Annotated in this window: 199 protein-coding genes and 2 pseudogenes (1 of these 201 only partly in view); 81 read left to right on the forward strand and 120 right to left on the reverse strand. The window is 71.4% G+C overall.

Features of this window, described 5'->3' with window-relative positions; genetic code table 11:
• The 9 genes from BJ969_RS17940 to BJ969_RS17980 all read left to right on the forward strand — a co-directional run.
• Positions 1–313 carry the 3' portion of an isochorismatase family protein gene (locus BJ969_RS17940; RefSeq protein ID WP_184480168.1) on the forward strand. The gene continues 224 nt to the left of window position 1, outside the view, so the window shows 313 of its 537 coding nt (coding positions 225–537); its start codon lies beyond the left edge, outside the window; it ends in the stop codon at positions 311–313.
• Positions 310–1,116, forward strand: a complete 807-nt coding sequence (locus BJ969_RS17945; protein WP_184480171.1) for a hypothetical protein — start codon at positions 310–312, stop codon at positions 1,114–1,116. The genes BJ969_RS17940 and BJ969_RS17945 overlap by 4 nt, the downstream gene beginning before the upstream one ends.
• The gene (locus tag BJ969_RS17950; RefSeq protein ID WP_184480174.1) at positions 1,113–1,376 is read left to right on the forward strand and encodes a phosphopantetheine-binding protein; all 264 of its coding nucleotides are present in this window, start codon (positions 1,113–1,115) and stop codon (positions 1,374–1,376) included. The genes BJ969_RS17945 and BJ969_RS17950 overlap by 4 nt, the downstream gene beginning before the upstream one ends.
• Positions 1,370–2,698 carry a serine hydroxymethyltransferase gene (locus tag BJ969_RS17955; RefSeq protein WP_184480177.1) on the forward strand — a complete coding sequence of 443 codons (1,329 nt, stop codon included), beginning with the start codon at positions 1,370–1,372 and terminating at the stop codon, positions 2,696–2,698. The genes BJ969_RS17950 and BJ969_RS17955 overlap by 7 nt, the downstream gene beginning before the upstream one ends.
• Positions 2,698–5,130 carry a non-ribosomal peptide synthetase gene (locus tag BJ969_RS17960; protein ID WP_221315866.1) on the forward strand — a complete coding sequence of 811 codons (2,433 nt, stop codon included), beginning with the start codon at positions 2,698–2,700 and terminating at the stop codon, positions 5,128–5,130. Before BJ969_RS17955 ends, BJ969_RS17960 begins: the two co-directional genes overlap by 1 nt.
• Entirely contained in the window at positions 5,127–6,365 is a 1,239-nt protein-coding gene (locus BJ969_RS17965) for a class I SAM-dependent methyltransferase (protein WP_184480184.1), read from the forward strand. Before BJ969_RS17960 ends, BJ969_RS17965 begins: the two co-directional genes overlap by 4 nt.
• Entirely contained in the window at positions 6,362–7,174 is an 813-nt protein-coding gene (locus tag BJ969_RS17970) for a hypothetical protein (RefSeq protein ID WP_184480187.1), read from the forward strand. The genes BJ969_RS17965 and BJ969_RS17970 overlap by 4 nt, the downstream gene beginning before the upstream one ends.
• A gap of 62 nt (positions 7,175–7,236) precedes the next feature.
• Positions 7,237–12,336, forward strand: coding sequence for a non-ribosomal peptide synthetase (locus BJ969_RS17975; protein WP_184480190.1), 5,100 nt, complete (start codon positions 7,237–7,239; stop codon positions 12,334–12,336).
• On the forward strand, positions 12,333–13,415 hold the full coding sequence (locus tag BJ969_RS17980; protein ID WP_184480192.1) for a cytochrome P450: 1,083 nt from the start codon (positions 12,333–12,335) through the stop codon (positions 13,413–13,415). The genes BJ969_RS17975 and BJ969_RS17980 overlap by 4 nt, the downstream gene beginning before the upstream one ends.
• 164 nt (positions 13,416–13,579) lie before the next feature.
• On the opposite strand, the gene BJ969_RS30855 is transcribed toward BJ969_RS17980, so the two are convergent.
• Genes BJ969_RS30855 through BJ969_RS18000 form a run of 4 tightly spaced genes read right to left on the reverse strand, consistent with a single transcriptional unit; the run spans position 13,580 to position 19,021 of the window.
• Positions 13,580–14,512, reverse strand: a complete 933-nt coding sequence (locus BJ969_RS30855) for an OmpA family protein (protein ID WP_184480195.1) — start codon at positions 14,510–14,512, stop codon at positions 13,580–13,582.
• Positions 14,506–17,001 (reverse strand): Hsp70 family protein, encoded by a 2,496-nt coding sequence (locus BJ969_RS17990; RefSeq protein WP_184480198.1) that lies wholly within the window; start codon positions 16,999–17,001, stop codon positions 14,506–14,508. Before BJ969_RS17990 ends, BJ969_RS30855 begins: the two co-directional genes overlap by 7 nt.
• Complete coding sequence (locus tag BJ969_RS17995) at positions 16,998–17,480, reverse strand: hypothetical protein (protein WP_184480200.1); 483 nt, start codon at positions 17,478–17,480, stop codon at positions 16,998–17,000. The genes BJ969_RS17990 and BJ969_RS17995 overlap by 4 nt, the downstream gene beginning before the upstream one ends.
• A 20-nt stretch (positions 17,481–17,500) precedes the next feature.
• Positions 17,501–19,021 (reverse strand): hypothetical protein, encoded by a 1,521-nt coding sequence (locus tag BJ969_RS18000; RefSeq protein ID WP_184480203.1) that lies wholly within the window; start codon positions 19,019–19,021, stop codon positions 17,501–17,503.
• Positions 19,022–19,400: 379 nt separating this feature from the next.
• Here BJ969_RS18000 and BJ969_RS18005 point away from each other — a divergent pair, with 379 nt between their 5' ends.
• Both BJ969_RS18005 and BJ969_RS18010 read left to right on the forward strand, forming a co-directional pair.
• Positions 19,401–21,350 (forward strand): BTAD domain-containing putative transcriptional regulator, encoded by a 1,950-nt coding sequence (locus BJ969_RS18005; protein WP_184480206.1) that lies wholly within the window; start codon positions 19,401–19,403, stop codon positions 21,348–21,350.
• A 54-nt stretch (positions 21,351–21,404) separates the two neighbouring features.
• The gene (locus BJ969_RS18010; protein ID WP_184480208.1) at positions 21,405–22,145 is read left to right on the forward strand and encodes a family 16 glycosylhydrolase; all 741 of its coding nucleotides are present in this window, start codon (positions 21,405–21,407) and stop codon (positions 22,143–22,145) included.
• 53 nt (positions 22,146–22,198) lie between these two features.
• Here the strand turns inward: BJ969_RS18010 and BJ969_RS18015 are convergent, their stop codons facing one another.
• Complete coding sequence (locus BJ969_RS18015; RefSeq protein WP_184480212.1) at positions 22,199–23,287, reverse strand: hypothetical protein; 1,089 nt, start codon at positions 23,285–23,287, stop codon at positions 22,199–22,201.
• A 358-nt stretch (positions 23,288–23,645) separates the two neighbouring features.
• Here BJ969_RS18015 and BJ969_RS18020 point away from each other — a divergent pair, with 358 nt between their 5' ends.
• On the forward strand, positions 23,646–24,392 hold the full coding sequence (locus BJ969_RS18020; RefSeq protein WP_184480214.1) for a dienelactone hydrolase family protein: 747 nt from the start codon (positions 23,646–23,648) through the stop codon (positions 24,390–24,392).
• A gap of 311 nt (positions 24,393–24,703) precedes the next feature.
• On the opposite strand, the gene tatA is transcribed toward BJ969_RS18020, so the two are convergent.
• The 4 genes from tatA to BJ969_RS18040 form a co-directional block, all read right to left on the reverse strand.
• Positions 24,704–24,958 carry a Sec-independent protein translocase subunit TatA gene (gene tatA, locus BJ969_RS30630; protein WP_184480216.1) on the reverse strand — a complete coding sequence of 85 codons (255 nt, stop codon included), beginning with the start codon at positions 24,956–24,958 and terminating at the stop codon, positions 24,704–24,706.
• Positions 24,959–25,382: 424 nt separating this feature from the next.
• A complete protein-coding gene (locus BJ969_RS18030) occupies positions 25,383–26,240 on the reverse strand; it encodes a LysR substrate-binding domain-containing protein (protein WP_184480218.1) in 858 nt (285 codons plus the stop codon).
• Between the two features lie 127 nt (positions 26,241–26,367).
• Positions 26,368–27,654 (reverse strand): glycoside hydrolase family 5 protein, encoded by a 1,287-nt coding sequence (locus BJ969_RS18035; RefSeq protein ID WP_343071468.1) that lies wholly within the window; start codon positions 27,652–27,654, stop codon positions 26,368–26,370.
• A 151-nt stretch (positions 27,655–27,805) separates the two neighbouring features.
• Complete coding sequence (locus BJ969_RS18040) at positions 27,806–28,678, reverse strand: alpha/beta fold hydrolase (RefSeq protein ID WP_343071469.1); 873 nt, start codon at positions 28,676–28,678, stop codon at positions 27,806–27,808.
• A gap of 184 nt (positions 28,679–28,862) precedes the next feature.
• Between BJ969_RS18040 and BJ969_RS18045 the strand changes: the two genes are divergently transcribed.
• Positions 28,863–29,459, forward strand: coding sequence for a TetR/AcrR family transcriptional regulator (locus tag BJ969_RS18045; RefSeq protein ID WP_184480224.1), 597 nt, complete (start codon positions 28,863–28,865; stop codon positions 29,457–29,459).
• Positions 29,460–29,604: 145 nt separating this feature from the next.
• Here the strand turns inward: BJ969_RS18045 and BJ969_RS18050 are convergent, their stop codons facing one another.
• Entirely contained in the window at positions 29,605–30,555 is a 951-nt protein-coding gene (locus BJ969_RS18050; RefSeq protein WP_184480227.1) for a LysR substrate-binding domain-containing protein, read from the reverse strand.
• Positions 30,556–30,640: 85 nt separating this feature from the next.
• Here BJ969_RS18050 and BJ969_RS18055 point away from each other — a divergent pair, with 85 nt between their 5' ends.
• On the forward strand, positions 30,641–31,927 hold the full coding sequence (locus tag BJ969_RS18055) for an aspartate aminotransferase family protein (protein WP_184480230.1): 1,287 nt from the start codon (positions 30,641–30,643) through the stop codon (positions 31,925–31,927).
• A gap of 30 nt (positions 31,928–31,957) precedes the next feature.
• Here BJ969_RS18055 and BJ969_RS18060 read toward each other — a convergent pair whose 3' ends face one another.
• Positions 31,958–34,702 carry an AAA domain-containing protein gene (locus BJ969_RS18060; RefSeq protein WP_184480233.1) on the reverse strand — a complete coding sequence of 915 codons (2,745 nt, stop codon included), beginning with the start codon at positions 34,700–34,702 and terminating at the stop codon, positions 31,958–31,960.
• Between the two features lie 378 nt (positions 34,703–35,080).
• Here BJ969_RS18060 and BJ969_RS18065 point away from each other — a divergent pair, with 378 nt between their 5' ends.
• Positions 35,081–35,794 carry a haloacid dehalogenase type II gene (locus BJ969_RS18065; RefSeq protein WP_184480236.1) on the forward strand — a complete coding sequence of 238 codons (714 nt, stop codon included), beginning with the start codon at positions 35,081–35,083 and terminating at the stop codon, positions 35,792–35,794.
• A gap of 141 nt (positions 35,795–35,935) precedes the next feature.
• On the opposite strand, the gene BJ969_RS30635 is transcribed toward BJ969_RS18065, so the two are convergent.
• On the reverse strand, positions 35,936–36,580 hold the full coding sequence (locus tag BJ969_RS30635) for a nitroreductase family protein (RefSeq protein ID WP_184480239.1): 645 nt from the start codon (positions 36,578–36,580) through the stop codon (positions 35,936–35,938).
• Here BJ969_RS30635 and BJ969_RS18075 point away from each other — a divergent pair.
• From BJ969_RS18075 to BJ969_RS18090, 4 genes are read left to right on the forward strand one after another with little or no spacing between them, the layout of a single operon-like run.
• Positions 36,518–37,240 carry a GntR family transcriptional regulator gene (locus tag BJ969_RS18075; RefSeq protein WP_343071470.1) on the forward strand — a complete coding sequence of 241 codons (723 nt, stop codon included), beginning with the start codon at positions 36,518–36,520 and terminating at the stop codon, positions 37,238–37,240. The two genes, BJ969_RS30635 and BJ969_RS18075, sit on opposite strands and share 63 nt — an antisense overlap.
• Positions 37,237–38,253, forward strand: coding sequence for an ADP-ribosylglycohydrolase family protein (locus BJ969_RS18080; protein ID WP_343071471.1), 1,017 nt, complete (start codon positions 37,237–37,239; stop codon positions 38,251–38,253). Before BJ969_RS18075 ends, BJ969_RS18080 begins: the two co-directional genes overlap by 4 nt.
• Positions 38,254–38,258: 5 nt before the next feature.
• A complete protein-coding gene (locus BJ969_RS18085; protein WP_343071472.1) occupies positions 38,259–39,734 on the forward strand; it encodes a purine-cytosine permease family protein in 1,476 nt (491 codons plus the stop codon).
• On the forward strand, positions 39,731–40,681 hold the full coding sequence (locus BJ969_RS18090) for a PfkB family carbohydrate kinase (RefSeq protein ID WP_184480245.1): 951 nt from the start codon (positions 39,731–39,733) through the stop codon (positions 40,679–40,681). Before BJ969_RS18085 ends, BJ969_RS18090 begins: the two co-directional genes overlap by 4 nt.
• Here BJ969_RS18090 and BJ969_RS18095 read toward each other — a convergent pair.
• The 9 genes from BJ969_RS18095 to BJ969_RS18135 form a co-directional block, all read right to left on the reverse strand.
• Positions 40,678–42,189, reverse strand: a complete 1,512-nt coding sequence (locus BJ969_RS18095; protein ID WP_184480248.1) for a hydrogenase large subunit — start codon at positions 42,187–42,189, stop codon at positions 40,678–40,680. The genes BJ969_RS18090 and BJ969_RS18095 overlap by 4 nt on opposite strands.
• Positions 42,186–43,661: a proton-conducting transporter transmembrane domain-containing protein gene (locus tag BJ969_RS18100; protein ID WP_184480250.1), complete on the reverse strand. Its 1,476-nt coding sequence runs from the start codon at positions 43,659–43,661 to the stop codon at positions 42,186–42,188. The genes BJ969_RS18095 and BJ969_RS18100 overlap by 4 nt, the downstream gene beginning before the upstream one ends.
• Positions 43,661–44,323 (reverse strand): hypothetical protein, encoded by a 663-nt coding sequence (locus BJ969_RS18105; RefSeq protein ID WP_184480253.1) that lies wholly within the window; start codon positions 44,321–44,323, stop codon positions 43,661–43,663. Before BJ969_RS18105 ends, BJ969_RS18100 begins: the two co-directional genes overlap by 1 nt.
• Positions 44,324–44,371: 48 nt before the next feature.
• The gene (locus BJ969_RS18110; protein ID WP_184480256.1) at positions 44,372–45,328 is read right to left on the reverse strand and encodes a respiratory chain complex I subunit 1 family protein; all 957 of its coding nucleotides are present in this window, start codon (positions 45,326–45,328) and stop codon (positions 44,372–44,374) included.
• Complete coding sequence (locus BJ969_RS18115) at positions 45,325–47,343, reverse strand: proton-conducting transporter transmembrane domain-containing protein (protein WP_184480259.1); 2,019 nt, start codon at positions 47,341–47,343, stop codon at positions 45,325–45,327. The genes BJ969_RS18110 and BJ969_RS18115 overlap by 4 nt, the downstream gene beginning before the upstream one ends.
• Complete coding sequence (locus tag BJ969_RS18120) at positions 47,340–47,822, reverse strand: NADH-quinone oxidoreductase subunit B family protein (protein ID WP_343071473.1); 483 nt, start codon at positions 47,820–47,822, stop codon at positions 47,340–47,342. Before BJ969_RS18120 ends, BJ969_RS18115 begins: the two co-directional genes overlap by 4 nt.
• A gap of 79 nt (positions 47,823–47,901) precedes the next feature.
• Positions 47,902–48,246 (reverse strand): ArsR/SmtB family transcription factor, encoded by a 345-nt coding sequence (locus BJ969_RS18125; RefSeq protein ID WP_184480261.1) that lies wholly within the window; start codon positions 48,244–48,246, stop codon positions 47,902–47,904.
• Between the two features lie 246 nt (positions 48,247–48,492).
• Positions 48,493–49,524 (reverse strand): 2-dehydropantoate 2-reductase, encoded by a 1,032-nt coding sequence (locus BJ969_RS18130; RefSeq protein WP_221315869.1) that lies wholly within the window; start codon positions 49,522–49,524, stop codon positions 48,493–48,495.
• Between the two features lie 39 nt (positions 49,525–49,563).
• Entirely contained in the window at positions 49,564–51,264 is a 1,701-nt protein-coding gene (locus tag BJ969_RS18135; RefSeq protein WP_343071474.1) for an FAD-binding dehydrogenase, read from the reverse strand.
• A gap of 103 nt (positions 51,265–51,367) precedes the next feature.
• Here BJ969_RS18135 and BJ969_RS18140 point away from each other — a divergent pair, with 103 nt between their 5' ends.
• Positions 51,368–52,546 (forward strand): PucR family transcriptional regulator, encoded by a 1,179-nt coding sequence (locus BJ969_RS18140; protein ID WP_184480264.1) that lies wholly within the window; start codon positions 51,368–51,370, stop codon positions 52,544–52,546.
• A gap of 73 nt (positions 52,547–52,619) precedes the next feature.
• Here BJ969_RS18140 and BJ969_RS18145 read toward each other — a convergent pair whose 3' ends face one another.
• From BJ969_RS18145 to BJ969_RS18160, 4 genes are all read right to left on the reverse strand, one after another.
• Complete coding sequence (locus tag BJ969_RS18145) at positions 52,620–52,817, reverse strand: DUF397 domain-containing protein (protein WP_184480266.1); 198 nt, start codon at positions 52,815–52,817, stop codon at positions 52,620–52,622.
• A gap of 75 nt (positions 52,818–52,892) precedes the next feature.
• Positions 52,893–53,615 (reverse strand): creatininase family protein, encoded by a 723-nt coding sequence (locus BJ969_RS18150; protein ID WP_221316562.1) that lies wholly within the window; start codon positions 53,613–53,615, stop codon positions 52,893–52,895.
• 138 nt (positions 53,616–53,753) lie between these two features.
• On the reverse strand, positions 53,754–53,951 hold the full coding sequence (locus BJ969_RS18155) for a DUF397 domain-containing protein (protein ID WP_184480268.1): 198 nt from the start codon (positions 53,949–53,951) through the stop codon (positions 53,754–53,756).
• Between the two features lie 27 nt (positions 53,952–53,978).
• The gene (locus tag BJ969_RS18160) at positions 53,979–54,842 is read right to left on the reverse strand and encodes a helix-turn-helix domain-containing protein (protein ID WP_221315871.1); all 864 of its coding nucleotides are present in this window, start codon (positions 54,840–54,842) and stop codon (positions 53,979–53,981) included.
• A 425-nt stretch (positions 54,843–55,267) separates the two neighbouring features.
• Here BJ969_RS18160 and BJ969_RS18165 point away from each other — a divergent pair, with 425 nt between their 5' ends.
• From BJ969_RS18165 to BJ969_RS18190, 6 genes are all read left to right on the forward strand, one after another.
• A complete protein-coding gene (locus BJ969_RS18165) occupies positions 55,268–55,525 on the forward strand; it encodes a hypothetical protein (protein WP_184480273.1) in 258 nt (85 codons plus the stop codon).
• Positions 55,525–55,938: a response regulator transcription factor gene (locus tag BJ969_RS18170; protein ID WP_184480275.1), complete on the forward strand. Its 414-nt coding sequence runs from the start codon at positions 55,525–55,527 to the stop codon at positions 55,936–55,938. The genes BJ969_RS18165 and BJ969_RS18170 overlap by 1 nt, the downstream gene beginning before the upstream one ends.
• 435 nt (positions 55,939–56,373) lie before the next feature.
• Positions 56,374–57,609, forward strand: a complete 1,236-nt coding sequence (locus tag BJ969_RS18175; RefSeq protein ID WP_184480277.1) for an ATP-grasp domain-containing protein — start codon at positions 56,374–56,376, stop codon at positions 57,607–57,609.
• A 30-nt stretch (positions 57,610–57,639) separates the two neighbouring features.
• Positions 57,640–59,667 (forward strand): hypothetical protein, encoded by a 2,028-nt coding sequence (locus BJ969_RS18180; protein ID WP_184480279.1) that lies wholly within the window; start codon positions 57,640–57,642, stop codon positions 59,665–59,667.
• A gap of 183 nt (positions 59,668–59,850) precedes the next feature.
• Positions 59,851–60,270 carry a VOC family protein gene (locus BJ969_RS18185; protein WP_184480281.1) on the forward strand — a complete coding sequence of 140 codons (420 nt, stop codon included), beginning with the start codon at positions 59,851–59,853 and terminating at the stop codon, positions 60,268–60,270.
• Between the two features lie 235 nt (positions 60,271–60,505).
• Positions 60,506–61,498: a PGAP1-like alpha/beta domain-containing protein gene (locus tag BJ969_RS18190; RefSeq protein ID WP_184480283.1), complete on the forward strand. Its 993-nt coding sequence runs from the start codon at positions 60,506–60,508 to the stop codon at positions 61,496–61,498.
• Between the two features lie 110 nt (positions 61,499–61,608).
• Here BJ969_RS18190 and BJ969_RS18195 read toward each other — a convergent pair whose 3' ends face one another.
• From BJ969_RS18195 to BJ969_RS18210, 4 genes are all read right to left on the reverse strand, one after another.
• A complete protein-coding gene (locus BJ969_RS18195) occupies positions 61,609–63,993 on the reverse strand; it encodes a tetratricopeptide repeat protein (RefSeq protein WP_221315872.1) in 2,385 nt (794 codons plus the stop codon).
• Positions 63,994–64,182: 189 nt separating this feature from the next.
• Positions 64,183–66,357, reverse strand: a complete 2,175-nt coding sequence (locus BJ969_RS18200) for a xanthine dehydrogenase family protein molybdopterin-binding subunit (protein WP_184480285.1) — start codon at positions 66,355–66,357, stop codon at positions 64,183–64,185.
• The gene (locus tag BJ969_RS18205; RefSeq protein WP_184480287.1) at positions 66,357–67,316 is read right to left on the reverse strand and encodes an FAD binding domain-containing protein; all 960 of its coding nucleotides are present in this window, start codon (positions 67,314–67,316) and stop codon (positions 66,357–66,359) included. The genes BJ969_RS18200 and BJ969_RS18205 overlap by 1 nt, the downstream gene beginning before the upstream one ends.
• Entirely contained in the window at positions 67,303–67,755 is a 453-nt protein-coding gene (locus tag BJ969_RS18210; protein WP_184480290.1) for a (2Fe-2S)-binding protein, read from the reverse strand. Before BJ969_RS18210 ends, BJ969_RS18205 begins: the two co-directional genes overlap by 14 nt.
• Positions 67,756–67,973: 218 nt before the next feature.
• Between BJ969_RS18210 and BJ969_RS18215 the strand changes: the two genes are divergently transcribed.
• Positions 67,974–68,567, forward strand: coding sequence for a TetR/AcrR family transcriptional regulator (locus BJ969_RS18215; protein WP_184480291.1), 594 nt, complete (start codon positions 67,974–67,976; stop codon positions 68,565–68,567).
• Between the two features lie 6 nt (positions 68,568–68,573).
• Here BJ969_RS18215 and BJ969_RS18220 read toward each other — a convergent pair whose 3' ends face one another.
• Positions 68,574–69,206 (reverse strand): HAAS signaling domain-containing protein, encoded by a 633-nt coding sequence (locus BJ969_RS18220; RefSeq protein ID WP_184480293.1) that lies wholly within the window; start codon positions 69,204–69,206, stop codon positions 68,574–68,576.
• Complete coding sequence (locus BJ969_RS18225) at positions 69,203–69,547, reverse strand: PadR family transcriptional regulator (protein ID WP_184480295.1); 345 nt, start codon at positions 69,545–69,547, stop codon at positions 69,203–69,205. The genes BJ969_RS18220 and BJ969_RS18225 overlap by 4 nt, the downstream gene beginning before the upstream one ends.
• A 447-nt stretch (positions 69,548–69,994) precedes the next feature.
• On the opposite strand from BJ969_RS18225, the gene BJ969_RS18230 reads away from it, so the two are divergent.
• Both BJ969_RS18230 and BJ969_RS18235 read left to right on the forward strand, forming a co-directional pair.
• Positions 69,995–70,909 (forward strand): DedA family protein, encoded by a 915-nt coding sequence (locus BJ969_RS18230; protein ID WP_184480297.1) that lies wholly within the window; start codon positions 69,995–69,997, stop codon positions 70,907–70,909.
• 337 nt (positions 70,910–71,246) lie between these two features.
• On the forward strand, positions 71,247–71,987 hold the full coding sequence (locus BJ969_RS18235) for a 1-acyl-sn-glycerol-3-phosphate acyltransferase (RefSeq protein WP_184480299.1): 741 nt from the start codon (positions 71,247–71,249) through the stop codon (positions 71,985–71,987).
• A 5-nt stretch (positions 71,988–71,992) separates the two neighbouring features.
• Here the strand turns inward: BJ969_RS18235 and BJ969_RS18240 are convergent, their stop codons facing one another.
• The 8 genes from BJ969_RS18240 to BJ969_RS18275 form a co-directional block, all read right to left on the reverse strand.
• A complete protein-coding gene (locus tag BJ969_RS18240) occupies positions 71,993–72,799 on the reverse strand; it encodes an N-acyl homoserine lactonase family protein (protein ID WP_184480301.1) in 807 nt (268 codons plus the stop codon).
• Positions 72,796–73,947 carry a zinc-binding dehydrogenase gene (locus tag BJ969_RS18245; RefSeq protein WP_184480303.1) on the reverse strand — a complete coding sequence of 384 codons (1,152 nt, stop codon included), beginning with the start codon at positions 73,945–73,947 and terminating at the stop codon, positions 72,796–72,798. Before BJ969_RS18245 ends, BJ969_RS18240 begins: the two co-directional genes overlap by 4 nt.
• Entirely contained in the window at positions 73,944–75,341 is a 1,398-nt protein-coding gene (locus tag BJ969_RS18250; protein WP_184480305.1) for an MmgE/PrpD family protein, read from the reverse strand. The genes BJ969_RS18245 and BJ969_RS18250 overlap by 4 nt, the downstream gene beginning before the upstream one ends.
• Positions 75,338–76,735 (reverse strand): MFS transporter, encoded by a 1,398-nt coding sequence (locus BJ969_RS18255; RefSeq protein ID WP_184480307.1) that lies wholly within the window; start codon positions 76,733–76,735, stop codon positions 75,338–75,340. Before BJ969_RS18255 ends, BJ969_RS18250 begins: the two co-directional genes overlap by 4 nt.
• A 198-nt stretch (positions 76,736–76,933) precedes the next feature.
• Positions 76,934–77,434, reverse strand: a complete 501-nt coding sequence (locus BJ969_RS18260; RefSeq protein WP_184480309.1) for a flavin reductase family protein — start codon at positions 77,432–77,434, stop codon at positions 76,934–76,936.
• Positions 77,434–77,745, reverse strand: a complete 312-nt coding sequence (locus BJ969_RS18265) for a DUF4387 domain-containing protein (RefSeq protein ID WP_184480311.1) — start codon at positions 77,743–77,745, stop codon at positions 77,434–77,436. Before BJ969_RS18265 ends, BJ969_RS18260 begins: the two co-directional genes overlap by 1 nt.
• A complete protein-coding gene (locus BJ969_RS18270; RefSeq protein WP_184480313.1) occupies positions 77,742–79,094 on the reverse strand; it encodes an acyclic terpene utilization AtuA family protein in 1,353 nt (450 codons plus the stop codon). The genes BJ969_RS18265 and BJ969_RS18270 overlap by 4 nt, the downstream gene beginning before the upstream one ends.
• Entirely contained in the window at positions 79,091–80,440 is a 1,350-nt protein-coding gene (locus BJ969_RS18275; RefSeq protein ID WP_184480315.1) for an NtaA/DmoA family FMN-dependent monooxygenase, read from the reverse strand. Before BJ969_RS18275 ends, BJ969_RS18270 begins: the two co-directional genes overlap by 4 nt.
• A 124-nt stretch (positions 80,441–80,564) precedes the next feature.
• Between BJ969_RS18275 and BJ969_RS18280 the strand changes: the two genes are divergently transcribed.
• On the forward strand, positions 80,565–81,368 hold the full coding sequence (locus BJ969_RS18280; protein ID WP_184480317.1) for an IclR family transcriptional regulator: 804 nt from the start codon (positions 80,565–80,567) through the stop codon (positions 81,366–81,368).
• A 332-nt stretch (positions 81,369–81,700) separates the two neighbouring features.
• On the opposite strand, the gene BJ969_RS18285 is transcribed toward BJ969_RS18280, so the two are convergent.
• On the reverse strand, positions 81,701–82,117 hold the full coding sequence (locus BJ969_RS18285; RefSeq protein ID WP_184480319.1) for a CBS domain-containing protein: 417 nt from the start codon (positions 82,115–82,117) through the stop codon (positions 81,701–81,703).
• Positions 82,118–82,443: 326 nt separating this feature from the next.
• The gene (locus BJ969_RS18290) at positions 82,444–84,255 is read right to left on the reverse strand and encodes a thiamine pyrophosphate-requiring protein (protein WP_343071475.1); all 1,812 of its coding nucleotides are present in this window, start codon (positions 84,253–84,255) and stop codon (positions 82,444–82,446) included.
• 425 nt (positions 84,256–84,680) lie between these two features.
• On the opposite strand from BJ969_RS18290, the gene BJ969_RS18295 reads away from it, so the two are divergent.
• Positions 84,681–85,130, forward strand: coding sequence for an anti-sigma factor antagonist (locus BJ969_RS18295; RefSeq protein WP_184480323.1), 450 nt, complete (start codon positions 84,681–84,683; stop codon positions 85,128–85,130).
• Positions 85,131–85,141: 11 nt separating this feature from the next.
• Here BJ969_RS18295 and BJ969_RS18300 read toward each other — a convergent pair whose 3' ends face one another.
• The gene (locus BJ969_RS18300) at positions 85,142–85,282 is read right to left on the reverse strand and encodes a hypothetical protein (RefSeq protein ID WP_221315873.1); all 141 of its coding nucleotides are present in this window, start codon (positions 85,280–85,282) and stop codon (positions 85,142–85,144) included.
• Between the two features lie 171 nt (positions 85,283–85,453).
• On the opposite strand from BJ969_RS18300, the gene BJ969_RS18305 reads away from it, so the two are divergent.
• A complete protein-coding gene (locus BJ969_RS18305) occupies positions 85,454–86,059 on the forward strand; it encodes a methyltransferase domain-containing protein (protein ID WP_184480327.1) in 606 nt (201 codons plus the stop codon).
• A gap of 75 nt (positions 86,060–86,134) precedes the next feature.
• Here BJ969_RS18305 and allB read toward each other — a convergent pair whose 3' ends face one another.
• From allB to BJ969_RS18340, 7 genes are all read right to left on the reverse strand, one after another.
• Positions 86,135–87,505, reverse strand: a complete 1,371-nt coding sequence (allB, locus tag BJ969_RS18310; RefSeq protein WP_184480329.1) for an allantoinase AllB — start codon at positions 87,503–87,505, stop codon at positions 86,135–86,137.
• Positions 87,506–87,829: 324 nt separating this feature from the next.
• Complete coding sequence (locus BJ969_RS18315) at positions 87,830–88,489, reverse strand: FCD domain-containing protein (protein ID WP_184480331.1); 660 nt, start codon at positions 88,487–88,489, stop codon at positions 87,830–87,832.
• A 112-nt stretch (positions 88,490–88,601) separates the two neighbouring features.
• The gene (gene gcl, locus BJ969_RS18320; protein ID WP_246456955.1) at positions 88,602–90,284 is read right to left on the reverse strand and encodes a glyoxylate carboligase; all 1,683 of its coding nucleotides are present in this window, start codon (positions 90,282–90,284) and stop codon (positions 88,602–88,604) included.
• Positions 90,285–90,650: 366 nt separating this feature from the next.
• On the reverse strand, positions 90,651–91,568 hold the full coding sequence (locus BJ969_RS18325) for a 2-hydroxy-3-oxopropionate reductase (protein WP_343071715.1): 918 nt from the start codon (positions 91,566–91,568) through the stop codon (positions 90,651–90,653).
• The gene (locus BJ969_RS18330) at positions 91,568–92,368 is read right to left on the reverse strand and encodes a hydroxypyruvate isomerase family protein (RefSeq protein ID WP_184480337.1); all 801 of its coding nucleotides are present in this window, start codon (positions 92,366–92,368) and stop codon (positions 91,568–91,570) included. Before BJ969_RS18330 ends, BJ969_RS18325 begins: the two co-directional genes overlap by 1 nt.
• Before the next feature lie 586 nt (positions 92,369–92,954).
• Complete coding sequence (locus BJ969_RS18335; RefSeq protein WP_184480339.1) at positions 92,955–93,677, reverse strand: aspartate/glutamate racemase family protein; 723 nt, start codon at positions 93,675–93,677, stop codon at positions 92,955–92,957.
• 39 nt (positions 93,678–93,716) lie between these two features.
• On the reverse strand, positions 93,717–95,192 hold the full coding sequence (locus BJ969_RS18340; RefSeq protein ID WP_184480341.1) for an NCS1 family nucleobase:cation symporter-1: 1,476 nt from the start codon (positions 95,190–95,192) through the stop codon (positions 93,717–93,719).
• Between the two features lie 353 nt (positions 95,193–95,545).
• Here BJ969_RS18340 and BJ969_RS18345 point away from each other — a divergent pair, with 353 nt between their 5' ends.
• The 8 genes from BJ969_RS18345 to BJ969_RS18380 all read left to right on the forward strand — a co-directional run bounded on the left by BJ969_RS18345 (position 95,546) and on the right by BJ969_RS18380 (position 103,023).
• Positions 95,546–96,310, forward strand: coding sequence for a bifunctional allantoicase/(S)-ureidoglycine aminohydrolase (locus BJ969_RS18345; protein ID WP_425503607.1), 765 nt, complete (start codon positions 95,546–95,548; stop codon positions 96,308–96,310).
• Between the two features lie 99 nt (positions 96,311–96,409).
• Positions 96,410–97,318 (forward strand): LysR family transcriptional regulator, encoded by a 909-nt coding sequence (locus BJ969_RS18350; protein ID WP_184480345.1) that lies wholly within the window; start codon positions 96,410–96,412, stop codon positions 97,316–97,318.
• Positions 97,319–97,472: 154 nt separating this feature from the next.
• Positions 97,473–98,846 carry an MFS transporter gene (locus BJ969_RS18355; RefSeq protein ID WP_184480347.1) on the forward strand — a complete coding sequence of 458 codons (1,374 nt, stop codon included), beginning with the start codon at positions 97,473–97,475 and terminating at the stop codon, positions 98,844–98,846.
• A gap of 177 nt (positions 98,847–99,023) precedes the next feature.
• Positions 99,024–100,301 (forward strand): flavin-containing monooxygenase, encoded by a 1,278-nt coding sequence (locus BJ969_RS18360; protein WP_184480349.1) that lies wholly within the window; start codon positions 99,024–99,026, stop codon positions 100,299–100,301.
• Entirely contained in the window at positions 100,298–100,765 is a 468-nt protein-coding gene (locus BJ969_RS18365) for a RidA family protein (protein WP_184480351.1), read from the forward strand. The genes BJ969_RS18360 and BJ969_RS18365 overlap by 4 nt, the downstream gene beginning before the upstream one ends.
• Positions 100,762–101,430: a DUF1028 domain-containing protein gene (locus BJ969_RS18370; RefSeq protein ID WP_184480353.1), complete on the forward strand. Its 669-nt coding sequence runs from the start codon at positions 100,762–100,764 to the stop codon at positions 101,428–101,430. Before BJ969_RS18365 ends, BJ969_RS18370 begins: the two co-directional genes overlap by 4 nt.
• Positions 101,430–102,572: a M20 family metallopeptidase gene (locus BJ969_RS18375; protein ID WP_184480355.1), complete on the forward strand. Its 1,143-nt coding sequence runs from the start codon at positions 101,430–101,432 to the stop codon at positions 102,570–102,572. Before BJ969_RS18370 ends, BJ969_RS18375 begins: the two co-directional genes overlap by 1 nt.
• A gap of 76 nt (positions 102,573–102,648) precedes the next feature.
• Positions 102,649–103,023 carry an MmcQ/YjbR family DNA-binding protein gene (locus tag BJ969_RS18380; RefSeq protein WP_184480357.1) on the forward strand — a complete coding sequence of 125 codons (375 nt, stop codon included), beginning with the start codon at positions 102,649–102,651 and terminating at the stop codon, positions 103,021–103,023.
• A 261-nt stretch (positions 103,024–103,284) separates the two neighbouring features.
• Here the strand turns inward: BJ969_RS18380 and BJ969_RS18385 are convergent, their stop codons facing one another.
• Positions 103,285–104,535, reverse strand: a complete 1,251-nt coding sequence (locus BJ969_RS18385; RefSeq protein WP_184480359.1) for a saccharopine dehydrogenase family protein — start codon at positions 104,533–104,535, stop codon at positions 103,285–103,287.
• A 261-nt stretch (positions 104,536–104,796) separates the two neighbouring features.
• Here BJ969_RS18385 and BJ969_RS18390 point away from each other — a divergent pair, with 261 nt between their 5' ends.
• The 3 genes from BJ969_RS18390 to BJ969_RS18400 all read left to right on the forward strand — a co-directional run bounded on the left by BJ969_RS18390 (position 104,797) and on the right by BJ969_RS18400 (position 108,029).
• Entirely contained in the window at positions 104,797–105,723 is a 927-nt protein-coding gene (locus tag BJ969_RS18390) for a carbon-nitrogen hydrolase family protein (protein ID WP_221315874.1), read from the forward strand.
• A gap of 144 nt (positions 105,724–105,867) precedes the next feature.
• Positions 105,868–106,689 (forward strand): mycofactocin-coupled SDR family oxidoreductase, encoded by an 822-nt coding sequence (locus tag BJ969_RS18395; RefSeq protein ID WP_184480361.1) that lies wholly within the window; start codon positions 105,868–105,870, stop codon positions 106,687–106,689.
• Between the two features lie 86 nt (positions 106,690–106,775).
• Positions 106,776–108,029: a DUF418 domain-containing protein gene (locus tag BJ969_RS18400; protein ID WP_343071476.1), complete on the forward strand. Its 1,254-nt coding sequence runs from the start codon at positions 106,776–106,778 to the stop codon at positions 108,027–108,029.
• 47 nt (positions 108,030–108,076) lie between these two features.
• On the opposite strand, the gene BJ969_RS18405 is transcribed toward BJ969_RS18400, so the two are convergent.
• Complete coding sequence (locus BJ969_RS18405) at positions 108,077–109,402, reverse strand: MFS transporter (protein ID WP_184480363.1); 1,326 nt, start codon at positions 109,400–109,402, stop codon at positions 108,077–108,079.
• Positions 109,403–109,647: 245 nt separating this feature from the next.
• Between BJ969_RS18405 and BJ969_RS18410 the strand changes: the two genes are divergently transcribed.
• On the forward strand, positions 109,648–110,442 hold the full coding sequence (locus tag BJ969_RS18410; protein WP_184480365.1) for an IclR family transcriptional regulator: 795 nt from the start codon (positions 109,648–109,650) through the stop codon (positions 110,440–110,442).
• Between the two features lie 4 nt (positions 110,443–110,446).
• Here BJ969_RS18410 and BJ969_RS18415 read toward each other — a convergent pair whose 3' ends face one another.
• Both BJ969_RS18415 and BJ969_RS18420 read right to left on the reverse strand, forming a co-directional pair.
• Positions 110,447–110,758, reverse strand: coding sequence for an SCO4225 family membrane protein (locus BJ969_RS18415; protein WP_184480366.1), 312 nt, complete (start codon positions 110,756–110,758; stop codon positions 110,447–110,449).
• Positions 110,759–110,869: 111 nt separating this feature from the next.
• Positions 110,870–111,475: a class I SAM-dependent methyltransferase gene (locus BJ969_RS18420; RefSeq protein ID WP_184485466.1), complete on the reverse strand. Its 606-nt coding sequence runs from the start codon at positions 111,473–111,475 to the stop codon at positions 110,870–110,872.
• A 100-nt stretch (positions 111,476–111,575) separates the two neighbouring features.
• Between BJ969_RS18420 and BJ969_RS18425 the strand changes: the two genes are divergently transcribed.
• From BJ969_RS18425 to BJ969_RS18440, 4 genes are all read left to right on the forward strand, one after another.
• Positions 111,576–112,001, forward strand: a complete 426-nt coding sequence (locus BJ969_RS18425) for a pyridoxamine 5'-phosphate oxidase family protein (protein WP_184480368.1) — start codon at positions 111,576–111,578, stop codon at positions 111,999–112,001.
• A 164-nt stretch (positions 112,002–112,165) separates the two neighbouring features.
• On the forward strand, positions 112,166–112,993 hold the full coding sequence (locus BJ969_RS18430; RefSeq protein WP_184480370.1) for an SDR family oxidoreductase: 828 nt from the start codon (positions 112,166–112,168) through the stop codon (positions 112,991–112,993).
• Positions 112,994–113,475: 482 nt separating this feature from the next.
• Positions 113,476–114,471, forward strand: a complete 996-nt coding sequence (locus BJ969_RS18435) for a chitinase (RefSeq protein WP_184480372.1) — start codon at positions 113,476–113,478, stop codon at positions 114,469–114,471.
• A 17-nt stretch (positions 114,472–114,488) separates the two neighbouring features.
• A complete protein-coding gene (locus BJ969_RS18440) occupies positions 114,489–115,478 on the forward strand; it encodes a chitinase (RefSeq protein WP_184480374.1) in 990 nt (329 codons plus the stop codon).
• Between the two features lie 328 nt (positions 115,479–115,806).
• On the opposite strand, the gene BJ969_RS18445 is transcribed toward BJ969_RS18440, so the two are convergent.
• Both BJ969_RS18445 and BJ969_RS18450 read right to left on the reverse strand, forming a co-directional pair.
• Complete coding sequence (locus BJ969_RS18445) at positions 115,807–117,645, reverse strand: ABC transporter ATP-binding protein (protein ID WP_184480376.1); 1,839 nt, start codon at positions 117,643–117,645, stop codon at positions 115,807–115,809.
• Positions 117,642–119,375, reverse strand: a complete 1,734-nt coding sequence (locus BJ969_RS18450) for an ABC transporter transmembrane domain-containing protein (protein WP_184480378.1) — start codon at positions 119,373–119,375, stop codon at positions 117,642–117,644. Before BJ969_RS18450 ends, BJ969_RS18445 begins: the two co-directional genes overlap by 4 nt.
• A 528-nt stretch (positions 119,376–119,903) precedes the next feature.
• Here BJ969_RS18450 and BJ969_RS18455 point away from each other — a divergent pair.
• Complete coding sequence (locus tag BJ969_RS18455; RefSeq protein WP_246456957.1) at positions 119,904–121,433, forward strand: SLC13 family permease; 1,530 nt, start codon at positions 119,904–119,906, stop codon at positions 121,431–121,433.
• A 22-nt stretch (positions 121,434–121,455) separates the two neighbouring features.
• A complete protein-coding gene (locus BJ969_RS18460; RefSeq protein WP_246456958.1) occupies positions 121,456–122,616 on the forward strand; it encodes a glycerate kinase family protein in 1,161 nt (386 codons plus the stop codon).
• Positions 122,617–122,826: 210 nt separating this feature from the next.
• Here BJ969_RS18460 and BJ969_RS18465 read toward each other — a convergent pair whose 3' ends face one another.
• Both BJ969_RS18465 and BJ969_RS18470 read right to left on the reverse strand, forming a co-directional pair.
• The gene (locus BJ969_RS18465) at positions 122,827–123,972 is read right to left on the reverse strand and encodes an exo-alpha-sialidase (RefSeq protein ID WP_184480382.1); all 1,146 of its coding nucleotides are present in this window, start codon (positions 123,970–123,972) and stop codon (positions 122,827–122,829) included.
• 267 nt (positions 123,973–124,239) lie between these two features.
• Positions 124,240–125,817 (reverse strand): GMC oxidoreductase, encoded by a 1,578-nt coding sequence (locus BJ969_RS18470; RefSeq protein ID WP_184480384.1) that lies wholly within the window; start codon positions 125,815–125,817, stop codon positions 124,240–124,242.
• 203 nt (positions 125,818–126,020) lie between these two features.
• Here BJ969_RS18470 and BJ969_RS18475 point away from each other — a divergent pair, with 203 nt between their 5' ends.
• Positions 126,021–126,617, forward strand: coding sequence for a TetR/AcrR family transcriptional regulator (locus BJ969_RS18475; RefSeq protein ID WP_246456959.1), 597 nt, complete (start codon positions 126,021–126,023; stop codon positions 126,615–126,617).
• Positions 126,618–126,755: 138 nt separating this feature from the next.
• Here BJ969_RS18475 and BJ969_RS18480 read toward each other — a convergent pair whose 3' ends face one another.
• Entirely contained in the window at positions 126,756–129,122 is a 2,367-nt protein-coding gene (locus BJ969_RS18480) for a xanthine dehydrogenase family protein molybdopterin-binding subunit (protein ID WP_184480386.1), read from the reverse strand.
• Between the two features lie 358 nt (positions 129,123–129,480).
• Here BJ969_RS18480 and BJ969_RS18485 point away from each other — a divergent pair, with 358 nt between their 5' ends.
• The gene (locus tag BJ969_RS18485) at positions 129,481–130,452 is read left to right on the forward strand and encodes a TIGR03557 family F420-dependent LLM class oxidoreductase (RefSeq protein WP_184480388.1); all 972 of its coding nucleotides are present in this window, start codon (positions 129,481–129,483) and stop codon (positions 130,450–130,452) included.
• Positions 130,453–130,472: 20 nt separating this feature from the next.
• On the opposite strand, the gene BJ969_RS18490 is transcribed toward BJ969_RS18485, so the two are convergent.
• Complete coding sequence (locus BJ969_RS18490) at positions 130,473–131,201, reverse strand: phosphatase PAP2 family protein (RefSeq protein WP_184480390.1); 729 nt, start codon at positions 131,199–131,201, stop codon at positions 130,473–130,475.
• A 386-nt stretch (positions 131,202–131,587) separates the two neighbouring features.
• On the opposite strand from BJ969_RS18490, the gene BJ969_RS18495 reads away from it, so the two are divergent.
• The 6 genes from BJ969_RS18495 to BJ969_RS18520 all read left to right on the forward strand — a co-directional run bounded on the left by BJ969_RS18495 (position 131,588) and on the right by BJ969_RS18520 (position 136,859).
• A complete protein-coding gene (locus BJ969_RS18495) occupies positions 131,588–132,931 on the forward strand; it encodes an ATP-binding protein (protein ID WP_184480392.1) in 1,344 nt (447 codons plus the stop codon).
• The gene (locus BJ969_RS18500) at positions 132,928–133,353 is read left to right on the forward strand and encodes a roadblock/LC7 domain-containing protein (RefSeq protein ID WP_184480394.1); all 426 of its coding nucleotides are present in this window, start codon (positions 132,928–132,930) and stop codon (positions 133,351–133,353) included. The genes BJ969_RS18495 and BJ969_RS18500 overlap by 4 nt, the downstream gene beginning before the upstream one ends.
• Positions 133,350–133,718 (forward strand): DUF742 domain-containing protein, encoded by a 369-nt coding sequence (locus BJ969_RS18505; RefSeq protein ID WP_184480396.1) that lies wholly within the window; start codon positions 133,350–133,352, stop codon positions 133,716–133,718. The genes BJ969_RS18500 and BJ969_RS18505 overlap by 4 nt, the downstream gene beginning before the upstream one ends.
• The gene (locus tag BJ969_RS18510; protein ID WP_184480398.1) at positions 133,687–134,319 is read left to right on the forward strand and encodes a GTP-binding protein; all 633 of its coding nucleotides are present in this window, start codon (positions 133,687–133,689) and stop codon (positions 134,317–134,319) included. Before BJ969_RS18505 ends, BJ969_RS18510 begins: the two co-directional genes overlap by 32 nt.
• Before the next feature lie 84 nt (positions 134,320–134,403).
• A complete protein-coding gene (locus tag BJ969_RS18515; protein ID WP_184480400.1) occupies positions 134,404–135,660 on the forward strand; it encodes a cytochrome P450 family protein in 1,257 nt (418 codons plus the stop codon).
• Entirely contained in the window at positions 135,636–136,859 is a 1,224-nt protein-coding gene (locus BJ969_RS18520; protein WP_184480402.1) for a cytochrome P450 family protein, read from the forward strand. The genes BJ969_RS18515 and BJ969_RS18520 overlap by 25 nt, the downstream gene beginning before the upstream one ends.
• Positions 136,860–136,936: 77 nt before the next feature.
• On the opposite strand, the gene BJ969_RS18525 is transcribed toward BJ969_RS18520, so the two are convergent.
• Entirely contained in the window at positions 136,937–137,515 is a 579-nt protein-coding gene (locus tag BJ969_RS18525) for a TetR family transcriptional regulator (RefSeq protein ID WP_184480404.1), read from the reverse strand.
• A 94-nt stretch (positions 137,516–137,609) separates the two neighbouring features.
• Here BJ969_RS18525 and BJ969_RS18530 point away from each other — a divergent pair, with 94 nt between their 5' ends.
• Together BJ969_RS18530 and BJ969_RS18535 are read left to right on the forward strand one after the other, a co-directional pair.
• Positions 137,610–138,626 carry an NAD(P)-dependent alcohol dehydrogenase gene (locus tag BJ969_RS18530; RefSeq protein ID WP_184480406.1) on the forward strand — a complete coding sequence of 339 codons (1,017 nt, stop codon included), beginning with the start codon at positions 137,610–137,612 and terminating at the stop codon, positions 138,624–138,626.
• A 258-nt stretch (positions 138,627–138,884) separates the two neighbouring features.
• Complete coding sequence (locus BJ969_RS18535; RefSeq protein ID WP_184480408.1) at positions 138,885–139,361, forward strand: SixA phosphatase family protein; 477 nt, start codon at positions 138,885–138,887, stop codon at positions 139,359–139,361.
• 103 nt (positions 139,362–139,464) lie between these two features.
• Here the strand turns inward: BJ969_RS18535 and BJ969_RS18540 are convergent, their stop codons facing one another.
• Positions 139,465–140,460, reverse strand: a complete 996-nt coding sequence (locus BJ969_RS18540) for a zinc-dependent alcohol dehydrogenase family protein (protein ID WP_184480410.1) — start codon at positions 140,458–140,460, stop codon at positions 139,465–139,467.
• 80 nt (positions 140,461–140,540) lie between these two features.
• On the opposite strand from BJ969_RS18540, the gene BJ969_RS18545 reads away from it, so the two are divergent.
• Complete coding sequence (locus tag BJ969_RS18545; protein WP_184480412.1) at positions 140,541–141,476, forward strand: cupin domain-containing protein; 936 nt, start codon at positions 140,541–140,543, stop codon at positions 141,474–141,476.
• A 69-nt stretch (positions 141,477–141,545) separates the two neighbouring features.
• On the opposite strand, the gene BJ969_RS18550 is transcribed toward BJ969_RS18545, so the two are convergent.
• Positions 141,546–142,811: an MFS transporter gene (locus BJ969_RS18550; RefSeq protein ID WP_246458307.1), complete on the reverse strand. Its 1,266-nt coding sequence runs from the start codon at positions 142,809–142,811 to the stop codon at positions 141,546–141,548.
• A gap of 356 nt (positions 142,812–143,167) precedes the next feature.
• Here BJ969_RS18550 and BJ969_RS31025 point away from each other — a divergent pair, with 356 nt between their 5' ends.
• Together BJ969_RS31025 and BJ969_RS18555 are read left to right on the forward strand one after the other, a co-directional pair.
• Entirely contained in the window at positions 143,168–143,245 is a 78-nt protein-coding gene (locus tag BJ969_RS31025) for a putative leader peptide (RefSeq protein WP_416309417.1), read from the forward strand.
• A gap of 173 nt (positions 143,246–143,418) precedes the next feature.
• Positions 143,419–144,744: an MFS transporter gene (locus BJ969_RS18555; RefSeq protein WP_184480416.1), complete on the forward strand. Its 1,326-nt coding sequence runs from the start codon at positions 143,419–143,421 to the stop codon at positions 144,742–144,744.
• Between the two features lie 54 nt (positions 144,745–144,798).
• On the opposite strand, the gene BJ969_RS31030 is transcribed toward BJ969_RS18555, so the two are convergent.
• The 13 genes from BJ969_RS31030 to BJ969_RS18615 form a co-directional block, all read right to left on the reverse strand.
• Complete coding sequence (locus tag BJ969_RS31030) at positions 144,799–144,987, reverse strand: DUF397 domain-containing protein (RefSeq protein WP_184480418.1); 189 nt, start codon at positions 144,985–144,987, stop codon at positions 144,799–144,801.
• 52 nt (positions 144,988–145,039) lie between these two features.
• Complete coding sequence (locus BJ969_RS18565) at positions 145,040–145,255, reverse strand: hypothetical protein (RefSeq protein ID WP_184480433.1); 216 nt, start codon at positions 145,253–145,255, stop codon at positions 145,040–145,042.
• Between the two features lie 137 nt (positions 145,256–145,392).
• Positions 145,393–145,584 (reverse strand): DUF397 domain-containing protein, encoded by a 192-nt coding sequence (locus BJ969_RS18570; protein ID WP_184480435.1) that lies wholly within the window; start codon positions 145,582–145,584, stop codon positions 145,393–145,395.
• 11 nt (positions 145,585–145,595) lie between these two features.
• Entirely contained in the window at positions 145,596–146,450 is an 855-nt protein-coding gene (locus tag BJ969_RS18575) for a helix-turn-helix domain-containing protein (RefSeq protein ID WP_184480437.1), read from the reverse strand.
• A gap of 731 nt (positions 146,451–147,181) precedes the next feature.
• Entirely contained in the window at positions 147,182–148,348 is a 1,167-nt protein-coding gene (locus BJ969_RS18580; protein WP_184480439.1) for an LLM class flavin-dependent oxidoreductase, read from the reverse strand.
• A 238-nt stretch (positions 148,349–148,586) separates the two neighbouring features.
• Positions 148,587–148,661, reverse strand: a complete 75-nt coding sequence (locus tag BJ969_RS31035) for a putative leader peptide (protein ID WP_425503608.1) — start codon at positions 148,659–148,661, stop codon at positions 148,587–148,589.
• A 317-nt stretch (positions 148,662–148,978) separates the two neighbouring features.
• On the reverse strand, positions 148,979–150,616 hold the full coding sequence (locus BJ969_RS18585; protein WP_184480441.1) for an ABC-F family ATP-binding cassette domain-containing protein: 1,638 nt from the start codon (positions 150,614–150,616) through the stop codon (positions 148,979–148,981).
• 89 nt (positions 150,617–150,705) lie between these two features.
• Complete coding sequence (locus BJ969_RS18590) at positions 150,706–152,013, reverse strand: hypothetical protein (RefSeq protein ID WP_184480443.1); 1,308 nt, start codon at positions 152,011–152,013, stop codon at positions 150,706–150,708.
• A gap of 170 nt (positions 152,014–152,183) precedes the next feature.
• Complete coding sequence (ssuE, locus tag BJ969_RS18595; RefSeq protein ID WP_184480445.1) at positions 152,184–152,744, reverse strand: NADPH-dependent FMN reductase; 561 nt, start codon at positions 152,742–152,744, stop codon at positions 152,184–152,186.
• Positions 152,745–153,046: 302 nt separating this feature from the next.
• Positions 153,047–153,994: an acyl-CoA desaturase gene (locus BJ969_RS18600; protein WP_184480447.1), complete on the reverse strand. Its 948-nt coding sequence runs from the start codon at positions 153,992–153,994 to the stop codon at positions 153,047–153,049.
• 145 nt (positions 153,995–154,139) lie between these two features.
• Positions 154,140–155,267, reverse strand: coding sequence for a DnaJ domain-containing protein (locus tag BJ969_RS18605; protein WP_184480449.1), 1,128 nt, complete (start codon positions 155,265–155,267; stop codon positions 154,140–154,142).
• Positions 155,268–155,385: 118 nt separating this feature from the next.
• Positions 155,386–156,375, reverse strand: coding sequence for a lysylphosphatidylglycerol synthase transmembrane domain-containing protein (locus tag BJ969_RS18610; protein WP_343071477.1), 990 nt, complete (start codon positions 156,373–156,375; stop codon positions 155,386–155,388).
• Positions 156,376–156,522: 147 nt separating this feature from the next.
• Positions 156,523–157,794 carry a hypothetical protein gene (locus BJ969_RS18615; RefSeq protein WP_184480453.1) on the reverse strand — a complete coding sequence of 424 codons (1,272 nt, stop codon included), beginning with the start codon at positions 157,792–157,794 and terminating at the stop codon, positions 156,523–156,525.
• Positions 157,795–157,878: 84 nt separating this feature from the next.
• On the opposite strand from BJ969_RS18615, the gene BJ969_RS18620 reads away from it, so the two are divergent.
• A complete protein-coding gene (locus BJ969_RS18620) occupies positions 157,879–158,061 on the forward strand; it encodes a PspC domain-containing protein (RefSeq protein ID WP_184480455.1) in 183 nt (60 codons plus the stop codon).
• A 345-nt stretch (positions 158,062–158,406) separates the two neighbouring features.
• Here the strand turns inward: BJ969_RS18620 and iolD are convergent, their stop codons facing one another.
• From iolD to iolC, 4 genes are all read right to left on the reverse strand, one after another.
• Positions 158,407–160,275, reverse strand: a complete 1,869-nt coding sequence (gene iolD / locus BJ969_RS18625) for a 3D-(3,5/4)-trihydroxycyclohexane-1,2-dione acylhydrolase (decyclizing) (RefSeq protein WP_184480458.1) — start codon at positions 160,273–160,275, stop codon at positions 158,407–158,409.
• Positions 160,276–160,542: 267 nt separating this feature from the next.
• Positions 160,543–161,427 carry a 5-deoxy-glucuronate isomerase gene (gene iolB / locus BJ969_RS18630; protein ID WP_184480460.1) on the reverse strand — a complete coding sequence of 295 codons (885 nt, stop codon included), beginning with the start codon at positions 161,425–161,427 and terminating at the stop codon, positions 160,543–160,545.
• Between the two features lie 52 nt (positions 161,428–161,479).
• Entirely contained in the window at positions 161,480–162,361 is an 882-nt protein-coding gene (locus BJ969_RS18635; RefSeq protein WP_184480462.1) for a Cgl0159 family (beta/alpha)8-fold protein, read from the reverse strand.
• A 25-nt stretch (positions 162,362–162,386) separates the two neighbouring features.
• Positions 162,387–163,349 carry a 5-dehydro-2-deoxygluconokinase gene (gene iolC / locus BJ969_RS18640; RefSeq protein WP_184480464.1) on the reverse strand — a complete coding sequence of 321 codons (963 nt, stop codon included), beginning with the start codon at positions 163,347–163,349 and terminating at the stop codon, positions 162,387–162,389.
• A gap of 304 nt (positions 163,350–163,653) precedes the next feature.
• On the opposite strand from iolC, the gene BJ969_RS18645 reads away from it, so the two are divergent.
• The 5 genes from BJ969_RS18645 (at position 163,654) to BJ969_RS18665 (ending at position 170,245) form a co-directional block, all read left to right on the forward strand.
• Positions 163,654–164,436 carry a GntR family transcriptional regulator gene (locus BJ969_RS18645; RefSeq protein WP_184485472.1) on the forward strand — a complete coding sequence of 261 codons (783 nt, stop codon included), beginning with the start codon at positions 163,654–163,656 and terminating at the stop codon, positions 164,434–164,436.
• A gap of 397 nt (positions 164,437–164,833) precedes the next feature.
• Entirely contained in the window at positions 164,834–165,751 is a 918-nt protein-coding gene (locus BJ969_RS18650; RefSeq protein WP_184480467.1) for a sugar phosphate isomerase/epimerase family protein, read from the forward strand.
• A gap of 267 nt (positions 165,752–166,018) precedes the next feature.
• Positions 166,019–167,422 carry a sugar porter family MFS transporter gene (locus tag BJ969_RS18655; protein ID WP_184480469.1) on the forward strand — a complete coding sequence of 468 codons (1,404 nt, stop codon included), beginning with the start codon at positions 166,019–166,021 and terminating at the stop codon, positions 167,420–167,422.
• A 26-nt stretch (positions 167,423–167,448) separates the two neighbouring features.
• Positions 167,449–168,465: a Gfo/Idh/MocA family protein gene (locus BJ969_RS18660; RefSeq protein WP_184480471.1), complete on the forward strand. Its 1,017-nt coding sequence runs from the start codon at positions 167,449–167,451 to the stop codon at positions 168,463–168,465.
• Between the two features lie 76 nt (positions 168,466–168,541).
• Positions 168,542–170,245 (forward strand): DUF7800 domain-containing protein, encoded by a 1,704-nt coding sequence (locus BJ969_RS18665; protein WP_184480473.1) that lies wholly within the window; start codon positions 168,542–168,544, stop codon positions 170,243–170,245.
• 227 nt (positions 170,246–170,472) lie between these two features.
• Here BJ969_RS18665 and BJ969_RS18670 read toward each other — a convergent pair whose 3' ends face one another.
• From BJ969_RS18670 to BJ969_RS18685, 4 genes are all read right to left on the reverse strand, one after another.
• Positions 170,473–171,234 (reverse strand): SGNH/GDSL hydrolase family protein, encoded by a 762-nt coding sequence (locus BJ969_RS18670; RefSeq protein ID WP_246456960.1) that lies wholly within the window; start codon positions 171,232–171,234, stop codon positions 170,473–170,475.
• Positions 171,235–171,482: 248 nt separating this feature from the next.
• On the reverse strand, positions 171,483–172,748 hold the full coding sequence (locus tag BJ969_RS18675; RefSeq protein WP_184480477.1) for an MFS transporter: 1,266 nt from the start codon (positions 172,746–172,748) through the stop codon (positions 171,483–171,485).
• A gap of 338 nt (positions 172,749–173,086) precedes the next feature.
• Complete coding sequence (locus BJ969_RS18680) at positions 173,087–174,103, reverse strand: LacI family DNA-binding transcriptional regulator (protein ID WP_184480479.1); 1,017 nt, start codon at positions 174,101–174,103, stop codon at positions 173,087–173,089.
• Positions 174,104–174,720: 617 nt separating this feature from the next.
• Positions 174,721–175,923 (reverse strand): helix-turn-helix domain-containing protein, encoded by a 1,203-nt coding sequence (locus BJ969_RS18685; RefSeq protein ID WP_343071479.1) that lies wholly within the window; start codon positions 175,921–175,923, stop codon positions 174,721–174,723.
• A 164-nt stretch (positions 175,924–176,087) separates the two neighbouring features.
• Between BJ969_RS18685 and BJ969_RS18690 the strand changes: the two genes are divergently transcribed.
• The 3 genes from BJ969_RS18690 to BJ969_RS18700 all read left to right on the forward strand — a co-directional run bounded on the left by BJ969_RS18690 (position 176,088) and on the right by BJ969_RS18700 (position 178,926).
• The gene (locus BJ969_RS18690) at positions 176,088–176,408 is read left to right on the forward strand and encodes a hypothetical protein (protein WP_184480483.1); all 321 of its coding nucleotides are present in this window, start codon (positions 176,088–176,090) and stop codon (positions 176,406–176,408) included.
• A gap of 95 nt (positions 176,409–176,503) precedes the next feature.
• Positions 176,504–177,325 (forward strand): SAM-dependent methyltransferase, encoded by an 822-nt coding sequence (locus BJ969_RS18695; RefSeq protein WP_246456969.1) that lies wholly within the window; start codon positions 176,504–176,506, stop codon positions 177,323–177,325.
• Positions 177,326–177,531: 206 nt separating this feature from the next.
• Complete coding sequence (locus tag BJ969_RS18700) at positions 177,532–178,926, forward strand: NupC/NupG family nucleoside CNT transporter (protein ID WP_343071480.1); 1,395 nt, start codon at positions 177,532–177,534, stop codon at positions 178,924–178,926.
• Positions 178,927–178,980: 54 nt separating this feature from the next.
• Here the strand turns inward: BJ969_RS18700 and BJ969_RS18705 are convergent, their stop codons facing one another.
• The gene (locus BJ969_RS18705; RefSeq protein WP_184480487.1) at positions 178,981–180,477 is read right to left on the reverse strand and encodes an FAD-dependent monooxygenase; all 1,497 of its coding nucleotides are present in this window, start codon (positions 180,475–180,477) and stop codon (positions 178,981–178,983) included.
• Between the two features lie 78 nt (positions 180,478–180,555).
• Here BJ969_RS18705 and BJ969_RS18710 point away from each other — a divergent pair, with 78 nt between their 5' ends.
• Together BJ969_RS18710 and BJ969_RS18715 are read left to right on the forward strand one after the other, a co-directional pair.
• On the forward strand, positions 180,556–181,272 hold the full coding sequence (locus BJ969_RS18710; RefSeq protein ID WP_184480489.1) for a TetR/AcrR family transcriptional regulator: 717 nt from the start codon (positions 180,556–180,558) through the stop codon (positions 181,270–181,272).
• A 156-nt stretch (positions 181,273–181,428) separates the two neighbouring features.
• Positions 181,429–182,535, forward strand: a complete 1,107-nt coding sequence (locus tag BJ969_RS18715) for a polyprenyl synthetase family protein (RefSeq protein ID WP_184480491.1) — start codon at positions 181,429–181,431, stop codon at positions 182,533–182,535.
• Between the two features lie 21 nt (positions 182,536–182,556).
• Here the strand turns inward: BJ969_RS18715 and BJ969_RS18720 are convergent, their stop codons facing one another.
• A complete protein-coding gene (locus BJ969_RS18720) occupies positions 182,557–182,889 on the reverse strand; it encodes a glyoxalase superfamily protein (RefSeq protein ID WP_184480493.1) in 333 nt (110 codons plus the stop codon).
• A 46-nt stretch (positions 182,890–182,935) separates the two neighbouring features.
• Positions 182,936–184,252, reverse strand: a complete 1,317-nt coding sequence (locus BJ969_RS18725) for a GNAT family N-acetyltransferase (protein WP_184480495.1) — start codon at positions 184,250–184,252, stop codon at positions 182,936–182,938.
• A 115-nt stretch (positions 184,253–184,367) separates the two neighbouring features.
• Here BJ969_RS18725 and BJ969_RS18730 point away from each other — a divergent pair, with 115 nt between their 5' ends.
• Complete coding sequence (locus tag BJ969_RS18730) at positions 184,368–185,408, forward strand: GlxA family transcriptional regulator (RefSeq protein WP_184480497.1); 1,041 nt, start codon at positions 184,368–184,370, stop codon at positions 185,406–185,408.
• A gap of 178 nt (positions 185,409–185,586) precedes the next feature.
• Here the strand turns inward: BJ969_RS18730 and BJ969_RS18735 are convergent, their stop codons facing one another.
• Positions 185,587–186,417 (reverse strand): alpha/beta fold hydrolase, encoded by an 831-nt coding sequence (locus BJ969_RS18735; protein ID WP_184480499.1) that lies wholly within the window; start codon positions 186,415–186,417, stop codon positions 185,587–185,589.
• 307 nt (positions 186,418–186,724) lie between these two features.
• Here BJ969_RS18735 and BJ969_RS18740 point away from each other — a divergent pair.
• A pseudogene (locus tag BJ969_RS18740) lies at positions 186,725–187,639 on the forward strand (NAD(P)-dependent oxidoreductase); the annotation flags it as partial.
• A 377-nt stretch (positions 187,640–188,016) separates the two neighbouring features.
• Here BJ969_RS18740 and BJ969_RS18745 read toward each other — a convergent pair.
• The 6 genes from BJ969_RS18745 to BJ969_RS18770 are packed head-to-tail and all read right to left on the reverse strand — an operon-like array spanning position 188,017 to position 194,138.
• Positions 188,017–188,655 (reverse strand): class II aldolase/adducin family protein, encoded by a 639-nt coding sequence (locus BJ969_RS18745; protein ID WP_281398630.1) that lies wholly within the window; start codon positions 188,653–188,655, stop codon positions 188,017–188,019.
• Entirely contained in the window at positions 188,652–189,140 is a 489-nt protein-coding gene (locus tag BJ969_RS18750; RefSeq protein WP_184485476.1) for a ribose-5-phosphate isomerase, read from the reverse strand. The genes BJ969_RS18745 and BJ969_RS18750 overlap by 4 nt, the downstream gene beginning before the upstream one ends.
• 5 nt (positions 189,141–189,145) lie before the next feature.
• On the reverse strand, positions 189,146–190,897 hold the full coding sequence (locus BJ969_RS18755; protein ID WP_184480505.1) for a dihydroxyacetone kinase family protein: 1,752 nt from the start codon (positions 190,895–190,897) through the stop codon (positions 189,146–189,148).
• Entirely contained in the window at positions 190,894–192,360 is a 1,467-nt protein-coding gene (locus tag BJ969_RS18760) for an FGGY-family carbohydrate kinase (protein WP_184480507.1), read from the reverse strand. Before BJ969_RS18760 ends, BJ969_RS18755 begins: the two co-directional genes overlap by 4 nt.
• Entirely contained in the window at positions 192,357–193,415 is a 1,059-nt protein-coding gene (locus BJ969_RS18765) for a 2-hydroxyacid dehydrogenase (RefSeq protein ID WP_184480508.1), read from the reverse strand. The genes BJ969_RS18760 and BJ969_RS18765 overlap by 4 nt, the downstream gene beginning before the upstream one ends.
• A gap of 24 nt (positions 193,416–193,439) precedes the next feature.
• Positions 193,440–194,138: an HAD family hydrolase gene (locus BJ969_RS18770; protein ID WP_184485478.1), complete on the reverse strand. Its 699-nt coding sequence runs from the start codon at positions 194,136–194,138 to the stop codon at positions 193,440–193,442.
• 135 nt (positions 194,139–194,273) lie between these two features.
• On the opposite strand from BJ969_RS18770, the gene BJ969_RS18775 reads away from it, so the two are divergent.
• Complete coding sequence (locus BJ969_RS18775; protein ID WP_184485480.1) at positions 194,274–195,062, forward strand: DeoR/GlpR family DNA-binding transcription regulator; 789 nt, start codon at positions 194,274–194,276, stop codon at positions 195,060–195,062.
• A 1,353-nt stretch (positions 195,063–196,415) separates the two neighbouring features.
• On the opposite strand, the pseudogene BJ969_RS31040 reads toward BJ969_RS18775, so the two are convergent.
• From BJ969_RS31040 to BJ969_RS18795, 5 genes and pseudogenes are all read right to left on the reverse strand, one after another.
• Positions 196,416–197,090 (reverse strand): annotated as a pseudogene (locus BJ969_RS31040) (PIG-L family deacetylase); the annotation flags it as partial.
• Positions 197,090–199,216: a glycosyltransferase family protein gene (locus BJ969_RS18785; RefSeq protein WP_246456970.1), complete on the reverse strand. Its 2,127-nt coding sequence runs from the start codon at positions 199,214–199,216 to the stop codon at positions 197,090–197,092. The gene BJ969_RS18785 and the pseudogene BJ969_RS31040, both read right to left, overlap by 1 nt.
• Positions 199,213–199,614: a GtrA family protein gene (locus BJ969_RS30225; RefSeq protein ID WP_246456972.1), complete on the reverse strand. Its 402-nt coding sequence runs from the start codon at positions 199,612–199,614 to the stop codon at positions 199,213–199,215. Before BJ969_RS30225 ends, BJ969_RS18785 begins: the two co-directional genes overlap by 4 nt.
• Before the next feature lie 3 nt (positions 199,615–199,617).
• A complete protein-coding gene (locus tag BJ969_RS18790; RefSeq protein ID WP_184480510.1) occupies positions 199,618–200,583 on the reverse strand; it encodes a glycosyltransferase family 2 protein in 966 nt (321 codons plus the stop codon).
• A 214-nt stretch (positions 200,584–200,797) separates the two neighbouring features.
• Positions 200,798–202,864: a glycoside hydrolase family 43 protein gene (locus tag BJ969_RS18795; RefSeq protein ID WP_343071481.1), complete on the reverse strand. Its 2,067-nt coding sequence runs from the start codon at positions 202,862–202,864 to the stop codon at positions 200,798–200,800.
• 151 nt (positions 202,865–203,015) lie between these two features.
• On the opposite strand from BJ969_RS18795, the gene BJ969_RS18800 reads away from it, so the two are divergent.
• Positions 203,016–205,115, forward strand: a complete 2,100-nt coding sequence (locus tag BJ969_RS18800; RefSeq protein ID WP_184480514.1) for a S9 family peptidase — start codon at positions 203,016–203,018, stop codon at positions 205,113–205,115.
• Positions 205,116–205,483: 368 nt separating this feature from the next.
• On the opposite strand, the gene BJ969_RS18805 is transcribed toward BJ969_RS18800, so the two are convergent.
• The 5 genes from BJ969_RS18805 to cmk all read right to left on the reverse strand — a co-directional run bounded on the left by BJ969_RS18805 (position 205,484) and on the right by cmk (position 210,246).
• A complete protein-coding gene (locus tag BJ969_RS18805) occupies positions 205,484–206,602 on the reverse strand; it encodes a sensor histidine kinase (RefSeq protein WP_184480516.1) in 1,119 nt (372 codons plus the stop codon).
• A complete protein-coding gene (locus tag BJ969_RS18810; RefSeq protein ID WP_184480518.1) occupies positions 206,599–207,297 on the reverse strand; it encodes a response regulator in 699 nt (232 codons plus the stop codon). The genes BJ969_RS18805 and BJ969_RS18810 overlap by 4 nt, the downstream gene beginning before the upstream one ends.
• 89 nt (positions 207,298–207,386) lie before the next feature.
• A complete protein-coding gene (gene der, locus BJ969_RS18815) occupies positions 207,387–208,853 on the reverse strand; it encodes a ribosome biogenesis GTPase Der (RefSeq protein ID WP_343071482.1) in 1,467 nt (488 codons plus the stop codon).
• Positions 208,850–209,527, reverse strand: a complete 678-nt coding sequence (locus BJ969_RS18820) for a lysophospholipid acyltransferase family protein (protein WP_184480520.1) — start codon at positions 209,525–209,527, stop codon at positions 208,850–208,852. Before BJ969_RS18820 ends, der begins: the two co-directional genes overlap by 4 nt.
• Positions 209,524–210,246 carry a (d)CMP kinase gene (gene cmk, locus BJ969_RS18825; RefSeq protein WP_184480522.1) on the reverse strand — a complete coding sequence of 241 codons (723 nt, stop codon included), beginning with the start codon at positions 210,244–210,246 and terminating at the stop codon, positions 209,524–209,526. The genes BJ969_RS18820 and cmk overlap by 4 nt, the downstream gene beginning before the upstream one ends.
• A 211-nt stretch (positions 210,247–210,457) precedes the next feature.
• Here cmk and BJ969_RS18830 point away from each other — a divergent pair, with 211 nt between their 5' ends.
• Both BJ969_RS18830 and BJ969_RS18835 read left to right on the forward strand, forming a co-directional pair.
• Entirely contained in the window at positions 210,458–210,940 is a 483-nt protein-coding gene (locus BJ969_RS18830; protein ID WP_184480524.1) for a cation:proton antiporter regulatory subunit, read from the forward strand.
• A gap of 135 nt (positions 210,941–211,075) precedes the next feature.
• Positions 211,076–212,254, forward strand: a complete 1,179-nt coding sequence (locus BJ969_RS18835; RefSeq protein WP_184480526.1) for a cation:proton antiporter domain-containing protein — start codon at positions 211,076–211,078, stop codon at positions 212,252–212,254.
• Positions 212,255–212,466: 212 nt separating this feature from the next.
• Here the strand turns inward: BJ969_RS18835 and BJ969_RS18840 are convergent, their stop codons facing one another.
• The 6 genes from BJ969_RS18840 to xerD all read right to left on the reverse strand — a co-directional run bounded on the left by BJ969_RS18840 (position 212,467) and on the right by xerD (position 217,265).
• Positions 212,467–213,240, reverse strand: a complete 774-nt coding sequence (locus BJ969_RS18840; RefSeq protein WP_184480528.1) for a pseudouridine synthase — start codon at positions 213,238–213,240, stop codon at positions 212,467–212,469.
• Positions 213,233–213,961, reverse strand: coding sequence for an SMC-Scp complex subunit ScpB (scpB, locus tag BJ969_RS18845; RefSeq protein ID WP_425503564.1), 729 nt, complete (start codon positions 213,959–213,961; stop codon positions 213,233–213,235). Before scpB ends, BJ969_RS18840 begins: the two co-directional genes overlap by 8 nt.
• On the reverse strand, positions 213,958–214,833 hold the full coding sequence (locus BJ969_RS18850; RefSeq protein WP_184485486.1) for a segregation and condensation protein A: 876 nt from the start codon (positions 214,831–214,833) through the stop codon (positions 213,958–213,960). Before BJ969_RS18850 ends, scpB begins: the two co-directional genes overlap by 4 nt.
• 35 nt (positions 214,834–214,868) lie before the next feature.
• A complete protein-coding gene (locus tag BJ969_RS18855) occupies positions 214,869–215,210 on the reverse strand; it encodes a hypothetical protein (RefSeq protein ID WP_184480530.1) in 342 nt (113 codons plus the stop codon).
• A 34-nt stretch (positions 215,211–215,244) separates the two neighbouring features.
• Positions 215,245–216,186, reverse strand: coding sequence for a ParA family protein (locus BJ969_RS18860; RefSeq protein ID WP_184480532.1), 942 nt, complete (start codon positions 216,184–216,186; stop codon positions 215,245–215,247).
• Positions 216,187–216,314: 128 nt separating this feature from the next.
• The gene (xerD, locus tag BJ969_RS18865; protein WP_343071484.1) at positions 216,315–217,265 is read right to left on the reverse strand and encodes a site-specific tyrosine recombinase XerD; all 951 of its coding nucleotides are present in this window, start codon (positions 217,263–217,265) and stop codon (positions 216,315–216,317) included.
• Between the two features lie 211 nt (positions 217,266–217,476).
• On the opposite strand from xerD, the gene BJ969_RS18870 reads away from it, so the two are divergent.
• Entirely contained in the window at positions 217,477–217,998 is a 522-nt protein-coding gene (locus BJ969_RS18870; RefSeq protein WP_184480535.1) for a DUF1707 domain-containing protein, read from the forward strand.
• A gap of 102 nt (positions 217,999–218,100) precedes the next feature.
• On the opposite strand, the gene BJ969_RS18875 is transcribed toward BJ969_RS18870, so the two are convergent.
• From BJ969_RS18875 to BJ969_RS18925, 11 genes are all read right to left on the reverse strand, one after another.
• Positions 218,101–218,766: an NUDIX domain-containing protein gene (locus BJ969_RS18875; protein ID WP_425503565.1), complete on the reverse strand. Its 666-nt coding sequence runs from the start codon at positions 218,764–218,766 to the stop codon at positions 218,101–218,103.
• Between the two features lie 22 nt (positions 218,767–218,788).
• The gene (gene pyrG, locus BJ969_RS18880; protein WP_416309482.1) at positions 218,789–220,486 is read right to left on the reverse strand and encodes a CTP synthase; all 1,698 of its coding nucleotides are present in this window, start codon (positions 220,484–220,486) and stop codon (positions 218,789–218,791) included.
• A 215-nt stretch (positions 220,487–220,701) separates the two neighbouring features.
• Positions 220,702–221,688, reverse strand: a complete 987-nt coding sequence (locus tag BJ969_RS18885) for a helix-turn-helix domain-containing protein (RefSeq protein WP_184480539.1) — start codon at positions 221,686–221,688, stop codon at positions 220,702–220,704.
• A 247-nt stretch (positions 221,689–221,935) separates the two neighbouring features.
• Positions 221,936–222,874, reverse strand: a complete 939-nt coding sequence (locus BJ969_RS18890) for a copper transporter (protein ID WP_184480541.1) — start codon at positions 222,872–222,874, stop codon at positions 221,936–221,938.
• A complete protein-coding gene (gene steA, locus BJ969_RS18895) occupies positions 222,871–224,055 on the reverse strand; it encodes a putative cytokinetic ring protein SteA (protein WP_184480542.1) in 1,185 nt (394 codons plus the stop codon). The genes BJ969_RS18890 and steA overlap by 4 nt, the downstream gene beginning before the upstream one ends.
• A 99-nt stretch (positions 224,056–224,154) precedes the next feature.
• On the reverse strand, positions 224,155–225,963 hold the full coding sequence (gene recN, locus BJ969_RS18900; RefSeq protein ID WP_184480544.1) for a DNA repair protein RecN: 1,809 nt from the start codon (positions 225,961–225,963) through the stop codon (positions 224,155–224,157).
• Positions 225,964–226,077: 114 nt separating this feature from the next.
• Positions 226,078–226,971, reverse strand: coding sequence for an NAD kinase (locus tag BJ969_RS18905; protein ID WP_184480546.1), 894 nt, complete (start codon positions 226,969–226,971; stop codon positions 226,078–226,080).
• Positions 226,968–227,855, reverse strand: a complete 888-nt coding sequence (locus tag BJ969_RS18910) for a TlyA family RNA methyltransferase (protein ID WP_184480548.1) — start codon at positions 227,853–227,855, stop codon at positions 226,968–226,970. Before BJ969_RS18910 ends, BJ969_RS18905 begins: the two co-directional genes overlap by 4 nt.
• 5 nt (positions 227,856–227,860) lie before the next feature.
• On the reverse strand, positions 227,861–228,097 hold the full coding sequence (locus BJ969_RS18915; RefSeq protein ID WP_343071485.1) for a hypothetical protein: 237 nt from the start codon (positions 228,095–228,097) through the stop codon (positions 227,861–227,863).
• A 96-nt stretch (positions 228,098–228,193) separates the two neighbouring features.
• Positions 228,194–229,222: an HAD-IIA family hydrolase gene (locus BJ969_RS18920; RefSeq protein ID WP_184480550.1), complete on the reverse strand. Its 1,029-nt coding sequence runs from the start codon at positions 229,220–229,222 to the stop codon at positions 228,194–228,196.
• Complete coding sequence (locus tag BJ969_RS18925; RefSeq protein ID WP_184480552.1) at positions 229,219–230,070, reverse strand: tetratricopeptide repeat protein; 852 nt, start codon at positions 230,068–230,070, stop codon at positions 229,219–229,221. The genes BJ969_RS18920 and BJ969_RS18925 overlap by 4 nt, the downstream gene beginning before the upstream one ends.
• Positions 230,071–230,686 lie beyond the last annotated feature (616 nt).

Consider the following 230,686-nt stretch of genomic DNA (forward strand, 5'->3'; position numbering starts at 1 on the left):
CAAGGACACGCCGGACGCGTTCGTCGGCACCGGCCTCGACGAACTGCTGCGCGCGGAAGGCGCGAGCACGCTGGTGATCGGCGGGTTCAGCACCGAGTACTGCGTGGACTCCACGGTGCGCGCCGCGCTGAGCGGCGCGTTCGACGTCCTCGTTCCCGGCGACGGGCACACCACCGCCGCGACCGGCGGGGTGCTGCCCCCGGACCGGGTCGTCGCCCACCACAACCACGTGTTCCCCGGTCTGTCCGCGGCGGCCCGCTGCCACGTGGCGCCGGCGGCGGAGATCGACTTCGGGGCGGAGCACCACCGATGAGCCCGGCCTGGACCGCGCTGCGCGACGGCCCCGGCTCCGAACTCGTGCTGGCCTGCGACTTCGCCACGGCGGGACGGCGGATCGCGACGTTCGCCGACCTCGTCGCGCTGACCGGTGACGGGCCGACCGTCTGGGAGAGCGCACCGGCACCACCGGCCGGCTCGCCGGACGGTGACGCGCAAGTGGCGCGCTGGGCGGAGGCCGTCCGCGCGAGCGGGCGCCCGGTCCGCGCGGTGCTGGGGTTCTGCACCGGGGCGGTGTACGCCGCCGCGCTGGCCGCGGAGATCTCCCGGTCGCAGCCCACCCGGTTGATCCTGCTCGACCCCGAACCCGGTGACGCGCGCCCGATGCTGGCGTTCCACCGCGAAGTCGTCGCCCGGTTCGCCGCGCTCGCACCGCCCGGCGCCGCGGACACCCTCGCCGCCGCAGAAGCCGCGGCGACCGAGGACGACCTCACGACCCTGGCCGAGCGGCTCGTCGCGCTGTGCGCCGAGGTCGTGGAACCGGCGTGCGCGAACGCCGGGCTCGGTGCCGCCCGCACCGCCGACTACCTCGACGTCGCCGCCTCCTACCTGCACTGGCTGGCGGGCGCCGGGTCGTTGCGCCCGCGGCCGTCCTGGACGACGGCCTCGGCGATCAACTCGTCGACGCCGGGCTCGGGCCTGCTCGGCTTCTCGCCCGCCGAGCGCGCCGGGCTCGTCGCCGACGCCGTCCACCTCGACGTCTCCCACGAGGACCTGATGCGCACGCCGGAGGCGGCGCGCACCACCGCACGACTGGTGAGAGAGAAGGAGCCGACATGACCGAGGACCTCGAGTCCGTTCTGCTGGCGCTGTGGCGGGAGACGCTGTCCCACGACGACCTCGACGCCGACTCCAACTTCTTCGTCCACGGCGGGCATTCGCTGCTGGGGCTGGTCATGCTCGAACGCGTCCAGGAGCTCACCGGCGCCGACCTGCCGCTGGCCGATCTGTTCGAGTGCCCCACCCCGGCCCGGCTGGGTGAGCGGGTGCGGGCCGCGACGGCGGATGACCCGGCCCCGGCGCCGGATTCGCCGTGCTGAGCACCGGTACCACCCGGTTGCGCGCCGAGGACCCGGAACTGGCCGGGCTGCTCGAAGACGAGCTGACCCGCCAGGACGAGACGCTGTCGCTGGTCGCCTCGGCCGGTGTCGCGGACGCCTCGGTGCTGGCCGCCGGGGCGGCGGCGCTGTCGGACGTGACCGCCGAGGGCTACCCCGGTTCCCGCTTCCACCCCGGGGCCGAGGGGTTCGACGCGGTCGAGCGGCTGGCCGTCGCGCGGGCGCGCGCGGCGTTCGGCGCGAGCCACGCCAACGTCCAGCCGCACTCCTGCTCCGCCGCCAACCTCGCCGTGCTCACCGCGCTGCTGCCGGTCGGCGGCGTCCTGTTAGGACTGCGCCTCGACGCGGGCGGTCACCTCACCCACGGGGCCCCGGCGTCGGTCACGGGGCGCTGGTTCCGGCCGGTGTCCTACGGCGTCGGCGACGACGGCCGCATCGACTACGCCGCGCTCGCCCGCGCGGCGCGCGAGCACCGGCCCGGCGTGATCGTGGCCGGGGCCAGCGCGCATCCGCGCCGGATCGACCACGTGCGGTTCCGGGAGATCGCCGACGAGGTCGGCGCCTACCTGCTCGCGGACATCTCGCACGTCGCCGGGCTGGTGGCCGCCGGGCTGCACCCGAATCCGGTGGACGTCGCGCACGTCACCACGACGAGCACCTACAAGCAGCTCGACGGCCCGCGGGGCGGCCTGATCCTGCTCGGCCGCGACCACGACCGCCCCGGACCCGGCGGCGCTTCGCTGGCCCGGCTGATCGACCGAGCGGTCTTCCCCGGCACCCAGGGCACCCCGGCTCCGGCGGCGATCGCGGCGAAGGCCCGCGCGCTCGACCGGGCGCGGGGGCCGGAGTTCGAGCGCACCGCGCGTCTCGTGCTCGACGACGCGGCGGCGCTCGCCACGGCCCTGCGGGGGCTCGGGTACCGGTTGCTCACCGGCGGCACCGAGACCCACATGGTGATGCTCGACCTGCGTCCTGACGGCCCGTCCGGGCTGGTGGCCGAACGCGCGCTGGAGGAGTGCGGCATCCTCGCCAACCGCAATTCCGTACCCGGCGACACCGCACCGCCCACCGTGACGGGCGGTCTGCGGCTCGGCACCAACGTGCTCGCCCGCCGCGGCATGGGACCGGCGGAGATGGCGCGGTGCGCCGGGCTGCTCGACCGCGTGCTGCGGTGCGCGGAGCCGGTCGATGCGACGCGGTACCGGCTCGACCCGGTGGTGCGCGACGAAATCCGCGCCGAAGTGCGGGAGTTGACCCGGTCCTTCCCCTTGCCCGGTCGGCCCGTGCCGGAAGGAGTCCGATGATGGGGCGGAATCCCGGCACCGCGAGCTCGGCCGCGCCGGAACCCGGTGCCGGGGCGACCGCCGTCCGGTTCCCGGCCGACCGGCGTCGTGACCCGGACGCCCCGCGCGTCGACGGCGGCGAACCGGCCCGGCCGCTGCCCGCCGAGGCGGTCCGGGAACTGGCCCGAGCCACCGGCGCCGGTACCGACGCCGTGCTCGTCGCCGCGGCGGCGGCCCTGCTGGCGCGCTGCACCGGCTACGGCCACCGGGCGTTCACCCTGCACAGCCCGGGAAATCCGTCTCGGATCGTCGCCGTCGAGGTCGACGAGGACCTGCCGTTCACGACCTTGGTCGCGCGGATCTCCGCCGAGCAGGAGCCGATGACCGCGGCCTCGCCCGGCACGGGCGTGGCGATCGTGGCACCGGACGCACCGTGGCCCGGCACCACCGACGAACTGTGCCTGCGCTTGATCGGCGGTGCGTCCCCGCGAGTCGCGGTGGACTACGACGCCGCCGTGTTCGCCGCTCCGACCGCGCGCCGACTCGTGGAGCAGTTCGCGACGTTGCTCGACGGCGCCGCCGCTGCACCCGGCGCTCCGGTGTCCGCGCTGCCGGTGTCCTCCGCCGACGAGCTGCACGCGATGCTCGTGGCCTGGAACGCAACCCGCACCGACCTGCCGCTGCCCGGCCCGACGCTGCACGAAGCGGTGGCCGCCGTGGCACGCCGGGACCCGACGGCAGTCGTGGCCGTCGACGGTGCTCGGCGGGTCACCCGCGGCGAGCTCGACGCCACCGCCGACCACGCGGCCTCGCAGCTGCGCGCCGCGGGGGTGCGCCGTGGCGTGCGCGTGGGCGTGTGCCTGCACCGGTCGCTGGAGCTGCTGGTGGCGGTGCTCGGCGTGCTGCGCGCCGGAGCCGCCTACGTGCCGCTCGATCCAGCGCACCCGCAGGCCCGGCTGCGCTCCGCGCTGGAAGGCGCGGGCTGTGCCGCCGTCGTCATCGGGGACGGCACGGCCGGGCTGCCCGGTTCGGCGTCGGTCCCCGAGATCCGCCTCGACCCCGGCGCCGAACACGCTCCGGTCGGCCCTGCGGGAGCGGAGCCGGACGATCCCTGCTACGTCATCCACACCTCCGGCACCACCGGCAGCCCCAAGGGCATCGAGCTGCGCCACGCGGGAGTGCTCAACAACCTCGTCGACCTCGGCACCCGGTTCGGCATCGGCCCGGACGACTCCGCGCTGGCGCTGTCCGCGCCGGGCTTCGACATGTCGGTGTTCGAATTCCTCGGCCTGCCGGTTGCCGGTGGCGCGGTCGTGCTGCCCGAACCGGAGCGGGCCGGGGACCCCGCGCACTGGGTGGAACTCGTGCTGCGGCACCGGATCACGGTGTGGAACTCCGCGCCGGCGCTGCTGGAACGGCTCGTGGAGCGGGCCGAGCGGACCGGCACCCGCCTGGACTCGCTGCGGCTGGCGCTGCTCGGCGGGGACTGGGTCGGCACCGACCTGCCCGCGCGGTTGCGCGCCCTCGCCCCGCGGCTGCGGTTCGTCGCGCTCGGCGGCGCCACGGAGGCGTCGATCCACTCCACGGTGCACGAAGTTCCCGGGTCCGGGCCGGATCCCGGCCGGGCGAGCATCCCGTACGGCCGTCCGATGGCGAACCAGCGCGCCTACCTGCTCGACGAGCACCACCGTCCGGTGCCCGCCGGGGTGCCGGGAGAGCTGCACCTGGCCGGCGCGGGCCTGGCCACCGGCTACGTCGGCGACGACGAGCGCACCGCCGACCGCTTCACCGACTGGTCCTTCGGCCCCGTCCGGCACGAGCGGCTCTACCGCACCGGCGACCGGGCGCGGCTGCACCCCGACGGGGAGCTGGAGCTGCTCGGCAGGATCGACGCCCAGCTCAAGATCGGCGGGGTGCGGATCGAACCCGCCGAGGTGGAAGCGGTGCTGCTCACCCATCCCGCCGTGGTGGCCTGCGCGGTGGCCGCGCCCGCGGGGAAGCTGACCGCGCACGTGGTGGTGCGCGCGGACGGGCCTGCTCCGGCGGGCGACGAGTTGCGGGCGCACGCCGCGCGGAGCCTGCCCGCGGCGTTCCTGCCCACAGCCTGGGCGTGGCCGGCCGCGCTGCCGCTGAGCCCGAACGGCAAGGTCGACCGGCGGGCGCTGGCCACCGCGCCCGCCCCGGAACCGACCGGCACCGGTGAGCCGCCCCGCGACGAGTGGGAGCACCGGGTCGCGCAGGTGTGGCAGCAGGTGCTGGGCACCGGACCGCTCGGCCGCGACAGCGAATTCCACGCCTCCGGCGGTGATTCGCTCGCCGCGATGATCATCGTGCAGCGGCTCGACCCCGACCTGCCCACCACCGAGCTCTACTCCGACCCCACCATCCGCGGGTTGGCGCGGCGGCTTCGCGACCGCTCCGACCCGAACGCTCCCGGAGGGCCAGACGCATGACCGACCCCATCGGCACCCGACCCGACACCGGCCCCACCGGCGAGGAACGCATCCTCGCCCAGTGGACCGGCATCTACGACGCCGTCTACCGGCACGTCGGGGACCGCCCGGACCGGGACTTCGCGGGATTCCGCAGCGGCCTCAGCGGCGAGAACTACACCGACGCCGAAGTGATCGAGTGGATCGACGGCACCGTCGCGCAGGTGCTGGCGCTGCACCCGCGCAGCGTCCTCGACGTCGGCGCCGGAACCGGCCTGATCGCCCGCGGACTGCTGCCGCACGTGGACCGGTACGCGGGCACCGACATCTCGCCGCGCGGCGTGGACCGGCTCCGGTCCGGGCTCGGCGGCTGGGCGGGCGCCGAGTTCGCGGTGCGCGACGCCGACGGGATCGGCGATCTCGGCTCGTTCGACGCCGTCGTGGTCAACTCGGTGATCCAGCACTTCCCCGGCGCCGACTACCTGCGGCGGGCGCTGGCCCGGATGGCCGAGGTGAGCGCCCCGGCTGGCGCGGTGTTCATCGGGGACGTGCCCGGCCTGCACCTGCGCGACCTGCACCACCTGTGCGTGGTCGCGAACCGGCTGCGCGCCACGTCGAAGGTCCCGAGCGCCGGGGACGTGCGCGAGCAGCTGTCCGGTTCGGCCGCGCTGGACCGGGAACTGGTCGTGCACCCCGATTTCTTCACCGCGTTCGCCGCCGAGCACGGCCTGTCCGCCGACGTCCGGCTCAAACCGGGCCGCCGTCCCATCGAGATGAACCTGTTCCGCTACGACGTGCGGCTGCACCACCGCGCCGACGACCTGCTCGACCCGACCGAGGTCGAGCGCACCCCGTGGGACGGCGCCCCGGCGGCGGCGCTGGCCGAGCGGGCGGCGGCGAGCTCGGCACCGACCGCGATCACCGGCATCCCGAGACCCGAGCTGACCCCGATCGCGGCGGCCCTGGACCGGCTGCGGGAGCTCACCGCGGAGGCTCCCGTCGACCCCGGGTCGCTGCCGACCGGATCCGGCGCCGACGCGCCCGGACCGGGGATGCACCACGCCGACGTGGTCGACGCCGCCGCCGCGCTGGGACGGGCCTGCTTCGTCACGCCGTCGGCGACCGACCCCACGGCCTACGACGCCGTGTTCGCCGGGGCCGGGCGGACCCGCGGCCTGGCCGTGCCGACCTCCCCCGGCTCCGACCGGCCGTGGACCACCGGGCCGTCGCCGCTGACACCGGCGGGTGGCCGGTGACGCCGCGCGTGCACGCGGTCCTGCGCGCGGGCGGTGACGGGCTCGTCGTCGCGGCGGACTTCGCGATGGCGGGACGTCCCGCGGCGAACTTCACCGAGCTCGTGGCGGGTCTGAACACCGCGCACACCACGTGGGAGACCCTGCCCCCACCGGGCGGGCCGACGGCCGGGACGGGCGGGCAGGACCACGTCGAGACCTGGGTCGCCGAGATCCGGGCCGCCGGGCGCCCGGTGCGCGCGGTGCTCGGGTTCTGCAGCGGCAGCGTCTACGCCGGTGCGATGCACCGCGAGATCTCCCGCTTCCAGGACCCGCCGGAGCTGGTGCTGTTCGACCCCGACCGGGCCGACCGCGCGATGGTCATCGACTACTTCGCCGAACTCGCCACGACCCGGCTGTCCGCGCTGCTCACCCCGGAGGAGGTCGAGGAGTCGGTCCGCGCCGGGCGGGCCGTCGACGCCGACGCGGCCGGGCCGCTGGAGCTGGCCGCCGGGCTCGGCGCGCTGTGCGCGGAGATCCTGCCGCCCGCGTGCCGCCGGGCCGGTCTCACCGGGCGGCGCAGCACCGAGCTCGCCGACGTCCTCGCCGCCTACCTGCACTGGCTCGCCGCCGCGACCGAGTTCGACGTACGACCGCTGTGGTCCTCGGCGACCGCGCTGAACTCGGCCACCGACGGCTACGGCCTCGACGCGTTCCCCGCCGCCGAACGCCCCGGTCTGGTCGGCCGGGTCGTGCAGTGCGAGGCCCCGTACCAGGACCTGCTGCGCGCCCCCGGAACGGCGCGGCTGGTCGACGACCTGCTACCGCGCTGACCGATCCCGCCGACCGAGCCGCGTCCCCCAGATCGGGCCGCCCGCCAGCCGAAGGAGCCGCCATGGACGTCACGTCGTCGCCGCGGGACACCGTTGCCCAGCACACCGCGCCGGACTCGCTGCCGCTGACCGCCGGGCAGCACGAGGTGTGGCTGCTGCACCGGCTCGACGGTTCCGGTGCGCGCTGCCGCACCGGGGCGAGCACCCGCATCGACGGCCCGCTCGACGTCGCGCTGCTCGAACGGAGCCTGCACCGGGTCGTCGACGAGACCGAGGCGCTGCGGATTCGCATCGTCGAGGACGGCGACTCGGCCGTCCAGACCGTCGGCGCCCGTTCCGGGCCGGTGCTGGAGGTCGTCGACCTCGGCGCGGACGCCACCACCGCCGACGCCCACCGGGGCATCGAGGAGCGGCTCGCGGTGCCGATGGACCCCACCCGAGGTGAGGTCTTCTTCGCCGTGCTGTTCCGCCTCGGACCCGAGCACCACCACCTCTACCTGGACTTCCACCACGTGGCCTCGGACGCCACCGGGATGACGCTGGTGCTGCGGCGGCTCGCGGAGATCTACACCGACCTCGCCGACGGCGGGACCGTGCGCGCCGGCCGGGGCGGGTCGCTGGCCGAGCTCGTCGCCGTCGACGCCGCGTACCGCGCTTCGGATCAGCACGGGCAGGACCGCCGGTACTGGCTCGACCGGCTCACGGTGCTGCCGTCGCTGTCCGAACCCGACCCGGCCGTCGGGGTCTCCTACTCCCGCCACGTGCTCGGCCCCGACGTCATCGGGAGGTTGCGGGGCGTCACCTCGGCGCTGCGGGTGCGCCGCACGGCGGTGCTGCTGGCGGCGGTGGGGCTGCTCGTGCGACGGCTCACCGGTCGCGACGTCGTCGGGGTGGGGCTGGCCGTCGCCGCCCGCGTCCCCGAGCAGGCCGAGACGCCGGGGATGGTGTCGAACATCGTGCCGGTGGCGCTCGACCTCGGCGGTGTCCACGACGTCGCCGAGCTCGTCGCGCTGGCCCAGTCCGAACTGGTCGCGGCGCTGGAGCACCAGCGCTACCGGGGTGAGCAGGTGGTGCGCGACGGCGGTGGGCGCGGCCGGCTGTCCGGCCGGGTGGACGCCCAGCTCAACGTGCTGCCGCCCGTCGTGGACGTCGCGTTCGGGCCGTGCCTGGCGCGCGAGGACCGCGGTGTCATGAGCGCGGTCGACGTGCCCTCGTTCTGGGGCCGGATGGTGTCGTCGGACGAGATGCTGCTGGAGACGCTCACCGGTCCGGGCACCGACCGCACCCGCACCAGCGCCGACCTCGGCGCGCTGCTCGCACGGGTGCTCGACGTCGTCGGCGACCCGGCGGCGTCGGCGCGGCCGCTGGCGGAGATCGGCCTGACCACCGCGCGGGAGCACGCCGTGCTCACCGCCCCGCCCGCTCCCCGGCCGGTGGGTCCGGCCCGGACGCTGACCGCCGCGTTCGACGAGGTCGCGGCGGCCCGGCCGGATGAGATCGCCGTGGTGTGCGACGGCGTCACGACCACCTACCGCGAACTCGACCGCGCCGCGCACGTCCTCGCCGAGCGGCTGGCCCGGCTGGGCGCCGGTCCGGGGCGGCGGGTCGCGGTCGTCGTCCCCCGATCGGCGGGGATGGTGATCGCGGCGCTGGCCGTGGTGCGCTGCGGCGCGGCGTACCTGCCCGTCGAGCCGGGCGGGCCGCGGTCGCGGTGGGAGTTCGTGTGCGCCGACGCCGCGCCCGTCGCCGTGGTGACGACCGATCCCGACCACGCCGGGCCGGAACTCCCGGCGGTGCTGATCGATCCGGCGGGCCACCCGCTCGACCCGGCGCCGCCCGGTCCCGGTGCCGCGCCCGAACCGTCCGATGTGGACGATCCCGTGTACGTCATCTACACCTCGGGATCGACCGGCGCCCCGAAAGGGGTCGTCACCTCCCACCGCAACGTCCTCGACCTGCTCGACGCCGCGAGCGGCTGGTTCCCGGTCGGACCGGGCGCGGTGTGGGCGTCGACGCATTCGTTCGCGTTCGACTTCGCCGTCTGGGAGGTCTGGGGCGCGCTGCTGACCGGCGGGCGGGTCGTGCTGGCCACCGACACCGAACGGCGCGATCCGGCGCTGCTGCTGAGCCTGCTGGCGGCGGAAGGCGTGCAGGTGCTCAGCCAGACACCGACCGCGCTGGCGGCGCTGCTGGACGCCGCGGCGCACGGCCCGGAAGCGGCGGACCTCGCCTGGGTGCTGGTCGGCGGCGAGGCCCTCGACCGCGAGCTGGTGTCGCGCTGGTTCGCCCGGCCGCCCGGCACCGGCGCTCGGCTCTGGAACGTCTACGGCATCACCGAGACCACCGTGTTCGTCAGCGGCCAGGAGATCACCGCCGCCGAGGCCGACGGCACCGGCCCGCTGCCGATCGGGACGGTGCTGGCGCACCTGCACGGCCACGTCCTCGACGGCGACGGCCGTCCCGTGCCGCCGGGCGTGGCCGGTGAGCTGCACGTGGCCGGGACCGGTGTCGCCGCCGGCTACCTGAACCGGCCGGAGCTGACCGAGGCCCGGTTCGTCGCCGACCCGTTCGCCGCCGACGGCAGCCGGATGTACCGCAGCGGTGACGTGGTGCGCCGCCGCGACACCGGCGAGCTGGAGCACCTCGGCCGCGACGACGACCAGGTGCAGCTGCGCGGCCACCGCATCGAGCTCGGCGAGATCGAGTCGGCGCTGATGGCCCACCCCCGGGTGTCGCGAGCGGCGGTGGCGGTGCACGGCGACCGCGGCGCCGACGCCCGCCTGATCGGCTACGTCGTGGAACACCGCACGGCCGCCGACCCGGACGCGCACACCGGCGGCTGGCAGCGCATGTTCGACGGCCTCTACGACAGTTCCGCGCCCGGCCGAGCGGAGGCCTTCCACGGCTGGTCCGACAGCGTCGACCGCAGCGCGATCCCCGTTCGGGAGATGCGGCGCTGGCGCGACGGGATCGTCGCCCGGATCCGCGAACTGCGACCGCGCCACCTGCTCGAAGTCGGTGTAGGCGAAGGCTTGCTGCTGACCGAGCTGGCCCCGGAGTGCGACGACTACTGGGCCACCGACATCTCCGCCGCCGCGCTGGACCTGGTGGCCCGGCGTTGCGCCGACCTGCCGGAGGTCTCCGACAAGCTGGTGCTGCGCTGCCAGCCCGCGCACGACTTCTCGGGCCTGCCGGCGGGCCGGTTCGACACGATCGTCGTCAACTCCGTGGTGCAGTACCTGCCCGACGCCGAGCACCTCGCCGAGGTGCTGCACGGGCTGGCCGCGCTGCTCGCCCCCGGCGGCCGGATCGTGGTCGGTGACGTGCGCCGGTGGGGCCTGGCCCCGCTGTTCCACGACGCGCTGGCGGTCCGCCGCGCCGCCGACACCGACGAGCCCACCCCGCCGGACGCGGAACTGGCGGCGCTGGCCGACCGGGCCCGCGCCGCGGAATCGGAGTTGCTGCTCGAACCGGCCTGGTTCGACCGGCTCGTGTCGACGAGCCCGGTGCTCATCCGCGCGGAGAGCGCGTTGCAGCACAGCGGCACCACCGAGATGGGCCGCTACCGCTACGACGTGGTGCTCTCCACCGACGACGCGCTCCGCGACCCGGACCCGGTGCGGCTGCGGTGGGATGCCGACGTCGACGGGCCCGCCTCCTTCCAGGCCGCGCTGCGCGCCTCCGGGGCGCCGTCGGTGGTGCTGCGCGGCGTTCCGAACGGGCGCCTCGCGGCGGATCTCGCCCGCACCGCCGGAGTGCGCGCGGCTCGCGATCGAACCGACCCGGCCCCGCCGGACCGGCGCGATCCGGTCGAGCCGGTCGACCTGCTGGCCGCCGCGCAAGCCTGCGGATACCTGGGGCGGGTGGACTTCGCGGCGGACGACGCGCACGCGGTCGACGTGCTGGTGCACCGCGAGGGGAACCCGCCGCCCGCCGCGGTGCTCGCGGGGGCGGGCGCGACGGCGAACACCCCGGTCGCCCCGCGGTCCGCCGAGCTGGGCGCCGGACTCCGCGAACAGCTGCGCGGTCGCCTGCCCGGTTACATGGTTCCGGCGCAGATCGTCACCGTGCCCGAGCTGCCCCGCACGGAGAACGGCAAGCTCGACCGGGACCGGCTTCCCGCACCGGAGCCGGTGGCGCCGGTGCGACGGCCCGCGACCGGCGGGGTCGAAGGCACCCTGTGCCGGTTGTTCGCGGAAGTGCTGGGGCGGCCCGAAGTCGGACCGGACCAGAGCTTCTTCGACCTCGGCGGGCACTCGCTGATGGCCGCGACGCTGGTGGGGCGCATCCGCGACGAGCTCGGCGTCGGACTCGGCGTCCGGTCCCTGTTCGGCGCACCCACCGCGGCGGGGGTGGCCCGGCTGGTCACCGGGGTGCACGGCCGCGCCGAGGACGGGGCGACGCGGCGACTGCTGACGCTGCGCCCCGGCGACGGCGGGCGTCCGCTGTTCTGCATGCATCCGGGCGGTGGGCTGTGCTGGTCCTACGCCCACCTGCTGCCGTACCTGGACCCCGCGATCCCGGTGCACGGCATCCAGTCCCCGCGCCTCGGCGACCCGGGCGCCCCGCCGCTGACCACGCCCGACCTGGTGCGCGACTACGCGAAGCTGATCCGCGAGACCCAGCCGTCGGGCCCGTACCGCCTGCTCGGCTACTCCCTCGGCGGGCTGATCGCGTTCGCCGTGGCCTGCGCGCTGCAGGACGACGGCGACGAGGTCGAGAGCCTGGTGCTGGTCGATTCGTACCCGCCGTCGCACGCGGCGGGCTACGAGCGCCCGGTCGACGAGTTCACCGACGACGAGGTCGCGGAGTTCCAGCGCAACGCGATCGGCAACCTCACGACGCTCGGCGCCGCCGCCCCGCTGACCGACGTCCGGCTCGACGACGAGGTCGTCGCGGGCCTGCGCCGCTGCATGGAGGACGCCGCCCCGATCGCGGCCACCTTCGGTGACCCGGTGTTCCGCGGCACCGTCGAGCACCTGCAGGCCGACCGCCCGCAGTACGGCCCCGTGCCGGACGGCCGTGCGCTGTGGCAGCCGCTGGTCGACGGCGAGGTCCGCGGCCACCTGTTCGACGTGGGGCACAACGAGATGATGCGCCCGCACTCGATGCTCACGGTCGGCCCGCGCATCGGCGAGATCTTGGAAGGGAGGCGGCCGTGAACGTCCCCGGAGTGCGCTACGACGAGACGTTCGACTGCTGGGTGGTGACCGACCCCGAGCTGGTCCGGCGCGCGCTGCGCGATCCGGCGCTGTCGGCGCAGACCTTGGAGGCGGCCACCGTCGCGTTCCTGCCGCCCGAGGTGCGCGCGGAGTGCGCGCCGCTGCTCGACGCCTTGCGCCGCTGGTTCGTCACCCTCGACGGCGAACCGCACCGGGAGCGGCGCCAGGCCGTGGCGCACCTGTTCGCGACCCGGCGCATCCGCGAGCTCGACGACGTCCTCACCGGGATCGCCGACGCGGCGGTCGGGCGGTGCGCCGCCGCCGGTGGTGGCGACGTGGTGCCCGCGATCGCCGACGTCGTGGCCGCGCGGGGGATCGCGGCGCTGCTCGACCTCGACGGCGTGGCGCACGAGCGCCTCAACGACTGGGCGCGGGCGGTGTCGGCGTTCCTCGCGACGTCCTACCGGGCGGACCGGGCCCGCGCCGCGCAGGCCGCGCTCGACGAGATGGCGGCGTCCGTCCTCGACGTACCGGGCGCCATGCCCACCGTCGCGCCGGGCGATCCCGCCGAGCGCTTGGCGACGGCGTCGATGCTGCTGTTCGGCGGCATGGAGACGACGTCCGGGCTGGTGGGGTTCGCGTTGTGGTACCTGGTCTCCAACGGCCTGTCCGACCGGGTAGCCGCCGATCCGTCGGGCGCCGAGGCCGACGCGGTCGTGGAGCGGGCGCTGGAGCTGTTCGCCCCGGTCGGGCACGTCGCGCGCCTCGCGCTGCGGCCGGTCCCGCTCGGCGACGCCGAGATCCCCGCCGGGGCGCTGGTGATGGTCGCGCTGCACGGCGAGGACGTCCTCGCCGCGCCCGGAATGCCCACCCGCTGCCCGGCGCACGGCCCGGCCCGCCGCGATCACCTGGCGTTCGGCGGCGGACCGCACTTCTGCATCGGCGCCCCGCTCGCGCGGGCGATCGCCACTTCCACGGTGACGGCGTTCGCCCGCGCGCTGCCGGACGTGGCGGTGCAGGAGCTGCGCTGGCGGGACAACCCGACCTTCCGCGGCCCGGCGACCCTCGTACTGCGATGAGGCGGACGGCGGCCTCGACCTGCTCGGCGGATGATCGCCTCGGCGCAGCGCCGAGCAGGTGCGAACGGCCGGTCGGTGGCGGCTCGCGGGCGAATCCCGCGCTGGACCGACGAACTCCCGCCCCCCCCGGAAGTCGACGTGCGCAACGCCGGGCGCCGAGGTCGTCACCGCCGACTCGGGCTGATCCGCAGCGTCACCGTCCGGTTCCGGTCCCGGCCCTCGGCGGTGGTGCCGGGGTGCGGTGGTCGGGCGGCGCCGGCGCTGGTCAGCGCGACTCCGGACGGCGGGATGCCGCTGCCCGCGACCAGCGCTTCCGCGGCCACCTTCGCGCGGGACAGCCCCAACTCGATGTTGCCGTCGTACCGGCCGTCGTCGGAGACCCGCACGCCGTCGACGTGGCCGACCACCGTCAGGTCCACCTCCGACCCGAACCGCCGCAGGTGCCCGGCGAGTTCACCGAGCGCGGCCTCCCCCTCCGCCGAGAGGACGACCGTCCGCGAGAACAGGCCGATCGGGAACACCGCGGTCAGCACGTCCCCGTCGCGCTCCAGCACCAGCGAGGTCCCGGACAGTTCGGCCTGCAGCTCGTCCAGCGACCGCTGCCGCCCCGGCACCGTCCCGGCGAGTTCCGTTCGCAGATCGGCGAACCGGTCCTGCAGGTCGCGCTGCGCGTCCTCGGCGCGGGACAGGCCTGCCAGCACTTCCGCGTCAGCCCGGTCGTCCCGGACGACCAGCGCACCGCCCGTCACCGACGCGGCCAAGCAGGCGACGACCGCCGCCCACAGCACCGGCCTGCCCGCTCCCGATCGCCCGCGGTCCCGGATTTCGGCGATGCGCCGCCTGCCGTCGCGCGCTGCGGGCGAGCCGTCGCCGAACTCCTGCGCGCGGGACCAGCACTCGTCGGCTTCCGAGAATTCGCCCTGCTGGGCGCAGATCCGCGCCAGCAGGTCGAGCACGTCGGGGTCGGTCGCGTCCCGGCCGCCCAGCTCCGCCAGGACGTGCCGGGCGCCCGCGTACCGGCCGGCGCGGGCGAGCCGGTTCGCATGCGCCAGGCGCGACTCCCGGTCCCGGACGTCGGTCTCCGTCGCCGTCACCACCGCGTGCCTCCCGTGACGGTGCTCCCGTGCCCGGTCCGGCCGGCCGGTCCTTCGGGCAGCCTGCGCCGGAGCTCCGCGAGCACGGTCCGCAGGCCGTGCGCGTCCTCCCCGGCCAGGTACCTCTTGCCGTCCTTGAGCAGCCGTTGCACGTCGCGGTCGGCGTGCTGGGCGAACTCCCGCTCGAACTGACCGAAGACCACGGCGTCGAGCACGCCCGCGTTCTCCAACATGCGTCGCAGAATCCGTTGCAGCGCCTCGATCTGGCGGCGGATCATCGTCTGGGAACCGACCTTGACGGCCGCGGTCAAAGCCGCCTCGGCGGCGCGGAAGTCCAGGTGATCCGCATCGTTGCCGGCCTTGGCGACGAGATCGCGGACCGTTTCCAGCAACGACCGGGCTTCGCTGATCGTCCTCGGCAGCTCCAGGTCGTCGTCGACGTCGTCGAGCACCGCCTCCGCGTCGCGCATCCGCGACGCGCAGGTCGGCGCCGCGTCCGGATCGACCTCGGCCGCGGACACCAGGCGCCGGATCTCGGCGAGCGCGCCGTCCTCCGCGAGCCGGTCCAGCTGCTGCAGCGCGGACGGCGCCTCCAGCTCGGCGGCCTCCTGCCGGAGGTTCCGGTGGCGCTGGTCCAGCTGGTCGTACTCGTGGCGCAGCAGCGCCACATCCGTCGTCCGGGTGCGGCCCAGGTCCACTTCGATCTCGAACTCCTCGTCCAGCACGGGCACGTACGCGTCGGCGCGCGGGCTGAAGCTCCGGTCGATGCGCAGCGACACCTCGATCTCGGAACCCGCCGGCACGTCGCGGCGGACCTCGTCGGGCCGGATGTCCAGGCCGCCGATCAGCGTGTCGAGATCGGCGCGTTCCCGCTCCCCCTCCACGAGCGGGACCCGGATCAGCCCGGCGTCGCTGTGGCGCCGGACGTCGACCGCGGTCCGCAGCACCACCCGTCGGCTCGCGGGCAGTTCCGTTCCCTTCTGCAGCAGCCACGCCACGTCGTTGTCGCTGAGCCCGACCCCGACGGAATGGCTCAGCACCGGCGGCCTGCCGACAGTGCCGTGCCGATACCCGATCTCAGCGGGATCGGTGTCGACGAGGGTGCCCTGCGGATCGCGGAACTCCACAGCGAAGGTCGTGGTGGTCTGCTCCGCCGCCCGCAACCGCGTGGTGAACGCGCCTTCGGCGGTGAGCGCGATCTGCCCGCTGCGCCACGCGGGGCGCGCGGCGGCGTCGACGAACTCGATCGTGCTGCCCGCCCATTCCTGCGGTCGCTCGGCGCGAGCTTGCCCGCCGACGAGCGGTTCGGTGTCCGGTCCCACGGGTTCGTACTCGAAGTCGAGCGCCACCTGTCCCGGCGGCACCGGCCGGTCCTTCGCCGCGGGCAGCCGCTGGGTGCCCGCGAAGATCGCAGCTCCCCGCGCCACCACCGTGACCGGGTCCTGGCTGTGGTCCAAGCGGATCCCCAGCCCCTCGACCGGATCGGCGAGCAGTTCCCGCAGCGACGGGGCGAGCGTCGCGCCGCCGACGAGCAGCACCCGTTCGACGTCACCGGGTCCGAGCCCCTTCTCGTCGAGCGCCCGCCGGCACAGGGCGATCGAGCGGACGTAGAGCGGACGGGCCACCCGTTCCACCTGGGCGCGGGTCAGCTCGCAGGCGAACTCCAGGTCGGCGCCTTGATCGTCCTTGAGCTCCACGACGACGTCGACGGAGTCGGTGTTCGAGAGCTGGATCTTCGCGCTCTCCGCCGCGGCCTTCAACTTCGCGACGTTGCCCGCGGAACGCGGGTCGTCCCGCGTCAGACCGGTCAACCCGGATTCGCGCACCGCCGGGATGAGCACCTCGTCGACCAAGGCCCAATCGATGAGCTTGCCGCCGAGGAAGTTGTCCCCGGCGTGGTTGACCACCACGAACTCGCCGTCGTCCACCTTGATCACGGCGGCGTCGAAGGTACCGCCACCGAGGTCGTAGACCAGCCAGAACGCGCGCTGCGGGGCCTCTCCCGCGCTGTAGGCCCACGCCGCGGCGGTGGGTTCCTGGATCAGCGGCGCGAAACCGAGCCCGGCCAGTTCGGCGGCACGCCGGGTGGCGTCGTTCTGGTCGAGTTCGAACGCGGCGGGCACGGTGATCACCGCGGACCCGATCGCCTCGGCGAAGGCCTTCTGCGCGTCGCCGCGCAACGACTTCAGCACCTCGCCGGAGAGCTCCTCCGGGGACATGGTCCGCTGCGCCGCCTCGAACGTCTTGCCGCTGCCCTGCACACCCATCTGCAGCTTGAACTCGGAGCACGCGTTCTCCGGGTCCGCCGCGACGCGGTCCTTGGCCATGTCGCCCACGTACACCTTGCCGGTGCGGCTCACGTACACCGCGGACGGCGTGCACTCGCGGTGGTGGTTGTTGCGCACCACCGCCGCATCGCTTCCCCCGGCCACCGCGATCGCGCTGTTGGTGGTGCCGAGGTCGATGCCGAAATCGATCATCGTCCGGTTCATCGCTCGTTGTCTCCCTTCGGTCGTCCGACGATCACTTGTCCCACTTGGATGCAGCGGTCGGCCCGGTAAACGGACGGCCGCACCGTTTCCACCACGACTTCCCTGGTGATCCCGGGTCTCGGCTCGTACGCCGAGACGTCCAGCGCCATGCCAGGGTCGAAGTCGAGCCGGTCGTGGTCGTGCGCCTCGATGCCGGCCGCCGCCAGCGCTTCCCACGCCGCGCGCAGGTGGCGCACGCCCGGGCGTCGCGACCGGTCCGGTTCGGTGCCGTCGCCGAGGACCTTCCGCGTGGTGCGCCAGAGGTGCGTCACGACCTCGGCGAGCACGGGGTCGGTCAGGTCGACGACGGCCTGCGGTTCCACGGCCTGCTCTGGCGCGACCACGGGCGCCGCCGTCGACGGGGCCGGTTCGGCGGCCACGGCCGCCGGTTCGATGCGGAACTCCGGCGGGAACCGTCGCTGCCGGATGTTCCCGCGCATGCTGAACACCACGTCGCCCCTCATTCCGCTCCGGTCCGCTGTTCCCGCAACCAGCGGTGCAGGTGCCACCGCCGCACCAGCAGGCCCGCCGCGACCGCGCCGAGGATCAGCAGTGCGACCACCGCCCCGAAGGCCCACGTCGCCCCCACGGCGCCGAGCACCCCCATCCCCCGCCGCCACCAGCGGCTGAAGGTGCTGAGCGGGACCTTCGCGTAGAAGTAGTGCGAATCCCGCTCGTAAGCGGCGAGCGGAACGATCAGGATCAGCCACGGCACCACCAGCACGTGCGTCGCGATGTGGGTCCCGGCTTCACGACCGGGCCTGGTGCCGACCCAGCCGAGACCGGCGAAAGGCCCCAGCCATCCGTCACCCGGCGCCCGCTCCACCGGGGCCCTCGGCTCCGTCCCGTCGGCGAGCAGCTCGACGAGCCGTTCCCGTTCCTGCTCGTCGTGGAGGCGCCGAGCAAGGGCCCGCAGGTAGCCGGCGGCGCGGTCCACCCGGCCCGATTCGCACAGCGCCGCCACCGCGAGCAGGTGGGGGTCGCGTCCGACCACCGCGAGGTTGGAGTCGATGAGCTCGATCGTCGCGGGATCCATCGCCAGCTCCCGAGCACGGTGCAGCACGCCCAGCACCGGTCCGCAGCCGCCGCTGTGCTCGTAGTGCACGACCGCGCCCTTGTTCGCGGCGGCGGCCACCTCGTCGCGCAAGGCGGGCACGAGCGGATCGCGGTCGGTGAGGATCGTCGCCACCACCCGCAGCTGCACCGCCGTGCGGTCCAGCAGTTCGCGAGCCGACTCGGCCGCATCCGCCGCGGTGGCCCGCTGCGCCGCCTCGCACGCCTGCCGGATGCCCTGTTCGCAAACCCGGGTCACTTGGCGCAACCCTCGTTCGACGACGTCGTCGTCGAACGGGGACTCGTCCGCCAACCGCACGAAGCGGTCCGCGTCCTCGTCCCCGGATTCGACGGCCAGCGCGGTCAGCGCCGCGTGCACCGCGACGATGTGCACCGGCAGCGACTCCCGGAGCCTGCGCACGGTGCCCCTGGTCAGCCGCGGATCGTCGAGCTCGCCCACTCTCGCCGTGGCCCAGTCCCACAGCCGTTCGGAGGACAGGACCTCCGCCCACGCGGCGAGACCGCGCCGCCACATCTCGTCGAGCCGGTCCGCGTCGAGCGCGTTCCGGGACGGCTCCGCCTCCATCGCCTCGCGGTGCAACCGCAGTTGCGCGCCGCGATCGGACAACGCGGCCAGTTCCGGGGGCACCGCGTCATCGGCCTGCCACAGCCACAGCACTTCGTGGATCAGGCGGTGCACCGGGTCGCCCAGCGACTCGAACGCCGCGCGCAGGTCCTGCGGATCGATGTGCGGTCCCACGCCCGCAGAGGTGCCCAGCCGCGCGGCGAGCTCGGTCTCCGCCCGCCTGCTGCGGATCAGCCGCGCCGTCGCGCCCACCGGAAGCCCGGTGAGGTGGAACGCGTTGCCGTGGTACAGCCCGGGGCCGGCCAGCGGTCGCAGCGCGGTGCCCAGATCGGTGGGACTCATGTCCCCGTCCCCTCTCTCGTCGGTCCACGGCGCACGGAGCCGTTGCACCGTTGCCGCCTTGCAGTGCAACGGGAACGGCCCCGCGCGCCCGGCGGGTCGACCCAGCGGTGGCGCGGAGCGACGCCCCCACCCCCAGTGCTTCGCAGAGGCGTCGCTCCGCGGCGGCCGGCCGACCACACCTCCGGGTGGAGTCCGCCGAACCGCCGAACCGATCCGCTCGCCGTCGATCACCGGACCGACTCTGCCGACATCGGGTCCACCGCAGGTCAAGTGCGGTTCAGCAGCGGTACATCGAATCCGTGAATGTGCGGACACGCTGCGTATCCGACGCTCTAGACTCCGGGCGACCTCCAAGATCCCGGTGCAGCGAGGAGCCGATGTGGCCGAACCAGACACCAGCGCCATCAGGTACTTCGTGCTGGGGCCGGTGCAGGTGCGCGACGCGAGCGGCACCTTGAACACCGTCAACGCGGAGAAGCCGCGGCTGCTGCTGGCGGAACTGCTGCTGCGCCCCAACGTCTGGGTCGGCAACGACGAGTTGATCGAGGCGCTGTGGGCGGAGCCGCCCGCGACGGCCCGCGGCAGCCTGAAGACCTACGTGCACCAGCTGCGCAGGCTGAGCACGCGGGAGGGCGAGGAATCCCCGATCCAGAGCCGGCACGGCGGCTACCGGCTCGTGGTGGCTCCGGGGGAACTCGACACCGGCGCCTTCACCGACCTCGTCCACGCGGGCTGCGCGGCGATCAACGACGGTGACCGGGCCGCCGGGGTGCGGACGCTGCGCGCGGCGCTGCGCCTGTGGCGGGGCGATCCGATGCGGGAGACCGCCGGGACGGGCGGCTTCGCCGAAGTGGAAGAACTCCGGGAAACCCGGGCGCACGCGCAGGAAACCCTCGCCGAGGCGCTCATCGCCGATGGCCGCCCCGACGAAGCCGCCGACGAGATCCGCAAGCTCACCGCGGCGAACGGGTTGCGCGAATCGGCCTGGGAACTGCTCATCACCGCGCTGCGGGCGGCGGGGCGACCGGCCGAGGCGGTGGCGGCCTACGGCGAAGCGCGCAGGGAGCTGGCCGACGAGCTGGGAATCGACCCCGGCCAGCGGCTCCGCGCGCTGTACGCCGACCTGCTCGCCGACGACGATCCCGCCCCGAAGGCCACGTCCACACCCGCACCGCCGCAAGAGGCGCTCGACAGCGCATTACCGCGCGACGTCCCGAAGTCCGCTGCCACGAATCCCGCCCAGCGGTGGCTGACGCTGCCGTTCGCGGCCCGCGCCGGGACGGTCGCCGTCGTGGTGGCCCTGATCGTCGCCGGGGTCGTCGCAGTCACCCGCCCGGCCGCGCCGCCGCCGGATCGCGCCGCCGAGGTACCGCCGGAGCTGCGCTTGGACGCGATAGCCCCGAAGCGACCGGTGCCCACCTATCCCGCCGGGACGAGCGAAAACCCGAAGCTGCTGTTCGGCCTGGGCCCCGAGGCCCCTGCCGCGTCCCGCGAGCCGCTGTTCTACCAAGCTCCGATCGGCATGTTGACCACCTGGTACGACGATCCCGACGACCTCCCCCGGTTCGAGTCCTGGAGGCGGGACCTGCTCCCGAAGCACTACGCGGCGGGCACCGCGCTGCACCTGCTCGTGGCCCCCACCTTCGACGAGGGCGAACCGGTCGACACCCCGCGCGGACCGGGCTGCGGCCAGGCGTACCAGATGTCCCCGCGGTTCCTCGACGACATGCGCCGGTTGGCGACGTCCTTCGCCGGTGCGGAGAACGGGCCGCCGCTGTACGTGTCGATGTTCAACGGCATGGAGAAGGTCGCCTGCACCACCCACGGCTACGACAAGGACCCGGCGACGACGAACTACTACCTGGCGCTCAAGGACCGCTACCTGCAGGTTCGGCAGATCTTCCACCGGTACGCGCCGAACGCACGAGTCGCGCTGAACTGGGACGGCTGGCAGACCGACGGCTCGACTCCCGAATCGACCGCCCGCCGCGAGGCGATGGTCGATCAGTTCTCCGACGTGATGACGGTGTCGGACTTCCAGAGCTTCAACGCGTTCCAGGACGAGGACAACGCCGAAGACGTCGACCGGATGGTCGGCCGGCTCAGCCGGTACGGACCGGTGATGGTGTCGAACTTCGGGCCGGACAAGGACGGCACGGGCGCCCGCGCGCGCAGCGACTTGGAGCGCGTCTTCGCCCCCCGGCAGATCTCGAAGCTCACCGCGCAGGGCCTGTTCGCGTGGAGCTTCTGGGACCACGAGTACGTGGACGTCACGCCGGAGACCTATACGCTCGCCCGAGATGTGGTGAACCGCTACGGGCTCCGATGATCGTCGGCTTCCCCGACGCCGGGCCCGTGCGCACCCTCGGCCTGGGGAGGTCCTGTGCAGTTCCGCATGTCGCGCCGTCCGACGGCGTCCGCGTTATCCGCTCTCGTGCTGACTCCGATGCTGCTGGCCGCACCCGGCAGCGCCGCCGCCGACCCCGGCAGCGCCGCGACCCGGTTCGGCTGGGCCGGTGATCTGGTGCGGGAGGACGACTTCGACGGCGACGAACTCGGCCCCGGCTGGAACCTCTACGACGGTCCCGGCCACGCGGGCAACGGCGTCCGCTCACCGGAGCAGGTCGGCGTCGCCGACGGCGTGCTGCGCATCGACGGCACCGAGGACGGCACCACCGGCGGCGTGTCCTGGGAACCGGGACAACTGCACGGCCGGTGGGAGGCGCGGGCGAGGTACACGCCGGGAACCGCCGCGTACCACCAGGTCCTGATCCTGTGGCCGGACGCGGAGGACTTCCCGGTGGGCGGTGAGGTCGACTATTCCGAGGTGTCCGATCCGCAGCGGCGGCGGCTGGAGTTCTTCCTGCACTACGGGGAGAACAACGACCAGGTCAGCGCCGAGCGGACCGTGGACATGACGACCTGGCACGACTACGCCGTCGAGTGGACGCCGCAGCACGTGATCGGCTACGTCGACGGGGTCGAGTTCTTCCGCTCGGAGGACCCGGAGACGATCCCGCCGCGCGCGATGCACCCCACGATCCAGCTCGACTGGTTCCCCGACGGCGGCCCGCGCGGCACCGGCGCGATGGAGGTGGATCGGATCCGGCAGTACCGGCTCTGAACCGCCGAATCCTCGGCAGGTGACGGAGATCCGGCCGGGCGGATGCTCCGAGCTCAGGCCCGCACCGGTCGCCAGCCTCCATCGTCGTCGTCGAGCCATTCCTGACCCACCGGGTCCGGCCGGGCGGTGTCGGTCAGCCACGCGGTCGCGTCCGGGTCCCAGCCCGCCAGCACCGAGGCGAGGCCGTCCTCGACGGGAACGGCGAGCCCGGCGGTTGCGAGGTAACCGGCCGCGGTGAGGTGCACGGCGTCGAACTCCCGCGCCACCGCCGACCAGTCGGGGATCACCCAGCGCCCGTCCCGGCCCGTGGCGCGGAACCAGTCGTGCCGTCGCCCGGCGGTCACCTCCAGCGGGAAGCGGCGGCAGAGCCGCGCCCACGCCTCGGGCCCGTCGATCTCGTGCACCGCCACGTCGGACGGGACCGCCACGTCGCGGACCGTCGCGCGCTCCCAGCCCATCGAGTCCTCCACGAACCGCAGGCCCGCCGGACCGAGCTCACCGAGGCGCCGCGTGGTGTGGAGCAGGTCGGCGAGCACCGGCGCGGACCACCAGCTCCCGCTGACCGGCGCGCCGAGCTCGCGGGCCCGCGCCCGGGAGCGGGCTTCGCCCTCGTCCTCGTTCTCCCGCCACCGCACCAGGTTCTCGGCCGCGGCTCCGGAGCGCGTGCGCCCCGGCGCATCGCTGAACTCCACCACGCACTGCGCGGTGGGGTCGATCCCCGCCGCCCACCAGTGCGCCGCGGCGCTCGTGGCGACCTGGGCGGCGATCCGCCCGAGCGGGGCGTGGAACTCCGGCCCGGCGATCAGGACGTCCCCGCCGTCCGGTTCCTGCCAGTAGCGCGCGCGGTCGACCGCCGCCGCCAATGCGTGCGCCAGTTCCCGCTCGCCGGGTTCGCGCAGCGGCACGTCCACCAGCAGCTCGGCGACCTCACCGGGAGTCGGGTGCGGCCTGGGCAGGTCGGCTCCGGGGCCGAAGAGGACGCCCGCCTCACCACGGGCCAGATCGAGGTCGTACGTCGCGTAGAAGGCCGCGCGGTGGAGGGCGATGCCTTCCGGTGTGCCTTGCCCCAGCACCCGCGCCAGCTCGAAGCACAGCCGACGCCCGCGCGGACCCGCGAGCAGCACGTGCGGTTCGATCGACATAGGTTCCCCCTCCCGCGATCCGAGGCGCGTGCAGCAGAACACGCGAAAACCCGTCCCCGCCACGAAATTTCGCAGCGGTACGGCTGAGCGTCGACGAGGACCCGCCCGGTCATGCGCGGTCGCCTGCGCCGCGAGCCAGGAAACCGGTCCCGCACCGTCGCCGGTGGGCTAAGCTGCGCGACGATGACCACCGGGATGGCCACGTGCCGCGCACAGATCGGTGACCCGGTGCTCCGCTGAGCGCCGCGGGGACCGGCACGGTCCCGCCGATCGAACGAGGACTTCGCGCCACCGCACGAGGTCCGCCTCCGTCGTGTCGTTCGCAGTTCCGACGAAACGACCACGACAGGACGGATTCATGGCCACCAGGACCTTGCAGATTCCCACCACCGACGGCCGGGCCGAGGCTTTCGCCGCGTTCCCCGATGACGGCGAGCGGCACCCGGGAGTGCTGATGTACATGGATGCCTTCGGCATCCGCCCCGCGCTGCGGCAGCTGGCCGTCGAACTGGCCGAGCACGGGTACTACGTGCTCGTGCCCCACGTCTTCTACCGCCACGGCCCGGTACCCGTCGTCGAGCTCCCCGACCACATCGGAGGTGAGGACCGGGACGCGCTCATCGGCCGGCTGATGCCCTTGATCGAACTGCACACGACCGATCGCGTCCTCAGCGATGCCGACGCCTACCTCCGGTTCCTCACCACCCGGCCCGAAGTCGTCGCCGGTCCGGTCGCGGTGACCGGCTACTGCATAGGCGGCCTCCTCGCGATGCGCACCGCGTCGGCGCACCCGGACGAAGTAGCCGCCGTCGCCGGATTCCACGGTCCCGTCGTCGCCGACGGACCTGACGGCCTGCGCCGCATGCTCGCCACGATCACCGCCCAGGTCCACCTCGGCCACGCCGAATCCGACCTGACGCCCGACGATCTCGACGAGCTCAGCCGGACGCTGGAGGCCGCGGGGCTCGACCACACCTCCGAGATCTACCCCGGAACGCTCCACGGCTTCACCATGTCCGACACCGACGCCTTCGACCCCGCCGCGATGCGACAGCACTGGGACCGCCTGCTCCCGCTCCTCGACCGCGCGCTGACCGACGGCTGAGGGTTCCGCTCTCCGCCGGATTCGCCGCCCGCACCCTGATCCGCAGGCGGAGGCGAATCCGGCGTGGCGGCTCCCGCGTCAGCGGCCGGTCGCCACGGACGGCCCGAGCACGAGCCCTGGGTCCGATCGGTCAGCCGCCGTCCCGAAGCCGCGTCGCAGGACGCGCAGCAGAACGCCTGGTGCAGCGCCCTCCGGTGCCCCACCACGCACGGTGCGGCGACGTCCGCGCGGCGGGTTCTTCCTCGTCGTACCTGACGGGCGCGGACGGTGATCCGAACGCCGCGGCCTCCGCAGCAGCGGACGGCGCCTCGTCAGCTCGCGGTCTCGTCGCGCCGTTCGCCGCGGGCCCCGGAGCCGTTCGGGGAGTTCTCGCCGGGGTTCGCCGAGGGCCGGTCCCGCGCGGCGCGGGCCGCTGCCTCGTCCTCCTGCATCCCGCGCGCCTCCGCCTTGAACACGCGCGCCGACTGCCCGAGGGAGCGCGCCACCTCCGGCAGCTTGCTCGCGCCGAACAGCAGCACCACGACGCCGACGAGGACGACCAGCTCCCACCCGCCCGGCAAACCCATCTCCTGCACCTCTCCTCTGGTTCGACGCACTTCCCGCCCGGGTGCGGACGCGGAAGGCCGGACGGCCGAACGAAGTTCGATCTCGGGGCCCGTCCGGGTCCGCCGGGCGACGATCACCGGGTTCGGCCCGACCGGGGCCTGCCCCGAAGTCGAGCGCGGCAGGCCGGACGGGGTGGGCCGAGGGCGTCGGCGCGTGCTCGCCGACGGTCTCTCTCGGGCATGACTCCTCGTTCCAGGTCACCTGCGCGGACGCACCCAGTGTCGGCCCGCGCGGAGCCCGACGGCAAAGCCCGCGGCGTGATGGTTGCGATCGCGCGGCGCGATCACCGCACGATCCCCCGGTACCGCGTGGATGGCGGAGCCCCACCAGGGCCGCCTGCACCTCCGCTGACGTTCCACCCTGCCGCGCCCCGACGGGAAGAACTCAGCGCGCGCCCGCCGCTTCCGGCCGCCCGGCGTCGGCGATCATGTCGACGAGGGCGCTCGCCGGCGTCCCCCGCACCGGGATTCGTCCGCTGAGGACGAATTCGATCTGGTCGAGCGCGGGCAGCCCGCCGTCGATCGGCACCAGTCCTTCCGGGACGACGCTGCGGGCGAACACGGCGACGCCGAGTCCGGCGCGCACGGCCATGACGAGCCCGTTGAGCCGGTCCGCGGTGCAGCTGACGCGCCACGACCGCTGCTCCCGCTCCAGCGCGGCCAGCGCGCGGGCGCGGGTGATGCCGGGCTCCGGGTACACCACCAGCGGAACCGGATCACCGGGCACGATCGTGGTTTCGGGAGTGCCCACCCAGACCAGCTCGTCGCGCCACAGCAGCCGCCCGGACGGTTCGCCTCCCGGCTGCTTGATCAGGGCGATGTCGAGCTCGCCGCGCGTGAGCCGATCGTGCAGCGGAGCGCTGAGGCCGGCGGTGAGGTCTAGGTCGACCCGCGGGTGCAGCCGCTGGAACCGCTGCGCGATCCGGGAGAACCAATCGGAGACGAGGTCTTCGGACACTCCCAGCCGGACCCGCCCGCTCGGTTCCGGGCCGCTGAAGTAGTCCAGCGCCTGCTGGTGCCTGCCGAGGATGCCGCGCGCGAACCCGACCATCGCCTCACCGTCCCCGGTGAGCTCCACGGTGTGGCTGTCGCGCATCAGCAGCGAGCGGCCCACCGCCGCTTCCAGCTTGCGCACGTGCTGGCTCACGGCGGGTTGCCCGAGTCCGAGGGCGCGCGCGGCACTGCTGAAGCCGCCTGAATCGGCCACCGCCAGGAAAGTCCGCAACCACACCGCGTCGAGCACGACTCGGGACTACCACCGCGCTCGCGCGGCTTTCAAGTCCACGGCTGTGGTAGCGAAACGAGGATCACACCTCGGCGGTCCGGACGAGTCCGATGTGCACCGCCCGGCGCGTGAGACGCCTCGCCCGTCAGCCTCCCGTCAAGCGGCGCCAGGCGCCGGTGCGCCAGTCGGCGTCGTCGAGGGTGATGCGGTCGCCCGCCTCGTCCCAGTGCACCAGTCCCCAGCCGTCGGTCTCGCCGCCCTCCTGCCAGCCGACCAGCGGCCAGTAGGCGAAGTTCGCGTCGTTGTCGACGAGGAAGTCCACGAAGTTCTCGAACCAGGCGCGCGCCTTCGGATCCTGCTCGCCGCGCCCCACGCCGAACTCGCTGATCCACAGCGGCGCCGTGTAGGGCATGCCGTCCTCGGTGACGAAGAACGCCTGCCTGCGCAGCACGTCGTAGAGCTCGTCGCGGGACATGTCCTGGTAGCGCGGATCGGTGGTCTCGCCCGTACCGGTGGCGCCGCTGTGATTGGGGCCGGTGTAGCCGTAGAAGTGCGCCGAGTAGACCAGCTTGTCCGGTTTCACCAGCTCGTGCGACAGCTCCCGCACCGGTTCCAGCGTCGGCCGCTCGTGCGGCAGCCCGTCGACCGGGAGGCCGGTCCAGTTGATGCCCTCGATGATGATCAGCAGGTTCGGGTTGGCCTCGTCGAGGATCCGGTCTCCCGCGCGCTGCGAGGCGGCGAACCAGTCGTGCTCGTCGCCGAGCCCCCAGTTCGGGTCGTCGAAGACGTCGCGGCGCACCTCGTTGTAGAGGTCCGCGCCGACCACCCGCGAGTTGTCGGCGTAGCGACCGGCCATGAACAGCCAGTCCTCTTCCCATTCCTGGTCGCTCTGCGCGCTGTTCCAGCGCTCGTTGCCGTCGACCCCGCAGCACCAGCGAGCCGTGTTGGTGTGGTTGTTCAGGATCACGGCGAGACCGCTGCCGGTGAGCGCTTCGACGGCGGCGTCGTAGACCTCCAGCCGCGTCTTGCCGCGCAGTTCCGGGTTCGCGGCGACCGCGTCGTCGGGCACGGCCGCCTCGTCGTCGATCATGTCGTTGGAGAACGGCAGCCGGATGCTGTTGATCCCGAGTTCCTGGAAGCTGCCGACGATGTCGCTCATCGAAGCCCGGTCCAGGCCGAGCGGGATGCCGTTGCCGTTCTCACCGTCGTGGTGGTTGGCCGGGTCGTCGACGTCGCCGCTGCCGTTCCAGGTGCCGCTGGCGCCGTGCCAGTTCCCGGACTTCAGCTTGAACGGGTCGCCGTCGGCGTCGACGATGCTGCTGCCCTCGGTGTGCAGCGGCCCGGTCCACGAGTCGTCCGGCTCCCCCGCCGCCGGTGCGGCCGGTGCCAGCAGCGAGGCCGCGAGCACGGCGGCGAGCGCGTTGGCGATCACGCGAGCATCTCCATCATCGGCTCCCTGAGGATCGGCCGATCCGCGGACCGGCGGCGCAAGCCCCATCCTCACAGCGATCACCACGCCGCGGAGATCCGGAAAATCCCCGCTTTTCCCGTTCAGCCCGGAAGAACCCGCGGACCGCGACCGATCACGTCCGATCCCGCTCCGCGGACGGCGTGGCGCGGGTGACGACGTCGCGGATGGTGGCGAGGGTGTCGTCGGGGTGGTCGAGGTGGACCGCGTGCGTCGCGCCGGGCCAGATGATGGGGCTCGTCCCGAGGGCGGACGCGAGCCGCTGGTGCGCGCGCCGGGCCTCGCTGGCGGGCTTGCGTTCGGCGGAGACGACGGCGGCCGGGACGCGTGGCAGGTCCGCCTCCCGGAAGTTCGCCGACAGCGCTCCGACCCCGACCAGCGCGGCGGCGAGCCCGGCGAAGTCGAGCGCACCTCGCGAGATCTGCCGGAACGCCGCTTCGCAGTCCGGCCGCAGCCCGAGGCGCCGCACCTCTGCCTCCATGTACCGGCCCACGAACGCGGACGCGATCCGGCGCGCGCCGGGGACGCGGAGGACGACCGCCATCGTGCGGCACACCCGCTCCAGCCGAACGGTGATGCCGGGGGCGTTGATCGGGGTGGGGTCCAGCAGCACGAGTCCCGCGACGTCCTCCGGGTGGTCGCGGGCGAGCAGCGCGGCCAACGCTCCGCCGAGGCTGTGGCCGACGACGACCACCGGCCCCGCGGCGCTTTCCCGCAGGGTGGCGTGCAGCGCGTGTGCCGTTTCCTGCAGCGTGCCAACGGTTTCGCCCTCGCCCGCTCCGGGGCGGTCGTGCAGGATGACGCGGCAGCCGGGGTCCGCGGTGAGTCCTTCGACCAGGCCGGGGAAGTACCCGTGCGCGGATTCCACGCCACCGGCCAGCAGCAGCACGGCGGGACCGACCGCTTCCGGAGCGGCGGCATCGGAATCCGAGGAGGAACCGGTGCGCGGGTCCTGCGCTCGGTGCTGTCGCGTTGCTTCGTCGACCACTGCCTGCTCCCGGATCGGTGTCGTTCGGCCTTGCGGGGCGCGAGGAGCGAACGGCCCCGATCGTCCGAACAGGACACTCCGAACGATCGACCGGATCGCGCTCTCGCGGAGCACCTGCGCACCCTCGCATGAGTGAGACATTGTCTCACTGCGGACTCAGAGTATCACTGTTTAGACTCGGTCCATGTCCAGTGGCGTACGCAAGCGCAGCCGGGAGCTCCTCCGCGCGGAGCTCGCCAAGGCGGCGGCCGACTACATCGCCGACGTCGGCCTGGAGAACACGACGGTCGCGGACATCGCCGGTGAGATCGGGGTGTCCCGAGCGACGTTCCACCGGTACTTCCACTCCAAGGAGGACGCGATCGTCGCCGCCGTGCGGGCGACGCGGATCTCCGCGGCGGACTGCGTGCGCACCGCCGACGCCTCGACCGGCGATTCGGTGTGGGCGACCGTGCGCCGCGCGTTCGACCCCGTGGTCGACGCGATCAACGCCGACGCCGCGGCCTTGCGCAAGCGCGCGCACCTGATCGAGTCCGCGGCGCCCGTGCGCGCACGGCTGGCCTCGCTCAACGACGTGGAACGCGAAGAACTCACCTCCGCCCTGCTGGACTGGGTGCCCGACGTGCTGCAGGCCCAGGCCGTCGCCGGAGCGACCGTGCTCGCGTTCGAACTGGCCTGGACCGTGTGGTCCACCGACGAGAACGCCGACTTCGGCCCCGCCCTGGACCGCGCGTTCGAAGCGATCACAGCCGTCGCAACACTCCGCCTGGACCCTTTGTGAGCGTTCGAGAACGCGCATGACGAGCACTTCGGCGGAGATCGGAGGTCCGTCGGCTCAGCAGAAGGTTGACGTCCTCAGCGCGCAGGTCACCCCACCGATCCGCAACGATGCGCCTCACCCACGGAGGTGACGGCGGAGTTCCGCCTCATTCCGCGTCCTCCTCCGGAGTTCGCATTGCGTCCTGAGTGGACGGTGCGGACAGGGCGGGGATGTCGGCGTGGGCGAGCAGGGCTTCGACGACGGCGTTCACCCCGGCCCGCGACGTCGTGCCCCGGCGCACCACGATGGTCACGTTGCGGTGCACCGGCGTGGTGAGTTCACGGGTGACGACCGCATGCCCTGGTGCCACCGCGAGGCCGGGCAGCAGCGCGAGCGAGCGGCCCGCTTCGACGTGCTGGAGCAGCAGCAGGATGTTGCTGAACCGGCAGGCGACCCGAGGTTCGAAGCCGGACTCGTGGCACAGGCGCAAGGTCAGCTCGGCCATGTAGGAACCGGGCCGGTCGCAGGCCCAGGTCTCCTCCGCGCAGGCGGCGAGGTCCACGACCCGGCGCTTCGCGAGCGGGTGCTCCGCGGGCAGGACCAGGACGACCGGGTCGGTGCCCAGCGGGATCAGGTCGAGGTCCTTGCCCCAGGGGAACTCGACGTAGTCGGTGGTCGTGACGATCACGTCGGCCTCGCCGGTGCGCAGCGCCGCGCCGCTCTCGTGCGGTTCGGATTCGATGAGTTCCACGTGCAGGTGCGGGTGCGAGTGCGCCAGGTGGGCCGCGACCGGTACGGCGAGGGTGGGGATCGCGCTCTGGAACACGCCGAGCCGGACGGTGCCGATCGGTTCGTTGTTCAGGGCGCGCAGCTCGGCCTCCGCCTCGGCCATCCGGTCCAGGATCTCCCGCCCGCGCCGGGCCAGCGCGATGCCGCTGCGGGTGAGCCGCACGCGGCGACCGGAGCGCTCCAGCAGCTGGGTCCGGGTCTCGCCTTCGAGCACGGCCAGCTGCTGGGAGACCGTCGACGGGCTCAGGTGCAGCGTGTCGGCCACCGCCCGGACCGTTCCCAGGTTGTCGAGCAGGCCGAGCAGGCGCAGGCGCCACGGGTTCAACACCCCTCCCATTGTGCGGCAATGCCGAACAGAAACGTCGACATCGTGTGATGGACGCGCATGGACCCGCGTTCGTAGCGTTGTCGTCATGCCGCACAACAGCGCCGCCCACCTGATCCGCTACTCGGGCCGGGGCGATTTCAGCCCGGCCGTCATCGATCGCGCCGCGGGCAGCTCGGTGTTCACCGAGGACGGCCGCGAACTGCTCGACTTCACCTCCGGGCAGATGAGCGCGATCCTCGGGCACTCCCACCCGGAGATCGTCGCGACCGTCCACGAGCAGGTGGGCAGGCTCGACCACCTCTACAGCGGCATGCTGTCGCGTCCCGTCCTCGACCTGGCCCGGCGGCTCGCGGACTCCGTTCCCGCGCCGCTGGAGAAGACCATGCTGCTGACCACCGGCGCGGAGGCGAACGAGGCGGCGCTGCGGATGGCGAAGCTCGTCACCGGCGGGCACGAGGTCGTGTCGTTCGCGCGTTCGTGGCACGGCATGACGCAGGCCGCCGCCGGCGCCACCTACGTGGCCGGTCGCGGCGGGTACGGCCCCGCCGCTCCCGGCAACTTCGCCCTGCCCGTGCCGGACCGGTTCCGCCCGGACATCGTCGACGCCGACGGGAACCTGGACTGGCGCAGGCAGCTGGACCTCGGGTTCGACCTGATCGACGCGCAGTCCGTCGGCGCCCTCGCGGCCTGCCTGGTCGAGCCGATCCTGAGCTCCGGCGGCGTCGTCGACCTGCCACCGGGCTACCTCGCCGCGCTGCGGGACAAGTGCCACGAGCGCGGGATGCTGCTGATCATCGACGAAGCGCAGACCGGGTTGTGCCGCACCGGTGACTGGTACGCCTTCGAGCGCGACGGCGTCGTGCCCGACATCCTCACCCTGTCCAAGACCCTCGGCGCGGGGCTGCCGCTGGCCGCCGTGCTGACCAGCGCCGACATCGAGCAGCGGGCGCACGACCGCGGGTTCCTGTTCTTCACCACGCACGTCAACGATCCGCTCCCGGCCGCGGTGGGCAACACCGTGCTGGACGTGCTCAGCCGCGACCGCCTCGACCTGCGCGCCGGTGAGCTCGGTGCCCGGTTGCGCGACGGCCTGCTGGAGCTCGCCGAGAAGCACTCCGCTATCGGCGACGTCCGGGGCCGCGGCCTGCTGGTCGGCCTGGAACTGGTCGACACCCCGGCGGGCGGCGACGCCGACGCGCTCGGCACCGCCGTCACCCGCCGTTGCGCCGAACTGGGCCTGCACATGAACATCGTCCAACTGCCGGGCATGGGCGGCACCTTCCGCATCGCCCCACCGCTCACCGCCACCGACGACGAGATCGACCGCGGCCTGAGCATCCTCGGCACAGCACTGACCGAAACCACCGCCTGACGCTCGCGGGTTCCGGCGCGGCCGATCGGCTCAGCTGATCGGCCGCGCCCAGTGGGCTTCGGCGTCGTCCAGCGCCTGCCGGATCCGCTGCTGCTCCCCGCTTCCGGTGGTCGGCAACCGCAGCAGCGGCATGTCGTGGAAGCGGAAGACCTGGTTCTTCAGCTCGTCCCGGCGCAGCTGTTCCGGCTTGTTCTCGTGGAAGGCGAAACCGTCGACCTCGATCGCCAGCAGCGGCCGGTTCGTCACGCGGTTGTAGACGACGAAGTCGACCGACGCCCGATGCCCGACGTACTTCGCCTGCTCCGGGGTGAGCACGCTGAGATCCGGGAACAGGTTCTGCACCAGCACTTGCGCCACGACCGTCAGGTGCTGGTAGCGCTCTTCGGCGAGGATGTCGTGCAGCACGGTCCACGCGATGTCCTCGGACTTGTAGGCCCGCTCGTTGCGCAGTCGCCCGGCCAAGGACCGCAGCCGTTGCGAATACCGCTGGTAGAGCAGGTCGAAGATCGAGACCACCGCGCTGTCGACGACGTCCTCGTCGAGATCGTGGTAGCGGATGTGCCCGACCAGGTCCCGGATGTGGCGGCTGGTCGGCATCATGTCGTTGTTCGTCACCAGGATGAAGCGCTCGATCGCCCGGGACACCGCCACGTTGATCAGGTGCGGATCGTCCGCGAACGGCAGACCGCTGCGACCGGGCCAGCTCTCGTCGAGGACGGTTGTCATCACGACGACCTTCTTCTGCCTGCCTTGGAACTTGTGCACGGTGTCGGAGGCGATCTGGTCGAGCAGGTCGCGAACCTTGTCCGCCTGGAGCCGGTAGGGCGTGGTGACGCCGATGTCGGCCGGATCGACTTCCGCGCAGTGAGCGGGAATCACCTCGGCTCGGATGACCTCCAGCTCGCGCCGGTTCGAACGTCCCCCGGTCCGGTGCCGGCGCATGTGGTTGCCCTCGACTGTGCGCACGACGATCATCGGGCGGCCGTCGCCACCGGACGTGTAAGGGATGAGCTCGTCGTCGTAGAACTTCTTGTTGCAGAACCCGATGATGGCCGGGTCGCACCGGTAGTGCTCGCGCAGGAGTTCCCTCGGGAGTTCGTCGCCGTGCACCTCCCGCAGCGATTCGAGGATGCTCTTCCTGCAGTCGTAGGCGGGGCTCGGTGCCACGTGGTCGGCCGCGGAAGCGATCGGGATGGGCGGCAGCTGCCGAGAATCTCCCACCACGACGAGATGGCGGCAGCACGCCAACGCCAGTCCGGCCACGAGCGGGTCGACCTGGGACGCCTCATCGATGATCAGGTAGTCGAGAAGGAAACCGCTCGCGATGCTGGAGCTCAACGAATGGCAGGTGCTTAGCAGGACCGGGTAGTCCTCGATGAATCGGCGGAACTCCTTGCCCCGCCGGTACTGGTCACCGTCGTGCACCGTGCGCGCCAGTCCGCGGTACCGCTCGCCCAGGTGCGCGTGCAGCGCCTGCACCGACAAGTCCCGATGTTCCTGCGCCAGCCGGTCGAAGTCCGCTCGTCGCAACTCGTCGTCGAGCCGGGCGATCTCCTCGTCCAGCTCGGCGATCCGCTTGGCGTAGTAGGCGCGCTGCAACCGGAGGACCACCTCGGTGTCCTCCGGGTCGAGGCCGCGCACCGAGCCGTACCGGAAGTACTTCCGAATCCGCCGGAACAGCCCTGGACGCGCGCCATTGCGCTCCAGCTCGCTCTCGGCCAGGTAGTCGAGGATTCGGCCGGACGAGCGGCGAAGCAGCGGGAGACCGGCGAGGTCCGGAATCTCGTCGCCGTGCAGATGCCGTTCGAAGTGCTCCCGCTCCAAGCGGTGCGCCGCGATCTCGTGCCGTCGCTCGGCCCGGGTCCGTTCGCCGGATTGCAGCCGACGCAGCCGCCGATCCACGTCGGCCAGCCGCCGCGGATCCGGCGGGGGCGGGGTCTCCGCGGCGAACGCGGCGACCTGAGCGTTGCGCGTGGCCTGGTCGGCGAAGAACGCCTTGCGCTTCTCCATCTTGCCGAGACTCGCGAGCACGTGCCCGAAACCCAGTTCTTCGAGCTTCTCCCGCACGTTGTCGACGGCCGAGTTGGTGTGCGACACGATGCCGACGGTCTCGTCCCGCACCGTGATGTTGGCGATCAGGTTCAGGATGGTCTCGGTCTTGCCGGTCCCCGGCGGCCCTTCGATGACCGAGGCGGAACAGGTGAGTGCGTTCTCGACCGCCTGGCGCTGGCTCAGGTTGCACCGGAACGGGAAGATCGGGACACCGGCCGGTTCCCGACGCTCGATCGGCCTGCCGGCCAGGTACGCCCCCAGCGCGCTCTCCGGGTCGACGAAGCTCAACCTGCGGTACGGCCGCACCAGCGGATCATCGTCGGGAAGCCCGGCCACCACGGCCCGCCAATAGCGGAACACGTCGGCCGCCGCCCCGGTTGCGGTTGCGGAGGTGAGGACGCGCACCTGGAAAGCCGGATAAGCGCGGTGCTTGACCCCCTCACCGCTTCGGTAGAAGACCCTGGACCACCCGCCCTCGGGTCCCGCGAACGTGGCGACCTCGATGGCGCTGTCCCAGACCGTGCCGCACACCTCGGCCCGGAGGTCCCCGCTGAGCGTGGTGTGTTGCGGATCGCGGAGAACACGCACCCGGTTCGCCCCGTACGGATAGCGCTTGCCACCGTTGAACATGATGCCCACGCGGCCGTCCGGCAGCGGCTCGACTCCGGCGATGTCGGCCGTCCGATCCTGGAACCGCCCGGTCGACTGATCCGAGATCAGCACTGCTTCACCGCGCGGATCCACCACTCGCGCCCCTCCGCCGATCGATCTTCACCTCGGCCATGCTGGCCGCCGGGGCCGGGCGCCCGAAAGCTTTAACGCCCGTTCGGGGCAATCCGGGAGCCCCCGTTCCGCCGAGATGCCGCACACGTGCGATTCGAGTTCGCCTGCGGCTCCGCCGGCGATCGCCGCGATCAAGGAGATCCGGCGCGTCCGACGTCGAATCCGGCCAGCACCTGCTGCGCGGCGGGACGCTCCCGCGCTACCAGGCGGTGCTCGCGTCCGAGGACGCCGCGGAAGGCCCTCGCGCGTTCGCCGAAAAGCGCCCACCCTCGTGGCAAGGGCGGTGACGCCCCGGAACCGCATGGAAGGGGCAAGGGCATGCTCGACGAGGTGCGCGTGGTGGCGTTCGACGTCTTCGGCACCGCCGTGGACTGGCACACCGGGATCACCACGGAGGTCGGCGAGGTCTTCGCGCACCGCGAGGTCGACCTCGACCCGGCGGCGTTCGCCGATTCCTGGCGCGAGCGCTACCTGCCGTCGATGGCGCGGGTCAACGACGGCGAACGCGAGTGGGCCTACCTCGACGCGCTGCACCGCGAATCGCTCGACGCCCTGCTCACCGAGCACGGGGTGGCCGACGTCGTGGACGAGGCCGACCGGGTCCGGCTGGTGCGTGCCTGGCACCGGCTGCCCGCGTGGCCGGACAGCGAACAGCTGCTGACCAGGTTGCGGCGCCGGTACACCGTGGTGGCGCTGTCCAACGGCGGATTCGGGCTGCTGGTCGAACTCGCCAAGACCGCGGGCCTGCCCTTCGACGCGATCGTGTCCGCCGAACTCGCGCGCAGCTACAAGCCCGCCGCCGGTCCGTACCTGACCACCGCGCGGCTGCTCGACGTCGCGCCGCACGAAGTGCTGCTGGTCGCCGCGCACGGCTGGGACCTCGACGGGGCGCGCGCCGCCGGACTGCGCACCGCCTTCCTGGAACGCCCCGCGGAGAAGGGCCCGCACCGCGAGGCGGACCGCGCAGCCGACACCACCTGCGACCTCGCCGCCACCTCCGCCGCTGACCTGGCCACCCGGTTGGGCTGCTGACGCCGCGCGGCACGTCTGCGACGGGGCCGCGGGGCTCGCCGTCGACCGGCTCGGTACGGCTCCGGGGACGTGCCGGGCCCACGCCGGTTCGACGGCGCCCGCGTCGGCGGTGCGGTCACCGGCGACGGCGACCGCGCGGGCTCACCAGAGGGGCGTGTCGTGCAGGACCACGCTCGCCTGCAGCGGAACCCGGCCGACCTCGAGGCTGCGCACCGGCGAGTCCGGCCTGGCCGTGCCGAACGAGATCCCGAACAGCAGTTTGAGCTCGTCCGGCACGCCCAGCGCCTCGCGCACGGTATCGGCGTACAGGCCGTGCACGGCCTGGGGAATGCCGTGGAAACCTCGCCCGCGCAGCGACAGCAGGAAGTTCTGCGCGTACATCCCGACGTCGCTCGCGGCGCGCACTCCGCCGCCGAGCCGCGGCATGAACAGGAACGCGACGTGCGGGGCACCGTAGAAACTCAAGTTGTCGCGCACGACCTCGTTCCGGCGTTCGCGGTCGGACCGCGCGATGCCCAGGACTCCGTACAGCGTCGCGCCGTGGTGCTGCGAACGCGCCGAGTGGACGCCGTCGCCGTAGGTATCGGTGAAAGTCGGGGCGTACGCCGCTCCTCGTCGTGCGCCGCGAGCAGCGCGCCCGTCCGTCGCGGAAGGGTGGAATCGCGACGCCGTCCTTGCCTTCGAGAACGATACTGGTGTACATGTACCAACATGTATAGACAGGTGTCTCCGGGGAAGCGGCAGCAGATCGTCGACACCCTGACGCGGCGCATCCGCGACGGCCACTACCGGCCCGGCGACAAGCTGGACGGGGAGCTGCGGCTGGCCGAGGAGTTCGACGTGTCCCGGGGCACCGTGCGGCAGGCGCTCAGCGAGCTCCAGCACCAGCGCCTCATCGTCACGGAGACCGGGCGCGGCTCGTTCGTCATCTTCGACGGGCACCAGCTGAGCCAGGAACGCGGCTGGGCGCAATCCCTCGCGGGCACCGGCAGCACCGTCGCCGTCGCCGTCCTCGGCATCGAGCGCGTGCAGCGCTCCGAGATCCCGCTGCTGCCCGAGGACGTCCGGCTGGAGCAGGGCATCGCGGTCCGCCGCGTCCGGCTGCTGCGCTCCGGCAAGGACACCGTCGAGCCGATCTCCTTCGAATGCGCCACCCTCCCCGCCGAGGGACGCCTCGCGGAACTGCCGGAGACCGGCCTGATCCAGGGCTCGATCTCGCAGACCCTCGTGCAGGCCGGGTACCTGTCGACGCGCGGCACGCAGAGCGCGGACGTGCACGCGCTGGACGAGCGGGAGGCCGAGATCCTGGGCCACGACGCGGGAACCGCCTTCCTGCGCACCGCCCGCACCTCCTTCACCGACGACGGCCGGTTCGCCGAGCACGTCGTGTCGCTGCTCGACCCGCGGCACTTCACGCTCGCGTCGAACTTCGGGGAAGAACGGTGACCGCCGCGGATCCCGCGTTCGACCGCGCGCACGGCGCCCTGGTGGGCCTCGCCATCGGCGACGCCCTGGGCATGCCGACGCAGTCCATGCCGCGGGAGCTGGTCCGCGAGCGCTACGGCCGGATCGACGACTTCGCCGACGGCGCCGCCGATCAGCCGATCGCCCCCGGGATGCCCGCCGCCTCCGTCACCGATGACACCGACCAGGCGATGATCGTCGCGCGCCTGGTCGCCGACGGCGCCGGGAGCATCGATCCGCACGCCTTCGCCGCGGAGCTCATCGCCTGGGAGCAGGTGATGATCGAGCGCGGCTCGCTGGACCTGCTCGGCCCGTCCACCAAGGCGGCCCTGGCGAAGCTGCAGGCGGGCGCCTCCATCGAGGACACCGGCCGCTACGGGACCACGAACGGCGCCGCGATGCGCATCGCCCCGGTCGGAATCGCCCACGCCCGCGACGGCCGCCTGATCGACGCGGTCGTCGAGGCCAGCCGCGTCACGCACAACACCGGCCTGGGGATCTCCGCGGCCTGCGCCATCGCCGCCGCCGTCTCGGCCGGCATCGACGGGGCCGACACCGCGGGAGCGCTCAAGGCCGCCACCACCGCGGCGCGCGACGGCGAGGCTCGCGGGCACTGGGTGGCAGGCGGCTCCGTCGCGGAACGGCTGGACGCGTTCAGCCCGCACGCGCACCGCCTCGGCGACGAGGACTTCGAGTCGTTCCTCTACGACGTCGTCGGCACCTCGGTGCAGTCGCAGGAGTCCGTGGTGGCCGCGCTCCTGCTCGTCGAGCGCGGCGCCGAGTCCCCGTTCGACGCGCTGTGCACCGCGGCGTCCCTCGGCGGCGACACCGACACCGTCGCCGCCATGGCCGGGGCCGTTCTCGGTGCCGTGCACGGAATCCGCGCCTTCCCGGAGGCGGCGGTGCGCCGGGTGCTCGACGTCAACGACCTCGACCCGGCACCACTCGCGCGGCGGCTCCTCGCCGTGCGGCGATCGTCAACGAAGATGAGGTGACCCCCGTGTCCGAGACCCCGACCGGATCTCCGGCGGCGAGTCCGGTGGAGCCCCCGCGCGCCGGTGCGCTCGGCGCGGTGGAGCAGCGCGGCATCGAACCCGTTCCCGTCCCCGAACGCCGCGGGAACCCGCTGGAGCTGTTCTGGGTGTGGTTCGCCGCGAACATCTCCGTGGTCGGCATGCCGCTCGGCGTCAGCCTCGTCGCGCTCGGCCTGTCCGCGTGGCAGGCGGTCGTCGTGGCGATCATCGGCTCGTTCGGCTCGTTCGCCGTGGTCGGCCTGATCTCCATCGCCGGTCGTCGCGGCGGGGCGCCGAGCCTCACCCTCTCCCGCGCCGTGTTCGGCACCCGGGGCAACGCCGGGCCGACCGCGGTCGCACTCGTGTCGCGGCTCGGCTGGGAGACCGTGAACACCTCGACGGCCGCGCTCGCGATCGTCACCAGCGTGTCGCTGCTCGCGGGCACCGGCGGCGACGCGAAGTCCGCGCCATTGGTCGCCGTCGCGGGCGTGGCGCTGTTCGTCGGTTTCACCGTCGCCGTGTCCGGGATGGGCCACGCCGTGATCCTGGTCGTGCAGAAGTGGTCCACCTGGATCTTCGGCGCGGCGAACCTGCTGATCCTGGCGTACCTGGTCGTCAACATCGACTGGGCGGAGGTGGGACGCGCGCCGAGCGGTGGCCTCGCCGCGGTGCTGACCGGGATCGGCACCATCGTCGCGGGCACCGGCATCGGCTGGGCGAACTCCGGTGCGGACATGGCCCGCTACCAGGCCCCGACGGTGCGCGCGCTGCCGCTGGTGATGTCCGCGTCGGCCGGTGCGGGCATCCCGCTGGTGATCATGATCAGCATGGGCTCGGTGCTCGGCGCGTCCGACGCGGCCATCGCCTCGTCCTCGAATCCGCTCGACGCCATCCGGGCCACGCTGCCTCTCGGGGTCGCCGTCGGCTACCTGGTGATCTCGTTCATCGGCCTGCTGCTGTCGAACCACCTGTCGGTGTACTCGGCGGGCCTGACCACGCTCACCCTCGGCCTGCGGGTCAAGCGGGTGTGGGCGGTGATCGTCGACGTCGTGGTCACGACGATCGGGTCGCTGCTGTTCCTGCTCGTCGCCGACGGGTTCTACGGTCCGTTCACCACGTTCATCTCGCTGCTGGCGGTGCCGATCTCCGCCTGGGTCGGGATCTTCCTGGTCGACCTGATCCGCCGCCGCCACTACGACCCCGAGGGCCTGCTCGACCTCACCAGCAGGGGCGCCTACTACTACACCGGCGGGGTGCGCTGGTCCGCCCTCGGACCGTGGCTGGCCGCCATCGTCTTCGCGGCCCTGTTCATGCAGGTCACCCCCGGCGATGTTCCGTGGTACACGGGACCGCTGCACGACACGTGGATCGGCGTGAACGGCATGGCGTGGATCGCGGCGGCCGTCGTCGGCGGGGCGCTCTACGCCGTGTTCGGCCTCCGGTCCGCGGCGGGTGACGAATGAGCACCGGCCGCGTCATCCACACCGGGCAGGCCGTCGTCGACCTCGTCCTGCGCGTGCCCGCGGTCCCCGCTGCAGGCGGTGACGTGTTCGCCTCCGGGCACGAATTCCTCGCCGGGGGCGGTGTGAACGTCATGCTCGCCGCCGCGCGCGACGGTGCTCGCGTGGTGTACGCGGGCGGCCACGGGACCGGCCCGTTCGGGGACGTGGTGCGCGCGGCGCTCGCGGCCGAGGACGTGGAGCTCACCGGCCCGGCCGATCCGGGCATCGACACCGGGTTCAGCGTCGCCCTCGTCGACGACGACGCGGAGCGGACGTTCGTGTCCACCGCCGGAGCCGAAGGCGCGGTGGACGTGGCCCGGCTGCGCGGCACCGACCCGGGCGAGGGCGACGTGGTCTACGCGTCGGGCTACTCCCTCGTGCACGACGCCAACCGCGCGGCGCTGCTGGAGTGGCTGCCGACGGTCCCGGCCGGGTGCACCGTCGTCGTGGACCCCGCCCCCGTGATCGGTGACGTCGACCTCGACGCGGTGCGCGTCCTGCTGGACCGCGCCGACGTGTGGACCACGAACGAGCAGGAAGCGCTGATCCTGTTGCGGCGCCTGGGATCGGAGGCGGACGGCGCGGACGCGGCGACGGCGCTCGCCACCGCCACCGGCCGCACCGTGGTGCTGCGCGCCGGATCGCGCGGCGCCCTGCTCGCCCGCCCCGGCCAGGACGTGGTGAACTGCCCCGCCCCCGAGGTCGAGGCCGTGGACACCAACGGCGCGGGCGATGCCCACGCCGGCGTGATGTGCGCGCGACTGGCCGCCGGGGAGGACCTCCCCGCCGCGGTCCGGCGGGCGAGCGTCGCGGCGGCCATCGCCGTCACCCGCTCCGGCCCCGCCACGGCGCCCACCACCGCCGAGATCGACACCGCGCTGCGGGACGGGACGACTCGCCGGAGCTAGAGGTCGTTGCCGGCGTAGGAGAGGTTGAAGCTCTTGTTGGTCAACGGGAAGTCCGGCACGATCGTGTCGCTCAGCGCGACGGGCAGAGCGGGCCAGTTGAGGAAGCTGGGGTCCACGACCTTGACCCGCGCCAGGGTGCCGTCGGCGGCGAGTTCCACTCGGTGCACGATCGTGCCGCGCCAGCCTTCGACGATGCCCACTCCGGAACCGGCGGCGTCCGCGGTGGCTTCGGGGGTACCGGAGGTCGTGCGCCCGTCGAGCTCACCGACCAGGCGCGTGATCAGCTCGATGGAGTGAGCGATTTCCTCGGTACGCACGGTGAAACGGGCCAGGACGTCGCCGTCGGTGCGGCTGTGGGAGGGCCGCTCCCCCGGTTCCGGGAGCGCCGGGTGGTCGTGCCGGGCGTCGACGGCCACGCCGCTGGCGCGGGCGACGTAGCCCAGCGTCCCGAGGTCGACGGCCTGCTCCCGGGTGAGGACCGCGGTACCGGAGAAGCGGTCGCGCACGACGCTGTGGCCGAGCGCTAGCGCGGCGAGCTCCGCTACGTCGTCGCCGATGGCGGCGAGCGCGCCGGTGTCGGGCAGCCGCCGGACCGCCGCCCCGCCGAGGTGGACGCCACCGCGCAGCAGGCGGTGGCCGCGAACCTCGTCGTTGATCCGCAGCAGCCGTTCGCGGATGCGCCCGGCGTGGGCGTTGAGCACGCCGTGCCCCGCGTCGTTGCACAGCGCGCCGAGGTCGGTGACGTGGTTGTAGAGGCGTTCCAGCTCCAGCAGGATCGCGCGGAGCCGCTGAGCATCCACCGGGACATGGAGCGACCGGGCGTCTTCGACGGCCTGGCAGTACGCGAGGGCGTGCCCGACGGCCGTGTCGCCGCTGATCCGCTCGGCGAGTTCGAAGCCGTCCTCGGGCCTGCGCCCGTGGAACAGCTTCTCAAGTCCTTTGTGGACGAACCAGAGACGGGCTCTGAGGTTGAGGATGGTCTCGCCCACGACGGAGAAGCGGAAGTGCCCCGGCTCGATCATGCCCGCGTGCACGGGCCCCACCGGAATCTCGTAGACGCCGGGACCCTCCACCGTGCGGAACGGGTAAGGCCCCTCCACGTCGCCGAACTCCGGGGGCGCTCCGGCACCGTCCAGCATGGGGTACCAGCCCTGCGGCCAGTGGAAGTGCCGGACCAATCGGCGCGGCAGCGGATGGTCGTCGGGCACGATCCCGAACAGGTCGCGCATCTCGCGTTCGAACCGACCGGCGGGGAACGACATCCCGGCCAGGCTCGGCACGTGCGGGTGGTCGCGATCGAGCGGGACGTGCAGCTCTACGCGGCGGTCGGTGTCGGCCAGGGTGAACAGGTAGACGGCCCGCAACGCGTCGCCGTCGTCGTGCCCGGCGATCAGCGCGGTCCGGAATCCGGCGTCCAGCAGCGCGCCCGCCTGTTCGGGCACCTCGTCCGGCCGGATCGTGCGCGCGGTGCGCCGATGACCGGGCGTGTGGTCTTCAGGTGTGGTCATGGCGTTCCCACGAGGTCGGCGGCAAGGGACAACAGCGGGGTCAGCGGTCCGGCCGTGACCCCGAGCGCAGCGCAGGCCACCAGGCCGACGACCAGCACCGCGGTGGCGAAGGCAGGGGCTCGCCGAGGAGCCGTGGCGGCGCCCGGCCCTTCGGGAGCGGCGCCGAGCACCATGCGGCCGGTGTGCGTCACCAACGCCGCGGCGATCACCAGGACGAGGACGAGAGCAGCGGCTACCGCCCAGCCCAGCCCGGCGGTGAACCCCGCTCGGGCGATGCCGAGCTCGCTGGCGAACAGGCTGAACGGGGGCAATCCGATGAGGGCGAGGACGCCGAATCCGAAGCAGCCGGCCAAGACCGGTTCGCGCTCGGCCAGGCCGCGCACCTGGTCGATGCGGCTGGTTCCGGTGACCTGCAGGATGCGCCCGGCGCCGAGGAACAGCACGCCCTTCGCCAATCCGTGGCCGAGGACGTGCAGCAGGACGGCGGCGATCGCGGCGCGTCCACCGACCGCGGTGCCCAGGGCCAGCAGGCCCATGTGCTCGATGCTGGAGTAGGCCAGCATCCGCTTGTAGTCGCGTTGGGCCAGCAGCAGTGACGCCGCGAGCACCAGCGACATCACGGCGATCACCACGAGCAGCAGTTGCGCGAATCCGGTTCCCAGCGCGGCATCGGCGATGACCTTCACCCGCAGGATCGCGTAGAAGGCCACCGACAGCAGCACTCCCGACATCAACGCCGACACGGGCGCCGGTGCTTGGCTGTGCGCATCGGGCAGCCAAGCGTGCAACGGCGCCAACCCCGCCTTGGTGCCGAACCCGACGATGAGGAGCACGACTGCGATGCGCGTGACGTCCGGATCGAGGCCGTGGGCGACGGCGGTCAGCTCCGCCCAGTCCAGACCGGCTCCGGGCGCCGCGTGCTGCGCGGCGTAGTTGAGCAGGAACGTGCCCAGCAACGCCAACGCGATGCCCGTCGAGCAGATCACCACGTACTTCCACGCCGCCTCCACGGCGGAACGGGTCCGCCGCTGTCCCACCAGGAACGCGGTCACGACGGTGGTGGCTTCGACGGCGACCCACAGCACGCCCAGGTTCGCGGCCAGCACCGCCAGCGACATGGCCGCCAGGAACAACTGGACCAGCAGGCAATGTCGCGCGGCGGTCCGGGCGCCGGCCCGCCCGGCGGCGATCTCGGTGCGCAGGTGGCCAGGTGTCGCCGCCGTGGCCAGGAGGGCGACCGCTCCGATCACGACCAGCATGAACGCGCTCAGCGCGTCCACCCGCACCGAGCCCGCCAACGCGGTGCGCGGGCCGTGGCGGACGACCTCGACGGCGATCGTGACGGCGGCGCAGAGCACGAGGGCGGCGCTCGCGGCGCTCACCCCGGCGGTGGCGCGACGCCATCCGGCCGACGCGTAGATCACGGCGCCGAGGACGGGAACGGCGATGGGAGCCAGGAGGAGGGGCGTCATCAGTCGCGCAGCTCCCTCAGTTCGTCGAGGTCGGTGTCGCCGAAGGTGTCCCTCATGCGCGTCGTCAGGATCTGCAGCACCAGCACGACCATCAGCACGTCCAGGGACACCCCCAGTTCCACGGCCGGTCCCGCACCGGAGGTGGTGAGGAAGCCGACCGCGGTGATGCCGTTGTCCATCAGCAGGAACCCGACCAGCTGGGACAGCGCGCGCCGCCGGGTGACCAGGACGAAGAAGCCGATCAGCACCACGGTCATGCCGACCGGGACGGCCTGCGTCGCCGCCGACGGAGCCAACGCCACCAGGGGTCGCGAGATCGCGTGGCCCAGTAGCGCCAGCACCGCGGCGGCGAGCAGCGAAGACGCCACGTTGACCAACGGCCGGACGTCCCGCCGCTGCTCACCGGCTGCCGCCAGCGCCCGTCGAAGCAGAGCGGGCAGCACTCCCGCGCGGAGCACGAGGAGTCCCACCGCGACGACCCCCAGCTCGACCGACCCGTCCCGCACGGCAAGGACCGCGACGAGAGCCGCCAGCGCCGCTCCTTGCAGCGCGAAGACGCGGATGATGACGGTCAGCTCCCGCCGCCACAGCACGAGCACCGACGTGATCAGCAGCAGTCCGCACGCCAGGTCCAGCAGCTGGACGTAGAGGTCGTGGCTCATCGCGATCTCGGGTGGTCGGTCGTCATGGTGCTTCTCCTCGGATGCTTGTCAGTGCGGCTGTGCCAGGAAGAAGGACGCGGCGACGGCCAGCAGCGCGAGCAGGAACGAACCGGCCAGCAACTCGGGCACCCGGAACAGGCGCAGCTTGGCCGCGAACACCTCGCCCACCGCGAGCAGGCCGCCGAGCAGCGCCACCTTGGCGACGAAGGCCGCGACCCCGACGAGCAGGGCGAGCGGCGCGGCGCTGGTCGCGATGCCCCACGGGACGAACAGGTTCGCCAGCAGCCCGAGGAACACGGTCAGCCGCATCGCCGAGGCCCACTCGACCAGGGCGAGGTCCCGGCCCGCGAACTCCAGGGTCATCGCCTCGTGCACCATCGTCAGTTCCAGGTGCGTGGACGGGTTGTCCACCGGGAGCCGGCCCGTCTCGGCGATGATCACCACACCCAGCGCGACCGCGGCCAGCAGGCTGACCGGGGAGATCACGCGCGCCGGGTCGTGCAAGGCGGAGGTGACGATCGCCCCCAGATCCGTGGATCCGACCCGCACCGACAACGCGAAGATCGACACCAGCAGCGTCGGCTCGACGAGGGCGATGATGGTCATCTCTCGGCTGGCGCCCATGCCGCCGAACGCGGTGCCGGTGTCCAGCCCGGCCAGCGCCAGCGCGACGGTGCCCAGCGCGAGCAGCGCGACCACCGCGAACAGGTCGGCCACCGGACTCACGGCCGACGCCGTCGTCACGAACGGAGCCACCAGCGCGACCACCGCCGTCGTGGACACCAGCAGCAACGGCGCGACGCGGAACACCTCGCCGGTGCCGTGCGGTGCGATCGATTCCTTGCGCAGCAGCTTGCGCAGGTCTCGCCACGGCTGGCCGATCCCGGCCCCGGCACGACCTTCGAGGCGTGCCCGGACCTGGCGCATCATCCCGATCAGGAGCGGTGCTCCCCCGATCACGAGCAGGCACTGGAGAATCCCGCCGATCACGCCCAGCGCGTTCATCGGATCACCACCAGCAGGATCAACAACCCGCACACGGTGTAGAAGCCGTAGCCGAGGTAGCGGTGCATGCTGCCGTTGGCCAGACCCCGGGCGGTTTCGCCCCAGGCCGCGAACAACTTCAGGACGGGCTCGTAAACGCGGCGTTCGAGGCGATCGGGCACCCGCTGGCGGTATTCGACGGCGTGCACCAGGTAGCTCGATTCCCGGTGGTGGGTCACGTCGATGTCCTGTTCCGGTTGCACCACGTCGTCGAAGACCCGTTGCAGCGGCTCGGCGAACGACGTCGCCGTGTACTCCGTGCGGGCGGGCAAGGGTCCCGCACCGCAGTCCCACGACCGCGCGGCGCGCGGGGCTCGTCGTGCCGCGATCAGCCGCACCCCCGCGAAGAAGACGGCGGCGACCGCCAGCAGTGCTGCGATGAGCAGCAACGGCGAAAGCGCACCCGCGACCCCGTTCAACCGCAACGTGATCACGCCGCTCACGGCGGGTTGCGCGCGACCCGAGATCGCGGTGCTCACGGACGCGATGGCGGGCAGCACCGCGCTCGGCAACAGCGCGAGCACGACGCAGGCCGCACCCGCCAATCCCATCCCGGCCAGCATGCCGGGCGGGCTTTCCACCGCCTCCGCGGCAGCGCTGCTGCGCGGCCGGGCCAGGAACCCCACGCCGAAGGCCTTCACGAAGGTGGCCACCGCCAGCCCGGCGGTCAGCGCCACCGCGGCGACCGCCACCGGCATCACGATCGCCGTGGCCCCGCCCGAAGCGGGCAGCCCGTGGATCAGGGCCTGCAGCAACAGCCACTCGCTGACGAACGCGGTCCCGGGCGGCAACGCCGAGGCCGCCAGCGCTCCGAGTCCGAAGCACCACGTGGTCACCGGCATGCCCGTCCGGAGCCCGCCCAGCTCGTCGAGATCGCGGCTGCCGGTGGCGCGCAGCACCGACCCGGCGGCGAGGAACAGCAACGTCTTGAAGGCGGCGTGGTTGATCACGTGCAGCAGAGCCGCGGCCAGGGCCACGCCCGCCAGCACCCGATCTCCCCCGGAGGCGAAGAGCCCGGCCGCTCCGAGCCCGATCAGCACGAGTCCCATGTTCTCGGTGGTCGAATTCCCCAGCAGGCGCTTGAGATCGGCGCTCATGGCTGCCTGCAAGATCCCGTAGACCGCGGACAGCGCGCCCAGCCCGAGCACCAGCAGCCACCACCAGGCAGGCCCGCCGCCGAGCAGGTCGAAACCGACCCGGGCGATGCCGTAGATCCCGAGGTTGACCATCGCCGCCGACATCAGCGCCGACACGTGGCTCGGAGCTTCGGGATGCGCCCGCGGCAGCCAGGCGTGCAGCGGCAGGACTCCGGCCTTGGACGTGAACCCGGCCAAGGTCAGCACGAACACGACGCCTGCTGCGGTCGGCGTCAGCGTCGCCGCGGCGGCTCGCAGGGCCGGGAACGAATCATCGGCGGCGTGCCCCGCCGCCACGAGCAGCCCGATCATGATCGCGACCGCGCCGAGGTGCGTCATCACGGCGTACCAGCGCCCCGCCACCACCACGGTGTCGCGACGCCGGTGCTCGGCGAGCACCAGCACGAGCGACGTCAGCGCCATCAGTTCCCAGCACACCAAGAACGTGCCGACGCTGTCCGCCGTCGGCACCAGCAGCATCGCCAGCACGAACAACGGCGTCATCGCTTGAACGCACCTGCCGTCGAGCCCGTGGCGGGCGTACCCGATGCCGTACACCGCCACCGCGATCGCCACGCCCCCGGTCACCGCCAGGAACAGGCCGCTCAACTCGTCCACCGCGAACGACGCGCCGAACAGCGGCAACAGCGCCGGGAACTCCACCGAGCACGACTGCCCGGCCAAGGCGCCGGCCCCCGCGACCGCACCGCCCGCCCCGACGACGGCCGTCCCCACCCCGACCGGGACGGGACGCATCCGCCGCGGGAACGTCAAGGCCAGCAACGCACTGAGCAGCCCGGCGGCCACGGCCGCACCGAGGCCCGCTTCGACGAGGTTCATCGACCGGTCAACTTCCGCAGGCCCTCGACGATCTGCTCCGGGCGAGGCGGGCAACCCGCGATCTCCACGTCGACGGGCACCACGTCCCGCACGGCGCCTTCGACCCCGTACGCCTCGGCGAACGCGCCGCAATTGCGGGCGCAGTCGCCGACGGCCACCACGAACTTCGGTTCCGGCAGCGCTTCGAAGGTCCGCCGCAACGGTTCGGCCATGTTCCGCGTCACCGGGCCGGTCACCAGCACCGCATCAGCGTGCCGCGGCGAGGCCACCAGCCGGGCACCGTAGCGTTCGGCGTCGTGCACCGGACCGAACGCGGAGCCGATCTCGACTTCGCAGCCGTTGCACGATCCCGCGTCCACGTGCCGGATCTGCACCGACCCGCCTAATTCCGCCGCGAGCGCGGGCTCGTCGCCCGGCTTCGGCGGCGCGGGTTCGGCCACCCGCCCCGTCCTGCGGATCTTGCGCCACAAATTCAGCACAGGGTGCTCCCAATTCCCCTTGGAGCGCGGCGGTCACCCCGCCGACCGGCAGGGCCGGATCTCGGCAGGCGACCGCGGTTCACGCGCTCGCGGACTCGTCGGGCTTGCGCAGGTCGTCGAGCAGTTCGGCCTGCCCGGACAGCACTTTGGTCAGGATCGTCCGCGCCACCGCCATCAGCTCCGCCACGTGCGGGCTGGTCAGCGAGTAGTAGACGGCGGAACCCTCCTTGCGGGTGGTGACGAGCCCGGCCCGGCGCAGCACGGCGAGCTGCTGCGAGAGGTTCGCCGACTCGATCCCGACCTCCGGGAGCATTTCGGAGACGGCGTGCTCGCGTTCGCTCAGCAGCTCCAGCACCCGAATCCGCGCAGGATGCCCCAGCGTTTTGAAGAACTCGGCCTTCAGCTGATACAGCGGCGTGCTCATCCATCTCCCTCCGCGGAACCCGCGACGCGTTCCCCGCCACCAGCGCGCGTCGTGCTCCGGCTCGTACCGGGGAACAAGATGTCAGCAATTGCAAACTTTAGCAACTATTAGATCAGTGAAGGGCGTCGCGAAGGCTCGTCCGGAACGGATGGCGTCGTGCGCGTCGAGCTGGGTGGTGATCGAATCCGCCGTGATCCAGTTCGCGCGGCGCTGCCTACGGCACTCCCCCGCCTCGATCGGGCCTTGTCACCGGCAGGCCGCGCGGAGGTCCGCCAGGAGTTCCGGGCCGGTCCAGGTGTCGCGGCGGTCCGGTGGTGTCTTCTCCGCTCGCTTGACCAGTTCCACGACTCGGGCCGAGGCCGGCGCGGGCAGCGAGTGGCGGGTGGCCATGGCGACGACTTCGCCCTGCAGCATGTCGATCTCGGTGACCCGCCCGCGTTGCAGATCTTCCCACGTGGAGGAGCGGGCGTGCGGGTCGATGGCCAGGATGCGGCGGGCCACGCGGCGGAACACCGCGTCGGGAAACCGCAGCAGCCGTGGGATGAGCGCGGGCGGGATCGGCATGAGCTTGGCCGGTTCGACGCCCTCCGCGCGGAAGGCGGCGAGGGCTTCGCGTTGGCACAGCGCGAGGCAGGCGCGGAAGGAGCGCTGTTCGAGCTGGGTGCGCAGCGGGAGCCCGGACAGTGCGTTGAGCGCGTTGTTGAGGTTCATCAGCAACTTCGCGTGCTGCACGCCGCGCATGTCGGCGTGCGGCTGCACGGCGAGGTCCGCCTCGGCCAGGGTGGCGATGAGGGGCCGGGCCGCCGGGACGTCGTCCAGCATCAGCGCGCCCTCGCTGCCCTGGTGGAAGTGTCCGGGCCGGGTCTGCACGACGTTGTAGGGCACCATCCCGGCCAGCACGGTGTGCTCGGGCAGCTCGGCGCGCAGCAGCTCCGCGTTGTGCAGCCCGTTCTGGAGGCTGCACACCACGGTCCGCTCGTCGAGGTGCGGGGCGAGGTCGCGGGCGGCGGTGACCGTGTCCGCGGATTTGACGGTGATGAGCACGATGTCCGCTCCGGCGACGGCGTCCGGCCCGGTGGCGGTCCGTAGCGCGGACGCGGGGACGTACCGGGGCGGGCGGCTGCCACCGGTCACCGACACCCCGTCGTCCTGCACGACGGCCATGGCCTTGGCACGGCCGATCAGCGTGACGTCGGCGACCGGCGCGAGCCGGCCGCCGAGGTAGCCGCCGATGCTGCCTGCGCCGAACACCGCGATGCGCGGAAGCGCCTGGGACACGGGAGGATTCCGCCTTTCGTGGTCGTGCCGGCAGGGAGGTCAGGCGACCGCGTCGGCCGCGGCGCGGCCCGCGTTGCGCCCGGAGAACAGGCAGCCGCCGAGGAACGTGCCCTCCAGCGCGTTGTAGCCGTGCACACCGCCGCCGCCGAACCCGGCGGCCTCCCCGACCGCGTACAGCCCGTCGATGGGACGCCCGTCGGAGCCGAGGGCGCGGGAGTCGAGATCGGTCTGGATGCCGCCGAGCGTCTTGCGGGTCAGCACGTGCAGCTTGACGCCGATCAGCGGGCCGGCGGCGGGGTCCAGGATTCGGTGCGGCGCGACGGTGCGGCTGAGCCGGTCGCCGAGGAAGCGGCGCGAATTGCGGATGCCCTGCACCTGCGAGTCCTTGCTGTAGGGGTTGGCGATCTGCAGGTCGCGGGCCTCGATCTGGCCGCGCAGCGACGCGGCGTCCAGCAGCGGCCGGTCGGTCAGGCCGTTCATCTTCGCCACGAGCTCGTCCAGGCCGGTCGCGACGACGAAGTCCGCGCCGCGGTTCTTGAACGCCTCCACCGGCCCGGTCGCGCCCTTGGACAGGATGCGTTCCCGCAGGACCGCTTTGCGGTCGCCGCTGGTGAGGTCGGGGTTCTGCTCGGAGCCCGACAGGGCGAACTCCTTCTCGATGATCTTCTCGGTGAGGATGAACCAGGAGTGGTCGTGGTCGGCGATGTCCTCGGTGGTGCGCAGGTGCTTGAGCGTGCCGAGCGTGTCGTAGCCGGGCAGGCACGGGTCGGGCAGGCGGCGGCCGAGCGCGTCGAACCACATCGAGGACGGCCCGGGCAGGATCCGGATGCCGTGACCGGGCCACACGGGGTTCCAGTTCTGGATTCCTTCGGTGTAGTGCCACATCCGGTCGCGGTTGACCAGCCGCACCCCGGCGGCGTCGCTGATCTGGAGCAGCCGCCCGTCGACGTACTCGGGAACGCCGGTGACCATGTTCTTCGGTGCGGTGCCGAGCCGCTTCGGCCAGTGCGCGCGCACCAGGTCGTGGTTGGCACCGATGCCGCCACCGGCGAGCACGACGGCCTGCGCGGTCAGCTCGAAGGAACCGGCCGCGTCCCGGTTGGACGCCACTCCGCGCGGCGAGGAGTCCTCGGCCAGCACGGTTCCGCGCACTCCCGTCGCCGCCCCGTCCTGGATGACGAGCTCGTCGACCTGGTGGCGGTGGTGGAAGGTGAGCAGCCCTTCGTCGGCGGCCCGCTGGGCGCTGCGCACGAACGGCCCCACCACTCCGGTGCCCGTGCCCCAGGCGACGTGGAAGCGCGGGACGGAGTTGCCGTGCCCGTCGGCGCGCAGGTCACCGCGTTCGGCCCACCCGACCATCGGGGTGAACTTGATCCCGTGCGCGTCGAGCCAGGACCGCTTCTCCCCCGCGGCGAAGTCCACGTAGGCGCGCGCCCAGCGCACCGCCCACGAGTCCTCGTCCTCCAAGCGGTCGAACTGCGCGCTGCCCTGCCAGTCGTTCCACGCGAGTTCGGCGGAGTCCTTGACGCCGAGGCGCCGCTGCTCGGGCGTGTCCACCAGGAACAGGCCGCCGAACGACCAGTACGCCTGACCGCCGAGGTTGGCCGCGCTCTCCTGGTCGACCAGCGCCACCTTCCGCCCGCGAGCGGTCAGCTCGTGCGCCGCGACCAGCCCCGACAGGCCTCCTCCGACCACGATCACGTCCGCGTCCACCACTGCCACCGCCCGTTCGTCGCTCACCGTTGCGCGGACCCCAGCTTGCTTCGGTCCGGTGCCCGGTGACCAGCTCGTTCGTCCGGGAGACGCAGTAGGTTTGTCACCCGGTGATGAACAGGAGGCGCCCATGAGCACGTCCGAACGGGTCCAGGTGGTCGATCAGGTCCGGTCCCGGCTGTCCGACCTGACCGATGCGACCCTCGACGCGGTCCGCACCGCCGTGCCCGCGTACCGGGACGTGCGCGGCGATCAGCTCCGCGACGTCGAAGCGATCACCTCGTGGGTGCTGGTCCGGTTGCTGCGGGCGTGGGCGGAGGGCGGCGGTGTCCTCGACGACGCCGACCGCGGCCGGTTCCGCGGCATCGGCGCCGCGCGCGCCGAGGACGGCCGCCCGCTCACCGCCGTGCTGCGCGCCTACCGGGTGGCGGCGGTCGCCGCGACCGACCACCTGCGCGAGCTCGGCCGCGGCAGGCTCGACGTCGACGACGTGGCCGACCTCACCACGGTGCTGCTCACCGCGTTGGACGACCTGTCCGAATCCCTCATGGCCGGGTACGGGGCCGCGCGCGACCGCCTCGGCGCCGACCTCGACCGCGCCCGTCGCGACCTGTTGGACGACCTGCTCGTCGGCAGGCAGTCCTCCGCCGGAGCGCTCGCCGACCGCAGCCGCGAACTCGGCGTCGAACTCGCCCCGGAACCGTCGCTGCTCATCGTCGAATCGACCGATTCCGGTGCTGCCATCGAAGAATCCGCCGCCCACGACCTGTTCGCGGACGCCGCAGCCCGGCCGCTGCTCACCCTGCACGGACCGCGCGCGGTGCTGCTCCTGAACGTCCGCCCCGGTCCCGAACTGGACGAGGCGTGCCGAGAGCGGGAATGGCGCGGTTGCCTCATCGTCGGCCACCCGATCACGGCCGTCGCCGCGAGCCACCGCCTGGCCGCCCACGCGCTCGACACCGCCCCCGCCCACTCGTTCCGCGACCGCGCCCTGCTCGACGAGGGCGACGCCCGCTTCCTGAGCGTGCTCGCGGCCCGCCCCGACGCGGACCCCGCCGCCGTGGTCCGCGCGGTCCTCGGCCCGATCGCCGCCCCGTCCCAACGGCACCTGCTCGACGGCCTCGCCGCGTTCCTGGCGGCCGACACGGTCACCGACGCGGCGAACCGGCTGCACCTGCACCCGCAAACCCTGCGCTACCGCCTGCGCCGCGTCCGCGACCTCACCGGCCGCGACCCGCACGACCCGTGGCACCACCTCGTCCTCGCCGCCGCAGCACAACTCCACCGCCCGGACGGCCAGACCCGCTGACCACGAGCGAAGGCCTACCTCGTGATTCACGAGGTAGGCCTTGAAGAAACCGGTGCGAAGTTGGCAGCGGCGGTTACGCACCCCGCTGGATGTGCGTGAGGAACGCCGACCACTGCGATGCCCCGAGGACGAGGACGCCACCGTCACGATCCTTCGTGTCCCGTACCGCGCACGCCCCATCCGGCAACGTGGCGATCTCGACGCAGTTGCCCGAGTTCCCGGTGTAGCTGGAAACCCGCCACGACAGCTGCGGCAGCTCAGATCTGGTCATTTCTGCGACTCCGAACAAGGATCCTGCATAGCCCGGCCCCCACCATATCGATCAGCTCGACGGACCCGTCGTGCGTCAGCGCTCGTCGAGCGCTCGCAGGTGTTCGTCGCAGGCGGCGACAAGGCTGTCCAGCGCCAGTTCGCCCTTGGCTGCGGAGGCTGCGGACGGCTGCCCGATCACGCCATTGCCGCTGTATGCGTTCACTCCGGTGACCAGCAGGTGAGCTCGATCGTCAGCTCGGTGATCGGCGTCCTGGTATCCGTCGCCGACGAGCTCCGGGTGCGCGTGCAGGAGCAGCGATGTCTCGATCTCTCCGGCGTGCATGTCCTGATGGGCGTTCAAGACAGCACCGGCGGCGTCCCGTGCGCGCGTCCAGTCGTCGCGGCCGGGGAACAGCGCCACGCTCGGCTCGTCCACGTTGGCCTGCTGGGCGATGTTGGACAGCACGTAGTTGCCGCCGTGCCCGTTGACCAGGATCAGCTTCGTCACGCCGGACCTGCGCAGCGACGAGCGGATGTCGTCGACCATCGCGATCAAGGTGGCGGCGCTGATGCTGACCGTGCCGGGGAAGTCCTCGTGCTCGTGGGAGCAGGACACGGTGATCGGCGGCAGCAGGAACAGGTCGTAGTGCTCGGCGATGCGGTTCGCGATCAAGCAGGCGATCACGGTGTCGGTGATCAACGGCAGATGCCCGCCGTGCTGCTCGAAGCTGCCCACCGGCAACACCGCCACCCGAGCTCCACGAGCGGCTTCATCAGGCGAGGTCGCAGTGCTGAGCAGGTGCACGCCGGTCTCCATCGGGCTCGTCACGTCAACGTCGTCCGCAGGGTACGACTCAACCGGCGCCCGCGAAGCGCGCTCCACCGACGAGCGAAGGCCTACCTCGTGATTCACGAGGTAGGCCTTGAAGAAACCGGTGCAAGTTGGCAGCGGCGGTTACGCACTCTGCTGGATGTGCGTGAGGAACGCCGACCACTGCGATGCCCCGACGACGAGGACACCACCTTCGCGATCCTTCGTGTCCCGGACAGCGCACGCCCCGTCCGGCAAGGTGGCGATCTCGACGCAGTTGCCGGTGTTGCCGGTGTAGCTGGAAACCCGCCACGACAGCTGCCGCAGCTCAATCCTGGTCATGACAGCGACCCTCACAATGCTCTCGGTCTACCTGTACTGGGACTTCACCTTACCGATCAGCTCTCGCGACTGATCAGGCGTGAGAGCCACGTTACGGAGACGCCGGTAAGCATTTGCGTGAGCTTCAATGACAGCCGCCTCCTCCGGGTAGTTCGCACCAGCGATGTCCTCGACGTAGACCACGGCACCCGTCGATTCGAGCTGGAGCACCACGAACGCGCTCTTCGCCATGAATGCGCCATCTGTACCGGCAGACGGACTCGGGCGGAACGGCAGGATGCGGAGTTCCAGGTTCGGCAGCGCAACCAGCTCTTCAAGCAGTCCCAACTGCTGTCGCATGATCAAGTCATCACCGATCACTCTGTGCAGCGTCGCCTCGTGCAGGATGACGTCGACGTGCGGAGCGTCCGCTTTCATCAGGACGTCCCGTCGCCGAAGGCGAACTTCGACCTGGCTATCCAGCTCTTGCCGCGACGCGAACGGATATCCCGCAGTCAACACCGTTCGCGCATACTCCTCGCACTGCAAGATTCCCGCGATCAGCTCGTTCTCGTAGATCGTGAGTGCGGACGCTTCGGACTCCAGGACCAGGAAGCGACGGAACCAGTCGGGAACGTTGTCCCGGTAAGTGCCACGCCGACGCGGCGTAGGCACTGCCGCGAGCCGAAGTGCTTCCGCAGCTTGAGAATCGTTGGCTTGGTAGAGCTCTAGCAGCTTGCCGACCTCGTCCGATTTGATGCTTTGCCTGCCGTTCTCCATCTTCGAGATCTTCGCCGTCGAACAGCCCAAGTGATCGGCAGCCACCGCAGCGGTCAATCGCTGCGTCTCGCGGAGGCGCCGGAGCAAGATCCCGAGCTGGATCAGTACAACTTGCGGGTCCTTCGCCGACAAGATCGTCTCCTTCTCGCTCTGCCCGACGAGCCGCAACGACCGACTCGATCTGGGTTCACCCATCAAGGGCATAGGTTACTCGAAACTTTCGCGTTACTGTCTCGTTGTCAGTCGCCGCGATGTTCACGCTATCTCACTGAACGTGTTCCCCGGCGAGCACACCGTGCCAAATCCGCTCAGCGGCGCTGACTCGCTCTCCCCCGCCGGGCGGACCCCGACCGTTCGGCCGGGGTGCCCCGGCACCGGGCCGCTCCCCGGCTGGTGTCGGTGGCCGGGCCGTGTGACGTGCTCCCCCGAGCGTCACGGGCCAGCCCGGCCGCACGGCTCGTCTCCCGGTCGTGCGGCCGGGTCCGGCCGCATTCACCAGGCCCTGCAACGCGAATCGCATTCCGGCGGTCCGCGAATACCGGACAGAACGGCGTCTGATGACGACACGCGATTACGGACTTCCCTGCGCGTGGCACTACGACCACCGTCGCGGGATCACGCTGCGCTGGGGACGACCCGACGGCTTCTTCACCGTGCACGGCGGTGATCAGCGCGGCAAGCGCGGCGATCACGCGCTGCTCGACACCGTTCGGGTCACCCAGGCCTGGCAGGACGAACTCGACGTCGCCCACAAGGCGCGTGAGTGGGCGCGCGCCAACCCACCTCGAAAAGCCACGACAGGAGAACACCGGTGATGGATCGCGACCCCGACCGGCTCACCGCCCTCGACCTCACGGCGGAGCTGTCCGAGACCGAGCTGAAGATCGCCCGATCGCTGATCTGCGGAAGGTCCAACTCCGAGATCGGCGCCGAGATCGACCGAGCCGAGGACACCGTCAAAACCGCGCTGCGCAAGACGTTCCAGAAGACCGGCGCCACGACCCGAGCCGCGCTGGTGACCTGGATGTACGAGTCAGGGCACGTCATTCCCGGCGCCGAGGACTTCCCCGGCACGCCAGTGCGCCCTGCGGTCCTCGTTCGCGCCGCCGAACCGCTGTTGACGACGATCACCTCGGACGACCCCGCGCAGGTGCCCCGAATCCGGCGGCGGATCGTCGAAGCGCGCGGCGATCTGGCGAGGGCCATGGCCAGCCTCGGCAATCTCTGAGATGGACATCGGTCGCCGCCTTGCCTTGCGAGGCACTGACTTCGCTCGTCCCGAGCCGGTCCCGGCATCGGCGACTTGGGCCGCCGGGCCGACCGACGGCAAGTGGCACTGCGTCGAGCAGGACCGGTTCGGGTTCTTGCGGTGCTGGTGCGGTCATGACGTTCGCGGGCCGGTCCACCTGCGGCGCTTCAAGCCGCTCGACGGCTCCCGCGGCCGCACGATCTGCGCCGCGGGCGAAGCCGAAATCGCATCGGCCGCCGCGCCGAACCGCCTCTCCCCTGGACGCCTCCACTGGGACGAATGCCGCGCGTCAAGCACCTGGACGCACCGGCGCCAAGGGGTTCGTTCGCGAGGATTCGCCGGGGTCTTCGCGGGCTACGGTTGATTTCACGACGCCAACGAGAACCGAATACGCGACCGATGGAGGAACGGCCCATGCCCGAATCTGCCATCAAGGACCCGAACAAGGGTTACGTAGCGCTCCTCGGCTGGAGTCTCAACGCGGTGGAAGCCCTCGACCGGTTCGACCGGCGCTACGTCGTCGTGGCCCCGGACTGGATCGAGGAGTACTGCTCAGAACACGACATCCCGTACGTGAAGTGGAACTTCGAGCGGCTCAACGACCGTTCCATGGAGATCGCGGAGATCCTGCAGGAGGAGGGCGTGGACGTCGCGATCCCGCTGTTCGAGGAGACCGTGGAGTGGGCGGGCGCGATCAACTCCGTCCTGCTGAGCAACCCTCGCCTGCTGGGCCAGTCGATGCTGTTGCGGGACAAGGCCTTGATGAAGCGCCGGGCGCAGCTGGGCGGCATCCGGGTCGGGATCTTCGAGGAGGCCCACGACCGGGACGACGTGATCCGGTTCCTCAAGCGGGTCAACCAGACGCTGCTCAAGCTCGACGGGGACCCGAACGATCCGATCCACGTCAAGGCGTTCGACAAGGCCGGGTGCCTCGGGCACCGCGTGATCCGCACGCCCGACGAGATCGACGCGATCCCCGACGAGGAGTTCCCGGTGCTGATGGAATCGCACCTGGACGGCTGGGAATTCGCCGTCGAGGCGTGGATTCACAACGGGAAGATCATGTTCCTGAACATCTCCGAGTACGTGACGCTCGGATACTCGGTGTTCGTCCCGGCGACCCCGGCCCTGGAACGGTACCGGCCGCAGATCACCGAGCAGATCGAGAAGCTCATCAAGACCTTCGACATCGATTTCGGTTTCGTGCACCCCGAGTACTTCGTCACCAGCGACGGCGAGATGTACTTCGGCGAGGTCGCCTACCGGCCACCGGGGTTCAAGGTGTTCGAGCTGCTGGAACGGGCCTACGGGTTCAACGCCTACCAGGGCTTGGCGCTGGCCTTCGACCCGAAGACGACCGAGGAGGAGATCGAGGCGTTCTTCCCGCGCGAAGTCGTCGACGCCACCGGGGTGGCGGGCTGCTTCGGCGGGTACCCGCGCCGCCGGGTCGTCAGCGAACTGCAAGTCCCGGAGGAGACCGAGGACGACGACTACTATGAGTCGCACGACCTCTCGGCCCCGCAGGAGGAAACGGTGACGAAGCGGACCGCGTTCGGCACCCACTGGGGCCTGGTGTACTTCTTCGGTGACGACCCCCACCGGATGCGCGACCTGTTGAAGCGGCAGGAAGAGCTCGACTTCTACGTCTGAGGGCGCAGGAGAACCAACCGAGGGAAGCCCTTGAAACCGACCGTCGACGTCACGGGTGCGGCCACGACGCTGGACAAGCGCGTGGTCTCGCTCGACGACGCCATCCGGGCCATGGCCGAGACCCGCGATTTCGGCAAGCACGCGAAGCTGCGGCGAGTGCTGGAGGCGCTGCGCCGCGTCCTGCGCCTGCCCGGCGGGCCCGCGGCGGTCCAGGCCAGGGCGCAGGCGCTGGAAGAAGCGGGCCTGTTCGGCGGGACCGACTGGGCATCGCCGGAGATCCTCATCCCGTCGCTGGCCGGGCCGGGCCTGCGCTGCGGCGACGCGGACACGGTGGTGATGGAGGCGACCAGCGAGCTGCGGCTGCTCGCCGTCGCGCGCGGCGAATTCGAGCACCCGACGCTCGCCGCCGACGACGCGCACCAGTTCCTGTCGCAGGTGCTCGCGATGAACCTGGAGCTGCTGTTCACCCCGCCGAACGAGGCGGAGCGCAACGCGCAAGGCCGGAACGCGCAGCTGATCCGCGACCTGTTCCGGCACCTCGCCGACGGCGTCGGCTACGACGTCGTGCTGGACCGGCTCGTCGACGAGATCTGGCGGATCCTGCGCCAGCGACCGATCCAGGTCGACCAGGTGCAGTCCCTGATCACCCGGATCGCCGTCTACCGCGGTGACCCGGACGTCGACCTGGGCGCGTCGACCGGCCAAGGGCTCGACCGGCTGATCACCAGCCTGTTCGGGACGACCGAGGCGTGCCGGGACGACCCGGGCGTCGAGGTGTTCCGCTCCCGGCTGGAAGCGATGGACACCAGCGCGCTGCAGTACGAGGCCAGCGGTTTCGCGCGCGCCATGCACGACACCGGCCTGGTGTCGCCGTACCACGCCGAGCTGCTGCGGTTCCTGCTGCACGAGAGCGACTACCTCGTCGGCGAGGCCCTCGGCTTGTCCGACACCGGGCGCAACTGCCACCTGCGCTACCGCGACGTGGTGCACCGGCTGGTGGAGGAAGCGGTGCACCCGCAGACCGCGCAGTGCGTCTACGGGCTCGCGCTGCTGCTCGACCGCGGCGTGCTGCACGAACCACCGGTGGTTCCGGCGCTGTGGCGCCAGCTCGCGCTGGAACTCTCCCCCGTGGCGCGGGAACGGCTGGTGGCCGTGTTCGGCGACCAGCCGAGCCCGGAGGCGCGGTTGACCGCCGGCGTGCTGTCGATGCTGGGCCAGCCGCTCGGCGTCGGGCAGGGTGACAACCCGACCTGCCAATCGGCCCGCGCGCTGTCGATGTGGGCCTACAACGACCCGGACTACCTGCTGCAGATCGTGGTCTGGGCGGCGCGCGACGACGAGATCATCGTGCACTTCGAGGGGCAGCCGATCTCCTCGAAGGACAGCGCCTCCGGAGTCGCCACCGCGCTGCCCTCGGACCTCGACCCCGTGTCGTCCGTCGTCGTCCCCCACCTGGACCGGATCTACGCCGAGATGGGCCGCCGCTGCGCGGACCGCCCCGGCGACCCGCACCGGTGGGTCAACCCCGAGTTCCACGGCTGGTGGGCCGGGCGCGGATTCTGGATCAACGTGGACGTCGCGACCGGGAACCTCATCGACCTCGACGAGTTCCTGCGGCGCTTCCACGCCGGTTACCACCCCGACTACAACGGCGGGCGACCGCTGATCCACCCGCAACCCGCCGGGATCGCCGTCACCGACAGCGCGGCCCGCTACGTCGGCTGGCACGCGATCACCATCCTGCGCGTCGCGCCGGATCCGCAGGACGTCGTGCGGGTGTACTTCTTCAACCCCAACAACGACAGCGGGCAGGACTGGGGCGACGGCGTCGTCGTCTCCACCGCGGGCAACGGGGAACGGTTCGGCGAGGCGTCGCTGCCGTTCGACCAGTTCGCCTCACGGGTCTACATCTTCCACGTCGACCCGCTCGAACGCGGCGAACCGGAGCGGGTTCCCTCGGCGGACGTCGCCCGGATCATCGGCTACCTGGAGCGCAGCTGGGGCCGAGACCGGCTCTCACCGGGCACCTTGCAAGCCGCGGAGGCCCCGCAGAGCTGAGCCCCAAAAGGGTCCACTGTGGATGATCCCGATGGTCGTGTCCGTGTCGGCGCGATCGACGCCGGAGATCGCAATGGCGGAGGGATCGGCCACTTGCGCGCACGCCCGCTCGACCGCTGAGCGCGGATCGGCGCGAGAACGCCCCGGTCGGCGCAGGTGACCGGCGGGGACGACACTGATCGCATGCGACAACGAGTCAGCATGATCACGCTCGGCGTGGCGGACCTGGATCGCGCGCGGCGCTTCTACGCCGCGCTCGGATGGCGCCCCTCTGCCGCGCCGAGCGACGACATCACCTTCTTCCAAGCCGGGGACATGGTCCTCGCGCTGTGGGATCGCACCCGGCTCGCCGAGGACAGCGCCGTCGAGGACGCGCCCGGCTGGGGCGGGGTCACCTTGGCGCTCAACCTCGGCTCCCGCGAGGAAGTGGACACGGCGATCGACGAGGCCCGCCGCGCCGGAGCCACCATCGGCCGCGAACCTGCGGAGACCTCCTGGGGCGGCTACAGCTCGATCTTCCTCGATCCGGAAGGCCATCCCTGGGAGGTCGCGTACAACCCCTACTGGCCCCTCACGGAAAACGGCGGAGTGAAGCTGCCGTGACGGCAAGCGAGAACGCGTAGCGCAGCCCCGGAAAGCCGTGGGCACCGAGGAATTCGTTGGCCTGAAAGAGAGTTGGCTCTCGCCGCGGCCACCTGGTGCTGCCCCGGAGCCGCGGATCGGAACTCCGGAAATCCGCCCATGGCACGAGCCGATCCTGCTAGCGTGTCGGCCGCGCGCGGATCGACTCGAAAGTCGATCAGCCGCAATTCACTGGGGAACTGAGGGGTTGGCAACAGTGTTCGACAAATCATCGCGCTTCATCGCCGTCGTGTCCTCGACCGCGCTGATCGCGCTCGCCGGGCCCGCCGCCGGCGCACAGGCCGCTGAAGGCGGCGAAGCTAAGGGCGCCAAGGACGTTCCCGTCTACTTCGTGCACGGCTACGGCTACGAGGACTACGACGGGGACGGGAAGGAAGAGAAGGGCAAGGACTGCTCCAAGACGTGGGGTTCCGCGCTGGACTACTTCAAGGAACAGGGCTGGGACGAGGACAAGCTCATCACCGTGGGCTACTACCCGGACGACAAGTGCGACGTGGACATCAATCCCGCCGACGAGTCCGACGCGACCCGCGACACCAAGATCCAGTACGTCGCCCAGGACCTGGCCGCCTACATCAAGAAGAAGCACGGCGACCAACCGGTCAACATCGTGGCCCACTCGATGGGCGGGCTGATCACGCGCACCGCGATGTTCGGCCACGAGCACTGGGGCGAGCAGAAGTTCCCGAAGATCAACGTCGATCAGATCGTCACCCTCGGCACACCGCACAAGGGCGTGATCTGCAAGGGCTCGTGCACCGGCACGACCCAGTGGCAGCAGATGGACCCCGGCTCCAAGTTCATCGAGGTGCTGCACGACTACAAGCTGACCGATGACTGGGCGAAATCGACGGACTGGAGCTTCGTCGGCTCCAACCAGGACGAGACGGTCAACGGGAACTCGGCCATCGACCTGGACCACCACGCCGACCACAAATACCGGTACTGGGACGGCAACCGGGCGCCGTCCAACGACGCCTGCAAGGGCCAGGAGCCGCTGGTCACGCACTGCGGCATCCGCACGCTCAAGAACAACGGCGAGAACCCCGACGGCGATCCCGGCGACGCCGACGGCGACTACAACCTCAACTACTGGAACGCCGACGACGGCAAGCGCCACGAGACCCGCAGCGGATGGGCTCCGCTGAAGACCGCGGCCCTCGCCATCTCGCGGGGCGACGACGCCTAGTTGCACGCCCCCGGCAGCGACGCGGCGGCCCATCCGGCATCACCGGATGGGCCGCCGCGCTGTTCGACGTCAGCGGTCGAGCGCCCGCTCCCCGTCCTCGCGCAGGGCAGTCACTTTCCAGATTCGTTCACATCACCGGCATCACCCTGCCAGCGGGCCAGGTCGTCGCGCGTGCGCCGCGTGTCGGGGTGCTCAGAACCGAGCACCCGGAGCCGATCAGCGAGCAGAGTTGCGAACCCGTCGACCGCACCCGCCGCATCACCGGCTTCACCGCGCCAATGGGCCAGGCTGTGCCGAGTGGACAAGATGGAGGGGTGATCCGGACTGAGTACCCGGCTCTGGTCGGACAACACGTCCTGAAGTTCTGCGACCGCACCCTTCGCGTCCCCGACTCGACCTCGCCAGTAGGCAAGGTTGTGCCTGGTGATCAGGACGTCCGGATGACTCGGACCGAGCACGCTGGACTCATCGGCGTACAGTTCCTGAAATTCCGCGACCGCACCGGCGGCGTCACCGGATTTCCCGCGCCAGTAAGCAACATCGTTGCGAGTCATCAGAGTCCTCGGGTGATACGGGCCGAGCACGCGAAATTGATCGACCAGCAATTCTTCGAGCTTCGCGATCGCGTCCATCACATCGCCGACCTTGCCTAGCTGGTTGGCCAAGGTACGGCGGGTGGAAAGGGTGTTGAAGTGGTCCGAGCCGAGCGACCTGCATTCATCGGCCAGCAGGCCCTCGATGTCGACGATCGCCGCGCCTCCTTCCTCCGTACTGCCCTTCAAATAGGCCAAGTTGTGACGAGTGGTCAGAGTATCGATGTGCTCCTGGCCGAGCCGTTCGGTGCTCTCTGCGAGCAATTGTTCGTACTCGGCGACCGCCTTCGCCACATCGCCGACCGCCTCCCGAAAGCGGGCCAGCTCGTGGCGAGTGTAGAGAGTGTCGATGTGGCCGACACCGAGCACTCGGGATCGATCGGTAAGGAGGTCCTCGAGTTCCCCGACAGCCCCTGCCGTATCTCCGGATTCACCGTGCCAGCAGGCGAGGTTATGGCGGATGGCCAGGGTGTCCGGATGATCCGGGCCGAGCCGCTGCATAGCGTGAGATCGGAGGGCTGTGAAGTACTCGGCGGCTTCGGTGACGCGTCCTGCCGCGCCTCTGCTGTTGCCGGCGCGGGAGAGCACGGGGTGCCAGAGCCGGGTTCGCCGGTGGAGCGTGTCGGTGTTCGTGCGCAGGACCTGTCCGTATTCGGTGTCGCGTTCGATCTGCGGCCATGCGCTCATGAGAGCGTCGGCGGCGGCGTGGGCAACGATGGCGAGCTGTTCGTCTCCGAGCCGATCACGGGTGGATCGCTGGACGAGTTCGTGGATTCGAACGCTGCGATGGGGGTCGTCGGAGTCGACGATGACCAAGCTGAGGCGATTGAGGCCGTGCAAGGCCTCCCGTACGTCCTCAGCCTCGACCGGCTCTGCAGCACCGAGCCTGGTAGCGAGATGCTCCAGGACCGCCGGAGCGGTCAAGACCGCATCGGGGATGCCATTGGGATCGAGTACGGCGGCGAGCTCCAGCACGGGCAACGCCAGCCCGGCGGGCGCCAGTTGGTCGGCCAGTTCCATCGAGAGCGACCACGTGGCGGCCAGTGTGGCACGGTGGTCGTCGGGCAGGCTCTCCGGCTCGGGCACTACTTCGTGCAGTCGTCTGCGTTGATCCACGAACCGTTGCAGGTATGCGGCGCAGGTCAGCTTCCGGTCGGTGAGGTAGGCAGCGGCCTGAGCCAACGCGACGGGGAGATACCCGAGCTCGGCCGCAAGTTCGGCGGCGCCGTCGGCCGACGCCGAGCTGTCAGCCAGCTTGGTACGCAGGTAGGCGGTTGCTTCGACCGCGGTGAACGTGCCGACTTCGATCAGGTGGCCGCGACGGGTGAGGGCGGCATCTCGGCGACGAGTGGTCACGACCACGCGTCCGGTCAGCTGTCGCGGTGGCCACAGCCCACGCAGGTCACTCGGCTTCTGCACGTCGTCGAGAACGATCAGCCATCGACGGTCGGTGGCAGCCAACCACTCCAGGAAACGGTCGCTCGCTTCCTGGTCGTCCCGTTCGCCAGCGCTCTGACCGATCTTCACCGCCGCCGTGGCATAGCTCGACACGATCGCTTCCTGCGCCGCCGCCGTAATCCACACCAGCAGGTCGACCTGTCCGGTATCCCACATCAGACGTGCGAACTCAGCCACGAGCTGCGTCTTGCCCGCACCACCCATCCCAGCGAGCACCGCCGTACTCCCGGCACCAATGGCATCGGCCAACGGAGCGCTCAGATCGCGCTCCTGAAAGCGGTCGGCACCCAGCGGCACCACCCCGACCCGGCACGGCCACCGCACTTCCGGTGCGTGGTGATGATGCACTCCTCCCACGTAGGCATCACCGTGAACGCTCGCGGCTTGAACGGCATTTCGGACCGCACCGCTGATTTCGTTGGAGGTGCCCAAGGGCTCAGCCATGTGATCAGTATGACAACTCCGACAAAGCGCCACCTTAGGATTTCCTGGACGAGGCCTGAGTTCCGCGTCCCTGATCCAAAGACCTTCGGGAGAAGACTCCAACCTGCTTACGTGGCTCGGGCACCTGTTGAGGCTGCGGGCAACGCCCCGGCCCGGTGGGGCGCCGACGGATCGGCGCCCCAGCGGTGCTCAGTCCTCCAGCAGGTCCTCGATGGTGATCGGGATGTGGCGGATTCGGGTGCCGGTGGCGTTGAAGATCGCGTTGGCCACCGCGGCGGCCATGCCGACCGCGCCGATCTCGCCGACTCCGCGCGCGCCGACCGGGTTGTGCAGGGTGTCGGGGTGCTCGACGAAGTGCACGTCGATGTCGGGGATGTCCGCGTGCACCGGCAGCAGGTAGCCGGCGAAGTCGCCGTTGGCGATGCGGCCGTTCGGTTCGACCTCCATGCCCTCGTGCAGCGCCGCCGACACGCCCCAGATCATGCCGCCGCTGAGCTGGCTGCGGGCGGCCTTCTCGTTGATGATGCGGCCCGCGTCGAACACGCCGAGCAGCCGCGACACCCGCGCCTCCCGGGTCCAGCGGTGCACCCGGACCTCGCAGAACTGGGCGCCGAACGAGCTGAACGAGTGCTTCGTCAGCTCCTCCCCCGGCGCCGAGGACCCGGTGGCCGATAGGGAATCCCGGCCCACGGCCCGCAGCAGCTCGTCGAACGGCATGCTCCGGCCGTCGGCGAACAGGTGCCCGTCGGCGTAGGTGACCTCGGCTCCGTCGAACGGTGCGCCCGGCTCGGCCGCCAGCTCCAGCAGGGAGTCGAGCACCGCGGAGGCGGCGACCATCACGGCCGAACCCGCGCTGGCGGTGGCCGTGGAACCACCGGACATGCCGCCCGGCGGCAGCGACGAGTCACCCAGCCGCGGCGTGACCCGCTCCGGCGCGATGTCCAGCGTTTCGGCGCCCACCAGCGACAGCACGGTCAGCAGGCCGGTGCCCGGGTCCGCGCCGCTGGTGGCGACCTCGGCCCCGCCGTCCGCCCCGAGCGTGACCCGCACCGAGGCGGGGAAGCGCAGCGCGGGGAACATGGCGGTGGCCGTGCCGACCCCGACCAGCCAGTCGCCGTCGGTGCGCCCGGCCGGGGTGCGCTGGTCCCAGCCGAAGCGCTGCGCGCCGATCCGGAAGCAGTCGTCGAGGTACTTGCTCGACCACTGGAGGTCTTTTCCGGGCGGTGCCAGCGAATTGTTCCGCAGCCGCAGCTCGATCGGGTCCATCTCCAGCTTCACCGCGAGCTCGTCGATCGCGCTCTCCAGCGCGAACGAGCCGGGCGCCTCACCGGGGGCGCGCATGAACGTCGTCGGCGGCAGGTTCAGCGGCACCATCTTCTGCCGCAGCGACAGGTTCGGCGTGGCGTACCACTCGCGCGAGGTGCCGTGCGAAGTCGGCTCCACGAACGAGCGATCCGCGCCGGTGCTGCACCACGAGTCGTGGCGCACCGCGGTGAGCGTGCCGTCCACCTCGGCGCCGAGCGAGACCTCCTGCACCGTGGCCGCGCGGCCCGCGGTCGCGGTGAACACCTGCTCGCGGGTCAGCGACGCCTTCACCGGCCTGCCGAGCTCCCTGGCCGCTGCCGCCGCCAGGAACGCGGGCGCGGAGGTGCGGCCCTTGCCGCCGAACGCGCCCCCGACGTACGGGTTCACCGCGTGCACCTGGGACGGGTCCAGCCGCAGCGCCATCGCCAGCTCCGCGGCCTGCATGTCCGAACCCTGGCTTCCACTGTGGACGGTCAGACCCTCGGAGTCCCACCGGGCGACGGCGGAGTGCGGTTCCATCGGGGCGTGGTTCTGCGGTGCCGTCGAATAGGTCTCCGCGACCACCACCGCGCTGGCCGCCAGCGCGTCCTCGATGGACTCGACGCCGTCGGCGAGGATGTCCAGCGAGGGGCCGCCGCCGTGGTCGGAGGAAGGCGCGTCCTCGGCGCCCGCGAGGCCCTCCTCCAGCGAGGTCAGCGCGGGCCGCTCGTGGTAGGCGACCTCGACCAGCATCGCCGCGTCGCGGGCCTGCTCGAAGGTCTCGGCGACCACGAAGCCGATCGGCTGCCCGTAGTAGGCGACTTCCTTGTCCTGCAGCGGAACCCACGTGTCGCCGAACGCCGGGAGCGTGGGCGTGGCCAGCTCCAGCGGGTCGAACGGCGAATACGCCCCGAGCACGCCGGGCGCGGCGCGGACCGCGGTGAGGTCCATCGACGCGATCTCGCCGTGCGCGATGGTGCTGAGCACGAGATATCCGTAGGCCATGCCGGGGAAGTTGTGGTCCACCCCGTACTTGGCGCGACCGGTGGCCTTCACCGGCCCGTCGAGTCGGCTGGGCATCAGCGGCTCCCCTCGGTCAGTTCGAGCAGCGCGCGGATCACGGTCCGCTTCAGCAGGGCCGGCTTGAAGCCGTTCGCGCCGCGCGTCCGGGCACCGTCGGCGGCCACGTCGGCGGCGCGCTCGAAGGACTCCTCGGTCGTGGGCAGCCCGCGCAGCGCCTCCTCGACGGCGTGCAGCCGCCACGGGACGGTGGCCACCCCGCCGACCGCCACCCTGGCGTCGGCGATGCGGTCGTCGCGCACGTCCAGCGCGACGGCGGCCGAGCTCAGCGCGAACTCGTAGGACTGCCGGTCCCGCACCTTCACGTAGGTGGAGTTCGCCGCCCAGTCCAGGCGCGGGACCACCACCTCGGTGATCAGCTCGCCCGGCCGCAGGTCGTTCTCGACCTCGGGGGTGTCGCCCGGCAGCCGGTAGAACTCGGCGAGCGACACCGTCCGGGAACCGTCGGCGCCCAGCAGCCGCACCTCGGCGTCGAGCGCGGTGAACGCGACCGCGACGTCGCTGGCGTGGGTGGCCGCGCAGGAGTCGCTGGTGCCGAGCACCGCGTGCATCCGGCCCGCGCCCTCCATCGCCGGGCAGCCGCTGCCGGGTTCGCGCTTGTTGCAGGGCATCGCGACGTCGCGGAAGTACGTGCACCGGGTCCGCTGCAGCAGGTTCCCGCCGATGCTGGCCATGTTGCGCAACTGCTGGGAGGCGCTCAGCAGCAGGGCCTGCGAGATCATCGGGTAGACGTCCGGGTGTGCGGCGATGTCGCCCATCCGCTCCAGCGCGCCGATCCGCAGCCCGTCCTCGGAATCGAGGCCGCGCAGCGGCAGCTCGTTGATGTCCAGCACCCGCTGCGGGGTGAGGACGTTGAGCTTCATCAGGTCGACCAGCGTCGTGCCGCCGGCCAGGTAGGTCGCCGGTTCCGCGGTGGCCGCTGCGACCGAATCAGGGGTGTCGAGCTCAAAGGGTCGCATCGGTGCGCCTCGCTTGGTCGATCGCGGCGATGATGTTCGGGTAGGCCGAGCAGCGGCACAGGTTGCCGGACATGAACTCGCGGACGTCGTCGACGTCCTGCTCGATCGCGGCGCTGGCCGACATGAGCTGCCCGGAGGTGCAGAAACCGCACTGCATGGCGTCCTGGTCGACGAACGCCTGCTGCAACGGCGTCAGCTCCTCGCCCTCCGCCAGGCCCTCCACCGTGGTCACCGGTTCTTTCACGGTGGCCGCCAGGGTGAGGCAGGAGAGCACGGGCCGGCCGCCGACGTGCACGGTGCACGCACCGCACTGGCCGCGGTCGCAGCCCTTCTTCGGCCCGGTGATGTCGAGCCGTTCGCGCAGCGCGTCCAGCAGCGTCACGCCGGGTTCGGCGTCGAGCTGCTCAGCGCTGCCGTTGACTTCTAGTGAGATGTGCAATGGAACTCTTCTCCGCTGGAATTCCGCACCGGAGCAGGGCGGCATGATGTGGTGGGGGTGGTGGCCACGTCGAGCACGACGCCACGCCGGGAACCGGATAAAAATCCGCTGTCCTCATCGAAGCTAGCGGATTAGTATCCGCTCGGCAAACGACGCTGTTCCGGTCGATTCATGCAGTTCCGGAGGCTCTCGGCAGCAGAGCGGACGAAGGAGGAGCGATGGGGACGGGCGCGGTGAACCACCGGCGCGCGGACACGCGGCGCAACCACGAGCTCATCGTCGCGGCGGCGGCGGAATCGCTGTCGAGCTCCGGCGAAGTGTCGTACAACGCCATCGCGAAGCGGGCCGGAGTCGGCGTCGGCACCGTCTACCGCCACTTCCCCGCTCCGCAGGACCTCATCCTCGCGGTCTACGAGCGGGAAGTGCGGCACCTGGTCGAAGTGGTGCCCAGCCTGCTGGAGTCGCACCGCCCCGAAGAGGCGTTCCGGGTGTGGACGACGGACCACCTGGCGCACTACATGATGACCAAGCGCGGCCTCGCGAACGCGCTCAGCGCCGCGACCGCCGCCCGCGGCGAACTCCCCAAGAGCGCGCACCAGGCGATGGTCGGCTCGCTGGCGACCCTGCTCGCCGCCAACGCCGAAGTGGGCGCGGTGCGCGCGGACCTCGATCCGGAGACGGTGCTGCGCGGCCTCGGCGGCCTGCTGTTCCTCGACCAGCACGGCCCCTGGCGCGCCCAGACCGAAAAGCTCATCGACCTGCTCTGGCGCGGCATGTCCACCTGCCCCCCGCGCGAGGACGACGCCGAGTAGCCGCCGTCAGGCTCGCGCGGCGAACCAGAGCTTGGCGATGGCGACGACGTAGAGCAGGCCGACGATGCCGTGGACGATGAACGCGGCGATGTTGAGCTCGAAGTTGGACCCGGTGGGCAGCAGGCAGAGCTCGGAGATGAGCAAGGCGACGGGCCAGGACGCGATCAGCACCGCCTTCTGCCGCTTCGACCAGGACCGGTTGAAGACCGCGAGCGCGGAACCACCGGCCCAGGCCACGAACGAGAGCACGAAGGCCGCTGCCGCCGTGGCACCGGTGATCTCCCAGTCGGGGTTCTCGTCGAACCCGGCCGACAGCCCGATGAGCCCGCCGACGAGGAAGGTGAGCGCCGCCGCGCCCGCCAGCATCGCGCAGGCCAGCGCGGCGGCGAGCACCGAGCCCAGCCGGGCGGATCGCGCGCGTTCCGGCTCGACGCCCGCCTCCGCGGCGACCTGCTCGGGCGTGCCCATCCGAGCGAGCGCGTCGTCGACGGTCGCGGCGTCCGCGTCCGGGGGCACGCTCGCGTCGAAGTGCTCGTGCACCCCGGCGATCACGTCCCGGCGCACGGACACGGGAGCGTGCCGCAGCAGGTCGTTGAGCTCTTCCAGGTAGATGTGCACGCGAGGGTGGGTCTTGGTCACGATCGTTCTCCTGTCATGGCGGAATCGACGGCGCTGCGGAAGGCAGGCCAGGTGGATCGGAAGGTCTCCAGTGCCGTTTTGCCCTCTGCGGTGAGCGCGTAGTAGCGGCGCGGCGGACCGGTCGCGGACTTCACTTGGCTGGTCTCCACGAGCCCTTGCCGCCGGAGGCGGGCCAGCAGCGGGTAGAGCGTTCCCTCGCTCTGCAGCAGGACGTCGTGCGCACCGAGCCTGCGCGCGATGTCGAGGCCGTACAACGGCTCGACGTCGATCATCGCGAGGATGCAGTACTCCAGCACACCCCGCCGGAGGTGGGTGAGAACGGCGCTGTCATCCGGAACCATGCCACGCAACATACCGGCAAGATCAGCACCGCGCAAAGCAGGCCGCCCGCACCGCCGACGGACGCCACCCACCGCCGAATCTCCCCACCTCCCCCGCGACCCGAAATTGATCCACACTGGACCTGTTCGATTTCCCTTCACCCAAAAGGAAAATCATCCGGACCTCAGCACGACATGTCCCGCGCCCGCGGAAGCCGACGGCCACCGCGTTCCAGCAGCGGCACGGACGGCGGCCACCGCGCGCACTCGGGCCGCCGAGCCGCGTGGCCGCGGAGTGTGACGGGGGACACCGTTTTCGGGCGCGGAAGTCGCTTGTCCATGCCGCTGCGGCATAGTCGAAACTGCTCCCAGATGAGGCGCACGGGTCTCCGTTCGGTCGACCGCCTCGCGCAGGCCGGACGAACTCCTCGCCGCATCGAGGGGGTATTGGAAGCACGAAGGAGAGACATGACTGGTGCAGGCCGCAAGCAGCAGGAGATCGGGCTGGAGGGTGACACCGCCCCCTCCCTGCGCGTGCCGACCGGGGGCGAGCTCCACGGCGCGTCGCACACGCCCGCCGCGTCGGCGGGCGACGCCCCGGAAGCCGGATCGGACGCTCCGGCGGAGAAGAAGAAGCGGTTCCGCTGGCGCAGCAAGGACTACACGCCGGAGGAGCTGGAAGAAGCCCGGCAGGCGTTCCGCGACCAGATGCCGTGGGACCACCCGATGTCGCGCGGTGACAAGTTCCTGGTGTTCGCCACGTTCGGCATCGTGGTGCTGATGATGGCGTCGATGCCGTTCCGGCCGTTCCTGATCGCCTCGCATCCGCTCGCGCTGAGCGCGGTGACCGGCAGCCTCTCGGCGATCGGCGCCGGCGCGGCGTTCGCCCGCGTCGGCGACGCCGAGCTGTGGCTGGTCGTCGCGGCGGGCGTGTTCGGCATGATCAAGTTCGACTGGTTGTTCTGGCTCGCCGGCCGCAAGTGGGGCGCGAAGATCATCGAGTTGTGGGCGCCGGGCGAGTTCGGCAAGCGGTTCGTCGCGCGGGTCCAGTCCTGGCCGCGCTGGGCGATGCCGCTGGTGCTCATCGTCGCCGCGCTGCCGGGCATCCCCGCCCCCGCGGTGTTCGCCGTGGCCGGGCTGAGCGGGATGGGCCTGGTGTCGTTCCTGATCTTCGACGCGGTCGGTGCCGCGCTGATCGCGGGCCTGGTCGCGGGCCTCGGCTACGGAGTCGGGCAGCACGCCGTCGACTTCGTCCTGATGATCGACGACTACGCCCTCTACATCACGCTGGCGCTGGTCGTCTGGGTCTCGATCCAGGCGGGCTACAAGGGCCACAAGAAGGACCAGGAGAAGAAGAAGCAGAAGGAGCAGCAGGCGGCCTGACCGCCCTAGCTCCCCGACGGCCGCCGCGCCCCCTCCGCGATGAGGGGCGCGGCGGCCGTTTCACTTTTGACGGGCGGGGTTTTCGCCTCCGCGTCCACGCGATGTGCTGCCGTGGCACCGGAAGACGGCTCAGCACGCGACGCTCCGGCCCGTGCCGCGTGTCGTGGCCGCTAGCGACCTTGGTGGTCGTCGAACGCCCCGGCGAACACCGTTCCAGCGGGCCGCACACCATCACCGATCGTGACTTCACCGCCACCGAACGGGGCGACCACCTGGGAAAATGTGACGGCGGCCCCAGGTGGTCCTGCGTGAACTTACGGGTGCGTAGCCTGACTCCGTGGCTGAGATCGTGTACCCGCCCGTCGTGCTGGCGGCCAAGACCATGTTCCGCGTGCTGGACAACCGGCTCCGCGTGACGGGAACCGAGCACATCCCGCGCCAGGGGGGCGCGGTGATCGCGTGCAACCACGTCAGCTACCTGGACTTCATCTTCTGCGGCCTCGGCGCGCAGCCCGCGAAGCGGCTGGTGCGGTTCATGGCGAAGAAGGAGATCTTCGACAACCGGATCGCCGGTCCGCTGATGCGCGGCATGCACCACATCCCGGTGGACCGGGCCGCGGGCAAGGGCTCCTACGACGAGGCGGTCGAGCGGCTGCGCGCGGGCGAGGTCGTCGGCGTGTTCCCCGAAGCGACCATCAGCCGCTCGTTCACCGTCAAGCCGATCAAGTCCGGCGCGGTCCGGATGGCCGCCGACGCGGGCGTGCCGGTCGTGCCGATGTCGCTGTGGGGCACCCAGCGGCTGTGGACGAAGAGCCGGCCGCGCACGCTCACCAAGCGCCACGTGCCGATCCACATCCACGCCGGTGAACCGTTCCAGCCCGGCCCGGACGACGACTTCGACGCCCTCACCCAGGACCTCCGCACCCGCATGGCGGCGATCCTGGACGACCTCCAGGCCGGGTATCCGGACCGGCCCGCGGGCGAGGACGACCGCTGGTGGCTGCCCACCCACCTCGGCGGCACCGCCCCAACCCCGGACGAGGCGGCCGCCCTCGACGCCCGCCCCGGCAACGACTGAGGGTCTCACCCCGCCGTCGGTGCCACGTCCAGCCTGCGGATCAGCGGGTCGTCGGGCAGGGCCCGCGGGTAGTGGCGGGAGACCGCCGGGTCGTGGCCCGGGATGACCTGGCCGGGGGCGAGCGCGTCGAGGCGCACGGACGTGTCGCAGTAGTCGTCGGTCCGCACCACCACCGAGAACGGCGCGCCGTCGGGGGAGTCGCCGCCGACGCGGTTGTCCAGGTAGTGCCGGGCGTCGGAGGCGAGCACGACGGGGCCGCGCGCGGTCGGGACCCGCACCGCCTGCGAGCCCGGCGTGTGGCCCGCCGCGGGGTGCACCGTGACGCCGGGGGTGACCTCGTACTCGCCTTCGCGCAGCCGCACCCGCCCGCGGTGCAGCAGGGCGACGAGCTCGCAGACCTTGTCCGCGTCGTACGGGCGGCGCAGGAAGCGGTGCGCCATCGACGGTCCGGTGGCGTAGGCGAGTTCGGCCTCCCGCACGTGGAACGTCGCGTTCGGGAAGGCTCCGAGGTTCCCGGCGTGGTCCCAGTGCAGGTGGGTGAGCACCACGTCGGTGATCGCCGCCGGGTCGAGGCCGAGCCGGCGCACCGACTCCGCGGGGTCGCGCTCGTAGTCGATGCCGCGCCGGCGCGCCGTGGCCTCGTCGGCGCCGACGTCGACGAGGACGACGTGCTCGTCGGAGACGGCGAGCCAGCAGAAGCAGTGCAGCGACTGGTCGGTCTCCGGGTACCGGAACCCCGGGGTCGGCGCGTAGTTCTCCGGCGCCGTCCGGTGCCCGATGCCGTAGCGCAGGGCGTAGAGGCGGTAGGTCATGCCGATCGTGCTCCTCTCGCGGCGATGTCAATGACGATGCGACCGGGGAACCCGGCGTGCAGCCGCGCCATGCCTTCGGCGACCTCGGACAGCGGGATCGAGGTGGACGCCGCGAGCCGGTCGACCGGCAACCGGCCCGCGCCGTGCAGCGCGGCGTAGCGGGGCACATCGCGCCGCGGCACGCCGGAGCCGAGGTAGCTGCCGGAGACGGTGACGTCGTGCGCGACGAGTTCGGCGGGCGGAACGGGCCAGCGCGCCGCCGGGTTCGCCAGGCCGACCATGGTGAGCCTGCCGCCCCGGCGCAGGCCGCGGTACGCCGATTCCACCGCGGCGACGGCACCGGCGGCTTCGAACGCGTGGTGCGCTCCGCCGCCGGTGGCCTCCCTGATCCGCTCCGCGGTCGACTCGTCCGCGTGCAGGGCCAGGTCGGCCCCGAGTTCCAACGCCCGTTCCAGGTGCGCGTCGTGGCGATCGACGGCGATGATCGGCGCGGCTCCGACGGCGCGCAGTCCGAGCACCGCCGCCAGCCCCACCCCGCCGCAGCCGAACACCGCCGCCGACTCGCCGAGTCCGACCCGGGCCGCGTTGACCACCGCGCCCACTCCGGTGCTGACCGCGCACCCGAGCAGGGACGCGGTGCGCAGGTCCGTTCCCGCCGGTACCGGGATGACCGAGGCGGCGTCCACCACGGCCCGCTCCGCGAACGCGGACACGCCGAGGTGGTGGTGCACCGGTTCCCCGTCCGCGTCGCGCAACCGGCGTCCGCCCGCCGCGAGCTCGCCCGCGGTGTTGCCCGCGTGGGCCCGCGAGCACAGCACCGGGCGGCCGTCGCGGCAGAACCCGCACCGCCCGCAGGACGCGACGTAGGTGAACACCACGGGATCACCGGGGCACACTTCCGTCACCGACCGGCCGGTGCGCGCCACGACCCCGGCGGCCTCGTGCCCGAGCACCATCGGCAGCGGCCGGGGCCGATCGCCGGTCAGCACCGACAGGTCGGAGTGGCACAGCGACGCGAAGTGCACGTCCACCAGCACTTCGCCGTCGCCGGGTTCGTCGAGCCGCACCTGTTCGACGGACAACCGCGCGAAGTCCGGTTCGGGGCCCGGTTCTCCGCGCAGCACCGCCGCGCTGATCGTCGTGCTCACCGCCGCACCTCCGCGTCCAGCGACATCACCAGTGAGTCCACATCGGACTCGACGCCGAGTCCCCGCACGGTCCGCGCGACCGTTTCCGCCTGCTCGCGGGACGTTCTGCGGGTCGCGTTGCCGAGGAACTTCGCCATCACGTCCTCGTCGGTGAAGCGGTTTCCCGGCGTGCCCCGGCTCGCCGTGACGCGGCGGGTGATCTCCCGGCCGTCCCCGAGGTGCAGCCGGACCTCGCCGGGGAAGCGCGCGGGGTAGTCGCTGTCCGGGTCGGGCGGGCACTCGACGAGCCGCGCCACGGCCAGCACCTCCGGGTCGTCGAGCGGGTCGTCGTAGAAGGTCGCGAGGTCCAGCCTGCCGCGCACCAACACGCTCGCCACCGCGTACTGCACGCTGAACATGGCGTCGTAGGTGGTGGCGGGCGCGATCTTCACCGCGGCCGGTTCGGTCACCTCCGGCATCACGCCCGGCGAGGTGGGGCAGACGATCCGGGTGACGTCGGCGGCCCGCACCGTGGCGACCCCGAGCTCGTCGAGCACCTGGAAGGCGGCGTCGGCGAAGGCGTGGGTGAAGTGGCAGCACGGGTAGGGCTTGTAGGCGGTCTCCGCGGTCATCCAGCGCTCGCCGAGGGTGTCCAGCCCGAGTCCCGCCGCGTCGGGGACGAACCCGAGGTGCGTGGCGAACAGGCCCTTGGTCCCCTCGAACACCGTCACCGGGCCGCTGAACCCCGACTCGGCGAGGGTGAGCGCGATCAGCCCGGAGTGCGCCGCCCAGCCGGGGTGCACGCGCTTGAGCCAGGAGTTGCGGATCTCCAGCAGCCCACCGGCCTGGCTCCCGCAGAGCCCGAGCGCGTTGCGCACGGTCTCCGGTGCGACGCCTCGGATGCTCGCGGCCGCGCACGCGGCGGCGAACGTCCCGGCGATGCCGGTGGGGTGGAAGCCGCGGGCGTGGAACCGCCCGGCCCCGGCCTCCGCGATCCGGCAGCCGATCTCCATGCCGAGCACGTAGCCCAGCAGCAGCCGCCTGCCGCTCGCCCCGGCCTCCTCCGCCGCCGCGAGCGCGCCCGCCAGCGCGGGCGCGGTGGCGTGGTAGACGGCGCCGACGTGGGTGTCGTCGAAGTCGAAGCCGTGGATCAGCGTGCCGTTGACCAGCGCCGCCGACGGAGCGGGCAGCGCGGTGCCGTATCCGACGGCGTGCGCCTCCTGGCCCGAGCCGAGGCGCTGGGCGGCGGTGTGCACGGCGTCGCCGAAGTTCATCGCCGACGAGCCGAGCGCGCTGCCGAGCGCGTCGAGGACGTGGTTGCGGGCATCGTGGAGCACCGCGTCGGGGATGTCGTCGAAGGTCGTGGCCGAGACGAATTCGGCCATGCGGGCGGACAACGTCTGCGGTGCGGTCATGCGCGCTGCTCCTCCGGGTGATCGACGGTGTCGGCCAGGCGGCGGCCCGTGGTCCGCTCGCCGAAGAAGAAGATGACGAGGCCTTCGCACAGGATGAACAGCGCGGCGGCGATGAACGCGCCGCTGAACCCGGCGAACGCGAACACCGCGGCGATCAGCACGCCGTTGACGGTGCCCGCGAGCCGCCCCATCCCGTTGGCCAGCCCGGCGCCCGCACCGCGCAGCGCGGTCGGGAACACCTCGGGCAGATAGCTGTAGATCACGGCGGTGTTGGTCTGCAGCAGCACGGTGGCGACGAACCCGCCGAGCACCACCAGCCACAGCTCACCGCTGACGGCGAACACGACGATCGCGGCGCCGCTGACCGCGGCCAGCACCAGGCTGACGGTCTTGCGCTCCCAGCGGTCGGCCACCAGCATCCCGGCGAACGCGCCGGCGAACGGCCCGATGGCGAAGATCGTGGTGATGGTCAGCGTGGTCTCGTGGCTGTAGCCCTGCTCGACCAGCAGCGTCGGCACCCACGCGTTGAAGCCGTAGAAGCCGAGGATGTCGAAGACCATCACCAGCGAGGCCACGATCGTGATCTTGCGGGTGCGACCGCGGAGCAGTTCGGTGACGGGCACCCGCGAGCGGCCCCGCACCGGCTCGGCGTCGAGCACGACGTCCTGGTCGGGTGTGAGGCCCGCTTCCCGCTCCAACTTCGTGATGATCACGTCGGCTTCGGCTTCGCGGTCCTGGACCAGCAGCCAGCGAGCCGACTCCGGCAGCTTGAACCAGGCCGCGATCGCCGGGACGATCCCGACGGCGGCGACGACGAACGTCCAGCGCCACGAGTCCGGGCCGATCGGCACCAGCAGCCGCGCGGCACCGGCGATGAACGGCACGCCCAGCAGCCCGATGCCGAGCATGAACGCCTGGATCCGCCCGCGTTTGTGCTGCGGGAACATCTCGGCCACGTAGACGATCAGCACCCCGGTCACGGCCTGCACGCCGAGTCCGCTGAGCAGCCGGAACACGCCGAGCAGCGCGAGGTTCGGGGCGAGCGCGCACAGGATCGACGCCACCGAGTAGAAGAGCGTCGCCGTGATCACGACGCGGCGGCGGCCGAACCGGTCGGCGAGCCGCCCGCCGACGATCGCGCCGAAGAACATGCCCATGAACGACAGCGAGGTGAGGTGGCCGACCTGCGCCACCGACAGGTCCCACTGCTCGCGGATCGCCGGTGCCGCGTAGGACAGGACGTTGAGGTCGGCCAGGTCGGCGATGAACAGGCTGCCCAGCAGCACCATCCAGGTGCGGTGCGTGCGGGTCGTCTTCGTCAACCGGTCCAGGCGCGCGACGAGCACGCGCCGTTCGTCGGGGGCCGCGGGTGCGGCGTCAGCAGTGCTGTCCATGACTCTCCTTTGAGCACGGGAAGAACACCAGCGGTTTCGTCGAGGAACGCGTCAGGGCCTTTCGAGATCGGTCGGGTGGCGCGTTCCCCGTTCGGGGTGAACGGCATCGTCGAGCGCCGTCCCGTCAGCGGCGGAACCGCCGAGCGGCGACCGGCTCGGCACCCGCCCCGCCGCGCGGGCCACGATCAACGCGGGCCCTCAGCCGATCGACAGCGATCGGTACTTCCCGCCGTGGAACACGAGCGGTTCGGCGGCCGGAACGGTCGCGGTGGCCAGGACCCGGAGCAGGACGATCCGGTGGTCGCCCGCGGGCAGGTCGTCGTGCGGGGCGCACTCGAACCAGGCGACCGCGTCGTCGACGTGGACCGCTCCCCCGCCGGTCGAGCTCCACCGCGTCCCGGCGAACCGGTCCACGCCGCGCGCGGACAGGCGGCGGCACAGCTCGTCCTGCCCCGCGCCGAGCACGCTCAGCCCGAGGCGCGGCAGCCCGGCCAGCACCGGCCACGTCGTCGAGGTGCGCTGCACGCACACCGACACCAGCGGCGGGTCCAGCGACACCGAGGTGAAGCTGCTCGCCGCCATGCCCACCGGGACCTCGCCGTCCAGCCCGCACACGGCCAGCACCCCGGCGGGCACGGTGCCGAACACCTGCCGCAGCCCGGTGGGATCCGCGACCGGGCGCAGCCGCGGCCCGCCCATCACGGCACCTCCACGTCGAGCAGCGGGGCGTGCTGCTGCGCGCCGAAGGTGTCGCGCTCGCCCGCGCCGCCCTGGTCGCCGAAGCGGACCAGGGTGAGCTTGAACGCCAGCGCGGGTGCGAAGAACGTGCACACCCGCACGTGCGAGACGTCCGCCCGGTAGAGCCGCGCGAGGCGTTCGGGGGTGAGCACGCCGCTGTCGCGGACGCGTGCGAAGGTCGCTTCGTCGGTGAACATCACGTCGAAGGTGATCTCGTGCGGTCCGGCGTTCTTGCTGCGGATCACCTTCGCCAGCTCGCGCAGGGCGGTCATGCGCCCACCTCCTCGCGCACCACGGCGTGCTCCAGCCCGTCGGCCTCCATCAAGTGGTAGAGGCTGAACGCGCACACCGGTCCGATCGGGTTGTCCAGCGGGGTCAGGGGCAGCGCCAGGTTGCCCGCGGTGGCGAGCTGACCGGGGTAGTTCAGGTGCAGCACCCCGATCCGCGCGCTGGTGCAGATCGCCTTGGCCGCTTCCGGGGTCTCCGCGACGACCTCGCCGAGGATGCCGACTTCGTGGCCCGGCACCGGGTTCGGTTCCCGCTGCCCCATCACCGCGTCCCGGCCGTAGACGTGGAACCGCACGCTCGCGGACCCGGCCGCAAGTTCCGGGTGGAGCTCGGCGGTTTCCGCTTCGACGCGCGCCAGGAAGTCGTCCAGCTGCCCGATGAGCACGGGGTCGTGGATCCCGCCGATGAAGATGCACCGGTGCCCGGTGATCGCGGCCCCCTCCACCTTGATCAGCCGTCGCGGTGTGGGCTCGAACCTGCTGCCGCTGACGCGCACCGTGCGCTCGTCGAGCTGCTCGTACGCGCAGCCGCCGACGTCGAGCACGCCGCCCGGGCCGGCGAGCAGGTCGGGCCTGCTGTTCTCGTAGAGCGTGTGCGCGGCCACCGACAGCGGAGTGCACCGCTGCTCCGGTCCCATCGGCTTGATGTCGAAGGAGTCCGCGCGCGCCGTCGCCAGCGCACCGCCGCCCTTCGGCTCCGCGCAGACACCGCCGCATTCGAGGATCTTGCCGATGTGCCAGGCGATTCCCGGTTCGATGCCGCGCGGCACGAGGAACGCCGCGTACGGCGCGGGGTCGTAGGCGCGTCCGGCGACGACCACGTCCACCGGCCCGGACAGGGCCGCTTCGAACGGTTCGGCGCCGATCTGCGCCACCACGGCCTCCGACGAGTCCACATCGGACTCAGAGGGCAGTTCGCCGCGCGCGTTCGGTTCGATCCTGCCCTGCGCCAACCGTTCCCGGACCACCGAGCGCGGCAGCTGCGAGTAGATCGCCGCGACGCGCAGCGCGATGCCCTGTTCCACGGCGATCCGGCGCAGCAGCTCGACCATCTGGTCCACCTGCTCGTCGGTGCCGGCCCCACCGGCCGAGCCGATCAGCAGCGGAATCCGGTGCCGGTGCACCGCGCGCACCATCGGCCGCAGGTCCCGCAGGTAGGACTCCTCGGTGACCAGGGTGTGCCCGAGCCCCAGCATCGACGGCCCCGGATCGGTGGAACCCGAGTCGACGACGATCGCGTCCACTCCCGCGCGCACGCAGGACTCGAAGTCCGCTTCCCGGTAGCCGTAGCCGAGCATGCCCGTCGGCGTCAGGACGGTGACCTCGCCGCTCATACCGCGACCTCCGCGGGCATCGGCAACCCGAGGTTGCCGCGCAGCGTGTCCGCGGCGTAGTCCTGCCCGACCAGCCCGCGCCGCCGCAGCTCCGGCGTGATCAGCCGCGAGAAGTCGTCGTAGCTGCCGGGCACCGAGGCGGCGGCGATCACAAAACCGTCGCCGCAGGTGCCGTGGAGCTCTTCCAGCCGGTCGGCGACGACGTCCGGGGTGCCCGCCACGATCTCGGCCTCGCGGAGCCTGCCGCGCCCGGAGAACTCCACGAAGTCCCGCACCGACGGATTCTCCTTGCCGCTCAACGTGATCACGCGGTCGCGCAGCCCCTGGTAGGACATCACGCGCAGTTCCGCGTCGGTGAACGGCTCCTCGTAGGGGCGCTTGCCGAAGTCGGTGTTGAGCGCCTCGCACAGCAGCGCCAGCCCGTCCTCGTCGCGCGCGAGACCTTCGAGCATCGCCTGCTTGCGCTCCACCAGCTCCGCCGTCTCCGCCGTCACCACGTTGATCAGCGGCGCGATCACCACCGAGTCCGGATCGCGACCGGCGTCCTCGACCCCTTGCCGCAGCCGGGTGTAGGTGCGGGCGCCGGATTCCACGTTCGCGAAGTGCGTGAAGATCACGTCCGCCCAGCGGGCCGCGAACGCCTGGCCGCGCCCGCTCGCCCCCGCCTGCAGCAGCACCGGCCTGCCCTGCGGCGAGCGCGGCACCGGGAACGTCCCGTGCGAGGTGAAGAACTCGCCCTCGTGCTCCAACCGGTGGACCTTGGCGGGGTCGGCGAACTCGCCGCTGCGCTTGTCGAGGATCAGCGCGTCGGACTCCCAGCTGCCCCACATGCGGGTGACGATGTCGACGAACTCGTCGGCCCGCTCGTAGCGCAGGTCGTGGTCGAGGTGCTCGGTGCGCCCGAAGTTCGCCGCCTCCGAGTCGTTGAGCGAGGTGACGATGTTCCACGCGGTGCGCCCGCCGGTCATCAGGTCCGCGGTGGCGAAGTGCCGGGCGACGTGGAACGGCTCGTAGTAGGTCGTGGAGTAGGTCGCGGCGACGCCGAGGTGCCGGGTGGCCATGGCCATCGCCAGCATCACCACCGTCGGATCCATCTTGACCGAGCGGATACCGTGCCGGACCGCCAGTTCGTGGCTGCCGCCGTAGATGTCCGGCATCGCCAGCCGGTCGTCGAAGAACGCCAGGTCGAACCCGCCGTGCTCCAAGGTGCGCGCGATCCGCGTGAAGTAGTCCGCGGTCAGGAAATCGCTCGCCGAACCCGGTGCGCGCCACGAACCGACGTAGTTGGAACAGTTCTGCGCCTGGAGGAACGCGATCAGCGCCATGTTCCGCCGTGAGCTCGTCATCAACACTCCTGGATCTGCTCTGCGCCCGGCCTGCCCGGCGGGCCCGGTGGATTCACAGCGTCGGCGAGCCGTGGCAGCATCACCAAGCGGAGTGACAGCATCTGCAACCAACGAGGGTGGCGGGATGGACGACGAGCTCTCCGGGCCGGCGCGCGTGCTGCACGTGCTGGAGGCGCTGGCCGGTCTGGAACAACCGGCGAACCTGGACGTGGTGGCGGCCAAGGCGGGGTTGAGCAAGTCCAAGGCCTACCGGTCGCTGCGGGTGCTCCAGGACGAGGGCTACGTCGACCACGTCGGCCGCAGCGGCTACCGCGTCGGCAGCCGCGCCGTGGCGCTGTCCTCGCTCATCGGCCCCCGACCGGCGCTGCTGCGGCTGGCGAGGCCCGCGATGGCCCGGTTGGCAGCGAGCGCCTCGGAGACGACGCACCTGCACCTGCGCAGCGGGACGCACCGCGTGGTGATCATGTCGGAGGATCCGCCGCACAACCCCGACCGGCTCGGCAGCACCGTCGGGGAGCGCTCCCCGCTGACCTCCGGCTGCGGGGGCACGTCGATCCTGGCGTTCCTGCCCGACGATCAGGCCCGCGAAGTGCTGCGCGGCGACGGCACGCCCAAGCGCAACGGCCTCGACGCGCTGCTGGCCCGGATCCGCGAGACCGGGTACGCGCTGTCGTTCAGCGACAACCACCCCGCGCTCAACGGCATCGCGGCCCCGATCTTCGACCCGGACAGCGGCCGGGCGATCGGATCGATCTCCATCGCCGGGCACGAGAAGCGCCTGCCGGAGCGCGCGCTGCTGCGGCTCGTCGACCCGCTGCGGGCCGCGTGCGCCGACCTGGCGCCGCGGCTCGCGGCGTTCCTCGGACCGAACTCCTCGGCCCGCCTCACCCCACTGGACGTCACCGTGCAGAACCTGCTGCCGGATTGAGGTTTCTCGCGGGTGGCCTTCGTAGCGGGTCGCTCAGCGGAACCTCAGTGGCTTCCTCGCTGCGGGATCTTTTTCCCAAGTGGCTCCGCCACGAGGGAAAAAGCTGTCCTCGCGAGGAAGCCACTGAGAACCCGCCGGTGGTCTTCTTGCTCAAGCCGGTCACCGCTCAGCGGCTTCGCCGCCGACAGGGCGCCGATCAAAAGATCTTTCTGCAAGGACCCTTGTCGTGCCGCGCCTCGGCGGATTGTCCGGAAGTTGTTGAGGTGGAACGGTTTTCTGCTTTTCGCGCACTGCCGCCCCGGTCCTGGTTCAGGGCCGGGGTGGGGGCCGGGTCAGGCCATCGACAGCGCATCGACGAGCCGACCGGCGTCGGGGTGCGAGAGGTTGCGGGCCACGTCGGCGATCGAGACCATGCCCACCAGCTTGGATCCGTCGATCACCGGTAGGCGCTTGACCTGGTGCTCGATCATCACGTCGAGCAGTTCGTCGACGGGGTCGTCGGCGCCGATCGTCACGGCCGCACCGTCGTTGAAGCTGCCCGAGTTCGTCTGGCCGGGGTCCTTGCCGGTGCCCAGACCGCGCACGACGATGTCGCGGTCGGTGAGCACGCCCTTGACCTTCTGGTCGGGCCCGCAGATCGGGAGCGCACCCACTCCCAGCCTGCGCATCTGCTGCGCCGCCAAGGCCAGGCTGTCGTCGGTCGCGACGCATTCGGGTTGTGCGGTCATGATTTCCCGTGCGGTGGTCATCGCGTCAGCACCTCGATCCTGCGTGGGTCCGCAACGTCGGCCCCCCGGGTGCCCGCTGACCGAGCCCCCAAACCTCCCCACCCGAGAATCCCCACCCGGTGACCCCGGCTCCAATTTCGCGAGAAATTGACGACCCACCCCCTCGGAAGCGCCCCCGAAAATGCAACTCCACCAGCACGAACAACCGTTGATCTCGTATCGGGGGTGGCGCAATTTCTCGCGAAATTGCGGGGAGTTGAACCAGGTGCGGCGCGGTTCGGCGGGTGACCGGGAAGCGGGCGGGAACTCGCCGGATGTCCGTCCATTGTGGCCAGTTTCCGGTGCGTTCACGAGCTCGGTGCTTGGAGCACCGAGCGGGCCTTCGCTCCCACGGTTTCGCGGATGCCGTCGGCGATGATCCGCAACGCGTCGGGATCACCGGCCAGCTGGGAACGGGCCGTGTTCAGCGCCTGCGACACCGTCACGTGCGGCGGGATCATCGGAACGGCCGCGTCGACCTGGGCATCGATCACGGTGGGGCGGTCCGCGGTCAGCGCCGCGTCCCACGCGGCACCCGCCTGCTCCGCCGCGTCCACCCGGATTCCGCGCAGTTCCAGCAGATCCGCCCACTTCGCGTACGGCACCTCGGGCAGGTGCTGGGCGTCGGGGAACGGCTTGTCCCCCAGCATCGCCCGCGTTTCCCACGTGACGTAGGAGAGGTCGTCGTTGGACAGCACGAGCACCGCGAAGCGCGGATCCGCCCACTCCCGCCAGTACTTCGCGACGGTGATGAGCTCGTTGACCCCGTTCATCTGCATGGCACCGTCCCCGACGAGGGCGACCACGGGACGCCCCGGGTGCGCGAACTTCGCCGCGAGCGCGTAGGGCAGACCACCGCCCATCGACAGCAGGGTGCCGGACACGCTGCCCAGCATCCCCGGCCGCATCTCCAGCGTGCGCGCGTACCAGCTCGTCGCGGTGCCGCAGTCGGCGGAGACCATGACGTCGTCGGGCAGCCGCGCGGACAGCTCGCGCACCACGAACTCGGGGTTGAGACCGGAGGTGTCCGCGGTCGCCCGCGCCTCGCTGTAGGAATCCCAGCGCCGGGTCCACGTCTCCACGTGCTCCCGCCAGCCGCGATCCGTCCGCTCGCGCAGCAACGGCAGCAGCGCCTCCAAGGTGGCGGCGGCGTCGCCGACCAGGTTGACCTCGGTGTCGTAGCGGGTCCCGCACCGCGTGCCGTCCACGTCGATCTGCACCGCCCGCGCTTGGCCGGGCGCGGGGTAGAACTCGGTGTAGGGCATGGTCGAACCGACGATCAGCAAGGTGTCGCACTCGCGCATCAGGTGCCAGCTCGCCGTGGAGCCGAGCAGCCCGATCGGGCCGGTCACCCACGGCAGTGCGTCGTCGAGCGCGGTCTTGCCCAGCAGGGCCTTCGCGACCCCCGCGCCCAGCCGCTGCGCCACTGCGGTGAGTTCGTCGCCCGCGCCGAGAGCACCCGCTCCCGCCAGGATCGCGACCTTCTCCCCCGAGTCGAGCACCTCGGCCGCTTCGCGCAGCGCCACCGGGTCCGGCGTGGTGATCGACGAGCTCGGCACCGACGACGTCCGGTAGTAGCCGTGCTCGTGCGGCGGCTCCGGGACCGCCTCCATTTCGAGCACGTCGCTGGGCAGCACGAGCGCGGTCACCGTGCGCTGCGCCAACGCCGTGCGGCAGGCCCGGTCGACGAGGTGGCGCACCTGGCTGGGCACCGCGAGCTGCTCGCAGTACGCGCCCGCGACGTCCTTGTACAGGCTCAGCAGGTCGACTTCCTGGTAGTAGCCGCCGCCGAGCGCGGTCTGCGCGGTGTGCCCGAGCAGCGCGACGACCGGCTGGTTGTCCAGCTTCGCGTCGTAGAGCCCGTTGAGCGCGTGGATCGCGCCCGGTCCGCTGGTCACCGCGCAGCACCCGATCGCGCTGCCGCCGTACTTGACGTCGGCGCAGGCCGCGAACGCCGCGGTCTCCTCGTGGCGCACTTGGACGAACTCGGCGGACTCGCGGGTCCGCAGCGAGGTGAAGATCCCGCCGATACCGTCCCCGGGATAGCCGTAGTAGCGGTGCACGCCCCACTCGGCCAGGCGGGCGAGGATGTGGTCGGCGACGGTGGTCGGAGCACTCACGGGTGTCTTGGCCTCCTCGTTCGCGGCCGGCCGCAAGAACCTCTGCTCGGAGCACGCGGCCGGCGAGTCGTGATCAGTGCTTACCCGCGCGCACGGGGAGCTACACATGCACGGTTGCGCGCGCTCGGCACGCGACGCGGGTGGCCGGGGCCGCTGCCCGGCGATTTCGGCGCCGCAGCGGCACATCCGCGTGGTGAGCGGGCACACCGGGAGTTGGACAAGACCGCCTCCCCGCTGGGACGGTGAAGTCGGGCGCGCCGAGCACCCGGCCCGCCTGAACGAACGCGACAGCCTGATCGGAGTGTTCGCGTCGGTTCTCACTTCGGGATTCGACGTCCCGCGCGGGGCGCACGGCGCGAGACGATGATGTCGTTACGGGATCGTCTGTTCCCTTCGTTGGCTGCCCCACCGTCAAGGAGGCAGTCGTGACCGCTTTCTTCCCGCACGAGACCACCACCGCGTTCGGCCCCGCTCGCGGGCCGATCGACCCGGTGGCCGCCGCTTCTCCCCCGGCTTCCCTGGAGTTGGGATCGTCCCGCCCCACCAGCGCCGCCGCCGTGGTGCACGTGGCGGGCGAGCTCGACGCCGAGACCACTCCGCGCCTGCACGAACTGCTGGCGCCGCGACTGTCCTCGGACGCCGAGACCGTGATCATCGATCTGTCCGGGCTGCGCTTCCTCGGCGTCACCGGCCTGCGCCTGCTGGCCCACGCGCACCGGAGCGCCACGAGCCGCTCCACGGCGCTGCGCCTGGTCGACGGACCGGTCTGCGTGGACCGCGCGCTGCACGCCGCGGGCTGGACCGGCACCGTCCCGACCTACCCGAGCGTCGCCGCCGCGCTAGCCGCCACGACGCGTTTCCGCGCCACCGGCTGAAGTTCCGCGGTTCAGGTACCCGCGGTGAGCTCGACGACGTTCTCGCCGGGGCGGCGTCCGGGGCCCGCGCTGAAGGGGACGAGGGCCGACGAGACCACGGTGGACGCCGCACTCTCGACCCGAACGAGCCGCTGCCCCTGCAGCCTGAACAACTTCACCCTCGCCTGCCACGTCCAGGCCGCGTCCGGGACAACGGACTCCGGTCGGCGCTAGAACGGTCGCGAAGATCAGTTGCTGCGCCCTGGTGGGCGACGAACCGCCCGCCGCCTCCCTGGCGTGGACCCCGATCAACCTTGCGGTGGGCGTCTGTGAAGATACGGCGGGTGACTGTCGAACGTGCGAGTGCGGCCTACGGGCAGCGTGCCGCGGAGTACACCGATCTCCTCGGGAACATCGAAGCGACCGCCGCCCCCGACCAGGACCTGATCGGCGCTTGGGCGCACGCGCAGCCGGACGGGCCGATCCTCGACGTGGGATGCGGACCGGGCCACTGGACGCATTGGCTGCACGAGCAGGGAATCGACGTCGCGGGAGTCGATCCGACAGCGGAATTCCTCGACGGCGCCCGGGTTCGCTTCCCCGACGTCCGGTTCCGGGCGGGGCGCGCGGATCGGCTCGACGTCCCGGACGCCGGTCTCGCGGGCGTCCTCGCCTGGTACTCGCTGATCCACCTGCACCCGGACCGGATGCCGGCGGCGCTCGCCGAGTTCGCCCGCGTCGTCGAGCCCGGCGGCGGACTGCTCGTCGGATTCTGCAACGGCCCCGAGCTGGAGCCGTTCGACCACGCGGTCACCACCGCGTACTTCTGGCCGATCGAGGTGCTCAGCCGCGCGATCGAGGACGCGGGCTTCACCGTCGTCGACCACACCACCCGTGCGGATCCGGGAGCACGACCGCACGGCGCGATCTCGGCTCACCGCATCGGCTGACCGGCTCCGCCCGACCGCGCGATGTCCCCGCAACTTGGGGACATCGGCGGAAAGCGACCGCTCAGGCGGTGGGCCTCAGGCGTCGCCGCGGTTGAGGAGTCGGCCGTGCGGGCCGGTCGTCTCGACGTCCGGGCCGACGATGCGGCGCCCGCGCAGCCAGGTTCCGCGCACGACCCCGGCCAGCGGACGCCCGTGGTACGGCGAGACGGGGTTGCGGTGGCGCAGCTTGCCGACGTCGACGACGAAGGCGTCGTCCGGCGCGAACACGCACAGGTCGGCGTCGTGGCCGACCGCGATGGCGCCCTTGCGGCGCATCCCGGCGACCTCGGCGGGCTTGCGCGACATCCAGTCGACCACTTCGGCGAGGCCGCGTCCGCGCACCCGCGCCTGCGTCCACACCGCGGACAGGCCGAGCTGCAAGCTGGACACCCCGCCCCAGGCGACGCCGAAATCGCCGCTGTCGAAGCGCTTCAGCTCCGGCGTGCACGGCGAGTGGTCGCTCACGACGCAGTCGATGATCCCGTCGACGAGCCCCTTCCACAGCAGCTCGCGGTTGCGCGCCTCGCGGATCGGCGGGCAGCACTTGAACTGGGTGCCGCCGTCGGGGATCTCCTCGGAGGTGAAGCTCAAGTAGTGCGGGCAGGTCTCGACGGTGATCTTGACACCGTCGGCGCGCGCGGAGGCGATCATCGGCAGCGCGTCCGAGGACGACAGGTGCAGGATGTGCACGCGGGCACCGGTGCGACGCGCGAGCTCGATGACCTGCGCGATGGCGACGTTCTCCGCGCCGCGGGGCCGCGAGCTCAGGAAACCGCCGTAGTCCTCGCCGTGCGCGGTCGGGGCGTGCTCGATCGCGTCGGAGTCCTCGGCGTGCACGATCATCATCGCGTCGTGCCGGGCGAGCAGCTGCAGCGCCTCGTCGAGCTCGGCCGGGCCCAGCGGCGGGAACTCGTCCACGCCGGAGTGCAGCAGGAAGCACTTGAAGCCGAAGACACCGGACTCGTGCAGCTCCCGCAGTTCACCGAGGTTGCCGTGCACGGCGCCGCCCCAGAAGCCGACGTCGACGTGGACCTTGGGCCTCGCGGTGTCGCGCTTGAGCTCCAGGGCGGCGGCGTCGATCGTCGGCGGGAGGCTGTTGAGCGGCATGTCGACGAGCGTGGTGATGCCGCCCTCGGCGGCGGCCCGGGTGGCGGTCTCGAAGCCCTCCCACTCGGTGCGGCCGGGGTCGTTGACGTGCACGTGGGTGTCGACCAGACCGGGCAGAAGGACCTCGTCCTCGGCGAGTTCGACGACCTCGGCGGCGTCGAGGGCCGCGTCGAGCGGTTCCACGGCCGCGATGCGCCCGTCCCGGATGCCGACGCTGCCGGACGTCTCCCCGTGCGGCCCGATGAGCCGATGCGCGCGGAACACCACGTCGAACGCCGATCCGGTGGCTGATTCGGCCACGCGGCACCTCCCTGAACCCGCTCACCCACCGCCCAGCGGACAAAACTTTCCGCAGAACGAAAGTATATCTACACGTATACGCAACCTAGAAGCGAGGTGAGCCCGAGTCAAGGGACCAACCACCCCCAACGCGCCTTGATCCTGTCAGCGGCGAAGCCGCTGAGCAGTGACCACGCACGCAGCCCGACCACCCGCGGGTTCTCAGCGGGCTTCTCGCGAGGACAGCTTTTTCCCTCGTGGCGGAGCCACTTGGGAAAAAGATCCCGCAGCGAGAAGCCCGCTGAGGTTCCGCCACCCGGACACCTCGCCAAAGCAAGAACAAATTCAGAACGTCATACGCTGCAGGACCATTGTTCGGCTTGCTTGGACATGGCGTTGCGCGACTTCCCACGCGCGGGCGCCGTCGCCCGCCGCGACCGCGGCGTAGAGCTCGTCGTGCTCGGCGCACACCCGCTCCGGCTCCGGGTTCACCCGGAACAACCACGCCAACCGGCCGTGCAGCGGTTCCAGCATCGACGTGAGGAGTTCGTTGCGGGACAACGCGATGACCTCGTCGTGGAACGCGGTGTTGGCCTCCGACATGGCGTCCACGTCCGACGAGTCCAGCGCGGCGCGCGCCTGCGCGGCCAGCCGCCCCAGCCGCCCCACGTCGTCGGCGTCGCTGAGCTGCGCCGCGAGCTTCGCGGCCAGCGCCTCCAACGCCTCGCGGACGTCGAAGAGCTCTTCCAGCTGCCGCCGGTCCAGGCTCCGGACGAACACGCCGCGCCGCCGCGGCAGCACCTCGACCAGCCCCGCGCTCTGCAGCATCCGGATCGCTTCGCGGACGGGCACCCGGGACACGCCGAACTCCGCGGCGAGCTCCTGCTCGAACAGCCGGTCACCGGGACGGAGGTGACCATCGCTGATCCGCGCCTGCAGCGTGCCGTACACCTGGTCGCGCAGCGGGACGCGCGCCTCCGCGTCCGGCTCTTCTGTCACAGGCACAAGTTCCTCCTCGCCGGCTGTGCCCACCAGCGTAAGGCGTCCTCCCGGCGTGATCCCCGCAGCGGGGCGGGCGCGGCCCGCGGGTGCGGTCACCACCCGCGGGCCGGGGAACTCAGCCGAGCGGCACCTCCTCGGGTTCGATCATCGCGTCGATCCGGATGCCGCGCGGGGTGTTCGCCTCCCGTTCGATCATCACTTCGACCAGCACCGGGCGGCTCGTCGCCACGGCCTCCTTGCGGGCCCACTCGATCGTCGTCGCGAGCTCACCGGGTTCGAACACGCGCCGCCCGGAGCAGCCGTAGGCCTCCATCACCTTGACGTTGTCGGTGCCGTGGGTGTCGTAGTGGATGTCGACCTCGGTGTTCATCTCGTACCCGAGTTCCGCCTGCCGGATCAGCCCGAGGTACTCGTTGTTCAACATGATGATCACGAACGGGATGTCGTACTGCGCGGCCACGGCCAGCTCCTCGACGAGGAACTGGAAGCCGTAGTCGCCGACGACCGCCGCCACCTCCGCGCCGGGCTCGGCGGACTTCACGCCGATGGCCGCCGGGATCTCCCAGCCGAGCGGGCCCGCCTGCCCGCACACCTGGTAGTGGCGGGGCTTGTGCGCGGTCTGGAACTGACCGGACCAGATCTGGTAGAGCCCGATCGCGGTGACGAAGTAGGTGTCCGGGTCGAACAGCGCGTTGATCTCCCGGAACACCCGCGGTGCCTTGATCGGCACCGCGTCGTAGTGGTCGGGCCTGGTCAACGTCCGCTTCAGCTCACCGACGCGCCCGGCCCACGAGCCGTAGCGCTTCGTCGGTCCGCGGCGCTCGACCGCCTCCAGCAGCGCCGTCAGGAACAGGCCCGTGTCGGACACGACGCCCAGGTCGGGCCCGAAGACCTTGCCGATCTGGGTCGGCTCGATGTCGACATGGATGAACTTGCGCGCCCCGCGGTAGACCTCCAGCGCGCCCGTGTGCCGGTCGCCGAACCGCGCGCCGAGCGCCAGCACCAGATCGGATTCGAGGAACGATTCGTTGCCGTAGCGCTGGCTGGTCTGGATGCCGGTCATCCCCGCGAACAGCTCGTGGTCCTCCGGGAACGAACCCTTGCCCATCAGCGTGGTCTGCACCGGGATGCCGAGCCGCTCGGCGAGCTCGCGCAGCTGCTCGTGGGCGTCTCCCAGCAGGACCCCTCCCCCGGCCAGCAGCAGCGGCCGGTCCGCTTCGAGCAGCATGTCCAGCGCCTTCTCCACCCGTGGCGGGTGCGGGTGCACGGCGGCGACGGGCAGCGGCGCGTCGATCTCGGGGTCCCAGTCGATCTCCTGCTGCTGGACGTCCAGCGGCAGGTCGATCAGGACCGGTCCGGGACGTCCGGAGCGGGCGGTGCGGAACGCCTCCCGGAAGATCCACGGTGCTTGGGCGGCTTCCTTGACCTGCACCGCCCATTTGGTGACGGGCTTGGCGATCTCCACGATGTCGACCGCTTGGAAGGCCTCCTGGTGCAGCTTCGAGGACACCGCTTGGCCGGTGATGCACAGCATCGGGATGGAATCGGCCTGCGCGGTGTAGAGGCCGGTGATCATGTTCGTGCCCGCCGGGCCGGAGGTGCCGATGGCGACGCCGACGCGCCCGTTGGTCCGCGCCCACCCGTCGGCCATGTGGGTGGCGCCCTCCTCGTGGCGCACGATGAGGTGCTTGATGTCGCGGTGTTCCAGCGCCGCGTACAGCGGGAGGATCGCGGCGCCGGGACAACCGAACGCCGTGTCGACTCCCTCGGATTCCAGGACGTCGACCACAGCCTGCATGACAGGGACTTTGGGCATGGTGTAGGAATTCCTCTCGGATGTGGCGCTTCGGACGCGCATCTGCCAGAACGGGTCGGCGGCACTGATCGCTTGGCGGCATTGGAGCCGCCGACTCGTTTCTCTTCTGTGCTGGTCGTGCTTCCGCTGCTCTGCGAGTTCGTGCGGATGGCGCCTGGTCCGTTTCTTGTCAGCGGCGGAGCCGCTGAGCAGTGACCAGCCAGAGCAAGGTGACCACCGGCGGGTTCTCAGCGGCTTCCTCGCGAGGACAGCGATTTCGCTGTGTATCGGACATACATCAGAAATCGATCCCGCAGCGAGGAAGCCGCTGAGGTTCCGCAGAGCGACCCCCTACAAAAGCCATCGAACTCAAGAGCGGCCGTTCAGCTGGGTGATCTGCTTCAGCAGGGCTGAGTGGTCGAGGGCGCCGTCACCTTGAGCCACAGAAGCGGCGACGAGTTGGGCGACCAGGGTGCCGAGGGGTGCGGTGAGGCCTGCTTCGCGGGCGGCGGCCTGCACGATTCCCATGTCCTTGTGGTGCAGTTCGAGGCGGAAGCCGGGGCCGAACTCGCGGTCGCGCATCTTCGCGCCCTTGGCGTTGAGCACGCTGCTGCCCGCGAGGCCGCCGCCGAGCACGTCCAGTCCGGCCTCGGTGTCGACGCCGTGCGCCTCCAGGAACACCAGCGCTTCGGCGAGCAGGCCGATGTTGCCCGCGACGATGAGCTGGTTGGCCGCCTTCACGGTCTGCCCGGCACCGGCCGGTCCGACGTGGACGATCGTGGCGCCGACGGCGCCGAGCACGTCCTCGGCGGCGGCGAACGCGTCCGCCGCACCGCCGACCATGATCGACAGCGTGCCGTCGATCGCCTTGGGCTCGCCGCCGCTGACCGGCGCGTCGAGCGCCCGCACCTCCCGCTGCGCCGCGGCTTCGGCGACGCGGCGGGCGGTGTCGGGGCGGATGGTGCTGCAGTCGACGAGCAGCGCGCCCCGCTGCGCGTGGGCCAGCACGCCGTCCTCGCCGAGCACGACGGCTTCGACGTCCGGCGAGTCCGGCAGCATGGTGAACACGACCTCGGCGCCCGCGACCGCCTCGGCGACGCTGCTTGCGGCGGTGCCGCCGTCGGCGACCAGCTGGTCGACCTTGGCCCGGCTGCGGTTGTACCCGGCGACCTCGTGCCCGGCCGCGACCAGGTTGGCCGCCATCGGGCCGCCCATGATGCCCAGGCCGATGAATCCTATCTTGCTCATCGTCGTGGTGCCTCCCTTTCCCTGCGGTGTGCTGCGGATCAGCGCGCGAGCCAGCCGAAGCTGTCCGCGCTGGCCCCGCTCGGCTTGTACTCGAGGCCGAGGTACCCGGTGTATCCGGCGGCGTCGAGCGCGGCGAAGTAGTGGTCGAAATCGATGTCCCCGGTGCCCGGTTCGCCGCGGCCCGGGGCGTCCGCGATCTGCACGTGGCCGATGTCGTGCGCGCGCCGCTCGATCACCGCGTCGAGGTCGTCGCCGTTGACCGTCAGGTGGTAGAGGTCGAACAGCAGCCGCAGGTTGTCCACGCCGCCTTCCTCGTGCACCCGGTCGACGACCCGCAGCGCGTCCGCGGCCGTCAGCAGCGGGTAGGTCGGCACGCCGCTGACCGGTTCGATGAGCACTCGCCCGTCGATGCGCGCGGTCGCCGCCGCCGCGCGGATGAGGTTCTCGGTCGCCACGTCGTCCTGTTCGGACGGTGCGACGCCGTCGATGCGGTTGCCGTAGAGCGCGTTGAACGCGCGGCAGCCGAGCCGGTCACCGATGCCGACGGCGACGTCGAGGTTGTCGAGGAACTCGCCGGCGCGCTTCGGGTCGGACAGCACGCCGCGCTCGCCGGACGGCAGGTCTCCGGCGAAGAAGTTCAGGCCCACCAGCGCGACGCCGGCGTCGGAGACGGCCCGCACGAACGCGTCGACCTCGCGATCCGAGGGCACCGCGGCCGGGAAGGGCCACCAGTACTCGACCGCGTCGAACCCGGCGGCCTTCGCCGCCGCGGGTCGCCGCAGCAGGTCGAGTTCGGTGAACAGGATCGAGAGGTTGACGTCGTACCGGACGGAACTCAAAGGAACCTCCCTCGATAGATTTCACATTGCGAAATCTTTATTTTGTATAGTGATAGATTAGCGAACGCGGTTTTGCCGGTCAACGCTTTTCAGCACACCGGGGAATGACGACATCGCCATCGGTGACACGTCGAGCCGCCGCAGCGACGAACCCAGAAGTCGTTGCGGTGCGGGAAGTTCACGGATCGACGCAGGACGAATGACCGTCCACTGTGGCCATGAATGGAATCGCGCGCGGCGCTCGCCACGGCCGGGCGCGCAGCGGAACTGGCCGCACCGGGAATCCCGGTGCGGCCAGCCGTGGACTCAGGGCCCGTTCAGAATGATCTTTTGATCGTCGTCTTGTCAGCGGCGGAGCCGCTGAGCAGTGACCAGCCAGAGCAAGACGACCACCGGCGGGTTCTCGGCGGCTTCCTCGCGAGGACAGCGATTTCGCCGTGTACGGCATACATCAGAAATCGCGATCACACCGGCAACGGACAGCGAGGAAGCCGCTGAGGTTCCGCTGAGCGACCCGCTACGCAGGCCATTCGGAAAGGACCCCTTAGAATTCGCTTCCCCCTGCGCGGAAGCGGGCAGGACGATCTCAGGGGCGGGGCGGCCAGTTGGTCATCTTCTTGGGGCGCGGCGGGGCGTACGTCCGCACCTTCGACGTCGTCAGCCCCAGCCGGACGAGCGATTCCGCGATCGTCACCGCCGCCGTGACCCCGTCGACCACGGGCACCCCGGTGCGTTCCACCACGCGCTCGGCGAGCCCCGACATGCCGCCGCACCCCAGGCAGATCACCTCGGCCCGGTCGTCCTCCACCGCGCGCACCGCCTGCTCGGCGATGGCGTCGACGGCCGCCGCCGGATCGCGGTCCAGGTCCAGCACGGCCATGCCGCTCGCCCGCACCGACGCGCACCGGTCGCTGAGCCCCGCCGCGCTGAGCCGGTCCTCGATCAGCGGAACCGTGCGGTCCAGGCTGGTCACCACCGAGTAGGAGCGCCCGACGAACTGGGCGGTACTCGCGGCGGCCTCGGTGATGTCCACGACCGGGACGTCGAGCAGCTCCTGCAGCCCTTCCCTGCCGTGCTCGCCGTACCCGGCTTGGATGACGGCGTCGAACGGTTCCGGGTAGGCCCGGACCGCTTCCATCACCGCGACCGCCGCGAGGTAGCTCTCGTAGTTGCCCTCCACGGATTCCGCGCCGAAGGACGGCGTCAGCGGCACGATCTCGGTGCCGGGGGCCGCGACGCCCGCGGCCTGCTCGCCGATGGACTCGGTGATGGTCGCGGTCGTGTTGACGTTGACGACGAGAATGCGCACGGTCCTACTCCTCCTCCAGCTGTGCCGGGCGTTCCCGGCTCACTCCGCCGCCACCGCGATCGACTCGCCGTCCACGTCCCGCCCGTCGAGATGGCGATCACCGATGACGGCGTAGATCACGGCACCGAGGGCCGCGCCGATGAACCAGGAGAACCCGGACGCGGCGCCGAAGACCGGCACCAGCGCGACCACGACCGCGATCGCCGCGGCGGGCAGGAATGCCCAGACCGCCTTCGGGTTGTACCCGCGCCGGTAGTAGTACTCGCCTTCCGCGTCCTCGGTGTAGAGGTCCGGGACGTTCACGCGGGTCTTCCGCAGCAGCCAGTAGTCCGCCATGATCACGCCGAACAGCGGGCCGAGCAGCGCGCCGAGACCGCCGAGGAAGTAGTTCACCACGACCGGGCTGTCGTAGAGGTTCCACGGCAGGATCACCAGCCCGATCACGGCGCTGACCAGGCCGGCCCGCCGGAAGTTCAGGTGCCTCGGGAACAGGTTCACCAGCACGTAGATCGGCGCCACGAAGTTCGCCAGCAGGTTGACCGCGATCGTCAGGATGATGAGCGCGACCGACGCGGTCGCGAGCAGAACCATGTTGGGGATCGTCTGCACGATGTCGGTCGGGCTGGTGATCACCCGTCCGTCCAGCTTGAACTGCGCGCCGCTGAGCACGACGACGATGACGGCGAAGAAGAGCATGTTCACCGGGATGCCGACCAGGTTGCCGCGCACGATCGACCGGCGGCTCTTGGCCGAGCGGGTGAAGTCGCAGAAGTTCAGGACGAACGTCCCGTAGATCACCACCCAGAGCGCGGCGCCTTCCAGCACCTTCAGCCACATCGCCCCACCGGTGAGCGGCTGCGCCGTGGACAACGAGATCGACCAGTCCGCGCGCCAGAACATCCAGAGCGCCAAGCCGCACATCGTGATCAGCGTCGTGGGCGCCGCGATCGCCATGTACCGGCGGATCACGTGCATGCCGTAGCTGACGATGAGGACCTGCACGGCCCACAGCACGAGGAACGTGATCCAGCCGAGCAGCGACAGGCCCAGCACCGACCGGTCCTGCAACCCGCCGAGTGCGGGGAACATGGCCACCAGCAGCGTGTTGAGCACCGAGGACGCGAGGTAGGTCTGGATGCCGAACCACGCGATGGCGACGATGCCGCGCACGGCCGCCGGGAGCTGCGCTCCCCTGGTCCCGAACGCGATGCGGCTCATGACCGGGAAGGGCACACCCGCCTTGTGGCCCATGTAGCCGGACAGCGTCAGCAGCAGGAACAGCAGGACGGAAGCGAGGGCGAAGGCGGCGAGGATGCCCCACACGTTCAGCCCGAGGGCGAACAGGCCGATCGCGAACGCGTAGTTGCCGAGGCTGTGCACGTCGTTGGCCCAGAGCGTGAAGACGTTGTAGGCGCCCCAGCGGCGCCCTTCCTTCTTCGTCGGGGCCAGGTCGTAGCTGTACAAGCGGGCGCTCGGGGCGCCTTCCGGAGCTGACGGGCGGTCCGTGGCAGTCATCGAACCGCCTCCAAGCTTGCGCTCGATGTGTCCATGATGTGAGCCGATGTTTCCGCTATGTGAAAGTATACGACTGTGATTCGGAAACGGTAGCCATCGACCTGATCGCCGTCAACAGTCACCGGAGCGCGCTCGCCGAGCCGGTAAGTCGACCACGAATTCCCCCGCGGCGGGAAGTGCGGGAAGGCGAATCCGCCGCGCACGCTCGCCGTCCCCGGCCCTCGCCACCGGCCCGGCCGGTTGTGTATACATAAACGCACCCCCGGCTTCGCGCCCGCTCCACACGAGGAAGGGATCACTTGAACCAGCCGAGCTACTTCTCGCCCGAGGGCGGCCTGCCCTCGCAGTCCACGATGCTCACCGACCGCGCGGTCGTCACCGCGTCGTACACGGTCATCCCGCGCGGCGTGCTCCGCGACATCGTCACCAGCAACCTCCCCGGGTGGGACCGCACCAGGGCGTGGATCCTCGCCAAGCCGATCCAGGGGTTCTCGACGACGTTCGCGCAGTACCTCGTCGAGGTGTCACCGGGAGGCGGCAGCACCCGTCCCGAACCGGAGAGCGGCGTCGAATCGGTCGTGTTCGTGCTCTCCGGCGACCTGCGGCTGGTCATCGACGGCACCCGGCACGACCTCGCACCCGGCGGCTACGCCTACCTCCCGGCCGGTGCCGACTGGTCGGTGGCCAACGACACCGACGCGCTCGCCAGCTTCCAGTGGGTCCGCAAGGCCTACGAACCGCTCGAAGGCCACGCGCCCGCGGCGTTCGCCGTCCAGGAGCAAGACGTCGCGCCCACGCCGATGCCCGGCACCGACGGGACCTGGGCGACCACCCGGTTCGTCGACCCGAACGACCTCGCCCACGACATGCACGTCAACATCGTCACGTTCGAACCCGGCGCGGTCATCCCGTTCGCCGAGACGCACGTGATGGAGCACGGGATCTACGTGCTCGAAGGCAAGGCCGTCTACCGGCTCAACGACGACTGGGTGGAGGTCCAGGCCGGCGACTTCATGTGGTTGCGCGCCTTCTGCCCGCAGGCCTGCTACGCGGGCGGCCCCGGCAAGTTCCGGTACCTGCTCTACAAGGACGTCAACCGCCAGATCAAGCTGACCTGACCCGCTCGGCGGGCGGCTGCCGGGTGCGCGGAGAGGTCGCGGCGCGCGGGCTAGTCTGCGGCGGAGAACCGCTTCGCAACCAGCACCTCGAGGGTCGGTATGACCACGCCCGGCTTCACGCTCGTCCAGCTCCGCTACTTCATCGCCGCCGCCGAGCGCGGCTCGATGACCGCCGCCGCCGACGAGCTGCGCATCGCCCAGTCGGCGGTCTCCTCCGCCATCGCCAACCTGGAGCACGAGCTGCGCCTGCAGCTGTTCATCCGGCACCGGGCGCGCGGGCTGACCCTCACCTCCGCCGGAGAACGCCTGCTGGCCCAGGCGCGGGACCTGCTGACCCGCGCCCGCGACGTCGAGGCGGAGGCCCGCGGCAGCGGCGGCACCCTGTCGGGCCCGGTGACGATCGGCTGCTTCGTGACGCTCGCGCCGTACTACCTCCCGGCCCTGTTCGCGGCCTGCGACGAGCACCACCCGGACATCGAGCTGAACGTGGTCGAAGCCGAAGCCGAGCACCTGCACCGGGCGCTGCGCAGCGGCGGCATCGACTTCGCGCTCACCTACGGCCTGAGCGCGCCCGCCGACACCGACCTGCACCGGGAGACCATCGCCCTGGCCCCGGCCTACGTCATCGTCCCGGCCGGTCACCGCCTCGCGGACCGGGCCACGGTCGATCTCGCCGAGCTGGCGCCCGACCCGATGGTGCTGCTGGACCTGCCCTACAGCCGGGACTACTTCCGCGCCGTCGTGGCGGCCTCGGGCAGCGCTCCCGACGTGCGCTACCGCAGCCAGAGCTACGAGACGGTGCGCTCGCTGGTGGCGCAGGGCTTGGGGTACTCCCTGCTCAACCAGCGGCCGCGGACCGATCAGACCTACGGCGGCGGCGAGGTCGTGGCGCTCGAACTGCGCGGCGACCGCCCTCCGCTGGAAGTGACGATCACCGCGGTGGACGGGGTGCGCCAGACCGCCCGCGCCCAGGCCGTCATGGACCTCCTGCGCGCCATCCCCTCCTGAGCGACGGCATCTGATTTTCCGCTGCACCACAGCGGAAACATCTATTGGACGAATCCTCGCGCGCCGGGTGACGCTGTTGCGCACGAATTCGCTCCCGCCGTCGTCGCCCGGCGATCACGTCGGGGGAACGCACGATTCCCCCCAGGAGGCGCGCATGCCCACCTCGCACAACGACCCCGCGACGCCGGAGGTCGAGGTGGCCGCCGACGCGGTCGCGCTGCGCCGCAGCGTCGCGGCCGGAGCCGTCGGCGTGTTCGTGCACTGGTTCGACTGGGCGGCCTACGCCTACCTCGCCGGAACCGTCGCGACGGTGTTCTTCCCGGCCGAGAACAGCACGACCGGGCTGCTGGCCGTGTTCGGCGTGTTCGCGGTGTCGTTCGGCATCCGCCCCATCGGCGCCGCGGTGTTCGGGCCGCTGGGCGACAAGATCGGCCGCAAGCGCACCCTGTCGCTGGTCATCTTCACGATGTCGGGGGCGACGCTGGGGATCGGCCTGCTGCCCGGCTACGCCTCGATCGGCATCGCCGCTCCGGTGCTGCTGGTGGTCCTGCGGATGGTGCAGGGCTTCGCCGCAGGCGGGGAATTCGGCAGCGCGGCGAGCTTCCTGTCCGAGAGCGCACCCCGGCGGCGACGCGGCTTCGGCGTCAGCTGGCTGGAAGTCGGCTCGCTGCTGGGTTTCCTGGCCGGCTCCTTCACGTTCCTGCTGCTGTCGGTGGGACTCGACGACGGGCAGCTGACCTCGTGGGGCTGGCGCATCCCGTTCCTCATCTCCGCGCCGCTGGGCATCATCGGCTTCATCATCCGCAGCAAGATCGAGGACACCCCGGAGTACCGGGCGCTCGAAGCCAACGACACCGTCCCGCGCAGCCCGGCGAAGGAGTTGCTGCGCACCAACAAGCGGGAACTGCTCCAGGCCGCCGGTCTGATGACGGCCATGCACGTGCCGTTCTACGTGGTGCTGACCTACCTGGTCACCTACGAGACCGATCACCTCGGGCACTCCGACGGCAGCGCCGCGCTGCTGTCGACGGCGATCTCGCTGCTGGGACTGGTGCTGGTCCCGGTGTTCGGACGCCTGTCCGACCGCGTCGGGCGCAAGCCGGTGTTCGTCGGTGCCTGCGCGGCGCTGCTGGTGCTGGCCACGCCCGCGTTCCTGCTCATGCGCTCCGGATCGGCCGGGACCTGGGTCGCCGGTCTGCTGCTGGGCGTGGTCCTCGCGGCGATCCTCGGCACCTACGCGGTGTGGTCGGCGGAGATCTTCCCGACGCGCACCCGCCAGAGCGGCCTGTCCATCGCGTACAACGTGACCGCCGCGCTGTTCGCCGGGACGGTGCCCTACGTGATGACCGTGCTCATCTCCGCGACCGGCAGCACCCTCGTGCCCGGCCCGTACATGATGGTGTTCGCCGTCGGCGGCCTCATCGCCGCGCTGTCGCTCAAGGAGACCGCCGGGAACGCGCTGCTGCGCCCGGAGGACGTCGGCCCCGCACCGGTAGGACGACGGCGGGACCCGGTCGACGCGCGGTAGGCGGATTCTTCTTGGCGCGCAACGGGAAGTCCGTTCCCGCGGCCGTCCGCATCGGAAAAATCGAACCAGTGCAGCGAGAACATCTGTTGGACGGAAGTGCCGCGGTGTTCGAGGATTTTCCCGCGGTGGCGCGGTGAACTCGACGCCGGGCCGACCACCGCCGGAGCGGAGGTTGACATGTCGATCGAAGAGACCGAGGTGGTCGTCGTCGGGGCCGGCCAGGCCGGTGTGGCGATGAGCGAACACCTCGGTGCGCACGGGGTGCCGCACCTCGTGCTCGAACGGGACCGCATCGCCGAGCGGTGGCGTTCGCAGCGGTGGGATTCCCTGGTGGCCAACGGACCCGCGTGGCACGACCGCTTCCCCGGACTGGAATTCGCCGCGGTGGCCCCCGATTCCTTCGCTTCGAAGGACGAGGTCGCGGACTACTTCGCCGAGTACGCGCGGCGGATCGACGCACCGATCCGGTGCGGCGTCGAGGTGACCTCGGTGCGCAAGAACGCCGGCGCGCCCGGATTCCGGGTCGAGACCTCGGACGGCGCCATCGACGCGCGCTTCGTCGTGGCCGCGACCGGACCGTTCCAGCGGCCGGTGATCCCGCCGATCGTCCCGGACGACGCCGTCGCCACGCAGCTGCATTCGAGCGGGTACCGCAATCCCGGCCGGCTGCCCGAGGGCGCGGTCCTCGTCGTCGGAGCCGGTTCGTCGGGCGTGCAGATCGCCGAGGAACTGCGCCGGTCCGGTCGCCGCGTGCTGCTGTCGGTCGGCCCGCACGACCGCCCTCCCCGCCGGTACCGGGGCCGCGACTTCTGCTGGTGGCTGGGCGTGCTCGGGTTCTGGGACGCCGACACCCCGCCGCAGGGCGCCGAGCACGTGACCATCGCGGTCAGCGGAGCCGGTGGCGGGCGCACGGTGGACTTCCGCGCCCTCGCGGACGCGGGGATCGAGCTGGTCGGCATGACGTCCTCGTACGACGGCGGGAAGCTGCGCTTCGCACCGGACCTCGCCGCGAACATCGAGCTCGGCGACGCGAAGCACCTCGACCTGCTGCGCGCCGCGGACGAGTACGTCGAGCGCAACGGCCTCGACCTGCCCGCGGAACCGGAAGCGCACGTCCTCGGCCCGCTGCCGGGCAGCGCGACCGATCCCCTGCTCGAACTCGACCTGGCCGAAGCCGATGTCACCTCGATCGTCTGGGCCACCGGCTTCGCCACCGACTACGGCTGGTTGCAGGTCGACGCGTTCGACGAGAACGGCCGGCCGGATCAGCGCCGCGGCGTGTCCGCCGAAGCCGGCGTGTACTTCCTGGGCCTGCCCTGGTTGTCGCGCCGCGGGTCCAGCTTCATCTGGGGCGTGTGGCACGACGCCCGCTACGTCGCCGACCACATCTCCACCCAGCGGGGTTACCTCGCCCAGCACACCCCCGACCGGTCCACCGACAGGAGCAGCCGATGACCTCCACGAGCGAGGGGAACCAGGTGAACGCCCCGATCGTCGCAGGCGGACACACGCGGATCCGCCCCTTCAACACCCGCGACACCTATCCCGAGCAGAGCCTGGACAACGACCTGTGCCAGGCGGTCGTCGCCGGGAACACGATCTACGTGCGCGGGCAGATCGGGCAGGACCTCGACACCAGCGAATCGGTCGGCGTCGGCGACGTCGCGGCCCAGGCCGAGCGGGCGATGGCCAACATCGACCTGCTGCTGCGGGAGTCCGGGGCTCGGATGGAGCACCTCGTCAAGCTGACGATCTACCTCGTCGATCCGCGCTACCGCGAAGCGGTCTACCGCGTCGTGGGCCGCTGGACCCGCGGCGTGCACCCGATCTCCACCGGTGTGGTGGTCTCCGCGCTCGCCCGGCCCGAGTGGCTGGTCGAGGTCGACGCCGTCGCCGTGCTCCCCGGAGGTGCGCGATGACGTTCTCCGTGCTGGGCACCGACGGCACCGGCGCCGTCGGCATCGCCGTGACGTCCTCCAGCCCCGCCGTGGCCGCCCGCTGCATCCACCTGCGCGCGGGCGTGGGCGGGGCCTCCTCGCAGAACGTCACCGACCCGCGGCTGGGGTCGGAGCTCCTGGACGCGCTGGCGTCCGGAGCCGGGGCGCGCGACGCGCTGGCCGCGGTCGTCGAGGGCCGCGAGCTGATCGAGCACCGCCAGCTCACCGTCCTCGAACCGGGCGGCGACGGCGCCGTGTACTCCGGCGCCGAATCCCTCGGCGTGCACCGGGATCGCGTCGGTGCGCGGGTCGTCGCCGCCGGGAACATGCTGCGCTCGCCCGAGGTCGTCGACGCCGTCGTGGACTCCTTCGAGAATTCCGGCGGTGAGCTCGAAGACCGCCTGCTGCGCGCGCTCGAAGCCGGTTCCGCCGCCGGTGGCGAGGCGGGCCCGGTGCACTCCGCCGGGCTCTCCGTCGTGCGCGAAGTGGCGTGGCGCGAAACCGACCTGCGGGTCGACTGGAGCGACGACCCGATCGGCGACCTCCGGGCGCTGCTCGACCGCTGGCTGCCGCAGCGCGACGACTACGTGACGCGCGCGCTCAACCCCGCTTCCGCGCCGTCGTACGGCGTCCCCGGGGACGAGTGATGGCCGGGATCGACGCGGCGAAGAAGCGGGCCGCCGGCACCGTCGCCGGTGATGCCGAACGGCTCATCCGGCTCTCCGAACAGCTCCACGCCCACCCGGAAACGGCGTGGGAGGAGCACCGCTCGGCGCGCTGGGTGGCCGATTCCCTGGCGGAGGCGGGCTTCACGATCACGCCCGCGTACCTCGGATTCGACACCGCGTTCCTCGCGACCTTCGGCAGCGGCCCGTTCCGCCTCGGGCTCTGCGCGGAGTACGACGCGCTGCCCGGCCTCGGGCACGCGTGCGGGCACAACCTGATCGCGGCGATCACCGCGGGCGCCGCGCGGGCCCTGGCACCGCTCGCGGACACCGCCGGGCTGACCATCGAGGTCTACGGCACTCCCGCCGAGGAGGGCGGTGGCGGCAAGGTCGAACTGCTGGAGCGCGGCGCGTTCGCCGGGCTCGACCTGGCGATGATGGCGCACCCGGCTCCCGTCGACGTCGCGGAGGCGGAACCGTTCGCCGTGTCGCACTCGCACGTCTCCTTCCGCGGCAAGGCTTCCCACGCCGCGGCCTACCCCGAGCAGGGCGTCAACGCGGCCGACGCGTTCACCGTCGCCCAGGTCGCGATCGGCCTGCTGCGCCAGCAGTTGCCGCACACCGTGCGCGTCCACGGCGTGATGACCAACGGCGGTGAGGCTCCGAACGCGATCCCCGCGCGCACCGAAGGGCGCTGGTACGTCCGGGCCGAGGACTCCGCGCAGCTGGCCGAGACCGAGGAGAAGGTTTGGCGCTGCTTCGAAGCGGGCGCCCTCGCCACCGGGGCCTCGCTCGAGGTCACGCCGGAGAGCAAGCCCTACGCGGAGTTCCGCACCTACCGGCCGGCGCTGGACGCCTACGTCCGCAACGCCGAGGAGCTCGGCCGCACCTTCGGCCGGGACCCGGTGGCGCGGCGGATGAACCGCGCGTCCACCGACATGGGCAACGTGTCCCAGGTGGTGCCGGCGATCCACCCCTACGTGGGGATCGGTTCGCTCCCGGCGCTGAACCACCAGCCGGAGTTCGCCGCCCACTGCGTCGGCGGTGACGCCGAGAAGGCCCTCGTGGACGCCGCCACCGCGCTCGCGTGGACCGCCCTCGACGTCGCGACCGGCGTCCGCTGAACACCCGTCGTCCGGTCGCGCCACCCGCGCCGGACGACGGGTCACCACCGTCGGGGGTGACGATTACCCTCGCGCCATGACGCCCCACGAGCTCAAAGCCGCGTGCCTGGCCATGCCCGGCGCCCGGGAGGAGTTCCCGTTCGACGAGCACAACAGCGTCTTCAAGGTCGCCGGGAAGCTCTTCGCGATCAGCAGGCTCGACGCGGATCCGCTGCGGGTGAGCCTGAAGTGCGAGCCGGACCTGGCGGTGTCCCTGCGCACGAGCTACCCGAGCGCCGTCGGCCCCGGCTACCACCTGAACAAGCGCCACTGGAACACCGTCGTCGTCAACGACGCGGTCCCGGACCCCCTCGTCCGCGACATGATCGAGGACTCCTACGACCTGGTCGTCGCCGGCCTGCCGCGCCGCGAACAGGACAAGCTCCACTGGCTCAAGATCCGCCACGGCTGACCTAGGCGGCCGCCGCAAGAACCGGAGACCGTCCTAGGGGTTCTTTCGAACTGATCTTTTAATCGTTGTCCTGTCAGCGGCGAAGCCGCTGAGCAGCGACCACCTACGCAGCCGGACCACCCGCGGGTTCTCAGCGGTTTCCTCGCGAGGACAGCTTTTTTCCTCGTGGCGGAGCCACTTGGAAAAAAGATCCCGCAGCGAGGAAACCGTGAGGTTCCGCCACCCGACCCCTACTCACGCCGAGATCAAAGACGAAGGAAGTCAGCCGACGCGGTCGACGGCGAGGTCTACTCCTGCGGCGCGGAGCCGGTCGACGAGCACGTCGCCCATCGCCGTGGCCGGGGTGAGCACGCCTGCCCGCTCGGGCAGCGCGTCGCGGTGCAGCGCCAGGGACAGGGCGCTCTCGCCGAGCATCACCGCGGTCGCCTTGTAACCGGGGTCGCCTTGCGCGCGGAACCGCGAGCGGTAGCGGGCTCCGGTCGTCGTGGTCGTGTACGTCTCGGTGGTGAAGTGCCCCTGTTCGCGGGTCTGCTCGTTCGGGCCCTCCCCCGCCTTCGGCAGGATCCGGTCGAGCACCGAACGCACCGGTTTGATCGCCATGGCGCCGAGGAACAACGCGGTTCCCGCGCTGACGGCACCGGCGACGACCGTCGAGACCACCGGCGTCCGGCCGACGGCCATGGTCTCGCCGTAGTGGAAGTCGCTGCCGTAGGCGCCGTCGAGCAGCGCGTTGGAGCGGCGCACGATGCGGGTGTTGTGGCTGGCCATGAAGAACGGGGCGAGGGTTCCGCTGAGGCCGGGGTCGACCTTGGACGCGTCGACCAGCGCCATGTCCCCGGGCTCCTCGGAGCGCTTCACGCGGGCGCGCTCACCGGGCCCGGTCGACAGCGCGTGCGGGTTGCCCAGGACGCGCCGGACCGCCGGGTCCGAGGCCTGCTGCGCGATCACCCGCATCGAGTCGATCGTGCCGCCGCTCACGCCGCCGCGGAGCTTGCGCACGACCATGGTGGTGCCGGTCAGCTCACCGGCGCCGTCTTCCTGGACCTTCTTGTGCAGCACGTACGCGCCGAGGTCCGAGGGCACGGAGTCGAACCCGCAGGAGTGCACGATGCGGGCACCGCTGGCGGTGGCCCGGTCGGCGAACTCGTCGATGCAGCGGCGGACGAACGGCACCTCACCGGTGAGGTCCACGTAGTCGGTACCGGCGTCCGCGCAGGCGGCCACGAGTCCTTCGCCGTAGCGCAGGTAGGGGCCCACCGTGGTGCACACGACCCTGGTGCGGCCCGCCATCTCCTGCAGGGCGGCGGCGTCGTTGGTGTCGGCGATGATCAGCGGCCACTCACCGGCGGGGGCGGGCAGCTCCCCGCGGATCCGCGCCAGCTTGCTCTCGCTGCGCCCGGCCAGGGCGATCTTGGTCCCGGCCGGTGCGTGCTCGGCCAGGTACAACGCGGTGAGCCGGCCCACGAATCCGCTGGCACCGAACACGACAACGTCGAACTCGCGATCGCTCATCCGTCACGCCTTCCTTCGGGGTGGCCCTGCCCGGCCGGTGATCACGGCCCGCGGTCTGCTCGTCCGCCGCGGAGCGCCACCGGCACCATAACGCCGCACACCCTCCCGCAGAGCACCACCACCGCCCCCACGATCGCGACGATGATCACGCTTCTCGCAGGGGGCGGGACACGCGGCGTCATCGGGTGCGGACACGCCGTAGCCGCCGCGACGCGGGCAAAACGGGCTGAGCCGGACCGCCGGGGCGGGCACCATGGGCGGATGGTGGCGATCAGCGTGGCGACGTGCCAGTTCGCGGTGAGCGGGGACGTCTCGGCCAACCTCCGCAACGTCGTCGAGCAGCTGCGGGTGGCGAAGCGGCGGGGTGCCCACGTCGCCCACTTCCCCGAGGGAGCGCTGTCGGGTTACGCGGGCTGCGACTTCGACTCGTTCGACGGGTTCGACTGGGCGGGCCTGCGATCCGCGACGCTCCGCGTGCTGGAGCTGGCTCGCGAGCTGGGGATCTGGGTCGTGCTCGGCTCCGCGCACCGGCTCGGTGACGGCCTCGCGCCGCACAACAGCCTGTACGTGATCGACGACCGCGGGCGGCTGGTGGACCGCTACGACAAGCGCTTCTGCTCCGGGGACGCGGAAGGCCGCACCGGCGACCTCGCTCACTACAGCCCCGGCGACCACGCCAGCACTTGGGAGATCGGGGGCGTGCCGTGCGGAGCGCTGATCTGCTACGACTACCGATTCCCCGAGCTGCACCGGGAGTACGCGAAGCGCGGGGTGCGGCTGCTGTTCCACTCCTTCCACACCGGGAACGCGACACCGGAGCGGCTCGCGGCCATCGGAGCCGCGATCGGTCCCGAGCACGAGCGGCTGAACCCGGCCGCGACGTTCACCTACCCCGGCATCACCATGCCCGCCGCGATGACGGCGGTGGCCGCCAGCGACCACGTGTGGATCAGCTGCCCCAACTCGTCCGCGCCGGAGAGCTCGTGGCCCGCGTTCTTCGTCCGCGCCGACGGCGTCCACGTCGGGCGGCTCCGCCGCGGCGAACCCGGCGTCCTCCTCTCCACTGTGGACACCGAGGAGGATCTTTACGACTCCACCGGCCCGTGGCGCCACAACGCGCTCACCGGCCACCTCCACAGCGGCACCCCCGTCGACCACCCGAGATCAACCGACCGAACCTCCCTGTGAACCCGGCCGGATCGAGTCGGCTCGTTTCAGGCTTGTGGCGGATGTTCGCCCGCGGTCGGGCGTTCTAGCGTGTCGGGCGGCCAGAAGTCGGGCGGTGCCGCCTGGCTCCGGGACGGCGACGACCCACGAGTGGGGTGATCACGGATGAACGCCGGTGTGGTCAGCGGAAAGGTCGCCGTCGTCACGGGTGCCGCTCGCGGCCAGGGGCGCTCGCACGCCCTGCGTCTCGCCGACGAGGGCGCGCACGTCGTGGCCGTCGACATCTGCGAACCGATCGACTCGGTGCCGTACCCGATGGCCACGGCCGAAGAGCTGGCCGAGACGGCCTCGCTGGGGAAGGACGGCCGCATCCGTGCCGTCCGCGCCGACGTCCGCGACGGCGACGGCCTCGCCGACGGCGTGGCGCGGGCGGTCGCGGAGCTCGGCGGCCGGGTCGACATCGCGGTCGCCAACGCCGCCGTGTCCACGATCCGCCCGGCCGCCGGAATCCCGCCCGAGCGGATCTGGCGCGACGTCGTCGACATCAACATGACCGGCGTCTGGCACACCGTGGAGGCGTGCGCGCCGCACATGGGCGCGGGCGGTTCGATCGTCCTGATCGGCTCGACGGCGGGGATCAAAGGCCTCGTCGGAGCACCCGGCACGGCCGCGACGCTCGCCTACACCGCCGCGAAGCACGGCGTCGTCGGGCTGATGCGCGCCTACTCGGCCCGGTTCGCGAAGTCGTCGATCCGCGTGAACGTCGTGCACCCCACCGGAGTGCGCACGCCGATGCTGGACAACCCGGATCTGGCGTCGTACTTCCACGAGAACCCGGCGGACGCCGCGATGCTGGTGAACGCACTGCCCGTCGACGTCGTCGAACCCGCCGACATCACTGAGGCCGTCGTGTGGCTCGCATCCGACGCGTCCCGCTACGTGACCGGTACCGCGCTCCCCGTCGACGCGGGCTTCGGCGTGCTCTGAAGCCGTTGCGGAAAGCCGAGGGTTGAGCATGCCGTGAGGGCACGGTCTTTCATGGGCGGGTCCGCCCTCGAGAGGAGCCCGTTCCCGTGCCCACCACGACCACCCCACCACTACCCGCGTCCGGTGCCGCGGCGCCCGCGCTGCCGACGCCGCTGCGCGATCGGGCGCTCGCACCGGACCTCGCGCGCGGCATGATGCTGCTGCTCATCGCCTTGGCGCACACCCCGTGGTTCCTGTTCACGGCGACCATCGGCGTGACGCTGATGCACCCGGCCGACGGCGGCGTGGCCGATCGGATCGCGCAGGCGTTCACGATCATCGTGGTCGACGCCCGGACGCACACGATGTTCGCGTTCCTGTTCGCCTACGGCATCGGGCAGCTCCACGCGCGGCAGATCGCCGGTGGCACCTCGGAACGCGACGCGCGGCGGCTGCTGCGGACCCGGCACCTGTGGATGCTCGGATTCGGCCTGGTGCACGCGGTTCTGCTGTGGCAGGGCGACATCCTCGGCACCTACGGGCTGATGGGGTTGCTGTTCGTGCCGCTGTTCTTCAAGCGCCGCGACCGCACCCTGAAGATCTGGATCGCCGTGCTGCTGGGCCTCGGCGCCGCGTTCAGCGCCGCCATGGCGATGCTCCCCGCCGGCGGCGCCGCCCCGGCGCCGAACCTGCAGCAGCTCACGGTCGCCGAAGGCGACTACGTCACCTCGATGCTGCTGCGCCTGACCGCGTGGGCGCCGAGCCTGCTCTCCGGCATCGCCACGCTCGCGCTGCCGACGGCGTTCCTGATCGGCCTGCTGGCCGCGCGGCACCGGGTGCTCGAAGAGCCGTCGCGGCACCTCCCGCTGCTGCGCGGCACCGCCGTCATCGGGATCGCGGTCGGCTGGAGCGCCGGTGCCGTGCAGGCGCTCGTGCACATCGGCGTGCTGGACCTGCCCAATCCGGCCGCGTTCGGGATGGTGCACTTCTACACGGGCATCTTCGCCGGGGTCGGTTACGCGGCCCTGTTCGGCCTCGTCGCGCACCGGTTCGCGGCGCGCGGCACGACCCCGCCGCTGCCGGTGCGCGCGCTGGTCTCGCTGGGGCGGCGATCGCTGAGCGGCTACCTGGCGCAGTCGGTGGTGTTCGTGCCGGTGCTGGCGGCGTGGGGCTTCGCGCTCGGCGCTCAGCTGTCGAGCTGGTCGGCGCTGTGCGTCGGCGTCGGCACCTGGCTGCTGACCGTCGTCGTGGCGCACGCCCTCGACCGCGCGGGCGTGCGCGGCCCGGCGGAAACGCTGCTTCGGAAGCTGACGTACCGCTCGGCGCGCCGACGTGCCCGGAAGGCGCCGAGCGCGGCTTGATCGGACGGCGGGGCGCTCGACGTGCGACGTCGAGCGCCCCGCTCGTGCTACCGCTCCGTGGAGATCTCGGTCAGGGTGCGCCCGGCGGTCTCCGGTGCCAGCGCCTGCGACACCAGAGCACCCACCACGCAGATCCCGGCCGCGACGAGCATCGTCGTGCCCGCACCGAGGTCCTGCATGGACCAGGGGAACAGGAAGGTGCCGATGGCGGCGCCGACGCGGCTGATCGCGGTCGCGAAACCGGTCCCGATGCCGCGCAGTTCGGTGGGCAGCACCTCGCCGGGGTAGACACCGGTGAGCGCGGTGCACATCGCGTTGGCGAAGGCGAAGACCAGGAAGCAGCCCAGCACGACCAGCGGCGGCGCCGAAGCCCACAGCGCGATGACGACGAGCACCGCCGCGCACACCCACTGCTGCGGGATGGTCAGCTTGCGGCGCCCGATCCGTTCGATGAGCAGGCAGGACACGACGACGCCGAGCAGCGCGACGCCGTTGACGCCGATGGCGCCGACGAGCCCGTCCTCCCCGAGGCCGTAGTGCGCCAGGACGCTGGCGGAGAACGTGGCGATGGCGAAGTACGGCGTCACGGTGCAGAACCAGAACACCGAGATGAACGTGGTGGCCCGCCAGTACCGCGACGAGAACAGCATCCGGAACGTGCCCTGGCGCTGCTGCTCGCCGGTGATGTCGGCGCGGTCCGCCTGGTCCTCGATCCAGGTGTCCGCGATCCGCCGCGCCTCTTCGACGCGGCCCTTGCTCATCAACCAGCGCGGCGATTCCGGCACGCCCAGCCTGCCGAAGAACAGGATCACGGCCGGGACGGTGCTCGTCCCGAGGATCACCCGCCAGTCCGCGTCCAGCGCCGTCAGCGCGAAACCGACCACGAAGGCGACCACGAATCCGATGTACCAGGCCACTTCCGCGAACGACAGGCACCGGCCGCGCAACCGCGCGGGCGCGAACTCCGCCATCAGCGGCCAGCTGATCGAGTACTCGGCGCCGATCGCCACGCCCATCAGCAGCCGCACGACGAACAGCTGCCAGCTGGAGTCGACGAAGAACTGCAGCACCGAACCGACCACGAACATGGCCAGGTCGATCGTGAACATCGGCTTGCGGCCGAACTTGTCCGCGGCCCAGCCGCCCAGCGGCCCGCCCGCGAAGATGCCGATCAGCGCCGCGGCCCCAATCAGCCCCTCGCCGTACACGGACATGTCCAGGTCGGTGGTGATGGCGCCGATCACGGTGCCGACGATGCCCAGGACGTAGCCGTCGATGAACATCCCGCCGGCGACGACGATGGTCAGCCTGATCAGGAATCGCTTCCTGTCGACCGAACTGCGCGGGGTGTCCGCGACTGAGTTGTAGGTCACCGGCTCGTTTCCTTCCCGCGTGGAGGACTTCGAAACCGGCCACGCCCGGCATTGCCGCACGGGTTTATAGCGCGACGCCTCGACCCCGCCCGCACTCGGGGCCGTTCCCCGCGGCGCGGGTGACCCGCCCCGCACGACAGGCCACCCCGAGCAGCACGCGTCCACTTTGTGAACGCGGCTGTTAGGGTGGGCGCACGGCAGGTCCAGGGGCCGGATGCGCTCCTCGTAGCGGGAGGCGGAAGCGGATGGGCGAGGCACCCGAGCAATCGGGGATGGTCAACAAATCGGTGACCAAAGCCGTCCGGTTGCTCCGCGAGCTGGCCGCCCAACCGCGGACCGGGGCCACCGTCACCACGCTCGCGAAGGCGGCGGGACTGAGCAGGCCGACGGCGTTCCGGCTGCTGCACAGCCTCGAACAGGGCGGTCTCGTCGACCGCATCGACACCAACTACGTCCTCGGCTGGGAACTGGCGCGGCTCGGCCGCAACGCGGACCCGTACGCGGGCCTGGTGGCGCACGCGCAGCCGCTGCTGCAGGAACTGGCCGACGAGTTCAACGAGTCGGTGACGCTGTCCATCCCGAACGCGCAGGACGGCCTGGACCTGGTCGCCGAAGCCGCGGGCTCGCACGTGGTCGGCGTGCTGTCGCAGAACATGGTCGGCAGGCACTACCCGATGCACGCGAGCTCCACCGGCAAGGTCCTGCTCGCCGAGCAGTCGGCCGATCAGCTGTGCCGGACGCTGCCGGTGGAGCTCGAAGCCTTCACCCCGCACACCATCACCGACCGGGCGGCGCTGCTCGTGGAACTCGGGCAGGTCCTGGAGCAGGGCTTCGCGACCATCGACAACGAGCTGGAGCCCGAGCTGCTGTCGCTGTCGCGCCCGATCCGGGACAGCGCCGGGACGTTGGTGGCGATCCTCACCCTCAACGGTCCGCGGAGCCGCTTCGGCCGCGCCCGCATTCCCGAAGCGCTGCACAAGATGCAGAGCACCGTCGACCGGCTCGCGGAGCTGTTCTGGCGCGACTCGGAGAGCGCGTGAGCGGTCACGCGCCGCGGCGCACCTCGCTCGGGGTGCCGCAGTAGGCGATGCCGAGCAGCACGGCCTGGAAGACGGCGGCGAACGCGACGCCGGCCCACAGCCACGGCCCCTCCAGCTGGACGAACACCAGCGAGGTCGGCGCCGTGACGAGGAATCCCCAGATCCCGGCCAGGCTCGCGTCGGCCCGGTCGACCAGCAGCGCGTCCGCGGCGGTCCACACCCACACCGCGGACACCAGCGTCAGGTAGCCCAGTCCCGCCGGGTTGAACAGGTACCGGTGGAATGCCGCGGCCCAAGAGCGCTGCGAGCCGTGCATGGGAGACCTCCTGGAAGACGATCACTGGAACCGATCTCCACTATCCCGGCGGGACGGTTTCGACCGCATGAGCAGTTCTACCCATCCCCACCGACGATCACGCGCGTCGCGTCATCCGCGGCTCAGCAGCGCGACGAGGAACTCGGAGTCCGCGGCGAGCGGGCGCAAGTCCCAAGTGGACAGCTTCAGCTCGACCGCCAGGCCGGATTCCGCGGCGTCCGCGAAGAATTCGTCGAACCCGTAGCCCCGCCCGGCGCCGAACCCGACCGCGACGCGCCCCTGCGGCGCGAGGTGTTCGCGGAACCGCCGCAGCACCGCGCCGCGCGTGCTCGGCGCGAGGAACGGCAGCACGTTCCCGGCGCACACGATCACGTCGAACGGCTCGGTGACGCCGCGCGCCGGGAGGTCCAGCTCGGCCAGGTCGCCGACGAGCCAGCGCGGGCCGGGGTGATCGTGCTCGGCGGCGGCGATCAGCTCCGGGTCGACGTCGACGCCGACGACCTCGTGGCCCGCCGCGGCCAGCGCGGACCCGACCCTGCCGGGGCCGCAGCCCGCGTCGAGGACGCGCGCGCCGCGGGGGACCATCGCGTCCACCATCCGGGCCTCACCGGCGAGGTCGTCGCCGGCCCGCGCCATGCCGCGGATCCGCTCGACGTACCAGGCGGAGTGCCCGGGATCGGCCGCCACCTTCCGCATCCACATGCTCTGCTCGACCATGTCCCCATCCTCCTCGACCGGTACGCGGGAGCGGCAGGGCGCTCGCACTTCCGGTTCGTCGATCGCGCGATCGTCGGTGCCCGCCGCTACCTTCCGTGCCATGGCTTTGACTGCACAGGAACGAGAGCAATTCCTCGCCGAACCGCACATCGGGGCGCTCGCGGTGGCGCAAGCGTCCGATCGGGCGCCGCTGACGGTGCCGATCTGGTACCAGTACTCCCCCGGCGGCGAGCTGTGGATCTACACGGGCCCGGAGTCGCGGAAGGCGCGGGCGATCCGCGACGCGGGCCGCTTCAGCCTGATGGTGCAGCGGACGGCGCCGTCGGTCCGCTACGTCTCGGTGGAAGGTCCGGTCGTCCGGACCGAGGCGGGATCTCCGGACCGTTCCCATGAGATGGCGCACCGCTACCTGCCGCCGGATCGGGCCGCCGAATTCATGGAGTACGAGCGGACCCGGCTCGGCGAGCACGTGGTGATCTACATGCGCCCGGAGCACTGGCTGTCGGCGGACCTCGGCTCGGTGTAGCGGATCCGCGCCGCTCCTCGACCGGGGGCCACCGGTGCTCCGGGGCGAGGAGCGCGCCCGTTCACACTTTAAGTCATCCAACTTAGCCAGGTGTAGCGTGGTGGCCGACCGACCGGCACGAGCCGGTCGGACAGCGTCGACGAGCGTGAACTGCGAGGAAATCCATGTCCCCCACCGGCGAGCAGCCCACCCGCGAAGTAGCGGTCGTGATCGGAACGGGCGGCATGGGCCAGGCCATCGCGCGCCGCGAGGGCTGCGGCCGCAGGCTCGTCCTGGCCGACTTCGACACCGCGTCCCTCGAACGGTTCGCCGACGTGCTCCGCGACGAGGGTTTCGACGTGACCACGGCGGAGGTGGACGTCGCGGATCGCGCCTCGGTCGCGTCGGTGGCGGCGCTCGCCGACGGGCTCGGCCCGATCACCCGCCTCGTGCACACGGCGGGCGTTTCCCCCATCCAGGCGCCCGCGAGCACCATCCTCGCCGTCGACCTCCTCGGGACCGCGTTCGTGCTGGCGGAGTTCGAGCGGGTCGTCGCGGCGGGCGGCGCCGGGGTCGTGATCTCCAGCATGTCCGGCCACTTCGCCCGCCTCAACGCCGAGGACGAGCGGGCGCTCGCCGTGACACCCGCCGAGGAACTGCTGGAGCTGCCCGTCGTGGCGGCCGTCGACGATCCGAAAGCCGCGTATCCGCTGTCCAAGCGGGCCAACCAGCTGCGCGTGCAGGCCGCCGCGACGACCTGGGGCGCGCGCGGGGCGCGGATCAACAGCATCAGTCCCGGCGTCATCTCCACGCCGATGGCGCGCCAGGAACTGGCGAGCGAGCACGGCGACCGGATGCGCACCATGATCGACTCCTCGGGCGCGGGACGGATCGGCACCACCACCGACATCGCCGACGCGGCGTCCTTCCTGCTCGGCCCGGCGGCCTCGTTCATCACGGGCACGGACCTGCTCGTCGACGGCGGCGTCGTCGCGGCGACCCGGCAGTTCTGAGCAGCCCCTTTTCGTCCATTGTGGACGTATAGGGGCAGCGGCTCGCGCCAGTCGAGCCCCACGGGCCGACCGAAATCGCGCCTTTCCCAGAATTGCCGTTCCGCGTCCGCGAATCAGGTGCCACGACTGAACTTCACGGTTCCCTCGACAGGGCGGAACAGAACCACGCCGCGCCGGCCAGGAAAAGCGGCACCACGACGGCGCGGTCCGTTTTTCCCGAATCCCCGATTTCGCAATCCGGCACAAGGACGACTTCACGTACCGCGTGATGGCGGAATCTCCGGGCAGAGCCTGGCGAAAAAGGTCTAGACCCATTGACGGGGTGATCGGGTCCACATAGGTTTGCCGCCCGTCGGCAGCGGCGCCGAACACGCGCCGCGCCGACCCGTCCGCAGCAGAACCCGGACCGAGCGCGGCGCGTTCCGGGATCTCCTGGCCACACCACACCGGTCCCCGGACCGGGCGGGTAGAGGAGAACACCCTTGACGACGAAACCGATCCGATGGGCGGCGCTGGCGGCCGGCCTGCTGGTGCTGCCGTTCACCGGCGGCCCCGCGGCCGAGGCCGCGCCCGGCGAACTCCGCTCCGCGCCGTACTACATGCCGCTGGACAACGCCCCGCAGGACATCACCGAGGCAATCGAGGCCAGCGGCCAGAAGGACTACATCTTCGCCTTCGTGCTCGCGCCCGACGCCGGCAGCTGCACCCCCACCTGGGACGGCAAACCGGGCCAGGAGGTCGAGACCGACACCGCGGTCAAGGAGAAGGCCGACGCCGTGCGCGCGGCCGGTGGCGACCTGTCGGTGTCCTTCGGCGGGTACAACGGCATCGACCTCGGCGCAGCCTGCCCGGACTCCGCCTCGCTCGCGGACGCCTACCAGCAGGTGATCGACAAGTACGGGCTCACCCACATCGACCTCGACGTCGAAGGCGACGACCTCGGCGACGTGCCGGGCGAGACCAAGCGCTTCGAGGCGATCAAGTCCCTCAAGCAGAACAACCCCGACCTGCACGTCACGCTGACGCTGCCGACGACCACCGTCGGGCTCAACGACGCGGGCAAGGCGGAGATCCAGCGCGCCAAGGACATCGGCGCCGAGATCGACCTCTACAAGGTCATGGACTTCGACTACGGCGGCCCCGCCGACGACATGGCCAACAGCGCGATCGGCGTGGCCGAGGCGGTGCACGAGCAGATCCGCGAGCTGCACCCCGAGCTCGACGACGCCGCCGCCTACGCGCGCACCGGCGTCATCCTCATGAACGGGCACACCGACCAGCCCAGCGAGCTGTTCACCCAGGACACCTTCCGCGCGGTGCTCGACTACGCGAAGCAGCACCGGCTCGGCAGGCTCTCGTACTGGTCGATGAACCGCGACCGGGTCTGCACCGAAGAGGGCGGCTGGGCCGACGGCAAGTGCAGCAGCGTCGAGCAGCAGCCGTACGAGTTCACCCAGATCTTCGCCGAATACCAGTGACACCAGGAGAATCGCAGATGAAACCCCTGTCCAAGCTGGTGGCCGCGATCGCCGCCACCACGGTCCTCCCGCTGTCCGCGATGTCCGCGGGCGCCGCCGAACCGGCCCCCGCCGCCCCGCCCGCGCCGGCGCCGGCCGCGGAGATGAAGGTCGCGCCGTACATCGACATCACCCAGGACAAGCCCACGCTCGCCGAGGTCGCGGAAGCCACCGGGCAGAAGAACTTCACGCTGGCCTTCGTGCTCGGCAGCGCCGCCGGGTGCACGCCGATGTGGGGCGGCGAGAAGGCGCTGGACGACCCGAGCATCGTCGGCCAGATCGACGAGCTCCGCGCGCAGGGCGGGGACGTCATCGTCGCCACCGGCGGCGCGATGGGCCCGTACCTGGAGAGCGTGTGCGGCAGCGCGGACGAACTCCTCGGCGCCTACAAGCAGATCCTCGACGTCACCGGCAGCAACCACCTCGACGTCGACGTCGAGGCGACCATCCCGGAGGACGTCGCGAACGAGGCGCTGGCGAAGCTGCAGGCCGAGCGCGGTACGAAGGTCAGCTACACGCTGCGCGTGCAGAGCGACGACACCGGGCTCGACCCGTACTCGCTGCAGGTGCTGCAGAGCGCCGCGAAGCACGGCGTCGACGTGCTGGTGAACCCGATGGCCATGGAGTTCGGCTCCACCAAGCCCTGGGGTGACGCGGTGATCGCGGCCTCCGAGAGCGTGCTCAAGCAGATGAAGGAGATCTGGCCGGACCTCAGCGAGGCCGACCTCAAGGCCCGCCTCGGCGTGACGCCGATGATCGGCCGCAACTACAACGGCAACATCTTCACCCCGGACAACGCCCGCCAGCTGCTGGACTGGGCCGACGCGAACCAGATCGGCCTGCTGTCGTTCTGGTCCGCGGGCCGCGACAACGGGAGCTGCCCCGGCGGCGCGGTCTCCCCGACGTGCAGCAGCATCGAGCAGGCGCCGTACGAGTTCACGAACATCATCAAGGGCTTCGGCGCCTGACCGGCTCCACCGAGCTCAGCTGACCGCCCCCTCGGCCCGGCCTTCCGGACCGAGGGGGCGTTCGTCCGGACCACGGACGGTCGCTTCACCTGTTCTGATCTTGCCTCTCCAGGTGAGCGGCGTTCGTGGTCGTTGTCCTGTCAGCGGCGAAGCCGCTGAGCAGCGACCAGCTTGAGCAAGGTGACCACCGGCGGGTTCTCAGCGGCTTCCTCGCGAGGACAGCTTTTTTCCTCGTGGCGGAGCCACTTGGAAAAAAGATTCCGCAGCGAGGAAGCCGCTGAGGTTCCGCCACCCGACCCACTACGCAGGTCGTGCTGCGCAAGTCTCCTCAAACTTCCGGCGTGGCCGGGCCGGTGAACTGCGCGGAGTGCAGTGCCGCGTAGGTCCCACCGGCGGCGATCAGCTCGTCGTGCGAGCCCTGCTCGATGATCGCGCCGCCGTCCATGACGAGGATCGTGTGGGCGTCGCGGATCGTGGAGAGCCGGTGCGCGATGACGAACGCGGTGCGCCCGGTGCGCAACGTGGCCATGGCCCGCTGGATCAGCGCCTCGGTGCGGGTGTCCACGGAGCTGGTCGCCTCGTCGAGCACGAGGATCGACGGGTCGGCCAGGAACGCCCGCGCGATCGTGATCAGCTGCTTCTCCCCCGCGCTGACCCCGGTGCCCTCGTCGTCGAGGACGGTGTCGTAGCCGTCCGGCAGGCTGCGGGCGAAGTGGTCGACGTGCGCGGCCTTCGCGGCTTCGACGACCTCCTCGCGGGTCGCGTCCTGCTTGCCGTAGGCGATGTTCTCCGCGATGGTGCCGCCGAACAGCCAGGTGTCCTGCAGGACCATGCCGGTCGCGGCCCGCAGCCGCTCCCGGGACATCGTGCGGGTGTCGACGCCGTCCAGGGTGATCCGGCCCGCGCTGATCTCGTAGAACCGCATCAGCAGGTTGACCAGGGTGCTCTTGCCCGCTCCGGTGGGGCCGACGATGGCGACCGTGTCGCCCGGCTCGGCGATCAGCGAGAGGTCTTCGATCAGCGGTTCGTCCGGCCGGTAGCGGAACGCCACGTGCTCGAACGCGACCCGGCCGCGCGGGCGGTCGGAGGTCGCGGCGTCGTCGGGCGAGGGCTCCTGTTCGGGCGCGTCGAGGAAGTCGAAGACCCGCTCCGCCGAAGCGAGCCCGGACTGCAGCAGCGCGGCCATGCTCGCGACCTGCGTCAGCGGCTGGCTGAACTGGCGGGAGTACTGCACGAACGCCTGCACGTCCCCCACCGAGAGCGCGCCGGACGCGACGCGGAGGCCGCCGACCACCGCGACCAGCAGGTAGTTCAGGTTGCTCAGGAACATCATGCCGGGCTGGATCAGCCCCGACAGGAACTGGGCGCGGAACCCGGCCGCCGCCAACTCCTCGTTTCGCGCCCGGAAGGTCTCGGCGGCGTTCTGCTGGCGGCCGAAGGCCTTGATGGTGGAGTGCCCGGTGTACATCTCCTCGACGTGCCCGTTGAGCTCGCCGGTGCTCTTCCACTGCGCCGCGAACTGCGGCTGCGCCCGCTTGCCGATCCGGTACGTGACGAGCGCCGACAGCGGGATGCTCAGCAGCGCGAACAGCGCCAGCAGCCCGGAGATGGAGAACATCACCGCGAGCACGCCGAGGATGGTCAGCACCGAGACGACGACCTGCGAGAGCGTTTGCTGCAGCGACTGGCTCACGTTGTCGATGTCGTTGGTGACCCGGCTGAGCACCTCGCCGCGGGACTGGCGGTCGAAGTGGCTCACCGGCAGCTTCGCGAGCTTGGCCTCCGCGTCCCGGCGCAACCGGCTGCCCGTGCGCTGCACGGCGCCGTTGGTCAGCCGAGCTTGCGCGACGCCGAACAGGCCGGAGCCCGCGTAGACCGCCAACGCCGCCAGCAGGACGGAACCCACCGCTGCGAAGTCGACGCCGCCCCCGGCCGCACCCGCGATGATCAGGTCGGTGGCCTGCCCGAGGTACTTGGGTCCGAGCACGCTCAACGTCACGCTCACCACGGCCAGCAGCACCACCACGATCAGCAGCGGCCGTTCGGGGCCGAGCCGTCCGAGCAGCCGCCGGGCCGAAGCGACGAAGCCGGTGGGCCGGTTGCGGTCCGGTGCGGGCTGCGCCGTGGCCCCCTCACCGGACGGGCGGGCACGGGTGGGGGCGCTCATGCCGCTTCCTCCTCGGACAGCTGCGACAGGACGATCTCCCGGTAGGTCTCGTTGTCCGCCATCAGCTCCTGGTGGGTGCCTGCCCCGACGAGCCGTCCCGCGTCGAGCACCAGGATGCGGTCGGCGTCGCGGATCGTGTTGACCCGCTGGGCGACGATGACGACCGTCGCGTCCGCCGTCTCCTGCCGCAGCCCGGCCCGGACCTGCGCGTCGGTGGCGTAGTCCAGCGCGGAGAACGAGTCGTCGAACAGGTGGATCTCGGGGCGCCGCACCAGCGCCCTGGCGATGGCGAGCCGCTGGCGCTGGCCGCCGGAGACGTTGCCGCCGCCTTGGGACAGCGGCGCGTCGAGCCCGCCGGGCAACCGGCGCACGAAATCGGCGGCCCGCGCGATCTCCAGCGCGTGCCACAGGTCGTCGTCGGTGGCCTCCGGGTCGCCGTAGCGCAGGTTGCTCGCCACGGTGCCGGAGAACAGGTACGGGCGTTGCGGGACGAACGCGACGGTCCGGGTCAGCGTCGCCGGATCCAGGTCCCGGACGTCGACGCCGTCGATCAGGATCGTGCCGGTCGTGACGTCGGACAGCCGGGGGATGAGGTTGATCAGGGTGCTCTTGCCGCTGCCGGTGCTGCCGATGATCGCCGTGGTCTCACCGGGGCGCGCGTGGAACTCGATGCCCTGCAGCACCGGTTCCTCCGCGCCCGGGTAGCGGAAGCCGACGTCGCGCAGTTCCAGGTGGCCGCGCCGGTGCAGCTCGCGGACCGGCTCGCTCGGCAGGCGGACCGTGCTCTCGGTGTCGAGCACTTCCTGGATGCGTTCGGCGCACACCTCGGCGCGCGGGATCATCATGAACATGAACGTCGCCATCATCACCGACATGAGGATCTGCATCAGGTAGCTCAGGAAGGCGACGAGCGCGCCGACCTGCATCGCACCAGAGTCGATGCGCCCGGCGGCGAACCAGGTCACCGCGACGCTGGACACGTTCACCACGATCATCACCGTGGGGAACATCAGCGCCATCAGGTTCCCGACGCGCAGCGCGGTGCCGGTCAGTTCGGCGTTCGCCTCGCCGAACCGGCGCTGCTCGTGGACGTCCTTGTTGAACGCGCGGATGACCTGCAACCCGTTGATCTGCTCGCGCAGGATGCGGTTGACCGCGTCGATGCGCACCTGCATGGCGCGAAACAGCGGCCGCAACCGGGCGACGAGCAGCGCGATGAGCACGCCCAGCAGCGGCACGACCACCACGAGCAGCCCGGAGAGCACCGCGTCCTGGTCGAGTGCCAGCACGATCCCGCCGACGCACATGATCGGCGCGGTGATCATCAGCGTGAAGGTGACCAGCACCAGCATCTGGATCTGCTGGACATCGTTGGTCGTGCGGGTGATCAGCGACGGCGCCCCGAACCGCCCCACTTCGCGCGCGGAGAAGGACTGCACCTGGTCGAACACCGAGGCGCGCAGGTCGCGGCCGAGCGCCGTCGCGGTCCGGGCGCCGAAGCCGACGGCGCCGATCGCGCAGATCAGCTGCACCGCCGCCACCGCGAGCATCACGCCGCCGACGCGCAGGATGTGACCTTGGTCGCCGGTGAGCACGCCGTTGTCGATGATGTCGGCGTTCAGCGCGGGCAGGTACAGCGTGGCGACCGTCTGGACCAGCTGCAGCACGACCAGCGCGATGATCGGCAACGCGTAGGGCCGCAGGTGGGCCCGCAGTAATCGGAGCAGCACGCGATCCCTCTGCGGAAGTCGGGGAGACCTCCGCGGACGGCGAAGGACCACCGGCCAGCTTAACCCTTCCCGACGAGCACTCGCGCCGTTCGAATTCGCCCCTAGGGGCAGGGCACGGGGACTAGTGCACTGTCCGCACCGGCGTCCCGAGCTCGTCGTCCCCTCGGCCGCAGCACGGGTTCTCAGCGCCGTCTCGCGAGGACGGCGACCCGTCGCGCTCCCGAGAGGAAGGGACCGACCACCTGTCTTCGATCTTGCCCTTCGTCGTTGTCCTGTCAGCGGCGAAGCCGCTGAGCAGTGACCAGCTTGAGCAAGCCGACCACCCGCGGGTTCTCAGCGTTCTTCTCGCGAGGACAGCTTTTTCCCTCGTGGCGGAGCCACTCGGGAAAAAGATCCCGCAGCGAGAAGAACGCTGAGGTTCCGCCACCCGACCACCTCACCAGGCCGAGAACAAGAACATCCACTCCATGAGGCCGTCCTCATGGAACGTTCACGGTGGGCTCAGTCTGGGCGTCGAGGGTTCACCTCATGGATGCCGAGCGGGAGACCGAGCCGGTGCCCACCCGGGACGCGGCGACGCGGGTGCGCACGGACTACGCGACGCGGCCGATGCGCGCCGCCGGGCTCGCACCGGAACCGCAGTCGGGCAACGGCTGGGCGATCGTGTTCACCCTGGTCGCGCTCGGCGTGCTGGGAGTGCTGGCGGTCGTTCCGGGCACGCTCGGCGGCCCCGGTGAACTCGGCTGGCACGGGCTGCTCACGTTCCTCGTGTTCGCGGTGGCGGTCGGCGGCTGGATGAGTTCCCGGCTCGACGACACGTTCGTCGCGGTCGCCGCGGCCGTGCTGCTGGTCCTGTTCGGGGTGCTGGATTCCGAGGACGTGTTCGAACCGCTCGGCGAGGACCAGATCTGGTTGCTGATCGCGGCGTTCATCCTGGCCGCCGGGATCAACGCGACCGGGCTGCCCGCCCGGCTGTCGGTCGCCCTGGTGGCCCGCGCCCGCCGGCCGCGCGGACTGTTCCACCTGATCACCGCTTCGCTGGTGATCACCGCGCTGCTCGTGCCGAGCACCAGCGGGCGGGCGGCGCTGGTGCTGCCCTTCTACCTCACGTTGGCCGCGGCGTTCGCGGCGCGGGAGCGGCTCGTGCGGGCGCTCGCGGTGCTGTTCCCGACCGTGGTGCTGCTCTCGGCCGTCGCCAGCCTCGTCGGGGCCGGGGCGCACCTGGTGACCAGCGAGATCCTCGCGAGCACCGTCGACGTGCGCATCGGGTTCGCGCAGTGGCTGTGGTGGGGGTTGCCGTTCGCGGTGGCGAGTTCGCACCTGGCCGCCGAACTCGTGCTGGCGCTGTTCACCCGCCACGCCGATCGCCGCGCCCCGCTGCGGGTCGACGCCGAGGCCCTGCGCTCGCAGCTGGAGGTGCCGGAGCGGATGCGGCGCGACGAGATCCGCGCGGCGGCGCTGCTGGGCGTCGTGGTGCTGCTGTGGAGCACCGAGCCGCTGCACGGCCTGTCCCCCGCCCTCGTCGCGCTCGGCGGCGCGGTGCTGATCACCTCACCCCGGCTGGGCACGGTGCGCTTCGGGGAGGCGCTGTCCGAGATCCCCTGGTCGCTGTTGCTGTTCATGGCCGCCACCGGCGCGCTCGGCACCGGGTTGACCGAGTCCGGCGCCGCCCAGTGGGCCGTGACGAGCTTCCTTAGCGGGGCGCCGCGTTCGACCGTGCTGCTGACGGTGGTGGTCCTCAGCGTCGCCGCGCACCTGGTGGTGCAGTCCCGCTCGGCGCGGTCCTCGGTGCTGATCCCGCTCGTCGTGCCCGCCGCGCTCGCCGTCGGCATGAATCCGGTGGCGCTGGCGTTCGCCTCGACGGCCGCGGCCGGTTTCTGCCACACCCTGCCGTCGTCGGCGAAACCGGTCGCGATGTTCGCCCGGATCGAGCAGGCGCCGACCTTCGCCCCGCGCGATCTGCTGAAGCTCTCCGCGCTGCTCGGGCCGGTGATGGTCGTGCTGGTCCTGCTGTTCACCCGCTTCGTCTGGCCGACGCTCGGCCTGGACCTCGACTGAACATTCCACGATGGAGGAAACCATGTTCCGCTTTCTCGTCGCTCCCACCGGGTTCAAGGAGTGCCTGGACGCCGAGGCCGTCGCCGCTGGAATCCGCACCGGCATCCGCCGGGTGGTCCCGGCCGCGATCGTCGACACCGTCCCGCTGATCGACGGCGGCGAAGGATCCGCCCGCATGCTGGCGAAGTCGACCGGTGGCGAGCTGGTTCCGGTGACCGTCACGGGGCCGGTCGGCGACCCCGTCGAGTCGCACTTCGCGCTGCTGGGCGGGACCGAACGGGGGACCGCGTTCGTGGAAGTGGCGGCAGCGGCGGGACTTTCCCTGGTGCCGCGGGGAAAGCGCGATCCGGGCCGCACGTCGAGCCGCGGTGTCGGCGAGCTGATCGCGGCGGCGCTGGACACCGGCGCCGAGAAGATCGTCGTCGGTTGCGGTGATTCCGGGATCTGCGACGGCGGTGCGGGAGCGTTGCAGGCGCTCGGAGTGCGCGTGCTCGACGACTCCGGTCACGACGTCGGCCCCGGCGGGGTACCGCTGCGCCAGGCGCGGCTGATCGACGCCGACGGCCTGGATCCACGACTGTCCGAAGTGGACATGGTGGTGGCGGTCAACCCGAAGAACGTGCTGAGCGGCCCGAAGGGCGTCGCGCACGTCTACGGCCCGCAGAAGGGCGCGTCCCCGGCGCAGGTCGCGCGGCTGGCGGCGGCGATGCACCGCTGGGGACTGCTGCTGCGCAGGCACAGCGGTACGGACTTCGCCGAGCTGCCCGGCGGCGGCGCCTCGGGCGGGGTCGGCGCGGGACTCGCCGGGGTGCTCGGCGCCCGGCTCGCGTCCCGGTTCGACGTCTTCATCGAGAGCACCGACCTGGACCTGCGGCTGCGCGCCGCCGACCTGGTGCTCACCGCCGAAGGCGCCATCGACGCCTCCACCGCGCTCGGCAAGATCCCGTCCGAGGTCGCGCGCCGCGCGAAGCGCCAGGGCAAACCGGTGATCGCGTTGTGCGGCACCATCGGCCCCGGCGCCGAGAGCAGCTACGACACCGGGATCGACGCCTACACGGGCATCCTCACCGGCCCGGTGGCGCTCGCCGACGCGATCGAGAGCGCCCCCGAACTCCTCGCCGACGCCACCGCCCGAACCCTCCGCATGCTCCTGGTCGGCCGCACCCTGCGAGCAGCGGCCTGACCCCGGCGAAGGGACGTGCGAGGAGATCTCACCGACGTGCGCCCCGGCTCGTGGTCGTCTTTCCGTCGGCAGAGCAAGCACGCCCGGACTCCCGCTGAGCGCGGACGCACGGCGGGGACGGCCACCCGCCGTGCGTCCGCAGTGCGGAACGCGCTCTCCGGTCGCTCCCGGCGAATCAGCTCTCGTCGCGCCCGGTCGCCCGTCGGGTGGTCACCCCGCGCAACGACCGGCTTCGGCGAGCGGCAGCGCGGTGAAGGTCAGCTTCTCGTAGGCGCCGGCGGCGCCGTTCTCGGCGAGGACGCCGACTCTCCCGTCGGGGAGCATCGCCATCGCCGAGTAGGCCGCCGGGCCCGGGTGCAGCCGCGTCCCGTCCGACCAGTTCTCCCCGTCGTCGCAGCTGATCCGCACCGTGAGGTCGGTCCGGTCCCGCGAGTTCGCGGGGTTGCTGAACAACAACCGCTCGTCGGATCCCCGCGGGTCGACGCGGATCACGTCGGCGTTGACGCCCGGATCGGGCAGGCCGGGAATCGCCGCGGGCTTCCCGAAGGTGATGCCGCCGTCCTCGGACACCGCCCGCAACCGCTGCCCGCCGTCGACGTCCCGGACGTTCTGCACGACCTCGCCGGTGGACAGCTCCACGGCCTTGTTCTCGTCGGTGCCGCCCGCCAGCGGTTCGCCGGAGCGCCAGGTCTCGCCGTGGTCGTCGCTGTAGATGTTCGCGGCGTGGTGCTCGCCCGCCGCGTCGCGCACGACGATCGGCTGCAGCAACCGCCCGCCGGAGAGCTGCACCCCGTGGCCGGACGAGGCGAAGATCCCCGCCCACTCCGGCGCTTTCACCTGCTCGTTCAGATCGATCGGTGCGCTCCAGGTGCGTCCGTCGTCGCTGCTGGTCAGGTGCCGCACGTGCACGGTTCGCGGATCGGTGGCGTCGGCGGAGCCGGGTTCGGATTCCTGGAACCCCACTTCGCCGTGGCTGAAGGTGCAGAACAGGTGCACGCGCCCGGTGGCCCGGTCGGTGAGCAGGCTGGGATCGCCGCAGCCCTGCGGCGCGGGGTGATCGACGACGGCGCGGGGTTCGCTCCAGGTCGCGCCGCCGTCGGTGCTGCGGCGCACCATCGTGTCGATGTCGCCGGGCAGGTCACCGGGACCGTCGTTGCGCCGGTCGAAAGCGGCGATGACCGTGCCCCGCTCGGTCACCGCGAGGGCGGGGATGCGGTAGGTCACCGCGTCGGTGCTCACGGCGAGGTCCACGCCGCCGGGCGCGGCGACGGCGACGGGACCGGCGAGCAGCGCCAGTGCGGCGGTCGCCGTCATCGCGGGCAGGGCGCGGCGGCGGGTGCGGAGGATGCGAACCACGTGCGGCTCCAGTCGTGTCGGTGTCGGCGTTGACGGCCACGAGGTCGAACGTTGGACGTCGGATGTCCAGAGTTGATGAAGCTAGGCCATCGACGTCGAACCTGTAAAGCCCCGGACTCCCGCCACCGCCGCGCGCCGTACCGGCCGAACAACGGCGGGGAGGAGGTCACCCTCCTCCCCGCCGTCCGCCACGATCCGCTACGCCGCCCGAACCTGGTGCCGCAGAGCCGTTTCCGGGGCGGCGCAAGGCGTTCGCGGCACCGGCGATCAGAACACGGTGCCCGCGTCCTGGGCGATCAGCTCATCGGTGGCCCGCTCCGCGACGGCCGCGATGGTCATCGACGGGTTGCAGGCCGCGCTGTTGCCCGGCATCAGCGCCCCGTCCAGCACGTAGAGCCCGCGGTGCCCTTGGACCCGGCCGGCGAGGTCGCAGACGACGCCCATCGACGCACCGCCCAGCGGATGCCAGGTGTTGGGCACCAGCGAGGTCGTGTCCAGCCGGATGTTGCCCTCCCCGGCGATCCGGGCGACCCGGTCGTCGATGATCCGGCTCAGCTCGGCGTCCGCGTCGCGCGGCCAGTCCAGCACCGCGTCGTCCTTCGCCGAGTCGTAGACGAACTCGCCGCGCCCCTGGCTCACCCCGTAGCCGACGAGCATCGTGGTGCGCAGGTTCGGCGTCGGGGGCAGCGAGGCTTGGATGACGGTGTTCGCCGTCGCCGGGTCGCCCCACTCCAGGCTGCCGTAGACGACGGGGCCGCCCTGCGGAGCGCCGAAGTCGTCGGCGAAGTTCGTCCAGGTGTAGATCCGGTCCCCGTTGGAGCCCCAGTTCGTGCCCAGCCCGTCGGGCATGTCGGGGATCTGGTCCTTGGCCGCCGCGCGCATCAGCAGCTTCGTGGTGTTCGCGGTGCCCGCCGCCATGACCAGCGCACCGGCCGTGATGATCTTCTTCTCCAGCACGGTGCCGTCGCTGTCGATGCGGTCGACGTGGACCTCCCAGCGCCCGTCCTTGGCCATCGCCACGTCGGTGACGTTGTGCTGGGTGGCGACGGTGACGCGGCCCGTCGCCTCCGCCTGCGCGATGTAGGTGACGTCGACGGAGTGCTTGCCGCCGTTGTTCACGCCCATGCTGCAGTCGCCGTTGGTGTAGGACGGCTTCATCTCGCCCGCCAGCTCGCGCAGCGCGAAGTCCCAGTCGATCGGCATCGGGATCTTCGAGAGGTCGTACCCGGCCTCCTCGGCGTTGCGCGCGAACACCCGCGAGGGCTTGTACGTGGTGCTGTTGATCAGCTCGTCGGGCGCGGTCTGCAGCTTCAGCATCTCGGCGACGCGCGGGTAGTGCTCGCGGGCCATGCGCGCGTAGTCGAGCTGCTCGGGCATGTTGGCGTTGAACACGTCCGCGGCGGGCTGCAACGTCATGCCCTGGTAGACCAGCGATCCGCCGCCGACGCCCGCGGCGCACATGATGTCCATGCCGTTGCCGGGGACCTGTTCGATCAGCCCCGTGTAGGGGGCGAACGGCATCAGCGGCACCCCGAACAGCGAGGGCGTGGAGCCCAGCCAGGACAGCCGCGAGTCGGGGGCCAGCGGGCTCGGGAACGTGTCGGCGTTCGGGCCGGTGGGCCAGCGGCGCCCGCGTTCCAGCACCAGGACGGGCAGCCCGGCCTGGGCGAACCGCAGCGCCGTCACTCCCCCGCCGAAGCCGGAGCCGATGACGACGACGCGGTGTTCCTCGCGGGTCACCGGGACCCGGTTCACGGCGGCGAGGGCGTGCGGGGTGCTGAGCGCAGTCAGGCCCGCGGCGACGGCTGCTCCCTTGAGTGCGGAACGGCGGCTCAGTTCGGGCATCGGCTCTCCTGCGCGGTGAGGGCGTGTCGCGGGGTTCGCGGACCGCCGGGTGACGGCCACGGCCCGGAGCACGAGCGGTCTTCGCTGATCAACGGGCGTGGCGGGTCGGAAGTGTAGGGAAGGAAACCGAGAGAGAGAACCGGTCGACGATCTCACTACGCACGGGTAACATCTTCCGACGTGCGCGAACAGCGAGGTGTCCGTTGCTGACCCCGCAGCGCACCGATGCCCGCCGCAACCGCGAGATCATCCTGCGGGCGGCCGACGAGGCGTTCGCCGAGGGCTCCGACGTCGTGCCGATCGAGGAGATCGCCCGCCGCGCCGGACTCGGGCGGGCGACCGTCTACCGGCACTTCTCCGACCGCTACGCCCTGGCCACCACCGTCGCCGCTCACCGGCTGGAGACGTTGAAGTGCATCGTCGGCACCGCCGAGCGCGACCACCGCACCTTCCGGGACCTGCTGCACATGGTGCTCCGCGAACAGGTGGCCCGGCGACCGCTGATCAACATCATCCGGGAGCTGCCGGAGCACGAGCAGCGCCGGTTCGCCGACTCGCTCATCGCCGTGCTCGCGCCCGCGTTCCGCCGCGCGCAAGCGGAGGAGGAGCTGCGCGGCGACATCGAACCGGCCGACCTGGTGCTGGTCCTGGAGATGATCGAGGGCGCCCTGTCGTCGAAGCTGGTGCCCGCCGACGACGAAGCCGCCATCCGTAAGCTGATCGCCGTCTCGCTCGACGGCCTCTACCCCCGTCCGGAGACCGCACAGGGGTCGTCGCTGCAATCCTCTGACCTGCACTGACTCGGGGCGGGGCGCTCGACCGGGACCTTCAGCAGACCGCCACCGGCAGCGGACGCCGGAGGTCTCCCCATCCGGCCGGGCCGTGCATCCCCGGCCGCCGCCGGGAATCCGGCCGGGGCCACGTCGGCATCCGCCGGATCACACCACCGCTTCGTCAGCGTCGTCCGGCTTTCCCGCTGCTCGCACGGGGAGGTCGGCGAAGGCGGCCGGAGGTTCCCGCCACGGGTCGGCGAGGGTGCCCGCTCGGGCGTCGCGGATGGTCTCCCAGACGCGCTGCGGGGTCGCGGGCATGTCGATGTGGCGGACGCCGAGGTGGCTGAGCGCGTCGACCACCGCGTTCTGCACCGCGGGGGTCGATCCGACGGTCGCGGACTCGCCGATCCCCTTGGCGCCCAACGGGTTGTGCGGGCTCTCGGTCACCGTGTTCGCCGTCTCCAGCGCGGGCACGTCGGCCGCCGAGGGCATCGCGTAGTCGGCGAGCGTCGCGGTGGACGGGTTGCCGTCCTCGTCGTAGGACATGTGCTCCCACAGCGCCTGGGCGATGCCCTGGACCGCGCCGCCGTGCTGCTGGCCGCGCACGATCGTCGGGTTGACGATCCGGCCGCAGTCGTCGACGGCGATGTGCCGCAGCGGGGTGACGAAACCGGTCTCGGTGTCGATCTCCACGACGGACACGTGGGCGCCGAACGGGAACGAGGCACCGCCGGGCGCGAAGTCGGTGTCGGCGGCCAGCGAACCGCCTTCGTCGGCGGCGGCCCGCACCAGGTCCGGCCAGCTCAGCACGGTGCTGGGAACACCGGCGACGCCCAGTCCGCCGTCGGTGACCTCGATGTCCTCGGGCGCTGCTTCCAGCTTCGTGGCGGCGAGTTCCCTCGCCCGCTGCAGCACGACCTCGGCCGCCGCGCGCACGGCGCTGCCACCGACCTGCAACGACCGGGAGCCGCCGGTGCCGCCGCCGCGCGGGACGGTGGCCGTGTCGGACTGGACGAACTCGACGGACTCCATCGGGATGCCCAGCAGGTCGGCGACGATCATCGAGAACGACGTGGCATGGCCCTGCCCGTGCGCCGAGGTGCCGACCTTGATGGTGGCGCCGTCCTCGTGCACTTCTACGGCGGCGAACTCGCCCGCGCCACCGCCGGTGATCTCCACGTAGGTGCTCATCCCGATGCCCAGCGCGAGCGGATCGCCCGCCGCTCGCCGGCGGGCCTGCTCGGCGCGCAGCTCCTCGTACCCGGCCAGGCGCAGCGCCTCGGTCAGCGCCAGGTCGTAGTCGCCGCTGTCGTAGCTCGCTCCGGTGAGGGTCGTGTGCGGGAACTGCTCCGGCCGCAGGAAGTTGCGCCTGCGCAGCTGCGCCGGGTCGATGCCGAGTTCGGCGGCGGCCAGGTCGATGAGGCGTTCCAGCATGGCCGCGGCCTCGGGCCGACCGGCGCCGCGGAACGCGCCGACGGGAGTGGTGTTGGTGAGCACCGCGACGCCGTCGTAGCTCAACGCCGGGATCCGGTACACGCCTTGCGACATCAGCCGGGTCGGGCCGAGCGCGAGCGCGCCGCCGAACCCGCCGTAGGCGCCGGCGTCGCCGATGACCCGCGCCCGCAGCCCCACGATGTCCCCGTCGCGGGTGAGCCCGAGCTCGCCGAACTGCACCTGGGCCCGGCCGTGCGGCATGGTCTGCATGTTCTCGGAGCGGCCCTCGATCCACTTCACGGGCCTGCCGAGTTCGCGGGCCACCGCGACCGCGGCGAGGTATTCCACGGCGGCGCCGGCCTTCCCGCCGAACGCGCCGCCGACGTGCGGGGCGATGACCCGCACGCGTTCGGCGTCCCAGCCGAAGGACGCGGCGAGCCCGCTGCGCAGCGCGTGCGGCATCTGGGTGGACGCGTAGGCCGTGACCTCGTAGTCCTCGTCGGGACCGCCGGGCACCACGGCGAACGCGTTGCCCTCCATCGGGACGACGGCGAGGCGCTGGTTCTCGATCCGGGCCCGGACCACGACGTCCGCCCCGGCGAGCACGTCGGCTCCCGCGGCGTCGCGGGCGCCGTCGGCGATGTTCGAGCCGTGCGCGGGGAACTGCGGCGGGGATGCCGGGTCCATGGCGTGTTCGGGGTCGACCTCGACCGGCAGCGGTTCGTACTCGACGTCGACGAGTTCCAGCCCGTCCGCCAAGGCCGCGCCGCTGTCGGCGACGACGATGGCGACCGCGTCGCCGACGAACCGCACCCGGTCGCTCGCCAGCGGGTAGCGGGGGAAGTCGCCGAGCGGGATGAACGGTGTCAGGACCGGCATGTCCAGGTCCGCGGCGGTGTACGCGGCGACGACGCCCGGCGCGGCGGCGGCCTCGGCGACGTCGATGGAGGTGATCTCGGCGTGGGCCAGCGGCGAGCGCACGAATCCGATGCGCAGCACCCCGTCCAGCGGGAGATCGTCCACGTACGTGCCGCGACCGCGCAGCAGTTCGGGGTCCTCGACCCGGTTGACCTCGTTGCCGAGCAGGGATCCGACCATGATCCGAGCCTAGCGGTGCGCGGGCCCGCCGCCCACCGCGCGCGGGAAGTCCGCCACCGCGTGTCTTTGATCTTGTCTTTCCGGGTGGACGGCGTTGTTGGTCGTCGTCCTGTCAGCGGTGGAGCCGCTGAGCAGTGACCGGCCAGAGCGAGCCGGCACCGGCGGATTTTCAGCGGTTTCCTCGCGCGGACAGCGATGTCGCCGGGTAGGGACCTGCGTCGGAAATCGCGATCACACCGGCAACGGGCGGCGAGGAAGCCGCTGAGGTCCGCTGAGCGACCCACCGCTCAAGCCGAGATCAAGAACACCGGCCGTCGCCAGAGCGCGTTCACCGCGCCGTGCTGCGAGCCTGGAGGGCATGGTTCGGATCGGATACACCTTGATGACCGAGCAATCCGGCCCGCGGGCGCTGGTCCGGCACGCTCCGCTCGCCGAGGCCGCCGGGTTCGACTTCGCCGTGATGAGCGACCACTTCTCGCCCTGGCTGGAGAGCCAGGCGCACTCCCCCTACGCCTGGAGCGTGCTGGGCGCGGTCACCCAGGTGACCGAGCGCGTGGAGCTGATGACGTACGTGACGGCACCGATCCTGCGCTACCACCCGGCCGTCGTGGCGCAGAAGGCCGCGACCATCGGGCTGCTCTCGCAGGACCGCTTCACGTTGGGCCTGGGCGCCGGGGAGAACCTCAACGAGCACGTGGTCGGCCGCGGCTGGCCGCCGGTGCACGTGCGGCACGAGATGCTCCAGGAGGCCGTCGAGATCATCCGGGCGCTGTTCGGCGGCGAGCAGGTGGACCGCGTGGGGCGGCACTTCCGGGTGGACCAGGCGAAGTTGTGGGACGTGCCGTCCCGCCCGGTGCCGATCGGGATCGCGGTCTCCGGCCCGGAGTCGGTGCGCCGGTTCGCGCCGCTGGCCGAGACGATGATCTCCACCGATCCCGATGAGCGGCTGTGCCGGGCCTGGGATTCGGCGCGCGGCGGCGATCGCAAGGTGGGTCAGCTCCCGGTGTCCTGGGGTCCGGACCGGGACGCGGCGATCAAGCGGGCGCACGAGCAGTTCCGCTGGTTCGCCGGGGGCTGGCGGGTCAACGCGGACCTGCCGGGCCCGGCCGGGTTCGCGGGCGCGACGCAGTTCGTGCGGCCGGAGGACGTGGCCGCGAACATCCCGTGCGGCCCGGACGCGGACCCCGTCGTGGACGCGGTGGCCTCGTTCCGGGATTGCGGGTTCACCGACGTCGCGCTGGTGCAGGTCGGCGGCGACGACCACCAGGACGGCTTCTTCGAGTTCGCGCGCGGCGAGCTGCTGCCCGCGATCCGCGCCAAGCTCGGCTGACGGCACCGCCGCCACGCGGGTCAGCGGCGCACGGCGGGGAACTGCACGGTCGAGTCGTCCACGGCGGGCAGTTGCACGGTTTCGTCCTCGCGGGCGAGCTCCGGGCCGGGGCCGAAGACGAACGCCCCGGCGGGCAGCAGCCGGGCCCGTTCCACGACGGGGACGATCAGCCCGGCCAGCCACGGCAGCAGCGCCGCGACGAGCGCGCCCAGCGACAGGCCGACCAGCACGTCGTGCGGGTAGTGCACGCCGACGAACACCCGCGACAGCCCGGTCAGCAGCCCGAGGGTCACCGCGAACCAGCCCCAGGACGGGCGGGCGCAGAGGACGACGACGGCGGCCGCGGCGGCGATCGTGGAGTGGTTGCTGGGGAACGACCAGTCGCCGAACTCGGGGCAGGTGGCGATGGTGCTCATGCGCGCGACCGCGCGGCACGGGCGGTCCTCCTGGATGAAGGACTTGACGATCTCGCTGGTCCCGTAGGCCAGCACCGTGACCGGCGCGAGCAGCGCGGCGCGGGCCATGATCTCATGATCATCGCGCCGGGCTCGCCAGAACAGGTAGCCGAAGATCAGCAAGAAGGCGATGATCGCGCCCTCGGTGAACACCTCGCTGAACACCTGGAACCACTCCGGGCTCGCCGCACCGGCCCCGGCGATGCCGCGGTACCAGTCGGTGCTGACGTCGGGGACGTACGGATTCGGTTCGGAGCGCCCGGCTAACAGCGGCTGAACAACGGGTGTCGACATTCACAACATCATATGAAGATCAACCCACCGGTCCCGGGACCGGCTCCACCGGAACTCGCGGACCTGCGCCGATGCCGTCACCCACGCCGGATGCGCACTGCTCTCGGTGGTCCCGCGGCACCGGTGCCTCCGGTCTCGCCTCGGGCCGGACGCACCCCGCTCCGAGATCAGAGATGCGCATTCCGCGCAATATCCCCATCCGCCGCCCGGAGTATCACCTATCACAATTTTCCCGCCGTGCCGCTCAAAAACGGCCAACCGTACGCAAAGTGATCAAGATTCGCTACGGTGGCCCGCGTGCGCCGTGGCGCTGCGTGCGGCAGTGCCACGTGCCGGCTTGGTACGGCCGAGGACCCGCGCGCTGGCGCGGGATGGGTGAGGACGCGATGCAACAAACGACAGGGTGGATACTCGGCGGCCTGGTGATCCTGGTGGTGCTGCTCGGGGCCGCGGTGGCGTTGTTGAGCGCTCGGTTGCGCCAACAGCACAAGGAGATCGAGCAGTGGTCGCTGGCCGCCCTCGAACCACCGGCCCCGATCGAGCCGGTGCAGCCGCAGCTCCCCCCGGAGCCGGCGCCCGCTCCGGTGCTGGACGCGCCGCTCACCGTCGAGCCGGATGAGGCCTACCGGCGCGAGGTCGTGCAGGGAGCGCAGGAAGCGCTCGGCGGCACGATGCGCCGCATCCTGGCGTTGACGAACAACGCGGCGGGACGGCTGCACGAGATGCAGCGCTCCCACGGCCCGGACGTTCTGGAGGACCTGCTCCCGATCGACCACCTGCTGGCCCAGGCCCAGCGGCGGGCGCAGCTGGTGACGGTGCTCTGCGGCTCGCCGCCCGGCCAGCAGCGCAGCCCGCAGCTGATGGCGCGGCTGGTGGGCGCCGCGCAGTCGCGCATCCACGACTACGAGCGGGTGCGGCTGTCCACCCGGGACACGACGACGGCGGTGCTGGGCCGGGTCGTGGAGCCGCTGAGCGCGGCGCTGGCCGAGCTGCTGGACAACGCGACCCGCTCCTCGCCGCCCACCGCGCCGGTGGACGTGATGATCACCGCCGAGTACCACGGGGTGTCGCTGGAGATCCACGACGGCGGCGTGGGCATGCCGCCGGACGCGTTGAACCAGGCGAACGCCGTGCTCTCCCGCGGCGCCACCGAGATCGAGCTGACCGAACTGGGCAACCCGCCGCGCACCGGACTGGCCGGGTGCAGCGTGCTGGCCGCGAGCTACGGCTTCACGGTGCGGCTGGACGCGGCCTCCAGCCGCGGCGGGCTGCGCGCGGTGCTGCTGGTCCCGCACAACCTGCTGACCACGCTGAACCCGCAGCCCGCGCCCGCCGCCATCGCGTCCTCGGCCGCGGAGCCCTCCACCGGCGAGCCCGCCGAACCCGTGACGTTCGGCGATCCGATCGCCGAACCGGCCGAGCCCGCACCGCGCCACCGCCAGCCCGAACCCGAACCGGCCACGACCGCGTCCGGCCTGCCCAAGCGCCCGCGCCGCACCATGACCCGCTCCGGCGACCTGTCCGCGCCCGACGGCGCCGCCCCGGTGCAGGCCATCGCGGACGGAGCGCAGCGGCGCACGGCGGACGCGTCGCAGAGCCTGCGCGGCCTGCAGCGCGCGACGGGCGCGAACTCGGCCGCCGAATTCTCCGCCGCCGCACAGGCGTTGTCCGAGTCCGAGCAGTCGGACGCGGCGGACGGCTCCACTTCCAGAAGGGATGCAGACGCATGACCGAGACGGCCCCGACGGCGCCGAAGCCCGACCGGAGCTGGGTGCTCGACGACCTCGTCGAGCACTCCGGGATCCGGGCGGCGATCGCGGTGTCCGGTGACGGGATGCTCCTGGTCAAGAACAACGGGCTCGACCAGGCCGATGCCGAGCGCTGGGCGGCGGTCAGTTCGCCGCTGCAGGCCTGCGCCCGGCACGGGATGGAACCGCTGGGCTACCCCACCAGCGGTTTCGAACAGGTGCTGGTGCAGCACGCGCAGGGGTACCAGCTGCTGCAACCGTTCGGCGAGGAGTCGTACCTGGTCCTGGTGACCGATGCCGACGCCGATCTGGGAGTGGCGTCGACGGAAATGCAGGTGACGGCCAAGCGCCTCGGGCAAGAGATGGGCACGGCTGCGCGCACCGCCGCCAGGCGGCCGACGTGAGCCCCGGCCCGCACCGGCGGGAGTCGGACCTGGTGCGGTCCTACGTGCTCACCCGGGGCCGCGCGCGGGCGCAGCACCAGATGGAGCCCGCGGCGCTGGTGCGGGCCGCGGCGCGCGGCACGATGTCGGAGCTCGATCCGGATCGCCGCCGGATCGTGCAGGTGGCCCAGGGCGGTGCGCTGGCGGTCGCCGAGATCGCCGCGCACGCCGAGCTGCCGCTGACGGTCGCGCTGGTCGTGGTGTCCGACCTGATCGATGAGGGCTACCTGGTTCCGGCGTCGGCGGAGCGCCCGTCGTCCGTCCCCAGCCCCGACCTGCTGGAGGAGGTGCTCAATGGACTCCGCCGCCTGGACACCTCCGCCTGAGACGGCCTACGTGGCCCCGACGGTGCGGCGATCGGCGAAGATCCTGATCGTCGGCCCGGCCGGGGTCGGCAAGACCACGTTCGTCGACACCATGTCGGAGATCGCGCCGCTGCACACCGAGGAGTCGCTGACCTCGGCCAGCGAGGGCGTCGACGACCTGCGCCACACCCCCGCGAAGTCGACGACGACGGTGGCGCTGGACTTCGGGCGCCGCACGCTCAACGACCGGCTGGTGCTGTACCTGTTCGGCACGCCCGGTCAGCAGCGGTTCGCGTACTTGTGGCGGACGTTGGCGAACAACTCGCTGGGCGCGCTGGTGCTCGCGGACACGCGGCGGCTGGCGGATTCGTTCGAGGTGATGGACCGCGTCGAGGAGCTCGGGGTGCCGTACGCGATCGCGGTGAACGTGTTCGACGACGCGCCGCGGCATTCGGTCGCGGAGCTGCGGGAAGCGCTCGATCCGGATCCGGACACGCCCGTCGCCGTCTGCGACGCCAGGGATCAGGCGTCCTGCGCGCGGGTCCTGGTCGAACTCGTCGAGCACGTGGTCGCCGCCTCGTCGACGGGCAGGCACGCGGCGGATCCGACGGTGCGGCTGTGACGGGCGCCGCGCGCGCCGCGCCGGTGCACCCGTCCGCCCGCACCGCGATCCTCCCCTCCACCCAGTCCTGAGCACGGAGCCACCATGACCGCCCTTTCCCCCGGCCACCCCGATCAGCAGTCCCGCGTCCCGCTCTACGGCGAGGAGTTCACCGCCCGCCCGGAGGAGGTGTACTCGCGGCTGCGGGCGCGGGGCCCGATCGTGCCGGTGCTGCTGGCGCCGGACGTGCCCGCGATGCTCGTCGTGGACTACGACACGGCGCTGCAGGTGCTGCGCAGCCCGCACGTGTTCGTGAAGGACTCCCGCCGCTGGCAGGACACCGCTCCCCCGGACACCCCGGTGCTGCCGATGATGTCGTGGCGGCCGAACACGCTCTACGCCGACGGCGAGCGGCACGCGCGGCTGCGCCCGCCGGTGGAGAACAGCCTCACCGCGGTGAAACCGGCCCAGCTGCGGCGGTTCGTGCAGTCCAGCGCGATCAACCTGATCCAGGGCTTCACCGGCCGCGGCCACGCGGACCTGCTCGGCGAGTACGCGGCGCAGCTGCCGCTGCTGGTGCTGCAGCAGATGTTCGGCTGCCCGGCGGAGATCGCGCAGGACATGGTCGCCGCGATCGCCGCGCTGTGGGACGGCACCGACCCCCAGCTGGCGAACCAGTACTTGGAGACGAGCGTCGCGGACCTGGTCCGCTACAAGCGCGCAAACCCCGGCGACGACGTCACGACCCGGATGATCGAGCACCCGCACGGGCTCGACGACGACGAGCTGGTGCACCAGCTGATCATCACGATGGGCGCGGGTGCGGAGCCGCTGGGCAACTGGATCGCGAACGCGCTGTACCTGCTGCTGACCGAGCACCGGGTGGCGGATGCGGTGGCCACCGGCAGCGTCGCGCTGGACGAGGCGCTCGACGACGTGCTGTGGCGGTTCACGCCGCTGACGAACTACGCGATCACGTACCCGCGGCACGCGCTGCACCTCGGCCAGGTCGCGCTGGCCGCGGACGAGCCGGTGGTGATCTCGATGGCGGCGATCAACACGGACCCGTCGCTGCACCCCGGTGGCCAGGTTCCCGCAGGCAACCGGGCGCACTTGGCGTTCAGCGCGGGCGCGCACACCTGCCCGGCGAGCAGGCCCGCGCGCTTGATCGCGACCGTGGCGCTGGAAACGCTTTTGGACTACGTTCCCGAAGTCGAGCTGGATGATCAGCAACCGCTGCAGTGGCGGCCGGGTCCCTTCCACCGGGCGTTGACCGCCCTCCCGGTGCGCTTCCCAGCGGTGACCACTCTCGCCGAACCCGCCACAGGAGGATCCGAATGCCCCCATCGCAGTGCCCGGTAGCCGCTCTCGATCCGGCCGGCGCCGATGTGCACGGAGAGGCCGACCGACTGCGCGCGCACGGCGCCGCGGCCCTGGTGACGCTGCCCGGTGACGTACCGGCGTGGGTGGTCACGGATCACGGCGAGCTGCGCGGGCTGCTCGCGGATCCTCGGGTGTCCAAAGACCCCCGGCAGCACTGGCCCGCGTGGATCAACGGCGAGGTTCCGGGCGATTGGCCGCTGATCTCCTGGGTGGGCGTGGACAACATGTTCACCGCGTTCGGCGCCGAGCACACCCGGCTGCGCGGCCTGGTGTCGAAGGCGTTCACCCCGCGCCGGGTGGAGGCGCTGCGCCCGCGCATCGAGCAGATCACCGCGGAGCTGCTCGACGAGCTCGCGACCGAGTCCGGCGAGGTGGACCTGCGGGCGGCGTTCACGTACCCGCTGCCGATCGCGGTGATCACCGACCTGTTCGGCGTGCCCGCGGAGCTGCGCGGGACGCTGCGCCACATCGTCGACGAGGTGTTCCGCACTTCGGCCACTCCGGAGGAGACGGCGGCCACGGCGGCGCAGATGGGGCGGTTCCTCGCCGACCTGATCGAGTCGAAGCGCCGCAACCCCGGCGACGACCTCACCAGTGGCCTGCTCGCGGCCCGCGACGACGAGGAGAACCGGCTCAGCGAACGGGAGCTCGCCGACACGCTGATCCTGATGATCGGCGCCGGGCACGAGACCACGGTGAACCTGCTGGGCCAGGCGGTCGTGGCGCTCACGACGCATCCGCACCAGCGCGCCGCGCTGAACGCGGGTGATCTGAGCTGGGACGACGTCGTGGAGGAGACGTTGCGCTGGCAACCGGCGCTGGCGAACGTGCCGCTGCGGTTCGCCACCACCGAGATCAAGCTCGCCGACGGCACGGTCATCGCCGAGGGCGACGCGATCCTGGCCTCCTACGCGGCGGCGAACCGCGACCCGGGCCACTACGACGAGCCGGACGTGTTCGACGCGGGCCGCGGCGCGCGGGATCACCTGGCGTTCGGATTCGGCCCGCACTTCTGCCTGGGCGCGGCGCTGGCCAGGCTGGAGGCGCACATCGCGCTGCCCGCGCTGTTCGCCCGCTTCCCCGAGCTGGAGCTGGCGGTGTCGGCCGGGGAGCTGGAGTCCTCGGAGTCGTTCATCTCCAACGGCCCGCAGCGGCTGCCGGTCCGCCTCACGGCCTGACCTCGACTCCGGCCGGACCGGACTTTCCGCGCGCTGGACGCGAGTTCTCGCGGGAGGTCCGGTCCGTCGGGCCTTGATCAGCGCGGCGGCGGTGCGAACGCGCGGCGAACCGCTTCGGCGAGGAACCGGCGGCGCTGCTCGTGCTCGGGTTCGGGGTCGTCGGCGGTGGCGGCGTGGAACAGGCTCGCCGGCGACCAGGCGAGCGCCATGGTGCTGACCATGGCGAGCACTTCGCCGGGTTCGAAGTCCGGGTCGACGTGCCCGCTGCGCTGGGCGTCGGCGATGGACCGCCGCTTCAGCTCGGACTTCTCGCTCTTGTCCGCGACGAGTTCGCCCGCCGGGACCCGTTCCAGTCGCGCCCAGGTCGCGAGCCGGACCAGTTCGGGCCGCGCGACGCAGGCGTCGTAGAGGCGGGCCGCGTAACCGGGCAGGTCTTCGGCGGTGATCGGTACCGCGTCCGTGATCGCGTCCGAGTGCTCCTGGAAGACGGCGTCGAACAGGCGGTCCTTGTCGCCGAAGTAGGCGTAGAGCTGCGCCTTGTTCGCCTTGGCGGCGGCGGAGATCCGGTCCACCCGTGCCCCGGCGATCCCGTGCGCGGCGAACTCCGCGGTGGCCGCGTCGAGCAGGCGGCGTCGCGTCGCTTGTCCGTCCCTCATGCGGGGCAGATTAAACCAACCGGATTGTTTGACACGGCCGCATGTCCGGCTACATTGAAGTAACCAACTAGTTTGTTTACTCAGGAGCGACCACATGAGGGTTCACGCGTACGCGGCGGACGAAGCGGGCGGGCGGCTGCGCGCCCACGAGTACGAAGCGGAACCGCTGGGGCACAACGAGGTCGACGTGCGGGTGACGCACTGCGGGGTGTGCCACACCGACGTCGGCATGATCGATGACGAGTTCGGCGTCTCCCGCTACCCCGTCGTCGCCGGGCACGAGGCGGTCGGGATCGTGGCGGCCGTCGGCGACGCGGTCGACCAGGACCTGCTGCCGATCGGGCAGCGCGTCGGCGTGGGCGCCACCGCCGGCTCCTGCTTCCGCTGCCAGTGGTGCATGAGCGGGCGGCACAACCTGTGCCCGCACAAGGACAACATGGTCCTGCGCGGCGACCGGGGCGGATTCGCCGATCACGTGCGCGCGAGCGACTGGCGGTTCGTCTGCCCCCTCCCGGACGCGATCTCGTCCGCGGACGCCGCGCCGCTGCTGTGCGCGGGTTCGACCGTGTTCAACCCGCTCGTGGACAACGACGTGCGGCCGATCGACCGGGTGGCGGTCGTCGGCATCGGCGGCCTGGGCCACCTGGCCGTCCAGTTCCTGGCGAAGTGGGGATGTGCGGTCACCGCCATCTCGACCACCCCGGACAAGGAGCAGGACGCCCGCCGGTTCGGCGCGACGGACTTCATCGCCACCAGCGAGGAAGGCGCCCTGCGCGAAGCCGCGAACTCGTTCGACTTCGTGCTCTCGACCGTCTCGGCGGACCTGCCGTGGGACGACTACCTCGGTGTCCTGCGACCGCGGGGCACGTTGTGCGTCGTCGGGGTCCCGCCCGGCCCGATCGCCGCCGCCACCATGAGCCTGCTCCCGGAGGAGAAGAGGATCGCGGGCGGCGTGACAGCATCACCGACGCGCAACCGGCAGATGCTCGAATTCGCCGCTCGTCACGGGATCACGGCCGCCGTCGAGACGTTCCCGATCAGCGACGTCGAGCAGGCGCTCGACCGCGTCCGGCGAGGTGCCGCGCGCTACCGGGTGGTCCTCGAACTCTGATCCCGGCAGCCGACGCCCCGCGTGGTCAGCGCGGCGCGTCGCGGATGCCGGCGGCGACCGGGAGGCGGCACGCGTTCGCCTCCCGGTCCGGCCTCGCCACCGGCTGAGATCCGCGCCGCGCAAGCGCCTGGCCGCTCCCGAAAGGCGCCGAGCTCGGGCCTGGGACGCCCGGCTCTGCACCGAACAAGATCAAAGACGCGCGCCGAACGGCGTTCCCGCCGACTACCCTGGGCGGTACGACGATGAGGAACGGTGGCGATGACACGCACTCTGGTGGTGTGCAGGCACGCGAAGTCGGCGTGGCCGGACGACGTCGACGACTTCGAACGCCCGCTCACCGAACGTGGCGAACGGGACGCTCCGGAAGCGGGGAGGTGGCTGGCCGAGCGGGTGCCCGACATCGGTTTCGCGCTGTGCTCCCCCGCGAAGCGGGCGCGTCGCACGTGGCAGCTGATCGCGGACGTGACCGGCAAGGCCGAGACCCGGCACGACAAACGCCTCTACGGCGCCACCGCCGGTGAGCTGATCGCGGTGCTCAACGAGCTCCCCGACGAGGCGGAGACCGCGCTGCTCGTGGGCCACAACCCCGGCTTGGAGGACTTGGTCGCCGTCCTCACCGGCACCCCGCACGAGCTCAAGACGGCGGAGATCGCGGTGCTCAGCGGCACCGGCTCGTGGTCCCAGGTCGAGCCCGGCTGGGCCAAGCTGGACGAGACCGCCACACCGCGCGGCTGACTCGCGGACGCGTCGACGGCATCACCGCTGGTGAAGCGGGTCGCGACTCGGAGCGCGCGGTCCGCGCTCCCCTACGGCACCACGCGTTCGCGGAGCCGCGGGATCAGTCGCCGATGACGACCTTGCCCAGCCGCGATCCGTGCTCGAAGTGGGAGAACGCGGCCGGGGACTCCTCGAACGGGAAGATCCGGTCGATCACGGGCCGCACCTGGTGCAGGCCGATGACCCGGTTCATCCGCTCGAAGTCGCTCCGGTTGCCGACGGTGATCGCGCGGAGCGTGGCGCCGCGGCTCAGGAACCGCGTCAGATCCATGCCGCCGCCCGAGCCGAGGTTGCCGACGAGGGAGATCGTTCCGCCCTGGGCCAGGGCGGCGATCGACCCGGCGATCGTCCCGGCTCCGCCGATGTCCACGACGCGATCGACGCCGCCGCCGGTCAGCTCCCGCACCTGGTCGCCCCACTCCGGCGTCGCGGTGCGGTCGACGACCTCCGACGCCCCGAGCTCCCGCAGGCGCCGGCCCTTCTCCGCGCTGGACGTGGTGACCAGCACCCGCGCACCGGCCAGGCGGGCGAACTGGAGCGCGAACACGGACACGCCGCCCGATCCCTGCAGCAGCACCGAGTCCCCCGCGCCGATCCCGGACAGCGCCGACCACGCCGTGAGCGCGGCGCACGGCAGCGTGGCCGCTTCCGCGAAGGACAGGTGCTCCGGTACCGCGACGACGCTGTGCTCGCCGACGGCGATGTGCTCGGTGAGCCAGCCGTCGCGCTGCACCCCGTACAGCTCGCCCCACCCGGGCAGCGGGCCGTAGAGGTGGTTCGGGTGGAAGGTGCTCATGACGCGATCACCGACCTGGAACCGGCTGACGCCTTCGCCGACGGCTTCCACGGTGCCCGCGCCGTCGGACAGCGGTATCCGCCCCGGCGGCACGGCGACCGAGTAGCGGCGGCCGACGATGGGCAGGTCCCGGGCGTTGAGCGAGCGGGCGCGGACCCGCACGAGCACTTCGCCCGCAGCGGGAACGGGCACCGGCCGCTCGGCGGGGACGACCGGGCCGTCGTCGCTGACTTCGAACATCCGCGTGTCAGTAGCTCTCATCGCTCCACCGTAAGCCGGGCGCCTAGGACGAGTTGTATCCTCAGGTCCAGTTTTTAGTGCGCATCGTCCAGAGGAGCGCGGTGGATCCGGTCGACGATCTCCTCACCACGATGAAGATCGAGAGCTCGCGGTACGTGCGGATCACCGCCCGCGCGCCGTGGGGCATCGCGTTCCCCGCCCGGCACCTCGCCCGGCTGTTGCTGGTCTCCAGCGGATCGTGCTGGCTCACCGCCGCCGAGCTGGGCGAACCGCAGCACTTGACCGCGGGCGACTGCTTCCTGGTCCGGGCCGGCGTGGAGTTCGCGCTGCAGGACGAGCTCGGCCGCGAGCTCGTCGACTGCGACGGCATGACCGTGCACGACCCCGGGGGCACGGCCGAAGCAGGCGGTGACGGCGAGCCGACCGAGATCGTCTCCAGCCGCTTCACCTTCGACGCGGTCGCCGCGGACGCCCTGTTCGCACTGCTGCCACCGTTGTTCCGGCTGAACCTGGGCACCGGCTCCGGGCGGCTGCTGCGCGCCACGTTCGACCTCATCGCGCAGGAGTCCGCGGCGGACGGCCTGGGAGCGGGCTTCGTGACGAGCCGCCTCTCGGACGCGCTGTTCGTCCAGGCGGTGCGAGCGTGCTGCGCGGACGTCGGCGGCGGCACCATCGGCTGGATCGCCGCGCTCCGCGACCCGTGGCTGGCCACCGCGATGCGGGAGTTGCACGCGGACCTGGCCCACCCGTGGACGGTCGACGCGCTGGCCCGGACGGCCGGGATGTCCCGTTCGGCGTTCGCCGCCCTGTTCAAGGAGAAGGCCGGGGACACGCCGCTGGGCTACCTCACGTCCTGGCGCATGTACCGGGCGAAGACGTTGCTGCGGGAGACCTCGTTGAGCGTGCAGGAGGTCGCCGTCCGCGTCGGCTACCACACCGGCACGGCCCTGAGCCGCACGTTCCTGCGCAGGGAAGGTGTTTCTCCCGGCGCCTGGCGGCGGCTGGCCGACGGCAACGCCCGGCGCGGCGGCGGCTGACCGGTCACCGCCGCGCGTTCGGGCACGCCGCCGGGGTTCCGCCGCCCGACGCGTCCGGAAACGAGCTCCTCACGTCGCCGGAGCCGGCTCCGCTTCGGCGAGGTCCCAGCGGCGTCGGCGGACCAGGACGGGGACGGGTTCGCCGCGGTCCTGCGCGGTGAGCACGGCCGCGCGGGTGCGGCGCCACCACACGGCGGTGCGGAACGCGCTCAGCAGCAGGACGGCCACGAGCGCCAGCAGCGCCACGCGGTAGCCGCCGACGAGTTCCAGCACCACGCCCACCGACAGCACGCTCAGCGCGGTGGCGCTGTGCCCGCCGACGTTGGCGATGCCGGTGGCGGTGCCGACCTGGCTGATCGGGTTGTAGTCGCGCACCAGCGCGAACGCGATGCTGGAGACGGGACCGCCCATCGCGAACACGAGGAACGCCGCGCACACCACGGCCAGCGGTGGCCGCGCGAAGCTCAGCAGCACCAGCCACGCCAGCCCGTTGCCGCCGAGGTAGCCGAGCACGATCGGCATCCGGCACGCCGGGAACCGCCCGATGATCGCGCCGACCAGCGGCCCGCCCGCGACCTGCCCGATGATCAGCAGGCTGAGCACGACGCTCGCGGTCGCCGGGGGCACGCCGACGCCTTCGACGAGGTACGGGTAGCCCCACAGCAGGCTCAGCGCGTTGGGCACGAACATCGTGCCGAAGTGCGCCCAGAACGCCAGCCGCGTGCCGGGGATCGCCCACGCCGAGCGCACCTTCCGCAGGATGTCGCTCGCGTCCTCCCCGCGCGAGGTGGTGCCGGGAACGTCGCGGACCACCCCGGCGGTCACCGCCGCGTAGGCCGCGGTGATCCCGCCGACCAGCAGGAAGGTCCAGGTCCAGCCGAGCGCGCCGAGCAGCGCCGTCAGCGGGAACGTGGCCGCCACACCACCGAGCGCGCCCAGCGCGGCGGAGAAGGTGGCGACCAGCGCGTACTGCCGCGCGGAGAACCGGGTCGCGACCAGCCGCAGGATGCTCACCCAGGTCAGCGCGTCACCGACGCCGAGCACGCCGCGCGCCAGCAGCCCCATCGGGTAGGACGTGGCGAGCGCGAACAGCAGCTGCCCGCAGCCCAGCAGCAGCACGGCCGCGGTGAGGATGCGCCGCGAGCCGAAGCGGTCCACCAGCAGCCCGGTGGGGATCTGCATGGCGGCGTAGATGCCGACCTGCAGCACGGTGAACGCGCTCAGCGCGGCGGGTCCGACCTCGAAGCGCTCGATGGCGAGCGGACCGGCGACGCCGAGCGTGCCCCGGTGGAACACCGCCGCGAGGTAGGTGACGACGGCGGCGCCCCAGATCAGCCACGCCTGCCGCTGCCCGGAGCCGGAGCCGGGCGGGGCGGAGCCGGGTGGAGCGGAACCGGGCGGCGGGCCGGTGCCGGCCGAGGTGGCGACGGTTCGGGTGACCGGTGGCGGCGCGCCGCCGCTGTGATCACGATTGTCCGTTTCCCGACTCTCCGGTCGGTCGGCAGCCACGTCGAACCCCTTCCGCGCGTTCAGTACCACACTCATCGTCGCGCAACCGACGCGGGAAGTTACCGCCGCGGAACGTGCAATCCGCCACAGTAGGCGTCCACTGTGGACGAATCGGCGGCCCAGCCCGTGGTGGCCGACACGGAGTTGTTGACAGCGACCGGTCGCGTTCCTAGCGTCGTCGCGTGCGAACGGTTCTGCTCACGACGCGTCACCACGTGGATCTGCTGCGGGTGACGTCGGCGAGCTGTCCACGCTCCTGACCGTCCCCTCGCACCCGCCGATCGACTCCGATCACCGCGATCCGAGCCGCCGCCGCGTCCCGCGCTGACCGCGGCCCACGATCCGGCCACCTCCGCGTTCCCGGATCGCCGCCCCGGCGGGTGCCGTTCGCGCCGCGCGCCGCGCGGTTCCGCCGCAGCCAGGAGCCCGCCCCATGAGCACCGCCACGACCGAGCCGGCCGAGCACGGCTCGTCGGAGAAGAACGTCCGCACCGTCATCACGTCCAGCCTGATCGGCACGACGGTCGAGTGGTACGACTTCTTCCTCTACAGCACCGCCGCCAGCCTGGTGTTCGACAAGCTGTTCTTCCCCACGGCCGATCCGACGGTCGGCACGATGCTGGCGTTCACCACGTTCTTCGTCGGCTTCGTCGCCCGGCCGCTGGGCGGCATCCTGTTCGGCCACATCGGCGACCGCATCGGCCGCAAGCGCACGCTGGTCACCACGATGATCGTGATGGGCCTGGCGACGGCCGCGATGGGCGCGCTGCCCACCTACGAGCAGGTCGGCATGTGGGCTCCGCTGCTGCTGGTGCTGCTGCGGCTGTTCCAGGGTCTCGCGATCGGCGGCGAGTGGGCCGGGGCGGTGCTGATGGCCGTCGAGTACGCGCCGCCGGGCAAGCGCTCGCTGTACGGCTCGTGGCCGCAGGTCGGCCTCGCGGTCGGGCTCGGGCTGGGCACCGGGTTGTTCGCGCTGCTGGGCAACGTGCTCGACGACGAGCAGTTCCTCGGCTACGGCTGGCGGATCGCGTTCGGGCTGAGCCTGGTGCTGGTGATCGTCGGCCTGGTGATCCGGCTGCGCGTCGCGGAAACCCCGGCGTTCCAGCAGATGCGGGCGTTGCAGGGCACCGCGCGCATCCCGTTCCTGGAGCTGTTCCGGGACCGCGTGAACCGCCGCAACACGCTGCTCGGGTTGCTGTCGCGCTGGTCGGAGGGCGCCGCGTTCAACACGTGGGCGGTGTTCTTCCTGACCTACGCCACCGGCACGCTCGGCCTGCCGCGCAACGACGTGCTGGTCGGCGTGATGGCGGCGGCCCTGGTGCTGGCGGTGCTGATCCCCGTCGTGGGGCGGCTCGGCGACCGGCATTCGCCGCGCACGCTCTACGCGCTGGGCTCGGCGCTGTTCGCGCTGTCGGTGTACCCGGCGTTCCTCGCGTTCCAGACGCGGAGCCCGCTGCTGACCGGGTTGGTCATCGTGCTGGTGCTCGGCGTGGTCCACTCGGTGATCTACGCGCCGCAGGGCACGTTGTACGCGCAGCTCTCGCCGGTGCGGCTGCGCTACACGGGGATGTCGTTCATCTACCAGTTCTCCGGCATCTACGCGTCCGGCCTGACGCCGCTGATCGTGACGGCGCTGCTCGCGGCCGGTGGCGGTTCGCCGTGGCTGGCCTGCGGCTACCTGGTGCTCACCGGTGTCATCGGCACCGTCGCGAGCCTGCTCATCCGCCGCGACGACCTGCACTTCGACACCACGAGCTGACGCGGCTCGGCCCCCAGTCGCGAAAGCAGGGGCCGAGCAACCGCTTCTCCGTGATCACTCGAAGCGATCAGTCCTGATGGCTTGCACGAACCGACCAAACACGGCGGGAGATACCCTCAAGATCGGAGAGCGGTCCCCCAGCTTGGAATCTCTGATCAGAGCGGCGCCACGTGCCCCTGATGTCTGCACGCATTGGCCACCTTGGGTCGAACGCGACGATTTTTTCCAGTTGTATCCGGACATCCACGCCTCCTTTCGATCACTCGAACTAACGCAGCCTTCTGACAGGGGCAGCTCAGCGGTTCGTCCGGATCCAGCGGCGAGCGCGGAGCTTGATGTCCTCGCCGCTGACCCACCCGGCGCTGACCGGGACGCGGGCGACCAGGCCGTGGTCGTGGTGCTCGTAGGTGCGATCACCGCTGAGGACCGCGATGTAGCCGTCCTTGCGCCCCCAGCGGAACGTGAGGTCGTGCGCCTCCTCGTAGTGCCACACACACGGCAACGTCGCCATCGCACGACCCTTCTCACCCGTGGTAATCACTTTATGTGACCTTATATCACGGAGAGTATCAGTAGCGACTAGCTTGCTAGCCGTGGGGCGAGCGACGACGCGCCGCCCCGACAACCGGGGGCGGCGCGCTTCGCCACTCAACGGTCGGCATACTCGCCCAGCTTGATCCCCTGGATGAATCGGCCGAATGCCCCATCCGACAACCGAAGCCACGGTCCCGCCGGATCCTTGGAGTCACGGATTACCGGGAACCCACCCCGTTCGGCGGTTTCCACGCAGTTGCTCGCCTGCGCACTTCGCGACGACTTCTTCCACTCCGTGTCAGACATGCCCCGGCTCCTCACTGACGGCGATGAAACTCATCAGACAGTGTACGCACGAGCTCCAATGATTGATCAACATCCAATGCGGAATGCTGCAATTCGCTGAACATCCTGGACAGTTCTGACGTGTCCCTTGAATTGTCCACGATTCGACCGCTCAACGGAGTGTCGATGAATGCCATGTCAGCCGTGTTCGCCGGGAACCGGAGCACCGCGAACGAGCCCTGCGGACTCAGGTGAGCACCGGCCTCGAACGGCAGCACCCGAATGACGACGTTGTCCCGCTCCGCGTGCTCCAACAGGGCGTCCAGCTGCTGGCCCATCACGCCGGCGTTGCCCCACAACCGATGCAGCGCTTCCTCTGCGATCACCGCCCGCACCACGAGCGGATCATCTCCGGACAGCCGCTCCTGCCGCCGCGCCCTCAGCTCCACCAAGTCCTCGATCTGCCCCTCGCCGAACGTCATCCGCCCGGCCTTGTGGATCTCGCGGGCATAATCGCGCGTTTGCAGCAGCCCAGGAATGATCCCGAGCTCGAACGTGAACACCTCGATCGCTTCCTGTTCGAGCCCGATGAACGGCGAAAACCACTTCGGCAGGTCGAACGGGTCCCACCATTCCGAGTCCTTCTGAGTTTTCGCCGCCTCGCGCCGCAGATTTTCGGCGCGGTCCCGCGTCTCTTCGTCAACGCCGTACATGACGAGCAGATCCGCCAGCTCGCTGCGGTTCGTCTTGTAAAGACCGCGCTCCCAATGGCCGATCTTCGCGACCGAGCAGTCCAGGTGGGTGGCGGCCTGCTGCACCGTCACCTTCGCCGACTTCCGCAGATCGCGGATCAGCTTGCCCAGCGTGATCTGCCTTGCGTTCGACATGCGCCACTCCACTTTCGCCCGATCAGGGGGGTACCGAGGCTAGCGACTAGCCGCTAGCTTGCAAACCACTAGCCGATACGCAGAGTTTAAGAGTCGCTACCGAGAGTGCGAGGAGGTGGGCATGGGTGAGCTGGTACTCATCCACCGCGCCGGACGGCGTGGTCCACGTGATCGAAACCGGCACGAGCCGGAAAGCGTTGTGCGGACAGGTGATTCGCAGAGCTGCCACCCGCGGTGCGGCTTCCGGCCTGGACTGTGCGAGGGAGTCGCGCTACCGCCGCGATCGCTCGCGCTGCTCCGGATCATCCGCGAAACCGGCACCCCGTGGGCCTGCGGGCCCACCGACGGACGGTGGCATCGTCTCCAGCGGACTCATCGAGGGCCGCTGCGCTGCGTCTGCGGGCACCTCGTACACGGCCCGGCGCACCTGCGCCGGAGCCGCCCGAACGCGGGGCACCTAGGTCGCGCGCTCTGCCCGTCCGCGACGGGTGCGCTGCCGATCTTCGTCGCTTGAATTCCGCGCCACGGCGCGAAGAACTCCCGGCTCGTGGCACTCCCCCGCCTCCTCCGAGCGAGCCGGGAACCCGCCCGGTCCCGCCCCCGACACGGGCCGGGCGGAACCGGTCCCGCCGCTTCCGCGCCGACGCTGCCCCGGAACGGCAGCGCAGCGGCGGGATCTCCGGTCCGCACCCGAACTCACACCGGGTGCGGACCGGTTCCCCCTCAGGAGCTCAGGACGCGGCGGCGGGCTCCGGGGCACCGGCGAACGGGATGCTCTGGCCCGCGGGCTGCTCCGGGTTTCCGGGGTGGCTCCACAAGCCCTTGCGCTCCAGGATCGGCAGCACGCCCTCGCCGAACCAGTACGCCTCCTCCAAGTGCGGGTGGCCGGAGAGCACGAACTCGTCCAAGCCCAGCGCGGCGTACTCCTCGATGCGCGCGGCGACCTCCTCATGACTGCCGACCAGCGCCGTCCCGGCACCGCCGCGCACCAGACCGACACCCGCCCACAGGTTCGGGTAGATCTCCAGGTCCGCCGTGGAACCGCCGTGCAGGTCCAACATCCGGCGCTGGCCCTCGGATTCGCTGCGGTTCAGGCCGCTCTGCACCTGCTCGATCGTCTTCGGGTCGATGGCGTCCAGCAGCCGCCGCGCCTCCGCCCACGCCTGCTCCGAGGTGTCCCGGCTGATCACGTGCAACCGGATGCCGAAGCGCGGCGTGCGGCCCTGCTCGGCGGCCAGCGACTTGATCCACGCGATCTTCTCGGCGACCTTCGCGGGCGGCTCGCCCCACGTCAGGTACACGTCGGAGTGCTTCGCGGCCACGTTCCCGGCCGCGGGGGAAGATCCGCCGAAGTAGATGTCCGGCACCGGGTCCGGCGTGCGGGTCAGCTCCGCGCCCTCCACGCGCACGTGATCGCCGCTGAAGTCGACGCGCTCACCGCGCCACAACGCGCGCACCACGTGCAGGAACTCGTCGCAACGCGCGTACCGGCCCTCCTTGTCCAGGAAGTCGCCGTAGGCGCGCTGCTCGTGGCTCTCCCCACCGGTGACCACGTTGAGCAGCAACCGCTTGCCCGAGTGCCGCTGGAACGTCGCGGCCATCTGCGCGCCCAGCGTCGGCGACAGCAGACCCGGGCGGAACGCGACGAGGAACTTCAGCCGCTCCGTCGACTCGGCGAGCATCGCCGTGGACAGCCACGCGTCCTCGCACCACGCGCCCGTCGGCGTCAGCGCCCCCTCGAAACCGAGCTGCTCGGCGCTGCGCGCGATCTGGCCCAGGTACTGCAACGTCGCAGGGCGAGCACCCGCCGCGGTCGAAGTCGCGACGCCGTGACCACCGCCGACGAGGTAGCGGCTGTCGCCGTAGGTGGGCAGGAACCAGTGGAACGTGAGCGACATCAGACGTCTCCGAGGTGTGGGTGGGGGAACGAGCGGGCAGTGGAGCCGGAGTGCGGCGAGGTCGCGACCTCGCGGCGCGAATCGATCCGCCGGCCTGCCGCGAGGCCGGATCTCCTCGCGGGCAGGCGAATCCGCGGAGCGGGTCCGCAGCCGAACGCGGGCGGGTCGACCGCCACCGATCGGGCTCAGGCGGTCAGGAAGCCAAGAGGTCGCGGACGGGCCTCTGCGGGGCCGAACGTCAGCGGCGACAGCGCTGCGCCGCGACGCGCACGAGATCAACGTGGCGACGTCGGGTCAGCAGCGGCAACAACACCCGTCCATCCGAACAAAGCCCCCCACCACTGTCAATGTGAGTTCTTGCGGGGGTCCGCGAGGGCTTGGCCGGTGGTCGGGTGGCGGAACCTCAGCTGTCTTCTCGCTGCGGGATCTTTTTCCCAAGTGGCTCCGCCACGAGGGAAAAAGCCGTCCTCGCGAGAAGACACCTGAGAACCCGCCGGTGGTCGGCTTCTCGACGTGGGCTATTCGCTTCGCGAATCAGGCACGGCCTTCGGCCGCGAGGATTCGGCTTCGCCGGTGACGTGGACGTGCTCACCTGGAGCGACGGGTTCGCGGGCGCTGATCGGAGGTCGGTCAGGACTCGGTCACTCGGCCGTCGTCGATGTGCAGGCGGCGGGTGACGTGCACGGCGTCGAGCATGCGGCGGTCGTGGGTGACCAGGAGCAGGGTGCCCTCGTAGGAGTCGAGCGCCGACTCCAGCTGCTCGATCGCGGGCAGGTCCAAGTGGTTCGTCGGCTCGTCCAGCACCAGCAGGTTCACGCCGCGCGCCTGCAACAGCGCCAGCGCGGCCCGCGTTCGCTCGCCGGGCGAGAGCGTGTCCGCCGGGCGCAGCACGTGCGCGGCGAGCAGGCCGAACTTCGCCAGCAGCGTGCGCACCTCCGCCGTCGGCCACTCCGGGACCTGGGCGCCGAACGCGTCCAGCAGCGCCTCCGCCCCGAAGAACAAGCCGCGCGCCTGATCGACCTCACCGACCACGACCCCGGACCCGAGCGACCCGCGCCCGCCGTCGAGCTCCAGCCTGCCCAGCAGGGCCGCCAGCAACGTCGACTTGCCCGCACCGTTCGCCCCGGTGATCGCCACCCGATCCGCCCAGTCGATCTGCAGGTCCACCGGCCCCAGCGTCATCGAATCCCGGTGCACCACGGCACCGTGCAACGTCGCCACCACCGAACCCGAGCGGGGCGCGGCGGCGATGCTCATCCGCAGCTCCCACTCCTTGCGCGGCTCCTCCACCACGTCGAGGCGCTCGATCAGCCGCTCCGTCTGGCGGGCCTTCGACGCCTGCTTCTCGGTGGCCTCGCTGCGGAACTTGCGGCCCACCTTGTCGTTGTCGGCGGCCTTGCGGCGGGCGTTCTTCACGCCCTTCTCCATCCACGACCGCTGCGAACGCGCCCGCGCCTCCAGCGACGCGCGCGTGTCCGCGTACTCCTCGTACTCCTCGCGCGCGTGCCTGCGCGCCACCTCGCGCTCCTCCAGGTACGCGGCATAACCACCGCCGAACGACCGCACCTGCTGCTGCGCGAGGTCCAGCTCCACGACGCGCGTCACCGTGCGGGCCAGGAACTCGCGGTCGTGGCTGACCAGCACCGTTCCGGCGCGCAGCTCGGAGACGAACCGCTCCAACCGCTCCAAGCCGTCGAGGTCCAGGTCGTTGGTGGGTTCGTCGAGCAGGAACACGTCGTAGCGGCTCAGCAGCAGCGACGCCATGCCCGCCCGCGCCGCCTGCCCACCGGACAAGCTCGTCATCGGCTGGTCGAGCGCGACCTCCAAGCCCAGTTCCGCGACGACGCTCGCCGAACGCTCCTCCAGATCAGCGCCGCCCAGCGCGAGCCACCGCTCCAACGCCGTGCCGTACTCGTCGTCCGCACCGGGACGTTCCTCGGTGAGCGCCTCCGTCGCCGCGTCCAACTCCCGCTGCGCCGCCGCGACCCCGGTGCGCCGCTCCAAGAACCCGTGCACCGTCTCGCCGGGAATCCGATCCGGCTCCTGCGGCAGATGTCCCACCGTCGCCGTCGGCGGGCTCAACCGCACCGACCCCGCCTCGGCGGACAGCAAGCCGCCGAGCATCCGCAGCAACGTCGACTTCCCCGCGCCGTTCACCCCGACCAGCCCCACCACGTCACCAGGCGCGACGACCAGATCAAGACCGGAGAACAGGACCCGCTCGCCATGACCCGCGGCGAGCTCCTTCACGACGAGTGTGGCGCTCATAAGGATGCCGATCCTAGTGCCCTGGTCAGCAAGGATCTTTCAGCACCTGCGCCCACGCTCAGCGGACCTGGCCGGATGCGGCCATTTCCTCAATACAGCTGGTAAAGCTCGTACGGACCTTCGTCGGTCAGCTGGTAGAAGTGATACTCCCCGGGCCCTCGGATCAGAAGTTCCCTGACCGGATCGAGGTGCTCAGAACCGACACCGACGTATCTGACGCCGCCGACCTCGCGCACCCTGTCCGCCATGCCGGTGTTCCGCTGACCGAGGAAGGCTTTCCGCATTCCCTCAGGCCCCCCTTGCCCGCCACCGCTGGGGGCATCCCCTGCCGCGCCTCGTTCGCTCAGTTCCTCCACGAGTGCCGCCACGTACGAACGCACCGGGTTCTGATACCGCTTGCCCTCGTCTGCGAGCAGGTGGTTCGCGAGGTTCGCACCCGTCGGCATGTCGGCGAGGAAGGAATCAATCTTGTCCCCCTTAACCCCGCGCTTTAGCCCGCCGCCGCCGGGCCTGTTTCGCTGCTTCGCCAGTTTCTTCCTGGCGTCCTTGGGATGCCCATCGTTCTGCACGTCCTTGCCATACGCCCAGGCGATCTTCAAGAAACGCGCCGCAGCCCGTCCCAGATAACTCGCATCTTCACTTTCGGAGATCTCGCGCAGCCTGTCCGATTCCAAGTAACCGAGGAGCATGCTCATCGTCTCCCCCATCTTGGGGTACAACGATTCGAGCGCATGCGGACGCCAGTCGAAATCCTCCCCCACCTCGAACTTGCCGCGAACCTCACCCAACCCGGCCCGGTAGGCGGCCTCGGTACGCGGCTCCTGGCTGAAGTCATCGGTGCTGAACGGCTCGTACAAGTACCCGGGCGGTGTTCTCCCCGAAACCACTTTGAGCATGTCCGGCAAGGTGACGCCGGTGTGCCGCTCTCCCAGCACGTTGATGCCCGTTCGGGAGAACCGAACCCACTGTCCCGAAGGCATGTTGCCCAGGTAGTCGGTGTTCTCCGCAGCGTGCTGCTCGAACTCGTTCATCGACTCGTACTCGCGCCGCGACTGATCTTGGACCCATTCGATCATCTTGTCGGTGGTCAGGCGCGGGTCACCTACCGTCACCGGTTGCCCGTTCACCACTGCGGACCGCTGAACGGGCACCGGCCGCGCGGTCGTCGCGCCACTTCCGACGCGGGCTCCCCGAAACGTGGCGGGACGCGGTTTCGCCCCGGGCGGAGCGGAATGCCGCGCGCGGTCGGCGAGCAGCTTCGCCACCGCCGCGTTCCCCACCGTCCGCTGCAATTCCAGCAACGCGGACTCTTCGGCGTTCGGCGTCGGGCCACCGCGCGTCGGGCGCGGCGACCTGCGGAACTCCGCTTCGCGGGAATCGCGGGAAAAGGCGCGCATCTGGCCTCCTCGGCTGAGCTCGGCGACGGCGGACCACACCCACCGCGGCTCGATCGATCAGCCTTCCCTGCCCGCCGCGTGCACCGCCAGGCCCGAGGAACCCCCGTAGCGGGCAGCGCGGCTGCCCTTACCGCCCCACGGAACCTCCCCGGGCGCCCGCGAACCTCGAACTACGCCGTGCGCCCCAGGACCGTGCCGTGGGGGACGCCGTCGAGGGCCTTCTCGAACTGCTCCAGGACGTCCGAGAGCGGGCCGGAGCTGTCCTCGTGGATCGTGAGGTCGTCGCCGGTCACCGTCAGGTGCTTGTCGATCAGGAAGAAGCTCTGCACCACGTGCCGCGCGCCCAGCGAGCTCACGACCGGGCGCAGCCCGTAGTCCAGCGCCAGCACGTGCGCCAAGCTGCCGCCGGTGGCCAGCGGCAGCACCGCCTTGCCGCTGAAGCCGAACTGCGGCAGCAGGTCCAGGAACACCTTGAGCAGCCCGGAGTACGCAGCCTTGTAGGTCGGCGTGGCCAGCACGATGCCGTCGGCGCGGTGCACCTGCTGGATCGCCTCGGCGATCTCGGGCGCCGTCGTGTCGGCGCCCAGCAGCGGCTCAGCGGGCAAGGTGCGCAGCCGCAGGTGGTCGGATTGGCGGCCCGCGGCGGTCAGCCTGCGGGCGAGGTGGTCTGCGACGCGTTCGGTCTTCGACGTCTTCGAAGGGCTGCCGGAGATGACCAGGACGGTGGACACGCGCGTTCTCCTCACGGGAATGTGGCCGATTCGAGCGGAATCAGACCGGGGCGCGGCCGAACCACCAGGTGAATCCACAGTGGACGTGCGGGGAGATTCGCTCACCCGCGGCGACGGCGCGCGACGACCGGCTCAGCTGCTGGGGCGACACCCTTGTGCGACGACACGCAGCAGATCCACGTGACGACGCTTGGTGAACAGGGCCGGGAGCACGGAACCATCGCAACACCGCCACGAACGGGGTGTCAACGACTCGGGACGCGAATCCCAACGCGCGGAACCGGGAATCGAGCGCCGGAACCTCAGTCCTCCGCGCCCCGGCTCAACCGGGCCAGCCTGCGCGGCGTCGGCCACTTCACGTGCGTAGCCCAGCCGAAACGCTCGAACATCCAGATCACCCGCGCCGAGATGTCGATCTGCCCGCGCCGCACGCCGTGGCGCGCGCACGTGGGATCGGCGTGGTGCAGGTTGTGCCAGGACTCACCCATGCTCAGCAGCGCCAACGGCCAGAAGTTCGCCGCCTTGTCCCGGCTCTGGAACGGGCGCTCCCCGATGATGTGGCAGATCGAGTTCACCGACCACGTCACGTGGTGCAGGAACGCCACCCGCACCAGTCCCGCCCAGAAGAACGCCGTCCACGCGCCCCACCAGGTCCCCGTCACCGCGCCGCCGACCACCGCGGGCAGCGCCAACGTCAGCAACGTCAACGGCCCGAACAGCCGGTGCACCAGCACGATGTCGCGGTCGGCCATCAGGTCCGGCGCGAACCGCTCCCGGTTCGTCAGGTCCCGCTCGAAGAGCCAGCCCATGTGCGCGTGCCAGAACCCCCGCGCCAACGCCATCGGCGAGGTGCCGAACGCCCACGGCGAATGCGGATCGCCCTCCCGGTCGGAGAAGGCGTGGTGCCTGCGGTGATCCGCGACCCAGTGCATCACCGGCCCCTGCACCGACATGCTGCCCGCCACCGCCAGCGCGATCCGCAGCCCGCGCTTCGCACGGAACGCGCCGTGCGTGAAGTACCGGTGGAAGCCGACCGTCACGCCGAGGATCGTCAGCACGTAGAACCCGGCCGCGAGCCCCAGGTCCAGCCAGCTCAGCCCCCAGCCCCACGCCAGCGGCACCGCGGCCAGCAACGCCAGGAACGGCACCAGGATGAACACGTAGACCGACAGCTGCGGGGCCCAGCCACGACGCCCGGTCAACAGCGGCGAGCGCCCCTGCCGGGTCGCGGCGGATTCAGTGGTGACCATCGCGCGAGAACCTCGAATCTGGCGGGGGCTCGGATCGGCTGTGCGCCCCACACTTCAGGTACCCGAGCCGCTGAGCAACGAACCGCACCTCACACCATGGTGAATTTCGCCTGATCAGGGCCGATCGGGCGACGTGGCACGCGGCTCAGCGCGTCACCACTTGGGCCAGCACCATCGTGAACGCGTCGCGATCGACGGCGGCCGGCTCCTCGGCGAGCCACTCGCCCACCTCGCGAACGAAGCCCTCCGGGGTCAGCGGTTCCACCGGCGCGTCCGCATCGGATTCGCCCACCGTGACCTCGCCCGCCCGGTTCGGGTACAGCAGCAGCACGCCGCGCACCTCGACCTCCGGCAGCAACGCCTCGAACGCCGCCACTCCGTTCGCGAGCCGGGTGGTGCCGCCGCGGAACACGTGGCCGTTGCGCCACACCTCGCCGTCCTCGTCGACCTCGTAGTGCCCCGGCAGCCAGCGCTTCGACTCGACCAGCACCAGCCGCCGCCCGCACAGCACCGCGTGATCGATGTCGGCGAACACCGAGCCCGGCCAGGCGATCCCGTGGAAGATCCGCACCCCCGGCATCCGGGTCAGGTGATCGGCGAGCAACTCGGCGGAACGCTGCTTGACGGCCTCGTCCGCGGGGACCTCCTCCTCCGCGGTGCCGCCGAACACGCGGCCCCGGTTCTCGGCTTCGAACAGCCGGTCCGTGCGGCGCGCCTCCAGCAGGCGGCGCAGCAGCACCAGCACCACGACCCCCGCGGAGACCAGCATCGCCAGCCACACGCCGAGCAGCACTCCGCTCAACCCGACCAGCAGTCCCGTCGCCGCCAGCAGCACCCAGCCGCCGGCCAGCGCGAGCGCCGGAGTCCGGTCCGGCGCCGTGACCGGCAGGTACACCACCCGCTCCGCCGGATCGACCTCGTCCCACCAGGGGATGTCGGCGGGGTCGAGGTCCGGCGCGGGCGGGGTGAAGTTCGGATCGTCGCCGAAGTCGCGCCGCTTGCCGGGCCGGTACACCCAGCGCCGCGACGGCGAGCGATCACGCCCGGACGGCCTCGGTTCCGGTTCCGGTTCGTCCCGCGGATCGTCGTAGTCGGCGCGGCGCACCGGATCGTTGAGGGTCTCGTAGGCCTGCTGCAACAACCGGAACGTGCCGGCGGTGCCGCCGACGTCCGGGTGCATGGTGCGCGCCAAGGTCCGGTACGCGGACTTGATCTCGGCGCTCGACGCCGACCGGTCCACGCCCAGCAGCTCGTAATAGTCGACCCCGCGCACGAAACTCCGTCCACCATCGGCGATCGGCCTGCCACGACCGCGCGGCCATGATAGTTGTTCCGGGCGTTTCAAGATCAACCAGATGTGACGCGCGGGCCGCGTGACGCCGCCGATTGGGCTAACCGGGTGACGCGCGCAGCCGCCACGCGAGCAGCCCGCCCAACGCCAGCGGCAACCAGAACACGAACACCCGGAACACCAGCACCGCCGCCGCCGACACCCCCACCGGCACCCCGTAGGACGCCAAGGCCGCCGCCGCGCCCACCTCCACGAACCCGATCCCGCCGGGCAGCACGCCGACGATGCCGAACAACGTCGACACCGCGTACGCCACCAGCGCCACCAGCGGCCGGTCCCCCGCCCCAACCGCGATCATCGAAGCCCACAGCACCACCGCGCCGAGCAGATCGATCGCCACCGCGAAGCACACCGCGGGCACCGCCGCCGCGGGCCGAGTCCGGATCGCCGCCACCGCGTCGTAGAACTCGTCCGCCGCCGCCGTGTCGCGCGCCGCGCGCCGGCGGCGCAGCAACCGGTCCCAGCAGCGGCCCGGCAACGTCCACACCCGGCGCAGCACCTCGCGGCTGCGCACCGCCGCCACCAGCGCCACCACCCGGACCAGCAATCCCGCGGAGAACAACACCGTCGCGACGATCTCGGCGCGCTCCAGCCTGCCGTCCCAGGACACCACCGCCAGGCCCGCGGCGAGCGTCACCACAAAACCCACCTCGGCCGTCTGCGCGGCGGCCAGGTACGCCCCGGTGACGCGCCCCTGCCCGGCCGGATCGCGCGCCCCCTGCCTGCGGGAGTCGAGCGTGAACGCGGCCAGGCCCGCGACGTTGCCGGACTTCACGGCCAGGTTCAACGCCATCGACGCCAACGTGACCGGCAGCAACCTGGCGAACTCGTGGTAGCCACCCGCTCCCGTCACCCGCCGCGCCGCCAAGTGCAGCAGCACCCAGTCCGCGATCCAGATCAGCAGCACTACCGCGCCCACGGCCAGCCACGCGGGATCGGCATCGCGCAACGCCCGCCCCGCCGCGGGCAGCTCGTGGCGGTTCGCCCACACCAGCGCGGCGGCCGCCGCGACCACCACCAGCGCAGCCACCCACCGGAACGCACGGGACCTCACCCGACTCAGCGTCGCAGCACCACCGTCCCGTCGCCGCTCAGCCCAGCAGCCACGAAGCGTGATCAACGCGGAGGTGCGTCCGACTTCCCGGTGAAACCGTTCGTCCCCTCGGGTTCCATTGGATCAACGGCGTTGCCGCAGGGAGTCGTAGCGGCGCCGAGCCGCGTCGCGCTGCCGCCGCGCCCTGGTCACGGTCCGCGTCGTGTCGCGCAGCCGCGCGGACAGGTCGTCGAGGCGGGCGCGGAGCTCATCCCGGTCGCGTTCCTGCTCATCGCGCTCCTGCTCGGCCGCGCGCAACGCGTCCTCGGCCTGCCGCAGCTCCTCGGAGGCCTCGTCCACCCCTGAGCCCTCGGCGGCGCTCGGGCGCGGTGCGCGCTTCGTCCGGCCTGCGGGTTCCGATGCCTCCGCCCGCTCGGAGACGTCGCGGCTCCGGCTTGCCGGGCGGTCCGATCCGGCTTTGCGGCCGGACCGGTTCGTCTTTCGGCCGGCACGGTCCACCGGCGGCTTTCGATCGGCGCTTCCCTGCTGCGTGCTGCGATCGGTCCGGTCCTGCCGGGTCTTGCCGGACCGCTCCGGCCGGGTACCGCGCTCAGAGCGGTCCGGCCGAGGTTCGCGCTCGGCGCGTTCCCGTCGGGGCTGCGGCTCGGTCGTGCGGTCCCCCGCGGGCTCGACGGCAGGTGCTTCCGCGGTTCGCCGACCACCGCGCCGCGTCCCCGCCGCGCCGCGATCCGTCCCTTCGGTGTCGTGAGCCCGCGCGGCGCTCCCGCCCCGATCCTCGTCCGCGCCCGGACGCCCCGCCTCGCTTCGCTCCGCCCGGGAGTGAGCTCGACGGCGACCACCTCGACGTGCCCCCGAGTCATGTCCCCGACGGCTCGACGTGGCGCTGCGCATCGCGGCGACCGAGAGCTCGTCCAACCCGAAGCCGCTGTAGGCCAGCGCCCCGCTGAGCACCCCGGCCTGGACCCGGCGTCCCGATTCCGGTTCCGCGACGGCGGCGGCGAACGTCGACTCCACCTGCCGCCGGGCCTGCTCCCCCAGCCGCTTCCCGGCGCGGGAGGCCACGTCCGCGGCCTGCTCGGTCAATCCCCGGACCAGGTCCGCGCGCCGCCGATCCAGCCGCCGGATCTCGTCGCCGCGCAGGTCGCGCTGCGCCGAGCGCAGCTCGTCGCCCACCTCGACCAGCTCGGCGACCCGGTCCCGCTGCTCGGCCGAGACCCGGTTCACCGCCCACGCCGCCGTCGTCGGCTTCCGCAACACCTTGAGCTCCGCCGCGAGCCGGTCGTCGCCCGCGTCGCGCGCCTGCTTCAACCGGCGGTCCCGGTCGGCGACGAACTCCCCCGGATCACCCTGGTAGAGCTCCTGCAGCACCGCCTCCGACACCTGCTCCCCGGCCATCGGCTCAGCTCAGCACGCTGCGCGCCGACCCGCACCCGATCCAGCGGAGGCGTGAGCGGCGGCGCGGGCGGGCACCCTGCGGTCATGACGAAATCGCTGCAACGGCCCCGGCGCGGAGCCATGATCGCGGGAGTGTGCGCCGGCATCGCCCACCGCTTCGGCTGGAGCGTCGGACTGGTCCGCTTCCTGTTCGTGATCTCCTGCGTCCTGCCCGGACCGCAGTTCCTGATCTACCTCGCGCTGTGGATCTTGATGCCGAAGCGGTGACGAACGCCGTGACCTGCCCTGGAACGCGAAAAACCCGCTGACTCTGAAGTCAGCGGGCCTTTCCACACGGGCGGCCGAGGCGGCGTAACCGCCCCTCCCTTGTGGCCACCCGGCACAGCCGTGCCCGGTCTTGAGGTGGCGCCCTGCGACCGGCACGGCCAGCTCTGTTCGGCGCAACCACCACGGTAACCGCTATGGGTGAAATAAGCCCATGCCTCGCCGCATTTCGAGACCCGGAGTTCAGATTGTCCAGGGCGATCAGCAGTCTTCCGGTGGATCAGGACGAACCCGTTCCGCCGTGATGGTGAACGACGTTGCGCCATGAGCGCCGGGGCGTCTGCGACATCACAGGTGGTGGCGGCGCTCCCGCGCCCGGCGCTCGTACTCGGCCCGCGCGGAACGGGTGCTCTCCAGCGTCGACACCTCGGCGACCGGCACGTCCCACCACGCCTCCGGCGGGAGCTGCGCCTTGTCCGGCGAGGTCTCCACGTACACCGCGGTCGGGCGGTCCGCCGCCCTCGACGCGCGCAACGCCTCGCGCAACTCGTCCACGGTGTCCGCGCGCACCACGTCCACGCCGAGGCTGCGCGCGTTCGCCGCCAGGTCCAGCGGCAGCGGTTCCCCGGTGAACCGGCCGTGCTCGTCGCGGAACCGGTAGGCGGTGCCGAAGCGCTCGGCACCGACCTCCTCCGACAGTCCGCCGATGGACGCGTAACCGTGGTTCTGGACCAGCACCAGGTTGATCTTGATGCCTTCCTGCACGGCGGTCACCAGCTCGGTGGGCGACATCAAGTACGTGCCGTCACCGACGAGCGCGAACACCTCGCGATCCGGGTCGGCCAGCCGCGCGCCGATCGCCGCCGGTATCTCGTAGCCCATGCACGAGTACCCGTACTCCACGTGGTACTGGCTCGGCTGCTTGACCCGCCACAGCTTGTGGAGGTCCCCCGGCAGCGAGCCCGCCGCGTTGATCACGACGTCCTCGTCCGCGAGGACCTCGTCGAGCACGCCGATCACCTCGGCCTGACCGGGACGTTCCGCTCCGTCGGCGCACCGGGTGGCCCGGTCGACGACGTCGGCCCACCGCACCGCGGCGGCGCGGTATTCGCGCACGTAGGCCGGATCGACGTGGTGGTCGGCCAACCGCTCGGCGAGACCGCTGAGCACCGCCCGCGCGTCCCCGATCACCGGCGTCGCGGCCTGCTTGTGGGCGTCCCGGGCCTCGACGTTCACGTTGACGAACCGCACCTGCGGGTTCGCGAACAAGGTGTGCGAGGCCGTCGTGAAGTCGGTGTAGCGGGTGCCGACGCCGATCACCAGGTCCGCCTGCCGCGCAGTGTCGTCGGAGGACGCGGTGCCGGTGTGCCCGATCGCGCCGAGTGCGCGCGGATCGTCGAAGCGCAGCGAGCCGCGCCCCGCCTGCGTCTCCGACACCGGGATGCCGGTCACCGCCGCGAACGCGCCCAACGCCTGTTCCGCGCCGCTGTGGTGCACACCGCCACCCGCGATGATCAGCGGGCGGCGCGCCTCCCGGATCCGGTCGGCCGCTTCGTCCAGCGACCGCGGATCGGCCTGCGGCCGGTGCACCCGCCAGGTCCGTTCGGCGAAGAACTCCTCGGGCCAGTCGTAGGCCTCGGCCTGCACGTCCTGCGGCAGCGCCAGCGTCACCGCCCCCGTCTGCACCGGATCGGCCAGCACCCGCATCGCCTCCAGGGCGGACGGGATCAGCGCTTCCGGCCGCCAGATCCGGTCGAAGTACCGGGACACCGGGCGCAGCGCGTCGTTCACCGACACGTCCCGCGCGTGCGGCGGTTCCAGCTGCTGCAGCACCGGGTCCGCCGGGCGCGTCGCGAACACGTCCCCCGGCAGCAGCAGGACCGGCAGCCGGTTGATCGTGGCCAGCGCCGCGCCGGTGACGAGGTTGGTGGCACCGGGGCCGATCGACGTGGTGCACGCGTAGGTCGAGAGCCTGCCGCGCTGGCGCGCGTACCCGACCGCCGCGTGGACCATCGCCTGCTCGTTGCGCCCTTGGAGGTACGGCATTTCCGGCGTCTCCAGCAGCGCCTGCCCGATCCCCGCCACGTTGCCGTGCCCGAAGATCCCCCAGCACCCGGCGATCAACCGCACGCGTTCGCCGTCTCGCTCGGCGTGCTGCCGCGCCAGGAACCGCACCAACGCCTGAGCCACCGTCAACCGCCGCGTCCCGGGATTCATCACTGCCCCTCTCCCATCCAGCACCTAGAGCCGGTCCCGGAGCTTGGTCGTGCCGAGTGATCAGCCGTCTCGGCATTTCGTCTTGTCAGCGGCGAAGCCGCTGAGCAGCGACCACCAGAGCAACCGGCACCGCCGCGGGTTCTCAGCGTCCTTCTCGCGAGGACGGCTTTTTCCCTCGTGGCGGAGCCACTCGGGAAAAAGATCCCGCAGCGAGAAGGACGCTGAGGTTCCGCCACCCGACCACCCGACCAAACCGAAGACGGCCAATCAGTAAAAGGGAAGTCGGGGGTCGAGGGGTTGGTTCCACCAGGTTTCGCGCACCCACGAGTGCGCCGGGTCGTCGCAGATCAGCCACGCCCGGTTCGGCGAGGGCCCGGCCATGACGTTGAGGTAGTACATGTCGTAGCCGGGCACCGCCATCGACGGCCCGTGCCAGCCGTCGGGGATCAGCACGACGTCTCCGCTGCGCACTTCCGCCAGCACGTCGGTGTCCCGGCCCGGCCCGGACGGGTACACCCGCTGGTAGCCGATGCCTTCGCCGCCGCTTCCGGCGTCGATCTCGAAGTAGTAGATCTCCTCCAGCCGGGATTCGCCGTCGCGTTCGGTGTCGTGCTTGTGCGGCGGGAACGACGACCAGTTCCCCGCCGGGGTCAGCACTTCCACCGCGATCAGCCGGTCGGCTTCGAACACGTGCGCCGCGCCGAAGTTGTTCACCTGCCTGCTGGCCTGTCCCGCACCGCGCAGCTCGACCGGCACCTCGGACGCCGCGCCGTAGCGCGCGGGAAGGCGGCGAGCGCACTTGGCGCCCGTCAGCGCGAACCGGCCACCGGCCGCGCTGCGGATCCGCACCCGCGCGTCCCTGGGCGCGTAGGCGAAATCGGTGACACCGCGGAACACGCTTTCGCGCCCGGCGAGCTCGAACACCACGACCTCGCCGTCACCGTCCTCGCACCGGACGGTGCACCCGCCGGCGAGCGGGAGCACGATCCATTCGCCGTCGCCGGTGCGGAACTCGTGCTCCGCTCCGGCTGCGAGCTTCAGCACGCGCAACGACGAGAACTCCCACCCGGCGGTGTCCGGGTCGACGTGCACCGCGTGCTCGCCGCGTGCCGCGGCCCCCGCGGGCAGGTGGAAACGCTTGTCCGCCACCACTTCCTCCTCCGTCCTTGTTGTCCGGGAGCTCCGGATCGCGGTCGTCCGGCGGTCACAGCAGTCCGGCAGCGGTGTCCACCGCCGCGGCCACGTCCCCGTCGGGTGGGTAGAGCAGGCTCCGGCCGACGACGAGGCCTTGCACGTTCGGCAGCCGCAACGCCGTCCGCCAGCGGTCGAACGTCGCGTCCTGATCGGCGGACACCTCACCGCCCAACAGCACCGTCGGCAGCGTCGTGGTGGCCATGACCTGCCCGATCCGTTCGATGTCGTCGACCACCGGCACCTTCAGCCAGGTGTAGGCCGAGGTGCCGCCCAGCCCGGCGGCGATCGAGAGGGACCGGGTCACGGCCGCCGCGGACAGGTCGTTGCGCACCTCGCCGTCGACGCGGCGGGACAGGAACGGCTCGACCATCGCCATCAGGCCGCGTTCGGCGAGATCGTTGACGGCCCGCGCGGCGCCGCACATCGTCTCCAGCGAGCCCGGATCGGCGTAGTCGAGGCGCAGCAGCAGCTTCCCGCCGTCGAACCGCAGCCGTTCGATGTCCTGCGCCCGGTGCCCGGTGAACCGGTCGTCCAGCTCGAAGGCCGAGCCCGCCAACCCGCCCCGGTTCATCGAACCGATCACGACCTTGTCCTCCAGCGCCCCGAGCAGCAGCAGGTCCTCCAGCACGTCGGACGTGCCGAGCACGCCGTCCACTCCGGGCCGCCGCAGCGCCGTGCACAACCGCCCGAGCAGGTCCGCGCGATTCGCCATCGCCAGCGCGTCACCCCCGGCGCCCAGCGCGCCGCGCGCGGGGTGGTCCGCCGCGATGATCAGCAGTCTGCCGCTCGCCCCGAGCAGCGGCCTGCGCCGCCGGGCCGCGGCCGCTTCCCGGATCGCCTCCGGGCGGGTGGCGCGGACCCGCGTGAGATCAGCAATGTCCACAGTGGACATGATTTCCCCCCTTCACCCTGGCCGCTCAACCCGAGACGCCGGGGCGGTCGACGGCGAGCAGGGACTCGATCTCGTGCGCGTAGGGCATCGCCGCCGAACAGGCGAGCCGCGACGCCACCAGCGCCCCTGACGCGTTGGCGAACCGCATCGTGCGCGCCGGCCCCCACTCCGCGAGCAGCCCGTGACACAACGCGCCGCCGAACGCGTCGCCGGCGCCGAGCCCGTTGACGACCTCGACCGGAACCGGCGGCGCCACCACCTCGGCGGCGGCGGTGCGCGCGAGCACTCCCGCCGGCCCCTGCTTGACCACCGCCAGCTCCACGCCGGCCGCCAGCAGCGCGTCCGCCGCGGCGTCCGGATCGCGGGTGCCGACTGCTCGTTCGCACTCGTCGAGGTTGCCGACCGCCACGGTCGCGAACCGCAGCGCCCGCCGGTACCAGGAGGTCGCCTCGTCGTGATCGGCCCAGAACATCGGGCGCCAGTCCAGGTCGAACACGGTGTGCCCGCGCCGGGCCCGATGTTCCAGCGCGGCCAGCGTCGCCGACCGGCTCGGCTCTTCCGCGAGCCCGGTTCCGGTGATCCAGAAGATCCGCGCCCGGGCGATGGCGTCCAGGTCGAGCTCCCCGGAGCGGATCTCCAGATCCGGCGCCTTGGGATATCTGTAGAAGTACAGCGGGAAGTCGTCGGGCGGGAACAGCTCGCAGAAGGTCACCGGCGTCGGATAGCGCTCGACGGGCGTGACCCAGCGGTCGTCCACGCCGAACTCGCGCAACGCCCGGTGCACGTACTCGCCGAACGGATCGGCGCCGGTCCGGCTGATCACCGCGGTCGCCCGGCCGAGCCGGGAGGCCGCGACCGCGACGTTCGTGGCCGACCCGCCGAGGTACTTGCCGAACGTCTCCACCTGCGACAGCGGCACGCCAGTCTGCAGCGGGTACACGTCGACCCCGATGCGGCCCATGGTGATGACGTCGAACGCGATGCCCATCAGTTCTGACCTCCGAACGGGACTAGGAGCGGAATCGGCGCGGAGCCGGGGAATTCCTGGAAGTCGCCGCACGGCCCGGCGACGGCCGGAATTCCGGAGGCGAAGGGGTTCTCGGGCACCGGCGAGTCCGCCGGTGGGGCGATCGAGGGGTCGAGCCGCGGCGATCCGGATCGTCACCGGGCACCGGGGCCACGCGTTGTGATTTCGTGTCTACTCGGCCGAAATGCCGCCTGTCAATAGCATGTCCGGACATACTTACCTATGGGTGACACCCGACCTTGCTACCGTAAGGAACGTGACCTCCATGCAGCAGCGATCCCGACGCGAGGCCGGGAAGTCCACCTGGAACCCGGCCAGCCGGGTCACCGTGGACCACGCCAGCCCCGTCCCGCTGTACCACCAGGTGGCCAGCCAGATCGAGGCCGCGATCGAATCCGGCGACCTCCCGGTCGGCACCCGGCTGGACAACGAGATCGAGCTGGCGGGCCACCTCGGGCTGTCCCGGCCGACGGTCCGCCAGGCCATCGGCTCGCTGGTCGACAAGGGCCTGGTCGTGCGCAAGCGCGGCGCGGGCACCCAGGTCGTGTTCAACAAGGTGAAGCGCTCCGTCGAGCTGAGCAGCCTGTTCGACGACCTCACCGAGATCGACCGGAAACCCAGCACCTACGTGCTGGTCAACGAAGTCGAACTGGTGCCGGACGCGCTCACCGGCACCCTCGGCCTCACCCGGACCGACAGCGTGCTGCACCTGGAGCGGGTCCGCTACGCCGCCGGGGAGCCGATAGCGCGGATGAACAACTTCCTGCCCGCGGAGCTGATCCACCCCTCGACCGACTCGCTGATCGAGCGCGGGCTCTACCAGCTGCTGCGCGGCGCGGGCGTGCCGCTGCACGCCGCGCGCCAGACGATCGGCGCCCGCGTGGCGACCAAGCAGGACGCCGAGCTGCTCGACGAACCCGAGGGCGCCGCGCTGCTGACGATGGAACGCACCACCTACGACCAGTCCGGGCGGATCGTCGAGTACGGCTCGCACGTGTACCGCGCCTCCCGCTACTCCTTCGACCTCTCCCTCCGCGGCGACATCTGAGCGCGACCCGCCGCCACGCCGCACCGCTGCCGATCACGCACGCCGCTCGACCCGCGCCTTCCTCGCCACCCCGGCCGAGTGACGCGGGCCCGCATCCGCGCACGGACTCCGAATCACCCGGACCTGCGCGGATTCACCGTCACGGCGACTTTCCGCGAATCATCCGTACGTAAGTATGTCAGGACCAAGTCTTGACAGGGCCGGGCCAGCCGGGGAAAACTACGGACACGGAGATCGGCGTCACAGTCGGCGCTCACGCGCACCTCGACCAGCACCTCTTCGCTCCGCGATTCCGCCCGCGCGAAATTCTCCGGGCCACGAACGGACATCCGCACCGGCTCCTCCGGTGCCGCAGATTCGGACTTCCGCCGCGACGCGGCAGCACAAGGAGATTTCGATGAGCAACGGCAATGCGGCCGAGGGCCGGCTGCGGGTCGGTTCGGCGCCGGACTCCTGGGGCGTCTGGTTCCCCCAGGACGAGCGGCAACCACCCTGGGAGCGCTTCCTGGACGAAGTGGCCGAGGCCGGGTACCGGTGGGTCGAACTCGGCCCGTACGGCTACCTGCCCACCGATCCGCGGCGGCTGCGGGACGAACTCGCCCGGCGGGAGCTGACCCTGTCGGCGGGCACCTGCTTCACCGCGTTCCACCGCGGCGACGTCTGGGACGAGATGTGGGCGCACGTCCGCGAAGTCGCCGGGCTCACCGCGGCGCTCGGAGCCGGGCACCTCGTGGTCATCCCCGAGATGTGGCGCGACCAGGCCAGCGGCGAACAGCTCGAGGACCGCGCGCTCGACGACGACGCGTGGCGCTCGCTGGGCGCCGGCATCGACCGGCTCGCCAGAGCGGTGCACGAAGAATTCGGGCTGGGACTGCGGTTCCACCCGCACGCCGACAGCCACGTCGACACCCAGCCGAACGTGGAGCGGTTCCTGGAGATGACCGATCCCGACCTGGTGAAGTTGTGCTTGGACACCGGGCACATCTCCTATTGCGGCGGGAACAACCTGGAGCTGATCGAGAAGTACCCGAGCCGCATCGGCTACCTGCACCTCAAGCAGGTGGATCCGCGGGTGCTGGCCGGGGTGCGGGACGAGGACCTGCCGTTCGGCCCGGCGGTGCGGCGCGGCGTGATGTGTGAGCCGCCGAACGGGGTTCCGGAACTGGAACCGATCATCCAGGCCACCGGAGATCTCGACGCCGACCTGTTCGCCATCGTCGAGCAGGACCTCTACCCGTGCGACCCGGAGGTACCGCTGCCCATCGCGCGACGCACTCGGGACTTCCTGACCCGTTGCGGAGCGGGCACCGGCTGAGGGTTCCCGTCGGCCCGGGAATGGTTGCTGCGCCGCGAGATCCGGCACCGCGCTACCGATGATCACTGACCAATCCACTGTGGACCGACTGCTGATCGACCCCGCAACCGGCCCGCCAGGCGCTGTCGCCCGTCCTGCGTGGAGCAGGATGACAGCATGACGCCCGACGGGCATTCACCCCGTCAGCGGCACTATCGACACCGGCCGAGTTCGGCCACGAGGAAGACGGCCGACGAATCCGGCCGCGCGGTGAGAACTGAGAGGCCGATGGTGGCGAATACGCTCTCGAACGACGGGCCCGGCGGCCCGACCGATGCCGCCGCGGTGCGCAAGGCCAAGCGCTTCATCCTGCTGGTCGCGGTGATCTCCGCGCTGGGTGGTGCGCTGTTCGGCTACGACACCGGCGTGATCTCCGGTGCCTTGCTGTTCATGACGCCGCAGTTCGGGCTCACCCCGTTCCTGGAAGGTCTGGTCACCAGCGCGCTGCTGATCGGCGCCGCCGCGGGTGCGCTGTTCGGCGGCCGGATCGCCGACCGCGCCGGGCGACGGCCGCTGCTGATCGGCACCGCGGTGGTGTTCGTGGTGGGCACGCTCGGGTCGGCGTTGACCCCGGACGTCCCGATCCTCGTGCTCTCCCGCGTGGTGCTGGGAATCGCGGTGGGCGCCGCATCGGTGGTGGTGCCGCTCTACATCTCGGAGATGGCGCCCGCACACGTGCGCGGCAGCCTCGTCACGTTCAACGGTCTGATGATCGTCACCGGGCAGCTGGCGGCCTACATCGTGAACGCGCTGCTAGCGGAGGCGGGCGCGTGGCGCTGGATGCTCGGCCTCGCGACCATCCCGGCGGTGCTGCTGGGCGTGGGCATGGTGTTCTTGCCGGACAGCCCCCGCTGGTACGCGAGCAAGGACCGGTTCGACGAAGCCCGCGGCGTGCTGCACCGGGGCCGCTCGCACGACGAGGCCGAACGGGAACTCGCGCAGATCACCACGGCCAACGAGCAGGAGTCCGCGGCCCGCGGCTGGCGGGAACTGCGGTCGCGGTGGCTGCGCAGGCTGTTCTTCATCGGCATCGGGCTGGCGGTGGTGCAGCAGATCACCGGCGTGAACACGATCATCTACTTCGCGCCGATGCTGTTGACGCAGACCGGCCTGGGCGAGGTCGCCTCCATCGTGGCGACCATCTCGATCGGCGTCATCTCGGTGCTGGCCGCGCTCGTCGGTCTGCTGCTGATGGACCGCGTGGGCAGGCGACCACTGCTGATCACCGGGCAGGTCGGGGTGACCGGGTGCCTGGTGCTGCTGGGCCTCGCGTTCCTGCTGCCCGCCGGGGCGACCTGGGTCAGCTACCTGACCCTCGGCCTGATGGTCGTCTACATGGCGTTCCAGCAGAGCAGCGTCAGCACCGTGACCTGGCTGATGATCACCGAGCTGTTCCCGCTGAAGATCCGCGGGTTCGCGATGGGCATCGCGGTGCTGGTGCTGTGGTTGACGAACTTCGTGGTGGCGCTGGTGTTCCCGCCGATGGTGGCGACGCTCGGCGGCAGCGCGACCTTCTGGGTGTTCGCGGCGCTGGGCGTCGGGTCGCTGGTGTTCAGCGTGCGGCTCGTGCCGGAGACGAAGGGCCGCAGCCTGGAGGAACTGGAAGCGGACATGCGGCTGCGCTACGCGTAGCGCAGGACCCGGACGAAGGGACGACGATGCGGTTAGGACTGATCGGCACCGGCCGGATCGGCACCATGCACGCCCGCACCCTGCTGAACGTGGACGGCGTGACCGACCTCCGGATCACCGATGCCTTGCCCGAACGCGCGAGCCGGCTCGCCGACGAACTCCGATCCGAAGGCTGGGCGGCCGAAGCCGCAGGCACCTCCGACGACCTCTACTCCGGCGGGGTGGACGCCGTGGTGATCACCGCGGCCACCCACGCGCACGCCGCGCTGATCCACGCGGCCCTGGACCGCGAAGTGCCGGTGTTCTGCGAGAAACCCGTAGCGCTGGACGCGCCCGGCACCCGCGAGGTCGTCGAGCACGACGAGGCGGTGCGCACTCCGCTGCAGATCGGGTTCCAGCGCCGCTACGACGCGGGATACCGCGCGGCGCGCGACGCGATCCGCAGCGGACGGCTCGGCTGGCTGCACACGCTCCGCGCGGTCACCGGGGACCAGGACCCGCCGCCCGCGGAGTACATCGCCACGTCCGGCGGACTGTTCCGGGACTGCAGCATCCACGACTTCGACGTGCTGCGTTGGATCACCGGCCGCGAGGTCGTCTCGGTGTACGCGCGGGGCGCCAACCGGGGCGCCGACTTCTTCGCCGCAGGCGATGACGTGGACACCGGCGCGGCGTTGCTGGAGTTCGACGACGGGTTGCTGGCCACGGCCACCGCCACCCGCTACAACGGCGCGGGGCACGACGTGCGGCTGGAGGTCTGCGGCTCGCGGGACGCGGTGTTCGTCGGCAACGACGACCGCGCACCGCTGCCGTCGGCCGAACAGGGCGTGACGTGGCCGTCGGCCGAGCCGTACCGCACGTTCCTGGAACGGTTCCGCAGCGCCTACGTCGCGGAGCTCACCGAGTTCGTCGAGGTCGCCGCGGGCCGCAGACCGAATCCGTGCACCGCCGCCGAAGCGCTGGAGGCGCTGTACGTGGCCGAGGCCTGCGACCTGTCCCGCCGGACGGGGCGGCCGGTGACCATCGAGGAGGTGCGCGGCTGAGTCGCCGGACGATCGGCGCGGGGCTCCGGGCGCACGAGCGCTTTCACCGCGCCCTCCGGTGCTGTATGCAAGGCCCGTGACGAATGTGGTGCTGGGGCCGATCCTCCGCTACACCGACGACACGTCGGCGACGGTGTGGCTGGAGCTGGACGCGGCCTGCACGGTCGAAGTGCTCGGCAACGCCGTCGACACCTTCCAGGTCGGCGGGCACCACTACGCCCTCGTCCCGATCCGCGGCCTGCTGCCCGGCACGTCGACGCCGTACGACGTGCGGGTGGACGGCACGCCGGCCTGGCCGGTCCCCGGCGACACGCACCCGCCGAGCCGGATCCGCACGGTGCCGCGCGGGGCGAAGGCCCGGCTGCTGTTCGGGTCGTGCCGGTTCGGACCGACCGAGGACGCCGCACGGCGCCGCGCGCTGGGTCCGGACGCGTTGGAGTCCTGCGCACGACGGCTGATGGACGCGCCGGAGCGGCACTGGCCGGACGCCATGCTGTTCCTCGGTGATCAGGTCTACGCCGACCAGACCGCACCGCAGGTGCGCCGGGAGCTCGCGCAGCGACGCGACCTGTCCGAACCGCCCGGCGAGGAGATCGCGGACTTCGAGGAGTACACCGCGCTCTACCGGTACGGCTGGGGCGATCCGCTGGTGCGGTGGCTGCTGTCCACCGTGCCCAGCATGATGATCTTCGACGACCACGACGTCCGGGACGACTGGAACACCTCGCTGGAGTGGCGCACCGCGATGGCCGCCGAGCCGTGGTGGCGGGAGCGCCTGCTCGGCGGGCTCGTCTCCTACTGGGTTTACCAGCACATCGGCAACCTCGGCCCGGACGACCTGGAGCAGGACCCGACCTACTTGGCGGTGCTGGCGGCGGGCCGGGCCGGTGACGCGTTGCCGGTGCTGCGCGAGTTCGCGGCGGGCGCCGACATCGAACTCCGCGCGCCGCAGGCCGCGCCGGGCCAGGCCCACGGGCGGTACAAGAACGTGCGTTGGAGCTACCGCCGCGACCTCGGATCGCTGCGGTTGATCGTGCTGGACACCCGCGCGGGCCGGATCTTGGAGGGCGGCGAACGCGCGATGCTCTCCGAGATCGACTTCGCCTGGCTGCGCGCTCAACTGCGCGTCGACGCGGACGCGGCCGAGCCTGCGGGCGTGTCCGGGGACGCGGCACCCGCGGTTCGCGGCGACGCGCACGAGCACGTGGTGGTCGCGACCTCGCTGCCGTGGCTGCTGCCGCACGCCGTGCACCACCTGCAGTCCTGGAACGAGGCGGCCTGCTCCGACCGGGGGCGGTGGCCGAAGCTCGCCGAACGGATCCGCCAAGCGGGCGACCTGGAGCATTGGGCCGCGTTCCGCGCTTCCTTCGACCGGCTCACCGGGGTGCTGCGCGACGCGGCGGATCGATCGGGGACGGCTTCGGTGTCCGTGCTGTCCGGGGACGTGCACCACAGCTACCTGGCGGAGGCCGAGTTCACCCCGCCGACGCGGTCCCGCGTGGTGCAGGTGACGTGCTCACCGCTGCACAACGCCACTCCCCCGCACCTGACGGTGCCGCTGCGCATGGCCTGGTCCCGGTTGCTCACCGGCGTGTTCCGGAGGCTGGCCGGACGAGCCGGGGTTCCGCCGGTCCCGCTGCGCTGGACGAAGTCGACGGGCCCGTACTTCGGCAACATGGTCGGGCTCCTGGACGCGGACGGCGAACACGCCCTGCTCTCCCTGCAACGAGCCGACGACGACGGCGGCCTCACCACGATCCACCGCTCCCGCCTCACCTGACGATTCCTCGCCCCGGCTTCCGGTCTTCACCTCGGCAGCGGCGAAGCCGCTGATCAGCGACCACCAGACCAAACCGACCACCAGCGGGTTCTCAGCGGCTTCCTCGCGAGGACGGTGATTTCGCGGGTGGCGGAGCCACCCGAAAAATCGATCCCGCGGCGAGGGAGCCGCTGAGATTCCGCTACCCGCCCCCTGCGCGGGCCGAGATCGAAAACAGGTTCGTTCCGCTACCCGAGCACCTCGGCCGCGGAGCCGACGGCGGAGGAAACCGTGGGGAGGTAGCCGTCGGCATGGCCGGAGACGTTGGGGTGGAACGACTCCTGCAACGGGGTGCTCGGACCGTTGATCCACTCCGGATCGCCGCAGACGCCGTGCCCGTCGAAGGAGTCGCGCGGGTCGGCGTAGGCGAACCCGGCGGCCTGGGCCTGCTCGGAGATCACTTCGGCGAGCACGTCGGCACCAGCGTTGATCTGCTCCCGCTTGGCGTCGGTGAAGCCGGGGATGCCGCAGTCGCCGAGTTCGGTGATCCGCGGGTAGCCGACGACGACGATCTCCGCGTTGGGCGCGGCGGAACGGATGCCCGCGTAGGTGGCGTCGAGCTTGGCGGGCAGTTCGTCGCGGGTCTGCGCCTCCCCCTCGGCGACAGCGCCTTCGCAGGCTTCGTCGTTGCCGAGCAGGCAGTTCTGGATGACCTTGGCGAAGCCGATGTCGTTGCCGCCGATCTGCACCGTGACCAGCGTGGTGTCCGCCGACAGCGACCCGAGCTGATCGGCGTTGAGGTCGTCGGTGGTGGCGCCCGAGCAGGCGTCGAAGGAGAACGAGGTGGCGCCGTTGGCGTCGGCCAGCAGCTGCGGGTAGGCCTTGGGGCTGCGCAGGCAGTCCCCGCTGTCCTCGAAGTAGTCCCTGGTTCCCGTGCCCGAAGCGAACGAGTCGCCCAGCGCCACGTAGTTCGTGTCGGCCTGCGCCGCGAACGCCGGCGCCCCGATCATGGATGTTCCGATGACTACGGTCGCCGCGACGGCACGCGCGACCCCCCGAATGTGACGCATGGATCCTCCGAACGAACTCTCCGACCCCAGAACTCGGATGTTCCGGCTGGGATCGATTGAACGTCCCCAATCGACCACATCCACCAGGTTGGCGAATTGCCGACACGCGTCATTTTCACCGTCGAATCAAGAAGGAACCAAAAGCCCGAAGTAAATTCCCCGATCAGGTGGATTCGATTCGAATTCGATTACTCAGCGCCCTTGATATCACTACCCGGGTCGACCCTTTCGGCGGTGTCCGAAGTGTACGGTTTCTGATCCAGCGCATGCAGTGACCTGCCCGCGGAGTCAGGCATGCCCACCAGTCCGAGCACGGCGAACAGCACCAGCATCCCCATCATGATCATCGACATCCCCGCCAATCCGAACGAAGAAACGATCATGAGCGGAACGAGGAAGCTCCAGATTCCGAGCACGATGCGAGCGAAGGCGAACGTGATCCCCTGCGCGGTCGCGCGCAGCATCGTCGGGAACATCTCCTGCGACCACAACTTGTAGAACGATTCTCCCGCGAACGCCGCACCGATCCCGAACAGCGCCACGTTCGCGATCGCCACCCCCACCCCGATCGGCAGGAACGCGAAGCAGGCGAACGCGGCGATCTGCAGCACCGCCCCGAACGCGAACAGCGGCCTGCGGCGGGAGCCATCGGCCATCGGCATGAACACCAGTGCCACCGCCAGCATCGTGAGCAGGTAGTTGAACGCCTGGACGCCGACGCTCGTCGCCTGATCGACGTCACCCGTGCGCTGCAGGATGTACGGCAGGAACGCGCCGTTCGTCCCCGCCACCGTGTTCCACAACGCGTACAGACCGCCGGTGAACACCAGCGCCCGCAGGTTCCGGCCGGTGAACACGTCCCGCAGCCGCCCCGCGGCGAGCGGGTTCCCGCTGTCCACCGCGGCCTGCCGGGCCTGCTGCCACCGCGCGGACTCGACCATGCCCCGCCGCAAGTACCACGTGACCACGGCGACGACGAACAAGTGCGCGAACACGATCCGGACGCCCAGCAACCCCAACGGTGCCAACGCGAACGCGAGCAGCAAGGTCACCATCGGCCCCAGGCTCCAAGCGACCTGGGTGACACCGATCAACCTGCCCCGCGCGCGACTCGGCGCGAACTCGGCGACCAGCGCCAGCGAAGTCGGCAGATCGGCTCCGACGGCCAGTCCCACGATGACGTAACCGATGAACAACATCGGCAGGTTCACCGCGCACACGATCCACACGATGCCGAAGGCGAACACCAGCAGATCCCACGCGTACACGCGCTTGCGGCCGAACCTGTCCCCGAGCCTGCCCCCGATCAGCGCGCCGATCGCAGCGGAGATCGCGTTGGAGCTGAACGCGGTGAGCATGCCCACCGCGGTCGAACCCAACCCGAGATACGCCTCCCACAGCGGCAGGCCCGCCGCCGCGGCGACGATCGAACCCGCATCGATGTAAGAGGCCATCGAGGCCAACGCCGTCCACTTCCACTGCGTGCGAGTAGGACTCGCGTCGGCCGCCCCAGAAGACCCGGTGCTGTTCATCGAAGCGCGCTCCCGTCGTCCGCCGTCCGGATGCCGCGCGAACTCGCCCACGCCCCGCCGGGCCTCCGGTGGTGCGAGAGGAGGCGAGCGGGGCCGAGCACCGGCCGCGCGGTCGACGTGCGACCGAGCAGCGATCCCCTCGGCCGGAACACCGATGGGAACGTGTTACCGAAACGGCGTCGGCGCGAGAAGCCCCCGTCCGGGCGTTCCAGGACACCGGATGGGCGCATCCACGCCGGAAGTGTCCGGTTGGGACGGATTCAGCGGGACGCCGGCAAGCTGGAGCGCCGCACCACCAGCTCCGGTTCGTAGATCACCTGCTGGTGCACGTGCCCGGCCGCGGTATCGCGATCGGTCTCGGCCAGCACCAGCTCGGCGGCCTTGCGCCCGATGCGGAACGCGGGCTGGCGCACCGAAGTCAGCGGCACCGCCGCCGCCGCGGCGAACTCGATGTCGTCGTAACCGACCAGCGCGATGTCCTCCGGCACCCGGATCCCCGCCGCGAACAACGACTGCAGCAGCCCCAGCGCGAGCAGATCGTTCGCGCAGAACACCGCAGTCGGCCGGGACCGCAACCCCAGCAACCGGGCACCCGCGTCCCGCCCGGAAGCCACATCCAGCGCGGGCACCTCCAGCACGTTCAGCGCGTCCTCGTCCACACCCGCCTCCCGCAGCGCGGCCAGCGCGCCGGTCCGCCGATCGAGGCACTGCGTCAACGAAGCGGGCCCGCTGACGTAACCGATCCGCCGATGCCCCTGCTCGACGAGGTGGCGCACCGCGAGCGCGCCGCCCGCCACGTCGTCCACCGCGACCGAACAAGCCTGCTCGCTGCCGACCTTCCGGTCCACCAGCACCGAAGGAATCCCCTGCCGCCGCAAGGAATCCAGATTGGCACCGCCGACATCGGCAGGAGTCACCAGCACACCGCGCACCCGCTGCTCCGCGAACAACGACAAGTACAGCGCCTCGGCCTCCGGGTCCTGCCCCGAATTGCACAACATCACGCCGATCCCCTCCGCACGCGCCGCCGCCTCCACACCCCGGGCGACATCGACGAAGAACGGATTCCCCATGTCCAGCACGAGCAGCGCGATGATGCGGCTGTGCCCCGCGCGGAGCTGACGAGCGGACTCGCTGCGGACGTAACCGAGCTCATCGATCACCGACAACACCCGCGCCCTGGTGGTGACCGAAACCCGGTCCGGGCGGTTGAGCGCGTTGGACACGGTGGCCACCGAGACTCCGGCGCGTTCGGCGACGTCCTTGATGCTGACCATGACACCAGGGTGCCCCCCACCGCTTTCCACCGCCGAAGTGGGCTTTGCGTTGGGAGTGGGGTGGCTTTGGAGGCGAGTTCGGCTTGGCGTGTGGGGCGGGTTTTGGAGCCGGGTTCGGCTTGGCGTGGGGCGTCGGGTTGTAGAGCCTTCCCCGGCTTGGGCGTGTGGTTTCGGTGGTGCGTGGAAGGTCGGGTTTCAGGATTGCTTCCACGGCTGGTGTTGCTGGGGTGTCCGGGTAGCGGAACCTCAGTCGGTCTCTCGCTGCGGGATCTTTTTCCCAAGTGGCTCCGCCACGAGGGAAAAAGCTGTCCTCGCGAGAGACCGACTGAGAACCCGCCGGTGGTCGGCTTTGTGACGTGGGCTATTCGCTGCGCGAATACAGGCACGGCCTACGGCCGCAAAGCAGGCTGGCTTCGCCGCCCACTGCACGGCTTCGCCGCGGGGCACGGCCTTTGGCCGCGAAGCAGGCGGGGCTCTCGCCCGCCCGAGGCACGGCCTTCGGCCGCAGGGCCACGGCCTTCGGCCGTACGGGGTGGGCTTTGGTTCGGGGGCTTTGCTTGCTTTTGTGGGCTTGGCTGGTGGTCCTGCTGTGGTCTGCCGGTGCTTGTCGGGGCGGGTCAGACTTTGAGGCCGAGCCAGTTGGTGAAGTGCGCGATGCTGTCGGATTTGCGGCGTTCGGCCATGGCGATGGCTCGGGCCGTTTCGCGGACCTGCGGGTGGTAGCGGGTCTGCTGCGGGGCGACGCGGCGCGCGTTGCTCAGGGCGCGCAGTGCGTTGGTGTGATCGTTGACGATCACCCAGGCTCGGGCGACGTCCTGCCAGTGGTGGCCGACCCGGTTGGCCCGCATGTCGTCGGGCAGTTGCAGCTCGGAGCCGTCGCGCGCCGCCTTGCCGGGATCACCGCCCTCCAGCGAGACGGCCACGTCGTGGATCTCCACGTTGCCGGGACCGAAGTTCGTGTCGTAGGCGGTGGAGGACCGGCCGAGGCGTCGGCCGATCACCCGCGCCTCCGCGATGTGCTCGCGGGCGCGGTCCAGCTCGCAATCGCGCGCGGAGATCATCGCGCCGCGCAGGTGCGCCGATCCGCGCAGCGCCAGCACCTCCTCACTGTCCGGTCTGGACTCCAACAGGTCCAGCGAGTGCTGCACCAGACGGGTGCTGGTGTCGTACGCCGCGCACGACATCAGGATCAGCGCGCGGTGTTGCACAGCGTGAGCGGCCAACAGCGGATCATCGCTACGCTCCGCAGCAAGTTCCATCAGGTCCACGGCCTGTGTCGCAAGTGGAATCCACCCGAACCGGTAGACCAGTTGCGCTGTGTTGCCATAGGCCTGCGCGAGGTGCCGGTACCCCCGTTCGCGACCGGAGTCGGTGCTCGCCTGGTGGATGGCGCCGGCCATCCTGCGCAGCAACGACGGCGTCATCTCGATCGCCTGCCGGGCGCGGTCGGAGTGCCGGAGCTCCCGCGCCTTGCCCAGGTCGGCTTCGAGCTCCTCGGGCGAGCCGGGATCCAGCGGGAGCGCGTAGCGGCCTTCGGCGAACAGCGTGCGCAGTTCGGTCATCCCCGGTGGCACGCCACCGTCGTCGTCGAGCGTGCCGCGGTAGGGCTGGCCGTAGAGCTCTTCGGCCTCTATGCCCAGCGCACGGGCCACGGCCGCGACGAACGCGGGCGATCCGGGTTCACGTCCCTGTTCGACCGCTCGGAGCATGCTGATGCTGTAATTGGCCCGCTGGGCTAGGGCCTGCTGGTTGAGTCCGGCGACTTTGCGGGCCATCGCGACGCGGTCACCGAGGGCCAGTCCCTGTTCGGGCCGTGGCACGGGACTCCTTCCACGTGGGGCCATGAGACCACCAGACTAGGTGACACACGTTGGAGTGAGCACCTTATTGCTGCACTGTCACATAGCTGTCACTCCATAGTGCAGCACGGTCGTAACTTGACAGGACAAGCGCTCACCCACCGCGAGCTAGTCAGGTGAGAGACATGCCTGCTTTTCACGACTGCCAACCCGAACCCGGAACGGTGGCACTTCCCGAGATGGTCGACGCCGACCACGGGCGCCCGCCGCCCGAACCCACCGTGCTCAACGTCCGCTACCGCGCCGGAATCGTCGGCGAACGCGCTCGCGTCGTGCACGCCGCGACCTGGACGCCGCGCGACGTGCTGATCACGTTGTGCGGGATGCCGCTGGATCCCTCGCTCGTCGAGGAATCCACGGGCATGCCGTGCATGCGCTGCATCCGGATCGCCGCCCGGCGCGCACGTCCGGACGACCCCGACCAACGCGGCATCGACGGCGGCTGAGCGAACTCCGCGCGACCCGCCCGACCGCACCTGGTTCCGTGATCGATTCGCGACCCTCCGATGCCCTTCCTGCGGCATCCTTCGAGGGAACATCGTTGATCGCGAAGAGGTGCGGATTGGGCGAGCAGGACTGGATCCCGGCTGACGTCGACATCACCAAGCCGAGCGCGGCACGGGTCTACGACGTGCTCCTCGGCGGTGGCCACAACTTCGAATCGGACCGCCGGTTCGCCCGCGAGGCCGAGCGGATCTTCCCCGGCATCGCCGCGTCCAGCCGCATCAACCGCGAATTCCTGCGCCGCGCCGTGCTGCACGCGATGGAGTCCGGGGTGCGGCAGTTCCTCGACATCGGCTCCGGCATTCCCACCGTCGGCAACGTGCACGAGATCGTGCACGAGCTCGACCCGTCCTGCCCCGTGGTCTACGTCGACTACGAATCCGTCGCCGTGGCGCACAGCCGGCTGCTGCTCGACGACGACGCGCACGCGACGATCGTGCAGGCCGACGCGCGCCGGCCGGACGTGATCCTGGGACATCCCGACACGCGGCGGCTGCTGGACTTCGACCAGCCGGTGATGCTGCTGATGCTGGCCCTGCTGCACTTCATCCCGGACGAGGACCACCCGGCCGAGCTCGTCGCGCGCTACCGGCGGGCCTTGGCCCCCGGCAGCATGCTCGCGATCAGCCACGCCGCCGACGAGGCCCGCCCCGAGGAGCTCGCCCAGCTGACGGCGCTGTTCGCCACCAGCACCAATCCCGCCACGCCGCGCCCGTCGCGGTGGATCGCCGACCTGTTCGGCGACTTCGAGATGGTCGAGCCGGGAGCCGGTTTCGTCTCGGAGTGGCGCCCCGACGAACGCCTCGACGAGGATGCCGTCGACTCCCTGGTCTACGGCGGCGTGGGCGTGCTCCGCTGAACGGCGAACCGCGACCGATCGCCGAGTCCGGCGCGCGAGCAGCGGCCCGGACCGGCACCGGCCGTTGCGCCGTTCGCCCGAAGCCCGCCTCGGTCCGGATGGACGAACGGGTCGCGTTGCCACATTTCCCGTGGTGAGGCCGGTCGCACACCTGATTGACGGGGATGCGAGCATTCCGCGAACCGCATCGACGAAAGGTGGGTCACGTGCAGGTGCTCTGGGGCGCAGCGGGCATGGTGGTGCTCTTGCTGATCGCTTTCGCGTTGTCCACCGATCGTCGGGCCATCCGGCCGCGCACCGTGTTCGGGGCGTTGGCGATCCAGCTGGTGTTCGCCTTCATCGTGCTGCGGTGGGACGCCGGCAAGCAGGCGTTGAGCGCGGTGTCCTCCGGGGTGCAGCGCGTGATCGACTCGTCGAAGGAGGGCATCGACTTCCTGCTGGGGCCGGTCATGCCGACCAACGGCGCGACGGTGGTCGCCTTCCAGGTGCTGCCGATCATCGTGTTCGTGGCCTCGCTGACGGCGGTGCTCTACCACTGGAACGTGCTGCAGTGGGTGGTGCGCGTGGTCGGTGGCGGCCTGCGCGCGGTGCTGGGCACGACGCGCGCGGAGTCGCTGAACGCGACGGCCAACATCTTCCTCGGGCAGACCGAGGCGCCGCTGGTGGTGCGCCCCTACCTGGCGGGCATGACGCGGTCCGAGTTCTTCGCCGTCATGGTCGGCGGACTGTCCACTGTGGCCGGTTCGGTGATGGTCGGCTACGCGTTGCTGGGCGCGAACCTGGACCACCTCATCGCGGCGAGCTTCATGGCCGCCCCCGCCGGGCTGATGATGGCCAAGATCATCGTGCCGGAGACCGAGCAGGCCACCGGCGACGCCGAGCACGCCGCCGCGGCGCGCACCGAACGGCGCGGCCTGGCGGCGTGGTTCTCGAAGAACCCGAAGCCCGCCTCCTCCGCCGAGAAGCCCGCCGCCGAGAAGCCCGTCACCGAAGAGCCCGAAGCCGACACGTCCACTGTGGACACCGGCGAGCCGGAGAAGGCGGACACCGCGACGGCGGTCGACGACAGCGAAGCTCTGGAGACCAAGCCGCGCAACGTCATCGACGCCGCAGCCGCCGGTGCCTCCGACGGGTTGAAGCTCGCGCTCAACGTCGGCGCCATGCTGTTCGCGTTCGTCTCGCTGATCGCCCTGCTGAACCTGATCCTCGGCGCGTTCGGCGGCCTGGTCGGGCTGGGCGACATCACCTTCGAGCAGATCATCGGCTACGTGTTCGCCCCGGTGATGTGGCTGATCGGCGTGCCGTGGGACGACGCCGTGGTCGCGGGCGGCTTCGTCGGGCAGAAGCTGGTGCTCAACGAGTTCGTCGCCTTCAGCGACTTCGGTCCGCAGGCGGCGAGCTTCGAACCGCACACCGCCATCATCATCACCTTCGCGCTGACCGGTTTCGCGAACTTCTCGTCGCTGGCGATCCTGCTCGGCGGTCTCGGTGGCCTGGTGCCGTCCCGCCGCCCGCTGATCGCCGAGTTCGGGATGCGCGCGATCGCGGGCGGCACGCTGGCGAACCTGATGAGCGCGGCCATCGCGGGAATGCTCATCTAGCGCGAGTCGCACGGCCGCGGACGACCCGCCGCCGGATCCCGGTGAACGCCTCCGCTACCCGGTCACTCGGGGAGCGGGGGCGTTCAGCTTCGGCAGCAGGTAGGACCGGAGACCGGCGAGGTCTCCGGCGTCGCCGCACCAGCCGAGGTAGCCGTCCGGCCTGATCAGGAACAGGGCGGCGGCGCCCACTCCGTATCCGGTGCGGGCGTGGCCGTGGACGTCCACGACGTCACCGGGGCGCCCCGCTCCGCGCACGACGGCGTGCACGTCCAAGTCGGCGATGCCCGGATCGCCGAGCGAGCCGCCGAAGTCCAGCAGCGTCCACCGCGTTCCGCCGAACAGCTCGAAGAGCCGGACCGCGGCACCGTCGCGCTCGCACGGCGCGTCCGGCGCCCGGTCGCCCGCGCGGAGCGGGCCGGGCTCGCCGCGCTCCTCCGCCGACAGCGGACCTCCCCGGTAGTGCAGTCCGAGCTGGTTCAGCTCGGGACCGCGCACGTGCGCTTCGGAATCGTCCTCGCGCAGCAGGTCCAGCAGCCGCCCGCTCAGCTCCAGCACTCCCCGGGCCACCGGGCGCCGCTCGGCCTCGTAGGTCTCCAGCAACGCCGGGTCCGCGCCGCGCAGCACGGCGGCGATCTTCCAGCCCAGGTTGTAGGCGTCCTGCACCCCGGTGTTCATGCCCTGCCCACCGGTGGGCGGGCAGACGTGCGCCGCGTCGCCGGCGATCAGCACCCGGCCGTCCCGGTAGCGCTCGGCGAGGCGCGCGTTGGCCCGCCAGGTCGAGTTCCAGTGCACCTCGTGCACCCGCACGTCGAGCCCGCTGGCCCACCGGAGCCGTTCCTGCAGCGCGCTGGGAGTCGCGGTGATGTCGTCGCGGGACGTGGTCACGGTGAACAGCTCCGTCCCGGCCAGCGGTTGCGCGGACACCATCTCCCCGCCCCGCGACCAGGCCAGCGCCCGGTCGCGGTCGAGGCCGCTGAGCCGGACGTCGGCGATCAGCGCCCCGGTCGTCTCGTCGGTTTCGCCGTGGAAGCCGATGCCGAGGGCGCGCCGCACGGTGCTGCCGCCGCCGTCGGCTCCGACGAGGTAGTGCGCTCGGAGTTCGGTGCCGTCGGCGAGCACCGCGGTGACGTGCCGATCGCCCTGGTGGAACTCGCGCAGTTCGACTCCGAGCTCGACCTGGCCGCCGTACCCGGCGAGCGCCTTGCGCAGGATCTCCTCGGTGCGGAACTGCGGGACGAACCAGGGGTCGGGGTGGGGGACGCCGGGAGCCGGGGGCGCCGGTTCGCTGGGCCTGCCCTCCCAGACCAGATCGCCGTCGTCGTACTTGCGCAGCGGGATGCCGCCGTCGCCCGCGGCACGCAGTTCGTCGAGCACGCCGAGGTCGGCGAACACCTCCAGGGTGCGCGGGTGGATCCCGTCGGCGCGCGAGCCGCCGAAGTGCTCGGTGGCCTTGTCGATGATCCGGAAGCCGATGCCGCGCCTGGCCAGTTCGCATGCCAGAACCAGGCCGGTCGGCCCGGCGCCCGCGATGAGTACTTCGGTCTCCTGCATGTTGCGCCTCCATCAAGTGGTACGGCGTACTCGATAGTCGTACACCGCACGAACAAAGTTAGCGGTACGGTGTACCACATGGCAACCGAGCACGGCGGCACCCCGATCTGGGCCGAACCCGCACCGGGCACCCGCAAACCCCGCTTCACCCGCGAGCAGATCGCCGCCGCCGCGCTCGCCCTGGCCGACGCCGAAGGCTTCGAAGCGGTCTCGATGCGCCGGGTCGCCGCCGAGCTGGGCGCCGGGACGATGACCCTGTACCACTACGTGCGCACCAAGGACGACCTCGTCGCGCTCATGGACGACGCGCTGATGGGCGCAGTGCTGATCCCCGCGGACGAGCTGCCCACCGAATGGCGGGCCGCGCTCACCGCCATCGCACGCCGGACCCGCGAGGTGTCGCTGCGCCACCGCGGACTGCTGCAAGGCCTGCGCGGCGCCCGGTTGGGACCGAACGCGCTGCGCCACGCCGACCAGTCGCTGGCCGCGCTCGCCGGCACCTCCCTCGACCCCGGCTCGAAGCTCGCCCTGCTGGCCGCCGTCGACGACTACGTGCAGGGCAACGTGCTGCGCACCGGGGAACCGCTGCACGACGGCGACGTTCCCGCCGAAGCCGCCCGATTCCTCCGGGAACAGCTCGAACACGGCGAACTCCCGCAACTGCACGCCCTGCTCGGAACCGAGGCGCCGCACGCCGAATGGGCTCGGATCGCCACGACGACCACCGCCGAGGAGCGCTTCGAGGAAGGGCTGCGCGCGCTGCTCGACGGCGCCGCCGCCCGCTACGGAATCTGAACCTCGGCCGAACGGCCTGGAAATGACCGTTCGGCCGACCGTTCGGCGGAGATCATCACGGGCGCAACGGCCGATGTCCCCGCACCCCCGCGAACCCTAGTTTTGTGGACGACCGATCCACATGAGCCGACAGGTTCGCCGCTCCAGGGAGTGCAGATGACCACCACGTTCCCCGCCCCGACCCATGCAGTGGACGTCGACGGGGTCCGCGAACGGGTCGACGCGGCCCTCTCCCGGTTCCTCGACATGCAGGAGGACCGCTACCGCGCGATGGCCGCCGACGACACCGGGCGGGCGCAGTGGGCAGCGGCGATCGACACGCTGCGGACCTTCCTGATCGGCGGCAAGCGGCTGCGACCGGCGTTCTGCTACTGGGGCTGGCGCGGCGCGGGTGGCGACGGCGACGACGAGGGGATCATCGCCGCCGCCGCGGCCCTGGAACTGCTGCACGCGTTCGCGCTGATCCACGACGACATCATCGACGAGAGCGACACCCGCCGCGGCGCCCCGTCGTTGCACCGCCAGCACGCGGACCTGCACCACACCGAGCGGATGCGCGGCTCCTCGGAGCTGTTCGGCACCTCGGTGGCGCTGCTGCTGGGCGACCTGTGCCTGGCGTGGTTCCACGAGCTGCTCGGCTCCAGCGGGCTCCCGCAGCACCGGCTCGCGGCGGTGCAGCCGATGGTGGCGCAGTCGTTCGCGGAGCTCGTGCTCGGCCAGTACCTCGACGTCGCCGAACAGGCCCGGTCCACGCACTCCGTGGAGCGGGCGTGCACGATCATCCACTACAAGACCGCGAAGTACACCATCGAGCGCCCGCTGCACCTGGGCGGGCTGCTCGCCGGGGCCGACGCGGCGCTGCTCGACTCCTACACCGCCTACGCTCTGCCGCTGGGCGAGGCGTTCCAGCTGCGCGACGACGTGCTCGGCGTGTTCGGCGACGCCGCGATCACCGGCAAGCCCGTCGGCGACGACCTGCGGACCCGCAAGCCCACCGTGCTGCTGGCCACCACCCGGCGCCGCGCCGACGCCGCGCAGCTGGACGAGATCGACCGCGCCTTCGCCGCGGGCGACCTCGACGACGAGCAGGTGCGGCGCATCCAGTCGATCGTCGTGGACAGCGGCGCGCTCGCCGAGTGCGAACGCCTCATCACCCGCCGCGCCGAGGACGCCCGCGACGCGCTCGCCGCGATGCACGTCCCGGACCACGTGCACGGAATGCTCACCGAACTGCTCACCGCCGCCACCGACCGGGCGTGGTGACCGCTCGGCGAGCCCGGTCGCTCACCCCAGCGGGGTGCCGATGCGGAGGCGGTTGCCGTCGGGGTCGTGCAGTTCGATCTCCCGCGCCCACGGGGTCGGCTCCGGGCGCATCCCGAAGCGCTCGGCGATCTCGTCCACGTCGCTGACCCGCAAGTAGATCAGCGCGCCGGGACGGGCATCGCCTTCGTGCTCGGACAAGAACAGGCGCACTCCCCCGCGCATGACCTCGACGAAGGCGGGCAGGTGCGGCTCGAACCGGTGCTCCCACTGCGCGGTGAAGCCGAGCAGCTCGTACCACTTCAGCGCCACGTCGGCCGCTTCCACCCGGATGATCGGGATGACGTCCTCGTCCATCGGCCCATCGTGACAGCCACCGCCGCGAACCTGCGCGCCGCGCGCGTCAGCGAGCGCCGGTCAGCGAGCGCGACCAGCTCCACTCGCCCGGTTCGGGGACGCCGACGAGCTTGAGCCCGGCCGCTCGCAGGGTGCGGGCGATCGCGGTGTCGTCGACGTGGGTGTGGGCCTGGACGGTGTCCAGCCCCGCGGCCCGTGCCTGTTCCACCAGCTCCGCGGCCAGCCGGGTGCCGATGCCGCGTCGCTGCCAGTCGTCGCGGACCAGCAGGGCGACCTCCGCGACCCGCCCCTCGCGCACCAGGTTGCCGACCGCCACGACCGCACCGTCCGGCCCCTGCACCAGCAGCGAACCGCCCAACGCGGGCGTCAGCAGGCGCAGCATGTGCTCGCCGTCCGGCGGGCTCGCGCCGCAGTAGCGGCGGTACCGCGCGGCCGACGAGCACCGGGCGTGGAACTCGGTGACCAGGTCCAGGTCCTCGCGGTCGGCCGCGCGCACGGTGAGCCGCGCCCCGTCGTTGCTGGTCAGCTCCCGCACCTCCGGGCGCAGCCGCCTGCGGCAGGCCGCGGCCAGACCCGCCATCGCCCGCGCCCGCGCGAACTCGGCCGGGGTGAACGCGGCACCGGTCCGCTCCAGCACCAGCGCGCCGCCGCCCGGCGCGGCCAGGCAGATCACACCGTCCGCCACGCCGTCGAGCCCGGCCTCGGGGTGCGGTTCCTCCTGCCAGCGCACCTCGATCTCGCCGAGCGTGCCGCGCAACGCCCGCTCCACGTCGCCACGCCCGTCGACCAGGTTCGCGGCCAGGTTCAGCGTCCGAGTCGGGACGTCGTCGAGCTCGCGGACCTCCGCGCGGCGGGCCGTGACGTCGCGTCCGCCCGCGGCTGCGACCGCCCGGACCAGATCGGCCTCCCCCACCGTCGCGGGCACGTGCACCAGCACGTCGTCCACCGCTCCGTCGGCGACCGGGTGCACGTGCAGGGTGCGGATGTCGCCGCCCAGTCCGGCGAGGCCCGAGGCCACGTCCGCGAGCCGTCCGGGGCTGTCGGACACGGAGGCGCGCAACCGCCACAACGCGCGCCCGCCGCTCACGAGCTCCGCATCCGGCCCCCGTTCGGCGACGGGCTCGGCCGCCGGGTGCCCGGCGCCGCGCGGCCGGGTCGAGCGCACCGCCGCACCCGCCACGAGCAGCGCGCCGAACGCGACGAGCGCCCAGGCCGCCGGGTCGGCGGAGCGCGGCCCGGCGCCGATCAGGTGCACGATCCCGGCGACCGCGCACAGCGCGGCGAGCTCGACCATTTCGCGCGTCCACGTTGCCCGGCCGCGCACGCCGGTGGGCTCCGCCGCGTTCCCGCCTCCAGCTGTCATGGCTCCACGGTGCGGGCCGGATGTTTCCCCGCGTCGACCTGCCATGACCTTCTCGTTAACGGTCCTTCCCCCGAACAGAACTGGCGGTAACCGCTGGCACCGATAAGATCACGCCATGGCGACTTCGGGTGAGCAGCAGGAGCGGCGGCACCGGGTGGCGGTGCTGCCGACCACCGGCACGGCCCCCTTCGAACTGGGCGTGATCTCCGCCGTGTTCGGCCACTACCTGCTCGACCTGATCCCGAGCCGGTACGAGCTGACGGTGTGCTCCGAAGACCCCGGGGCGGTGCCGCTGGACGGCGGTGCGGTGATGAGCACGCCGCACGGACTCGACGACCTCGCCGCCGCCGACACGGTGATCGTCACCAGTCGCGCCGATCCGCACGAGCACCCGTCGGCCGCGCTCGTGGAAGCGCTGCACTCGGCCCACCGGCGCGGTGCCCGGCTCGTGTCGACCTGCACCGGAGCGTTCGCCCTCGCCGCCGCCGGAATGCTGGACGGGCGCCGGGCCACCACGCACTGGCGCTACGCCGACCTGCTGCGCAGCCGCTTCCCGCTGGTCGAGGTCGATCCGGCACCGCTCTACATCGACGAGGAGGACGTGCTGACCGGCGCGGGCAGCGCGGCGAGCCTCGACCTGTGCCTGCACCTGGTGCGCAAGGACCTCGGCGCCGACCTCGCCAACACCGTCGCCCGCAGACTCGTCATCCCGCCGCACCGGGAAGGCGGTCAGGCGCAGTACGTCGAGTCGCCGGTGGCGGGATCACCGGAGAACGACGGGGTGGCGCGGAGCATGAGCTGGGCACTGGAACACCTGAAGGAACCGCTGACGGTGGAGCTGATGGCGGGCGCGGCGCACATGTCCGAACGCAGCTACCTGCGCCACTTCGCGCACACCACGGGAAGTTCACCGATGCGCTGGCTCACCTCGCAGCGCGTCCGCGCGAGCCTGCCGCTGCTGGAGAAGACCCGCGACTCGGTGGACGAGGTCGCCGGAACGGTGGGCTTCGAATCCGTGGTGACCTACCGGTACCACTTCAACAGGATCATGCGGACCTCTCCGTCGGCGTACCGCCGGATGTTCCACGCCCCGCAAACCGAACCCCCCGCCGAACCGCGTAGCGCCTGCACGGGCCCGAAATCCGGTCCGTCGTGATCCTGTCGGCGGCGCAGGCGAGCGGCCACCACCAGAGCAGACGAACCCCCCAGCGGGTTCTCAGCGTTCTTCTCGCCAGGACAGCAATCGTGTGTGGGGCCACCAAAATTGATCCCGCAGCGAGCAGAACGCTGAGGTTCCGGCACCCGACCACCTCGGAGAACGACCGAGGAAATCGTCAGCGGTCGCGGAGGAATGCGAAAAGGGCCGCCGCCAGTTCTGCGGGCGCGTCCTCCTGCACCAGGTGCCCGGCACCCGGGATCACCCGCAGCTGCGCTCCGGGGACGAGTCCGGCGAACTCGTGGCCCTTCTGCACCGGGATCCAGGTGTCCTCCGCGCCCCAGCACACCAGCGCGGGCAGGTCGAGTTCGCCGTAGGAGTGCTGCACCTCGTCGGTGTAGCGCTGATCCGCTTGGGCGATCTGGCGGTAGAAGGCGGGCTGGCCGGACTCCCCCAGCCACGGCTCGGTCAGCGCGTCGACCAGGGAGTCGTCGAGGCCGCGGTGGCTGGCGGACCTGATGTACTCGCGCACCAGCGCACGGTGCATGGCCGGGGGCAGCTGCTCGAAGACCTCGACGTGCTGCCCGATCAGCCGGAAGAACGGCGATCCCCACGGGGCGAGCGCGACCGGGTCGACGACGGCGATCCGCTCGTACCGCGCCCCGTGCAGCAGGTGCGCGCGCAGCGCGACGGCACCGCCGAAGTCGTGCGCGATCACGGCGGGGCGGTCCAGTTCCCAGTGCTGGAGCAGTTCCGCGAACACCCGTCCTTGCGCGGCCAGCGACACGTCCTGGCCGCCGTGCTTGTCCGACGCGCCGTAGCCCGGCATGTCCCAGACGTACACCCGGAAATGCGGCGCCAACGCACGGGCGACGCCCCGCCAGACGAAAGAGGAGAAGGGCGTGCCGTGCAAGAGCACGACCGGTTCCTTCTCCTCTCCGCCGAGGCGATCCCAGCGAACATCGCCGATGCTGCTGCGATGGACTCGACCGAGTTCCCACTCCTGCACGAAAGCTCCTCGTCAACTTCTCCGGATCGACGGTGCGATTCGGCCGGATAGCACGTGCCCCCTGCGGGAACGCGCATCGCCGATCATTCCGATGCCATACCGCGTGGGCGACGCACTCGATGAACCGCTGCCCGCACGAGATCGCACCAGGTGTTCCACCAGCGGCGGCGCCGCGCGCTGCCACCAGCATGCGGCGCGCCGGGCGCCGATTCGAGTGGCGGCAACGCCATTTACCGACAAGATCCGGCCAAGGTCGTGAGCCCCTGCCCCGGCGGGCGCGGACCGGGCGGACGCGCACAATCGGCGAAGGGCGGGCGGCCCCCGCTCCGACGATCAGCGACATGTTGGGACGCGAACGATGACAACCGTGGCCTTCCTCGGAACCGGCACGATGGGCGCGCCGATGGCGCGCAACCTGCTCGCGCGCGGCTTCGCGGTGCGCGCCTGGAACCGGACCCGGTCCCGCGCCGAAGAACTCGCCGCAGACGGCGCCACCATCGCCGACAGCCCGGCCGACGCGGCGCGCGGCGCGGACGTGCTCGTCACGATGCTGCTCGACGCGGAATCGACCGCCGCAGCAGGACGCGCCGCCGCCCCCGAACTGCCCGCAGGCGCCCCGTGGCTGCAGATGGCGACGATCGGGCTCGCGGGCATCACCGAGATCGCCGAGATCGCGGGCGAGCTGACCCTCGTGGACGCGCCCGTGCTCGGCACCCGCGGCCCCGCCGTGCAAGGCACGCTGACCGTGCTCGCCGCCGGACCGGAACAGATCCGCGACCAGGCGGCAGAAGTGTTCGACGCCGTCGGCGCCCGCACCCTGTGGCTCGGCTCCGACGCGGCGCACGGCGACGGGACCCGGCTCAAGCTCGCCGCGAACAACTGGGTGCTGTCGTTGACCAACGCCGTCGGCGAATCGATCGCGCTCGCCGAAACCCTCGGCGTGCGGCCACAACTGTTCCTCGACGCCATCTCCGGCGGCGCCGTCGACTCCCCGTACGCCCACATCAAAGGCGGCGCCATCGTGTCCGGGGACTACACCCCCTCGTTCACCGTGAGCGGCGCGCACAAGGACGCCAGCCTCATCGCCGAAGCAGCCGGTGAGCTGCGGCTCGACGTGGCCGAAGCCGTGCGCGAACGCTTCCGTCGAGCAGCAGAAGCAGGCCACGCCAACGAAGACATGGCGGCGGCTTACTTCGCTTCTTTCGCTGGGGAATCGGGGTGATTTGCTTGGGTGGTCGGGTGGCGGAACCTCAGGTGTCTTCTCGCTGCGGGATCTTTTTCCCAAGTGGCTCCGCCACGAGGGAAAAAGCCGTCCTCGCGAGAAGACACCTGAGAACCCGCCGGTGGTCGGCTTCTCGACGTGGGCTATTCGCTGCGCGAATACAGGCACGGCCTACGGCCGCCAGGCAGGCTTGCTCCGCAGCCCAAGGCACGGCTTCGCCGCAAAGGCACGGCTTCGCCGCGAGGCACGGGCTTCGGCCGTCTGAAGGTCGGCTTCGGCTTGAGCAGGTTTGCTTCGCCGGGTCTGGGTCGGGTTCGCCGTGGCCGCGGCGGGTCCTGGTGCGGCGACGCTCGGGGTGGAGCGTCGCCGCACTGGGGTCAGCGGGTGCTGTAGTGGTGGAACTGGGCTGCGCAGCGGGACAGCTCCTCGTCGTCGAGCAGGCTCGGTTCGCCTGCCCGGCGGGCCGTGAGCCACAGCTCGCAGAGCCATTCCAGCTGCCGGGCGCGGTTGTACGCCGCGGCCGGCGTCGAACCGACCGCGACCGTGCCGTGGTTGCGCAGAACGCAGGCACCCCGGCCCTCCAACGCGACCGACATGTTGCGAGCCAGCTGATCGGTGCCGAAGGTCGCGTACTCCGCGACCCGCACCACACCGCCCATCTCCGCCAGCTGGTAGTGCACCGCGGGAACGTCGTCGCGCAGCAACGACAACGCCGTGGCGTGCAACGAATGCGTGTGCACCACCGCCTGCACACCGTGCTCGACGTACGCCGTCAAGTGCATCGGCAGCTCCGAGGTCGGGGGCAGGTCGCCCTCGACCACGGTGCCGTCGAGCCGGACCACCGCGATGTCACCGACGGTCAGGCCGTCGTAGTCCACTCCGGACGGTGTCACCGCGACCAGCTCGCCGCTGCGCACCGACACGTTGCCGGAGGTGCCCACCACCAGATCGTCGGTGATCATCTTCTGGGCGATGCGGATGACCTCCGCGCGCTCCTCGACCAGCGACGGGCTCAACACGCCCCGCCGGTGGAGCCGCCCTCGTACTCGCCGATGGCCGCGACCTTCTGCGCCGACGCCGAGTTCTCGTCGAAGCGCAGGTCCAGCCACTCCGCCGCGAGCAGCCGCGCGAGCTCCAGGCCCACCACGCGCTGCCCGAAGCACAGCACCTGGGCGTTGTTGCTCAGCACGGAGCGCTGCACCGAGTAGCTGTCGTGCGCGGTCACCGCGCGCACCCCCGGCACCTTGTTCGCGCTGATCGCCACGCCGAGCCCGGTACCGCACACCAGCAGCGCCCGGTCCGCCTCGCCCGCGGCGACCTTGCGCGCGGCGTTGACGGCGACGTGCGGGTAGTCGGTGTGCTCGTCGGAACCGACGCCCACGTCGACCACCGAGGCCACCCGGGGGTCCTTCGCCAAATCAGCCTTGAGCACGTCCTTGTAGTCCAGCCCCGCGTCATCGGAGCCGACGACGACGCGCCAGCCGGCCTGCTCGTCCGCCATGATCGTCACTTCACCTCAGTCGTGTCGAGTTCCGGGTTCCGTCCACCGAGGACTTCCGCTGCTCGGTTCAGCGCCATCGCCAGCGACGTCGCCCCCGGGTCGGGAGTGCCGACGCTGCGTTCCGCCAGCGGCCGCGCCCGCCCGGTGCGCGGGGTGAGCTCGGCCGTGCGCTCCGCGGCGGCGGTCGCCTCCCGCGCCGCCCGCCGGATCGCCTCGCCCGTTCCGGCTCCGTCCCCGACCGCCGCGGCCAGCTCGTCGACGAACGGGATCAGCGCGTCCACCAGCGTTTTGTCGCCGGGTTCGGCGCGGCCGAGCCGCTGCACGGCTTCCAGCGCGGCTCGCGACCCGGCGAGCAGGTCGGCGGCCGTGACCTCCCGGTCGTCGGGCAGCAGGTCGCCGAACGAGCGCAGCCCCGCTCCCCACAACGCGCCCGAGGTGCCGCCCGCCTTCGCCGCCCACTCGTCACCGGCGGCCATCAGCACGGCGGCGGGACCGGCGCCCGCTGCGGCGGCGGGTTCCGCGGCCTCCAGCGCGGCACCGCTGCCGCGCGACATGCCCCGGCCGTGGTCACCGTCGCCGGCCACCGCGTCCAGCCTGCCGAGCTCGTCCTCGGACTCGTGCAGCAGCTCGCTGAGCGACCGCAGTCCCGCGACCACGAGCCGCGCGGTGTCCTGCCCGACCTGCGGGGCGACCGCGGTCGCCGCCGCGACCACCTCGGCGGCCTCCTCCACCACCTCGTCGTCCACATCGGACTCGACGATGCTCCCCTTGCGGTAGGCGGGGGAATCGGCGGGCGCGCTCCACAGCCGCTCCAGCTCCGGGTCCAGCCAGGTCAGCGTCAGCGAGCAGCCGGCCATGTCGAGGCTGGTGACCAGTTCCCCGACCTCCGGCTGCACCACCTCGACACCGGCCTCGGCCAGCAGCCGGGACGCGGTCTTCCACACCACGAACAGTTCCTCGTACTTCGTGGCGCCCAGCCCGTTGAGGATCGCCGCCACCCGACGCGTTCCCGTCCCCTCGGGTGCTTCGGCGAGCACCCCGTCGACGAGCGTGCGGGCGAGTTCCGCCGCGCTCGGCATGTCCACTTCGGACACACCGGGTTCGCCGTGGATGCCCAGTCCCAGGCCCATCCGGCCGTCCGGAACCTCGAACAGCGGCTGCGGGCTGCCCGGCAACGTGCAGCCGTCGAAGGCCACGCCCAGGCTGCGGGTGCGGTCGTTGGCGTGCTCGGCGACCCGCACCACCTCGTCGAACGAGTAGCCCTCCTCCGCGGCGGCGGAGGCGACCTTGAACACCACGAAATCGCCCACCACGCCACGGCGCTTGCCGATGTCCTGCGCCGACGCGCTCGCCACGTCGTCGGTGACGACCACGTTGTGCGCGGCGACCCCCTCCCGGCGCAGCCGCTCCACCGCCAGCCCGAAGTTCATGTTGTCCCCGGCGTAGTTGCCGAACGAGAACACCACGCCCGCACCGGTGTCGGCGGCCTTCGCCACCGAATAGGCGTCCTCCGCCGACGGGGACGTGAAGATGTTGCCGATCACCGCGCCGTCGGCGAAACCAGGACCGACCACCCCGCAGAACGCCGGGTAGTGCCCGGATCCGCCGCCGGTGACCACGGCGACCTTGCCGCGGCGCGCGCGCCGCGCCCGCACCACGCCGCCGCGCACCTCGCGCACGTAACCGGGGTTGGCGGCCACGAAACCGGCCACCATGTCCTCGGTGAACGTCGCCGGATCGTCGTACAGACGAGTCATCCGGATACTCCTCCCCCCGACCGCCACACCGGCCGGGCCCGATCGATCGATTCCAGGTATGCGCGATATCCGCGCTCGTAGAACTCCACCGCCGCCGCGTCCGGCTGCACCGTGTGCCGGGCGTTCGACCACAGCTCGCGATCCACCGGCTCACCCAGCGAATCCCACGCGGTCATCGCCGCCCCGCGCGCGCCGACGCCTTCCTCATGCGGCACGTGCAGCGGCCGTCCCAGCACGCTGGCGAAGATCCGGCTCCACGCCGCCGACCGCGCGCCGCCTCCGCAGGCGGCGACCTCTCCCGTCAATCCGGCGGACTCCAGGTTGTGCCGCGCCGCGTACGCGACCGCCTCGCACAACGCCCGCACCAGGTCCGCCGGGGTCGTCTCCAACGACAACCCGGTGAACTGGCCGCGGGCGTGCGGCTCGACGAACGGGGCTCGTTCACCGGAGGAGGACAGGAACGACAACGCCGAGACCCCGTTGGCCCCGGCCGGGCTCGCCGCCAGCAGCGCCTCCAGGTCCTGCACGCCCGCGCCGACCATCCGCAGCACCCAATCCAGGTTCGCGGTGCCGACCATCGCCGGCATCACCCGCAGGTACCGGTCCGGATCCGGGGTGGCCAGCCACATGCCCGCGGCGTCGGCGTCCGGATCGATGGTGACCTCGTCGCGCAGCACCTGGCAGCCCAGCGTCGTACCTATCACCAGAGCGGCGTCTCCGTCGGCGCGCACCCCGGAACCGAACGCGCACGCAGGCAGGTCGAAGGGACCCGCCGATACGGGCAGGCCCGGAGACAATCCGAGTTCGGCGGCGCTGCGCGAGTCCAGCGCGAACAGCTTGCCCGGCGGCGCCGGTTCCGCCAGCAGCGCGCGGAATCCGCTGAGCCCGCAGGCTTCGAGCACCGCCGCGTTGTAGGCGCGGGTGGGCACGTCGAGGAACGGCAGCGACGCGTCGGAGGCGTCCACCGTGACCTCGCCGGTGAGCCGCTGCACTATCGCGTCCACGCAGTAGCCGGCGACCTCCGCCCGTTCCAGCCGCTGCGGTTCGTGCTCGGCCACGTGCGCCAGCAGCGGCGCCGCCGAACCCGGGAACATGCCCGAGCCCGTCAAGCCGTACACCCTGCGCAGCACGCCCTCCGACTCCCAGCGCTCCAGCACCGGCGCCGACCTGGCATCCAACCAGGACAGCCCGGGGCCGACCTGGGCGCCCGCGGCGTCGCGCAGCCACAGGCCGTCGCCCTGGCCGGTGATGGCCAGGGCCTGCACCGGCGAGTCCGCCTCGGCCGCGACCGAGCGGACCACGCTGATCACCGAGGCCACGACCTCGTCGAGGTCCTGCTCCACCCGTCCGCCCGCCGAGCGGTGCAGGGTGCTGCGCACGCTGTGGGTGACCCGGGCCGAGCCGTCCCGGCCCAGCAGCGACGCCTTCGTCACCGAGGTGCCGACATCGACTCCGATGATCATGGACTCAGGTCCTCCAGCCGCTCCAGGACCTCGGGGTTGGCCACGTGGCGCGGCCGTCGCCCGTCGAGGAACAGCGCCGCGTCGCCCGCCACGATGGCCGCGGCCCGGTCGGCGGTCCGACGGGTCGCACCGGCCAGGTGCGGGGTGGTGATCACGTTCGGCGCGTCGAACAGCGGCCAGTCCCGCGGCGGTGGCTCGACGTCGTACACGTCGAGCGCCACGCCGCCCAACCGGCCCGACGCGAGCAGGTCCGGAAGCGGCGCGTAGTCCAGCAGCCCGCCGCGCGCGGAGTTCACCAGCACCGCGCCCTCCGGCAGCAGCGCCAAGTTCGCGGCGTTGATCAGGTGCTCGGTCTCCGGGGTGAGCCGCGCGTGCAGGCTCACCACGGAACTCGCGCGCATCAGGTCGTCGAGCTCGACCAGCCGCACGCCGTCCCGGTCCGCTTCCTCCCGGCCGACGAACGGGTCGGAGACCAGGACGTGCGCGCCGAACGCGGACAGCACCCGCGCCACGATGCGCCCGATCGCGCCGTAGCCGACCAGACCGACCGTGGCGCCTTCGAGTTCGAGCCCCGCCTGCTCGTAGGCGTAGTAGTCGCCGCGCCAGTTGCCGTTCTTCAGCTCCGCGTTCGAGTCGGCGATGCGCCGCATCGCCGCCAGGATCAGGCCGACCGCGAACTCCGCCGCCGCCGCCGCGTTGCGCGCGGGGGTGTAGCTGACGATCACGCCCGCCTCGGTGGCCGCGGCGAGGTCGACGTTGACCGGGCCGCCGCGGGCGACGCCGACGAACCGCAGGTTCGGGCTCTTGCCCAGCACGTCCGCGGTCACCGGAGCCATCTGGGTGGCGAGGATCTCGGCGTCGCCCAGCGCTTCGAGCACCTGCTGCTCGGTTCCGCTGGCTTCGCGCACGCCGCCGACCGGGCCGAACGGCTCCACCGGCCAACCCGTCTTCATCGTGCTGAAGCTCAGGTCGTGCCCGACCGCCTGTTCGGTCAGCGCGCTCACGAACAGCTGCGGGTCCACGAAGCGGTCACCCGCGGCGAGAACCTTCGTCATGTCCAGACTCCTCCGTCCGGTCGGTCAGCCCGCAACGGGCGTCGTCAACGATTCGAGCAGCCGGACGCGCACTTCGTCGAGGTCCGCGGCCACGAAGGACGCGCCGGTCAACGCGTCCTCGGCAGGTGGGTAGTCGGCGCTGGGGATGGCCACGACCGTCATCTCGGCCGCCGCGGCGGAGCGCAGGCCGTTGCTGGAGTCCTCCACGGCCAAGCATTCTCGCGGGTGCCTGCCCAGCTTGTTCGCCGCAGCCAGGTACACGTCGGGGCTCGGTTTCCCGCGCGGCACCTCGGCGCTGGACACGGTCGCGCTGAAGCAGTCGCTCAGCGCGTGCAGGTCGAGCACTGCGTCGATGAGCCTGCGCGGAGCCGATGAGGCCAGGCCGATCACCACTCGCTCCGACACCTCCAGCACCATGCGTTCGGCACCGGGCAGCAGCTCGATCTCTCCCGCCTCCAGGGCAGCGATCATGTCGTCGACCACGATGCGCTCGGTCTCCGAGGCGGGTTCTTCGGCGAGGCTGAACCGGGCCAGGAACGCCGACCACTCCGGAGCGCTCATGCCCTGCACCTGGCGGGTCTGCTCCGCCGTCCAGGTCTGGCCGCGGGCGGCGGCGAAGCGCGCCCACATCCGCTCCCACAGGTGTTCGCTGTCGACCAGGACGCCGTCCATGTCGAAGACGACCGCTCGGTGCGCGCCCGGCGCGCGGTCGGGCTGCGTCATCGGTGTACCTCCCACCCGTTCGGCGACGGCGCTCAAATTAACACCGGGGTAGTTAAATGTCACTACATCGATGATACTTGGCCGACTTTCAGCCGGTCCCACGGTCCAGTGCAGCAAGGAGGCAAGATGGCGGCCATGGCGTCCGCACCCAAGAAGCAGTCCCCCCGGCTCCTGCGCCAGCAGCAGATCATCGACCACGTCGTCGAGGGCGGCTTCGCCAGCGCCGCGGAGCTGTCCGCGCTGACCGGGGTCAGCCTGATGACGGTGCACCGCGACATCGACGACCTGGTCAGCCGCGGACTGCTGCGCAAGTTCCACGGCGGCGTCTCCGCGCAACCCTCCACCGTGTTCGAGAGCAGCTCGGACTTCCGCCTGCACACCCACACCAAGGAGAAGGAAGCGCTGGCCGCCGCCGCGCTGCCCCTGATCGCTCCGGGCATGTCGGTGCTGCTGGACGACTCGACGACGGCGCTCGCCCTGGCCCGCCTGCTGCCCGATGTCGGCCCGCTGACCGTGGTCAGCAATTACCGGCAGGTGCACGAGACGCTGCGGGAGTCCCCGGACATCCGGTTGATCAGCATCGGCGGCGAGTACTCCCGCACGCACGACTCGTTCATCGGACTGCCCTGCCAGGAGATGATCAGCGGGCTGTCGGTGGACCTGATGTTCTTGTCCACCTCGGCGATGAACGCCGAGATGACCTTCCACCAGGAGCAGGAGATCGTGCTGGTGAAGCGGGCGATGATCAGCAGCGCCAGCACGCGGGTGCTGATGATGGATGCGAGCAAGGTCGGCCGCGCCGCGCTGCACCGGCTCGCCCCGGTCTCCGACTTCGACCACGTGCTGCTGGCCGGGGAGTTCGATCCGGCGCTCGTGGAGTCGATGCGCGAGCACTCCGAGGTGCGCCTCGTCGCACTGGGCTGATCCCGCACTCGCACGGCCGCGCCCGGCACCGGCGTTCACAGTCGACCTGGCATCTTTAACATTGATATTGGTATTTTCCGATACCGCAGGACCACGCTGCGCGGTGTTCCCGAGCCGGAGCCGCCCGCGGAGGCGGCGGTCACCGGTCGCGCCGCTCCGGCTGGTGCGCCCGCCTCGTCCCGGCCGCCCGGCCGGACCGGGTGCCGCGAGACGTTCCCACTGCCGGTACTCGCCGTCGGCCCCGGGCTCGTTCACCAGCAGTGCGCCGTCGTCGGCGGTGGCCGCCAGCGTGCCGTCGGCGCTAAGCGACGGCCGGTCCGCCACCGCCCCGCGGAGCACGGTCCGGCGCATTCCGCGCGGGCTCAGGCGGAACACCTCCGTGCCGCCGAGGCCGGTGCGCACGGCCAGCACCAGGTTCGTCGGGCTCGGCGCGGCCAGTGCCGGGCCGGATCCGCCACCGGAGGAGCGCAGCCGCGCCCGGACCCGCCAGCCGCCTCCGGGCTCATCCGATTCGGCGAGCACCACGACCACGCCGTCCTCGGCCTGCCGGAACGCGAGCAGCGCCGTGCCGTCCGGGGCGGCCGTGGCCTCGATCGGCCCCGCCGGGCGCAGCCCGAGCGGGACCTGCGCGGGCGCGAAATCGTCCCCGGCGGACTCCCAGTGCGCCATACCGTCGGGTGTGGCGGCGAAGACGTGCACGATCCCGCCTCGCCCGCGGACCACCGCGACATCGCCGACGTCCTCGGCGTGGAGCCGAATCCACGGTCCGTCGCCGATCCGGGCGTGCACTCCGGATCGCGCGTCCGCACGCGCCACCACCATTCGATCGTCCACTGTGGAGGCAATGGCCGTTCTTCCCAGCGCCGCCCCGTCTCCCGGCGGCGCCACTGTCCGCCACCGCGGCCTCCAGCGCCCGCCCGAGTCCTGGCTCGTCGAGTACGACGCCCCGCTCCGGAAGTCCCGCACCACCACGCGGAGCCCGTCCCCGTCCGAGACGAACGCGACGTCACCGGGCCCCACCGGAGGCGCGGGCAGCGGAACCGGCTCGATCCGCGACCCGGCCCGTTCGCCGAGCAGCAGTCTTCCACGGCGCACGTCGGCGAAGTGCAGGCGTCCGAGGCCGTCCCGCTCGACCTGGTGCGCGCTCGCGGGCCAGCGGTAGCGCATGCTGCGCAACCAAGTCCCGTACGGTTCGCCGAGCCCGACCAGCGGATCGTGCGGCGCGTAGCGCGCGAAGACCCGCCGCTTGGTCTCCACGACGTCGGGTGAGAGGTTCGGCGCGGCGTCGGCGACGTTGTAACCGCGGTAGTGCACCACGCGCACCGGCCCGTCGTGCCGCGCCACTGCCGCCGTCGCGAACCGGGTGGTCGCCACGTGGTCCGGGTGGTCGTGGGCGTCCCAGTGCGCTTGGTACCGGGGGTCCGGCAACGGGTCCTGCGTCCGCAGGACCGTCGGGTCGTACCGGCGCAGCAACTCGGCCAACGCGCTGATCAACCGCTCCCGGCCGTACTCGGACGGGCCGGGCAGCGTGGCACCCGCCGGCACCACGGTGCGCACCGAGCCCCCGTCCGTCCACAATCGACTCAACGCGTGCTTTCCGCCCACTGCGAGCGGATCGTTGTCGTCCGGCAGGTTCAAGAACACCAACCGGATCGCCGGGCGCGCCCGCAGCACGTGCACCTCGGCGAACCGGCCGGGCAGGAGCTCGATGGCCGTGCGTTCCCACTCGTCGGGCACCGCCGCCATCGCCGCGAACGCGGCGCGGCTCCCGGCCTGCCGACCGGCGGCGTACGGCTCGGCGGGCCGCACATCGCTCTCCCCCGCCGTCAGGTACACCGTGGTCACCGGCGCCCCGGAGCGCACGGCCGTGCGGAGGTCCGGGTTCATGAACAGGATGTCGTCGTCGGGATGCGCCACCACCTGCACGTACCGCGCCCCGCCTGTCTCCGCCGCTCCGGGCGTCGGGGCGAACGACAGCAGCACGCACGCCGCCACCGCCAGGACCGCACCACGAAGGCCTCCCCGCATCAGACCCACCTCCTACCGGCCAACGACGCCAGCAGCGCCCCGGCGAGTGCCAGCACGATCCCCGCTCGGTATCCCGGCGGGCTCCACTCCAGCCGCACCGTGCCCGCGCGGGTTCCTTCGGGAAGCTCGACGCGCACGAGCCCCGCGGAGGTCGCGCGGACCGGCAACTCCGCACCGCCCGCGGTGGCGCGATATCCGGGCCAGGCCAAGCGGGCGAACACGAGCTGCGCCCGTGGCCCCGCGCGGTCGAAGCGCACCTGTTCGGACCGCGCCGAGCGTTCGTGGTCGGCGAGCACGCGCACGTCGGAGGCCACGCTCAGCCGGCCCGCCGGCCACGGCATCGGCTCCGACCGCTGCAAGCGGGTGACGTCCGCGTCCCGGTGCACCACCCGCCAGCCGGGCGGCGCGACCGGGAGGTCGAGGGAGCGGCGCTGCACCACGACGTCGCGCACCCGCAACTGGTCCGCCAACGGCGCACCGACCTCGTCCGCCTCCCACAACCGGCGGTACGCGTCCGGGCACTGCGCTCCGAAGTACCCCAGGCACAGCCGTTCGTGCAGCGCGCGGAATCCGATCCCGGTGTAGGACACCAGGCTCGGCACCCCGGCCACCGCGTGCATGTTCCCGAACAGCAGCTGCCGCCACGCCGCACCCGACTCGACGTCCCGCGCCGCGATGCGCGACCGGTCGGCGATCTGCACGACCGTTCCCGAACGCAGGTGCGCGAAGTCCGCGCGGATCCGCCGCACGTCGGAGGGGAAGGAGTACACGGCGACGTCGTGGTTCGCCGGGAACCAGCACACCTGGAACACCAGCGCGACGACCGTGCCCAGCTGCAAACCCCACGGCACGAGCGCACGACGTCCCAGCGCCGCCAAGCCGAGCACCGAGGCCATCAGCACCACCGACACGGCGTGCCGAGCCCACAGCGAAGGCCACGCCGCGAACGACAAGTACCCGCACAGCGCCACGGCGAGCAACGTGATCAGCGTCCGGGTCCGGCGGTGATCGGTCCGCAATCCCGCGCTCAACGCCACCGCGAGCACGACCGCCAGCGCCAGGTACACGACGGGGAGGTACCGCAGCGGCCACCGCAGCATCCCCACCTGCGACGGACCGAGGCACAGCAGCACGCCCGCACCGGCGACGACGAACACGCCCGCGCACCGCCGCGCCCGCACCGCCCGCCAGTCCAGCCACGGGGCCAACGGCAGCGCGAACCAGGTGAAGTACAGCGCTGGCACCGTCATCCGGAACGAGCCGAACGAGCGGATCTGCGGCACGAACCCGGCGACGCTCAGGTTCAGCAGATCACCCGGGTCCGGAGCCAGCAGTCCCGCGTTGAACAGCAGCAGTCCCGTGCGCCAGCCGACGGGCGCGGTCGCCAGCACCGGCGCGAACACCAGCGGCACCACCATCGCCACCGACGCGATCGCGAGCAGCAACCGCCGCACCCCGATCCGCGCGAACCTGAGCTCCAGCAGCAACCCTGCGCCGATCAGCACCAGCGCGAGCACCGCGTACGGATCACCGGCCGACACGCACAGGTAGCCGAACGCGAACGCCGCCCACACCGGTGCGCGATCGCGACCGGCCCGCCGCAGCGCCCACCACGCCCACGGCACCCAGGCCAAGCCCATCAACCCGCCCGCCCAGGTGGCCGCCTGGAAGTACAGCACAAAACCGGACACCGGCAGTGCCACACCGAACACCGCGGCCACCGGGCGGGAAGCCCCGTACTCCCGGCACAGCACGTGCGCACCCACTCCCAGCAGCACCAGGAACTGCGTCTTGACCACGACGGCCGCGACCGCCAGGTCGCCGAGGGCCACGACGAGCACGAATTCCGCCAGGTGCACGGGATTCCACACGCCGAACAACGCCTCCGCCGCGAGGTCTCCGCCCATCCACGAGTCCGGTTCCAGCAGCGGCGGCCACTGCCCGGCGAGCAGCCGCTCGCCCAGCCGGTGCCACATCGGCAGGAACTGCGCGGCGCTGTCGTCCCAGAAGTAGAACGCCGGATTCACCAGCACCGGCAACTGCGCCAGCAGCGCCACGACCACCGCCACCCCGCACGCGGCGCCGAGATCCCGCCGCCACGGGACTGCCACGATCGGCGCCCTCATCGCGGTCTCCCGTCGCCCCGCGCGCCGCGGATCAGCACGGCACGGGTGATCAGGAAGGTGGCGGGCATCGCGACCACGCCAGCCGCGACCGTCGCCACCCGCGCGTCGATCCCCGCCACCCCGGTCAGCGCCGCCATCGCGGCGGTACCGGCGACCAGATCTCCCAGGTGCGACAACGGATACCACAGCAATGACCGCGCGCTCGGCGCCACACCGAAGGTGAACCGGCAGTTCAGCAGGTACGAGCAGCCCATCGCGGTGACGGTCGCGGCCACGTGCGCCGACAGCACCGGCGTCACCGCGGACAGTCCGCTGTAGACGCCGTAGTGCACGGCGGTGTTCACCCCGCCCACACCGGCGAAGCGCAGCAGGGGCCGCCCACCCGTGTTCGCCGACATCGCCTACACCCGCTCGGCGGACGCCGCGCACAGCGCGTCGTACCCGCGATCGCCCGCCGAGCCACCGATCCCGCGCGCGAGACCGCCGGACTCCTTCACCAGGAAGTGCGGCCGCCCCATCGTTTCCAGGTGGATCCGGCCCAGGTACTCCCCGACCACGCCGAGCAGCAGCATCTGCACCCCGGCCGCGCACAGCAGCACCGGCGCCAGCAGCGGCCCGCCGCCCGCCAGCTCCCGCAACGCCTGGACCGCGCCCGCCGTGGCGACGAGCGCGCCGACGCAGCCCGCACCGCGCAACGGCTTGCGGTGGAAGGAGAACAAGCCGTCCGCGCCGTGCTCGACGAGCGCCCGCCACGTCCACCGCGACCGCCCGCCCTGCCGGGCACCGCCCCGGAACGGCACGTGCGCGGTGTCGAACCCGATCCACGCGAACAGGCCCTTGGAGAACCGGTGCTGTTCGGGCAGCGCGAGCAGCGCCTGCACCGCCCGCCGGGTCAGCATCCGGAAATCACCGGCGCCATCGGGCACCCGGACCTCGCAGAACCTGTTGAGCAGCCGGTAGAAGAACCGCGCGGGCAGCCGTCGCGACAACGGCTCACCGGAGCGGTCCCGGCAGGCCACGACCTGGTCGTGGCCGGAGTCCAGCACCGCCAGCATCCGCCCCAGCAATTCCGGTGGATGCTGCAGATCCGCGTCCATGATCACGACACGTCGGCCGTGCGCGCGCCGCAGCCCGGCCAGCACCGCGGCCTCCTTGCCGAAGTTGCGGCTCAACGACAGGTACCGGAACCGCGGATCGGACGCAGCGAGTTCGCGCAGCCTCGGCAGGGTCCGGTCGGTGCTGCCGTCATCGACGGCGACCACCTCGTAGTCGGGGGCTACGCCGGGCAGCACCCGCAGCAATTCCGCGTGCAGGCGGGGAATTCCGTCTTGTTCGTTGAAGCAGGGAACGACGACCGTGAGATCCATGGACAGCTCTCATCCGGACGGCACCACCGCCGGGGCGACGCGGTGCGAGGGGCGTTTCGGGCACCGCGAACGTAGGAACCCGCCGCCCCGCACCCCCGTCCGACACACCGGCGAATAACTCCTGCGGGGGAGAAAAACCCGGCATCGCGCACGCGCCATCGACGCGGATACCGACTGGCGGACATCAGCGGAATCCACCGCGCAGCAAGGAGAACTACAGCTCGCCGCACTGCCCCCGGACTGCCCCGCGCACCTCGTTGGCCAGGCCCTCGTCGACCGGCGCGGGCTCGTTGCGCCAGCAGCGCAACGCCCCTCCGATGGAGGAGCCCGCGACGACCGGACCGGCGTTGCCGGTCAACGTCACCGAACCCGTCACCTCGACACCGTCGACCCGCACCGGCCCCACCGCACCGCGCACCCGGACCGGCCCGCCGATCGATCCTCCCGAAAGCCACACCGCACCGGGCGATTCGGCGCGCACCGCCCCGTCGACCGTCGAGTTCACCGCGATCAACGACGCCCCTGCGGCGACCCGCACCGAGCCGCGGACCCGCGCGTCCACGAGACACGTCACGCCCTCGGAGACCACGACGTCCGCCTGCTCCCCGGTCACCGTCGTCGCGCAGTCCGCGACCGGGACCGTGATCGCCACCGGCCCCGCGTCCTGGTTCACCTCGGCGTGCGGACCGGCGGCGAGCCGGCGCTGGTAGCTCAACCGCAACGGGACCACCCCGTCCGGCGAACCGAGCACCACGGCCCCGTCCGCGGCGGGTTCCACCGTCAGCCCGCTCGCCGGATCGACCTGGGGCTCCACCCGGTTCAGCGAGTTCCCCAACGGCATCGCCGTCCCGGACGCGGTGTCGACGCGCCAGCCGACCTCACCCCGGCCACCGCTGACGTCGACCAGCGGCCGATCCGCGATCAGCGAATACGGTGCGACCCCGGACGGAACCGGCCGATCCTGGGTCGTCCCGTCGATGCGCAGCGACGACCGGTCCGGGTCGAGGCGCAACCGCGACGTGTAGAGCCTGCGGTCGATCTCCGCGGAAGGCCGCCCGTGGTGGACGTAGTACAGCTCTGCCGCGTCCGGCAAGGAGATCACGCTGCCGTGCCCGGTGGAGTACATGCCCAGCTGTTCGTCCTGCGACAGCACCGGATTCGCCGGGCTCTTGCGCCACGGCCCGAGCGGATCGTCGGCCACCGCGTAGCCCACGCCGTAGAAGCTGTTGGCGAAGTTGTTCGCCGAATACGTCAGGAAGTAGCGCGGCTTGCCCTCCCGGGTCGTCGTCCGGACCACCGTGGAGCCCTCCGACCACCGCCGGTCCTTCTCCGCGCCGCCGGTCTCGGCGTAGTCGTCGACGTGCGCGTTCTCCCACTGCTGCGGGTCGGAGCCGTAGTCGATGATCGGGGTGAACCCGTCCTTGCGCACCCCCGGCGGATCGTCCGGCGCCCGGTTGGTGTCGCGGTAGCCCGGCGTGATCTGCGGCATCGTCGTGCCCGAAGGGTCGTTCCACCACTCCGAGGTCAGTTCCACGACCAGGACGTTGGACTCCTCGACGTACTTCCCGAGCTCGTGGTCCCACACCCAGTTCCGGTAGGCGTTGCGGGAGTAGTACAGGAAGATCCGCCCGTCGTCGAAGAACACGTTCGGGTCGATGAACGGGATGTAGGTGCCCAGCGGCGCCGTCCGGCCCTCCTCCAGGGTCGCCGGCGGCTTCTTCTGCTCGGCGTCCATGATGAGGTTCACGTCGTGGTAATCGGGATCGTAGGGGTGGTAGTCGATCGGCCCCGGCGTGATGTTGTGGAAGGGTCCGGCGGGCGAGTCGGACACCGCGACGCCCACCTTGCTGGGTTCCTCGAAGTCGGCGTAGCCGAAGTGCTCGGCGACGCCGTCGCGCAACCGCGCCGAGTAGAACAGGAAGTACCGGCCCGTGGCGGGGTTGTGGTAGACCTCCGGCGCCCAGAACCAGTCCCGGCCCCACTGGTCGCCGTCGCTCATGTCCAGCGCGCCACCGGGAAGTCGTTGCCACGTCACCAGATCCGGCGACCGGTAGATCGCGAATTCGTGACCGGGGTCGGCGCCGTCGGTCGAGTAGGCGAAGTAGTCGCCGCTGCTCGGATCCCGCAGCACGAACGGGTCGGCCGCGGGCAGCGCCGCGTCGTTGTAGTAGGTCGCGTCACTGGCGGGCCGCGGTGCGGCGGCGGAGCCGGATGCCGTGGCGGCCAGCAGGATCGGCAGCGCGAACAGGATTCCCCGCACTCGGGACCACCGGATCGCCACTCGGTCCTCCTCGACACGCACCGAACTCGCACGAACACCCGCCGTGAACGATTCCGTCGGCCAACGTAGGTTGTCAATACTTTGATCAAGAGCCGACACGCCGACGCGACCTGGCTCCCGCTCCTGCCCTGAAAGCTGGCAAAGTGCAGGTATGCCGTCCGTTCCGTCGTTCCCCCGCCACAGCGCGCGCACCCAGGGCTTCACCCTCGGCGTGCCGCGGACCTTCACCATCACCCCCGATGGCAAGACAGTGCTGTTCCTGCGCTCCGCCAGCGGAACGGACCGCAGCAACGCCCTCTGGCGCTGGGACGTCACGACCGGCACCGAGGCGCTGGTCGCCGATCCGGCCACGCTGCTCATCGACGACGAGGTCTCCGACGAGGAGCAGGCCCGTCGCGAACGGTCCCGGGAACGCGCCACCGGCATCACCGGCTACGCCACCGACAGCACCGGGACCCAAGTGGCGTTCACCCTGTCCGGCAGGCTGTTCCACGCCGACCTGAGCACCGCGGCCGTCCGCGAACTGCCCGCTCAGCAGCCCGTCGCCGATCCGCGGCCGGACCCGCACGGCCGGTGGGTCGCCTACCTCTCCGGCGGGGCGCTGCGCCTGATCGGCACCGACGGCAGCGGTGACCGGGCCTTGGCCGAACCCGAGACCGACACCATCAGCTGGGGAGCCGCCGAGTTCATCGCGGCCGAGGAGATGGCCCGCTACCGCGGCTACTGGTGGTCCCCGGAAGGCACCGCGGTGCTCGCGGCCCGCGTGGACGAAGAACCCGTGCAGCACTGGTACCTCGCCGACCCGGCAGACCCCGCGAAACCACCCCGAACCCTGCGCTACCCCGCGGCGGGCACCGCAAACGCCGAGGTCCGCCTCGCCGTGCTCGGCGTGGACACCGCGCCCGTCGACGTCGAATGGGACCGCGAAGCCCACCCGTACCTGGTCACCGCGCACTGGTCCCGCGGCGGGCCACCGCTGATCGCGGTGCAGAGCCGGGACCAGCGAGTCCAGCTGGTGCTGGCGGTCGACCCCGCCACCGGACGCACTCGCGAAGTGCACCGCGACACCGACGAGCACTGGATCGAGATCAAGCCCGGCTGGCCGGCCTGGCACCCCGGCGGCGAGCTCGTCCGCATCGGCGTCGACGGCGACAGCTACCGCCTGTTCGTCGGCGACGTGCCGTGGACTCCGGAGTCGCTGCAAGTGCGGTCGATCATCGACATCGGCGACGACGTCCTGATCTCCGCCTCCGCCGAGGACCCCGCCGAGATCCACCTGTACCGCTGCACCGCCGACGGCGCCGAGCGCGTCAGCACCGAACCCGGCGTGCACAGCGCAGTCCGCACCGGGACGACCACCCTGCTCGCCCACGCCGGTCTGGAGTCCCAGCACTCCCGCTTCCGCGTGGCCGACGGCGAACGCACCCTCGGCGAGATCCGCTCCCACCCGGAGACCCCGTCGATCACGCCCAACGTGGAGCTGCTGCGGCTCGGTGATCGCGAGCTCCGGACCGCGCTGCTGCTGCCGCAGGGCCACACCGCCGCCGACGGGCCGCTGCCGGTGCTGCTCGATCCCTACGGCGGGCCGCAGGCGCAGCGCGTGCTCGCCCGGCGGCAGGGTTATCTGACCTCCCAGTGGTTCGCCGACCAGGGTTACGCGGTGGTCGTCGTCGACGGCCGCGGCATGACCGGCCGCGGTCCCTCCTGGGATCGCGCGATCAGCGGCGACCTGGCGGAACCGCCGCTGCAGGACCAGGTCGACGCGCTGCACGCGCTGGCCGAGCAGCGCCCCGAGATCGACCTGAATCGGGTCGCGATCCGCGGCTGGTCCTTCGGCGGCTACCTGGCCGCGCTCGCGGTGCTGCGCCGTCCCGACGTGTTCCACGCCGCCATCGCGGGCGCCCCCGTCACCGACTGGCGGCTCTACGACACCCACTACACCGAGCGCTACCTCGGCGACCCCGCGCGGAACCCGCGCGACTACGCCGCGAGTTCGCTCGCCGACGACGCGGAGAACCTGCGCCGACCGCTGCTGCTGCTGCACGGCACCGTCGACGACAACGTCTTCCCCGCGCATTCGCTGCGCCTGTCGGCGGCGCTGCAGGCGGCGGCACGCCCGCACACCATGCTGTCGCTGCCCGGCGTGAGTCACATGCCCACCGACGAGACCACGTCGGAGAACCTGCTGCTGCTCCAGATCGAATTCCTGCGCGCGGCACTGGGCGGCTCCGACCGCACCTCTTCGGCCTGACCGGAACGACCACGCGGGGGCGGCCCGCCGAGCCGCCCCCGCCCGGAACCCGCACGATCCGACCGCACCGCGTCGTCGTTCTACCAGAGCGCGACGACCGGCGGGTTCTCGTGCGAGGAGGGTGTTTCTGCGCGCGGCGGACGATCCCGCGACGCGGCGAGCACGAGCCGCCTGCCTTTGATCTTGCCTTTTCAGGCGAACAGCGGGCCGTCTCCGTGTCTGCTCAGCGACGGGCCAGAGCAAGCCGACAGGGCTCTCCGCGGATTCCTCGCGAGGACAGCGATTTCGTGGTGCAGGGCTTGCCACCTGAGAAATCGCAGCCATACCAAGAAAAAGAGCAGTGAGGTTCCACCACAGCGGGGACCAGACTAGGACCGGGTCAGCGGAAGTTCCGCCCTGAGCTCGAAACCCTCGTCGGACGGCGCCGCGTCCAACGTGCCGCCCAGCATCCGCACCCGCTCCGACAACCCCGCCAGCCCCGAACCGCCACGGCCCACGTCCGGCGCGTTGCCCACCGACACGGCGCGAGCGCTCAGCATCGGAGCACCGTTGCGCACCACGACCCGCAGCAGGTCGTCGTCCCCGGTCAGCTCCACCAGGACCTCCGCACCGGGCGCGTGCTTCGAGACGTTCGTCAGCGCCTCCTGCACCACCCGGTACACGGCCCTGCTCACCCCGGACGACAGCTGCACCGCCTGCGAGCACTCATCGCTGAGCGTCACCCGGACGCCCGACCGCTGGGCCCGCGCCACCAGCTCCGGAATGGCCCGCGCGCTCGTCGAATCCCGCTCTTCGGCCGCCAGGCCCAACGTCGAACGCATCTCGCCCAGCGCTTCCTTCGCCAAACCCCGCACCCGGATCGCCGATTCCCGGACGTCGGGCTCCGCGCTCGTCGCCGCCAACGCCGCCGCCTCCACCGCGATCAGCGTGACGTGATGGCCCACCGCATCGTGGATCTCACGGGCGATCCGGGCCCGCTCCTCGGCACGAGCGGTGTCGGCCTTCGCGGACAGCTCCGCATCGGTCGCGGCCTGCAGACGGCGCATGCTGGTCGTCAACTGCGCCCGCGTCGCGATCAACGTGCCGATCACCGTCGGACTCCCCGCCGCGATCAGCACCACCGTCACCGTCAGGGCCACGTCCGACGGCGGCAACGACTGCCAGATCAGCACCGGCGCCAACGCGCTCGCCGCGGCCAGCGACACCCAGCCGACCAGCCACCACGTGTGCGCCCGAGCGCGCCCCAACCGGAACAACGCCACGAACGCGGCCGCCCAGCCGAGACCGCCCGCCAAACCCGGAAGGCACAGCACAAGCGCCACCCGCGGCGACCAATGCCGCAAGACCAGACCGGCGGACGCGATCAACCCCGTCACCAAGGCCCACGTCGACCCGTTCTGCGCCAGCAACACCGCCACCGCGGGAAGCAGCACCGCGAGCACGTCCAACAGCACCCGCCGCGGACGTGACTCGGCGAGCCCGCTCAACGCCGCTCGCCCTCACCCGTCCCCGCGACGCGCTGCGCGATCAACGCGGCCTGCACGCGGTTCTCGGCCCCCAGCTTGCTCAACACCGTTGAGACATAACTTTTCACCGTGGCCTCGGTCAACCCCAGCTGCTCACCGATGTGCGCGTTGGAACGCCCGGCCCCGAGCAGCTCCAGCACCTGGCGTTCCCGCGCCGACAAGCTCCGCACCAACCGGACCTCGTGCGCCGAGTCGCCCAGCGAGCGGAACCGCGGCAACAACCGCACCGCGATCCGCGGATCCAGCACCGCGCCGCCGGCGGCCAGGTCCTGCACCGCGCGGACCAACGCCTCCGGTTCCGCGTCCTTCAGCAAAAAACCGTGCGCCCCCAGGCGCAACGCCTCCGCGACGTAGTCGTCCAAGTCGAAGGTCGTGAGCACCGCGCACACCGGAGGACGCGGCAGCCCGCGCAACTCCCGTAACGCGGCCAGCCCGTCCTTGCCCGGCATCTGCACGTCGATCAACGCCACGTCCGGTTGGTGCGTCCGCACCACCGACAGCAGCTCATCGCCGGTGCCCGCCTCCGCGACCACCCGGATCAGGCCGTCATGCTCCAGCAGGACCCGCAGGCCCCGCCGCAACATCACCTCGTCATCGGCCAACACCAGCCGGATCGGCCGCGCCGCGGAACCCTCCGCGGCGGAATCAGCACGCACCCTGGGTCACCTCCCCTGTGCAAAGGGCCGACCGAAGGTTATCGGCAAGGCATTCTTGGTCTGCGTGCAGTACCCGGACACTAGTCCGATCAGCGGCGTGCTTTGCGCCCGTCCTTGCGTTCCCGAACCCGAACCGAGATCCGAACCGGGCTGCCGGTGAACCCGAACTCCTCGCGGAACTTGCGCTCCACGAACCGCCGGTACCCGGCCTCCAGGAACCCGGTGGTGAACAGCACCAGTGTCGGCGGGCGGGGATGCGCCTGCGTCGCGAACAGGATCTTCGGCTGCTTGCCGCCGCGCACCGGCGGCGGGCTCGCCGCGACCAGGTCCGAGAGCCAGGAGTTGAGCCGGCCGGTCGGCACCCGCGTGTCCCAGGACTCCAGCGCGGTGCGCAGCACCGGCGCCAGCTTCGCCACCGAACGCCCCGTCTCCGCGGAGACGTTCACCCGCTCCGCCCACCGGGCCCGCACCATCTCGCGGTCCAGCTCGTTGTCCAGCCGCCGCCTGCGGTCGTCGTCGACCAGGTCCCACTTGTTGCACAGCAGCACCAGCGCACGCCCCGCCTCGATGACCATGCTGATCACCCGCAGGTCCTGCTCGGTCAACGGCTCGGAGGCGTCGATCAGCACGACCGCCACCTCCGCCGCCTCGATCGCGGCCTTCGTCCGCAGCGACGCGTAGTACTCGGTGCCGCTCGCGGTCCGGACCCGCTTGCGCAGCCCCGCCGTGTCGACGAACCGCCACACCTCGCCGTCGAGCTCGACCAGCGAGTCGACCGGGTCGACCGTGGTCCCCGCGACGTCGTGCACCACCGAACGCTGCTCGCCGGTCAGCCTGTTGAGCAGGCTCGACTTGCCCACGTTCGGCTTGCCCACCAGCGCGACCCGGCGCGGCCCGCCGGTGACGCCGAACTGCTCGTGCGGCACGTCCGGGAAGACGTCCAGGATCGCGTCCAGCAGGTCACCGGAACCACGTCCGTGCAGACCGCTGATCGGCCGCGGCTCCCCCAGCCCGAGCGACCACAGGGCCGCCGCGTCGGCGTGGGTGCGCTCGTCGTCGACCTTGTTCGCCGCCAGCAGCACCGGACGCTTCGAACGGCGCAGCACCCGGGCCACGGCCTCTTCCGTCGCGGTCGCGCCGACCTGGGCGTCCACCACGAGCAGCACCGCGTCCGCCGTGGACATCGCCATTTCCGCCTGCTGGGCCACGGCCGCCTGCAGGCCCTTCGCGCTCGGCTCCCAGCCGCCCGTGTCGACCACCGTGAAACGCCTGCCGTTCCACAACGCGTCGTAGGACACGCGGTCCCGCGTCACGCCAGGCTGGTCCTGCACGACCGCCTCGCGGCGCCCCAGCAACCTGTTCACCAGCGTCGACTTGCCCACGTTCGGCCTGCCCACGACTGCCAGCACCGGCTGCGGCCCGCCGTCAGCGGCGTCCTCGGCGCCCTCGACCCCGTCGAACTCGGACCATTCGGCCTCGTCCGACCACGTACCGTCCAGGCCGCCGTCGAGCGGCGCACCCACATCTTCCGGGCGGCCCACCGACTCTTCGGTCACGCTCGTTTCCCTCTCGCATCGTCGCTTTCGGAGGTCTCGGCGATCAGCCCGTCCAATTCGGCGATCAGCCCGACCAGTTCATTGCGGACCTGCTCGGTCGCTGCCGTCAACCCGGCGCGCCCCTTGGCCACCGGCAACGTCACCGGCTCGCCGAACAGCACATCCACCCTGGGCAACAGCCTACGGCCCTGCCCAGCCGGACGGTGCGTGCCCCGGCAGGCCACCGGCAGCAGCCGCGCACCGGAAGTCCTCGCCAACCACGCGGCACCGTGCTGCGCGTTGGACACCTCACCATCACCGCGAGTTCCCTCCGGGAACACGCCCACCAACCCGTCCGCCCGCAACACCCGCACCGCCGCCAGCAGCGGAGTGCGGTCCGGTTCCCCGCGGCGAACCGGGATCTGCCCGATCCGGCGCAGGAACCAGCCGAGCGGCCCTCGGAACAACTCGTGCTTCACCAGGAACACCACGTTGCGCGGCAAGATTCCGAACAGCAGCGGTGCTTCCAGCAGCGAACTGTGGTTGGCCACCAGCACCAGCGGCCCGGTGCGCGGAACCCGATCGAGGTGGTGCACCCGCAGCCGGTACGGCAACCGCACGAAGGTCTTGCCGATCCAGCGCCCCACCCGGTGCAGCCGCCACGACGCGCCTTCCGGCAGATCCCCGGCGCTCATCGCCTCGACTCCACCCCGGCGAACAGTCCCCTGGCGTCCACCAGCGTCCGCAGCTGCTCCAGCACGCCCGCCACGTCCAGCTCGGTAGTGTCGAGCTCGACGGCGTCGTCGGCCATCCGCAGCGGCGACACCGCGCGACCGGAGTCGAACGCGTCCCGCCGCTGCACGTCGGCATGCGTGCTCTCCAGATCGGAGACCCGGCCTGCCGCGGAGTCCTGATCGCTGCGGCGGCGCGCCCGCGCCTGCGACGAAGCGGTCAAGTACACCTTCAACTCGGCCTCGCGCGCGACGACCGTGCCGATGTCGCGGCCCTCGACCACCACACCACCAGGTTCGCCCAGCGCCTCCCGGATGAGCCTGCGCTGCTCGTCGACCAGCAGCTCGCGCACGCGCGCGACCGCCGAAACCGCCGAGACCGCACCGGTCACCGCGGCGCCGCGGATCTCCTGCCCGATGTCCTCGCCGGCGAGGGTCACCGTCGGCAGCAGCGGGTTCGTGCCCATCACCGGCAGCGCCGAGGCGGCCACCTCGGCTACCGCTGCCTCATCGGCGACCGACACCTCCGCGCGCAGCACGGCGAGCGTGACCGCCCGGTACATCGCGCCCGTGTCGAGGTACGACGCAGACAGCGCCGCGGCCAGCTTCCGGGCCACCGTCGACTTCCCAGTGCCCGAGGGGCCGTCGAGGGCCACCACCCCACGAAGCTCGGCGTGTGCCACGTCGAGTCTCCTCCTTAGTCACCACCGGCCGAGGAAACGCCGGACCAACCACTCATTGTGCCTGCTCCACCGATGGGTTCCCCACTTGCGTCCACGATCGACGGCACACCGCTCACGGCGCGCGCCCACCGCGCCCCGTCCGAGTCCGGTTCTCACCGGTTCGTCCCAGGCGCTGCTCACGCGCACGCGTTCTTGTATTAGGCTCGAACACGTGGACGTCACAGTGACCCCGCTTCCGGGACTCGGGACCCAACAGGACTTCGTCACTCGTTCCGGGCACAGGATCGGTGTGATCACGTATCGCGACGGACGCTTCGAGCTGATCGTCTCCGGCCACGACGACCCGGACAAGGTCGCCGCCTCGGCCGGGTTGACCGCCGAGGAGACCAACACCCTCGCCAACCTGCTCGGCGCCCCTCAACTGGTGGCGCGCTTGAGCGAGCAGCAGCGCGAGGTCGCCGGGATCAACACCTGGCAGCTCCCGGTCAACCAGGGCTCGCCGTACGACGGACGGGCCCTCGGTGACACCGAGATGCGCACCCGCACCTCGGCGTCGATCGTCGCCGTCGTCCGCGAGGGGACCGTGCACCCGTCGCCGCGCCCGGACTTCGAGTTCAGCGCCGGCGACCTGGTGGTCGTAGTCGGCACCGCCGACGGACTCCGCGCCGCCGGCGAAATCCTCGAACGGGGCTAGGCGCAGAGCCGAGCCCCGCAGAGGACAAGGTCGTCCGCACCCGCCCAAGAGCACCGCGCTCTTGGGCGGAAACCCCGTGCGCTCAAGCAGCGGGACAACTGAATAGGTACTCGGACAGGGGCGAGAGGAAACACGGTGCACGACACGGCGATCTCCCTCATCGAACTGGGAGCGGTGTTCTTCGGTCTCGGGGTATTAGGCCGCCTCGCCTGGAAAATCGGCATCTCGCCGATCCCGCTTTACCTCATAGGTGGAATCGCTTTCGGCACCGGCGGACTGATACCGCTGCACGGGATCGAACCGTTCACGCATCTAGCCTCCGAAATAGGCGTGGTGCTGCTCTTGCTCCTACTCGGGCTGGAGTACTCGGCTGGCGAACTCGTCACGGGGCTCCGGCGTTCCTGGCTTGCCGGTCTGGTCGATCTGGTGCTGAACTCGGCCCCCGGCGCGATCGTCGCCCTGCTGCTGGGCTGGGGTCCGATCGGCGCGCTGACCATGGCGGGCGTCACCTACATCTCTTCTTCCGGCATCATCGCGAAAGTCCTCGGCGACCTCGGCCGGCTCGGTAACCGCGAAACGCCGGTCGTGCTGTCGATCCTGGTTTTCGAGGACTTGGCGATGGCGCTCTACCTCCCGATCCTCACGGCGGTCCTGGGCGGGGTGAGCCTGCTCGGCGGGCTGACCGCCGTCGGCGTCTCGCTGATCGTGATCTCGATCGTGCTCGTCGTCGCTTTGAAGTTCGGCCGCTACGTCTCCGCGCTGATCGACAGCCCCGATCCGGAGGTGTTCCTGCTGCGGCTGCTGGGTTCGGCCCTGCTGGTCGCGGGCATCGCCTCGGAGTTGCAGGTCTCGGCCGCGGTCGGTTCGTTCCTGCTCGGCATCGCGATCTCCGGTTCCACCGCGCAGAACGCGACCCGGATGCTGGAGCCGCTGCGCGACCTGTTCGCCGCGGTGTTCTTCGTGGTCTTCGGGCTCAACACCGATCCGTCGCAGATCCCGCCGGTGCTCGGGTTCGCCCTGCTGCTGGCCGTGGTCACCGCGATCACGAAGATCGGTACCGGCTGGTTCGCCGCCCGTTCCCAGGGCATCGGCAAGATGGGCCGCGCCCGGGCCGGCGCGGCGCTCGTCGCCCGCGGTGAGTTCTCGATCGTCATCGCCGGGCTCGCCGTCGGTTCCGGCGCCGTCTCCGGCGAACTCGCCGCCCTGGCCACCGCGTACGTCCTGCTCATGGCCATCCTGGGTCCGGTCGCGGCTCGCGTCGTCGAGCCCGTCGCCCGGCTGCTCGTCTCGCGGAAGCCGCAGACCCAGTCCTGAGCCGCACCGCACCCCTGGGCACGAGGTCGGGCCGGGGACGCCGGACGATCCGCTGATCGAACGTCCGCGTCCCCGGCCCGACCTCATTGCGGGTTTTCACCGTTCAACTCGAACTGCGCCGAACCCAGGAAAAATTTCACTCGACACTGAACAAATCGCGTCAATCGAACAGGTCGGGCATGAAGCGATCCGAACAGGATCACTTCCGAAGATCACATGCCGACGGCCCGGTAGAGCGCGCCGACCTCCTTGCGGTCCAGCTTGCGGATCGCGCCGGGACGCTCGCTCGTCAGCTTCACCTCGTCGATCGCGGTGCGCACCAGGCGCCGCACCGGGTGCCCGACCTGCTCCAACATCCGCCGCACCACGTGCTTGCGCCCCTCGTGCAGGACGACCTCGACCAGCGCACGACCCTCGTTGACGTCGACCAGCCGGAACTTGTCGACCTTCACCGGACCGTCCTCGAGCTGCACCCCGGAGCGCAGCTGCTTGCCCAGGTCCTTCGCGATCGGCCCCGGCACCTCCGCCAGGTACGTCTTGAGCACCTGGTACGACGGGTGCATCAGCCGGTGCGCCAGCTCGCCGTCGTTCGTGATCAGCAGCAGGCCCTCGGTGTCGACGTCCAGCCGCCCCACGTGGAACAGCTTGCCGTCGCGCTCCCGCAGGTAGTCGCCGATGCAGGGCCGCCCCTTGTCATCGGACATGGAGCACAGGATGCCCTGCGGCTTGTTCAGCAGCAGGTGCTGCACGTCCTCGTTGACGACCACCCTGGAACCGTCCACGTGGATCACCGACGTCTGCGGGTCCACCCGGCGTCCGAGCTCGGTGACGACCTCGCCGTCCACCTCGATGCGGCCTTGGGTGATCATGCCCTCCGCGGCGCGACGCGAAGCCACCCCCGCGCGGGACAGCACCTTCTGCAGCCGGATGCCCTCCGGCTGCGAATCCGCAGCGGACGAAGAAGCCGGGGCACGGTGTTCAGACATCGTCGATCGTATCCACTTCAGGCAACAAGGGAGCCAGCGGCGGAAGATCCTTCAGCGACGACAGTCCGAGCCGTTCCAAGAACAGCTCCGTCGTGCAGTACAGGAACCCGCCGGTCTCCGGGTCGGTACCGGCCTCCTCGACAAGGCCGCGCCCCACCAGGGTACGGATGACGCCGTCGACGTTGACACCGCGTACCGCCGCCACCCGCGCACGGGTCACCGGCTGCCGGTACGAGATCACCGCGAGCGTCTCCAAAGCCGCCCGGGTCAGCTTCGCCCGTTGCCCGTCCAGCAGGTACCGCTCGACGTACGGCGCGTAGGTCTCGCGGGTGTAGAAGCGCCAGCCCTCACCGACTCGGCGCAGGTCGATGCCCCGCTCGGACTGCTCGTAGCCCTGCGCCAGCCGCTGCAGCGCAGTGCGGATCCGGGCGACCGGCTGCTCCAAGGTGTCGGCCAGCAGCTCCTCCCCAGCCGGAACGTCGACCACGAGCAGCAGCGCCTCCAACGCCGAGTCCAAGGCCTCGTCCGCGGTCAGGTCCGGCGGCGTGCGCGACACCGGGGCGCCCGGCGCATCCGCGCGAGGCTGCTCGGCCGCCTCAGCCGCGGGCTCCTGCCCGGCCGCCTCGGGCACGGCGGTGCCGGACTCGGCGAGGTCCTCCGCAGCCCGTTCCTGCTCGACCTGGGGCTCCGCGCCGGAAGCGTCGTCGTTCACTGCCCTCACCCGTATTCCTCGTCGTCCGCACTCCGCCGGTCCGCCTCGGCCGTCGCCCGCGCCTCTTCCAGGCTGCCGCCGACCCACCGCACCAGCAGATCCCCCAGCGGATCCTCCTGCTCGAAGGCGAGCACCTTCTCCCGGAACAACTCCAGCAACGCCAGGAAACGAGCCACGATCTCCACCGTGTGCTCGCAGTCCTCCACCAGCGTCGAGAAGTCCGCGGCGCCCAGCTCCGCCAGCCGCACCCGCAACATCGCCGCGTGTTCCCGCACCGACACCTGGTGCTGGTGGATGTGGTCCAGCGACACCGAAGGCGGTGGTTTCGGCCGGAAGACCGCGGCGGCGATCTCGGCCAGCCGCTGCGGGCCGACCCCGATCATCACCTCGGGCAACAACCCCTCGAAGCGCGGTTCGAGCGCCACCGACCGCGGATAGCGCCGCAGCGCTCCGGCCTCCAGCTCGCTGAACAGCGCCGCGACCTGCTTGTACGCCCGGTACTGCAACAACCGCGCGAACAGCAGGTCGCGCGCCTCCAGCAACGCCAGGTCGTCCTCGTCCTCCACCTCCGCGGCAGGCAGCAACCGCGCGGCCTTCAGGTCCAGCAACGTCGCCGCTACGACCAAGAACTCGGTGGTCTCGTCGAGGTTCCAGTGCTCCCCTAAGGCCTTGGTGTAGGCGATGAACTCATCGGTCACCTTGTGCAGTGCGACCTCGGTGACGTCCATCTGGTGCTGGGAGATCAACTGCAGCAGCAAGTCGAACGGGCCCTCGAAGTTGTCCAGCCGCACCGTGAAGCGACCGGAGGGCTGCGCCTCGTCCGGCGCACCGGCGGGACCCGGTTCGACGGGCGCGGTCTCGGCTTCGGCCCGGTCCTGCACCGGTTCGGCTTCGACCCCGCCGGTGGCGGAATCGGTCACTCGCCGGACTCCGCCAGCAGCCTGCGCACCAGCACCGAGTCCGCGCCTCGCGCATCAAGATCTGCGAGCAGCATCGCCACCCCTTCACGCACGACCCTGCCGCGATCCACCGCGATGCCGTGCTCAGCGCGCAGGGCGAGCCGGGCCTGTTCCAACGCCAGCAACTCCTCATCGGAGACGTACACGGTGATTTTCGCATCGTGCTTGCGGCGCCCCGACCCCGACCTGTCCTGGCGCGGCGCCTCGGGAGCAGCACGGTGCTCGGCCGGCGCCTCCGGGGTGCGCACCGTCGTCCGGAACAGCTCGGACGCACCGGGCAACTCGGCACGACGCCTCACACGCCCTCCCCGGCGCCCAGCCGCACGGGAACGATCACCGCGCGATCACCTCACGAGCCAGCGAGCGGTAGGCCTGCGCCCCCGCCGAGCGCGGCGCCCACCTGGTGATCGGCTCACCCGCCACCGTGGTCTCCGGGAACCGCACCGTCCGGTTGATCACGCTGTCGAACACGACATCGCCGAACGCCTCCACCACCCGCGCCATCACCTCGCGCGAGTGCAGGGTGCGCGGGTCGAACATCGTCGCCAGGATGCCGCTGATCTCGAGCTTCGGATTCAGCCGTTCCTGCACCTTCTCGATCGTGTCGATCAGCAGGGCGACGCCGCGGAGGCTGAAGAACTCGCACTCCAGCGGAATGATCACGCCGTCGGCGGCGGCGAGCGCGTTCACCGTCAGCAAGCCCAGCGACGGCTGGCAGTCGACCAGGATGAAGTCGTACTCCTTCATCGCCGGGAACAGCACGCGCTGCAGCGTCTGCTCACGACCGACCTCGGCGACCAGCTGCACCTCGGCGGCCGACAGGTCGATGTTGCTGGGCAGCAGGTCCATGCCCTCGACGGTCGTGGACATCACGACGTCGCGGACGTCCACCGCCCGTTCCATGATCACGTTGTAGATCGTCTGGTCCAGCTGGTGCGGCTGCACTCCCAGGCCGACCGAGAGCGCGCCCTGCGGGTCGAAGTCCACCAGCAGCACCCGGCGCCCGTACTCGGCGAGCGCGGCACCCAGGTTGATCGTCGACGTCGTCTTGCCGACGCCGCCCTTCTGGTTGCACATGGCGAGCACCGAAGCGGGACCGTGCCGGTCCAGCAGCGGCGGTTCCGGAATGTGCCTGCGCGGCCTGCCGGTCGGGCCGACGTTCCCGTCGGGCGACAACTCGGCTTCACCACCCGAAGCCGACGGCTTGTGCGGGGCGATGCTCAGGTCGACCGCGCCCCGGGACCGCCCTTCGGCGGAGGGCTGCGGTGTCGACATGGCGCTAGGACTCCTTGTCTGCCGGTGACGATCATACCGATCGAGCGCAGCCTAAGTGGCATTCACTACCTGCGGCAACGCGCCTCGCCGAGTCCCGGCGAAATGCGTGCCACCCCACTCCATCGAGTTCAAGTATCGCGTCGGAGCGCCCGCGGATGGGCCGTCGCATACACCTCGCGCAGCGTGTTCACCGTCACCAGCGTGTACACCTGCGTCGTGGTGACCGAGGCGTGGCCCAGCAATTCCTGCACCACCCGCACGTCCGCGCCGCCCTCCAGCAGATGCGTGGCGAACGAATGGCGCAGCACGTGCGGCGACACGGCACTGCTGATCCCGGCTCGGCCCGCCGCGGATTTCAACGCGTTCCACGCGCTCTGCCTGGACAACCGGCCGCCGTGCGAATTGAGGAATACCGCCGAAGCGCCTCTGCCCCGCGCCGCCAGCACCGGGCGGGCCCGCACCAGGTACGCGTCCAGCGCTTCCAGCGCCGGGCGCCCGATCGGCACCAGCCGCTGCCGTCCGCCCTTGCCGTTGAGCAGCACGGTGCGCTCACCCGAGTCGATGTCGTCGACGTCGAGGCCCACTGCTTCCGAGATGCGAGCACCCGAGGAGTACAGCAACTCCAGCAGCGCGCGATCCCGCAGGCCGCGGACGTCCCGCCCGTCGGCGCCGTCGAGCAACCGGAGCACGTCGTCGACCGGCAGCGCCTTCGGCAACCGCCGGGCAGGGCTGGGCGGCGAGACCTCTCGCGCCACGTCCACGTCGACCCACCCCTCGGCGTGGGCGAACCGGTGGAGTCCGCGCACCGCGACCAGCGCCCGCGCCGCCGACGACGGTGCGAGCGGGGCGTGTTCACCACGACCTTCGCGCAATTCCGCGGCGAACGAGGCCAGGTGCCGCGCGTCGACGTCGCGCAAGGTCCGCGCACCCGACTCCGCCACGTGCAGGCCGTACCGGCGCAGATCCCGCGAATAGGAGTCCAGGGTGCTGCGGGCACTTCCGCGTTCCACGGCCAAGTGGTCCAGGAAACCGGCGCACGCGGAGCGCAATGCCTCGGGAAGGTCCTCGAAGGCTTTCACTGCCGGACTCCTCTGCGCGAAACGAACAGGTCGCAGCTTAGGACGCCACGCCGCCGGAGCTCCGGCCACCCGCCATCGTGCCCAATTCCGAAAATCCTTGATCATTGCGTACCTCGGGCAGGGGAATGGCGGAGGAAGCATTGGGCCGAACGAATGCATCTCCGTTCGGCCGTCCACCACAAGACCTCTGGTCTCGTCTATTCTGATCAAGGTGAGCTCCCCGCACGATCCCGGCAGGATGCGCATCGGCGATCACGAACGCGCTCAAGCGATCCAGGCGCTCGGCGAGCACTACGCCTTGAGCAGGCTGTCCCTGACCGAATACGAAGAGCGCGTCGACCGCGCCACGGGATCCGTCACCCGCGGCGACCTGATGGAGCTGTTCAGCGACCTGCCCGCGCCACGACCGACCGGTTTCGCGCAGATCCCCCAGCCGATGGGTCCCGCACCGATGCCGTACGGCATGCCTCCGCACCCCTACGAGGGCGCGACGAGGTCCGACAAGTCACGGCTCGCCGCGGGGCTCCTGCAGATCCTGCTGCCGTTCGGGGTCGGCCGGTTCTACACCGGGCACACCGGCATCGCGGTGGCCCAGCTGCTGCTGTTCTTCCTCGGCGGAGTGATCACGTGCGGGCTCGGAACCTTCGCCGCGGTGATCTGGTGCGTGATCGACGGGATCGTCCTCCTGAGCACCGAGAGCACCGACGCGCACGGGCGCGTTCTGTCGTCCTGAACAGGGGTTCTCTCGGCCGGAGCAATGCGTCGTCCCTCGCGGAGCGCCCGGCTGCGCGGCGCGGGTTGGTCGTCGCGGAGTTCGACACTCCGCGACGACGCGTCACCCGTGCAGCCGGGAGCTCATCCGGTGCGGCCGGTCGATCCACTGCGCGGAAGCGGATCGCGGCTCGGCGGCGCCGGACCGCACCGCGTGCACCGCGAGCAGCCCAGCGACCGCGGGAGCGTTCACGATCTCCCCGGCGAAGACCATGCGCAGCGCCTCGTCGAACGGGAACCGGCGGATGACCAGGTCGGCCTCTTCGTCACCGGTCGCCGCCGGCCGCCCCACCTCGGTGAGCTCGCGCGCCAAGAACACGCGCTCGCTCTGATCGGTGAACCCCGGTGAAGAGGCGATGTCCGCCAGCACCGACCAGGTTCCCGCGGCCAGGCCGACTTCTTCGGCGAGTTCCCGCTGCGCCGTCCGCAGCGGGTCCTCACCTGCGATGTCGAGCAGCCCCGCGGGGAGCTCCCAGAGTCGCCGCCCCACCGGGTAGCGGTACTGGTGGATCAGGACCACCTGATCGTCCGCGTCGAGCGCCACCACCGACACGGCGCCGAGGTGCTCGACGACCTCGCGGCGGGCCTGGCCGCCACCTGGCATCGCGACCTCATCGGCCCGCAACGCGAGGATCTTCCCGACGTAGACGTCCTGGGACGTGACGGTGGCGAACCGGTGCGTGCCGTCGGTCCGTTCGATCTCGCCGTCGTGCGTGTTGTCTGCGCTCACGGAGCCACCCTACGGGTGGAGATCAGACCCCTGCCTGCACGTTGTCCGTCAACTCGACCGGGAGCCGTTCCGCCGCGCGGTAGTCGACGGCGGCCCGGACGAAGGCGGCGAACAGCGGGTGCGGACGGGTCGGACGGCTCTTGAGCTCGGGGTGCGCCTGGGTCCCGACGAAGAACGGGTGCTGCTCGGTCGAGAGCTCCACGAACTCGACCAGGCGGTCGTCGGGCGAGGTGCCCGAGAACACCAGACCCGCCTTGGCCAACCGGTCCCGGTAGGCGTTGTTCACCTCGTAGCGGTGCCGGTGCCGTTCGGCGACCTCGGTCGTGCCGTACGCCTCGGCGACCACCGACCCTTCGACCAGCTTCGCCGGGTACGAACCGAGCCGCATCGTGCCGCCCATGTCCCGATCCCCGGAGAGCACGTCGCGCTGGTCCGCCATGGTGCTGATCACCGGGTGCTGGCAGGGTTCTTCGAACTCCGCCGAATTCGCCCGCTTGAGCTCGGCCAGCGAGCGGGCCACCTCGATCACCATGCACTGCAGGCCCAGGCAGAGGCCCAAGGTGGGGATGCCGTGGGTCCGGGTGTACCGGATCGCCCCCAGCTTCCCTTCGATCCCGCGAACCCCGAAGCCACCGGGAATCAGCACGCCGTCCATGCCGGCGAGAGCGTGCGCGGCGCCCGCGTCCGTCTCGCATTCGTCGGACGGGACCCACGCGATCTCGACCTTCGCGCGATGCGCGAAGCCACCGGCGCGCAGCGCCTCGGTGACCGACAGGTAGGCGTCGGGCAGGTCCACGTACTTGCCGACCAGTGCGATCCGCACCCGCTCGGTCGGCTTGTGCACCCGGTCCAGCAGGTCGCCCCACACCGTCCAGTCGACGTCCCGGAACGGCAGTCCGAGGCGCCGGACCAGGTAGGCGTCCAGCCCTTCGCCGTGCAGCACCCGCGGGATGTCGTAGATCGACGGGGCGTCCGGGCAGGCGACGACCCCGTCGGAGTCCACGTCGCACATCAGCGCGATCTTGCGCTTGAGGTCCTCCGGGAGGTCCCGGTCGGCACGGCACACCAGCGCGTCGGGCTGGATGCCGATGTTGCGCAGCGCCGCCACCGAGTGCTGGGTGGGCTTCGTCTTCAGCTCGCCCGACGGAGCCAGGTACGGCACCAGCGACACGTGCAGGAAGAAGCAGTTGTCCCGGCCGACGTCGTGCCGCATCTGGCGGCAGGCCTCCAGGAACGGCAGGGATTCGATGTCGCCGACCGTGCCACCGACCTCGGTGATGACCACGTCCGGCGTCCGGCCGTCCTCGTCCGGCTCGGACATCGCACGGATGCGAGCGATGATCTGGTCGGTGATGTGCGGGATGACCTGGACGGTGTCGCCCAGGTACTCGCCGCGACGCTCCTTCGCGATGACCGCCGAGTAGACCTGGCCGGTCGTCACGTTCGCGTTCTTGGTGAGGTCCCGGTCAAGGAACCGTTCGTAGTGTCCGATGTCGAGGTCGGTTTCCGCCCCGTCCTCGGTGACGAAGACCTCGCCGTGTTGGAACGGGTTCATCGTTCCGGGGTCGACGTTGAGGTAAGGATCGAGCTTCTGCATCGTCACCCGCAGGCCGCGGGAGGTCAGGAGTTCGCCGAGACTCGACGCGGTCAGGCCTTTGCCGAGTGAGGAGGCGACACCTCCCGTGACGAACACGTGCTTGATCGTGCGTGCTTGCGGCACCAAGAAGGCTCCCCGTGGTCAAGCCGTCGCCGGGCTAGTGAATCTGCGCTGGCAGGACGGCTGATTCCGTCTCTCCCACGGGATTTCAGCCTAACGCACGATGAACCGCCGGTACACGGCGACCCGCATGGCTTGGAACACGATGCGGAGCTCCAGGTCAACCGCCGTTGGTGCACGCGTCACTCTGATCACCACCGCCCCACCCGCCTCTCGCGTCACCGGACCGGTGGCGTTCCCGCCACCTCGAGCCAGCGAACCGAGTCCTCGGGCGGCAGCGCGGCCGCCCGCATCCGCTCCACCAGCTCGCGGTGGTTCTGCACCGCCACCGGATCGTCGATCAGGCTGGTACTCGAACCGAACGTGCTCACCACCGCTTCGGGCAGCTCCAAGTCGAACGACAGCAGTGAGAACGGTTCATCGGCCGCCAACGCTCCCGCGCTGAACGGCAGCACCCGGACCGTCACGGCCTCCCGCTGCGCCAGCTCTCGCAACCGTCCGAGCTGCCGCTCCAGCACGCCTCGCCCACCGACCTCGCGGCGCAACGATGATTCGGCGAGCGTCAAGTCCAGCCGGAGCTCACCGGATTCCACCCGCTGCTGGCGGCGGCGGAGCACTTCGAGCGACCGTTCGACCTCCGCCGCGGACCGGTCCGCCAGCCGCACCGCCTTGACGGCCGCCGCGTACTCGGCGGTCTGCACCAGCTCAGGCACCGACTCGGTGGCGAACACCTGCACCGCCGCGGCCTCCGCCTCGAACCCGATGTGCTGGCGCGCATCCGGGGGCAGCACGTCCCGGTAGGACTCCCACCACCCGCGACGCCGAGCGGAGTGCGCCAGGGCCACCAGTCGATCTCGGTGCTCCGCGGCGGCGTGGCAGATGTCCGCGAGCGCGATGACCGCGTCGACCCCGACGTGCTGCCGAGCCCCCTCGATCTTGCTGATCTTCGCTTGGGGCCAGTCCAGCCGGGCGGCGACGTCGGCGTGGGTCAGCCGGGCCGCATGCCGCAACCTCCGCAGCTCTCCGGCGAGCAGGTGGCGGCGGACCATCGGACTGCCCGACGCGTGACCTGGTGGGCTTTCGAGGTCCCGACCGAGGTCTTCCCGCCGGATTCCGGCTGGAACGTCCCTGCCGTCGTCCGACGCGGACCGACCGGAGCCGAAGTCGTCGGCACGGCCGTGCTGGGTGGATCGCATCTCGCTCATGGACTCAAGTCTGATCACGCCGCACCGCGCGGTCCAGGAATGTCACTCCATCGAATTATCGCGAATCGAATAATTCTCGAACATCATCGATGGCATGGACCTCACCACCCGGCCCGGCGCCGCCCCCTCCGTCCGCGTCCTGCCCCTCCCCCGGACGCGGCCGGAGCGCCGGGCCGCCCAGCCGGGCGGCGCACTCGCGTATGCGCCGCCCGGCGCGGCCGCACCGCCGGGCCGGGCACGGCTCTGCTCAGTCGCGCGTACCGGGCACCATGCCCTCTGCGCTGCTGGCCGTGCCGTAATGCCCGGCCCGGCGGTCGAGCTGTTCCCGCAGCGCCAGCACCGCGGCGACCTCGCCCTGGGGTGTGTCGGCGTTGTCCACCGTCGACAGCGCCGACGAGACCGCCGTGTCGGCCCGCGCGAACCCGACCGGCCCGTCACCGGCCGCGGACCCGCGGCCACCTGCGAGCACCGCACCACCACCGGAGCGGTCCAGCTGGAACGCGAAGCGGGCCAAGAACGCCGCCCGATCCGCGGCGCCGGCTCCACCACGCCCTTGGCCGGTCAGCACGAGCGCGAGCGGCGCGGAACGCACATCACCCACCGCCGTGGCGAAGCCCCCCTCGGTCAGCCCGGACATCGCGGCCGCGCGTTCCTCCGGGGAGACCTGGGGTGCACCCGTCCGCTGGTCGACCAGGGTCAGCGGCCCGAGCAGCCCACCGGTGAGCGTGCCGACGTCGGTAGCGGTGGGCAGCTGCACCCCTGCGGGCAGCAGCCGGGTCACCAATCGGCGTACCTGGTCGGAGCGGTCCGGATCCGCCACGGTCTCGGACAGGCGCACCTCGCCGGTGACTTGCGCGCCAGAGGCTTCGACCATCCCGCGCATCGCCGCCCTGTCCTGTTCCGGCACGTCCCAGGAGCTGAAGAGGACGACGCCGCGGTCCGCGAGCCGACCCTGCACGGCCAGCGGCGCGGTCGCCGCGCTGAACCGGTGCGCGCCGTCGAGTTCCCCGCGCAACGCGGCCCGGTCGGCCTCCAGCTCCTCCACCTGGCGTCCCAGGGAGTCGCGTTCCTGTCCGACGTGCGAAAGCAGCCGTTCGCTCAGCGACGTCGACCCGAGCACGATGCCCACGGCCAGCGCCAGCAAAACCGCGATCAGGGAGATCACGTGGTGCCGCAGCGAGATCATGCGAACCACTCCCCCAGCCGACCGAAGGCCGAACGGGCGAAGTCGACGAGCACCGCGAGGAAGGAGGCGCCGAAGCCGGACACCGCCAACGCCACGCCCAACACCACGAGCGCGGCCACCAGGAGCATGGCGAGCGCACCGTTCGATCCCGCGGCCCGCTGCAACGACGCGACCGCCGCACCGTCGACGAGCCTGCTGCCCAGCCGCAACCGCGTCAGGAAGGTGGACGGGTTCGAGCCGGACCGACCGCGATCGAGGAATTCGTGCAACGTCGCCTGGAACCCGACCGTCACCACGAGGCGGGCGTTGTGAGCATCAGCGATCAGCAAGGCGAGGTCCTCCGGATTCCCGGAGGCGGGGAACGTCAGCGCACCGATGCCGAGATCTTGGATGCGCTCGATCCCCGGCGCATGGCCGTCGAGGTGGGCGGGCACGACCACCTCCGTCGCCCGCTTCAGCGTGTCGGTCGCGATGCCGCTGGGGTCACCGACGATCACGTCGGGGTGGTAGCCGGCGCGCAGCAGCGTGTCGGCCCCAGCGTCCACGCCGATCAGCACCGGCCGGTAGTGCTTGATGTAGCGCTTGAGGCGCTTCAGGTCGTCGGCGTGCCCGTAACCGGGCACCAGCACCAGCACGTGGCGCCCCTCGATCGGCACCGTGACCGCGGGGACGCCCACGCCGTCGAGGATGAGCATCCGCTCGGTGCGCAGGAACTCGATGGTGTCGGCCGAGAACGCTTCGAGCTGAGCGGTCATCCCGGTCTTCGCCTCGATCAGCTGGTCCGCGATCGAGTCGGCGTCCTGGTCGGTTCCGGACGCGAGCTCGCGGTCACCGGAGTACACCCGCCCCTCGTGCAGCCGCAGCCGAGCTCCGTCCTTGATCATTCGCATCGGATCCCTCCCGACGCGGTCGATCAAGGTGACCCCGGCGGCGGACAGCACTTCCGGCCCCAAGTTGGGGAACCGGCCCGAGATCGACGGCGCGGCGTTGACCACGGCGACGACACCGGCCGCCACCAAGGCGTCCGCCGTCCGACGATCGAGGTCGACCTGATCCAGCAGAACGATGTCACCGGGGCCGAGCCGCTGCGGCAGCTCGCCGGAACGACGTGGAACGCGCGCCGTTCCGGTCACTCCCGGCCGAACTTCCTCCTGGCGTGCGAGCAGACCACTGAGCTTCATGGACCGATGGTGACAAAGGGATCACCGTCCGAGCGGCCGCCACGCCGTAGCCGTAGGTCCGATCAGTCCATCTTAATTGATCCAAATGGACCAATCCGGTCAGTGGCGTCCAGCGGCGTCCTTCTTCTTGCCGCGGCCCTGCCCGCGGCCGGGCTCGGCCATCGACTTGTGGGAGGCGGCGGTCGCCAACAATTCCTCGGCATGGGCGCGCCCCGTGGCCGTGGAGTCCAAACCGGCCAGCATTCGGGCCAGCTCGGCGACCCGCTTCCCGGCGGCGACCGTGCGCACGTCGCTACGGGTCAGCCCGGTGTCGTTCGATCCCTTGTCGACCACCAGGTGCCGGTCGGCGTACGCGGCGACCTGGGCGAGGTGGGTCACCACCACGACCTGGTGGGTGCGGGCCAGCCGCGCCAGCCGACGACCGATCTCGACGGCCGCGCGTCCACCCACCCCGGCATCGACCTCGTCGAACACCAGCGTCGGCACCGTGTCGGCGTCCGCCAGCACCACTTCCAGCCCGAGCATCACCCGCGAGAGCTCACCGCCCGAAGCTCCCTTGTGGATCGGCAGCGACGGCGCTCCGGAATGCGCGATCAGGCGGAGCTCGACCTCGTCGGTCCCTTCCGGGCCCGCGGCCAGGGTCCGGTCGCCCACCCGCAGGGCGGACGAGTCGGACTCGTCGATCTCCTTGGGCTCGACCACGACCTCCAACCGGGCCTGCGCCATGGCCAGTCCGGTGAGCTCCTCGGACACCGCCGCCGCGAGTCCAACGGCGGCTTCCTGCCGCTCCTTGGACAGCACCTGGGCGTGCTCGGCGAGTTCGACTGCGAGCTCATCGCGGCGCTGCGCGAGCGCGGCGAGCGCCTCGTCCGAAGTGTCCATCCCCGCCAGGCGTTCACGCGCGTCGGCCGCCCATGCGAGGACGCCGTCGACGTCGGCGGCGTACTTCTTGGTCAAGTTCTTCAACTCGGCCTGCCGAGCCAGCACCTGCTCCAGCCGCCCCGGATCGGCGTCCAACCGGTCCAGGTAACCGCCGAGCTCGGCGCCGACATCGGCCAGCACCGCGGTGGCTTCCGCGACCCTCGAGTCCAGCTCGCGCAGCACGGGGTCCTCGGCTCCGCCGAGCCGACGGCGCGCATCACCGAGCAATCCCATCGCGCCGGGAGACTCAGGATCGCCGTCCGCCGCTCCGCTCACCGCGTGCTGAGCGCCCGCGGCGATCTCGCGCAACTGGTCCACGTCGGAGAGCCGGCGCGCCTCATCGACCAAGGCGGTGTCCTCGCCCTGCTCGGGGGCGACGGCCTCGATCTCGTCCACTCCGTGCCGGAGCATCTCGGCCTCACGAGCCCATTCGCGAGCGCGCTCGGTGCGTTCGGTCAGCTCCCGCACCGCGTCAGCCCATTCGGCACGCACCCGCTGGTACTGGGCGAGCACGTCGGCCACCGGATCTCCGGCGAACCGGTCCAGCACCGCCCGCTGCTCACCGGCGCGCAGCAGCCGGAGCTGATCGTTCTGCCCGTGCACCGCCAGCAGCTGCTCGGACAGCTCGGAGAGCACCGCGTTCGGCACCGCCCGACCGCCCAGGTGCGCGCGGGAACGACCATCGTTGTTCACGCTGCGCAGCGCGATGAGGCTGCCGTCATCGTCCGGTTCGGCACCGGCGTCCCTGGCGACCTTCGCCGCCCCCGTCTCAGGGGCGACCTCGAACCGCCCTTCCACCAGAGCCCGAGGACTATCGGATCGGACTCGCGAAGCATCGGCGCGCCCACCGCTGAGCAGATGCAGCCCCGTGACCACCATCGTCTTGCCAGCTCCGGTCTCACCGGTCACCACGGTCAGGCCAGGGTGCAGCTCCAGCGTGGCATCGTCGATGACTCCCAATCCTTGGATGCGCATCTCAGCCAACACATCAAGCACCCTAGCGGTCGGCCCCGACCGCCCGAGCCCCGCCAGCCCGATCAATGCCACCGATCCGAGCGGGGACGTACCTCCCGGACGCTCCGGCAGGCCGATCATGGCCGGTCAGTCGGCTGCCGGGCCGCGCCACCCTTGCACCGGCAATTCGAACTTCCGCACCAGACGGTCGGTGAAGGACGCGTCGTACAACCGAACCAGCCGCAACGGGTTCGCCCCGGCGATGACCTCGACCCTGGCGCCCGCGGGCAGGTCGAAGTGCCGTTGCCCGTCGCAGCACAGCACCGCGTCGTGGCCACCGTGGTCGATCTCCAGCGCGACCGTCGAATTCCGCGACACGACCAACGGGCGGGCGAACAACGCGTGCGCGTTGCTCGGCACCACCAGCAGAGCCTCCACCTCGGGCCAGACGACCGGGCCACCCGCCGAGAACGCGTAGGCGGTGGATCCGGTCGGGGTCGAGCAGAGCACTCCGTCGCATCCGAACGCCGACACAGGATGACCGTCGACCTCGACGACCACGTCGAGGATGCGCTCCCGGCTGCTCTTCTCGACGCTGGCCTCGTTCAACGCCCACGTGGTGGCCAGCACCCGCCCGTCGAGCATCGCGGTGATGTCGATGGTCATGCGTTCTTCGACGTGGTAGCGCCCCTCGACGACCGCGAGCACCGCTTGGTCGAGCGCGTCGGAGTCGGCTCCGGCGAGGAACCCGACGCGCCCGAGGTTGACCCCGAAAACCGGGACTCCGGGCAACCGGGCGAGCTCGGCGGCGCGCAGCAGCGTGCCGTCACCGCCGAGGACGAACACCAACTCCGTTCCCGCGGCCGCGTGCGGCCCGGAGGACACGGCCTGGGTGTAGCAGCCGGGGCTGAGGTCGCGCGCCTCGTCCTCCAGCACCCGAACGCGCACCCCGGCTCCGACCAGCTGCCCGGCGACCTTCTCCGCCGTGCGCAGATTGTGCTGTTTACCGGTGTGGACCACCAGCAGCACCTCTCGGGTCAACTCCGGCTCCCTTGTCGGTGCTCGGTCGTTCCGGCTGGAGCCTCCCCGGCTCCGCCGTTCTTCCCCGTCGTCTGCGGGCCTCGGCGCACCGCGTCCTCGACGAGTTCCGAGGCCACGGCTGGTTCCGTGCTCGCCCCCGCCCGCAGCCAGACGAAGAACTCGACGTTGCCCGACGGACCCGGCAGGGGACTGGCTTCGACGCCCTGCACACCCATCCCGGCGTCGGCGGCGAAGCGCACGACATCGAGCACGGCCTCGGCGCGCAATTCAGGATCGCGCACCACACCGCCGGACCCCAACCGCTGCTTGCCCACCTCGAACTGCGGTTTGACCATCGGAACCAGATCGGCGCCCGGCTTCGAGCACGCCAGCAACGCGGGCAGCACCAACTTCAGCGAGATGAACGACAGATCGGCGACCACGAGGTCCACCGGACCGTCGATGTCGGTCGGCTCGAGCGCGCGGACGTTGGTGCGGTCGTGGATCCGAACCCGCTCATCGGTCTGCAGCGCCCACACCAGCTGGCCGTACCCCACGTCCACGGCCACGACCTCACGTGCCCCTCGGCGCAGCAGGACGTCGGTGAATCCACCTGTCGACGCCCCGGCATCGAGGCAACGACGCCCTTCGACGGACAGGCCCGACTCCCCGAACACGTCCAGCGCACCCAGCAGCTTGTGCGCGCCGCGGGAGGCCCACCGCGGATCTTCGACGTCTTCGGTCACGACCACCGGAGCGTCGATCTCGACGGCGGTGGCGGATTTCCGGGCGAGCATGCCCCGCACCGTCACCCGGCCCGCGGCGATCAGTTCCGCGGCGTGCTCGCGGGACCTGGCCTGCCCACGTCGTACGAGTTCAGCGTCCAAACGCGCCTTGCGCGGCATCCTGATCACCCACCGCCGGTCGAGCCGGACAGCATGTTCTCGGCTTTGCTCAGCGCGTCCGACAGCGCCGTGTGCACGGCTTCGAATCGTTCGACGTGGTCTGCCACCGGCAGCTCGCGCACCTCGTCGAGCCGTGCGAGGGCCTCACCGATCGCGTGCTCGGCCGCCGACCCGTCGTCCGACGGTCTCGCCAACATCGACGGGTTCGGGGCGTGAGAGCCGCCCTGTCCTGGAGAGGTCATCGTCTCCCGCTTCTGTTGCCCACGTCGCCGGACGTGTCACGACGACTACATCAACGCTATCCGACCAAGACGACCGGTGTGCGGACCCTGGCCGCTTCAGCCCAGGGCCAACTCGCGCAACGCATCGCTGGACGCGGCGTCCTGCGCACGAACCTCGACGGGGCCGGAACCGAGCGGCCACCAGGCCGCGCACAACGCGCGGAGCGCACCGAGAGCGGCGACCCGTGCCTCGCCGGAGTCCGGCTGCGGCGCGGTGTCCGCCGACAGCTCCAGCACTCCTTCGCCGACGCGAACCTTCCAGCCCGCCTGTTCACCGACCACCGTGGCCGACGGCGGCAGGTTCAGCCCGCGCAGATCGTCCGCGACGTGGTCCGGACGCTCCTCGACGGGGGCGAACAACACGTCGGCGGCCGTGCCGACGCCGGTCAGCACCATCAGGGACGGCATCCCCGAGCGGACGGCTCCGCCGATGTCGGTGTCCAGTCGATCGCCCACCATCAGCGGACGGCTCGCCTGCGCCGAGGACACGGCGCGGGCCAGCAACGGCCGTTCCGGTTTGCCCGCGACCTGCGGCTCCTGCTTGGTCGCCGCACGAAGCGCAGCGACCATCGAACCGTTGCCCGGCAGCTCGCCGCGTTCGGTCGGCAAGGTGGCGTCGGCATTGCACGCGACCCACAGCGCCCCGTCCCGGATCGCCAAGCACGCCTCCGCGAGGTTCCACCAGCCGGTGTCGGGCGAATGCCCCTGCACCACCGCGACCGGCTCGTCCGCGTTCTCCCGGACCGGGGTGAGCCCGACCTGCGCGACCTCGTCCGCCAACGCCGCCGACCCGACCACCAGCACCTTCGCCCCGGCGGGCAACTGCTCGGCGAGCAGTGCCGCACCTGCTTGCGAACTGGTGCTCACCTCGTCGGGAGTGGCGCTCAAGCCGAGCGAGTTCAAGTGCTCGGACACGGCCTGCGCCGGCTTCGAGGCGTTGTTGGTCACGTAGCGGACCAGAACGCCTCGAGCACGGACCTCCGCGATGGCTTCGTCAGCGCCGGGAGCGAGCTGCCCACCGCGGTACACGGTGCCGTCGAGATCGAGCAGCACCACGTCGTGGTGATCGAGCAAGGTGCCGGTCACTGCGATTCGTCCCCTCGCGGGTCACTCGCCTTCACTGCACGGTCGGTCTGCGCCGCCTCGTCATCGGCGTCCTTCGACACCTCGGCGGCCGGAATGTCCGCTTCATCGTCGACGACCGCTGCGGGCGTCTCATCGAGGTGCTGGTCGTCCTCCTCGGCATCGTCGATCTCAGCGGACTCCACGACGGCGGCCGGACCCGCTGCCGTCGCCTCTGCCACGAGCTCTTCCGCATCGACGTCACCACCGAGCTGGGCGACCAGTTCGTCCAGACGCTCCGGCGCGTCGGTGTCACCGTCGTCGTCCGCGTGGGCCGCATGCACGAACCACGTGAACGACTCCTGAACCCGGTCGGCCGCGAGCAGGTTGTCCGCGTACGCGTAGAACAGCCGGGCGCTCCAAGGCTCCTGCTGCTTCGGGTCGAGTTCGGGGATCTGCAGGCTCACCACCGACGCCTCGATCTCACCGAGATCCCGGCGGGCACCGGCCGCAACGATCCGCAGCTCAACGGCTTCCCCGCCGACCAGTTCGGCCGCCTCGGCGCTCCGGCTCAGCTCGAGGGCGCGCTGCGGGCGGCCCAGTGCGCGCTCGCAGTCCGCCATGATCGCGATGTGGCCGGGACCGCCGCCCATGCGGCGGGCGGCGCGCAGCTCGGACAGCGCCTCGGTCCACTCACCCATCTGGTAGGCGCACAGACCGTTCGCTTCACGTGCCGCACCGATCCGCGACGCGCGGTGCCGGGCGTAGCGGGCGTGCACCAAGGCCTGTTCCGGGTCGGTGTCCATCAGCTTGCCGGCCGCGACCAGGTGGGCCGCGACCTTGTCCGCGAGGCCCTTCGGCAGCGAACGCATGTCGCGACGGATCTCGCCGTGCAGTTCGGAAGCGTCGACGTCCTCCGGCAGTTCGGGAGCCACCTCCACCGGCTTCGCATCCACGGCTTCGTTCGCCGACGTCCCCTGCCGGGGGTTGCCCCCGCGATCGTCCCGCCGCGGACCACCCCGCCCGCGGTCGTTCGAATTCGGACGCTGCCGGTCGTCCCGGCGCGGCCGGTCGTTGTCGAAGCGTTCGCGCTTGCCTTGCGGCCGAGGGGCACTCCGGCGGTCGTCGCGCTGCCGGTCGTTCGGCGGGCGGCCACCACGGTCGTCGCGCCGGTCGTCGTTGTACCGCCGATTCCCGCCGCGGTCGTCGCGACGCTTGTCCGCCCAAGGGCGGTCATTGCGGTCGCGACCCTCGTTCTTGCGGTCGTTCCACGAACGGTCCGTCCTCGGCCGGTCGTCGCGTCGCCGATCGTCAGGGCGCTGTCCACCGCCCTGGTAGCGGTTGCCACCCTGCCGGTTGTCGTCCGGGCGGCCGCCGCCACGCCGGTCGTCGTCGCGCCGGTTGTCCGGTCGGCGGTCGTCGCGCTTGAAGTTCGAGTTGGGCCGGTCCCGCCGGTCATCGAACCGGGGCTTGTCCCTGCGGTCACCG

This window comes from Saccharopolyspora gloriosae (assembly GCF_014203325.1).
Taxonomy (GTDB): Bacteria; Actinomycetota; Actinomycetes; order Mycobacteriales; family Pseudonocardiaceae; genus Saccharopolyspora_C; species Saccharopolyspora_C gloriosae.

What these genes read in the sequence shown, in the direction of transcription:
- BJ969_RS18760 (WP_184480507.1), bottom strand. Translation starts at nt 192,360, where the DNA reads ATGATCATCGGAGTCGATGTCGGCACCTCGGTGACGAAGGCGTCGCTG.
- BJ969_RS18215 (WP_184480291.1), top strand. Translation starts at nt 67,974, where the DNA reads ATGGGGACGGGCGCGGTGAACCACCGGCGCGCGGACACGCGGCGCAAC.
- steA (WP_184480542.1), bottom strand. Translation starts at nt 224,055, where the DNA reads ATGAAGCTCAGTGGTCTGCTCGCACGCCAGGAGGAAGTTCGGCCGGGA.
- BJ969_RS18205 (WP_184480287.1), bottom strand. Translation starts at nt 67,316, where the DNA reads ATGCGACCCTTTGAGCTCGACACCCCTGATTCGGTCGCAGCGGCCACC.
- BJ969_RS18430 (WP_184480370.1), top strand. Translation starts at nt 112,166, where the DNA reads ATGTCCCCCACCGGCGAGCAGCCCACCCGCGAAGTAGCGGTCGTGATC.
- BJ969_RS18590 (WP_184480443.1), bottom strand. Translation starts at nt 152,013, where the DNA reads ATGCGCGCCTTTTCCCGCGATTCCCGCGAAGCGGAGTTCCGCAGGTCG.
- BJ969_RS18115 (WP_184480259.1), bottom strand. Translation starts at nt 47,343, where the DNA reads ATGAACCTCGTCGAAGCGGGCCTCGGTGCGGCCGTGGCCGCCGGGCTG.
- BJ969_RS18660 (WP_184480471.1), top strand. Translation starts at nt 167,449, where the DNA reads ATGCGGTTAGGACTGATCGGCACCGGCCGGATCGGCACCATGCACGCC.
- BJ969_RS18765 (WP_184480508.1), bottom strand. Translation starts at nt 193,415, where the DNA reads ATGACGAAGGTTCTCGCCGCGGGTGACCGCTTCGTGGACCCGCAGCTG.
- BJ969_RS18500 (WP_184480394.1), top strand. Translation starts at nt 132,928, where the DNA reads ATGACCGAGACGGCCCCGACGGCGCCGAAGCCCGACCGGAGCTGGGTG.
- BJ969_RS18525 (WP_184480404.1), bottom strand. Translation starts at nt 137,515, where the DNA reads ATGAGGGACGGACAAGCGACGCGACGCCGCCTGCTCGACGCGGCCACC.
- BJ969_RS18755 (WP_184480505.1), bottom strand. Translation starts at nt 190,897, where the DNA reads ATGACTCGTCTGTACGACGATCCGGCGACGTTCACCGAGGACATGGTG.
- BJ969_RS18380 (WP_184480357.1), top strand. Translation starts at nt 102,649, where the DNA reads ATGACGCCCCACGAGCTCAAAGCCGCGTGCCTGGCCATGCCCGGCGCC.
- BJ969_RS18710 (WP_184480489.1), top strand. Translation starts at nt 180,556, where the DNA reads ATGGCAACCGAGCACGGCGGCACCCCGATCTGGGCCGAACCCGCACCG.
- BJ969_RS18530 (WP_184480406.1), top strand. Translation starts at nt 137,610, where the DNA reads ATGAGGGTTCACGCGTACGCGGCGGACGAAGCGGGCGGGCGGCTGCGC.
- BJ969_RS18540 (WP_184480410.1), bottom strand. Translation starts at nt 140,460, where the DNA reads ATGAGAGCTACTGACACGCGGATGTTCGAAGTCAGCGACGACGGCCCG.
- BJ969_RS18175 (WP_184480277.1), top strand. Translation starts at nt 56,374, where the DNA reads ATGCCCGAATCTGCCATCAAGGACCCGAACAAGGGTTACGTAGCGCTC.
- BJ969_RS18275 (WP_184480315.1), bottom strand. Translation starts at nt 80,440, where the DNA reads ATGACGAGCTCACGGCGGAACATGGCGCTGATCGCGTTCCTCCAGGCG.
- BJ969_RS18720 (WP_184480493.1), bottom strand. Translation starts at nt 182,889, where the DNA reads ATGGACGAGGACGTCATCCCGATCATCCGGGTGGAAGCGGCCGACGTG.
- BJ969_RS18345 (WP_425503607.1), top strand. Translation starts at nt 95,546, where the DNA reads ATGCTCACCGACCGCGCGGTCGTCACCGCGTCGTACACGGTCATCCCG.
- BJ969_RS18925 (WP_184480552.1), bottom strand. Translation starts at nt 230,070, where the DNA reads ATGCGTTCGCTGCCGAAGGGCCTCGCGGACAAGGTCGCGGCCCACCTG.
- BJ969_RS18270 (WP_184480313.1), bottom strand. Translation starts at nt 79,094, where the DNA reads ATGAGCGGCGAGGTCACCGTCCTGACGCCGACGGGCATGCTCGGCTAC.
- BJ969_RS18460 (WP_246456958.1), top strand. Translation starts at nt 121,456, where the DNA reads ATGTTCCGCTTTCTCGTCGCTCCCACCGGGTTCAAGGAGTGCCTGGAC.
- BJ969_RS17990 (WP_184480198.1), bottom strand. Translation starts at nt 17,001, where the DNA reads ATGAACCGGACGATGATCGATTTCGGCATCGACCTCGGCACCACCAAC.
- BJ969_RS18580 (WP_184480439.1), bottom strand. Translation starts at nt 148,348, where the DNA reads ATGTCGCTCACGTTCCACTGGTTCCTGCCCACCTACGGCGACAGCCGC.
- BJ969_RS18645 (WP_184485472.1), top strand. Translation starts at nt 163,654, where the DNA reads ATGCAGCAGCGATCCCGACGCGAGGCCGGGAAGTCCACCTGGAACCCG.
- BJ969_RS18705 (WP_184480487.1), bottom strand. Translation starts at nt 180,477, where the DNA reads ATGCAGGAGACCGAAGTACTCATCGCGGGCGCCGGGCCGACCGGCCTG.
- BJ969_RS18800 (WP_184480514.1), top strand. Translation starts at nt 203,016, where the DNA reads ATGCCGTCCGTTCCGTCGTTCCCCCGCCACAGCGCGCGCACCCAGGGC.
- BJ969_RS18790 (WP_184480510.1), bottom strand. Translation starts at nt 200,583, where the DNA reads ATGGATCTCACGGTCGTCGTTCCCTGCTTCAACGAACAAGACGGAATT.
- BJ969_RS18340 (WP_184480341.1), bottom strand. Translation starts at nt 95,192, where the DNA reads ATGACTGCCACGGACCGCCCGTCAGCTCCGGAAGGCGCCCCGAGCGCC.
- BJ969_RS18415 (WP_184480366.1), bottom strand. Translation starts at nt 110,758, where the DNA reads ATGCACGGCTCGCAGCGCTCTTGGGCCGCGGCATTCCACCGGTACCTG.
- BJ969_RS18440 (WP_184480374.1), top strand. Translation starts at nt 114,489, where the DNA reads ATGAAACCCCTGTCCAAGCTGGTGGCCGCGATCGCCGCCACCACGGTC.
- BJ969_RS31030 (WP_184480418.1), bottom strand. Translation starts at nt 144,987, where the DNA reads ATGTCCGGATACAACTGGAAAAAATCGTCGCGTTCGACCCAAGGTGGC.
- BJ969_RS18455 (WP_246456957.1), top strand. Translation starts at nt 119,904, where the DNA reads ATGGATGCCGAGCGGGAGACCGAGCCGGTGCCCACCCGGGACGCGGCG.
- BJ969_RS18395 (WP_184480361.1), top strand. Translation starts at nt 105,868, where the DNA reads ATGAACGCCGGTGTGGTCAGCGGAAAGGTCGCCGTCGTCACGGGTGCC.
- BJ969_RS18000 (WP_184480203.1), bottom strand. Translation starts at nt 19,021, where the DNA reads ATGAGTCCCACCGATCTGGGCACCGCGCTGCGACCGCTGGCCGGCCCC.
- BJ969_RS18240 (WP_184480301.1), bottom strand. Translation starts at nt 72,799, where the DNA reads ATGACCTACCGCCTCTACGCCCTGCGCTACGGCATCGGGCACCGGACG.
- BJ969_RS18480 (WP_184480386.1), bottom strand. Translation starts at nt 129,122, where the DNA reads ATGGTCGGATCCCTGCTCGGCAACGAGGTCAACCGGGTCGAGGACCCC.
- BJ969_RS18915 (WP_343071485.1), bottom strand. Translation starts at nt 228,097, where the DNA reads ATGACCTCTCCAGGACAGGGCGGCTCTCACGCCCCGAACCCGTCGATG.
- BJ969_RS18410 (WP_184480365.1), top strand. Translation starts at nt 109,648, where the DNA reads ATGGGCGAGGCACCCGAGCAATCGGGGATGGTCAACAAATCGGTGACC.
- BJ969_RS18170 (WP_184480275.1), top strand. Translation starts at nt 55,525, where the DNA reads ATGGATCGCGACCCCGACCGGCTCACCGCCCTCGACCTCACGGCGGAG.
- BJ969_RS18425 (WP_184480368.1), top strand. Translation starts at nt 111,576, where the DNA reads ATGGCTTTGACTGCACAGGAACGAGAGCAATTCCTCGCCGAACCGCAC.
- BJ969_RS18725 (WP_184480495.1), bottom strand. Translation starts at nt 184,252, where the DNA reads ATGACAGCTGGAGGCGGGAACGCGGCGGAGCCCACCGGCGTGCGCGGC.
- BJ969_RS17995 (WP_184480200.1), bottom strand. Translation starts at nt 17,480, where the DNA reads ATGCGCGGGAACATCCGGCAGCGACGGTTCCCGCCGGAGTTCCGCATC.
- BJ969_RS18100 (WP_184480250.1), bottom strand. Translation starts at nt 43,661, where the DNA reads ATGACGCCCCTCCTCCTGGCTCCCATCGCCGTTCCCGTCCTCGGCGCC.
- BJ969_RS18585 (WP_184480441.1), bottom strand. Translation starts at nt 150,616, where the DNA reads ATGAGCGCCACACTCGTCGTGAAGGAGCTCGCCGCGGGTCATGGCGAG.
- BJ969_RS18515 (WP_184480400.1), top strand. Translation starts at nt 134,404, where the DNA reads ATGACCGCCCTTTCCCCCGGCCACCCCGATCAGCAGTCCCGCGTCCCG.
- BJ969_RS18185 (WP_184480281.1), top strand. Translation starts at nt 59,851, where the DNA reads ATGCGACAACGAGTCAGCATGATCACGCTCGGCGTGGCGGACCTGGAT.
- BJ969_RS18680 (WP_184480479.1), bottom strand. Translation starts at nt 174,103, where the DNA reads ATGGTCAGCATCAAGGACGTCGCCGAACGCGCCGGAGTCTCGGTGGCC.
- iolC (WP_184480464.1), bottom strand. Translation starts at nt 163,349, where the DNA reads ATGGGCATCGCGTTCGACGTCATCACCATGGGCCGCATCGGGGTCGAC.
- BJ969_RS18600 (WP_184480447.1), bottom strand. Translation starts at nt 153,994, where the DNA reads ATGGTCACCACTGAATCCGCCGCGACCCGGCAGGGGCGCTCGCCGCTG.
- BJ969_RS18370 (WP_184480353.1), top strand. Translation starts at nt 100,762, where the DNA reads ATGACGTTCTCCGTGCTGGGCACCGACGGCACCGGCGCCGTCGGCATC.
- BJ969_RS18020 (WP_184480214.1), top strand. Translation starts at nt 23,646, where the DNA reads ATGGCCACCAGGACCTTGCAGATTCCCACCACCGACGGCCGGGCCGAG.
- BJ969_RS18690 (WP_184480483.1), top strand. Translation starts at nt 176,088, where the DNA reads ATGCCTGCTTTTCACGACTGCCAACCCGAACCCGGAACGGTGGCACTT.
- BJ969_RS18150 (WP_221316562.1), bottom strand. Translation starts at nt 53,615, where the DNA reads ATGGAGACCGGCGTGCACCTGCTCAGCACTGCGACCTCGCCTGATGAA.
- BJ969_RS18225 (WP_184480295.1), bottom strand. Translation starts at nt 69,547, where the DNA reads ATGGTTCCGGATGACAGCGCCGTTCTCACCCACCTCCGGCGGGGTGTG.
- BJ969_RS17975 (WP_184480190.1), top strand. Translation starts at nt 7,237, where the DNA reads ATGGACGTCACGTCGTCGCCGCGGGACACCGTTGCCCAGCACACCGCG.
- BJ969_RS18285 (WP_184480319.1), bottom strand. Translation starts at nt 82,117, where the DNA reads ATGACCACCGCACGGGAAATCATGACCGCACAACCCGAATGCGTCGCG.
- BJ969_RS18375 (WP_184480355.1), top strand. Translation starts at nt 101,430, where the DNA reads ATGGCCGGGATCGACGCGGCGAAGAAGCGGGCCGCCGGCACCGTCGCC.
- BJ969_RS18675 (WP_184480477.1), bottom strand. Translation starts at nt 172,748, where the DNA reads ATGGCCTCTTACATCGATGCGGGTTCGATCGTCGCCGCGGCGGCGGGC.
- BJ969_RS17945 (WP_184480171.1), top strand. Translation starts at nt 310, where the DNA reads ATGAGCCCGGCCTGGACCGCGCTGCGCGACGGCCCCGGCTCCGAACTC.
- BJ969_RS18470 (WP_184480384.1), bottom strand. Translation starts at nt 125,817, where the DNA reads ATGCCCGAACTGAGCCGCCGTTCCGCACTCAAGGGAGCAGCCGTCGCC.
- BJ969_RS18860 (WP_184480532.1), bottom strand. Translation starts at nt 216,186, where the DNA reads ATGTCGACACCGCAGCCCTCCGCCGAAGGGCGGTCCCGGGGCGCGGTC.
- BJ969_RS17960 (WP_221315866.1), top strand. Translation starts at nt 2,698, where the DNA reads ATGGGGCGGAATCCCGGCACCGCGAGCTCGGCCGCGCCGGAACCCGGT.
- BJ969_RS18250 (WP_184480305.1), bottom strand. Translation starts at nt 75,341, where the DNA reads ATGACCGCACCGCAGACGTTGTCCGCCCGCATGGCCGAATTCGTCTCG.
- BJ969_RS18255 (WP_184480307.1), bottom strand. Translation starts at nt 76,735, where the DNA reads ATGGACAGCACTGCTGACGCCGCACCCGCGGCCCCCGACGAACGGCGC.
- BJ969_RS18350 (WP_184480345.1), top strand. Translation starts at nt 96,410, where the DNA reads ATGACCACGCCCGGCTTCACGCTCGTCCAGCTCCGCTACTTCATCGCC.
- BJ969_RS18510 (WP_184480398.1), top strand. Translation starts at nt 133,687, where the DNA reads ATGGACTCCGCCGCCTGGACACCTCCGCCTGAGACGGCCTACGTGGCC.
- BJ969_RS18195 (WP_221315872.1), bottom strand. Translation starts at nt 63,993, where the DNA reads ATGGCTGAGCCCTTGGGCACCTCCAACGAAATCAGCGGTGCGGTCCGA.
- BJ969_RS18715 (WP_184480491.1), top strand. Translation starts at nt 181,429, where the DNA reads ATGACCACCACGTTCCCCGCCCCGACCCATGCAGTGGACGTCGACGGG.
- BJ969_RS18230 (WP_184480297.1), top strand. Translation starts at nt 69,995, where the DNA reads ATGACTGGTGCAGGCCGCAAGCAGCAGGAGATCGGGCTGGAGGGTGAC.
- BJ969_RS18730 (WP_184480497.1), top strand. Translation starts at nt 184,368, where the DNA reads ATGGCGACTTCGGGTGAGCAGCAGGAGCGGCGGCACCGGGTGGCGGTG.
- BJ969_RS18355 (WP_184480347.1), top strand. Translation starts at nt 97,473, where the DNA reads ATGCCCACCTCGCACAACGACCCCGCGACGCCGGAGGTCGAGGTGGCC.
- BJ969_RS18110 (WP_184480256.1), bottom strand. Translation starts at nt 45,328, where the DNA reads ATGAACGCGCTGGGCGTGATCGGCGGGATTCTCCAGTGCCTGCTCGTG.
- BJ969_RS18910 (WP_184480548.1), bottom strand. Translation starts at nt 227,855, where the DNA reads ATGCCGCGCAAGGCGCGTTTGGACGCTGAACTCGTACGACGTGGGCAG.
- BJ969_RS18365 (WP_184480351.1), top strand. Translation starts at nt 100,298, where the DNA reads ATGACCTCCACGAGCGAGGGGAACCAGGTGAACGCCCCGATCGTCGCA.
- tatA (WP_184480216.1), bottom strand. Translation starts at nt 24,958, where the DNA reads ATGGGTTTGCCGGGCGGGTGGGAGCTGGTCGTCCTCGTCGGCGTCGTG.
- BJ969_RS18045 (WP_184480224.1), top strand. Translation starts at nt 28,863, where the DNA reads ATGTCCAGTGGCGTACGCAAGCGCAGCCGGGAGCTCCTCCGCGCGGAG.
- BJ969_RS18155 (WP_184480268.1), bottom strand. Translation starts at nt 53,951, where the DNA reads ATGACCAGGATTGAGCTGCGGCAGCTGTCGTGGCGGGTTTCCAGCTAC.
- BJ969_RS18105 (WP_184480253.1), bottom strand. Translation starts at nt 44,323, where the DNA reads ATGAGCCACGACCTCTACGTCCAGCTGCTGGACCTGGCGTGCGGACTG.
- BJ969_RS18385 (WP_184480359.1), bottom strand. Translation starts at nt 104,535, where the DNA reads ATGAGCGATCGCGAGTTCGACGTTGTCGTGTTCGGTGCCAGCGGATTC.
- BJ969_RS30225 (WP_246456972.1), bottom strand. Translation starts at nt 199,614, where the DNA reads ATGTCGGCGAACACGGGTGGGCGGCCCCTGCTGCGCTTCGCCGGTGTG.
- BJ969_RS18555 (WP_184480416.1), top strand. Translation starts at nt 143,419, where the DNA reads ATGAGCACCGCCACGACCGAGCCGGCCGAGCACGGCTCGTCGGAGAAG.
- BJ969_RS18200 (WP_184480285.1), bottom strand. Translation starts at nt 66,357, where the DNA reads ATGCCCAGCCGACTCGACGGGCCGGTGAAGGCCACCGGTCGCGCCAAG.
- BJ969_RS18775 (WP_184485480.1), top strand. Translation starts at nt 194,274, where the DNA reads ATGGCGTCCGCACCCAAGAAGCAGTCCCCCCGGCTCCTGCGCCAGCAG.
- gcl (WP_246456955.1), bottom strand. Translation starts at nt 90,284, where the DNA reads ATGCAGGCTGTGGTCGACGTCCTGGAATCCGAGGGAGTCGACACGGCG.
- BJ969_RS18420 (WP_184485466.1), bottom strand. Translation starts at nt 111,475, where the DNA reads ATGGTCGAGCAGAGCATGTGGATGCGGAAGGTGGCGGCCGATCCCGGG.
- BJ969_RS18055 (WP_184480230.1), top strand. Translation starts at nt 30,641, where the DNA reads ATGCCGCACAACAGCGCCGCCCACCTGATCCGCTACTCGGGCCGGGGC.
- BJ969_RS18360 (WP_184480349.1), top strand. Translation starts at nt 99,024, where the DNA reads ATGTCGATCGAAGAGACCGAGGTGGTCGTCGTCGGGGCCGGCCAGGCC.
- BJ969_RS18750 (WP_184485476.1), bottom strand. Translation starts at nt 189,140, where the DNA reads ATGGCGGACGAGCAGGCCGGCTGGCGCGTCGTCGTCGGCTCCGATGAC.
- BJ969_RS18140 (WP_184480264.1), top strand. Translation starts at nt 51,368, where the DNA reads ATGAGCACGTCCGAACGGGTCCAGGTGGTCGATCAGGTCCGGTCCCGG.
- BJ969_RS18065 (WP_184480236.1), top strand. Translation starts at nt 35,081, where the DNA reads ATGCTCGACGAGGTGCGCGTGGTGGCGTTCGACGTCTTCGGCACCGCC.
- BJ969_RS18280 (WP_184480317.1), top strand. Translation starts at nt 80,565, where the DNA reads ATGGACGACGAGCTCTCCGGGCCGGCGCGCGTGCTGCACGTGCTGGAG.
- BJ969_RS18565 (WP_184480433.1), bottom strand. Translation starts at nt 145,255, where the DNA reads ATGGCGACGTTGCCGTGTGTGTGGCACTACGAGGAGGCGCACGACCTC.
- BJ969_RS18390 (WP_221315874.1), top strand. Translation starts at nt 104,797, where the DNA reads ATGGTGGCGATCAGCGTGGCGACGTGCCAGTTCGCGGTGAGCGGGGAC.
- BJ969_RS18840 (WP_184480528.1), bottom strand. Translation starts at nt 213,240, where the DNA reads ATGTCTGAACACCGTGCCCCGGCTTCTTCGTCCGCTGCGGATTCGCAG.
- BJ969_RS18615 (WP_184480453.1), bottom strand. Translation starts at nt 157,794, where the DNA reads ATGGCCGGGGAGCAGGTGTCGGAGGCGGTGCTGCAGGAGCTCTACCAG.
- BJ969_RS18785 (WP_246456970.1), bottom strand. Translation starts at nt 199,216, where the DNA reads ATGAGGGCGCCGATCGTGGCAGTCCCGTGGCGGCGGGATCTCGGCGCC.
- BJ969_RS18485 (WP_184480388.1), top strand. Translation starts at nt 129,481, where the DNA reads ATGGTTCGGATCGGATACACCTTGATGACCGAGCAATCCGGCCCGCGG.
- BJ969_RS18015 (WP_184480212.1), bottom strand. Translation starts at nt 23,287, where the DNA reads ATGTCGATCGAACCGCACGTGCTGCTCGCGGGTCCGCGCGGGCGTCGG.
- BJ969_RS18650 (WP_184480467.1), top strand. Translation starts at nt 164,834, where the DNA reads ATGAGCAACGGCAATGCGGCCGAGGGCCGGCTGCGGGTCGGTTCGGCG.
- BJ969_RS18655 (WP_184480469.1), top strand. Translation starts at nt 166,019, where the DNA reads ATGGTGGCGAATACGCTCTCGAACGACGGGCCCGGCGGCCCGACCGAT.
- BJ969_RS18820 (WP_184480520.1), bottom strand. Translation starts at nt 209,527, where the DNA reads ATGAGCGCCGGGGATCTGCCGGAAGGCGCGTCGTGGCGGCTGCACCGG.
- BJ969_RS18890 (WP_184480541.1), bottom strand. Translation starts at nt 222,874, where the DNA reads ATGATCTCGCTGCGGCACCACGTGATCTCCCTGATCGCGGTTTTGCTG.
- BJ969_RS18090 (WP_184480245.1), top strand. Translation starts at nt 39,731, where the DNA reads ATGAGCACCGGCCGCGTCATCCACACCGGGCAGGCCGTCGTCGACCTC.
- BJ969_RS18635 (WP_184480462.1), bottom strand. Translation starts at nt 162,361, where the DNA reads ATGTCCACTGTGGACATTGCTGATCTCACGCGGGTCCGCGCCACCCGC.
- BJ969_RS18770 (WP_184485478.1), bottom strand. Translation starts at nt 194,138, where the DNA reads ATGACGCAGCCCGACCGCGCGCCGGGCGCGCACCGAGCGGTCGTCTTC.
- BJ969_RS18260 (WP_184480309.1), bottom strand. Translation starts at nt 77,434, where the DNA reads ATGGGCGGGCCGCGGCTGCGCCCGGTCGCGGATCCCACCGGGCTGCGG.
- BJ969_RS18265 (WP_184480311.1), bottom strand. Translation starts at nt 77,745, where the DNA reads ATGACCGCCCTGCGCGAGCTGGCGAAGGTGATCCGCAGCAAGAACGCC.
- BJ969_RS18145 (WP_184480266.1), bottom strand. Translation starts at nt 52,817, where the DNA reads ATGACCAGATCTGAGCTGCCGCAGCTGTCGTGGCGGGTTTCCAGCTAC.
- iolD (WP_184480458.1), bottom strand. Translation starts at nt 160,275, where the DNA reads ATGAATCCCGGGACGCGGCGGTTGACGGTGGCTCAGGCGTTGGTGCGG.
- BJ969_RS18570 (WP_184480435.1), bottom strand. Translation starts at nt 145,584, where the DNA reads ATGTCTGACACGGAGTGGAAGAAGTCGTCGCGAAGTGCGCAGGCGAGC.
- BJ969_RS18125 (WP_184480261.1), bottom strand. Translation starts at nt 48,246, where the DNA reads ATGAGCACGCCGCTGTATCAGCTGAAGGCCGAGTTCTTCAAAACGCTG.
- BJ969_RS18575 (WP_184480437.1), bottom strand. Translation starts at nt 146,450, where the DNA reads ATGTCGAACGCAAGGCAGATCACGCTGGGCAAGCTGATCCGCGATCTG.
- BJ969_RS18520 (WP_184480402.1), top strand. Translation starts at nt 135,636, where the DNA reads ATGCCCCCATCGCAGTGCCCGGTAGCCGCTCTCGATCCGGCCGGCGCC.
- BJ969_RS18495 (WP_184480392.1), top strand. Translation starts at nt 131,588, where the DNA reads ATGCAACAAACGACAGGGTGGATACTCGGCGGCCTGGTGATCCTGGTG.
- BJ969_RS17950 (WP_184480174.1), top strand. Translation starts at nt 1,113, where the DNA reads ATGACCGAGGACCTCGAGTCCGTTCTGCTGGCGCTGTGGCGGGAGACG.
- BJ969_RS18535 (WP_184480408.1), top strand. Translation starts at nt 138,885, where the DNA reads ATGACACGCACTCTGGTGGTGTGCAGGCACGCGAAGTCGGCGTGGCCG.
- BJ969_RS18670 (WP_246456960.1), bottom strand. Translation starts at nt 171,234, where the DNA reads ATGATCGGGGCGCCGGCGTTCGCGGCGCAGGCCGACACGAACTACGTG.
- BJ969_RS18885 (WP_184480539.1), bottom strand. Translation starts at nt 221,688, where the DNA reads ATGAGCGAGATGCGATCCACCCAGCACGGCCGTGCCGACGACTTCGGC.
- BJ969_RS17965 (WP_184480184.1), top strand. Translation starts at nt 5,127, where the DNA reads ATGACCGACCCCATCGGCACCCGACCCGACACCGGCCCCACCGGCGAG.
- BJ969_RS18490 (WP_184480390.1), bottom strand. Translation starts at nt 131,201, where the DNA reads ATGTCGACACCCGTTGTTCAGCCGCTGTTAGCCGGGCGCTCCGAACCG.
- BJ969_RS18445 (WP_184480376.1), bottom strand. Translation starts at nt 117,645, where the DNA reads ATGAGCGCCCCCACCCGTGCCCGCCCGTCCGGTGAGGGGGCCACGGCG.
- BJ969_RS18095 (WP_184480248.1), bottom strand. Translation starts at nt 42,189, where the DNA reads ATGACCACACCTGAAGACCACACGCCCGGTCATCGGCGCACCGCGCGC.
- BJ969_RS18620 (WP_184480455.1), top strand. Translation starts at nt 157,879, where the DNA reads ATGACGAAATCGCTGCAACGGCCCCGGCGCGGAGCCATGATCGCGGGA.
- BJ969_RS18165 (WP_184480273.1), top strand. Translation starts at nt 55,268, where the DNA reads ATGACGACACGCGATTACGGACTTCCCTGCGCGTGGCACTACGACCAC.